216 protein-coding genes, 2 tRNA genes, 1 pseudogene and 1 CRISPR repeat array (2 of these 220 running past the window's edge) are annotated in these 224,674 nt (G+C 71.1%); of the genes and pseudogenes, 92 read left to right on the top strand and 127 right to left on the bottom strand.

Features of this window, described 5'->3' with window-relative positions; all coding sequences use genetic code 11:
• Positions 1-335: the 5' portion of a glutathione peroxidase gene (locus HS109_02075; protein MBE7521152.1), read on the bottom strand. Its footprint begins 145 nt before the window's first position; 335 of the gene's 480 nt are visible here — the first part of the coding sequence; it begins with the start codon at positions 333-335; the stop codon falls past the left edge of the window.
• A 150-nt stretch (positions 336-485) separates the two neighbouring features.
• On the opposite strand from HS109_02075, the gene HS109_02080 reads away from it, so the two are divergent.
• Complete coding sequence (locus tag HS109_02080; protein ID MBE7521153.1) at positions 486-1,355, top strand: pirin family protein; 870 nt, start codon at positions 486-488, stop codon at positions 1,353-1,355.
• Here HS109_02080 and HS109_02085 read toward each other — a convergent pair.
• Complete coding sequence (locus HS109_02085) at positions 1,333-1,761, bottom strand: HIT family protein (GenBank protein ID MBE7521154.1); 429 nt, start codon at positions 1,759-1,761, stop codon at positions 1,333-1,335. The two genes, HS109_02080 and HS109_02085, sit on opposite strands and share 23 nt — an antisense overlap.
• Positions 1,758-5,438 (bottom strand): hydantoinase B/oxoprolinase family protein, encoded by a 3,681-nt coding sequence (locus HS109_02090; GenBank protein MBE7521155.1) that lies wholly within the window; start codon positions 5,436-5,438, stop codon positions 1,758-1,760. The genes HS109_02085 and HS109_02090 overlap by 4 nt, the downstream gene beginning before the upstream one ends.
• A 211-nt stretch (positions 5,439-5,649) precedes the next feature.
• Here HS109_02090 and HS109_02095 point away from each other — a divergent pair, with 211 nt between their 5' ends.
• The 7 genes from HS109_02095 (at position 5,650) to HS109_02125 (ending at position 11,936) form a co-directional block, all read left to right on the top strand.
• Positions 5,650-6,327 (top strand): aspartate/glutamate racemase family protein, encoded by a 678-nt coding sequence (locus HS109_02095; GenBank protein ID MBE7521156.1) that lies wholly within the window; start codon positions 5,650-5,652, stop codon positions 6,325-6,327.
• A gap of 130 nt (positions 6,328-6,457) precedes the next feature.
• On the top strand, positions 6,458-7,435 hold the full coding sequence (locus tag HS109_02100; GenBank protein ID MBE7521157.1) for a TRAP transporter substrate-binding protein: 978 nt from the start codon (positions 6,458-6,460) through the stop codon (positions 7,433-7,435).
• A gap of 76 nt (positions 7,436-7,511) precedes the next feature.
• On the top strand, positions 7,512-8,021 hold the full coding sequence (locus tag HS109_02105; GenBank protein ID MBE7521158.1) for a TRAP transporter small permease: 510 nt from the start codon (positions 7,512-7,514) through the stop codon (positions 8,019-8,021).
• A complete protein-coding gene (locus HS109_02110; GenBank protein ID MBE7521159.1) occupies positions 8,014-9,318 on the top strand; it encodes a TRAP transporter large permease subunit in 1,305 nt (434 codons plus the stop codon). The genes HS109_02105 and HS109_02110 overlap by 8 nt, the downstream gene beginning before the upstream one ends.
• 82 nt (positions 9,319-9,400) lie before the next feature.
• On the top strand, positions 9,401-9,952 hold the full coding sequence (locus HS109_02115; protein MBE7521160.1) for a methylated-DNA--[protein]-cysteine S-methyltransferase: 552 nt from the start codon (positions 9,401-9,403) through the stop codon (positions 9,950-9,952).
• Positions 9,953-9,954: 2 nt separating this feature from the next.
• The gene (gene xerD, locus HS109_02120) at positions 9,955-10,923 is read left to right on the top strand and encodes a site-specific tyrosine recombinase XerD (GenBank protein MBE7521161.1); all 969 of its coding nucleotides are present in this window, start codon (positions 9,955-9,957) and stop codon (positions 10,921-10,923) included.
• 104 nt (positions 10,924-11,027) lie between these two features.
• Entirely contained in the window at positions 11,028-11,936 is a 909-nt protein-coding gene (locus tag HS109_02125) for a methyltransferase domain-containing protein (protein MBE7521162.1), read from the top strand.
• 241 nt (positions 11,937-12,177) lie between these two features.
• On the opposite strand, the gene HS109_02130 is transcribed toward HS109_02125, so the two are convergent.
• The 6 genes from HS109_02130 to HS109_02155 all read right to left on the bottom strand — a co-directional run bounded on the left by HS109_02130 (position 12,178) and on the right by HS109_02155 (position 19,062).
• A complete protein-coding gene (locus HS109_02130) occupies positions 12,178-12,405 on the bottom strand; it encodes a zinc ribbon domain-containing protein (GenBank protein ID MBE7521163.1) in 228 nt (75 codons plus the stop codon).
• A 46-nt stretch (positions 12,406-12,451) separates the two neighbouring features.
• A complete protein-coding gene (locus tag HS109_02135) occupies positions 12,452-12,967 on the bottom strand; it encodes a transporter (protein ID MBE7521164.1) in 516 nt (171 codons plus the stop codon).
• Between the two features lie 115 nt (positions 12,968-13,082).
• Positions 13,083-14,339 carry an acetamidase/formamidase family protein gene (locus HS109_02140; protein MBE7521165.1) on the bottom strand — a complete coding sequence of 419 codons (1,257 nt, stop codon included), beginning with the start codon at positions 14,337-14,339 and terminating at the stop codon, positions 13,083-13,085.
• A 205-nt stretch (positions 14,340-14,544) separates the two neighbouring features.
• Positions 14,545-14,838, bottom strand: a complete 294-nt coding sequence (locus HS109_02145; protein ID MBE7521166.1) for a zinc ribbon domain-containing protein — start codon at positions 14,836-14,838, stop codon at positions 14,545-14,547.
• Positions 14,839-15,025: 187 nt separating this feature from the next.
• On the bottom strand, positions 15,026-16,288 hold the full coding sequence (locus HS109_02150; protein MBE7521167.1) for an EAL domain-containing response regulator: 1,263 nt from the start codon (positions 16,286-16,288) through the stop codon (positions 15,026-15,028).
• The gene (locus tag HS109_02155) at positions 16,285-19,062 is read right to left on the bottom strand and encodes a histidine kinase (GenBank protein ID MBE7521168.1); all 2,778 of its coding nucleotides are present in this window, start codon (positions 19,060-19,062) and stop codon (positions 16,285-16,287) included. The genes HS109_02150 and HS109_02155 overlap by 4 nt, the downstream gene beginning before the upstream one ends.
• Positions 19,063-19,325: 263 nt before the next feature.
• Here HS109_02155 and HS109_02160 point away from each other — a divergent pair, with 263 nt between their 5' ends.
• Complete coding sequence (locus HS109_02160; protein MBE7521169.1) at positions 19,326-20,477, top strand: helix-turn-helix transcriptional regulator; 1,152 nt, start codon at positions 19,326-19,328, stop codon at positions 20,475-20,477.
• Between the two features lie 62 nt (positions 20,478-20,539).
• Here HS109_02160 and HS109_02165 read toward each other — a convergent pair whose 3' ends face one another.
• The 3 genes from HS109_02165 to cas1 all read right to left on the bottom strand — a co-directional run bounded on the left by HS109_02165 (position 20,540) and on the right by cas1 (position 25,457).
• Positions 20,540-20,701: a hypothetical protein gene (locus HS109_02165; GenBank protein MBE7521170.1), complete on the bottom strand. Its 162-nt coding sequence runs from the start codon at positions 20,699-20,701 to the stop codon at positions 20,540-20,542.
• A gap of 204 nt (positions 20,702-20,905) precedes the next feature.
• Positions 20,906-24,074: a CRISPR direct-repeat array (repeat unit 33 nt; unit sequence GTTTCAATCCACGCGCGCCCCGTGAGAGGCGCG).
• Positions 24,075-24,259: 185 nt separating this feature from the next.
• Positions 24,260-24,550 carry a CRISPR-associated endonuclease Cas2 gene (gene cas2, locus HS109_02170; protein MBE7521171.1) on the bottom strand — a complete coding sequence of 97 codons (291 nt, stop codon included), beginning with the start codon at positions 24,548-24,550 and terminating at the stop codon, positions 24,260-24,262.
• 13 nt (positions 24,551-24,563) lie between these two features.
• Positions 24,564-25,457, bottom strand: a complete 894-nt coding sequence (gene cas1, locus HS109_02175; GenBank protein MBE7521172.1) for a CRISPR-associated endonuclease Cas1 — start codon at positions 25,455-25,457, stop codon at positions 24,564-24,566.
• On the opposite strand from cas1, the pseudogene HS109_02180 reads away from it, so the two are divergent.
• Positions 25,390-26,581 (top strand): annotated as a pseudogene (locus HS109_02180) (IS3 family transposase). The gene cas1 and the pseudogene HS109_02180 overlap by 68 nt on opposite strands.
• Here HS109_02180 and HS109_02185 read toward each other — a convergent pair.
• The 8 genes from HS109_02185 to HS109_02220 are packed head-to-tail and all read right to left on the bottom strand — an operon-like array spanning position 26,554 to position 33,992.
• A complete protein-coding gene (locus HS109_02185) occupies positions 26,554-26,892 on the bottom strand; it encodes a CRISPR-associated endonuclease Cas1 (protein MBE7521173.1) in 339 nt (112 codons plus the stop codon). The pseudogene HS109_02180 and the gene HS109_02185 sit on opposite strands and share 28 nt — an antisense overlap.
• A 2-nt stretch (positions 26,893-26,894) precedes the next feature.
• Positions 26,895-27,536, bottom strand: coding sequence for a CRISPR-associated protein Cas4 (gene cas4 / locus HS109_02190; protein ID MBE7521174.1), 642 nt, complete (start codon positions 27,534-27,536; stop codon positions 26,895-26,897).
• Positions 27,533-27,853, bottom strand: coding sequence for a DUF5615 family PIN-like protein (locus HS109_02195; protein ID MBE7521175.1), 321 nt, complete (start codon positions 27,851-27,853; stop codon positions 27,533-27,535). Before HS109_02195 ends, cas4 begins: the two co-directional genes overlap by 4 nt.
• 41 nt (positions 27,854-27,894) lie before the next feature.
• Entirely contained in the window at positions 27,895-28,134 is a 240-nt protein-coding gene (locus HS109_02200; GenBank protein ID MBE7521176.1) for a DUF433 domain-containing protein, read from the bottom strand.
• A 2-nt stretch (positions 28,135-28,136) separates the two neighbouring features.
• Positions 28,137-29,114: a type I-C CRISPR-associated protein Cas7/Csd2 gene (cas7c, locus tag HS109_02205; protein ID MBE7521177.1), complete on the bottom strand. Its 978-nt coding sequence runs from the start codon at positions 29,112-29,114 to the stop codon at positions 28,137-28,139.
• Between the two features lie 2 nt (positions 29,115-29,116).
• On the bottom strand, positions 29,117-30,967 hold the full coding sequence (cas8c, locus tag HS109_02210) for a type I-C CRISPR-associated protein Cas8c/Csd1 (GenBank protein MBE7521178.1): 1,851 nt from the start codon (positions 30,965-30,967) through the stop codon (positions 29,117-29,119).
• Entirely contained in the window at positions 30,964-31,635 is a 672-nt protein-coding gene (cas5c, locus tag HS109_02215; protein MBE7521179.1) for a type I-C CRISPR-associated protein Cas5, read from the bottom strand. Before cas5c ends, cas8c begins: the two co-directional genes overlap by 4 nt.
• Positions 31,636-31,664: 29 nt before the next feature.
• Positions 31,665-33,992, bottom strand: coding sequence for a CRISPR-associated endonuclease Cas3'' (locus HS109_02220; GenBank protein ID MBE7521180.1), 2,328 nt, complete (start codon positions 33,990-33,992; stop codon positions 31,665-31,667).
• A 364-nt stretch (positions 33,993-34,356) separates the two neighbouring features.
• Between HS109_02220 and ybaK the strand changes: the two genes are divergently transcribed.
• A complete protein-coding gene (gene ybaK / locus HS109_02225; GenBank protein MBE7521181.1) occupies positions 34,357-34,851 on the top strand; it encodes a Cys-tRNA(Pro) deacylase in 495 nt (164 codons plus the stop codon).
• A gap of 12 nt (positions 34,852-34,863) precedes the next feature.
• Here ybaK and HS109_02230 read toward each other — a convergent pair whose 3' ends face one another.
• The gene (locus HS109_02230; GenBank protein ID MBE7521182.1) at positions 34,864-35,199 is read right to left on the bottom strand and encodes a dihydroneopterin aldolase; all 336 of its coding nucleotides are present in this window, start codon (positions 35,197-35,199) and stop codon (positions 34,864-34,866) included.
• Between the two features lie 101 nt (positions 35,200-35,300).
• Between HS109_02230 and plsY the strand changes: the two genes are divergently transcribed.
• Positions 35,301-35,900, top strand: a complete 600-nt coding sequence (gene plsY / locus HS109_02235; protein MBE7521183.1) for a glycerol-3-phosphate 1-O-acyltransferase PlsY — start codon at positions 35,301-35,303, stop codon at positions 35,898-35,900.
• Between the two features lie 25 nt (positions 35,901-35,925).
• Here plsY and tsaD read toward each other — a convergent pair whose 3' ends face one another.
• Complete coding sequence (gene tsaD, locus HS109_02240; GenBank protein MBE7521184.1) at positions 35,926-36,951, bottom strand: tRNA (adenosine(37)-N6)-threonylcarbamoyltransferase complex transferase subunit TsaD; 1,026 nt, start codon at positions 36,949-36,951, stop codon at positions 35,926-35,928.
• 232 nt (positions 36,952-37,183) lie between these two features.
• Here tsaD and HS109_02245 point away from each other — a divergent pair, with 232 nt between their 5' ends.
• The 8 genes from HS109_02245 (at position 37,184) to HS109_02280 (ending at position 46,504) form a co-directional block, all read left to right on the top strand.
• Positions 37,184-37,396 (top strand): 30S ribosomal protein S21, encoded by a 213-nt coding sequence (locus HS109_02245; protein MBE7521185.1) that lies wholly within the window; start codon positions 37,184-37,186, stop codon positions 37,394-37,396.
• Positions 37,397-37,501: 105 nt separating this feature from the next.
• Positions 37,502-37,945, top strand: coding sequence for a GatB/YqeY domain-containing protein (locus HS109_02250; GenBank protein MBE7521186.1), 444 nt, complete (start codon positions 37,502-37,504; stop codon positions 37,943-37,945).
• Between the two features lie 184 nt (positions 37,946-38,129).
• The gene (locus tag HS109_02255; protein ID MBE7521187.1) at positions 38,130-39,935 is read left to right on the top strand and encodes a DNA primase; all 1,806 of its coding nucleotides are present in this window, start codon (positions 38,130-38,132) and stop codon (positions 39,933-39,935) included.
• Positions 39,936-40,156: 221 nt separating this feature from the next.
• On the top strand, positions 40,157-42,583 hold the full coding sequence (gene rpoD / locus HS109_02260; GenBank protein ID MBE7521188.1) for an RNA polymerase sigma factor RpoD: 2,427 nt from the start codon (positions 40,157-40,159) through the stop codon (positions 42,581-42,583).
• Between the two features lie 106 nt (positions 42,584-42,689).
• On the top strand, positions 42,690-43,268 hold the full coding sequence (locus HS109_02265) for a MarR family transcriptional regulator (GenBank protein ID MBE7521189.1): 579 nt from the start codon (positions 42,690-42,692) through the stop codon (positions 43,266-43,268).
• 123 nt (positions 43,269-43,391) lie between these two features.
• The gene (locus HS109_02270; protein ID MBE7521190.1) at positions 43,392-44,219 is read left to right on the top strand and encodes an arylamine N-acetyltransferase; all 828 of its coding nucleotides are present in this window, start codon (positions 43,392-43,394) and stop codon (positions 44,217-44,219) included.
• A 43-nt stretch (positions 44,220-44,262) separates the two neighbouring features.
• Positions 44,263-45,003, top strand: coding sequence for a metallophosphoesterase family protein (locus HS109_02275; protein MBE7521191.1), 741 nt, complete (start codon positions 44,263-44,265; stop codon positions 45,001-45,003).
• 52 nt (positions 45,004-45,055) lie between these two features.
• Positions 45,056-46,504, top strand: a complete 1,449-nt coding sequence (locus tag HS109_02280) for a protein kinase (protein ID MBE7521192.1) — start codon at positions 45,056-45,058, stop codon at positions 46,502-46,504.
• 20 nt (positions 46,505-46,524) lie between these two features.
• Here the strand turns inward: HS109_02280 and HS109_02285 are convergent, their stop codons facing one another.
• Complete coding sequence (locus HS109_02285) at positions 46,525-47,106, bottom strand: hypothetical protein (GenBank protein MBE7521193.1); 582 nt, start codon at positions 47,104-47,106, stop codon at positions 46,525-46,527.
• 153 nt (positions 47,107-47,259) lie between these two features.
• Between HS109_02285 and HS109_02290 the strand changes: the two genes are divergently transcribed.
• From HS109_02290 to HS109_02300, 3 genes are all read left to right on the top strand, one after another.
• The gene (locus HS109_02290) at positions 47,260-48,015 is read left to right on the top strand and encodes a hypothetical protein (GenBank protein ID MBE7521194.1); all 756 of its coding nucleotides are present in this window, start codon (positions 47,260-47,262) and stop codon (positions 48,013-48,015) included.
• Entirely contained in the window at positions 48,012-48,932 is a 921-nt protein-coding gene (locus HS109_02295) for a hypothetical protein (protein MBE7521195.1), read from the top strand. The genes HS109_02290 and HS109_02295 overlap by 4 nt, the downstream gene beginning before the upstream one ends.
• A 153-nt stretch (positions 48,933-49,085) precedes the next feature.
• Positions 49,086-50,102 carry a magnesium transporter gene (locus HS109_02300; protein MBE7521196.1) on the top strand — a complete coding sequence of 339 codons (1,017 nt, stop codon included), beginning with the start codon at positions 49,086-49,088 and terminating at the stop codon, positions 50,100-50,102.
• A 36-nt stretch (positions 50,103-50,138) separates the two neighbouring features.
• Here the strand turns inward: HS109_02300 and HS109_02305 are convergent, their stop codons facing one another.
• The 3 genes from HS109_02305 to HS109_02315 form a co-directional block, all read right to left on the bottom strand.
• The gene (locus HS109_02305) at positions 50,139-51,932 is read right to left on the bottom strand and encodes a cation:proton antiporter (GenBank protein ID MBE7521197.1); all 1,794 of its coding nucleotides are present in this window, start codon (positions 51,930-51,932) and stop codon (positions 50,139-50,141) included.
• A 111-nt stretch (positions 51,933-52,043) separates the two neighbouring features.
• On the bottom strand, positions 52,044-52,979 hold the full coding sequence (locus tag HS109_02310) for a DUF808 domain-containing protein (protein ID MBE7521198.1): 936 nt from the start codon (positions 52,977-52,979) through the stop codon (positions 52,044-52,046).
• 9 nt (positions 52,980-52,988) lie between these two features.
• On the bottom strand, positions 52,989-54,152 hold the full coding sequence (locus tag HS109_02315) for an ACT domain-containing protein (protein MBE7521199.1): 1,164 nt from the start codon (positions 54,150-54,152) through the stop codon (positions 52,989-52,991).
• A gap of 118 nt (positions 54,153-54,270) precedes the next feature.
• Here HS109_02315 and HS109_02320 point away from each other — a divergent pair, with 118 nt between their 5' ends.
• From HS109_02320 to HS109_02330, 3 genes are all read left to right on the top strand, one after another.
• Entirely contained in the window at positions 54,271-54,867 is a 597-nt protein-coding gene (locus HS109_02320; GenBank protein MBE7521200.1) for a DUF938 domain-containing protein, read from the top strand.
• 3 nt (positions 54,868-54,870) lie between these two features.
• On the top strand, positions 54,871-55,629 hold the full coding sequence (locus tag HS109_02325; GenBank protein MBE7521201.1) for a metallophosphoesterase: 759 nt from the start codon (positions 54,871-54,873) through the stop codon (positions 55,627-55,629).
• A 161-nt stretch (positions 55,630-55,790) separates the two neighbouring features.
• Positions 55,791-56,471, top strand: coding sequence for a rhomboid family intramembrane serine protease (locus HS109_02330; protein ID MBE7521202.1), 681 nt, complete (start codon positions 55,791-55,793; stop codon positions 56,469-56,471).
• A gap of 31 nt (positions 56,472-56,502) precedes the next feature.
• Here HS109_02330 and HS109_02335 read toward each other — a convergent pair whose 3' ends face one another.
• On the bottom strand, positions 56,503-57,720 hold the full coding sequence (locus HS109_02335) for an MFS transporter (protein ID MBE7521203.1): 1,218 nt from the start codon (positions 57,718-57,720) through the stop codon (positions 56,503-56,505).
• 142 nt (positions 57,721-57,862) lie between these two features.
• Here HS109_02335 and HS109_02340 point away from each other — a divergent pair, with 142 nt between their 5' ends.
• On the top strand, positions 57,863-58,669 hold the full coding sequence (locus HS109_02340; GenBank protein ID MBE7521204.1) for an alpha/beta fold hydrolase: 807 nt from the start codon (positions 57,863-57,865) through the stop codon (positions 58,667-58,669).
• A 50-nt stretch (positions 58,670-58,719) separates the two neighbouring features.
• On the opposite strand, the gene HS109_02345 is transcribed toward HS109_02340, so the two are convergent.
• The gene (locus HS109_02345) at positions 58,720-59,145 is read right to left on the bottom strand and encodes a universal stress protein (protein MBE7521205.1); all 426 of its coding nucleotides are present in this window, start codon (positions 59,143-59,145) and stop codon (positions 58,720-58,722) included.
• Positions 59,146-59,188: 43 nt separating this feature from the next.
• Complete coding sequence (locus tag HS109_02350) at positions 59,189-61,840, bottom strand: GNAT family N-acetyltransferase (GenBank protein ID MBE7521206.1); 2,652 nt, start codon at positions 61,838-61,840, stop codon at positions 59,189-59,191.
• Positions 61,841-61,930: 90 nt separating this feature from the next.
• On the opposite strand from HS109_02350, the gene HS109_02355 reads away from it, so the two are divergent.
• Positions 61,931-62,004, top strand: a tRNA-Ile gene (locus HS109_02355).
• A 213-nt stretch (positions 62,005-62,217) separates the two neighbouring features.
• Here HS109_02355 and HS109_02360 read toward each other — a convergent pair.
• The 3 genes from HS109_02360 to HS109_02370 all read right to left on the bottom strand — a co-directional run bounded on the left by HS109_02360 (position 62,218) and on the right by HS109_02370 (position 64,556).
• Positions 62,218-62,526 carry a hypothetical protein gene (locus HS109_02360; GenBank protein ID MBE7521207.1) on the bottom strand — a complete coding sequence of 103 codons (309 nt, stop codon included), beginning with the start codon at positions 62,524-62,526 and terminating at the stop codon, positions 62,218-62,220.
• A 65-nt stretch (positions 62,527-62,591) separates the two neighbouring features.
• Positions 62,592-63,587 (bottom strand): tripartite tricarboxylate transporter substrate binding protein, encoded by a 996-nt coding sequence (locus HS109_02365; GenBank protein MBE7521208.1) that lies wholly within the window; start codon positions 63,585-63,587, stop codon positions 62,592-62,594.
• Between the two features lie 33 nt (positions 63,588-63,620).
• Positions 63,621-64,556, bottom strand: coding sequence for a 4-hydroxy-tetrahydrodipicolinate synthase (locus tag HS109_02370; protein ID MBE7521209.1), 936 nt, complete (start codon positions 64,554-64,556; stop codon positions 63,621-63,623).
• A 423-nt stretch (positions 64,557-64,979) separates the two neighbouring features.
• On the opposite strand from HS109_02370, the gene HS109_02375 reads away from it, so the two are divergent.
• Positions 64,980-66,785 (top strand): hypothetical protein, encoded by a 1,806-nt coding sequence (locus HS109_02375; GenBank protein MBE7521210.1) that lies wholly within the window; start codon positions 64,980-64,982, stop codon positions 66,783-66,785.
• Here the strand turns inward: HS109_02375 and HS109_02380 are convergent, their stop codons facing one another.
• The 4 genes from HS109_02380 to HS109_02395 are packed head-to-tail and all read right to left on the bottom strand — an operon-like array spanning position 66,786 to position 71,493.
• A complete protein-coding gene (locus tag HS109_02380) occupies positions 66,786-67,007 on the bottom strand; it encodes a DUF2892 domain-containing protein (GenBank protein MBE7521211.1) in 222 nt (73 codons plus the stop codon).
• On the bottom strand, positions 67,004-70,276 hold the full coding sequence (locus tag HS109_02385; GenBank protein ID MBE7521212.1) for an efflux RND transporter permease subunit: 3,273 nt from the start codon (positions 70,274-70,276) through the stop codon (positions 67,004-67,006). Before HS109_02385 ends, HS109_02380 begins: the two co-directional genes overlap by 4 nt.
• A gap of 3 nt (positions 70,277-70,279) precedes the next feature.
• On the bottom strand, positions 70,280-71,293 hold the full coding sequence (locus tag HS109_02390; protein MBE7521213.1) for an efflux RND transporter periplasmic adaptor subunit: 1,014 nt from the start codon (positions 71,291-71,293) through the stop codon (positions 70,280-70,282).
• 2 nt (positions 71,294-71,295) lie between these two features.
• On the bottom strand, positions 71,296-71,493 hold the full coding sequence (locus tag HS109_02395) for a DUF2892 domain-containing protein (GenBank protein MBE7521214.1): 198 nt from the start codon (positions 71,491-71,493) through the stop codon (positions 71,296-71,298).
• 430 nt (positions 71,494-71,923) lie between these two features.
• Between HS109_02395 and HS109_02400 the strand changes: the two genes are divergently transcribed.
• Complete coding sequence (locus HS109_02400; GenBank protein ID MBE7521215.1) at positions 71,924-72,865, top strand: transposase; 942 nt, start codon at positions 71,924-71,926, stop codon at positions 72,863-72,865.
• A 163-nt stretch (positions 72,866-73,028) separates the two neighbouring features.
• On the opposite strand, the gene HS109_02405 is transcribed toward HS109_02400, so the two are convergent.
• A complete protein-coding gene (locus HS109_02405) occupies positions 73,029-73,694 on the bottom strand; it encodes a hypothetical protein (protein ID MBE7521216.1) in 666 nt (221 codons plus the stop codon).
• A gap of 74 nt (positions 73,695-73,768) precedes the next feature.
• Between HS109_02405 and HS109_02410 the strand changes: the two genes are divergently transcribed.
• On the top strand, positions 73,769-74,449 hold the full coding sequence (locus HS109_02410; GenBank protein MBE7521217.1) for a Crp/Fnr family transcriptional regulator: 681 nt from the start codon (positions 73,769-73,771) through the stop codon (positions 74,447-74,449).
• Between the two features lie 244 nt (positions 74,450-74,693).
• Positions 74,694-75,464, top strand: a complete 771-nt coding sequence (locus HS109_02415; protein MBE7521218.1) for a hypothetical protein — start codon at positions 74,694-74,696, stop codon at positions 75,462-75,464.
• Positions 75,465-75,613: 149 nt separating this feature from the next.
• On the opposite strand, the gene HS109_02420 is transcribed toward HS109_02415, so the two are convergent.
• The 4 genes from HS109_02420 to HS109_02435 are packed head-to-tail and all read right to left on the bottom strand — an operon-like array spanning position 75,614 to position 79,267.
• The gene (locus tag HS109_02420; GenBank protein ID MBE7521219.1) at positions 75,614-76,018 is read right to left on the bottom strand and encodes a RidA family protein; all 405 of its coding nucleotides are present in this window, start codon (positions 76,016-76,018) and stop codon (positions 75,614-75,616) included.
• 29 nt (positions 76,019-76,047) lie between these two features.
• A complete protein-coding gene (locus tag HS109_02425; protein ID MBE7521220.1) occupies positions 76,048-76,620 on the bottom strand; it encodes a ferritin family protein in 573 nt (190 codons plus the stop codon).
• A complete protein-coding gene (locus HS109_02430) occupies positions 76,617-77,474 on the bottom strand; it encodes a 2-oxoacid:ferredoxin oxidoreductase subunit beta (GenBank protein ID MBE7521221.1) in 858 nt (285 codons plus the stop codon). Before HS109_02430 ends, HS109_02425 begins: the two co-directional genes overlap by 4 nt.
• The gene (locus HS109_02435; GenBank protein MBE7521222.1) at positions 77,471-79,267 is read right to left on the bottom strand and encodes a 2-oxoacid:acceptor oxidoreductase subunit alpha; all 1,797 of its coding nucleotides are present in this window, start codon (positions 79,265-79,267) and stop codon (positions 77,471-77,473) included. Before HS109_02435 ends, HS109_02430 begins: the two co-directional genes overlap by 4 nt.
• 165 nt (positions 79,268-79,432) lie before the next feature.
• Here HS109_02435 and had point away from each other — a divergent pair, with 165 nt between their 5' ends.
• From had to HS109_02475, 8 genes are all read left to right on the top strand, one after another.
• Complete coding sequence (gene had / locus HS109_02440; GenBank protein ID MBE7521223.1) at positions 79,433-80,500, top strand: 6-hydroxycyclohex-1-ene-1-carbonyl-CoA dehydrogenase; 1,068 nt, start codon at positions 79,433-79,435, stop codon at positions 80,498-80,500.
• 11 nt (positions 80,501-80,511) lie between these two features.
• Complete coding sequence (gene oah / locus HS109_02445; GenBank protein ID MBE7521224.1) at positions 80,512-81,624, top strand: 6-oxocyclohex-1-ene-1-carbonyl-CoA hydratase; 1,113 nt, start codon at positions 80,512-80,514, stop codon at positions 81,622-81,624.
• Between the two features lie 4 nt (positions 81,625-81,628).
• Positions 81,629-82,399, top strand: a complete 771-nt coding sequence (locus HS109_02450) for a cyclohexa-1,5-dienecarbonyl-CoA hydratase (GenBank protein ID MBE7521225.1) — start codon at positions 81,629-81,631, stop codon at positions 82,397-82,399.
• Complete coding sequence (bcrC, locus tag HS109_02455) at positions 82,399-83,583, top strand: benzoyl-CoA reductase subunit C (GenBank protein MBE7521226.1); 1,185 nt, start codon at positions 82,399-82,401, stop codon at positions 83,581-83,583. Before HS109_02450 ends, bcrC begins: the two co-directional genes overlap by 1 nt.
• Positions 83,584-83,647: 64 nt before the next feature.
• Positions 83,648-84,949 carry a benzoyl-CoA reductase subunit B gene (gene bcrB, locus HS109_02460; GenBank protein MBE7521227.1) on the top strand — a complete coding sequence of 434 codons (1,302 nt, stop codon included), beginning with the start codon at positions 83,648-83,650 and terminating at the stop codon, positions 84,947-84,949.
• 10 nt (positions 84,950-84,959) lie between these two features.
• Complete coding sequence (gene bcrA, locus HS109_02465; GenBank protein MBE7521228.1) at positions 84,960-86,300, top strand: benzoyl-CoA reductase subunit A; 1,341 nt, start codon at positions 84,960-84,962, stop codon at positions 86,298-86,300.
• A 22-nt stretch (positions 86,301-86,322) separates the two neighbouring features.
• Positions 86,323-87,162, top strand: coding sequence for a benzoyl-CoA reductase subunit D (gene bcrD / locus HS109_02470; GenBank protein ID MBE7521229.1), 840 nt, complete (start codon positions 86,323-86,325; stop codon positions 87,160-87,162).
• Positions 87,163-87,182: 20 nt separating this feature from the next.
• Positions 87,183-87,428, top strand: a complete 246-nt coding sequence (locus HS109_02475; GenBank protein ID MBE7521230.1) for a YfhL family 4Fe-4S dicluster ferredoxin — start codon at positions 87,183-87,185, stop codon at positions 87,426-87,428.
• A gap of 130 nt (positions 87,429-87,558) precedes the next feature.
• Here HS109_02475 and HS109_02480 read toward each other — a convergent pair whose 3' ends face one another.
• The 14 genes from HS109_02480 to HS109_02545 all read right to left on the bottom strand — a co-directional run bounded on the left by HS109_02480 (position 87,559) and on the right by HS109_02545 (position 102,558).
• Entirely contained in the window at positions 87,559-88,197 is a 639-nt protein-coding gene (locus HS109_02480) for a hemolysin III family protein (protein ID MBE7521231.1), read from the bottom strand.
• Between the two features lie 134 nt (positions 88,198-88,331).
• Positions 88,332-89,402, bottom strand: coding sequence for a hypothetical protein (locus tag HS109_02485; GenBank protein MBE7521232.1), 1,071 nt, complete (start codon positions 89,400-89,402; stop codon positions 88,332-88,334).
• 43 nt (positions 89,403-89,445) lie between these two features.
• Positions 89,446-90,060, bottom strand: a complete 615-nt coding sequence (locus HS109_02490; GenBank protein MBE7521233.1) for a GNAT family N-acetyltransferase — start codon at positions 90,058-90,060, stop codon at positions 89,446-89,448.
• A gap of 415 nt (positions 90,061-90,475) precedes the next feature.
• The gene (locus HS109_02495) at positions 90,476-90,946 is read right to left on the bottom strand and encodes a hemerythrin domain-containing protein (protein MBE7521234.1); all 471 of its coding nucleotides are present in this window, start codon (positions 90,944-90,946) and stop codon (positions 90,476-90,478) included.
• Positions 90,947-90,986: 40 nt separating this feature from the next.
• Positions 90,987-92,288 carry a hypothetical protein gene (locus HS109_02500; GenBank protein MBE7521235.1) on the bottom strand — a complete coding sequence of 434 codons (1,302 nt, stop codon included), beginning with the start codon at positions 92,286-92,288 and terminating at the stop codon, positions 90,987-90,989.
• The gene (locus HS109_02505; protein MBE7521236.1) at positions 92,285-92,548 is read right to left on the bottom strand and encodes a DUF2249 domain-containing protein; all 264 of its coding nucleotides are present in this window, start codon (positions 92,546-92,548) and stop codon (positions 92,285-92,287) included. Before HS109_02505 ends, HS109_02500 begins: the two co-directional genes overlap by 4 nt.
• Positions 92,545-93,540, bottom strand: a complete 996-nt coding sequence (hcrB, locus tag HS109_02510) for a 4-hydroxybenzoyl-CoA reductase subunit beta (protein MBE7521237.1) — start codon at positions 93,538-93,540, stop codon at positions 92,545-92,547. Before hcrB ends, HS109_02505 begins: the two co-directional genes overlap by 4 nt.
• A gap of 1 nt (position 93,541) precedes the next feature.
• Entirely contained in the window at positions 93,542-95,890 is a 2,349-nt protein-coding gene (hcrA, locus tag HS109_02515; GenBank protein ID MBE7521238.1) for a 4-hydroxybenzoyl-CoA reductase subunit alpha, read from the bottom strand.
• Positions 95,890-96,363 carry a 2Fe-2S iron-sulfur cluster binding domain-containing protein gene (locus HS109_02520; GenBank protein ID MBE7521239.1) on the bottom strand — a complete coding sequence of 158 codons (474 nt, stop codon included), beginning with the start codon at positions 96,361-96,363 and terminating at the stop codon, positions 95,890-95,892. The genes hcrA and HS109_02520 overlap by 1 nt, the downstream gene beginning before the upstream one ends.
• A 4-nt stretch (positions 96,364-96,367) precedes the next feature.
• Positions 96,368-97,717, bottom strand: a complete 1,350-nt coding sequence (locus HS109_02525) for a phenylacetate--CoA ligase (protein MBE7521240.1) — start codon at positions 97,715-97,717, stop codon at positions 96,368-96,370.
• Between the two features lie 34 nt (positions 97,718-97,751).
• Positions 97,752-98,609, bottom strand: coding sequence for a dimethyl sulfoxide reductase anchor subunit (locus HS109_02530; protein ID MBE7521241.1), 858 nt, complete (start codon positions 98,607-98,609; stop codon positions 97,752-97,754).
• 76 nt (positions 98,610-98,685) lie between these two features.
• Entirely contained in the window at positions 98,686-99,390 is a 705-nt protein-coding gene (locus HS109_02535) for a 4Fe-4S dicluster domain-containing protein (GenBank protein MBE7521242.1), read from the bottom strand.
• A complete protein-coding gene (locus HS109_02540) occupies positions 99,387-102,101 on the bottom strand; it encodes a molybdopterin-dependent oxidoreductase (GenBank protein MBE7521243.1) in 2,715 nt (904 codons plus the stop codon). The genes HS109_02535 and HS109_02540 overlap by 4 nt, the downstream gene beginning before the upstream one ends.
• A gap of 37 nt (positions 102,102-102,138) precedes the next feature.
• Entirely contained in the window at positions 102,139-102,558 is a 420-nt protein-coding gene (locus HS109_02545; GenBank protein MBE7521244.1) for a LysR family transcriptional regulator, read from the bottom strand.
• 205 nt (positions 102,559-102,763) lie between these two features.
• On the opposite strand from HS109_02545, the gene HS109_02550 reads away from it, so the two are divergent.
• Together HS109_02550 and HS109_02555 are read left to right on the top strand one after the other, a co-directional pair.
• Positions 102,764-103,333 carry a GNAT family N-acetyltransferase gene (locus HS109_02550; GenBank protein MBE7521245.1) on the top strand — a complete coding sequence of 190 codons (570 nt, stop codon included), beginning with the start codon at positions 102,764-102,766 and terminating at the stop codon, positions 103,331-103,333.
• Positions 103,330-103,770 (top strand): Rrf2 family transcriptional regulator, encoded by a 441-nt coding sequence (locus tag HS109_02555; protein MBE7521246.1) that lies wholly within the window; start codon positions 103,330-103,332, stop codon positions 103,768-103,770. Before HS109_02550 ends, HS109_02555 begins: the two co-directional genes overlap by 4 nt.
• Positions 103,771-103,816: 46 nt before the next feature.
• Here the strand turns inward: HS109_02555 and HS109_02560 are convergent, their stop codons facing one another.
• The gene (locus HS109_02560) at positions 103,817-104,131 is read right to left on the bottom strand and encodes a metal-sulfur cluster assembly factor (GenBank protein ID MBE7521247.1); all 315 of its coding nucleotides are present in this window, start codon (positions 104,129-104,131) and stop codon (positions 103,817-103,819) included.
• Between the two features lie 245 nt (positions 104,132-104,376).
• Here HS109_02560 and fabG point away from each other — a divergent pair, with 245 nt between their 5' ends.
• A complete protein-coding gene (gene fabG / locus HS109_02565; protein MBE7521248.1) occupies positions 104,377-105,123 on the top strand; it encodes a 3-oxoacyl-ACP reductase FabG in 747 nt (248 codons plus the stop codon).
• A 35-nt stretch (positions 105,124-105,158) separates the two neighbouring features.
• Here the strand turns inward: fabG and HS109_02570 are convergent, their stop codons facing one another.
• From HS109_02570 to HS109_02585, 4 genes are read right to left on the bottom strand one after another with little or no spacing between them, the layout of a single operon-like run.
• Positions 105,159-106,082 carry a pyruvate synthase subunit beta gene (locus HS109_02570; protein ID MBE7521249.1) on the bottom strand — a complete coding sequence of 308 codons (924 nt, stop codon included), beginning with the start codon at positions 106,080-106,082 and terminating at the stop codon, positions 105,159-105,161.
• Between the two features lie 5 nt (positions 106,083-106,087).
• Entirely contained in the window at positions 106,088-107,284 is a 1,197-nt protein-coding gene (gene porA, locus HS109_02575; protein MBE7521250.1) for a pyruvate ferredoxin oxidoreductase, read from the bottom strand.
• Positions 107,285-107,286: 2 nt separating this feature from the next.
• Positions 107,287-108,978: an FAD-dependent oxidoreductase gene (locus tag HS109_02580; protein ID MBE7521251.1), complete on the bottom strand. Its 1,692-nt coding sequence runs from the start codon at positions 108,976-108,978 to the stop codon at positions 107,287-107,289.
• Positions 108,975-109,538: a 2-oxoacid:acceptor oxidoreductase family protein gene (locus HS109_02585; GenBank protein ID MBE7521252.1), complete on the bottom strand. Its 564-nt coding sequence runs from the start codon at positions 109,536-109,538 to the stop codon at positions 108,975-108,977. The genes HS109_02580 and HS109_02585 overlap by 4 nt, the downstream gene beginning before the upstream one ends.
• A 174-nt stretch (positions 109,539-109,712) precedes the next feature.
• On the opposite strand from HS109_02585, the gene HS109_02590 reads away from it, so the two are divergent.
• The 4 genes from HS109_02590 (at position 109,713) to HS109_02605 (ending at position 113,023) form a co-directional block, all read left to right on the top strand.
• Entirely contained in the window at positions 109,713-110,681 is a 969-nt protein-coding gene (locus tag HS109_02590) for a LysR family transcriptional regulator (GenBank protein ID MBE7521253.1), read from the top strand.
• A gap of 243 nt (positions 110,682-110,924) precedes the next feature.
• Positions 110,925-111,734, top strand: a complete 810-nt coding sequence (locus tag HS109_02595; protein MBE7521254.1) for a hypothetical protein — start codon at positions 110,925-110,927, stop codon at positions 111,732-111,734.
• A 351-nt stretch (positions 111,735-112,085) separates the two neighbouring features.
• A complete protein-coding gene (locus HS109_02600; protein MBE7521255.1) occupies positions 112,086-112,472 on the top strand; it encodes a SirB2 family protein in 387 nt (128 codons plus the stop codon).
• A gap of 5 nt (positions 112,473-112,477) precedes the next feature.
• Positions 112,478-113,023 (top strand): hemerythrin domain-containing protein, encoded by a 546-nt coding sequence (locus HS109_02605; GenBank protein ID MBE7521256.1) that lies wholly within the window; start codon positions 112,478-112,480, stop codon positions 113,021-113,023.
• A 127-nt stretch (positions 113,024-113,150) separates the two neighbouring features.
• Here the strand turns inward: HS109_02605 and HS109_02610 are convergent, their stop codons facing one another.
• The 12 genes from HS109_02610 to HS109_02665 form a co-directional block, all read right to left on the bottom strand.
• Positions 113,151-114,128, bottom strand: a complete 978-nt coding sequence (locus HS109_02610) for a tripartite tricarboxylate transporter substrate binding protein (protein MBE7521257.1) — start codon at positions 114,126-114,128, stop codon at positions 113,151-113,153.
• Positions 114,129-114,202: 74 nt separating this feature from the next.
• The gene (locus HS109_02615) at positions 114,203-115,747 is read right to left on the bottom strand and encodes an acyl--CoA ligase (protein ID MBE7521258.1); all 1,545 of its coding nucleotides are present in this window, start codon (positions 115,745-115,747) and stop codon (positions 114,203-114,205) included.
• A gap of 130 nt (positions 115,748-115,877) precedes the next feature.
• Positions 115,878-116,909, bottom strand: a complete 1,032-nt coding sequence (locus tag HS109_02620; protein ID MBE7521259.1) for a MaoC family dehydratase — start codon at positions 116,907-116,909, stop codon at positions 115,878-115,880.
• A gap of 72 nt (positions 116,910-116,981) precedes the next feature.
• Positions 116,982-117,410, bottom strand: a complete 429-nt coding sequence (locus HS109_02625) for an acyl-CoA thioesterase (protein ID MBE7521260.1) — start codon at positions 117,408-117,410, stop codon at positions 116,982-116,984.
• 11 nt (positions 117,411-117,421) lie between these two features.
• Positions 117,422-118,183: an alpha/beta hydrolase gene (locus HS109_02630; protein MBE7521261.1), complete on the bottom strand. Its 762-nt coding sequence runs from the start codon at positions 118,181-118,183 to the stop codon at positions 117,422-117,424.
• A gap of 4 nt (positions 118,184-118,187) precedes the next feature.
• Entirely contained in the window at positions 118,188-118,901 is a 714-nt protein-coding gene (locus tag HS109_02635) for an ABC transporter ATP-binding protein (GenBank protein ID MBE7521262.1), read from the bottom strand.
• The gene (locus HS109_02640) at positions 118,894-119,703 is read right to left on the bottom strand and encodes an ABC transporter ATP-binding protein (GenBank protein ID MBE7521263.1); all 810 of its coding nucleotides are present in this window, start codon (positions 119,701-119,703) and stop codon (positions 118,894-118,896) included. Before HS109_02640 ends, HS109_02635 begins: the two co-directional genes overlap by 8 nt.
• Positions 119,696-120,658, bottom strand: a complete 963-nt coding sequence (locus HS109_02645) for a branched-chain amino acid ABC transporter permease (protein MBE7521264.1) — start codon at positions 120,656-120,658, stop codon at positions 119,696-119,698. The genes HS109_02640 and HS109_02645 overlap by 8 nt, the downstream gene beginning before the upstream one ends.
• 4 nt (positions 120,659-120,662) lie before the next feature.
• On the bottom strand, positions 120,663-121,523 hold the full coding sequence (locus tag HS109_02650; protein MBE7521265.1) for a branched-chain amino acid ABC transporter permease: 861 nt from the start codon (positions 121,521-121,523) through the stop codon (positions 120,663-120,665).
• A 371-nt stretch (positions 121,524-121,894) separates the two neighbouring features.
• Entirely contained in the window at positions 121,895-123,067 is a 1,173-nt protein-coding gene (locus tag HS109_02655; GenBank protein ID MBE7521266.1) for an ABC transporter substrate-binding protein, read from the bottom strand.
• A gap of 49 nt (positions 123,068-123,116) precedes the next feature.
• Positions 123,117-124,730: a benzoate-CoA ligase family protein gene (locus tag HS109_02660; protein MBE7521267.1), complete on the bottom strand. Its 1,614-nt coding sequence runs from the start codon at positions 124,728-124,730 to the stop codon at positions 123,117-123,119.
• Between the two features lie 26 nt (positions 124,731-124,756).
• Positions 124,757-125,272 carry a DUF4863 family protein gene (locus tag HS109_02665; protein ID MBE7521268.1) on the bottom strand — a complete coding sequence of 172 codons (516 nt, stop codon included), beginning with the start codon at positions 125,270-125,272 and terminating at the stop codon, positions 124,757-124,759.
• 264 nt (positions 125,273-125,536) lie between these two features.
• Here HS109_02665 and HS109_02670 point away from each other — a divergent pair, with 264 nt between their 5' ends.
• From HS109_02670 to boxA, 4 genes are all read left to right on the top strand, one after another.
• Positions 125,537-126,469 carry a helix-turn-helix transcriptional regulator gene (locus HS109_02670; GenBank protein ID MBE7521269.1) on the top strand — a complete coding sequence of 311 codons (933 nt, stop codon included), beginning with the start codon at positions 125,537-125,539 and terminating at the stop codon, positions 126,467-126,469.
• 26 nt (positions 126,470-126,495) lie between these two features.
• A complete protein-coding gene (locus tag HS109_02675; protein ID MBE7521270.1) occupies positions 126,496-128,181 on the top strand; it encodes a benzoyl-CoA-dihydrodiol lyase in 1,686 nt (561 codons plus the stop codon).
• Between the two features lie 67 nt (positions 128,182-128,248).
• The gene (boxB, locus tag HS109_02680; GenBank protein ID MBE7521271.1) at positions 128,249-129,670 is read left to right on the top strand and encodes a benzoyl-CoA 2,3-epoxidase subunit BoxB; all 1,422 of its coding nucleotides are present in this window, start codon (positions 128,249-128,251) and stop codon (positions 129,668-129,670) included.
• Positions 129,671-129,717: 47 nt separating this feature from the next.
• A complete protein-coding gene (boxA, locus tag HS109_02685; protein ID MBE7521272.1) occupies positions 129,718-130,944 on the top strand; it encodes a benzoyl-CoA 2,3-epoxidase subunit BoxA in 1,227 nt (408 codons plus the stop codon).
• 159 nt (positions 130,945-131,103) lie between these two features.
• Here the strand turns inward: boxA and hemN are convergent, their stop codons facing one another.
• Positions 131,104-132,543, bottom strand: coding sequence for an oxygen-independent coproporphyrinogen III oxidase (gene hemN, locus HS109_02690; protein ID MBE7521273.1), 1,440 nt, complete (start codon positions 132,541-132,543; stop codon positions 131,104-131,106).
• 44 nt (positions 132,544-132,587) lie between these two features.
• Positions 132,588-133,472: a 16S rRNA (cytidine(1402)-2'-O)-methyltransferase gene (gene rsmI, locus HS109_02695; protein MBE7521274.1), complete on the bottom strand. Its 885-nt coding sequence runs from the start codon at positions 133,470-133,472 to the stop codon at positions 132,588-132,590.
• Between the two features lie 295 nt (positions 133,473-133,767).
• On the opposite strand from rsmI, the gene HS109_02700 reads away from it, so the two are divergent.
• The 6 genes from HS109_02700 to HS109_02725 all read left to right on the top strand — a co-directional run bounded on the left by HS109_02700 (position 133,768) and on the right by HS109_02725 (position 137,839).
• Positions 133,768-134,706: a penicillin-binding protein activator gene (locus tag HS109_02700; protein MBE7521275.1), complete on the top strand. Its 939-nt coding sequence runs from the start codon at positions 133,768-133,770 to the stop codon at positions 134,704-134,706.
• 10 nt (positions 134,707-134,716) lie between these two features.
• Positions 134,717-135,079 carry a YraN family protein gene (locus tag HS109_02705; GenBank protein ID MBE7521276.1) on the top strand — a complete coding sequence of 121 codons (363 nt, stop codon included), beginning with the start codon at positions 134,717-134,719 and terminating at the stop codon, positions 135,077-135,079.
• Between the two features lie 58 nt (positions 135,080-135,137).
• Positions 135,138-135,731: a phosphoheptose isomerase gene (locus tag HS109_02710; protein ID MBE7521277.1), complete on the top strand. Its 594-nt coding sequence runs from the start codon at positions 135,138-135,140 to the stop codon at positions 135,729-135,731.
• On the top strand, positions 135,728-136,312 hold the full coding sequence (locus HS109_02715; protein ID MBE7521278.1) for a BON domain-containing protein: 585 nt from the start codon (positions 135,728-135,730) through the stop codon (positions 136,310-136,312). Before HS109_02710 ends, HS109_02715 begins: the two co-directional genes overlap by 4 nt.
• An 11-nt stretch (positions 136,313-136,323) precedes the next feature.
• Positions 136,324-136,833: an adenylyltransferase/cytidyltransferase family protein gene (locus tag HS109_02720; protein MBE7521279.1), complete on the top strand. Its 510-nt coding sequence runs from the start codon at positions 136,324-136,326 to the stop codon at positions 136,831-136,833.
• 112 nt (positions 136,834-136,945) lie between these two features.
• Complete coding sequence (locus HS109_02725; GenBank protein MBE7521280.1) at positions 136,946-137,839, top strand: AEC family transporter; 894 nt, start codon at positions 136,946-136,948, stop codon at positions 137,837-137,839.
• Between the two features lie 64 nt (positions 137,840-137,903).
• On the opposite strand, the gene HS109_02730 is transcribed toward HS109_02725, so the two are convergent.
• The 5 genes from HS109_02730 to rpsP all read right to left on the bottom strand — a co-directional run bounded on the left by HS109_02730 (position 137,904) and on the right by rpsP (position 141,972).
• Positions 137,904-139,739 (bottom strand): DnaJ domain-containing protein, encoded by a 1,836-nt coding sequence (locus HS109_02730; GenBank protein MBE7521281.1) that lies wholly within the window; start codon positions 139,737-139,739, stop codon positions 137,904-137,906.
• A 182-nt stretch (positions 139,740-139,921) separates the two neighbouring features.
• On the bottom strand, positions 139,922-140,299 hold the full coding sequence (gene rplS, locus HS109_02735) for a 50S ribosomal protein L19 (protein ID MBE7521282.1): 378 nt from the start codon (positions 140,297-140,299) through the stop codon (positions 139,922-139,924).
• Positions 140,296-141,180 (bottom strand): tRNA (guanosine(37)-N1)-methyltransferase TrmD, encoded by an 885-nt coding sequence (gene trmD, locus HS109_02740; protein MBE7521283.1) that lies wholly within the window; start codon positions 141,178-141,180, stop codon positions 140,296-140,298. The genes rplS and trmD overlap by 4 nt, the downstream gene beginning before the upstream one ends.
• Before the next feature lie 4 nt (positions 141,181-141,184).
• On the bottom strand, positions 141,185-141,673 hold the full coding sequence (gene rimM, locus HS109_02745) for a 16S rRNA processing protein RimM (GenBank protein MBE7521284.1): 489 nt from the start codon (positions 141,671-141,673) through the stop codon (positions 141,185-141,187).
• 35 nt (positions 141,674-141,708) lie between these two features.
• Positions 141,709-141,972 (bottom strand): 30S ribosomal protein S16, encoded by a 264-nt coding sequence (gene rpsP / locus HS109_02750; protein MBE7521285.1) that lies wholly within the window; start codon positions 141,970-141,972, stop codon positions 141,709-141,711.
• 189 nt (positions 141,973-142,161) lie between these two features.
• Between rpsP and HS109_02755 the strand changes: the two genes are divergently transcribed.
• Positions 142,162-142,821: a DUF1211 domain-containing protein gene (locus HS109_02755; GenBank protein ID MBE7521286.1), complete on the top strand. Its 660-nt coding sequence runs from the start codon at positions 142,162-142,164 to the stop codon at positions 142,819-142,821.
• Between the two features lie 13 nt (positions 142,822-142,834).
• On the opposite strand, the gene ffh is transcribed toward HS109_02755, so the two are convergent.
• Complete coding sequence (gene ffh, locus HS109_02760; GenBank protein MBE7521287.1) at positions 142,835-144,178, bottom strand: signal recognition particle protein; 1,344 nt, start codon at positions 144,176-144,178, stop codon at positions 142,835-142,837.
• 41 nt (positions 144,179-144,219) lie between these two features.
• Between ffh and ccsA the strand changes: the two genes are divergently transcribed.
• The 9 genes from ccsA (at position 144,220) to HS109_02805 (ending at position 154,090) form a co-directional block, all read left to right on the top strand.
• Positions 144,220-145,002, top strand: a complete 783-nt coding sequence (ccsA, locus tag HS109_02765) for a cytochrome c biogenesis protein CcsA (protein ID MBE7521288.1) — start codon at positions 144,220-144,222, stop codon at positions 145,000-145,002.
• A 253-nt stretch (positions 145,003-145,255) separates the two neighbouring features.
• Positions 145,256-146,575, top strand: coding sequence for an HlyC/CorC family transporter (locus tag HS109_02770; GenBank protein MBE7521289.1), 1,320 nt, complete (start codon positions 145,256-145,258; stop codon positions 146,573-146,575).
• A gap of 108 nt (positions 146,576-146,683) precedes the next feature.
• Positions 146,684-148,393 carry a type IV-A pilus assembly ATPase PilB gene (gene pilB, locus HS109_02775; protein MBE7521290.1) on the top strand — a complete coding sequence of 570 codons (1,710 nt, stop codon included), beginning with the start codon at positions 146,684-146,686 and terminating at the stop codon, positions 148,391-148,393.
• 31 nt (positions 148,394-148,424) lie between these two features.
• Complete coding sequence (locus tag HS109_02780) at positions 148,425-149,654, top strand: type II secretion system F family protein (protein ID MBE7521291.1); 1,230 nt, start codon at positions 148,425-148,427, stop codon at positions 149,652-149,654.
• A gap of 21 nt (positions 149,655-149,675) precedes the next feature.
• Positions 149,676-150,518 carry a prepilin peptidase gene (locus HS109_02785; GenBank protein MBE7521292.1) on the top strand — a complete coding sequence of 281 codons (843 nt, stop codon included), beginning with the start codon at positions 149,676-149,678 and terminating at the stop codon, positions 150,516-150,518.
• Complete coding sequence (locus tag HS109_02790) at positions 150,515-151,135, top strand: dephospho-CoA kinase (protein ID MBE7521293.1); 621 nt, start codon at positions 150,515-150,517, stop codon at positions 151,133-151,135. Before HS109_02785 ends, HS109_02790 begins: the two co-directional genes overlap by 4 nt.
• 48 nt (positions 151,136-151,183) lie before the next feature.
• A complete protein-coding gene (zapD, locus tag HS109_02795) occupies positions 151,184-151,942 on the top strand; it encodes a cell division protein ZapD (protein ID MBE7521294.1) in 759 nt (252 codons plus the stop codon).
• A 17-nt stretch (positions 151,943-151,959) separates the two neighbouring features.
• The gene (locus HS109_02800; GenBank protein ID MBE7521295.1) at positions 151,960-152,166 is read left to right on the top strand and encodes a DNA gyrase inhibitor YacG; all 207 of its coding nucleotides are present in this window, start codon (positions 151,960-151,962) and stop codon (positions 152,164-152,166) included.
• 475 nt (positions 152,167-152,641) lie between these two features.
• Positions 152,642-154,090, top strand: coding sequence for a long-chain fatty acid--CoA ligase (locus tag HS109_02805; GenBank protein ID MBE7521296.1), 1,449 nt, complete (start codon positions 152,642-152,644; stop codon positions 154,088-154,090).
• Positions 154,091-154,121: 31 nt separating this feature from the next.
• On the opposite strand, the gene HS109_02810 is transcribed toward HS109_02805, so the two are convergent.
• The 24 genes from HS109_02810 to mraZ all read right to left on the bottom strand — a co-directional run bounded on the left by HS109_02810 (position 154,122) and on the right by mraZ (position 182,393).
• Entirely contained in the window at positions 154,122-155,108 is a 987-nt protein-coding gene (locus tag HS109_02810) for a tripartite tricarboxylate transporter substrate binding protein (GenBank protein MBE7521297.1), read from the bottom strand.
• A 120-nt stretch (positions 155,109-155,228) separates the two neighbouring features.
• Positions 155,229-156,164, bottom strand: a complete 936-nt coding sequence (locus tag HS109_02815; GenBank protein MBE7521298.1) for a Nudix family hydrolase — start codon at positions 156,162-156,164, stop codon at positions 155,229-155,231.
• Between the two features lies 1 nt (position 156,165).
• Positions 156,166-157,137, bottom strand: a complete 972-nt coding sequence (locus tag HS109_02820) for an ATP-binding protein (protein MBE7521299.1) — start codon at positions 157,135-157,137, stop codon at positions 156,166-156,168.
• Entirely contained in the window at positions 157,134-158,375 is a 1,242-nt protein-coding gene (gene argJ / locus HS109_02825) for a bifunctional glutamate N-acetyltransferase/amino-acid acetyltransferase ArgJ (GenBank protein MBE7521300.1), read from the bottom strand. The genes HS109_02820 and argJ overlap by 4 nt, the downstream gene beginning before the upstream one ends.
• 317 nt (positions 158,376-158,692) lie before the next feature.
• Positions 158,693-161,431 (bottom strand): preprotein translocase subunit SecA, encoded by a 2,739-nt coding sequence (secA, locus tag HS109_02830; protein MBE7521301.1) that lies wholly within the window; start codon positions 161,429-161,431, stop codon positions 158,693-158,695.
• A gap of 109 nt (positions 161,432-161,540) precedes the next feature.
• The gene (locus HS109_02835; GenBank protein ID MBE7521302.1) at positions 161,541-162,521 is read right to left on the bottom strand and encodes a M23 family metallopeptidase; all 981 of its coding nucleotides are present in this window, start codon (positions 162,519-162,521) and stop codon (positions 161,541-161,543) included.
• 567 nt (positions 162,522-163,088) lie between these two features.
• Positions 163,089-163,268, bottom strand: a complete 180-nt coding sequence (locus tag HS109_02840) for a hypothetical protein (protein MBE7521303.1) — start codon at positions 163,266-163,268, stop codon at positions 163,089-163,091.
• A 53-nt stretch (positions 163,269-163,321) separates the two neighbouring features.
• Positions 163,322-164,236 (bottom strand): UDP-3-O-acyl-N-acetylglucosamine deacetylase, encoded by a 915-nt coding sequence (locus tag HS109_02845; protein MBE7521304.1) that lies wholly within the window; start codon positions 164,234-164,236, stop codon positions 163,322-163,324.
• Between the two features lie 105 nt (positions 164,237-164,341).
• Positions 164,342-165,511, bottom strand: coding sequence for a cell division protein FtsZ (ftsZ, locus tag HS109_02850; GenBank protein MBE7521305.1), 1,170 nt, complete (start codon positions 165,509-165,511; stop codon positions 164,342-164,344).
• 173 nt (positions 165,512-165,684) lie between these two features.
• Positions 165,685-166,917 (bottom strand): cell division protein FtsA, encoded by a 1,233-nt coding sequence (gene ftsA / locus HS109_02855; protein MBE7521306.1) that lies wholly within the window; start codon positions 166,915-166,917, stop codon positions 165,685-165,687.
• 13 nt (positions 166,918-166,930) lie between these two features.
• Complete coding sequence (locus HS109_02860) at positions 166,931-167,677, bottom strand: FtsQ-type POTRA domain-containing protein (protein ID MBE7521307.1); 747 nt, start codon at positions 167,675-167,677, stop codon at positions 166,931-166,933.
• The gene (locus HS109_02865) at positions 167,667-168,590 is read right to left on the bottom strand and encodes a D-alanine--D-alanine ligase (protein ID MBE7521308.1); all 924 of its coding nucleotides are present in this window, start codon (positions 168,588-168,590) and stop codon (positions 167,667-167,669) included. Before HS109_02865 ends, HS109_02860 begins: the two co-directional genes overlap by 11 nt.
• On the bottom strand, positions 168,587-169,513 hold the full coding sequence (gene murB, locus HS109_02870; protein ID MBE7521309.1) for a UDP-N-acetylmuramate dehydrogenase: 927 nt from the start codon (positions 169,511-169,513) through the stop codon (positions 168,587-168,589). The genes HS109_02865 and murB overlap by 4 nt, the downstream gene beginning before the upstream one ends.
• Positions 169,514-169,521: 8 nt before the next feature.
• Positions 169,522-170,910: a UDP-N-acetylmuramate--L-alanine ligase gene (locus HS109_02875; protein MBE7521310.1), complete on the bottom strand. Its 1,389-nt coding sequence runs from the start codon at positions 170,908-170,910 to the stop codon at positions 169,522-169,524.
• Positions 170,907-171,977 (bottom strand): undecaprenyldiphospho-muramoylpentapeptide beta-N-acetylglucosaminyltransferase, encoded by a 1,071-nt coding sequence (gene murG / locus HS109_02880; GenBank protein MBE7521311.1) that lies wholly within the window; start codon positions 171,975-171,977, stop codon positions 170,907-170,909. Before murG ends, HS109_02875 begins: the two co-directional genes overlap by 4 nt.
• Positions 171,978-172,083: 106 nt before the next feature.
• Positions 172,084-173,232, bottom strand: a complete 1,149-nt coding sequence (gene ftsW / locus HS109_02885) for a putative lipid II flippase FtsW (protein MBE7521312.1) — start codon at positions 173,230-173,232, stop codon at positions 172,084-172,086.
• A gap of 142 nt (positions 173,233-173,374) precedes the next feature.
• Positions 173,375-174,754: a UDP-N-acetylmuramoyl-L-alanine--D-glutamate ligase gene (gene murD / locus HS109_02890; protein ID MBE7521313.1), complete on the bottom strand. Its 1,380-nt coding sequence runs from the start codon at positions 174,752-174,754 to the stop codon at positions 173,375-173,377.
• A gap of 91 nt (positions 174,755-174,845) precedes the next feature.
• Complete coding sequence (locus HS109_02895) at positions 174,846-175,997, bottom strand: phospho-N-acetylmuramoyl-pentapeptide-transferase (protein MBE7521314.1); 1,152 nt, start codon at positions 175,995-175,997, stop codon at positions 174,846-174,848.
• Positions 175,997-177,370 carry a UDP-N-acetylmuramoyl-tripeptide--D-alanyl-D-alanine ligase gene (gene murF, locus HS109_02900; GenBank protein ID MBE7521315.1) on the bottom strand — a complete coding sequence of 458 codons (1,374 nt, stop codon included), beginning with the start codon at positions 177,368-177,370 and terminating at the stop codon, positions 175,997-175,999. Before murF ends, HS109_02895 begins: the two co-directional genes overlap by 1 nt.
• Positions 177,367-178,833, bottom strand: a complete 1,467-nt coding sequence (locus HS109_02905; protein MBE7521316.1) for a UDP-N-acetylmuramoyl-L-alanyl-D-glutamate--2,6-diaminopimelate ligase — start codon at positions 178,831-178,833, stop codon at positions 177,367-177,369. The genes murF and HS109_02905 overlap by 4 nt, the downstream gene beginning before the upstream one ends.
• Positions 178,834-178,838: 5 nt before the next feature.
• A complete protein-coding gene (locus tag HS109_02910; protein ID MBE7521317.1) occupies positions 178,839-180,599 on the bottom strand; it encodes a penicillin-binding protein 2 in 1,761 nt (586 codons plus the stop codon).
• Entirely contained in the window at positions 180,596-180,880 is a 285-nt protein-coding gene (gene ftsL, locus HS109_02915) for a cell division protein FtsL (GenBank protein MBE7521318.1), read from the bottom strand. The genes HS109_02910 and ftsL overlap by 4 nt, the downstream gene beginning before the upstream one ends.
• Positions 180,877-181,947, bottom strand: a complete 1,071-nt coding sequence (gene rsmH / locus HS109_02920; protein MBE7521319.1) for a 16S rRNA (cytosine(1402)-N(4))-methyltransferase RsmH — start codon at positions 181,945-181,947, stop codon at positions 180,877-180,879. The genes ftsL and rsmH overlap by 4 nt, the downstream gene beginning before the upstream one ends.
• Positions 181,947-182,393: a division/cell wall cluster transcriptional repressor MraZ gene (gene mraZ / locus HS109_02925; GenBank protein ID MBE7521320.1), complete on the bottom strand. Its 447-nt coding sequence runs from the start codon at positions 182,391-182,393 to the stop codon at positions 181,947-181,949. The genes rsmH and mraZ overlap by 1 nt, the downstream gene beginning before the upstream one ends.
• Before the next feature lie 547 nt (positions 182,394-182,940).
• Here mraZ and HS109_02930 point away from each other — a divergent pair.
• Positions 182,941-183,852 carry a hypothetical protein gene (locus HS109_02930; protein ID MBE7521321.1) on the top strand — a complete coding sequence of 304 codons (912 nt, stop codon included), beginning with the start codon at positions 182,941-182,943 and terminating at the stop codon, positions 183,850-183,852.
• Positions 183,853-184,006: 154 nt separating this feature from the next.
• Positions 184,007-184,273, top strand: coding sequence for a hypothetical protein (locus HS109_02935; GenBank protein ID MBE7521322.1), 267 nt, complete (start codon positions 184,007-184,009; stop codon positions 184,271-184,273).
• Positions 184,274-184,483: 210 nt separating this feature from the next.
• On the opposite strand, the gene HS109_02940 is transcribed toward HS109_02935, so the two are convergent.
• Positions 184,484-184,560, bottom strand: a tRNA-Arg gene (locus HS109_02940).
• A 105-nt stretch (positions 184,561-184,665) separates the two neighbouring features.
• Between HS109_02940 and HS109_02945 the strand changes: the two genes are divergently transcribed.
• The gene (locus HS109_02945; protein MBE7521323.1) at positions 184,666-185,502 is read left to right on the top strand and encodes a cytochrome c5 family protein; all 837 of its coding nucleotides are present in this window, start codon (positions 184,666-184,668) and stop codon (positions 185,500-185,502) included.
• Positions 185,503-185,661: 159 nt separating this feature from the next.
• Here the strand turns inward: HS109_02945 and HS109_02950 are convergent, their stop codons facing one another.
• A complete protein-coding gene (locus HS109_02950; GenBank protein MBE7521324.1) occupies positions 185,662-187,674 on the bottom strand; it encodes a UvrD-helicase domain-containing protein in 2,013 nt (670 codons plus the stop codon).
• A gap of 86 nt (positions 187,675-187,760) precedes the next feature.
• On the opposite strand from HS109_02950, the gene HS109_02955 reads away from it, so the two are divergent.
• Positions 187,761-188,588: a symmetrical bis(5'-nucleosyl)-tetraphosphatase gene (locus tag HS109_02955; protein MBE7521325.1), complete on the top strand. Its 828-nt coding sequence runs from the start codon at positions 187,761-187,763 to the stop codon at positions 188,586-188,588.
• Here the strand turns inward: HS109_02955 and HS109_02960 are convergent.
• The 5 genes from HS109_02960 to HS109_02980 all read right to left on the bottom strand — a co-directional run bounded on the left by HS109_02960 (position 188,518) and on the right by HS109_02980 (position 192,843).
• Positions 188,518-189,339, bottom strand: a complete 822-nt coding sequence (locus tag HS109_02960; protein MBE7521326.1) for a 1-acyl-sn-glycerol-3-phosphate acyltransferase — start codon at positions 189,337-189,339, stop codon at positions 188,518-188,520. The two genes, HS109_02955 and HS109_02960, sit on opposite strands and share 71 nt — an antisense overlap.
• A 69-nt stretch (positions 189,340-189,408) precedes the next feature.
• Positions 189,409-189,873, bottom strand: a complete 465-nt coding sequence (locus HS109_02965) for a hypothetical protein (protein ID MBE7521327.1) — start codon at positions 189,871-189,873, stop codon at positions 189,409-189,411.
• Positions 189,874-189,877: 4 nt separating this feature from the next.
• Complete coding sequence (locus HS109_02970; GenBank protein MBE7521328.1) at positions 189,878-190,813, bottom strand: carbohydrate kinase family protein; 936 nt, start codon at positions 190,811-190,813, stop codon at positions 189,878-189,880.
• Positions 190,814-190,955: 142 nt separating this feature from the next.
• The gene (locus HS109_02975) at positions 190,956-191,726 is read right to left on the bottom strand and encodes a response regulator transcription factor (protein MBE7521329.1); all 771 of its coding nucleotides are present in this window, start codon (positions 191,724-191,726) and stop codon (positions 190,956-190,958) included.
• On the bottom strand, positions 191,719-192,843 hold the full coding sequence (locus HS109_02980; GenBank protein ID MBE7521330.1) for a histidine kinase: 1,125 nt from the start codon (positions 192,841-192,843) through the stop codon (positions 191,719-191,721). The genes HS109_02975 and HS109_02980 overlap by 8 nt, the downstream gene beginning before the upstream one ends.
• Before the next feature lie 141 nt (positions 192,844-192,984).
• On the opposite strand from HS109_02980, the gene argH reads away from it, so the two are divergent.
• The 4 genes from argH to HS109_03000 are packed head-to-tail and all read left to right on the top strand — an operon-like array spanning position 192,985 to position 196,130.
• Positions 192,985-194,445 carry an argininosuccinate lyase gene (argH, locus tag HS109_02985; protein MBE7521331.1) on the top strand — a complete coding sequence of 487 codons (1,461 nt, stop codon included), beginning with the start codon at positions 192,985-192,987 and terminating at the stop codon, positions 194,443-194,445.
• Positions 194,442-194,750: a SemiSWEET transporter gene (locus tag HS109_02990; GenBank protein ID MBE7521332.1), complete on the top strand. Its 309-nt coding sequence runs from the start codon at positions 194,442-194,444 to the stop codon at positions 194,748-194,750. Before argH ends, HS109_02990 begins: the two co-directional genes overlap by 4 nt.
• Before the next feature lie 43 nt (positions 194,751-194,793).
• Entirely contained in the window at positions 194,794-195,681 is an 888-nt protein-coding gene (locus HS109_02995; protein ID MBE7521333.1) for an NAD(P)-dependent oxidoreductase, read from the top strand.
• On the top strand, positions 195,678-196,130 hold the full coding sequence (locus tag HS109_03000) for a copper chaperone PCu(A)C (protein ID MBE7521334.1): 453 nt from the start codon (positions 195,678-195,680) through the stop codon (positions 196,128-196,130). Before HS109_02995 ends, HS109_03000 begins: the two co-directional genes overlap by 4 nt.
• Before the next feature lie 108 nt (positions 196,131-196,238).
• Here HS109_03000 and HS109_03005 read toward each other — a convergent pair whose 3' ends face one another.
• A complete protein-coding gene (locus HS109_03005) occupies positions 196,239-196,688 on the bottom strand; it encodes an OsmC family protein (protein MBE7521335.1) in 450 nt (149 codons plus the stop codon).
• Positions 196,689-197,148: 460 nt separating this feature from the next.
• Between HS109_03005 and rplM the strand changes: the two genes are divergently transcribed.
• The 6 genes from rplM to erpA all read left to right on the top strand — a co-directional run bounded on the left by rplM (position 197,149) and on the right by erpA (position 200,774).
• Complete coding sequence (gene rplM, locus HS109_03010) at positions 197,149-197,586, top strand: 50S ribosomal protein L13 (protein MBE7521336.1); 438 nt, start codon at positions 197,149-197,151, stop codon at positions 197,584-197,586.
• A 1-nt stretch (position 197,587) separates the two neighbouring features.
• Positions 197,588-197,980 (top strand): 30S ribosomal protein S9, encoded by a 393-nt coding sequence (gene rpsI / locus HS109_03015; GenBank protein ID MBE7521337.1) that lies wholly within the window; start codon positions 197,588-197,590, stop codon positions 197,978-197,980.
• 154 nt (positions 197,981-198,134) lie between these two features.
• A complete protein-coding gene (locus HS109_03020; protein ID MBE7521338.1) occupies positions 198,135-199,169 on the top strand; it encodes an N-acetyl-gamma-glutamyl-phosphate reductase in 1,035 nt (344 codons plus the stop codon).
• Between the two features lie 73 nt (positions 199,170-199,242).
• Positions 199,243-199,953 carry a hypothetical protein gene (locus HS109_03025; protein MBE7521339.1) on the top strand — a complete coding sequence of 237 codons (711 nt, stop codon included), beginning with the start codon at positions 199,243-199,245 and terminating at the stop codon, positions 199,951-199,953.
• 9 nt (positions 199,954-199,962) lie between these two features.
• Entirely contained in the window at positions 199,963-200,373 is a 411-nt protein-coding gene (locus HS109_03030) for a polymer-forming cytoskeletal protein (GenBank protein ID MBE7521340.1), read from the top strand.
• A gap of 50 nt (positions 200,374-200,423) precedes the next feature.
• Positions 200,424-200,774 (top strand): iron-sulfur cluster insertion protein ErpA, encoded by a 351-nt coding sequence (gene erpA / locus HS109_03035; GenBank protein ID MBE7521341.1) that lies wholly within the window; start codon positions 200,424-200,426, stop codon positions 200,772-200,774.
• On the opposite strand, the gene HS109_03040 is transcribed toward erpA, so the two are convergent.
• From HS109_03040 to HS109_03055, 4 genes are read right to left on the bottom strand one after another with little or no spacing between them, the layout of a single operon-like run.
• Complete coding sequence (locus tag HS109_03040; protein MBE7521342.1) at positions 200,719-201,936, bottom strand: patatin-like phospholipase family protein; 1,218 nt, start codon at positions 201,934-201,936, stop codon at positions 200,719-200,721. The two genes, erpA and HS109_03040, sit on opposite strands and share 56 nt — an antisense overlap.
• A 12-nt stretch (positions 201,937-201,948) precedes the next feature.
• Complete coding sequence (locus HS109_03045; protein MBE7521343.1) at positions 201,949-202,812, bottom strand: 3-hydroxybutyrate dehydrogenase; 864 nt, start codon at positions 202,810-202,812, stop codon at positions 201,949-201,951.
• A gap of 10 nt (positions 202,813-202,822) precedes the next feature.
• Complete coding sequence (locus HS109_03050; protein ID MBE7521344.1) at positions 202,823-203,935, bottom strand: anhydro-N-acetylmuramic acid kinase; 1,113 nt, start codon at positions 203,933-203,935, stop codon at positions 202,823-202,825.
• An 8-nt stretch (positions 203,936-203,943) separates the two neighbouring features.
• Complete coding sequence (locus tag HS109_03055) at positions 203,944-205,269, bottom strand: peptidoglycan DD-metalloendopeptidase family protein (protein ID MBE7521345.1); 1,326 nt, start codon at positions 205,267-205,269, stop codon at positions 203,944-203,946.
• Positions 205,270-205,308: 39 nt separating this feature from the next.
• Between HS109_03055 and HS109_03060 the strand changes: the two genes are divergently transcribed.
• From HS109_03060 to HS109_03070, 3 genes are read left to right on the top strand one after another with little or no spacing between them, the layout of a single operon-like run.
• On the top strand, positions 205,309-205,935 hold the full coding sequence (locus HS109_03060; GenBank protein MBE7521346.1) for a glutathione S-transferase family protein: 627 nt from the start codon (positions 205,309-205,311) through the stop codon (positions 205,933-205,935).
• On the top strand, positions 205,932-207,134 hold the full coding sequence (locus tag HS109_03065) for a tyrosine--tRNA ligase (protein MBE7521347.1): 1,203 nt from the start codon (positions 205,932-205,934) through the stop codon (positions 207,132-207,134). The genes HS109_03060 and HS109_03065 overlap by 4 nt, the downstream gene beginning before the upstream one ends.
• Before the next feature lie 60 nt (positions 207,135-207,194).
• On the top strand, positions 207,195-207,998 hold the full coding sequence (locus tag HS109_03070) for a hypothetical protein (protein ID MBE7521348.1): 804 nt from the start codon (positions 207,195-207,197) through the stop codon (positions 207,996-207,998).
• Between the two features lie 23 nt (positions 207,999-208,021).
• On the opposite strand, the gene HS109_03075 is transcribed toward HS109_03070, so the two are convergent.
• From HS109_03075 to soxY, 7 genes are all read right to left on the bottom strand, one after another.
• Positions 208,022-208,561, bottom strand: coding sequence for a heme-binding protein (locus tag HS109_03075; GenBank protein MBE7521349.1), 540 nt, complete (start codon positions 208,559-208,561; stop codon positions 208,022-208,024).
• 10 nt (positions 208,562-208,571) lie between these two features.
• On the bottom strand, positions 208,572-210,293 hold the full coding sequence (gene soxB / locus HS109_03080; protein ID MBE7521350.1) for a thiosulfohydrolase SoxB: 1,722 nt from the start codon (positions 210,291-210,293) through the stop codon (positions 208,572-208,574).
• Positions 210,290-210,790: a TlpA family protein disulfide reductase gene (locus tag HS109_03085; GenBank protein MBE7521351.1), complete on the bottom strand. Its 501-nt coding sequence runs from the start codon at positions 210,788-210,790 to the stop codon at positions 210,290-210,292. Before HS109_03085 ends, soxB begins: the two co-directional genes overlap by 4 nt.
• Before the next feature lie 17 nt (positions 210,791-210,807).
• The gene (gene soxX, locus HS109_03090; GenBank protein MBE7521352.1) at positions 210,808-211,443 is read right to left on the bottom strand and encodes a sulfur oxidation c-type cytochrome SoxX; all 636 of its coding nucleotides are present in this window, start codon (positions 211,441-211,443) and stop codon (positions 210,808-210,810) included.
• A 14-nt stretch (positions 211,444-211,457) separates the two neighbouring features.
• Complete coding sequence (gene soxA / locus HS109_03095; protein MBE7521353.1) at positions 211,458-212,267, bottom strand: sulfur oxidation c-type cytochrome SoxA; 810 nt, start codon at positions 212,265-212,267, stop codon at positions 211,458-211,460.
• Between the two features lie 199 nt (positions 212,268-212,466).
• Positions 212,467-212,778 carry a thiosulfate oxidation carrier complex protein SoxZ gene (gene soxZ / locus HS109_03100; protein MBE7521354.1) on the bottom strand — a complete coding sequence of 104 codons (312 nt, stop codon included), beginning with the start codon at positions 212,776-212,778 and terminating at the stop codon, positions 212,467-212,469.
• A gap of 61 nt (positions 212,779-212,839) precedes the next feature.
• Positions 212,840-213,316 carry a thiosulfate oxidation carrier protein SoxY gene (gene soxY / locus HS109_03105; protein ID MBE7521355.1) on the bottom strand — a complete coding sequence of 159 codons (477 nt, stop codon included), beginning with the start codon at positions 213,314-213,316 and terminating at the stop codon, positions 212,840-212,842.
• A 265-nt stretch (positions 213,317-213,581) separates the two neighbouring features.
• Here soxY and HS109_03110 point away from each other — a divergent pair, with 265 nt between their 5' ends.
• The gene (locus HS109_03110) at positions 213,582-214,244 is read left to right on the top strand and encodes a hypothetical protein (protein ID MBE7521356.1); all 663 of its coding nucleotides are present in this window, start codon (positions 213,582-213,584) and stop codon (positions 214,242-214,244) included.
• 80 nt (positions 214,245-214,324) lie between these two features.
• On the opposite strand, the gene HS109_03115 is transcribed toward HS109_03110, so the two are convergent.
• From HS109_03115 to speD, 3 genes are all read right to left on the bottom strand, one after another.
• Positions 214,325-214,576: a hypothetical protein gene (locus tag HS109_03115; GenBank protein MBE7521357.1), complete on the bottom strand. Its 252-nt coding sequence runs from the start codon at positions 214,574-214,576 to the stop codon at positions 214,325-214,327.
• Between the two features lie 122 nt (positions 214,577-214,698).
• Positions 214,699-215,571 (bottom strand): polyamine aminopropyltransferase, encoded by an 873-nt coding sequence (speE, locus tag HS109_03120; GenBank protein MBE7521358.1) that lies wholly within the window; start codon positions 215,569-215,571, stop codon positions 214,699-214,701.
• Entirely contained in the window at positions 215,564-215,929 is a 366-nt protein-coding gene (gene speD / locus HS109_03125) for an adenosylmethionine decarboxylase (protein ID MBE7521359.1), read from the bottom strand. Before speD ends, speE begins: the two co-directional genes overlap by 8 nt.
• A gap of 279 nt (positions 215,930-216,208) precedes the next feature.
• On the opposite strand from speD, the gene tkt reads away from it, so the two are divergent.
• The 6 genes from tkt to pyk all read left to right on the top strand — a co-directional run bounded on the left by tkt (position 216,209) and on the right by pyk (position 223,437).
• On the top strand, positions 216,209-218,239 hold the full coding sequence (gene tkt, locus HS109_03130; protein ID MBE7521360.1) for a transketolase: 2,031 nt from the start codon (positions 216,209-216,211) through the stop codon (positions 218,237-218,239).
• Entirely contained in the window at positions 218,236-218,790 is a 555-nt protein-coding gene (locus tag HS109_03135; protein MBE7521361.1) for a GNAT family N-acetyltransferase, read from the top strand. The genes tkt and HS109_03135 overlap by 4 nt, the downstream gene beginning before the upstream one ends.
• Before the next feature lie 13 nt (positions 218,791-218,803).
• Positions 218,804-219,817, top strand: a complete 1,014-nt coding sequence (gene gap, locus HS109_03140; GenBank protein MBE7521362.1) for a type I glyceraldehyde-3-phosphate dehydrogenase — start codon at positions 218,804-218,806, stop codon at positions 219,815-219,817.
• A gap of 69 nt (positions 219,818-219,886) precedes the next feature.
• Positions 219,887-220,687 carry a sulfotransferase domain-containing protein gene (locus HS109_03145; protein MBE7521363.1) on the top strand — a complete coding sequence of 267 codons (801 nt, stop codon included), beginning with the start codon at positions 219,887-219,889 and terminating at the stop codon, positions 220,685-220,687.
• A gap of 34 nt (positions 220,688-220,721) precedes the next feature.
• On the top strand, positions 220,722-221,912 hold the full coding sequence (locus tag HS109_03150; GenBank protein ID MBE7521364.1) for a phosphoglycerate kinase: 1,191 nt from the start codon (positions 220,722-220,724) through the stop codon (positions 221,910-221,912).
• Positions 221,913-222,009: 97 nt separating this feature from the next.
• Positions 222,010-223,437, top strand: coding sequence for a pyruvate kinase (gene pyk / locus HS109_03155; GenBank protein MBE7521365.1), 1,428 nt, complete (start codon positions 222,010-222,012; stop codon positions 223,435-223,437).
• Between the two features lie 21 nt (positions 223,438-223,458).
• Here the strand turns inward: pyk and HS109_03160 are convergent, their stop codons facing one another.
• Complete coding sequence (locus tag HS109_03160) at positions 223,459-224,517, bottom strand: IS630 family transposase (protein MBE7521366.1); 1,059 nt, start codon at positions 224,515-224,517, stop codon at positions 223,459-223,461.
• Between the two features lie 148 nt (positions 224,518-224,665).
• Between HS109_03160 and HS109_03165 the strand changes: the two genes are divergently transcribed.
• On the top strand, positions 224,666-224,674 hold the beginning of the coding sequence (locus HS109_03165) for a fructose-bisphosphate aldolase class II (protein ID MBE7521367.1). It continues 1,056 nt past the right edge of the window; only the first 9 of its 1,065 coding nucleotides appear in the window; it begins with the start codon at positions 224,666-224,668; its stop codon lies off the right edge, out of view.

The raw sequence follows: 224,674 nt of genomic DNA on the forward strand, positions 1-224,674 counted from the left end.
GCCTTGAGGTGCCGGTAGAGCGGCGAGGCGTTCGCCCCGTTCACGTCGATCTTCGCGAACATCGGGAAGGTCACGCCGTAGTTCTTCTCGCAGAACGCGGCGATCTGCTTCTCGGTCCCCGGCTCCTGCCCGCCGAACTGGTTGCACGGGAAGCCGAGGATCTCGAGGCCCTCGCCATGGAGCTTCCGGTAGAGTGCCTCGAGGCCCTGGTACTGCGGCGTGAAGCCGCATTCGCTGGCGGTGTTGACGACGAGCAGCACCTTGCCCTTGAAGCGGGACAGCTTGACCGGCTTGCCGGCGAGATCGTCGACGGTGATGTCGTAGAGGCTCTTCATGGCTGTCCCCGGGGGCGTGGAGCGGCAAGTGTAGCCTCGGAACCCGGAGCGCCGCCCTCGCCGCCCCTCCGACCGCGATGGCGCGGTAGAGTTCGCCTGTACGGGCGCTGCCGACGGACGGTCGCCCGCGCCCGACCGGCCGATCGATCGATGCCCGCCATCGTTCACCTCGTCAAACCCCGCGAGCGCGACCTGGGCTCGTTCCCGGTCCGCCGCCTGCTGCCCGCCGCTGCCGCGCGCTCGGTCGGCCCGTTCGTCTTCGTCGACCACATGGGCCCGCTCGCGCTTGCGCCCGGCGAAGGCGTCGACGTGCGCCCGCATCCGCACATCGGCCTCGCCACCGTGACCTGGCTGTGGGAAGGCGCGCTCGTGCACCGCGACAGCCTGGGCGTGGTCCAGACGATCGAGCCGGGCGCGGTCAACTGGATGACCGCCGGGCGCGGCATCGTCCACTCCGAGCGCAGCCCGCCGGACGACCGCGCGCGCGGGCCGAAGCTGCACGGCATGCAGACCTGGGTCGCGCTGCCGCGCGAGCACGAGGACGCCGAGCCTTCGTTCGCGCACGTCGCCGCGCAGGACCTGCCGGAGTTCGCGCGCGACGACGCGTCGATCATCGTGATCGCCGGGCACGCGTTCGGCGCGCGTGCGCCGACGCCGACGTTCGGCGACATGCTCAACGCGGGCGCGACGTTCGCGTCGGCCGGTTCGCTCGCGCTGCCCGCCGACCACGAGGAGCGCTCGGTCTACCCGGTCGACGCGAACCTCGCCATCGACGGCGAGCCGCTGCCGATGCACCACCTCGGCGTGATCGAGCCGGGACGGGCCGTGACGATCGAAGCTCGCGGCCCGGCGCGCGCGATGCTGATCGGCGGTGCCGCGCTCGACGGCGAGCGGTACCTGTGGTGGAACTTCGTGTCGAGTTCGCGCGAGCGCATCGAACGCGCGAAGGAGGACTGGCGGGAGGGACGTTTCGCGATGGTGCCCGGCGAGACGGAGTTCATTCCGCTGCCGGAGCGCTGAGCGCGGCGTGCACGCGGGACGAGATCTCGAGAAGCCGCTCGAACGGCGGCCGCTTCGCCGGCCATTCGAGCCCCACGCCGTCGCCCGGGTGCCGGGGCAGCACGTGCAGGTGGAAGTGCGGCACCGTCTGGAAACCCGCGGGCTCGTTCGCCTGCAGGATCGTCACGCCGGCCGCGCCGAACTCGCGGCGGACCGCCCGCGCGAGCCGCGCCGCGAGGCGGAACGCCGCGGCCGCCTCGTCGTCGTCGATGTCGCAGATCGTCGCGGCGTGGCGCGCGGTCGCGACGATCACATGCCCGTCGTTCACCTGGCCCGCGTCCATGAACGCGACGACGCGCGCATCGCGGTGGACGAACGCCGCGGGCAGCGTGCCCGCGATCAGCCGGCAGAACACGCAATCGCTCATGATCCCTCCCGTTTCGGCGGTCCGAATCCGCCGCCGCCCGGCGTGCGCACGACGAACACGTCGCCCGCGCCCATCTCGACCTGGAACGTCGCGCCGTAGTCCTCGCGCGAGCCGTCCGCGCGCTCGACCCAGTTCTCGCCCACCGCGCCGCTCGCGCCGCCGGCGACGCCGAACGGCGCGACACGCCGATGGTTCGCGAGCATCACCGCGGTCATCGGCTCGAGGAAGCGCAGCCTGCGCTCGCCGCCGTCGCCGCCGCGATGACGGCCCGCGCCGCCGCTCCCACGCCGGATCGCGTAGGAGTCGAGGCGCACCGGGAAGCGCCATTCGAGCACCTCGGGGTCGGTGAGCCGCGAGTTGGTCATGTGGGTCTGCACGACGCTGGTACCGTCGAAGTCGGGGCCGGCGCCCGATCCACCCGAGATCGTCTCGTAGTACTGGTAGGTCGCGTTGCCGAACGTCAGGTTGTTCATCGTGCCCTGCGACGCCGCGAGCACGCCGAGCGCGCCGTACAGGCAGTCGGTGACCGCCTGCGAGGTCTCGACGTTGCCGGCGACGACCGCCGCCGGATAGCGCGGGGCGAGCATCGAGCCTTCGGGAATCACGATGGTGAGCGGCTCGAGGCAGCCGGCGTTCATCGGGATCTCGTCGTCGACGAGCGTGCGGAACACGTAGAGCACCGCGGCCTTGCAGACCGCGGAGGGCGCGTTGAAGTTGTTCGGCCGCTGCGGCGAGGTGCCGGTGAAGTCGATCGTCGCCTCGCGCTTCTCCCGGTCGACGCGGATCGCGACGCGGATCACCGCGCCGTCGTCCATCTCGTAGGCGTAGCTGCCGTCCTTCAACGCGCCAAGTACGCGGCGCACCGACTCCTCGGCGTTGTCCTGCACGTGCTTCATGTAGGCGCGCACCACCGGCAGCGTGAAGTGCTTGACCATCCTGCCCAGCTCCTCCGCACCCTTGGCGCAGGCGGCGACCTGCGCGCGCAGGTCCGCGAGATTCTGGTCGGCGTTGCGCGCCGGGTAGCGGCCGGACGCGAGGAGCGCCCTCATCTCGTCCTCGAGGAAGCGGCCTTCGGCGACGAGCTGCACGTTGTCGAGCAGCACTCCCTCCTCCTCGACGTGCGTGCTGTCGGGCGGCATCGAGCCCGGCGTGATTCCGCCGATGTCGGCGTGGTGGCCACGCGACGCGACGTAGAAAGTAGGGTCAGACTCGACGTTCTTTCCATGGTCCGCAACTTCCGGCCGGTTCGGGACAATCGAGTCTGACCCTGCTTCCTCCGCGAGGAACACCGGCGCGATCACCGTGACGTCCGGCAGGTGCGTGCCGCCGTTGTAAGGCGCGTTCAGGACGTAGGCGTCGCCGCGCTTCATCGTGCCGGCACGGCGCGCGATGATCGTCTTCACGCTCTCGCCCATCGAGCCCAGGTGCACCGGCATGTGCGGCGCGTTCGCGATCAGGTTGCCATCGGCGTCGAACAGCGCGCAGGAGAAGTCGAGGCGCTCCTTGATGTTGACCGAGGTCGCCGTGTTCGCGAGCGTGACGCCCATCTGCTCGGCGATCGCCATGAACAGGTTGTTGAACACCTCGAGCAGCACCGGGTCCACGGTCGTGCCGATCGCGTGCGCGCGCTTCGCCGCCTCGACGCGCTCGAGCACGAGGTCGTCGCGCGCGGTGAGCGTCGCCCGCCATCCCGGCTCGACGATCGTCGTGGCGTTGGGTTCGCGGACGATCGCGGGGCCGGCGATCGCGTCGCCCGGACGCAGGTCCTCGCGCGCGTACACCGCGGCGTCCCGGTGCGCGCCCGCGGTGTAGACGCGCCGAGTCGCGATCGGCGCGAGCGCGCCTTCGCGCGGCGCGAACGACGCCGCATGGTCGCCCGCCGACACCGTCTTCCCGACCGCCTCGACCGCCGCCGCCTCGATAACCAGCGCCTTGCCCGGCATCAGGAAGCCGTACTGCCGCGCGTAGCGCTCCTCGAACTCCGCGACGACCCGGGTCAGGCGCCCGGCCGTCACCTCGATCGTCGTGTCGGTGCCTTCGACCTTGAGGTGCAGCGTCCGGTGGCAGGCAATTCGCGCTTGCGGAATGCCTTGCTTGGCCACGTCGGCGCGCGCGGCGCGCTCCAGCTCCGCGAAGGTCGCGTCCGCGGCGGCGAGCGCGGCGGCGTCGAGCGTCGCCTCGATCGCCTGTTGCCGCAGCGCGCGAACGTCGGCGAGTCCCATGCCGTAGGCCGAGAGCACGCCGGCGAACGGGTGGATGAACACGCGCGTCATGCCGAGCGCGTCGGCGACGAGGCAGGCGTGCTGGCCACCGGCCCCGCCGAAGCAGCACAGCGTGTAGCCGGTGACGTCGTACCCGCGCTCGACGCTGATGTGCTTGATCGCGTTCGCCATGTTCGCGACCGCGATCTTCAGGAACCCGTCGGCGATCTCCTCGGGCGAGCGCTCGTGACCGGTCGCGCGCTCCACGTCGGAGGCGAGCGACGCGAAGGTGCGCGCGACGATGTCCGAGTCGAGCGGCTCGTCGCCGCCCGGCCCGAACACCGCGGGGAAGAGCACGGGGTCGAGCTTGCCGACCATCACGTTGCAGTCTGTCACCGTGAGCGGCCCGCCGCGGCGGTACGACGCCGGTCCCGGATTCGCGCCGGCCGATTCGGGCCCGACGCGAAAGCGCGATCCGTCGAAACTGCAGATCGAACCGCCGCCCGCCGCGACCGTGTGGATGCGCATCATCGGCGCGCGCAGGCGGACGCCGGCGACTTCGGTGACGAACGCGCGCTCGTATTCGCCGGCGTAGTGCGTGACGTCGGTCGACGTGCCGCCCATGTCGAAGCCGATGATCCGGTCGAACCCGGCGAGGCGCGACACCTCGACCGCGCCGACGATGCCGCCGGCGGGACCCGACAGGATCGCGTCCTTGCCCTGGAAGAGCCGCGCGTCGGTCAACCCGCCCGACGACTGCATGAACTGCAGCCGCACGCGACCGGCGCCGCCGTCGAGGTCGCCCGCCACCTCGTCGACGTAGCGGCGCAGGATCGGCGACAGGTAGGCGTCGACGACCGTCGTGTCGCCGCGCGAGACGAGCTTCATCAACGGCGACACCTCGTGCGACACCGACACCTGCGAAAAGCCCAGCCGGCGTGCGATCGCCGCGACGGCGCTCTCGTGCTGCGGAAACCGGTAGCCGTGCATCAGCACGATCGCAACCGCGCGGATACCCGCCGCAAAGGCTTCGCGCAGCGACCGCTCGACGCCCGCCGCGTCGAGCGGCCGCACGAGTTCGCCCCGCGCACCGAGGCGCTCGTCGGCCTCGATCACGCGCTCGTAGAGGAGGCTCGGGAGCTCGATCTTCCGCACGAAGAGCTTCGGCCGGTGCTGGTAGGCGATGCGCAGCGCATCGGCGTAGCCCCTCGTGATCACGAGCGCCGTGCGCTCGCCCTTGCGTTCGAGCAGCGCGTTGGTGGCCACCGTCGTCCCCATCTTGACCGCCTCGACCGACTCGGCGGGGATCGGGTTGCCGGCGGCGAGTCCCAGGAGGTCGCGGATGCCCTGCACCGCCGCGTCGCGGTAGCGCTCAGGATTCTCCGACAAGAGCTTGTGCGTCGCGAGCGTGCCGTCGGGCCGGCGCGCGACGATGTCGGTGAACGTGCCGCCGCGGTCGATCCAGAATTGCCACATTCTGTTGGCAGTTGGCAGTTGACAGAGAAATGCGGGCGGGCGGCCGGCGGCGTCAGGATCGAACCAGACGCCACTTCCGAGTTCGTTCCGGGCATTATAGGAGGTGAAGCTGCGCCGATCGCATCTCAAACGCCCAAGCGGTGGGCCCCTTGGGCCGCTCCCGTCGCCGCCACGCCGGCATGCGGACTGACAACTGTCAACTGTCAACTGAATGCTGGGAATCCTGACCCTCGACACCGCCTTCCCCCGCATCCGCGGCGACGTGGGTTGCGCGCAGACCTTCGACTTCCCGGTGCGCTACGCGACGCCGAAGGGCGCGGATCCGGAACTCGTCGTGCACCGTCGCGACGACTCGATGCTGCCGGTGTTCGTCGCCGCGGCGCTCGAACTCGTGGACGCGGGCGCCTGCGGCATCGCGACGACCTGCGGTTTCCTCGCGCGCTGGCAGGACGACCTGACCGCCGCGCTGCCGGTCCCGGTGCTCACGTCCGCGCTGCTCCAGGCGGGGCTTGTCGCGCGCACGCTGCCGAAAGGGCGGCGCGTGGGCGTCGTCACCTACTCGGCCGGAGACCTCACGCCCGAGTTGTGCGCGATCGCCGGGCTGCCGGCGGCGACGCCGGTCGCGGGCGTCGACCCCAACGGCGTGTTCGCGCGCACGATCCGCCACGGCGCAGGCAAGCTCGACCGGGAGGCCATGGCACGCGACGTGGCTGAGGCTGCACGCGGGCTCGCGGGAGCGAACCGGGACCTGGGGGCGATCGTCCTCGAATGCGCGAACATGCCGCCGTACCGCCCCGAGGTCGAGGCGGCGACCGGACTTCCGGTCTACGACGCTGCGCAACTCGTCTCGTGGTTCCACGCGGGGCTCGCTGCGGCCCGGCCGCGTTGAGTGCTCTGCCAGGCGCGGCCGCTGATGCCGGGCCCGGGCCCGGCCGCGCTGGCGGACGCGAGTTGTGGTACAAATCCCGGCTTCGCGCCGCGGAGGGCCCGCGCGCCGAAGACCTCCGAGGAGAATCCCGATGCGCAGCCGAATCGTCGCCACCGCCGCCGGCCTCGCCGCCGCGCTGTGCGCGCTGTCCGTGTCCGCCCAGACGAAGTGGGACCTGCCGAGCGCCTATCCCGCGAGCAACTTCCACACCGAGAACCTGCAGCAGTTCGCGAACGACGTCGACAAGGCCTCCGGCGGCAAGCTCAAGATCCAGCTCCATCCCAACGCATCGCTGTTCAAGGCGCCCGAGATCAAGCGCGCCGTGCAGGGCAACCAGGCGCAGGCCGGCGAGATCCTGCTCGTCAACTACGAGAACGAGGATCCGCTCTACGGGCTCGACGGCATCCCGTTCCTCGCGACCTCCTACGCCGACGCGTTCAAGCTCTACAAGGCATCGAAGAAGGCGCTGAACGACAAGCTCGCGAAGCAGGGGATGATGCTGCTCTACACGGTGCCGTGGCCGCCGCAGGGCATCTACACCAATCGCACCCTCAACTCCGCCGCCGACATGAAGGGCCTCAAGTGGCGCGCCTACAGCCCGGCGACGGCGAAAATCGCCGAACTCGTCGGCGCGCAGCCGATGACCGTGCAGGCCGCCGAGGTGTCGCAGGCGCTCGCCACCGGCGTGATCGATTCGTACATGTCGTCGGGCTCGACCGGCTACGACAGCAAGACCTACGAGCACATCAAGAACTGGTACGACACGCAGGCCTGGCTCCCGAAGAACGCGATCATCGTCAACAGGAAGGCGTTCGACGCGCTCGACAAGGCGACGCAGGCGGCGGTGCTGAAGGCCGCCGCCGATGCCGAGACGCGCGGCTGGAAGCTCTCGCAGGACAAGAACACCTGGTACGTCGACCAGTTGAAGGCGAAGGGCATGAACATCGTCAAGCCCTCCGAGCAGCTCACCGCGGATCTCCGCAAGGTCGGCAACTTCATGCTCGCCGAGTGGCAGCGCAAGGCGGGCGAGGAAGGCCGGAAGGTGATCGACGCCTACCGCGCGATGTGATGCGCGAGGGGCGCCCGCGGCGGCACGGGCGCCCCGGCCGGCACGCCGGTCCGAACCCGCCCCGCGCGCCCCGATGATGCGCCGCACCCTCGACCGGCTCTACGACGGCGCCGCCTGGCTCGCGGCGCTGTTCATGATCGGAACGCTCGCGATGGTGCTCACCGCCATCGCCGGCCGCTGGTTGGGGTTCCTCCTGCCCGGCACCGACGCCTACGCCGGCTATTGCATGGCGGCCTCGGGCTTCCTCGCACTCGCGCACACGTTCCGGCGCAACGAGCACATCCGCGTCACGCTCGTGATCGACCGCCTGACCGGCGGAGCGCGCCGTGGACTGGAACTCTGGGCGCTGGGTGCCGGCACGGTGCTGGCCGGGCTGTTCGCCTGGTACTCGATCCGGCTCGCCTGGCAGTCGTGGGAGTTCAACGACATCTCCACCGCGAACGACGCGACGCCGCTGTGGATCCCGCAGATCGCCATGGCGCTCGGCACCGCGGTGCTGCTCGTCGCGCTGGTCGATGCGTTCGTCGCCGAGTGGCAGGGTCGCCGCGAGCACGCCGCCCCGGCGGAGGCGCTCCACAATGAGTGATCCGCTCGTCACGCTGCTCCTCGTGGTCGCGCTGTTCGCGCTGCTCGGCAGCGGCGTGTGGATCGGGCTCGCCCTCGCCGGCGTCGCGTGGGTCGGCATGGAACTCTTCAGCTCGCGGCCGGCGGGCGACGCGATGGCGGTCACCATCTGGGGCACCTCGTCGTCGTGGACGCTGACCGCGCTGCCGCTCTTCGTGTGGATGGGCGAGATCCTGTTCCGCACGCGGTTGTCGGAGGACATGTTCCGCGGGCTCGCGCCCTGGCTCGAGCGCGTCCCCGGCCGGCTGCTGCACACGAACATCATCGGCTGCACGATCTTCGCCGCGGTGTCCGGCAGTTCGGCAGCGACCTGCGCGACGATCGGCAAGATGACGCTGCCCGAACTCGAGTCCCGCGGCTATCCGGAAGGCATCACGATCGGCTCGCTCGCCGGAGCGGGAACGCTCGGGCTCCTGATCCCGCCGTCGATCATCATGATCGTCTACGGCGTCACCGCGAACGTGTCGATCGCGCAACTCTTCATCGCCGGCGTGTTCCCCGGCATCCTGCTCGCGGTCCTGTTTTCGGGCTACCTCGTCGTCTGGGCACTGGCTCATCCGGACCGGATTCCGGTCGCGCGCGAGACGACGACCTTCGCGCAGAAACTCCACGCGTCGCGCCACCTGATCCCGGTAGTCCTGCTGATCGCGCTGGTGCTGGGCTCGATCTACGCCGGCGTCGCGACCGCCACCGAGGCGGCCGCGTTCGGCGTCGTCGGCGCGCTCGCGGTCTCCGCCGCGCAGGGATCGCTGACGCGCGCGACGTTCGCCTCCAGCATCATGGGGGCGACGCGGCTCTATTGCATGATCGCGCTGATCCTCGCGGGGGCGTCGTTCCTCACGCTCGCGATGGGTTACATCGGACTGCCGCGTCACCTCGCCGAGTGGATCTCGACGCTCGGACTCTCGCCGTTCGCGCTCATCGTCGCGCTCGCGGCCTTCTACATCGTGCTGGGCTGCTTCCTCGACGGCATCTCGATGGTCGTCCTGACGATGGGCGTGATCCTGCCCACGGTCGAGGCCGCGAAGATCGACCTCGTCTGGTTCGGCATATTCGTCGTGCTGGTCGTCGAGATGGCGCAGATCACGCCGCCGGTCGGATTCAACCTGTTCGTGCTGCAGGGCATGACCGGCAAGCAGATCACCTGGATCGCCCGTGAGGCGCTGCCGAGCTTCCTGCTGGTGTGCGTCGGGGTGCTCGTCATCTGGCGCTTTCCCGCGCTCGTCACGTGGCTGCCGGCGCAGATGAAACTCGGCTGAGACCGCCCGCGGCCGGATTCCGGCGCGGCACTCGATGGCCGCACCCTCGACGCCGGGCGCCGATCGGCGCGACACTCGCGGCATGAACGCCGATTCCCGTCTCCGCGGCCAGGCGACGTGCGCAACGCCGTTCGCCACGCTGGCCATCGCGACCGACGGCCGCGCGGTGACGGGCGTGCGCTACCTGCCGCGCACCGTCGGACCGATCACTCCGACCGACGACGTCGCCGCGCTCGCGCTGCGTGAGGTCCGCCGCTACCTCGACGACCCGTCGTACCGGTTCACCGTCACCCTCGCCCCGGTGGGGACCGCGTTCCACCGGCGCGTGTGGCAGGCGATCGCGGCGATTCCCGCCGGCGCGGTGCGCACCTACGGCGCGATCGCCCATGACCTCGGCATCGACGCACGCGCGGTCGGACAGGCCTGCGGCGCGAATCCGATTCCGCTCTTCGTGCCCTGCCACCGCGTGGTCGGCGCCGGCGGTGCGCTCGGCGGGTTCATGGGCCATGCCGATCCCGGCGTGCGCGATCCTGAGCTCTTCGCGGCGGACGACCCCGGCGCGGGCGACACGTTCGTTCCCGCGGAGATCAAGCGCTGGCTGCTCGCGCACGAGGGCTACCGCTTCGGCGGGTGACGATGGCGCGAAGGAAGGATGTCGGGCTGAAGCCCGACCCACGGGAACGGAAAGGCGTCGGGCTGAAGCCCGACCCACGAGTTTCAGCGCGCATCGACGCGTTCTGCGACCAGTTGTGGCTGCGCGACGGCCTTGCGCAGGCCTCGCTCGCCGCGTACCGGCGCGACCTCCGCGACTTCGCGGCGTGGCTCGCCCGGCACCGGCAGCGCGCGCTCGAAGCCGCCGATCGCTCCGACATCGAGGCATGGCTCGCGAGCCAGTACCGGGCTCAGGCGCGCGCGTCGTCGATCGCGCGCCGCCTGTCCGCCGTGCGGCGTTTCTACCGGCTCGAGATGGAGCGCGGCGCGGTGCGCGAGGATCCGACCGTGCGCGTGCGCGCGCCGAAGAAGCCGCGCTCGCTGCCGAAGAGTCTGTCCGAGCCCCAGGTCGAAGCGCTGATCGCGGCGCCCGATCCGGACACCACGCTCGGCCTTCGCGACCGCGCGATGCTCGAGACGCTCTACGCGACCGGCCTGCGCGTCTCCGAACTCGTCGGACTGAAGCTCGGGCAGGTGTCGCTCGACGCCGGCGTGGTGCGCGTGCTCGGCAAGGGCAGCAAGGAGCGTCTCGTGCCGCTCGGCGACGAGGCGATCGCGTGGATTCGCCGCTACCTCGCCGAGGCGCGCCCGGGACTCGCCGCGGGCGCCAGGGTCGATCACCTGTTCCTCACCGCGCGGCGCGGTCCGCTGACGCGACAGGCGTTCTGGCAACTCGTCCGGCGCTACGGCGCGAAGGCCGGCATCGCGGCCGGGAAGCTCTCGCCGCACGTGCTGCGCCACGCGTTCGCGACGCATCTCCTCAACCACGGCGCCGACCTGCGCGTCGTGCAGTTGCTCCTCGGCCACGCCGACATCACGACGACGACGATCTACACGCACGTCGCCCGCGAGCGTCTGAAGCACTTGCACGCGCAGCACCACCCGCGCGGGTGACGCTCCGGCGACGCCGCCGTCGCTTCCGGGAGCGGCGGCACGACGCGCCCCCCTTCGCCCGCTGCGGAACAAGTCGGGGACGCGGCCCGTAGAATGCGCGTTCCATGCCCGCGACACCGCCCTCCCGCTCGCTCGCATCGCGCCTGTGGCGCCGGGTCCGCCCGGGGCCGCGACATGCGCTCGGCGCCACGGTGAGCGGCGATGCCGATCCCGCAACGCTCGACGGCGCCGAACCGTTCGCGTTCCGTTGCAACGTCTGCGGAGGACCGGCCCGCGCGACGCTCGCCTCGCTCGACCGCGAGATGCCGTCGTGTCCGCACTGCGGATCGAACGTGCGCTTCCGCGCGATCGCCGACCTCGTCGTACGCGAACTCACCGGCTCGCGCGCGGCGTTGCCCGATCTCGCCCGCCGCCGCGACGTCGTCGGCATCGGACTCTCCGACGCGGCGTGCTACGCCGGGCCGCTCGCGCGCGTCTTCGACTACCGGAACACGTTCTTCCACACGTCGCCGCGCCTCGACATCACCGCGATCGACGCCGGACTCGCGGGCCGCCACGACTTCGTGATCGCGAGCGACGTGTTCGAACACGTCGCCCCGCCGGTCGGCCGCGCGTTCGACAACGCGCTCGCGCTGCTCAAACCCGGCGGCACGTTCGTGATGACCGTCCCGTTCACGCTGGAGCCCGCGACGCGCGAGCACTTCCCCGACCTCCACGACTGGTCGCTCGACGAGCGCGAAGGCCGCTGGCGGCTCGTCAACCGCACCGCCGACAGGCGCATCGAGGTGTACGAGGACCTCGTCTTCCACGGCGGCCCGGGCACGACGCTCGAAATGCGCGTCTTCGCGCGCGATGCGCTCTTGCGCGAGTTCACCCGCGCGGGCTTCGCGAGCGTGCGCGTCGCCGACGAGCCGTGCCTGCCGTTCGGCATCCACTGGCCGCATCGCTGGTCGCTGCCGATCGTCGCGAAGGCGCCCTCCGGAAATGCAGGGGAAGCACTGTCCAATGTTTGAATCCGCGCGCGCCCCGTGAGAGGCGCGCGACCTCCGCCGGGATGCAGCATCGTGGACGCCAAGGGCGTTTCAATCGTAAGCGTCCGGTGCCGGCCCCCGAACGCGAGAACCACGATGCCGGTGACATGCTACGACGCACGAATCGACCGCTTCGGCGCCCCCTCGTTCCTGCGTTTGCGTTGGGCCTGGCAGCACGCCGACGACCCCGGTGAGGTCGGCCACCGGGATTGCCGTCGCCGGGTCAGTGCGCGCAGCCGTGTCCGCAGACGTGGCGGGAGCCGAAGATTCCGCCGTGCGCAGGCGCCGCCCCTGGACTTGGCGCCTCAGCGCCCGCCAGGAACGGCGCCGCGATCACCCTCTGCGACGACGCGCCGCAGGTCGGACAGGCTCGTGCTACGGCGGATTCGCGCATCGGCGCGAATTCGCGAAACCCACCGCAGCTCGCGCAGCGGTAATCGTACAGCGGCATGGAACCTTCCTTGCGTTTGCGGGATCGATCCGGCGCGCCGCCAATGTTACTTGATCGTGCCGCTGAGCAGCAGAAACCCCGGGAGCCATCCGGTCAGGATGCCCTGGAGAACGGTGACCGTCCCGGTGACCTTGGCGATCGGCTTTTTCATCACCAGCAGCAGGAAGAACATGAACCACAGGATACCCCACGCACCCCACGACAGGCCGAACCAGACGCCCCACGGCGACTGCGCGCCTTGCAGCGTCTCGATCGTCACCGGGATCGCGGTGATCGCGACGAAGAGGCAGAACCAGCCGAGACCGCGGCCGTCCGCGCCGTTGTAGCGATTGATCGCCACCCACAGGTACGTGAACGTGAACAGGAGCGTGAGCGCCGCACCCTTGATCGCGCCGAGGTCGGCGCCCGGTCCGAATGCGAGGTACAGCGCGACCAGCAAGGTGATCCCGCCGACGAAGACGTCGATCACGGCGATCTCGTTGTCGCCGATCTGGCCGAGCAACCACAGGCCGTTCAAGCACAAGACGGCGCCGACGTAGAACAATGTGAGGCCCAACAGCATGATGCGTCCTCCCCGGTAAGCCAGCAAGAACACCCCCGGGCCGTCCCGGCGGCCGGCGATGCGCCGGGACGGCCGTGCCTTTGCGCCTTCGATCGGCGCGAACCGAGTCGCGACGTCAGTTCGCCGACCTCGGCACCGGGATTCCCTGCTTCACCTGATGCGGCCTGCCGGCCTTCGACGGACGCACGTCGAAGTCGAAGATCGCCGTCGGGATGTAGATCGTCGAGCAGGCGTTGGGAATGTCGACCACGCCGGACAACCGCCCCTCGACCGGCGCCGTGCCCAGGATCATGTACGCCTGGATGTCCGAGTAGCCGAATTTCATCAGGTAGTCGATGGCATGATGGCAGGCGTTGGCGTAGGCGAGCCCCGAATCGAGGTAGTGCTGCTTGCCGTTCTTGTCGACCGACACTCCGGAGAAGGCGATCCAGTCGGAGTACTGCGGATCGCGCCGCCCCGGCATGAAGATGGCGTTTTCGCCCACACCGTAGGTCGCCATGCCACCCTTGATCAGGTCGACGTGCAGGTCCATGAACCCGCCCATCTCGATCGCGCCGCAGAACGTGATCTCGCCGTCGCCCTGCGAGAAGTGCAGGTCGCCGAAGGACAGCTTCGCGCCCGGGACGAACACGGGATAGAAGACCCGGGTACCCGCGGTCAGGTTCTTGATGTCCTGGTTGCCGCCGTTCTCGCGCGGCGGCGCCGTCCGGGCGGCCTCCCGGGCTACGCGCTCGAAGTCGCCGCCCTTCAGCGTTCCCAGAATGGCGCTGTCGGGCAGCGGCGGAAGCGCGAGCGGCGGGACGCGATTCGGATTGGTGGCGATCAGGTCCGTCTCGCGCTTGGTCCACTTCGCGAGCAGCGCCGCCGACGGCGCGGTGCCCATGAGACCGGGATGGTGGATGCCCACGTACGAGCACTCGGGGACGTGCCGCGAGGTCGCGACGTCACCGGTGAAATCCCAGATCACCTTGTAGGCGTCGGGGAAACGCTCGGTGAGGAAGCCGCCGCCGTTCTTGGTGGCGAAGACGCCGCTGTAGCCCCAGCCCATGCCCGCGAACGGACCGGAATCCTCCTGGTTGCACGCGTCGATCTCGAGGATGTCGACGATCAGAAGGTCGCCCGGCTCCGCGCCCTCGACATGGAAGGGCCCGGACAGGACGTGCACGCCCGCCAGGGGAGCATGCCGGATGTCCTCGGCCGAGTTGTCGTTCTTGATGGCGCCATCGAACCACTCGCGGCAATCCGCGCGGAAGACTTCGCCCGGCTTGATCGTCACGTTCGCGGGAATGTCCGGATGCCACCTGTTGTGCCCGACGTGCTTTTGATCCGTGAACTTCTTCGTGTTGTCCAGCGGGAACAGATTCTTGGGCATATCACACCTCGTCAGTCGTTGGTTTGCTCGAGCCATCACCGGAAGATGGGAGTGCTCATGGAGTCCCTTCGCTAAGCTCTCCTTTCGTGATCGAGTCGATGGACGTGCATGCTCCGGCCCGCGATCGGAGGGACGCGGCCGGTCCCGATCCCGGGAGCCGGTCCGACAGCCACCGACAGGGCGGACGCCTTGTGCATCGGCCTGGCTACGGCCTGGGAAGCCGCGCGAGCGTCGGCGTCAGCGGAAGCACGGGCGTGCGCCTTTTCTTCCCGGCCGACGGGATCGCGGTGACGACCTCCGGCTCGTGGGCGCTGCGCTCGGATCGCTCGATCGCCGCGTACAACCCGACACGAGAGCCGCTCTTGATCCTCGGCGCGGAGATCACGCGGCGCGCGGCACCGCCGCAGATCGGACACCCGGCCGACTCGGGCGCCGTGCCGAGCGGCCACATCGCGTCGAACAGACCGTCTGTTTCACACCGATACTCGTAGATGGGCACTGGATTCTCCGCAAGGCTGGATCGGAGCGGGCGGCGGAGGGCGAGGCGCCGCCGATCCGGAGCGCCCATCGTACGTTTGTGTTCGGTTTGCCGAGTCACCTGCGGGGGCGAGCGGCGCTCACCCGCGCGGGCCAGGCGGTCCTCACCCATGCGGGTGAGTTGCGGCCTCGCGCGCCGCCGGCGCGCGTCAGTGAGTGGCGCTCGCCTTGGCGCTCAGCAGCGCCGCCACGTCGGCGAGCGCGACGGACCGCGCGAGCAGGTCACCCTGACCGACGTCGCATCCTTCCCACTTGAAGAACTGCAGGTCCGACTCGGAGGCGATGCCGCTGGCGACCACGCCGGCGCCCAGCGTGTGCGCGAGCGCGATGATCGACCGCGCCACGGCCGAGCGCTCGGCGTCGGCCGCGACGTTGCGCACGAACGAGCTGTGAATCTTGACTCGGTCGGGCCGCAGCCGGCGCAGCACCGGCAGCGAGACCATCCCGGACCCGAAGTCCACGACCGTGACCGTGACCTCCCTCGCCTGCAGGAACGCGAGGCCCTCGCGCGTTCCGGCGTGCTCGTGCAGCAGCGCCGACTCCGGCACCTCGAGGTCGATCGCGCCTGCGAACGGCGCCGACTCGCCGAGGCAGCGGTCGATGACCGACAGCACTTCGCAGTCCCAGACGCTCGCGGTGAGCATCGGCAGCGAGATCCGCAGCGAAGGATGCAGCGCCCGCCACGATCGCGCCCAGGCTCCGGCCTGACGCAGCAGCCACTCGTCGAAGCGCAGGCGAAGTTCCGGGTCCCGCACCGCGCTTGCGATCTGCGACAGGCCGAGAATGCCTTCACCCGACTTCCAGGTCGGCAGCATCTCGATGCCGACGATCGCGTTCGACGCGAGCGCCACTTCCGGTTGCGCGAGCAGGTGCAGTTCGCCTTGCTCGATCGCGCGCGCGAAGCCGGCCGCGAGCGCGTCCTGGCGCAGGTCGCGTTCCGCGCTCGCGGCGGCGGCGGGGCGCGGGCGGCGCAACGCGCCGATGTTGCGGAAGGCGCGCAGCGCCGAGATGACGATCGAGTGCAGCTTCTGCGCGGTGATCTCGGTTTTCAGGAAGTAGCCGTTGACCTCGAAGCGGAGCACGACGTCGCGCTCGGGCGCCATTCCCGGCTGTCCGGTGCGAACCACGATCTGCAGGTCGGCGTTGTGCAGTTCGTCGCGAATGAAGCGCACGAGGGCAAGGCCCGCGTCGTCGGACTCCATGACCACGTCGAGCAGGACCAGCGCGGTCTGCGGGTGCGCGCGCAGGAAGTTCTTCGCCTCGGCCGCCGACGAGGCGCTGTACAGCTCGATCGGCCGCCCGGCGTAGTGCGCGTTGGACAGCACCAGGCGGGTGACCTCGTGCACTTCGGGCTCGTCGTCGACCAGCAGGACGACCCAGGACTCGCGCGCGGGCTTCGGCTGCTCGATCATGGCGTGTCCTTCCTCGGCGGCGCGCGCATCACGTGCACCGCTTCCGGACCGGGGCGGGCGAGGCGCGGGAGGCGGATCACGAACGCCACGCCGCGCCCGCCGGCGCGTTCCTCGACCCGGATCGATCCGCCGAGCTTGCGGGTCACGATGTTGTAGACGAGGTACAGTCCGAGGCCGCTGCCGCCGGCGCCGCGCCGGGTGGTGAAGAACGGGTCGAAGACCAGCGTGCGGTGGGCAGCGGGAATGCCACGGCCGTCGTCCTCGTAGCGGATCGTGACCTCGTGCTCACCGCTCGCCTCGACCGCGATGGCGATCGAGCCGCCGGCCGCGGCCTCGAAGGCGTGCTGCAGCGAGTTGACGACGAGATTCGTGAGCACCTGCGCGAGCGGTCCGGGATAGCTGTCCATGACAAGACCGTCGGGGCCGTCGACGTGAACGGTGACGCGCGCCGGCTTGAGCTTCGGCCGCAGGTTCTGGAGCGTTTCACCGATGTAGGCGCGCAGGTCGAAGCGGCGGCGCTCGTCGCTGATCTGGTCGACCGCGACCTGCTTGAAGCTCTGCACGAGCTGCGCCGCGCGGTTCGCGTTGGACAGCAGGAGCCGCGCCGACTGCGAAGCGTCGTTCAGGTAATGGTCGAGCTCGGCGGCGGTCAAGGTCCCCGCGGCCACGTTCCTCTTCACGTCCTCCGTGCGATCGTGCAGGTACGACGCCGTGCTGACCGCGATGCCCACCGGCGTGTTGATCTCGTGCGCGACGCCGGCGACCAGGCCGCCGAGAGAGGCCATCTTCTCCGACTCGACGAGATCGCGGCGCGTGATCTCGAGGTGCTGCAGCGACTGCAACAGCTCCGCCGCCGTCAGCTCCGCCCGCTCGTGCGACAGCACGATCCACCACGTTCCCACTGCGACCACGAGCATCGTCGCCGCGTACAGCCGCACCAGGATGTCGATGACGCCGGCGGACAGCGCCGGGTCGACCTGCATGAGCCGATAGGCGAGCACGAACACGGCGCCGGTGACCGCCGCGCTCAGGCTGAACAGGCCTAGGAAGCGGCCGATCCGCCGTCCCAGATGCGGCTTGAAGGTGGCGACCTCCTCGACGCGCCGCGTGCGCGCGGCGAGCGAGCGCTCGTCCTGCTTGCAGAAGTCGTTGCAGTGGTTCTCGAGGCCGCAGCACAGCGAGCAGATCGCACCGCGGTAGAACGGGCAGTACGCCATGTCGCGCGGCTCGTACTCGCGCTCGCAGATCGAGCAGCGCGCCGGGGCGTCGCTCGCCCGGTTGCAGAAGTGCAGGTCGGGACGAGCGATGTAGTACTTCCCGCGCGTGGCGTAGGCGATCGCGATGGCGCTCGCGAAGGACGTGGCCAGCGCGATGAAGACGAAGAACGCCCGGGCGAACTCGCCGAAGGCGCCGACGTAGGCGCCGATCGACACCACGGTCGCGATCAGCATCGCGCCGCAGCCGACCGGATTGACGTTGTACAGGTGCGCGCGCTTGAACTCGACGTAGGAGGGGCTGACGCCCAGCGGCTTGAGCACGACGAGGTCGGCCACCAGCGCGCCGATCCACGCGATCGCGACACTCGAGTAGACCGACAGGACCGCCTCCAGGGTGGCGAAGATTCCCATCAGCGTCAACAGCAGCGCCACCATGACGTTGAACACGAGCCAGACGACGCGTCCCGGGTGATAGTGCGCGAACCGGGCGAAGAAGTTCGACCAGGCAAGGGATCCGCCGTAGGCGTTGGTGACGTTGATCTTGACCTGCGACAGGACGACGAACACCGCCGCGACCGCCAGCACCAGGTGCGGGTCGTCGAACACGTACTCGTACGCCTTCACGTACATGTGCATCGGCTGCACCGCCTCGCCCGGCGTGCCGCCGGCGCGGATGGCGATGAACGCGAGCAGGCTGCCGGCGGCGATCTTCAGGCCGCCGAGGAGGATCCACCCCGGCCCGGCGCTCAAAAGCGCGATCCACCACGCGCGCCGGTTGGCCGCGGTGCGTTCCGGAAGGAAGCGCAGGTAGTCGGCCTGCTCGCCGATCTGGATGACGAGCGAGAACAGCACCCCGGTGGCGGCGCCGAACAGCAGCACGTTGAACCCGCCCTGCGACTGGCCGTGGCCGTGATACGACGACCAGGCCGCGAGCACCCCCGGATCGCGGTACAGGATGAACACGAAGGGCAGGATCAGCAGCACCAGCCACAACGGCTGCGTCCACAGCTGCAGCCGGTTGATCAACGTGACGCCGAAGAAGGCGAGAGGAATGATCACCAGAGACGAGACGAGGTAGCCGACGACGATGTTGAGCCCGAGCGCGAGCTCGAGCGCCTGCGCCATGATCGCCGCTTCGAGGGCGAAGAAGATGAACGTGAACGAGGCGTAGATCAGCGACGGGATCGTCGAGCCGATGAACCCGAAGCCGGAGCCCCGCGTGAGCAGGTCGATGTCGACGTTCGCGGTCGCCGCGTAGTAGGCGATCGGCACGCTGATCAGCAGGATCAGCAGCGACACGAGAACGATGGCCGGGAACGCGTTCTGGAAGCCGTAGCTGATCGTGATGCTGCCGCCGATCGCCTCGAGCGCGAGGAACGAGATGCCGCCGATCGCGGTGTTGGCGACGATGAACGGCGACCAGCGCCGGTACGAGCGCGCCGCGTAGCGCAGCGCGTAGTCTTCGAGCGTCTCGTTCGCGACCCACGACTGGTACTGCCGCTTGACGCGGATGATGGGCGCTTCCGAGACGACGTCGGAGGCGAGGCGGGTTTGCATTCCGATCCCGGGGACGATTGCGTTGCCGGGAAAGTATGTTGCCGAACGCCGTGTCAGCACAACCGCGGGTGGCCGGTGCGAAGCCTGTTAGCCCCTCCCGCGGCGAATCGCGGTTATCCTCCCCCGTTGACATGGGCGGCGGACCCGCCGAGAGTGTCGCCCAGGCCGGGGTCGGGCCTACGGCCGCAGAGCAGGAACCGGCAGGCCGCGGGGCAGTCCGCGGCGCCGCGCTCGCCGCGGCACACCTTCACGGGTTTCGGAGCATGACGGCTACGTCGGAAAACGACGATCGCGACCGCACGCTGGCAGACATCGTCTACGGCATTCACGCGGCCGGTGACGAGGAGGGCGACTGGCAGCGCGTGCTCGACATGCTGCGCGGCTGGCTGGACGCCCGCGTGACCGCACTTTGCCGCCATCACTTCATCCGTGGCGAGGGCGACACGCTCTACGACGCGCCGCAGGACCCCGCGCTGCGCGCCGCCTTGGCCGGGTACGCACCGCGCAACCCCTGGTTCCTGTCGAGCATCGACTACGCCGCGGGTCGGGTGATGACCGGCGAGGAGCTGATCGGTGCGCACGACCTCGTGCGCACGGACTTCTACCGCGGGCTGCTCAAGCCGCGCGGACTCCTCCACCGCTTGTGCGGGGTCGTGGCCCGGCGCGGGGACCTCGTCTATTTCGTCGACGCGCTGCGCGCAGAGGGCGAGGAGCCGTTCGGGGACCGCGAACGCGCCGACCTCGGATGCACGCTGCCGCACTTCAGCCTCGCGCTCGACAATCGCTGGCGATACCAGCAGGCAGGCGACCTCGCGCGCGCGCTGATGCGCATCGTCGACCAGGATGCGCACCCGACGCTGCTGCTGACCCGCGAGGGCCGCGTGGTCTACCACAACCGGCGCGCGGGCGAGCTCACCGCCGAGGCGGACGGCCTTCACGTGTCCGGCGACAGGCTGGTCGCCACCACCGCGACCGACAACCGGTCGCTGCGCGAGGCGATGCTCGAGCTGTCCCGCGATGCGGCGCTCGACGCGGGGGCCGCGGCCCGCGTCCTGACGATCTCGGTGCCTGCGGGCGGCCACCCCTCGATCCTGATCGCGCGCTCGGCCGGCCGCGGGTTCTTGAGCGATGCCGGCGAGCTGTGCGACCTCGTCATGGTCATGACGCGCAACGCCCATTCGGAGCACGATCCGCGCAGCTGCCCGTTCGCCCGCCAGTTCGAGCTCACGCCCGCGCAGGCGCGCGTCAATGCCCTGGTGTTCTCCGGACACGGCCTGTCGAGTGTGGCGCGCTCGCTCAAGGTGTCCGAGAACACCGTGCGCACGCATCTCAAGCAGATCTACCAGAAGACCAACACCCACGGCCAGATGGAGCTCGTGCACCTGCACGCGCGCGTGTGCGTCGACCGGCGCTAGGCTACGCTCCCGCCCTCACCCGTCCGGGTGACGACGCCTCATCCATCCGGGTGAGATCGCGCCTACGTGCAGCGCGTGCGCGCGAGCCGCGCGAGGCCCACGCCGGCCGCGATGTCCTTGCTGCCGTGTCGCCCGCGGCGTGGGCCACGGTTGGCGGCGGCGCGCGCAACCGGCAGGCGCTGGCTCAAGGCAACCAGCAGGATGCGCCGCACCGGCGTCGTCACGGCGCGCGAGTGTGGTCGCGCAGGCAGCGCAGCGTCCGCTGCGGCGTGAACGACGCCACCGTGCAGCCGGGCGCCAGGATGAAGCGGCGGCGGCCGGCCTGCGCGAGCGCGTCGTCGATCTCGGCGCGCAGCTCCGGCAGCGGCCGCTCCTGAATGCGAGGCGCGCGACCTGCAATGCGAGCGGACGCCGGTCTACCTGCAACGGTTTCAATCCACGCGCGCCCCGTGAGAGGCGCGCGACTCCAAGTCGAGCGCGTCTCGTGTGCGAAGTTTCAATCCACGCGCGCCCCGTGAGAGGCGCGCGACTCTGCCAGGTCGAGCTTGCGCGTGCGGTGCGCGTTGTTTCAATCCACGCGCGCCCCGTGAGAGGCGCGCGACTTTGCTCCTTATGGTGATGCGACATTCGATCGTAGTTTCAATCCACGCGCGCGCGCAGAGGCGCGCGACCATCGTTTCCATCACGTCGGCCCCGTACGCTTGATGTTTCAATCCACGCGCGCCCCGTGAGAGGCGCGCGACAAGGTCGAGGTGGACGGGGTGGTGTTCGATTCGACGTTTCAATCCACGCGCGCCCCGTGAGAGGCGCGCGACCATCACGTCGTCGAGCGCCTTCACTACTGGCGCATGTTTCAATCCACGCGCGCCCCGTGAGAGGCGCGCGACCCGCGTGCGGCCCGCGCCCCGACGGCTGGCCGAAGTTTCAATCCACGCGCGCCCCGTGAGAGGCGCGCGACGTTGGATCACCTTGGATCATCTGCGCGGGTTTGCCGTTTCAATCCACGCGCGCCCCGTGAGAGGCGCGCGACCCTGTCGCGGATGATCGCATTGATCGGTCGGGCAATGTTTCAATCCACGCGCGCCCCGTGAGAGGCGCGCGACTGACGCGTCGGATGCAAACTGCGTGCTTCGTCGATGTTTCAATCCACGCGCCCCGTGAGAGGCGCGCGACCCCGACACCAACACCCCGCCTCGTCATTGCAGCGGCGGTTTCAATCCACGCCGCGCCGAGAGGCGCGCGACAGGATCGACCGCGGCACCTCCCGCGCCTCGTTGATGTTTCAATCCACGCGCGCCCCGTGAGAGGCGCGCGACCGGCGATCGAGGCGGTGATCGGCTCGTTGTTGACGTTTCAATCCACGCGCGCCCCGTGAGAGGCGCGCGACAAGGACGTCGACCGGTGGACGGGGTGTGTTCGTTCGACGTTTCAATCCACGCGCGCCCGTGAGGCGCGCGCGACGACCACGATGCAAACGTTGATTGCATGTACGGAGTGTTTCAATCCACGCGCGCCCCCGTGCTGGGCGCGCGACGCAGGATGCGGCGGTTGTCACGACGACGACGGCGGCGTTTCAATCCACGCGCGCCCCGTGAGAGGCGCGCGACGACGATCCGCAATACGGACGCATTACGGACGCGCGTTTCAATCCACGCGCGCCCCGTGAGAGGCGCGCGACGTCCGGTAGCCGTCTCGACGCCACGCTTATCCCTTGTTTCAATCCACGCGCGCCCCGTGAGAGGCGCGCGACCTCGAGGGGTTCGTGCTGCGCTACGGAGACGGGACGTTTCAATCCACGCGCGCCCCGTGAGAGGCGCGCGACCCGCCGCGATGAGGACGGTGACCGACGTCCTGGCGTTTCAATCCACGCGCGCCCCGTGAGAGGCGCGCGACCCTTGCGCCCCCGGATGCGCGCGGAGACCTCCGGGTTTCAATCCACGCGCGCCCCGTGAGAGGCGCGCGACCGGCGATCGAGGCGGTGATCGGCTCGTTGTTGACGTTTCAATCCACGCGCGCCCCGTGAGAGGCGCGCGACAAGGTCGAGGTGGACGGGGTGGTGTTCGATTCGACGTTTCAATCCACGCGCGCCCCGTGAGAGGCGCGCGACCGCAACAATCGCAAGATCGATGGTGCGCCGGCGCACGCGGTTTCAATCCACGCGCGCCCCGTGAGAGGCGCGCGACGCTTCGATGCGACTTCATCCGCGCACGCGTCGTGTTTCAATCCACGCGCGCCCCGTGGGCGCGCCGGCCTGCCGCGATCGACTGCGGGCCGTACATCGACTCGTTTCAATCCACGCGCGCCCCGAGAGGCGCGCGACGGCGCGTGATCGGTCAGTCAATCGCCTGACGTCGTTTCAATCCACGCGCGCCCCGTGAGAGAGGCGACCGCGCGCCGGACGGCCCGTTGAGTGGGTCGCGCGTTTCAATCCACGCGCGCCCCGTGAGAGGCGCGCGACCGCCATGATTAACCCGTTGATCGACGCCATCCGCCGCGTTTCAATCCACGCGCGCCGTGAGAGGCGCGCGACGCGACTCGGCGGCCGCCGCCGCGCCGATCGGGTTTCAATCCACGCGCGCGCCGTGAAGCGCGCGCGCGACAAGGCTTCAAAACTCGCGTGAAGCCGGCCGGCCGATCCTCGGTTTCAATCCGCGCGCCACGTGAGAGGCGCGCGACCCTTGGCGTGAAGCACCCGCACGCCCGGTTTCAATTTCAATCCACGCGCCCCGTGAGAGGCGCGCGACGGTGATCCGCGGTCAGGAGACGCCGGTTATTTTCAATCCACGCGCGCCCCGTGAGAGGCGCGCGACCTCTCATGCGCGCGTTCGCTCGCATCGACATCCGTTTCAATCCACGCGCGCCGTTAGATCCACGCGCGCGCCCGTGAGAGGCGCGCGACAACGCGCGATCCGCGGACCTTCCGAAGATCAAGTTTCAATCCACGCGCCCGCTGGAGGGCGCGCGACGCGTGGGCGAGGTGAAATTGGCCGTGTCGAGCAGGTTTCAATCCACGCGCGCCCCGTGAGAGGCGCGCGACCAGGTCCGTGCGCTCGAGCGCGCCCTCGATGCGTGAGTTTCAATCCACGCGCGCCCCGTGAGAGGCGCGCGCCGCGAGCACCAATCCTGCCGGCGATCACGCGCGTTTCAATCACGCGCGCCCGTGAGAGGGCGCGCGACGCCGCGCCACCTGGTCGATGTTGCTCTTCACGTCGTTTCAATCCACGCGCCCCGTGAGAGGCGCGCGCGTGCGCGGCGCGCCGCGCGCAGCGTTGTTTCAATCCACGCGCGCCCCGTGAGAGCGCGCGACGATGCGGCGACTTGAAGCGCGCTGCGCGACCGCCGTTTCAATCCACGCGCGCCGCCCGTGAGAGGCGCGCTTCAACGCGCGACGCGTCGATCATTCGACGCGCCAGATCGGCCAGTTTCAATCCACGCGCGCCCCGTGAGAGGCGCGCGACGCCGACCTCTCCGGCGCGGGCTCGCTCGACGACTCGTTTCAATCCACGCGCGCCCCGTGAGAGGCGCGCGACCTGGCGGCGGGGTACGACGGTCGGAGCCAGGCGGAGTTTCAATCCACGCGCGCCCCGTGAGAGGCGCGCGACGCCACCTATGCAACTTCTTGTGGCTGCTGCTGATTCTGCACACTTCGCGCGAACCTGCAAGCGCGTCTCGATTCCCGGCTTGTTGCCGTTGGGACTGCCTCTCGCTCTGACTGGAGGGAGGCATCCTGCCAGCAAGCGCGAACCTATGCCCAACAGGTCGACGCTTCGGGTCCGCGCAAGTCAGAAGACCAGCGGCGCGTCGAAGTCCTGGGCACGGAACCGGCCGTGCTCCCGGACCTCGCAGCCCCTCCCATCGCCGAGGCGGTACAGCCGCAGGCAGTCGCGCTCCAGGTCCATGATCGAAAGCAGCCGGCGCTCCAGGACCTCGAGTCCCGCCAAGTCGAGTTGGCACTCGAACACCGACTTTTGCACCCGCTGCCCCCGGCTTTCGCAGGCCTTGGCCACCTGGCGCAATCGGCGTCGGCCCGCTGCGTCTTCGGTGTTGACGTCGTAGCACACGATCACCAGCATCTCACACTCGGCTTCAGCGAAGCGCAAACGGCGGGTAGTCGGCCACTTCGCCGCGCACATGGCGCGCGAGAAGGCGAGCCTGTACCAGTGGCACCAAGCCCAGTGGCACGCTTTCCGCGAACAGCGGGTGAGCCAGCGACTCCTGCTTGCGCTCCTGGAAGGCCAGCACCACCGCCTTGCGTGCATCGGCCGTCAGCATCACGGCACCGCCCTCGCGTTCGTCGAATGCTTCCACTGTCACTTGAAGCCGGTTGATCAACGTCAGTGCCAGCCGGTCGGCGAGAGGTCTGAACTCCTCCATCAGATCGAGCGCCAGCGCCGCCCGCCCTGGTCGAAGCACATGCAGGTAGCCAACCTGCGGATCGAGGCCTGCGGTCTCGCACGCGCTCCGGCAATCGTTCATCCACATCGAATACAGGAACGACAGCAGCGCGTTCATGCGGTCGCGCGGCGGTCGGCGGCTGCGGCCCTCCATGCGAAACTGCGCGCGAAGATCGGGTCGCAGGAGGTGGTTCAGCACCGCGAAGTATCCGCGCGCCGCCTCGCCCTCCACCCCGCGTACGGCGTCCAGCGTCGCGGCGGCGGGAAGCGCACGCTGGCTGGCGGCGAGGTCCTGCGCTGCCCGGGTCAGGATGCGCCGGTCGGCCTCGTCCTTGGCATCGCGCGCGCCGCGCAACAGCACGTGGCGCTGGTTGCGCAGCTTGCCAGCGACAATGCGCCGTCCCAACCTCAGTGCGAAGCCGTCGTCCTGGCTGGTGACATGGTGGGCGCGCTGAGCTTCCCCTCGAATTTCGTCTTCCAAGGGTCTTTGGATAGGATAGGCGAAATGGAGGCTGGGAATGTTCAAGGTACCGAAGCAGGAGTTCACGGCGGAGTTCAAGGAACTGGCGGTCAAGCGGGTTCGCAGCGGCCAGGGGGTCGCGGTCGTGGCGCGCGACCTGGGTCATTCGCCGAGCAGACGCTGCGAAACTGGGTGAAGGCGGCGAAGGCGGGGAAGCTCAATCCGCCGGGAGCCAAGGCGATTACGCCGGAGCAGATGGAGCTCTCGCGGGTGCGGGCCGAGAACGCGCGGCTGCGGATGGAGAATGAAATCCTAAAAAAAGCGACGGCGTACTTCGCGAAAGATGCGCGTGAAGTACGCCTGGATCGACACGCAACGGAAGAACTTTCCGCTGCCGACGATGCACCACGCTGACGGTGAGCATCAGCGGGTATCGGGCCTGGAAGGGTGGCGGCAGGCCGGATCGCGCACGGCTGACCGATGGGCAACTGCTGGCGCTGCGCTGCCGCGCAGCGCGTCGCGCACTACAACCTTACCTGCGAACCTACGGCTCGCCGCGGATGTATCAGGAGCTGCACGGAGCGCGGCTACCAGGTGAGCAAGGCGCGGGTCGAGCGGCTGGCGCAGGAGCATGACCTGAGGCGCGGCACAAGCGCCGGTTCACGGAAGGCGACGACCGATTCCAGGCACGCGCTGCCGGTGGCGGACAACCTGCTGGCCCGGGGTTTGCGCCGGCGTCGGGCAATCCGGCGTGGACGGCCGATCTGAGCGCACATCTGGACCGATGAGGGTTGGCTGTACCTGGCCGTGGTGCTCGATCTGTTCAACCGCGAGGTGGTCGGCTGGTCGATCGCGCCGCGGATGACGGCGGATATCGTGGTCGATGCACTGACGATGGCGTGGTTTCGCCGCGACGCCGGCGCCTGGATTGATGCATCACTCCGATAGATAGCAGCCAATACGCGAGCGGCGTGTTCCAGGACAAGCTGGTCGAGTTCGGCGCGACCTGCTCGATGAGCCGCAGCGGAACTGCTGGGACAACGCGCCGACCGCTCTTCTTCTTCTCCAGCGCGAACGAGCGTGGCGGCACCCGGTACGCGACGCGCGAGGCGGCGATCGCCGATCTGTTCGACTACATCGAGGTGTTCTACAACCGCAGGCGCAAGCACTCGACGCTCGGCTATGTTTCGCCGGCGCGGTTCCTGGCCGGTTGGATCAGCAGTCAGCACGAGCAAGCCGTGGCAGCATGACCCCGTTCCCTTGGCGGACGAAAAACAGAGGGAAGCTCACGCCGCAGCAGAACGTTGCCTGACGTGGCACCTTCCAGCCGAGCCTTGAAACGGCCGTTCGTATCCAGCAGCACGAGGGCGGTGCCTTCATCGGCCAGCCGGTGCATCAGCGGTACGCTCACGCTCACCGGTCCAAAGCACACTACGGAGCCCAAGTGATGCAGCGGCACGCGCAGCCGCGTCTCGTCGCCCACGAGCAGACGCAGCGTGTCGTTGTCCAGCCGCAGGTGGCTGTCCGGCAGGGTCACGTACAGAGTGTTGAGCAACTGCATGCTCAAGGTTCGCCGACGGGATCGAACAGATCGTCGCCGACTGCCGCACCATCCGCGATACGGGCGAGCGCGTCGACCTGGCAGCGATCCCGAAGCGAGCAGCCTCGGCAGCGCCGGAGATCCGAAGTGGGTGATGGCAGTCGGGCTGCCGCCAGCATCGCGCGCACCTCGGCGGAGGTATCGGCCACCCGCTGCAACAGCGCGACATCCACGGCCACCACGCGCCTGCGCTTGCTGCTGGCGTAGAACAACGCCCCCTCGGGCACGGCGCGGCCGGTCATTTCCTCCAGGCATAGCGCCTGCGCGGCGAGCTGCAGGTCGTCGCAGGCGGCGATGTCAGCGGCCTTGTGGCGGCTGCCGTGCTTGTACTCCACCGGATAGGGTGTGCCGTCGGCTTCGAACTCCACCGTGTCGGCCTTGCCTACCAGCCCGAGCCGGTCGCTGAACAATGGTAGCGCCCGCTCGACGCGCAGGCCGCGCCGCACCTCGAAACCCGGTCGGTCCACCTCCGCGTGGACGGCATTGCCACGCAACGTGTGCAGGTTGTCGTCGAAAGCCTGCTCCAGATGGATCAGGCCGCACTGGCGCGGGCAGTAGGCCCAGTGTTGCAGAGCCGAAATGGGCAGAAGCTCGTCGACCGTCACGCGACAGGCAGCCGCCTGCGGCGCAGAGCCCGGCCCGAAACGACGACCAGATAGCCCTCGATCCAGTCCGCCAGCGGCAGGAGGTCCTGCACGATCCGCGTCGGCCAGTCCGGCGCGTACGCCGCTTGCCGCAGGAAGACGATAGCCGGCGGAGGCGGCACGGCACGCGCGAAGACGAGTTCGCCGTAATCGCGATCGAAGGTCAACACCCAGCGGCCATCGGCCGCGGCGCGGCGCAACACGTCGGCATCCGTGGCACGGGGCATCTCTTCGGCCACGGCCTGAACGTCCAAGCCCGCCGCGCGCAAGGCCAGCAACGCCGGGCGCGGTCAGTTCTCGTTGGCCAGCAGCCGCACGCTCACGTGGCCGGGCTATCCAGCAAGGTGTAGGACTCCTCGCGCATCTTCTCGGCGGCGAAGCCCAGTGCGGCAAGGATGTCGTCGCGCGTGAGCTGCGGGTACGCGTCCAGCAGAGTTTCGTGCGTCCAGCCTTGGGCAAGCCAGCCGAGGATCAACTCCACCGACAGGCGGGTGCCCTTGACGGCAGGCTTGCCCACGAGGATGTCGGGGTCGCAGACGATGCGCTCGCGCCAATCCATGTTCAGCACCTCCGAGTGAGGGTGACCCCCTGTGCCGCTGCGACGCTTTCTCCGATCGCGAGCGCGCGGCCGTCGAATGCCACCGAGTATGCGCCAAAGTCGCGTGCCGGTGCCGCAGCATCGCCCGTGTGTGCGATGGCGAGACGGTCGAACAAGGCGTGCGCATGCGCATTGCCCAGCTCGCTTTCGTGCTCGAAGACGTACAGGCCCCGCGTGCTCATCTGGCCGCGCGCGGCGCTGCGGTCGTGCTCGAACATCTGTCCGAGAGCCTGCCACAGAAGCTCGAGGTCGGCGTCGTCGAAGCCAGTCTGCCTGGCTAGGAAGGCAGAGACGAAGCCGTGCGCCCGGTACAGGCCGTAGGGAACCGTGTGCTTGCGGCCCATCTCGCGGTTGTCCCCTTTCTGCTCGGCGGCCTTCTCCTCCGTGGTGACGGCCACTCGCGTGATGGTGTGTTCCAGTGCGACCACAGGTTCGACGGATCGAGCGAACGTCATTTGCACCGGCCCGCGCACCTGGCCGGCGTTGACGCCGGTGGACATCACGGCGCCAAAGGTGCGCACGTCGAAAAAGTTCTGGCACATCCAGGCGCGGGCGCGCTCGACTTCATCGCCGCCGCCCTTGCGCTTGTCCCTGGCGCCCTTCTTCTTCGGTGTCTCGACGAGTTCGTCGGCTGCAGGTTCGGCTTCGCCCGGATCGAGCTTCAGCGCCGAGTAGGCCCTTTGGTGCTGCAGATTCAGGATCGCCTTCTCGCGCACATAGATCTCGAAGCGCTTCTCGCCCTCGGCAGGGTCGCGTTGCGTCTGCTCTCGCGTCATGGCGACGAAGTTGCGCACCTTGCGCTTGAGCGAAACGTCGGTCACCAGCCCGTGCCCGGTCTCGGCGTCCAGCCGCGGAAGGTTACCTGCATCGGGATCACCGTTGGGGTTCCCATCCTTCACGTCGAAGAGGAGCACGAAGTCGTAGCGGTGCGCGAGGGGCATGGTCAGTTCTCCTGAACGGTGCTGTCGTCGGTGCTGGTGTCGGCGTCGGCAGTCTTTCCCGCGTAGAGGCTCTGCCGCTGGTGGTAGTAGCCGAGCGCGAAAAGGCCCTGGGCATGCAGGTCGAGTTGGCGTGGGAAGTCCGTGAGTGCAGGTTCCTCGACGCTGCCGCAGATCTCGCCCACCAGTTTCTCGAAGAACGTCTCCATGCCGTTCCTGAGCTTTTTCAGGTGCGAGTTCGTCAGCCGCATCAACGTCGGAAACACCGCGCCCGGCGTGCTGGAGGCAGCACCGTAGTAGCGGTCGCGGATGGTAGCGTTGAGCTTCGCGGGCCTTGCCGACTGAACCTGGATGTTCTCCAGCACGGCGAACAGGCGCCCGAGTCGGTAGGCTGGTTCGGTCTGACTCACGTCGAGTTCCTCCTGGATGAATTGGAAGCCGGCTGATGCATCGTGGCGACGACGGTACTCGCGGTTGATGCAAGCCTTGAGAATGGCGGCGCGCAGGTAGGAGACGTTCGGTACGGGCTTGCCTGTGCGCTCATCCTTCTTTGCCTGCTCCGCGCGGCAGCGGTTGACCGCGGCGTTGAGCAGGGCCGGCGGGTAGGGGGTGCCCTCGAGGATGGCGCGCAGCCACTCGCCTGCCAAGCGCGGCGGCACGTTGTCGGCCTTGCTCTGCGGCGCGATCGATCGCAGCAGCAAATACATGGCCGGCGTGGGGCCGTCGCGATCGGACTGGCGGGCAATGCGCAGGTCGTCGAAGTGCTGCAGGATACGCGGACCCAAGCGTTCGAACGTGTCGTGGAACCAGAAGCGCACAGCGATGCGCGAGGCGTTGGGCGCCAGACCCAGCACGAAGAAGCGCAGTGACGTGTCCTCTGCGCCGCGGACGCCGGACGTCGCGCCGGCAAGACGCTTGCGCACGGCATCGACGTGGGCATCGGGATTGTCGCCGAACATGGCGACGACGTCCGCTTCGGTGTTGTCCTGCCGGTCGGCCCAGATGGCGGTTGTCGCGTCGGCGATCTGGACCTTGTTGGGCGAGCTACGGCCGATCAGTGTGTTGAGCGCCAGCGCGTAGCGCGACGCGGCTTCAACAGATATCGGCGCGTTGAGTGCCTGCTCCTTGCCGTACGAGCTGTAGGCGGGCGCCTCGTTCGTATTCGCCGACACCAGCGGCGACGGCTTTGACGCCACGTAGGAGATCTTGGGATGCAGACGCGCTATCGCACCGTGCCTACCGGTCACCAGGCAGGGGCCCGCGGGCGCAGTGCTCTCGCCATCGTCCTTAGGCTCGCCTACTGCGCACTCCCCTGCGACCCAGTCCTCATGGCACACGGGGTCAATGGACCCTCGGACTCTGAAGGTGACGTTGAGACCTTGCGCGTTGCGAAGCGCTTCGCGGAGTTCCGGAGGCTGAATGTCGGCCCATGCCTTCGCACCGTAGAAGCGGCCGATCGCTTGCAAGCCCACCGACTCTTGGTGGCGCGCTGCCAGTGCCTGCAGCCGCTCCTTGAAAGCCTCGTGCTGCTTCGCGACCTTCTCCGGCTTGTCGGTCGGATCGAGTGTGCCGTCCGGCCTTCGTTTCTGCCAGCCGAACACAAAGCCGATGTGGTCCCACAGCAGATTGGGCTTCTTCCAGGCGTCGTTTCCAGAGCGGATCTCGGCGGCGGGTACCAGCAGGAGCTCGCCTCGTTTGCGGTCTGTCGACCTTCGATCGACGAGAGCCGCAGACCCATCGTCGCCGAGGTCGACGAAGAACGCGATCTCCCGATACTCCCACCCGGTCGGCGCGACCGACGCGGGATCGAGCGTCCGCCTGCGCTCGTAGTAATCCACCAGCGCCTGCAGGATCACCGCGCCACCTCTTCGCCGCCGAATGCCGGGATCTCGATGACGCCCTTCGTCATCTGCGCGCGGAAGAACCGCGGCTGTGGGTCGGCGGCGTCGGTGAAGTCCAGGTCGTGCAGCATCCAGCCGAGGTCGCGCGTCTCGGCGATCGGCGCGGGCTCAACAGCAACGTCCTCCACAAGTCGCCACCGGGCCGCGAACTCCCGGCAACCGAGGTAGGGCTGGTTCACGCATTGCCCCTTGCGGGCGCGTCGCTCGAACATCGCGAAGAATTTGGCCGGCGCCTCGGGGTCGCGCCGGTCCGGGCGCACGACAAGGTCGGCGTGCAGCCGCCAGGCCACGTCGCGCAGCAGGAGCGCGGCGCGCTGCTGGCGGTTCTCGTCCACGTACAATGCCAGTTCACCTGTGCCCTGTTTCATCGCCTGCTCGACGTTGCGGGTGGAGACCACCGACGCGACCTCGTTACGCCTGAGGTTCGTCCAGCGCACCGGTGTGAGCACTTCGATTCGCCGCACTTCCCAGCGCACCGCCGGCTTGTAGAAGATGGCCTCGAAGACGGCGCGCGCCGCCGACGGTGTGATGACGTCGTAGCTCACGCGTTCGACTTTCATCTCCGGCCTCGTGAAGCAGGCCCAGTCGCCGCGGACTTCGAGTACGAAGCGTTGGTGGTCCATTCTCGGCGTCCCTCCGTCGTCCGGGCACCCTACTGAAACAGCGTGGCGGCGTCCAGCGGGGCACCTTCGCCGAGCAAGCCGAATCGCGCGCTGTAGCGCTGGTCGTCGTTCAGTACGAACCAGCCGGGCAGCGGTTCGGAAAAGTCGCCGCGCGCCAGCCCCGCCTGCATTTCCCGCCGCCGTGCCTGCACCACGAAGCGCTGCAATATGCGCAGGTGCCAGCGCTCGGCGCTGCCGGCGCTCAACGCTGCCAACGCCTGTGCCACGCGCTCGTCGGCACCCTTGGTCGGGGAGTACGGCACGACGACCGCCACCTGGTCCTGGTCGTCGATCAGACGATAGGCCTGCGCCGCACTTCGCAGTCGCAGGTCGAAGTCAGGGCTCGCCTTGAGCATGGGCAGCACCTGCTTCTCGTCGAGTTGGAACTGCGCATACCAGTGCCTGAAGTACTCGCTGAACATTGCGGGCGGCAGCGACTCGGGTCGCGCCGTGCCGAGTACCGAACGCGTCGCCTGTGCAGCACGCACCAGCGCCGCCAGCGTGCCCGGGATCGGGCGCACGAACACCTCCACGCGTCCGCCGCGCGGGCCCAGTCGCCCCTCGCGATTGCAGCGCCCCGCCGCCTGCGCGATGGACTCCAGGCCGGCCAGCGCACGGACGACCACCGGGAAGTCGATGTCCACACCCGCCTCGACCAACTGCGTGGACACCACTCGCAGGGCGCGGGTGTCGCCGCCGTGGCGCGCGTCGAGCCGTTGACGGATCTCGGCGATGGTGTCGGCTCGGTGCTGGCCGCACATCGCCGCGGACAGGTGCAGCGTGGGTTCACCGTCGGACGCAGCGGCGTCCACTGCATGAACCAGTTCGGCGGCGTCGCGCCGCGTGTTGACGATGGCGAGCACCGCGGGCTCGGCGGCCAGGCGCGCGGCGACGGCGGGAATCTCCTCGGTCGCGTGAAGGTCGGTCGGCCACTGCAGCCGCACCCGCTCGAGCTGCTCGTACAGCGGCTCTACGGCCTGCACGATCTCGCGCGGCCTCGCTTCTCCGCGCGTCAGTCCGCGCAGGCTCGCGCGGGAATCGAAGCGCGCGATGTCACTGAGCACCGGCTGCGTGGCGGTACAGGAGACCAGCGTGACGCCGTAGTGAGACACGAGCAGGCGCAGCGTGTCGAGCGTGGGCTGCAGGAAGGGCGGCGGCAGCGTCTGTGCCTCGTCGAGCACGATCACGCTCCGCTGCACGCGGTGGAGCTTGCGGCAGCGGCTGGTGCGGGCAGCGAAGAGACTTTCGAATAGCTGCACGTTCGTCGTCACGACGAGCGGCGCGTCCCAGTTCTCGCACGCCAGACGCGAACGCGCGGTCTCCGCCCTGGCGTCGTCGTCGGATTGGCTGTGGTGCTCGACAAACGCTTCGCGCCCGAAGATGTCGGCCAGGACGTCAGCGGTTTGCTCAACGATGCTGGTGTAGGGAATGGCGACGATGACGCGCGCGAGCCCGTGCGCCACCGCATGTCGCAGCGCGAACGCGAGCGACGCGAGCGTCTTGCCGCCCCCAGTGGGCACCTGCAAGCTGAAAACGCCCTGCGGCTGCACGGCCGCTGCGCGGCAGTCGGCGAGTACTTGCGCGCGAGCGCGCATCACGGGCTCGTCCGCGCGACCCGCGGCGTGCACTCGCGCGGCCATCCCGTCCAGGTGCGAGTCCAGTCGCGCCAGATACTCGGTCAGCGGCGGGAAGCCCGCGCGGCGTTCGGCCAGGCCGCGGTTCAGGTAGGCCTCGGTATCGAGAAAGTCGGCGTCGACCAGGGCCGAGAACAGCATGCGCAGCCAGAGCGATTGCGCCAGCGGCTCCATCTCGCGCAGACCGGGTATGCCGAACAGCATCGACCTCGCGTCCAGCCCATCGGGGAGCGCGAGCAGCGCCGATTCGTGTGCGGCGCAAGCCTCCGCCGCCTCGCGATGCTCTCGTTCGCTGTCGCCCCTGCCACCGCCGAGCAACCTGTCCTTCAAGTCGGCGGCGTCGTAAAGGCCAGTGTGGTGGGCGGCGATCAGGTGCGCCAGCAGCCAACCCGCCTGCCGCCCGGGCTCGCCGAAGCGCAGCTTCAGTTCTTGCAGCGCGTGCACCGCACCAGCGGCCGAGTGGGTCTTGTCGCGCTGGCCGACGCCGCGTCCTTCGATGTGTGCGTTCTCGTCCTCGCGGATGTAGCGCTGGAATCCGGGACGGAACTTGCCCAGGTCGTGCCACAAACCGGCTTGGTGCGCCCAGAGCTGCGCGCCGGCCGGCGCGCAACGGGCCGCCCGGTCGGCCACCGCCCGCAGGTGATCGATCAGGGCGTGATCGGGTCCATGGGCAACGTAGTGCATCGGCGAATTCTACGGATTCCGCTGGCTCACCAAATGAGCCACGGTCTGCCCCCGGTCTCGAGCGCGTGACGATGCACCAGATCTGTCCCGGCCTTGCCTGCCAGCCCGCGACCTTCCTCCTGATGCCCCTTCTGAAAGCGGTCCGTCGCCCGCGCAAACTTTCGTAGCGCCATGCCCTGGCAAAATCGCATCCGCGGAACCTTCCCGACAATGCCACTGGTGATCACTGCCATACTCCCCGGTGACCAATGAGACCCGCGCACATGGCATGCGCAGATATCACACGACCGCCCTCGCGCCTGGCTCGCAACCAGCCCGACACGGATGCGAGTGCCCCGACAAGGTCGACAGATCCTGAGTCGCGATGAGCAAGGACCGACTCCCCGTCACCCAGGCGATCCGCGTGCTGCGCGAGCACGGCGTCGCCTGGACCGACCACCCGTACGCCTACGAGGAGCGCGGCGGGACCGCGGTGTCCGCCCGCGAGCTGGGCGTTCCCGAGCACCAGGTCGTGAAGACGCTGATCATGGAGGACGAGCGGCAGCAGCCGATGATCGTGCTGATGCACGGCGACCGCGAGGTGTCGACCAAGGCGCTCGCGCGCCATCTCGGCGTGAAGACGGTTTCACCCTGCGCCCCGGCGGTCGCCGATCGACACTCGGGCTACCAGGTCGGCGGCACGAGCCCGTTCGGCACGAAGCGCGCGATGCCGGTCTACATGCAGGCGACGATCGCGGGGTTGCCGCGCGTCTACATCAACGGCGGACGGCGCGGCTACCTCGTCGGCCTCGCGCCAGGGGACCTCGTCCGCGTGCTGCAGCCGGTGCAAGTCGACATCGCCACGGCCCAGGCAGGCTGACGCGGGCGGCCGTCAGCGGACGATCTCGACGCCGATCTCCTTCACGCCCGGCAGCGCGCCGAGTTTCGCGACGCGCACGCGCACCCACGGAGCGCCGAACTCCTGCCGGACCAGGTCGGCGATGCCCTGCGCGAAGCGTTCGAGCAGCGGATGCTCGTGCGCCTGCGCGTACGCCTTGATGCGATCGACCACCGCCGCGTAGTCGAGCGCGTCCTCGAACCGTCCCGACGCGAACGGCTTCTCCGACGGCGCCCCGATCTCGAGGTCGAGTCGGATCGTCTGGTCGAGGTGCGCCTCCCACGAATAGACGCCGATGCGCGTGGCGATGCGCAGATCGTGGATGAAGATCGTGCTGGCGGGGAGGGTCACGTCGGCGCGTCCGGCAGCGGTGCGGTGGGAATGGGAAGGATTACAATTTTACCCATCGCGCCCGTGAACTCCGCCCCCGCTTGCTCGCCGCCCTCCTCCTCGTCGCCGCCGCGTACCTGATCGGCTCCGTCTCGTTCGCGGTCGTCGTGAGCAAGGCCTATGGACTCCCCGACCCGCACGAGTACGGCTCGAAGAATCCCGGCGCGACCAACGTGCTCCGCACCGGCAACAAGGCGGCCGCGCTGTGGACGCTCGTCGGCGACGGACTGAAGGGATTCGTCGCGGTGTTCGCCGTCGCGAAGCTCGCCCCGCTCGTCGATGCCGCCTCGTGGGCGGTGCCCGCGTCCGCCGTCGCGGTGTTCCTCGGTCACTGCTGGCCGATCTTCCACGGCTTTCGCGGCGGCAAGGGCGTGGCGACCGGCGCCGGCATCGCGTTCGCGCTCCACTGGCCGCTCGGCCTCGTGCTCACCGTGGTGTGGCTCGTCATGGCGTTCGGCTTCAAGATCAGTTCGCTCGCGTCGATCACCGCGGCGCTGATGATGCCGCTCGGGATGTTCTACGTCGCGGGCAACGCGCTCGTCTCCTGGGCGATGGTGCCGATCGCCTGCCTGCTCGTGTGGCGGCACCGCGCCAACATCCGCCAGCTCCTCGAAGGCAGCGAGCGGTCGATCGGGCGGTGATCGCGGCGCGGGCGCGGCGACGGGATCAGACCGCCGCCAGCGTCTCCAGCGCCCACCGCGGCCGCACCGAGAACGCGCCGTCGTGCGCGGCCGCGGTCGCGAGCCGCAGCGCGCCGGCGAGCGCGATCATCGCGCCGTTGTCGGTGCAGAACGCGAGGTCCGGAAAGTAGACGCGCGCGCCGCGCGCGGCGACGTCGCGGTCGAGGCGCGCGCGGAGTTCGCGGTTCGCGCCGACGCCTCCCGCCACGACGAGCCGCGTCGCGCCGGTCGCCTCCAGCGCCGCGGCGGCCTTCGCCACCAGCACGTCGACGACCGAGCGCTGGAACTCGGCGGCGATGTCGGCGCGCGCGGCCGCGCCGAGGCTGCCCTCCGCCTCGCGCCTGCGCACGAGCGTCATCACCGCGGTCTTGAGACCCGAGAAGCTCATCATCAGGTCGCCCGAATCGATCATCGGGCGCGGCAGCGACACGACCCCCGCGCGACCGGTCACCGCGAGCGCCGCGAGCGCCGGGCCTCCCGGATAGGGCAATCCGAGCAGCGTCGCGGTCTTGTCGAACGCCTCGCCGGCCGCGTCGTCGAGCGTGTCGCCGATCAACCGGTAGCGCCCGACGCCTTCGACTTCGTAGATCTGCGTGTGGCCGCCCGACACGAGCAGCGCGACGAACGGGAAGTCGGGGCGCGGGTCGGCGAGGAGCGGCGAGAGCAGGTGGCCCTCGAGGTGGTGCACGCCCACCACCGGCTTGCCGAGCGCGAATCCGAGCGCATTCGCCACGCTCGCGCCGACGAGCAACGCACCGGCGAGCCCCGGGCCTTCGGTGTACGCGATGCCGTCGAGTCGGGCGAGCGCGGTCTTCGCCTCGGCGGCGACCTCCTCGATCAGCGGGACCAGACGGCGCACGTGGTCGCGCGACGCGAGTTCGGGCACGACGCCGCCGTAGCGCGCGTGCAGGTCGACCTGCGAGTGCAGCCGGTGCGCGAGGAGGCCCGCGGCCGTGTCGTAGACGGCCACGCCGGTTTCGTCGCAGGAGGTTTCGATGCCGAGGACACGCATGGGGCAGGTAACAGGCAACAGGTAACAGGGATCAGGACGCGCAAACAGGGACGGGTTGCGGGGCCCGTGTCCCGGGCGCCGCCGCATCCCGTCCGTCCGCCCCCCGACAATAGCAGGGCTTGCCGGCGGGGCGGCGCGCCGCTATACTCGTCGATTACCTGCGATCCGGGTCGGCGATTCGTCCCGGTGCTGCGCCAACCCCCTGATTCGAAAGGCAAGGTCGATTCTCCTTATGCCCAGCGTCCGTGTCCGCGAAAACGAGCCGTTCGAGGCCGCCCTGCGCCGCTTCAAGCGCACCATCGAAAAGACCGGCCTCCTCACCGAGCTTCGCGCCCGCGAGTTCTACGAGAAGCCGACCTCGGAACGCAAGCGCAAGAAGGCCGCGGCGGTGAAGCGCCACTACAAGCGCATCCGCAGCCAGCAGTTGCCGCCCAAGCTCTATTGATCGGCGCGACGGCCGGCACCATCTGCAAGGGGCGAAGCGATTCGCCCCTTTTGCATGGTGGCGTCCGGATCGCCGTCCGCCCCACCGACGACCCGGAACCCCGCGATGACGCTCAAGATCCGCATCCAGGACGACATGAAGGACGCGATGCGCGCGAAGGATGCCGCGCGCCTGTCGACGATCCGGCTCCTGCTCGCCGCGATCAAGCAGCGCGAGGTGGACGAGCGCAAGGAGATGGGCGACACGGACGTGCTCGCGATCGTCGACAAGATGATCAAGCAGCGCAGGGATTCGGTCGCGCAGTTCGAGGCGGGCCGCCGCGAGGACCTCGCCGCCGTCGAGCGGGCGGAGATCGCGGTGCTGCAGGGCTACCTTCCGGCGCAGGCGAGCGAGGGCGAGATCGACGCGATGATCGCGGAAGCGATCGCGGCGACCGGCGCCGCCGGACCCGCCGGCATCGGCAAGGTGATGGCGATCGTGAAACCCCGGCTCGCCGGCAAGGCCGACCTCGCCGCCGTCTCCGCCCGGGTCAAGGCGAAACTCGCCTGACCGGCGCGACGCGGCGTGCCGTGTCCCCGGACCGCAATTCGCTGACGGACGGGGCGGCCGCTGGCGCGCTCCTTGCGGGACTGGCGGAAGGCGAGCGCCCCGCCTATGATGAATCGGTTCCCTGCCGTGTGATGCGTCCGCGCGGCCGGCCGGTGGTCGGCCGCGCGCGACGTCTGGCGCGCCGATGATTCCGAACGACTTCATCCAGACGCTGCTCGCACGGGTGGACATCGTCGAGGTCGTCGACCGCTTCGTCCCGCTGAAGAAGGCCGGCGCGAACTACCAGGCCTGCTGTCCGTTCCACAGCGAGAAGACCCCGTCGTTCACCGTGTCGCCGACGAAGCAGTTCTATCACTGCTTCGGCTGCGGTGCGCACGGGACGGCGATCGGGTTCCTGATGGAGCACGCGGGCAAGTCGTTCCCCGACGCGGTCGAGGAACTCGCGCGCGACGCCGGGCTCGAGGTGCCGCGGGTCGAACGCCCCGGCGAGCGCGAGGAGCGCCGCGCGCACGACGACCTGACCGAGCGGCTCGCCGCCGCCGCGAAGTTCTACCGCGCGGAACTCAAGAACGCGCCGCGCGCGATCGAGTACCTCAAGTCGCGGGGCCTCACCGGCACGATCGCCGCGCGCTTCGAGATCGGCTACGCGCCCGACGAGTGGACCGCGCTGGAACGCGCGTTTCCCGACTATCAGGACGCGGGCCTCGAGACCGCGGGGCTCGTCGTCAAGGGCGACGCCGGCAAGCGCTACGACCGCTTCCGCGACCGCGTCATGTTCCCGATCCACGACGCGCGCGGGCGCATCGTCGGCTTCGGCGGCCGCGTGCTCGACCGCGGCGAACCGAAGTACCTCAACTCGCCGGAGACCCCGCTCTTCTCGAAGGGCCGCGAACTCTACGGCCTGTGGCTCGCGCGGAACGCGATCCGCGAACGCGAGCGCGTCGTCGTCGTCGAGGGCTACATGGACGTCGTCGCGCTCGCGCAGCACGGCGTCGAGTACGCGGTCGCGACGCTCGGCACCGCGACGACGGCGGTGCACGCGCAGAAGCTCTTCCGGCTCGCCGACCACGTCGTGTTCTGCTTCGACGGCGACGCCGCCGGGCGCAAGGCCGCGTGGCGCGCGCTCGAGAACGCGCTGCCGGTGCTCGCCGACGGCAAGGACGCGCGCTTCCTGTTCCTGCCCGACGGCGAGGACCCGGACGACTACGTGCGCCGACGCGGGCGCGCCGCGTTCGAGGAGGCGCTCTCCTCCGCCACGCCGCTCTCCGGGTTCCTGATCGCCGAGTTGTCCGCGCGCCACCCACTCGACTCCGACGAGGGCCGTGCCGCATTCGTCGCCGCAGCTCGTCCGCTCGTGAGCCAGATCGCCGCCCCGGTGCTCGCCGCGTTGATCATCCGCCGCATCGCCGAGATCGCCGGCCTTCCCGAGGCGCAGATCGCGCCGATCGTGCAGGCGAACGTCCGCCCGCCCCGGGACGATGGCCCGGCGGACCACGTCCGCCACGAGGGGACTCGCCCGGATCCCGCGTTCCGGCCACGCGCAGGTTCGCGACCGCCGGTGCGTCGTGCGCCGTCGCTCGCGCGGCAACTTCTGCAGGCGATCCTGCTCCAACCTTCGATCGTGCGCGAGGTCGACATCCCGCCCGCCGGCGAGAACTCGCCGGACGCCGCTGCATTGGCCGCGGTCGTGGCGTGGTGCGCGGGGGCGGGCGAATCGATCACGACAGCGGGACTCGTGCAGGCGTTCGACGGCACCGAACACGAAGGCGCGCTCGTGGCGGCGCTGGCCTCGGCCGAGGACCAGGGCATCACGGAGGAGCAGGCGGCGACCCTCCTGCGCGACGGCGTCGAGCGCTGGCGTGAGCAGGAGGAGCAGCGCCGGATCGCCGCGCTGCTCTCCACCCCGCTCGACCAGTTGACGACCGAGCAGAAGGACCTCGTGCGCCGCCGCATGGGCACGGGGCGGATCCCCAAGGATTCGGCGGCCTGATGGACTCGCAGGCGCGAAACCCCTGGCGCGCATCCGGCCCGTTACCGGTCCGAGGGGCGTTGTCGCCCGGTCGCCCGCTGCAGCAGTGGCCGACGGAGTGCGCATCGGGCAACCGCATGATATGATTTGAGGTTTTCCCACGTCGGCCCCACATGGGAGCCGACGCCTCGCCGGGCCGGCCCGCATGCGGCCCCGTGACGATCGCCGAGACCAGGAAGCCCATGGCCAAGAAGCCCGCCCGCAAGTCGCCCGCGAAGAGCAAGCCCGCAGCCAGGGCGAAGAAGCCGGTCGCCCACCGGAAGCCCGCGCAACGGACCGCGGCGAAGAAGCCCGTGGCGAAGAAGCCTGTGGCGCGAAAGCCCGAACCGAAGAAGACGGCCGCGAAGAAGGCGCACAAGCCGGCCGCCAAGCCCGTCGCGAAGAAGCCGCTCGCGGCGGCGGTAGCGAAGATCCACGGCAAGCCGGTCGCGCAACCCGCCGCGAAGTCGTCCGCCAAACTCGTGCTGGTGGGCAAGGGTACGGCAGTCCCGGTAACGAAACCCGCGCCGGGCGCGAAGTCGGCGCCAGTGCTGAAGCCCGCGGCGGGCGCGAAGGGTGCACCGGCCGGGAAGCAGAGCGCTCCGGTCGGGAAGCCGCAGCCGGCCGGCAAGCCGGCAGCGGTTCCGGCCGCGCCCGCCAAGGTCGATCACAAGGCCGCGGCGAAGGCCGCCGGCGAGATGGCCGCGAAGCTCGCGACCAAGCTCGTCGAAGGGGGCGGCCGCAAGGGTCGGAACGGCAAGAACGCCGACGCGCCGCCGCGCGAACTCACGCCAGCCGACATCGAAGCGCGCAAGCGGCGGCTGAAGAGCCTGATCGTGCTCGGCAAGGAGCGTGGCTACCTCACCTACGCCGAGATCAACGACCACCTGCCCGACGACCTCGTCGATGCCGAGCAGATCGAGGGCGTGATCTCGATGATCGGCGACATGGGCATCCAGGTCTACGACCAGGCGCCCGACGCCGACACGCTGCTGATGGCGGAGGCGGCGCCGGCCGCGCCGACCGAGGACGTCGAGGAAGAGGCCGAGGCCGCCGCGAGCACGCTCGATTCCGAGTTCGGCCGCACGACCGACCCGGTGCGCATGTACATGCGCGAAATGGGCTCGGTCGAACTCCTGACGCGCGAAGGCGAGATCGAGATCGCCAAGCGCATCGAGGACGGACTGAAGCACATGATCATGGCGATCTCGGCCTGCCCGATGACGGTCGGCCAGATCCTCGACCTCGCCGACAAGATCGGCAAGGACGAGCTCAAGATCGACGACGTGGTCGACGGCCTGATGGACTTCCAGGAGCAGATCGATACCAAGCCGGTCGAGGCGTCCGACGACGAGGACGAGGACGAGGACGACGAGGACGAAGGCGACGCGGGCGCGATCCAGGCTCAGAATCTCGAACGCCTCAAGGTCGCCGCGCTCGAGCGCTTCGGCGCGATCCGCCGCCACTACACGCGGCACCTCGCAGCCGTGCAGAAGGAAGGCCACAAGGCGCCGAAGGCGATCGAGGCGCAGCGCAAGATCTCCGCGGAGCTGATGCAGATCCGCTTCTCCGCGCGCATGGTCGAGAAGCTGTGCGACAGCGTGCGCTCCGAGGTCGACAACATCCGCCAGCACGAGCGCAAGATCCAGGACCTCGTCGTGAACAAGGGCGGCATGCCGCGCCCCGAGTTCATCCGCAACTTCCCCGGCCACGAGTTGCAGATCCGCTGGATCGACCGCGAGATCGCCGCCGGGCACGGCTACAGCGAGCAGCTCTCGCGCTACCGGCAGGCGATCGTCGAGCAGCAGCAGAAGCTCGGCGACCTGCAGTCGCGCGTGATGATCCCGCTGAAGGAGCTGAAGGACATCAACAAGCAGATGTCCACCGGCGAGGCGAAGGCGCGCAAGGCCAAGCGCGAGATGACCGAGGCCAACCTGCGCCTCGTGATCTCGATCGCGAAGAAATACACGAACCGCGGCCTGCAGTTCCTCGACCTGATCCAGGAGGGCAACATCGGCCTGATGAAGGCGGTCGACAAGTTCGAGTACCGCCGCGGCTACAAGTTCTCGACCTACGCGACCTGGTGGATCCGCCAGGCGATCACGCGCTCGATCGCCGACCAGGCGCGCACGATCCGCATCCCGGTGCACATGATCGAGACGATCAACAAGATGAACCGGATCAGCCGCCAGATCCTGCAGGAGACCGGCTCCGAGCCCGATCCCGCGACGCTCGCGGTGAAGATGGAGATGCCCGAGGAGAAGATCCGCAAGATCCTCAAGATCTCCAAGGAGCCGATCTCGATGGAGACGCCGATCGGCGACGACGACGACAGCCACCTCGGCGACTTCATCGAGGACCAGTCGACCGTCGCCCCGTCGGACGCCGCGGTCAACGCGTCGCTGCGCGACGTCTGCAAGGACATCCTCGACACGCTGACCCCGCGCGAGGCGAAGGTGCTGCGCATGCGCTTCGGCATCGAGATGAACACCGACCACACGCTCGAGGAGGTCGGCAAGCAGTTCGACGTCACGCGCGAGCGCATCCGGCAGATCGAGGCGAAGGCGCTGCGCAAGCTCCGCCACCCGTCGCGCTCCGAGAAGCTCAGGAGCTTTCTCGAGGGCGAGTAGGGCGACAGGAGTCAGAGGACAGACCTGTCAACCGTCCGGAACGCCTGCGATCCTCGTGGGCGGACATCGGGGGTCGCGCGCACGATCGCGACCATGAGGGGCCACCATGGAACTCGAAAGGGCCGAGAAGCGCTACCGGCTCGCCACCGGCGACTACGCGCGGCTCGCGGGGTTCCGCCACGCGATACGCGCCTTCCTGCGGTTCAGCGAGGCGGCCGCCGCCGCGGCCGGGCTGTCCGCGCAGCACTACCAGGCGATGCTGGTGCTGCGCGGCTGGCCGGACGGCGCGCGCGTGACGATCGCGGACCTCGCGCAGCAGTTGATGATCAAGCACAACAGCGCGGTCGGCCTCGTCGACCGGCTGGTGGACGAGTCGCTCGTGGTCCGGGAGGCCTCGAGCGCCGATCGGCGCAAGGTCGAACTCCGGCTCACCTCGCGCGGCCGGCAGGTTCTCGCGAAGCTCGCGGCGATGCACCGCGCCGAACTGGAGCGCATCGGCCCGGCGATGAGGCGGTTCTTCGGCGAAGTCGCCCGCCTCGGGGTGGTCGACGCCGTTCCCCCGGGCCGGCGCGCGGCCGGCGCACGGGCGAGTCGGCTACAGGCTTCGCTCGAGTCTCCGCCCGGCTCCGCGGAGCCGAGTCGCAGAACCCGCAGGGGCGGCTCGTCCACGGCCCGCCGTCGCTGAGCGTCACGCCCGCGGCGCGGACCGTCGGATCGTCCGCGGGCAGGCGCTCCCTGCGCGCACGGGGGCCGCGCGCGGCGGCGATCTGGTAGGTTGCGCCTGCCGCCCCTGCCTGCCCGTTCAGCCATGGACCTCGACGCGTACCTGCGCCGCATCGCCTACGACGGTTCGCGCGAGCCGTCGCTTCGCACGCTCGCCGCCGTGCTGCGCCACCACGCGATGGCGATTCCGTTCGAGAACCTCTCGGTGCTCGTGCACGGCGCGCCCGCGTTCGACATCGACGCGCTCGAGGACAAGATCGTGCGGCGGGCCCGCGGAGGCTGGTGCTTCGAGCACAACCACCTGCTGCTCTTCGCGCTGCGGTCGCTCGGATTCGACGCGACGCCGCTGTCGGCGCGGGTCCGCTACGGCGTCCCCCGCGGCACGATCACGCCACGCACCCACATGGTCCTGTGCGTGCGGGTGGACGGGCAGCGGCTGCTCGTCGATGGCGGGTTCGGCCGGCACACGCCGACCGCGCCGGTGGACCTCGACCTGCGCGCGCCGCAGCGCACCGCACACGAGGACGCGAGGATCGTCGAGGACGGCGACGCCCTGCTGCTCCAGATCGACGTCGCGGGCGATTGGCGCGACGGCTACAGCTTCGACTTCGTGCGCCAGCATCCGGTCGACTTCGCGCAGATGAGCTGGTACACCGCGACGCGCCCCGGCGCGCTCTTCGCGAACAACCTCGTCGCCGCGCTGCCGGTGGAGGGCGGCCGGGTCACGCTCCTCAATCGCACGCTCACGCGACGCACGCTCGCCGGGGCGGAGGAACAGACGCAACTCGACTCGATCGATGCGTTGAGCGACGCACTGGCCCGGTCCTTCGGCATCCGGCCGGACGACGCCGAACTCGACGCCGCCTGGGAAATCGGCGGGCGCGGGGCGGCCGCGGCGGCAACGGTCGCGTAGGCCGCCGTGGGGCGGGGCGACCGGATTCGATAGACTCCGGTTCTTGCGCCGGGCCATCCTCTCCGACATCCACGCGAACCGCGAGGCGCTCGACGCCTGCCTCGCCCACGCACGCTCGAAACGCGCGGATGCCTACGCGCTGCTGGGCGACTTCGTGGGCTACGGCGCCGACGCGGCCGCGGTCGTCGATCGCGTCATGCGCCTGGCGGCCGACGGCGCCATCGTGCTCAAGGGCAACCACGACGCGGCGCTCGAGGAACGGGAGAGCTACTTCCACGCCGATGCGCACGCGTCGCTCGACTGGGCGGAGCAGACGCTCTCCGCCGACCAGAAGCGATTCCTCGCCGGACTGCCGCTCGTCGCCCGTGCGCCGCCGGCATCCTTCGTCCACGCGTCGGCCGTCGAGCCCGCGCGCTGGACCTACGTCGACAGCGCCACCCTCGCGGCCCGATGCTCGGAAGCGGCGGGCACGCCCTACACGTTCTGCGGCCACGTGCACGACCAGAAGCTGTACTTCGCCACGGCGAAGGGACGCATGCGCGCGTTCACGCCGGTGCCGGGCGTGCGCATTCCGGTGCTCGAGCCGCGGCGCTGGCTCGGCGTCGTCGGCTCGGTCGGCCAGCCGCGCGACCGCAATCCCGCCGCCGCCTACGCGCTCTTCGACGATGCGGCGCACGACATCACGTTCTACCGGGTTCCCTACGACCACCACGCGGCGGCGCGCAGGATCCGCGAAGCCGGCCTTCCGGGCACGCTCGCCTACCGCATCGAAGCCGGCATCTGAGCCGCGATGGACGCACCCTCCCACCCCGTCCGGTTCGTTCGCGGGTGATCGCATGCCGACCCTCGTCTCGACCGGCGACGCCTTCGACGGATATGCGGTCGGGCCGCGACTGCACGAGGGCGGCAACGGCTACATCTTCCACGTGATCGCGGATCCCGCGCACGATCCGGGCTACCCGCTCGTGATGAAGGTTCCCGGCGTCGGGCGGGGCGAGCCCACGCTCGGCGTCGTGAGCTTCGAGATCGAGGAGGCGATCCTGCCGCGCCTCTCCGGCGCGCATGTCCCGCGGGTCGCCGGCATCGGCACCGAGCCGATGCGCCCCTACATCGTGATGGAACTGATCGAGGGCGAGGGCCTGTCGGCGATCGTCGAGCGCGCCCCGCTGCCGGCCGCGGAGGTCGCGCGCATCGGCGCGGCGCTCGCCGACGCCCTGCACGACGTGCACCGGCAGAACGTCGTGCATCACGACGTGAAGCCCGAGAACTTCATCCTGCGTGCGGACGGTAGCGCGGTGCTGCTCGACTTCGGCTTCGCGCATCACGCGGAGCTGCCCGACCTGATCGCGGAGGACGAGAGCTTCCGCGGCGCCGGATCGTCCGCCTACGTGTCTCCCGAGCAGCTCTCGGGGCACCGCGGCGACCCGCGCAGCGACGTCTTCGGGCTGGGCGCGCTCCTCTACCAGCTCGCGACCGGGACGACGCCGTTCGGCGAACCCGAGACCTTCGACGGGCTCCAGGACCGGCGCTGGCGCGTGCCCGCGCCGCCGCGCGCGCTCGCCCGAGAACTCCCGCCGTGGCTGCAGGAGGTGATCCTGCACGCGCTCGAGCCCGATCCCTCGCACCGCACGCCGTCGGCCGCGCACGTCGCGTTCGATCTCCGCCATCCGGACGAGGTGAAGCTCTCCGCGCGCGCGTCGCGCACCGAATCCGCCGGACTGGGCGAGCAGTTCCGCAACTGGTGGCAGGCGCGCGGCACGACGGTGAGCCCGGCGGCGCCGCGCACCGCGCTCTCGCGCCTGCCGGTGGTCGTCGTCGCGATCGACACCGTGCGCATCGACGATCCGCGCCACGAGGCGATCCGCCGCACGATCGCCAAGATCGTCGCGGCGAACGACGACTACCGGCTGCTCATCGTCGCCGCCATCGCGGCCGCGCCGCTCGGCGAGGGCGCATCGCTCGAGGAGACGTCGTCCGGCCGCCAGCTCGCGCACCGGCACCTGCTGCGCGCATGGTTCGCGCCGCTCCGCCTGCCCGCCGAGCAGACCTCGCTGCACGTCGTCGAATCCGCCGACCCCGCGAACGCGATCCTCGACATCGCGCGCACCAACAACGCGGACCTGATCGTGCTGGGCGCGCCCGCGCCGCGCGAGCGCACGTTCGCGTGGTGGCGATCCACCGCGTCGACCGTCGCCTCGGAGGCCCCGTGCAGCGTCTACCTCGTGCGCGTGCCCGGCACGCCGCCGTCCGCCCCGCCGCCTCCGACGGCGCACGGCACGGCGTAGCTGTCGTCTCGCCTGTCCCGTCAGGCCTTGCGCCGGCAGGCGGTGTCGGGATGACCGCGGCGGGACACGAGAGCCTCGCTGCCGTCGTTGCGAAGCGCGTAGCGGGCGCCGACGTAACGAGCACCGGGTTCGGGCGAGGTCGCCACCGCCGTGTCCGTGTCGCCGACGCCGAAGCTCACGACCGCGACCGGGAGTTCCGTGCCGGGGTAGTAGCGGACGGTGGCCGTGCCGAGCTTCCCGCAGTCGTAGAGCGTCGCCATCGGCGCCACGGCCTCGCCGCTGTGCACCTGCAGCTCGCTGATGCGTTTCCGGTACGCGAGCATCGCGCAGGCCCGCATCTCGGCGCTCCTCCCGCAAGCGTTGCGCTTCGGCGGCCAGGCGCGCTGCGCGTCCCGCAGCGCGATGCGCGCGCGTTCGCCCGCGGCGTTCGCCTCGGCCATGCGGAAGAGTTCGGCGGCACGCAGGTCGAGTTTCGCGAGCGTCTCGTCGCGACAGACGAGCAGCTCGACCTTGTCCTTCGCTTTCGCGCAGTCGAACGACGTCTTCGCGGCGTGCGCGGCCGGCGCGAGCAGGAGCAATGCCAGGGCCAGCACGGTCGACAAGGGCGGTCTCCGCCGGCATGCGCGGGATGCGCGTACTATCGTGGTCGCGGTCCGGGGCGGGCGTCAAGGCGAGCCGTCGCCTCGCCGCCGTGTCGGCGGTCGGCCGACGGACGCGCCCCGTACCGCCTCCATCCTGCGCGAGCATCGCGACGCGTGACCTCCCTCATCGATCGCGGAATCGCCGCGGGCGCTTTGCGCGGTGTCACGATCGCGCTCCTCACCCTTCCCCTCGGCGGCTGCGTGCTGGACCGCGTCCTCGAGACGCATCGTCAGCTCTGCGACGTGCGTCCCCCGCAAGTCGTCGTCGCGGCGTCGGGCATCGGCTATCGGGTCGACTTCACCCGTCCCACGCTCACGAAGGACGACGTCCTGTGGCTGATCGGACTGTCTCCGACGCGCATCGCCGACACGCCGGACGGGCCCCGGCTGGTCTACACGGCCTCTCCTCTGGACCGGGCCCTGCCGCGGGCCGGAACGCTTTCCACCGAACTCGTCTTCCGCGACGTCGGCGGAGTGCCGAAGCTCGCCGCGACGGTACCGCCCGAACGCGTCGCTTCGCTCGTGCCGCGCGAGATCGTCGACGCCGTCATCGCGACGGTCTGTCACCCCGAAGTTTCGTTCACCCCGCCCGGCGCGCGCTTCGACCTCGCGCAGGTGCCGCCGGCGGCGTATCCGGACGAGGCGCGCATCGTGGCTCAACTCGGTCCGCCGCATTTCCGCGACGGGACGAACTTCGGCTACCGATTCTGCCTCGAACCCTGCGATCCGGCGGCGCGACCGATCGCGACGTTCGTCTACGCGACCGCCGACGACGGCAGCCTGCGCCGCGCCACGCTCGCGTACTTCCGCTACCAGCTCGACATCGACCGCGTGACGCGCACCGCGACGCTGGCGCTGCGCCTGCCATGAAGGCGCCCGAGACGGGGCGATCGTCGATCCGGGGGCCGGAACGCCTCGTGACGCTGGCGCGATGGGCCGTGGCGCTCCTCCTCGCCGTCGGGGGCGGCGGCGCGCTGCCCGCGAACGCGACGCCCGCCACGACGTCTCCCCGCACGACGACCCTCACGCTCGACGACACCAGGACCGACGCGGATGTCTACGTTCCGGCGGGCGACCCGCCGATCGGCGTGGCGATCGTCGCACACGGCTGGACGCGCTCGAAGGCGCAGCACCGGGATCTCGGCATCGCGCTGGCCGACGCCGGCGTCGTCGCCATCGTCCCCGACCTCCCGAACGTGCTCGACCTGCGGGGAAACGGGACGCTCGTCGTCGAACTCGTCGGACAGCTCGAAGCGGGAGGGCTCGGAATGCCGCCGACGCCACGCTCATCGATCGTGCTGATCGGCACGTCGGCCGGCGGACTCGCCACCGTCCACGCCGCGTCGAAACTGCCGGGTCTCGCGGGCTGGATCGGACTCGACCCGGTCGACCGCACCGGTACCGGCATCTACGCGGCGTCGGAGCTCGAAGCGCCGGCCATCGTGTTCGTCGGCGATGCATCGGCCTGCAATCTCTTCGGCAGCGGACGCACGATCGCGCGCGCGGCACCGCATCTCGTGCGCATGGAGAAGATCGCCGGCGCATCGCACTGCGACTTCGAGAGTCCCACGTCGAAGTTCTGCACGCGGCTTTGCGGCAGCGCGACGCGGGAGAAGCAGGATGAGATCCTGCGCGATGCGGTGTCCGCGTCGGTCGACCTGCTGCGCCGCACGGACCGGCCATACCGACCTCGGCGCGGTCCGACGGACACCGTTCGTTCCACTTTGCCGCCGGGGGACGCCGGCCTCGAACCCGAGCCGGACTCCGCAAGCGCACCGGAGCAGTAGCGGAGGTTCGTTCCCGCCCCGCAGGTCGGCAAAGATCGTGCACCGCGCGGCGTTGCGGTATAACGGCGCGTGGCCGCGCGGGCCGTCGCCGCAGGATCCCACCCGCAGCAGCGGTCCGCGTCACCCGTTTCCTCGCCGTGCCGGGAGATCGCCATGCGCCTGCGCAAGCCCAGGAAGAAGTCGGACGCCTCGCCCTACCCCGAGGACTCGATCGGGCGGCTGATGGAACCCCCGCTCGCGGTGTTCCTGCCCGGGCAGACGGTCGGCGAGGCGATCGAGACCATCCGCGAGCTCGTGAAGTCCCAGTTCATCACCTACGCGTGGGTGCTGGAAGCCGACGGCAAGCTCGTCGGCGTGATCACGATGCGCGATCTCCTGTTCAACGACCGTTCGGCGACGCTGGGCGAAGTGATGTTGCGCGACGTCTTCGCGCTGAAGACGGCGCTGCCGCTCATCGACGCGATGAAGTCGACGCTCGACAAGCACTATCCGGTCTACCCGGTCGTCGACGACGAGGGCCGGCTGATGGGCACGGTGCGCGGCCAGCGGATGTTCGAGGCGCAGGCGGTCGAACTCTCCGCGCAGGCGGGCGAGATGGTCGGCGTCACCAAGGAGGAGCGGCTCGCGACGCCGTGGCCGCGCAGCCTCCTGTTCCGCCACCCGTGGCTGCAGTTGAACCTGCTGACCGCGTTCGTCGCCGCATTCGTCGTCGGGCTGTTCGAGGGAACGCTGCAGAAGATCGTGCTCCTCGCGGTGTTCCTGCCGGTGCTCGCCGGCCAGTCGGGCAACACCGGTTGCCAGGCGCTCGCCGTCACGCTGCGCGGCATGACGCTCGGCGAATTGAAACCCGGGGGCACGCCGGCCGCGGTCCTCAAGGAGTCGATCCTCGGCCTCGCCAACGGCACGCTCGTCGGCGTCTCCGCCGGGGCGGGCATGTTCGTCTATGCGTGGATGCAGGACAACCCGCAGGCGTGGATGCTCGCCGGCGTCACCTGGCTCGCGATGGTCGTCGCCTGCGTGATCAGCGGCGTCTCCGGCGTGCTCGTGCCGACGACGCTGCAGCGGCTGGGCGCCGATCCGGCGACCGCGTCGTCGATCTTCCTCACGACCGCGACCGACGTCGTGAGCATGGGCGCCTTCCTCGGATTGGCGACGCTGCTGCTCCTGTAGCTCGGACGAGGGATCGCCTCCCGAACGCGCCGCCCGCTACGACTCGCGTCCGCCCGCCCGACGACCGCCGACTTCCGGCGTGCGATGCGCGACATCGGCCGCGCGTTCGGCCTGCCGGTTCATCTCGTCGCGCTTCGCCGCCTGCTCGGTGATCTGCGTCCGGATATCCGGATAGCGGCGCAGGATCTCGTTGAAGTCGTCGGTCGTGAGCTTCAGGAACTTGCAGTAGTCGAGCGCGGTGACGTCGGCCGAGCGCGGCTGGCCGCTGATCAGCGCCATCTCGCCGAAGAAGCTGCCCGGGCCGAGCCGGATGTGCTGGCCGGACACCGTGACCTCGACTTCCCCCTGCGAAAGGAAATAGGCGGCGTCGGCGACGTCGCCGCGGTGGATGACGCGCTCGCCCGGCTGCGCGGTGTGCGGCACGAAATGGAGCAGCACGACCTCCCGCTGTTCCGGCGTGAGTCCGGCGAACATCGGGAACCGCGCGACGAGTTCCTCCGGCGACACCGTCTTGTGCGCCGCGGCCTTCGCCTCCGCCGCGAGGCGCGCGGACTCGATCTCCTGCTCGAGCGCGAGGAGGCGGGCCGCGCGCGCGTCCTCGAGCACGGCGCGCCAGCGCGGACGGGCCCGCACCATCGCGACGAGCCCGTCCTTGGCGACGAACGCGAACTGGTTCAGCGTGATCGAGACGAGCGCTCCGGCGAGCAGCAGCGACAGGCTCTCGGGCGGCAGCAGGCCATAGCCGATGCCGAGTCCCGCCAGGATGAACGAGAACTCGCCGATCTGCGCGATCGTCGCGGCGAGGTAGAAGGCGGTGGTCGCCGGGTAGCCCATCGCGAGCACGATGAGCGTCGCATTCAAGGCCTTGAGCCCGAGGATGAACAGCACCACGGCCGCGATCATCGCCGGCTCGCGCACGACGATCATCGGGTCGAACAGCATGCCGACCGACACGAAGAACAGCACCGCGAATGCGTCCTGCAGCGGCAGGGAATTCGCGGCGGCCTTGTGCGACAGGTCGGATTCGTTCAGCACCACGCCCGCGAAGAACGCGCCGAGCGCGAACGAGACGCCGAACAGTTCGGCCGATCCGAACGCGATGCCGACGGACAGTGCGAGCACCGCCAGGGTGAAGAGTTCGCGCGAGCCGGTGCGCGCCACCTGGCGCAGGATCCAGGGCAGCACGCGCGGGCCGACGAGGAGCACGACCGCGCCGAACGCGGCGACCTTGACCAGCGTGACGACGAGCGAGGCCACGATGCCGTGCCCGGCTCCGCCGTGCCCTCCGCCCGGCACGGTGCCGCCGAGCGCGCCCGCGAGCGCGGGCAGCAGCACGAGCACGAGCACCATCGTCAGATCCTCGACCACCAGCCAGCCGATCGCGATGCGGCCGCTCGCGGTCGAGACCTCGTTGCGGTCCTCGAGTCCCTTGAGCACGACGACGGTGCTCGCGACCGACAGGCAGAGCCCGAACACGATGCCCGCGCCGATGCTCCAGCCCCACAGCATCGCGACGCCGGTGCCGAGCGCGGTGGCGATCGCGATCTGCACGACCGGGCCGATCAGCACGATGCGGCGCACCGCCATCAGGTCGGCGACCGAGAAGTGCAACCCGACGCCGAACATCAGCAGGATCACGCCGATGTCGGCGAGCTGCCCGGCGACCTCCGCGGTCGCGACCACGCCCGTGGCGAAGCGCCCGATCACGACGCCCGCCACCAGGTAGCCGACGAGCGGGGGCAGGCGCAGGCCGTTGGCGAGGACGCCGAACACGAACGCGAGGACGAAGCCCACCGCGAACGTGGCGATCAGCGTGACGTCATGCGGCATTCACGTTCCTCACGACCTCCCCGGCGGGCGCGGCAGCAGGACGCGGCCGCGCGGCTCGCGCGGATTGTGCCACGGCGGGGCCGTCCGCCGGAACCCGCGCGGAAGCGCGTCTCAAACGAGCGCGCGCCTCACGAGCGCGGCCACCCCGACGACTGCGAGCCCGGCGGCGATACCCACGACGATGGCGGCCGTCGCCGGCACGACCAGATCGAGCAGGCCCCGGGTGACCGGCGAACCCGGGACCGACGCGGCGAGATGCTCGATCGCCGCGCCGAGCGGCGGCACTCCGTGCATCAGGATGCCGCCGCCGACGAGGAACATCGCCGCGGTGCCGACGAAGGAGAGCCCCTTCATCAGCTTCGGCGCGAAGGCGAGGATCGCGGTGCCGATGGCGCGCCGGACGCGCGCCACGACGTCCCCGTTCCGCGTCCGCGCGAGAAGCGCGCCCAGGTCGTCGAGCTTCACGATCGCCGCAACGACGCCGTACACGGCCACCGTCATGCCGATCGCGATGGCCGAGATCACTGCCGCGCGCATCGGCAGCGTGGCGCCGGCGACTACCCCCAGCGCGATCACGATGATCTCGGCGGAGAGCACGAAGTCGGTGCGGACCGCGCCCTTGATGCGGGTCTTCTCGTGCGCGACCAGGTCGACCGCAGGATCCGCCACCGCGCCGGCGAGCTCCTGGCGGTACGCCTCGCGCGCCTCGCCGCGCGCGAAGCGGTGCACGAGCTTCTCGGCGCCTTCGTAGCAGAGGAACGCGCCGCCCGCCATCAGCAGCGGCAGGACGGCCCAGGGGGCGAATGCGCTGATCGCGATCGCCGCGGGCACGAGGATCGCCTTGTTGACGAGCGAGCCCTTCGCCACCGCCCACACGACCGGCAGCTCGCGCTCGGCGCGCACGCCCGACACCTGCTCGGCGTTGACCGCGAGGTCGTCGCCGACGACGCCGGCGGTTTTCCCGGCGGCGACCTTGGTCAGCGTGGCGACGTCGTCGAGGACGCTCGCGACGTCGTCGAGCAGCGCCAGCAGCCCCGCGAAGGCCATCGCCGGCCGTCAGGCGCGCGCCGCGCCATTCGCGTCCCGCTCGCCGAGCGCGAGGTCCATCTTCATCGCGCTCGCGAGCGTGTCGAGTTCGCGCTCGAGTTCACGGTGCGGCAGCGCGCCCGGCACGAACAGCAGCGCGCTCACCCGGAACTCGCGCGCTCCGCCGCTGCCGTCGCCGACGATCTCGGTGTGCAGGTCCTCGATGCTGACGCCGCGTTCCGCGAGTCGTGTCGACAGGTCGCGCACGATGCCGGGCCGGTCGGGGCCGGAGAGTTCGAGGCGCACGATGCGCCGCCCGTCCGGAGCCGCGGCGCCGCCGGTCCGGGCGATCACGACGCGCAAGCCGGTCGATTCGAGCGCCGAGAGCGCGTTCGCGAGCGCGTCGGCGTTTTCGGCGGGAACGTCGAGGTGCACGATCCCGGCGAACTGCCCGGCGAGGTTCGACATGCGGCTCGCGGCCCAGTTGGCGCCGAAGCTCTTCGCGCGTTCGGAGATGAGGCGCACGATGCCCGGCCGATCGGGGCCGACGACGGTCACGACCAATGACGCCGCGCGCACGGGCTCGCCTTCGGTCAGCGTTACCGTGCGCCGGATCATCGGGGCGCGCGTGGCGAAGCGCTCGTCCTGCCGGTGCGCCGGCAGGCTCCCGTGCTCGCGCGCATGGCGCACGACGCGCTTCAGGAGGTCGAGGCCCATCGGCGCGAGCGCGCGCTCCCACAGGTCGCGCGCCGTCTCGCCCTTCGCCACGAAGCACCAGTCCTGCAGCGCCACCGCGCCCGCGTCCCAGCCGTCAGCGAGGTGGTAGACCGAACCGCCGGCGATCGGGTCGCCTTCGAGGATCGTCCACTCGACCGCGGCGATGCCGCGATGCCGCGGCAAGAGCGACGGGTGGTAGCCGACGCCGCCCAGGCGCGAGCGCGCGAGCGCCTCGTTGCTGACGCGCGCGTGCGTGTGCGCGGCGACGATGAGGTCGCTCCCTTCGGCGATCGCCTCGCCCGGGACGATCTTCGGATTCGCGAGCACGTGCACCGGGATCGCGTGTTTCCGCGCCGCGACCGCGAGACGGTCGTCGGCGGCGGGCGCGACCACGCGCGCGATCGTCGCGCCGTCGCCGGCGAGCGCGTCGAGCACCGCGGCGCCGAAGTAGCGCGACCCGACCAGCGTGATCTTCATGGCACGGCCTCCCCGGGGGCGGCACCGGCGGCCGCGAAGGGCGTCAGTCTACCGGCACTCCGCGCGCCGGCCGGAACGTGGTAAACATCGCCTTGCCTCCGCGCGATCCGACATGCCCATGGACAAGCCGCACGCCCCGAGTTGCGAGCGCAACCGCGATCCGATCCTCGCCGTGCTGCGCGAGCACTTCGCGCACCGGCGCGCCGTGCTGGAGATCGGCAGCGGCACCGGCCAGCATGCCGTGCACTTCGCCGCCGCGATGCCCCATCTCGAATGGCAGTGCTCCGACCGCGAGGCGAACCTCCCGGGTATCCGCCTGTGGCTCGACGAAGCCGCGCTTTCCAACACGCCGGACCCGATCGCGCTCGACGTGAACGGCGCCTGGCCCGCGCGCCGCTACGACGCGGTGTTCAGCGCGAACACGCTGCACATCATGGGCTGGCCGGAGGTCGAGCGCCTGTTCGCGGCGCTCCCCGGCGTGCTCGCGGCGGACGCGACGCTCGTCGTCTACGGGCCGTTCAACGTCGGCGGCCGGTTCACGAGCGAGAGCAACGCCGCGTTCGACGCGCAACTCAGGGCGAAGGCGCCGCAGCAGGGCCTGCGCGACCTGGAGGCGGTCGATGCGCTCGCGCGCGGCGCCGGCCTCGCGCTGGAGGAAGACCGGCCGATGCCCGCGAACAACCGCTGCCTCGTGTGGCGGTCCGCCCCGGCCTGACCGATGCGCTTCCAGATCCTGTCGGACCTGCACCTGTCGCGGGGCGTGCCCGACATCCCGCGAACCGACGCCGACCTCGTCGTGCTCGCCGGCGACATCGCGCGGCCCGCCGAAGCGCTCGCCTTCGCGCAGAGCCTGGACAAGCCCGTACTCTACGTGCCGGGCAACCACGAGTTCTACGGCGCGTCGATCGGCGAGACGCGGCGCGAACTCGCGCGGCTCGCGACGGGCACGAACGTGACGATCCTCGACGACACGGCGATCACGCTCGACGGCGTCCGCTTCCTCGGCAGCACGCTGTGGACCGATTTCCTGCTCGACGGTGGGGGCGACGCGCGGACCCGCGCGATGGAGGTGTCGAAGCGCTTCGCGCGCGACTTCAGCGTGATCCGCGACGACGGCGGCGCGACGTTCACGCCCGAAGCCTCCGCGGCGCGCTTCGCCGCGCACGCCGCGTGGCTGCGCGCACGCCTCGACGAGGCGCACGAAGGTCCGACGGTGGTGGTCACGCACCACGCGCCGGCGCGCGGGAGCGTGCATCCGCGGTTCGCGGGCTCGCCGGTCAATCCCTGCTTCGTGTCGGACCTCGCCCACCTGATGGGTGGCGAGCGCGTGCGCCTGTGGATCCACGGCCACACGCACGACAGCTTCGACTACGATGTCGCAGGAACCCGCGTGCTCTGCAATCCGCGCGGCTACGCGAAGGACGGCGTCGACGAGAATCCGCGGTTCGATCCCGCGCTCGTCGTCGAGGTGGGTTGAACGCGGCGGCCGCGTCGCGCCGGAGGAGCCGGCGAGCGGCCGACGGAACCGGTCGCCGCTTCCCGGCCGTCAGGCGGCCCGGACAACGCGATGGTTGAAACGCGCCGCGGCGACCCGATCATGTCCGGATCGGGACCGCGCGCTTCGTCCCTTCGAACCGCATGGACTATCGCGCCACGACCCCCGACCATGCGAGTTCGCCGCGTGCGCGCGCGGCGTTCCGTCTCGCGGTCCGGCTGACGCTCGCCTTCGTCGCGCTCTTGTGGGCCCTCCTCGCCCTCGACGCGATCCTGGGGCTCGACGCCACGCCGTTCGGCGTTCGTCCGCGCACCGTCGAGGGCCTGGCCGGGCTGCTGTTCGCGCCGCTCTTCCACACCGGCTTCGAGCACCTGCTGCAGAACACGCCGCCGCTCGTCGTCCTCGGCATCGCGATGCTCTACCTCTACCCGCAGGCGTGCCGCATCGTGCTGCCGGCGATCTGGCTCGGTCCCGGGCTCGCGGTCTGGCTGTTCGCGCGCGGCGGCGTGCACCTGGGCGCGAGCGGGCTGGTCTACGGACTCATCGCCTACGTGCTGACGGCCGGTCTGATACGACGCGACCGCCGGGCGCTCGCCGCCGCGCTGGCGGTCGCCTTCCTCTACGGTGCCGCCGTATGGGGCGTCCTGCCGATCCGGGCGCGCACGTCATGGGAGACGCACCTCGCCGCCGCGCTGATCGGCTTCGTGCTCGCGCTGGCGCTGCGACGGCGCGACGCGGTGCCGACCGTGCGCTACGACTGGGAAGGCGGCGACGACGTCGTCGACCTCGATCCGATCGAGGAACACGAGCGCACATTGCACTGACGGTGCCACCGGCCGCGTCCCGCCGCCTGCGTCAGGCGACCGCGTGGCGCACGCGCGTCCGGAAGATGAGCCAGGACGCGATCGACACGTTGACGAGGTTCCACGCGATGCCGTGCAGGAACGCGGCGTGGTAGGAGCCGGTCAGGTCGAAGATCACGCCGGAGAGCCAGCCGCCGAGCGCCATGCCGACGAGCGTCGCGAGGACGACGACGCCGATGCGCCCGCCGGCCTCGCGCGCCGGGAAGTACTCGCGCACGATGATGGCGTACGAGGGCACGATCCCGCCCTGGAACAGTCCGAACAGGGCCGAGATCACGTAGAGCGAGACCAGTCCGTCGAACGGCAGGAACAGGAGGAGCGCGACGCACTGCAGTCCGCCGCCGAGGAGGAGCGTGCGCAGTCCGCCGACACGGTCGCTGATCATGCCGAACGCGACGCGGCTCACGATGCCGAAGCCCAGCATCAGCGACAGCATCTGCGCCCCGCGCGCCGGCCCGTAGCCCAGGTCGCTGCAGTAGGCGACGATGTGGACCTGCGGCATCGCCATCGCGACACAGCAGGCGACACCCGCCACGACGAGGAGCCCCTGCAGCGCGGCCGGCGACAAGCCGAGCGCGCGCGACGATCCGTTGGCGGACGGCCGTGCGCCCGCCGGTGCGTCGTGCTGCGCCGGCGGCGGCCGGCGCAGCAGGAGCCCGAGCGGCAGCATCGTCGCGAGGATGAACACGCCGACGCCGGCGTAGGTCGCGCGCCAGCCCGAGGTCGCGATGAAGTGCTGGACGATCGGGGGCCAGATCGTGCCGGCGAGATAGTTGCCCGACGCGACGAGCGCCACCGCGATTCCCCTCCGGCGCACGAACCACATCGAGACGTGCGCGAGCAGCGGGCCGAAAGTCACCGAACTGCCGACGCCGATCAGCAGGCCCTGCGCGAGCGCGAATCCGGTGATCGACGTCGCGTAGCCCGACACGAGGTAGCCCAGGCCGAGGAGCGCCGAGGACGCCATCATCGGCCGCAGGACGCCGAAGCGGTCGACGAAGCGGCCTACCACGACGCCCGCGACCCCGAAGCCCAGCATCGTCAGCGTGTAGGGCAGCGATGCGGCGCCGCGCGCCACGCCGAATTCGGCCTGCACGGCCGGCAGCGCCACCACGACCGACCACATCCCCACCCCGCCGATCGTCGCGAGCGTCAGGGCCAGCGCGAGGCGCGACCAGGATTGCGGGGAGTCGACGGTCGACGGAGGCATGGCAGCGGAACCCCGGGATGCGGCGCGCGGAGCGCGGCCGGCGTGCCCTGCCGCCCCGCCAGTGTAGCCGACCGCGTGGCGGCCCCGCGCGACGGCCTCGCGCGGTAGACTCCCGCGGCCGCACGAGCCCGCGATCTTCCGCTTGCCCTCGATCGAACTCCCCGGCGTGTCGCTGCACTACGAGCAACAGGGCTCGGGAGGCGCGCTGCTCCTGGTCGCGGGCCTCGCCTCGGATGCGATGTCGTGGCTCACCGTGTGGAAGGACCTCGGTGCGCGGCGGCTCGTCATCGCGCCCGACAACCGCGGCGTGGGCCGCACGCGGATCCACGACGCGACGGTGTCGATCGACGCGATGGCCGACGACTGCGCTGCGCTGCTCGACCGCCTCGGGATCGCGCGCGCCGCGGTGCTCGGCCATTCGATGGGCGGGTTCGTCGCGCAGCGGATCGCGCTGCGCCATCCCGGACTGGTCGAGCGGCTCGTGCTCGTCGCGACGGGTTCACGCGCGCCGGCGGAGAGCGTCGCGCGATTTCGCGACCTCGCCGACCGCTTCGACGCAGGCGAGGATCGCTCGCGCTGGTTCCGCCGGCTGTTCGATCTCGTCTTCACGCCGCGCTTCCTCGCGGACCCGGCGAACGTCGAGGCGGCGACGCGCTGGGCGCTCGACTACCCGTGGCCGCAATCGGCGCAGTCGTTCCGGCGGCAGGCCGAGGCCATCGCCGCCTTCGATGGCGAAGCGGATCTGGCACGCCTCGGCGTGCCGGTGCTGGTACTCTCCGGGCGCGACGACGTCCTGTTCCCGCTCGACACGATGCAGCGATTCGCGGGCGCCATCGGAGGGGCGCGATTCGAGGTCCTCTCGGGCGCGGCGCACGCCATCCACACCGAGCAGCCGCGAGCCTTCGTCGACGCGGTCGCGCGTTTCCTCGGGAGCGCCGCCGCACGCTGATCGCGGAGGGGCGCGGAGCCGGGCACGCTCCCGTCCCGGGGGAACGCGATCTACCGGATGACGAGGACCGGCACTCGCGCGAGGGCGATCACCTTGGTGGCGACCGAGCCCATCACGAGGTTCGCCATCGCGCCGTGCCCGCGCGTGCCCACGACGATGAGGTCGCAGCCCGCGGCTTCCGCATGCCGGACGATCTCGTGACCCGGTTCGCCGACGAGCTTCACCGCGTGGAACGCGACCTCTCGTCGCGTGAGGAGTTCCTCGGCCGGCGCGAGCGCCGCAGCCGCCTCCTCGGCGTAGTAGCGCTCGACCGCCTCCTTGCCGGCCCAGGCCACGGCGCGACCGACGGGAATCGGCAGGTGGACGTGGACGAGATCGATCGCCGGCGCGTCGCGGAACCAGGCGAGCCGGGAGATGAACGACTCGATCGCGTCGAGCGCGTACTTCGAGCCGTCGGTGGTGAGCAGGACCTTCATCGTCGATCCTTCGCGTTTCTCGGGCGTTGCAGAGTCTACCCGATCACTTCGATCGCGCGGCGGCGCCCGCGAGCGGAAGCGAGACGATCACCTGTTCCGGGTCGTCCGGGTCGTCGGCGACCGAGAATCCGAGCGACGCGGTGAAGCGCAGCATGCCATGGTTCGCCCGCAGCACCGCGCCTTCGAGCCGCGCGAGGCCGCGCTTGCGCGCGCAGGCGATCAGGTCGGCCATCAGCACGCGCGCGATCCCGCGCCGCTGCCAGTCGTCCGCGGTGACCACCGCGAACTCGGCGCTCTCGCCGTCGGGATTCGCGATGTAGCGCGCCACGCCGACGAACCGCGACGCGCCCTGCGTCGACGGATCGGGCGCGACCGCCACCAGCGCCATCTCGCGGTCGTAGTCCACCTGCGTGAACCGCGCGAGCATCTGCGGGGTCAGCTCGTGCAGCCGGTAGAAGAAGCGGAAGTAGCGCGACTCCTCCGAGAGACCGGCGACGAAACGGCGTTCGAGCGTGGCGTCCTCCGGCCGGATCGGCCGCACCTCGATCGTCGCGCCGTCGGAGAGCGTGAGCGTGCGCGCGAGTTCGACCGGGTACGGGTGGATCGCCATGTGCCCGTAGCCCCGCGTCGCCTTGCGCCGCGGATCGACGACGATGCGCGCCGCCGCGATCGCCGCCGCCCGGGGTCCGGCGAGCACCGGCTCCAGTTCGAGTTCGCGCACGAACGGACAGAAGCACACCAGCGTCGACAGGCCGACCAGGAGCCGCACCAGCGGCTCCGCATCGGCGGGCACCTCCCGCGCGACGCCCGCACTGAACATGCCGGCCACGAGATCGAGCGCGAGCCGCCGGTTGAGCGGCGGCAGCGCCAGGGCCTGCACCTGCGGTCCGATGGAGTCGCGATCTCCCGGTCCGAGCACGATCACCGGCCCGAACACCGCGTCGCGGACGACCCGGATGGCGAGCACCCTGGCCCCGGACACGACCGCCGCCTTGCGCAGCACGATGCCTGCGGATGCGTTCGCCGCCCGCGCGTCCTCGTGCAGCATCGCCCAGGCGCGCGCGAGCGCGCGGCCGTCGGCGAGCGGCCCGCGTTCGACGGCGGGTTGCGACGCCGGCCGGTCGACCGCGAGCATCACCGGAAAGCCCAGGCGGCGGGCCGCCGCGCGCGCCTCCGCGAGCGTATCGACCAGCGCGACCCGGGGCGCCGGCAGGTGGAACGCGCCGAGCAGCACCGAGAGTTCGGCGGCGTCGAGCACGCGACGCTCGCCGATCGACTCGCGCAGGCGTTCGACCGAGGTGATGTCGGGCGCCTCGGGTTCCGGCTGCGGCGAAGGCACCTCGAGCAGCAGTTCCTGGTGCCGCCGGTACGACGCCAGGAACGCGAACGCCTCGACCGCGTTCTCGGGCGTGTAGAAGTCGGCCACGCCGCCCGCGTCGAGCGCGTCGTGCGCCTCCGGGCGCTCGATCGCGCCGAGCCAGGCGCCAAGCACCGGCTTTCCCGAGCCGCGCGCGACCGCGGCGACCGCGCGCGCGGCATCGGTCGGCGAATCGACCGGCCGCGGGACGTGGAGCGCGACGACCGCGTCGACGTTCGCATCGGCGAGCACCGCGCCGATCGCGCCGGCGAATCGCGCCGGCGGTGCGTCGCCGCGCACGTCGACCGGATTCGCCCGCGCGCTCGCCTCCGGCAGGATCGCGTCGAGCGCCTCGACGGTGCGCGGCCCGAGCTTCGCGAGTTCGATGCCGGCGTCGCGCGCGCTGTCGGCGGCGAGCATCGCGGGTCCGCGGCCGTTCGCGACCACCGCGATGCGGTCGCCGCGCGGGATGCGTCCGGTGCCGAGCAATCGCGCCGCCGCGAAGAGCTGCGTGTAGGTCCGCACGCGCACGGTCCCGCAGCGCCGCATCGCGGCGTCGAACACCGCGTCGGGATCGGGACCGCGCGGCGGCGCGGATTCCGCGGAGCGACCCGCCTTCAGCAGCACGACCGGTTTGGTGCGCGCCGCCGAGCGCAGCGCCGAGAGGAACCGGCGGGCGTCGTGCACCTGCTCGACGTAGAGCAGGATACCGTCGGTGTCGATGTCCTCGACGAGCGCGTCGAGCAGTTCGCCGAAGTCGACGTCGAGCACGCCGCCGACCGACAGCACCGACGAGAACCCGATGCCGTGCGGCCGCGCGAAGTCCAGCATCGCCGTGCACACCGCGCCCGACTGCGCGACGAGCGCGAGGCGGCCCGGCAGCGCCGCGGCGTCGGAGAGCGTCGCGTTGAGTCCGAGGCCGGTCCGCACGACACCGAACGCCCCGGGGCCGATGAGGCGAATGTCGTGCCCTTTCGCGAGCGAGGCGACGTCGCGCGACCAGCGCCGCGCCACGGCGTCGCCGCCGGCCGGCGCGGCGGTCATCAGGATCGCGGCGCGCGCCTTCGCCAGGGCGGCGTCCGCGATCACCCGCGGGACGGCCTCGCAGGGCACGGCGACCACGACGAGTTCGACAGGCCGCCCGATCGCGGCGAGGTTCGGCCACGCCTTTCGTCCGAGCAGCGTGCGGTGCGCGGGGTTGACCGCGTGGAACTCGCCGGCGAACTCGCCTTCGAGCAGGTTCTCCATCACGATGCGTCCGAGCGAGCCCGGCCGCTCGGACGCACCGACGAGCGCGACGGACGAGGGTGCGAGCAGCGGGCGCAGGACGTGGCGCATCGGTCGGCTCCGGCCGCACCAGTGTAACGGACGCGCGCGCGGCCGATTCGCTATACTGCCGCCGCGCCCGACGCAACTGCTTCGCGGCACGGGCCTGTAGCTCAGTCGGTTAGAGCAGACGACTCATAATCGTTTGGTCGCTGGTTCGATCCCAGCCGGGCCCACCCTTCGCCAGCAGGCGATGTCGCGCCGGACCGCGGGAAGCGACAGCGAGGTCACGCCCGTCCGGGACCGCGGCGACTCGCGCCGACGCCGCGCATCGGCGTTCGATCACGAACGGGGCATCGCGAGGAAACGCCGCTTCGCGGCGTCGTTCTCCCGTCGGACCGCGATCCGCCTTCGGGAGCGCGGGCTCGCCCGGAGTCCGCGCCTCATCGTCACCGGGCCGGTGGCGCGGGGTCGCCGGTCGCGACGCGAGACGATTCGGCCAGCACGTAGCGCAGGCACTCCTCGATTCCAGCCTGCGACAACGCCTCTCCCGGCCGCGGCACCAGCGCGAGCACCGTGGCGTCGCCGTCGCGCCGCGTGGCGCAGTCGCCGATCTTCGCGCATTCGCCGGACGGACACGACCACCAGCTCGTGCTGCGGCACGCACACACCCGGTCGAAGACGTCCTGCTCGCTGCGCGTCGCGTTCACGACCCTGATCAGGAGTCCGTCGCCCTGCTTCTCGATGCTGAAGCTCATGACTCCTCCTCCGCGACCGGAGCCGCGTCGATCGTGGCGTCGGTGTCGCGGCCGCGCCGCCCCGATCACTCCGCCTTGATGTTGGCCGCCGTGACGATCGTCTGGTAGCGGGCCACCTCGCTGTCGATGAACTTCGCGAAATCGGCCGAGTTGCGGTACACCGCCTCGAACCCCTGCGCGGACATCCGCTCCTTCCACGCGGACGTGGCGACGATGCGCTGCACCGTGGACTCGAGTTTCTGCCGGATCGGGGCGGGCAGGTTCGCCGGCGCCCACAGCCCGTACCAGGTGTAGAACTCGAAATCCTTGAATCCGGCTTCGCGCATCGTCGGGACGTCCGGCAGGAGCGGGCTGCGTTCGCGCCCGGTGATCGCGAGGGCGTGCAGCTTGTTCGCCTTCACGAGCGGCATCGACGTCAGGATCGCGTCCATCTTGGCCGACACCTGCCCCCCCATCAGGTCCGACAGCGCGGGCGCCCCGCCCTTGTAGAGCGCTATCGGAATGCCCGGCTGCCCGATCTCGTAGAGGAAGTAGGCCGACGCCAGGTGGTCGGCCGCGCCGAAGCCGCCGGTCGCGAACGTGAACTTCGCCGGATCGGCCTTGACCATCGCCGCGAACTCGCGGGCGCTCGTGGCCTTGACCTGCGGACCCACCACGAACAGCAGCGGTCCCTGCGCCAGCATGCCGATCGGGGTGAAGTCCTTGACGGCGTCGTACTTCATGGTCTTCCTGTACAACAACGGGTTGATCGAGTGGATCGACGCGTTGATGTAGAGCGTGTAGCCGTCGGGCGCGGCGGCGGCGACCTGCGCCGCGCCGATCATGCTCGACGCGCCCGCGCGGTTCTCGACCACGACGTGCTGTCCGAGCTCGGCGGCCATCTTCTCGGCGAGGAACCGGCCGACCGCGTCGACCGGACCGCCGGCGGCGTGCGGCACGACGAGGACGATGGGCTTGGTCGGGTAGGCGTCCTGCGCGAGGCCCGAGCCGCCGAAGGCGGCGAGGCTCGCGCCGATCATGATGCCGCGCAGCAGACGGCGGCGGGTGGTCAGTGCGTCCATGCGATTCCTTCGATGCGAGGGTGAGCGGATCGATTACGCGGCCTTGAGCGCGCGCGAACTCCAGCCGTACTTCCGGTCGAGGCCGAGCTCGCGCACGATGCGCAGTCCGTTCTGCAGCGGCTCGCCCTCGAGCGTCCTCAGCGGTCTGCGCAGGTCCCCGGCCGGCAGGCCGACGGCCCTCATCAGCGATTTGATCGCCACCGGATTGATGGCCGAGTACGAGTAGTGGAGCATCGGGAGCATGCGCAGGTATTCCTCCCGGAAGCCGACCGACACCTGCGGGTCGGTCCAGGGCCGCGAGATCCAGCTCATCTCCGCCGGCGCGATGTTGCCCGTCATGTTCGCGGTGCCGTGGCCACCGAGGCTCATCGTGGGCACCACCAGGCCGAGGTTCGGCGAATCGCAGCACATCACGGACACGTCGGGCCGTCCGCGCAGCACCTGCGCCACCTGGCCGACGCGCGTGGTCGACTCCTTGTGCACGACGTAGTTCGGATGCCTGAAGATGCGCAGCAGGCTGTCCCAGTGCAGGTCGGTCTTCACGCGCGGCGGATTGTTGTAGATGCCGAGCGGCAGGTCGGTCGCGTCGGCCACCTCGAGGAAGTACGCCTCGATGTCGGCCTCCGAGGCGCAGATGTAGGCCGGCGCCGCCAGGATCGCGCCGTCGGCGCCGTTCCCGCGCGCGAACTTCAGGTACTCGATCGTGGCCGCCGTGCTGTTGCCGGTGCATCCGTAGAAGAACTGCATCCTGCCGGTCTTCATCCGGGCGGTCTCGACGATGATCTGCTGCCGCTCGGCGGGCGAGAGCATCGACACCTCGCCGGTCGAGCCCATGATCAGGACCGCGGCCGTGCCGTGGTCCTCCTGGAACCGCAGCAGCGTGCGGAAGCCCTCGAAATCGACGCTGCCGTCCTTGTTGAACGGCGTGATCAGCGCGACGAAGGAGCCTGCGATCCTGGTCTTGGGCATGGCGGATCTCGACGGGAATGTCAGGGAACCACCCGAGGATAGGAGATCCGGCGCCGCTTGTCCAAGCCGCCCTCATCCCGATCGCACAGGGGCCGACGAAGTGCGGCGCCAATGTCCTTTGCCTCGTCGGCGTAGGTGAACGGTGACGCGCCGATGCGACGCAACGGCGTCGGCCTGAAGGCCGACCCACGACAGAAGCATCCCGGCGCTCGATGCGCCGCCGCCGGAATCACCGGCGCGACTGTCCTCTGTCTTCTGACTCCTGTTCCCTGTCGTCGGCCTGAAGTCCGACGGATTTCGCGACATGGCGAACCAAACGCGCCAGTCTGCACAGCGAGTCGAGTTGGGTGCGGGAACGCGCTTCCTTCGCCAGACGCGCTCGTCGCCCGGGCTGGCACGCGCCTTGCAAAAGTCCCGCCGGCCATGCCATCTCCCGTCTTCCTGCTGCTCGGGGTGCCCGAGAGCGGCACGTACTCGCTCGCCGACGCGCTCGTCCGCTCGGGGGCGGTGCTGGCCGGGCCGCCCGCCGGTGATCCGGCCTCGGTCTCGCAACATGCGCTCGCCGCGTGCGGCATGCGGTGGGATTCGCTCGCGCCGATGCCCGCCAAGCTCGCCAAGGCCCCGGGGCTCGACGCCGCCCGGGCGGCGCTCGACACCTTTCTCGAACACTCGCCGGCGGAATCCCCGCTCGTCGTCGCCGAGCCGCTCGCGACGCGGATCGTCGGCCTGTGGCGCGAACGGCTCGAGGCGGCGGAGCGCCCCCTGTGCGCGGTCCTCTGGCTCACCCATCCGGGCAGCGCCGCCGCGGCCCTGGCGCGGCGCCGTCAGTTCGCGCCCGAGAAGTCGCTCGCGCTGTGGCTCGCGCATCTGGTCGAGTTCGAACACGCCACGCGCGGCCTGCCGCGCACGATCGTCACCGAGGAATCGTTCGTCGCCGACCCCGCGGGGGGCATGAAGCGCATCGCGCAGGCGACGCGATTTCCGCCCGCCGCCGCAGCCGCGAAGTCCCCCGCCGCCGCGCGCCAGGCGTCGATCGTCGCCCCCCCGCTCGGCCTGGGCTCCGGGCTCGACACCGCCCTCGACACCGGGTACCGCAAGCTCGCCTCGACGGTGTCGGGCGAACTCAAGCGCGCCGTCGAGGCACTGGCGACGACCGCGCGGCCGGCTGCGCAGAGCGCCGTGCCGCCCTGGCTCGCGCAGGAGATCGAAGCCGACCGCCTGCGCATGCAGGCGCTCGCGGACATGGCGGCCGGCCACGCCGCGCGCGCCGACCGCGCGCAGCGCGACCTCGCCGCCGCGCCGCGCGACGCGCGGGCGTTGGCCGGGCAGGTCGAGTCGTTGCGCGACGAGCAGGCGCGCGAGCGCGAGGCGCTCACGGCGCAGATCGAACGCCTGCGGAGCGAGCAGACCACGGAGCGCGACGGTCTCACCGCGCAGCTCGAACGCCTGCGCGGCGAGCAGGCGCAGGAGCGCGACGCCCTCACCGAGGCACTCGCTTCGACGCGCGCCGAACTCGCGCGCATCACCGCGGCGCTGGCCGAAGTTCCCGGCAACGAAGCGGCGATCCGCGGCGAACTCGGGCAGGCGCAGCGCGAACTCTCCGACGAGCGCTCGTCGATCATGAAACTGACCGAGGCGCTCGAGACCGCCCGGCGCGACGCCGACGGGCATGCCCATCGCTTCGAGTCCGCCCGCCACCACCTCGAACGGTTCGCCGTCGAGATCGAGGAGGCGCGCGCGGCGCTCGCCGCCCGCGAGGACTTCTGTGCCCGGCTCGCGTCGGAGGCGGACGCATTGCGCGTGCGCGAGGCGCAGCTCGTCGACGAGCGCGAAGCCCTGCGCCGCGAACGCGACCAGGCGGCGCGCGCCCTCGATCGCGAGCGCCGCGAACGCGGCCAGTCCGACGAGGAACGGGGAACCGCGCAGCATCGCTCGACCGCCGAGTTCCGCTCGACGATCGGCACGCTCGAGCACACGCTCGCGGAGCGCGATTCGCACATCGCCGCGCTGTCCGCCGAGGCCGACCGCATGGCCGACGCCATCACCGAGGCCGCGGTGCGCATCGGCGGCCTCGAGGAGCAGCTCGAACTGCGCACCGCCGAACTCGCGGCGCTGCAGGCGAAGCACGACGCGCTCGCCGAGTCGCTGCGCGCGCTCCAGAGCAAGTCGCTCGTGCGCGCCGCCCGCTGGCTCGGCGGCGAGCGCGCCGCGAACTCGGGCGGGGGATGATCAGGGTGCGTTGACCGGACCCCGCTTCACGCCTGCCGCCACGAGGATCCTCTCCAGCAGGCAGAAGCGCGTGAAGCCGCTCTGCAGCAGGTTCAGCCCGACGAACGCGGTGAACCACAGCCAGGCGCTGTCGTGGAAGAACGGGCTCGCCGGCACGCCGAGCGCGAGCGAGACTAGGACGAAGACACCGGCGAAGATCCGGACGAGGCGTTCGGTGGTCATGCGAGGCTTCCTTCCGTGGGCGGCGAAGGGTCGGGGGGATTCGCGACCGGCGGGGAGGCGAACCGGCGGCGGGTGGCGTAGTAGAGCACCGGGATCACGACGAGCGTCAGGAGCGTCGAGACCAGGATGCCGAAGACGAGCGAAATCGCGAGCCCGTTGAAGATCGGGTCGTCGAGGATGAACGCGGCGCCGGCCATCGCGGCCAGTCCGGTGAGCGCGATCGGCTTCGCGCGCGCGGCGGCCGCGTCCACCACGGCGCGTTCGAGCGGCGAGCCCGCCGCGACCGCGTGGTTCACGAAGTCGACGAGCAGGATCGAGTTGCGCACGATGATGCCGGCGAGCGCGATCATCCCGATCATCGAGGTCGCGGTGAACGGCGCCCCGAGGAGCGCGTGGCCGGGCATGACGCCGATGATCGTCAGCGGGATCGGCGCCATGATCACGAGCGGCGTCAGGAACGATCCGAATTCCGCGACGACCAGCACGTAGATCAGCACGAGGCCGACCGCGTAGGCGAGCCCCATGTCGCGGAACGTCTCCCAGGTCACCTGCCACTCGCCGTCCCACTTGAGCGACCAGGCGCGATACGGATCGCCCGGCGCGGAGAAGAAGCGCTCGTCGAGGCGGCCGCCGTCCGGCGGCGCGATCCGTCCGAGGGCGTCGCGCATCGCGAACATGCCGTAGAGCGGGCTGTCGGCGCCGCCGGCGACGTCGCCGATCACGTAGGCCACCGGCAGGAGGTCCTTGCGATAGCGCGTGGTCTCGCGTACGGCGGACTCGGCATGCACGATCTCGGAGAGCGGCACGATGCCGTCCGCGCCGCGCACGCCGAGCGCGAGGATCGACTCGAGGCGCGACTGCTTCTCCGGCGCGAGCGTCACGCGGACCGGTACGCCGTACTTCGCCTGTCCGTCGAAGATCGCCACCGGCGTCTCGCCGGCCAGCGAGGCGCGCAGTGTCGTGACCGCGTCGCTCGCCTTCACCCCGGCGACCGCCGCCTTGCGGCGGTCGACGTCGGCGCGCACGCGCGGCGCCGCATCGTCGTAGCTGTCGTCGACGCCGACGACATGAGCGGTGTTCGCGAACGTCTCGCGCACCGACGCGGCGAGCGCGCGGCGGCCCGACTCGGACGGACCGTAGATCTCGGCGACCAGCGGCGAGAGCACCGGCGGCCCGGGCGGGACCTCGACCACCTTGACCTTCGCGCGGTGCGTCGTGCCGATCGCTTCCAGCGCCGGGCGCAGGTCGAGCGCGATCGCGTGACTCTGGCGATGGCGGCGATCCTTGCCGACGAGGTTGACCTGGAGGTCCCCCTGCCACGGCTCGCGACGCAGGTCGTACTGGCGGACGAGGCCGTTGAAGTTGATCGGTGCGGAGGTGCCGGCGTAGGTCTGCACGTCGGCGACCTCGTCGCGCGACGCGAGGAACGCGGCGAGGTCGCCGAGCGCGGCGGCGGTCGCCTCGACCGGCGAACCCGCGGGCAGGTCGACGACGACCTGGAACTCGCTCTTGTCGTCGAACGGGAGCATCTTCAGCACGACCGCCTGCACCGCGGCGAGCGAGATTGCGGCGACGATCGCGGCCGCGACGCCCCCACCGAGCCAGAGGCGGCGGCGCCCGCCGCGCACCGGATCGACGAACGGCGCGAGGAGCCGCGAGAACCCGGTCGCGAGCACGCGGTCGAGCCGGCCGGGCCCCGCCGCGTGCGCCCGGGCGGGCGCGAGCCGCAGCGCGAGCCACGGCGTGACCGAAAACGCGATCGCGAGCGAGATCAGCATGCCCATGCTCGCGTTGATCGGTATGGGGCTCATGTAGGGCCCCATCAGGCCGGTGACGAACGCCATCGGCAACAGCGCGGCGATGACGGTGAACGTGGCGAGGATCGTCGGGCCGCCGACCTCGTCGACCGCGGCCGGAATCAACCCCGCGAGCGGCGCGTCCGGCGCGAGCGCGCGGCGCCGGTGGATGTTCTCGACCACGACGATCGCGTCGTCGACGAGAATCCCGATCGAGAAGATCAGCGCGAACAGGCTCACGCGGTTCAACGTGAAGCCCCAGGCCCACGACGCGAACAGCGTGGCCGCCAGCGTCAGCACGACCGCGGCGCCGACGATCACCGCCTCGCGCCATCCCAGGGCGAGGAGCACCAGCGCGACCACCGACAGCGTCGCGAACACGAGCTTCGAGATCAGGAGGCGGGCCTTCGCATCGGCGGTCTTGCCGTAGTCGCGCGTGATCGACGCCTCGACGCCGTGCGGAATCACGGTGTCGCGGAGTTCGTCGATGCGGCGTTCGACGCGCGCGGCGACGTCGACCGCGTTCTCTCCCGCGTTCTTCGTCACCTGGATCGTCACCGCGGGCCGGGACAGGGCCGGTGCCGACCCGCCTGACCGGTCGCTCGCCCCGTTCCAATGCGTGACGATCCGCGCCACCGGCGGCGCGCCGTCGACGACACGCGCCACGTCGGAGAGGTACACCGGCTTGCCGTCGTGGACGGTCACCACGAGATGGCGCACGTCGTCGGCGGAGGCGAGGAAGCCTCCGGCGTCCACGCGCACCGTGGCGTTGCCGCGCACGAGGTCGCCGGCGATCGCCGACGCGTTCGCGGAGCGGAGCGCGCCGATCACGCCGGGAACATCGAGTCCGAAACCCGCCAGCCGCGCGGGGTCGAGCTCGACGCGCACCTCGCGGCCGGGACCGCCCAGCGTCGAGACTTCGCGCGTGCCCGCGACGCGCTTCAGTTCCCCTTCGACCGCGTGGGCGACGCGCTCGAGATCGGATGCCCCGATGGCCGGGTCGGCCGAGTGCAGCGTGATCGCCACGATCGGCACGTCCTCGATGCCCTTCGGCTTGACCACCGGTTCCCCGACGCCCAGTTCGGGAGGCAGCCAGTCGCGGTTCGACAGTATCGTGTCGTGGAGGCGCACGACCGCGTCGGTGCGCGAGACGCCGACCTCGAACTGCACGGTGATGAGCGCGGAGCCCGGACGCGACACCGACCAGACGTGCTCGAGCCCCGGCATCCGCGCGAGCACCTGCTCGGCCGGCATCGCGACCAGCCGCTCGACGTCCTCGGCCGATGCGCCGGGAAACGGCACGATGACGTTCGCCATCGTGACGTCGATCTGCGGCTCCTCCTCGCGCGGCGTCACGAGGATCGCGAACGCACCGGCGAGGAGCGCGACCATCGCGATGAGCGGCGTCAGGCGCGAGGCGACGAAGTAGCGGGCGATCCGGCCCGCGAGGCCCAGCGGCTTTCCGCCCTCCATGAATCAGGGCGCCTTCGTGCGCATGCCCGCGGCGACCGGATTCGCCGCGATCGTGTCCCCGGCGGCGAGTCCCGCCAGCACCTCGACCTCGCCCTCGCCGACGGCGGATCCGACGCGCACCTGGCGCAACCGCGGCGTGCCCTTCGCATCGATCACGTAGACCGCCGTCACCTCGCCTCGTCGCACCAGCGCCGATTCGGGCACGGCGAGGAGCGTCGCGACGCCGACCGCCAGGCGCACGCGCGCGTACTGGCCGGGCACGACACCGTCGACCGGCGGCAGGTCGAACCGCACGCTCGTCGTGTGGCTTCTCGCGTCGGCGAGCGGCACGACGGTCGCGCGCACCGGGGTCACCATCCTGCCCGAGGCCGGCAGCTCGACGCGGGACGCCGCGAGATCGGCTTTCGCGAGGACCACCTGCGGCACGGTGGCGACGGCGCGCAGTTCGCGCGGATCGAACACCGTGACGATCGGTTTCCCCGGCGTCGCCATGTCGCCGAGTTCCGCGTGCGTCGCGCCGACGATTCCCGCGTAGGGCGCGACGATCGTCGTCCAGTCGCGCGCGACGTCGGCCGAGCCGAGGTTGGCCCGAACCGCCTCCACCTGCGCGGCGGCGGACGCGAGCGCGGTCGCGGACTGGTCGACCGCCGCCTGGCTCACGAACTTCTGCGCGAGGAGCGCGACGTTGCGCTCGTGGACGCGCTTCGCGTTGGCGTAGTTCGCCTGCGCTTCGGCGAGCTGCGACCGGCTCGCCACGACGGCCGCGTCCGCGGCGCGCGCGTCGATGCGAGCGAGTACCTGCCCGGCGCGCACCGCGTCGCCCGCCTTCACCGGCAGGTCGACGATACGGCCGGCGACCTGCGAGGCGAGCGTGGCCTGGCGCACGGCCTCGACCACGGCTTCGGCCGGCACGGTCTGGCGCGCCGACTGCTCGCCGACGCGAAGCGTGGCGAGCGAACCCTCGCCGTTCGCGGGGACCGCGACGGCGAGCGCCAGGGCGGCCGCGAACGCGCGCATCCCTACTTCTTCATCGGGCAGGTCGACATGCCGAAGATCGCGTAGGCCGGGCAGCGGCCGGCGAGCGAGGTCAGGAGCGGCACGAGACCCACGAGGCCCCACCAGCGGGCGTTGCCCTCCAGCACGAACACCAGCGACAGGATGGCAAGTCCCACCACGAACCGGATCACACGATCGATATTTCCCATGTTCACGTTCATTCGACGCTCCTCGGGTTCGACTCGGAGACCATACGGTAGGACGGCGCGCACCGGAAGTCGGTGACCTTGGTCACACGGCGCAGCGCGTTTCCCGGATTGATGCGAGCGCGGCGAAGCGCCCGCGAGCCGGCCTTCGGGCCAACGGCAGGGATCAGGGATCAGAGGACAGTCGCGTCGGCGATTCCCGGGGCGGCGCATTTGAGCGCCGGGGAAGCGCCCACTGTGTCGGGCTTGTATGTTGTTGGCAGACCGGCGCGGTAGAGTGTGGAGGAGAAGTCCGGACTCGGACGCGCAGCCTGTTTCCGGCCAGGGTAAGTCGAACCCGTGCTTCAGTCCATGGCGCGCGGCCGCGCCGGTCTTCGTGAACTCGAACGGTTACGTGCGCGGCCGTAAGGCCAGCGCGCATTGACAAGCACGAGGTGCGAAGACCATGTCCGAAATCAAGGTGGTGGTGGGGATCGATGTGGCGAAGGCGAGCGTCGAGGTGGTGACGCTGGGCGGTACGGGGCCGGCGGGGGAGTTCGGGAACGATCCGGAAGGGCACACGGAGCTGGTGGCGCAGGTGCCGGCGGGGGCGCTGGTGGTGATGGAGGCCACCGGAGGCTATGAAGCGCCGCTGGCGTGTGCGCTGCAGGCGGCGGGGCTGGCGGTGGCGGTGGTCAATCCGAAGCGGGCGCGGGACTTTGCCAAGGGGGTGGGCTCCGGGGCGAAGACGGACCGGATCGATGCGCGGGTGCTGGCCGAGTTCGGGCAGATGCTGAGGCACAAGCCGGACTTCCAACGCTACCTGAAACCGCCGGTGGACGAACAGGTGCAGGACTTGGCGGCTTGGGTGACGCGCCGGCGCCAGCTGCTGGGCATGTTGCTGTCCGAACGACAGCGCCTCGAGTCCTCGCGGCCCAAGGTGCGGCCGAGCATCGAGGCGATGATCGAGTCGATCAAACGCCAGCTCGACCAGATCGACCGGCAGATGCAGACCCATGTGGCGCACCACCACGAGGAACTCGACCGGTTACTTCGGTCGACCCGAGGCATCGGGCCGGTAGCCAGCGCGACGCTGATCGCTGGGTTGCCGGAACTGGGACGCTTGAGCGGGGCCGAGATCAGCGCGCTGGTGGGGGTCGCGCCGATGGCGCGAGACTCGGGGCAGAAGAAAGGACGCCGCTGGATCCAGGGGGGCCGCTTCGAGGTTCGCCGCGTGCTCTACATGGCCACGCTGACGGCGATCCGCAGCAATCCGGTGATCCGGGTTTTCTATCTACGCCTGGTGGCTGCCGGGAAGGTCAAGAAGGTCGCGATCGTGGCGTGCATGCACAAACTCCTGCGCATCCTTAACGCCATGGTTCGCGATCATCAGCCCTTCCAGGCTTGACATCCAACACGGTTACTGAAGCCCGACCCACGGGCGCCTGCGAAGTGGCTGAAGCCCGATCCACCCCATCCCCCGTAGGTCGGCCTTCAGGCCGACGCCCTTCGTCGCTTCGGCACCGACTCCGTCGGGCTGAAGCCCGACCCACGGGCGCCTGCGAAGTGGCTCAGGCGCGCGACTCCTCGCGCGCGGGAACGTACGCCGCGACCCAGTGCGGCCGGTAGACGACGCCGAGCGCGAGCGCCATGCCGGAGAGCAGTGCCTCGCCGAACGCGAGCGTGCCCAGTACGACGAGCCAGTCGCCGAACGCGGTCGCGGCGGGCGTGTCGAGCACCGCGACCGCGAGCGTCGTGCCGGCCACGCCGGTGGCGACGTAGGCGATCGCCGCGCCGAAATACGCGACGACGAAGACGAACACGAACAGGTTGTGCGGCAGCCACGCCGCGGCGATCCGCCGGACCGCGGTCACGACGGCCACCGGCAGCGCGACGCCCGCGAGCCAGACCGCGGCTCCGCTCGCGGGGTCCGCCCCCGAGATCGCGATCGACGCGGCCACGACGAGCGCGCCGCCGACGAGCGCGGGCGGCGCGCCGCAGGCGAGCGTGAGCGCGGCGATGCCGGACAGGTGGAACGCGAGATGCGGGCCCACGTGCGCGCGGATGCTCCACAGTCCCGTGAGCACCGCGACCGCGGCCGGCCAGACCCGCGCGGCCGCGCCATCGGCCATCGTCCGCCAGGGCACGCGGGCGATCGCGACTGCCAGCAGCGGCAGCGCGACGATCCACGCCAGCGCGATCCAGGCGTGCGGCAACGGAAAGGCGGAGATGTCCATGGCGGCGCGCGGCGAGGCTCCTGCAGGCCGATTGTAGAATCGGGGCGCAATGCCGCGATCCGCGACCCGCCGCCATGGCTGATGCCTTCGTCGACCTCGCCGATCGCATCGGCGCCGCGTTCCCCGCGCTCGCGGCCGCCGGCCGAACCACGCTCGACGCCCTCGCCCGCCGCGCCACCGTGCATCGCGTCCCGGCGGGGGCGCAACTCTTCAGCGAGCAGCAGCCGTGCTCCGGCTTTCCGCTCGTGCTCGCGGGCGAGGTGAGCGTCGCCCAGCGCTACGCCAACGGACGCGAGATGCAGCTCTACCGCGTGGGCCCGGGCGAGGCCTGCGTGCTGTCGTCGTCCTGCCTGCTCGGCCAGAGCCGGTATCCGGCGAGCGGAGTCGCGCGGACCGACGTCGAACTCGCGGTGCTGCCCCCGGCGGCATTCCGCGCGCTGGTCGTCGAGGACGCCGCGTTCCGCGAGTACGTGTTCTCGCTCTTCGGCGAGCGTCTCGCGGCGCTCCTGTCGCTCGTCGAGGCGGTGACGAGCCAGAAGCTCGACCGCCGGCTCGCGGCGCTGCTCGTGCGCCGCGCGGACGAGTCGCCGACCATCCGGGCGACGCACCAGGCGATCGCCGACGAACTCGGCAGCGTCCGCGAGAACGTCACGCGGCTGCTGCGCGGCTTCGAGGACCGGGGCCTGGTCGAACTCGGGCGCGAGCGCATCCGCGTGGCGGACCGCGACGGCCTCCTGGAACTCGCGGGCGAGTAACGCGCCCCCGTCCGGGCGGGTGCGACGCTCTCGGCATCGCGCACCGGCGGCACAGCGCTTCGACGCCCCCGGTGCGACGGCACGGAACGCTGGAGCCGTCCTCCGGTGCCGAGCCGAGCGGCGGCCGACCATGAGACAGGAATTGCGGAACTGCCCTGCGGCAGGTAGCCTATATCCCTGTCGCGTTCCTGGAGACAGACTCTTGGGCGCGAGCCGACGTGAACTCCAAGGGGAGGGGACGATGTTGAAACGATCGATCGCCATCTCGGGCTGGGCTTGGGTGGCCACGGCGCTCGCCCTCGCGTCCACCTCGGCGCTCGCGCTGCCCAGCAGCGCCGTGTTCAGCTATTCCGGCCAGCCGGGCGCTCCGGCCGACGTGAGGCTCGAAGTCGTCACCAACACCGGAACCTACCAGATCAACGGGAGCCTCCGCGGCTGGGTTGCCGCGGACGGCAGCAACCTCGGCGCTGATCCAGCCAACAACTACATCGCCGGACTCTGCGGTTCCAGCGACTCATGCGGTGGAGACGACGTCGAGTTGCGCAACTGGTTCGCGTTCAGCCTGGTGACGACCGCCTTCACCAGCATCGCGTCCGCGTCGCTGCTCCTCGATGTGCCGGACCCGGGTAGCGGCAACCAGGGCGTCTACGTCTCGGCGCTCGGCAATCCCACCTACACGCTGTGGGACGTGACGCAGCCCACCGGCAACTTCACCGGCGGCACGGCCGGGTTGGCCGAGTACAACGACCTGGGTTCCGGGACCTCGTACGGCTCGCGCGTCTATTCGCTGGCCGATCAGGGCAACACGACCATCATCCCGCTCAACGCGGCGGCAGTCGCCTTCCTCAACGGCAATCTCCAGAACACCGTGATCCTGGGGGGCGCCGTCACTCCGATTCCGACGCCGCAAGCGGCGGCGACGATCCCGGTTCCTGCGACATCGTCCGCGACGCTGGTGCTCGTCGCCGCGCTGCTTGTCCTCGTGGCCTTCACCGCGTTGCGCAGGCGAGGATAGGTCCAGGGACGCTCCGCGCGGCCGTTCGGCGCGCGCGACTTCGCACGGGAGCGGTGGTCGAACCCGGAGCGCCGCGTTCGACCGGCTGCCCTTCGACAGGCCTCGGGGGAGCGCATGCGCCCCCGACCGGCCGACGCACGTACGCGCGGTCAGGAGGGCACGACCGCCGTCGCCTCGAGTTCGATCTTGCCCGGGTGGTCGAGCAGATCGGAGACGAAGATCATGCTCATCGCCGGGAAGTGCCTGCCCATGAGCCGGCGCCAGATCTTTCCGAGCTCCGGCCGCGCCGCGAGATAGGCGGCCCGGTCGCAGCAGAATGCGGTGATCCGGCACACGTGCTCGGGCCCACCGCCCGCCTGCGCCAGCACTTCGAGCAGGTTCGAAAGCGCCTGCTCGAACTGCGGGACGATGTCCCCGGAGCGGAAGCGCTGCTCGGCGTCCCAGCCGACCTGGCCCGCGATGAAGACGATGCGTCCCGGCGTGGCGGCGACGCCGTTGGCGTAGCCGATCGCGGGTGCCCAGCCGGGCGGGTGCAGGATCTCGTGGACGCTCATCGTGTCGTTCCGAGGCGCGTGCCGGCCGTTCAGTCGGTGTAGCGCGGCGGATCGGGATCGTCGCGCCAGTGCTCGTCCGGCTTGGGGACCTTCTCCATCCACGCACGCACGAGCAGCACGTGCTCCTGCTCCTCCTCGGCCATCTCGCGCGCAGCCGCCTTCACCGCCGGCTCGGTCGCGTTGTCGGCGAGCGCAGCGAAGAAGCGCACCGCTCGCTCCTCGCCGGCGAGCGCGAGTTCGAGCGCGTGGTACGGCTGCATCAGGTAGTGGATGTCCTCGTGCGGAATGCTCTCGGGGGATTCCAGGCCCCGCCACGGCGCCGGACCCGAAGGGCGGGCCGGCGGCGCCTTCCACCCCATCGATTTCATGATCGCATCGGCGTGCCGCGACTCGATCGCCACCATCCGCCGGAACAGGTCGCCGACCTCGCGGTTGTTGTGCGTCTCCATCACGTCGGCCAGCTCGCGGTAACGCTCGATCGCGTCGAGCTCGAGCCACAGCGCCCAGGTCATCAGCGCGGGCATCGAGTCGGGAATCGCGTCGGCGCGCAGGTCCGACGCGGCCGACGGATGGGGCTTCGCGCGGGTGCGCCTCGCGTTCATGCCGCGAACTCCGCGTCGAGATCGGCCACCGCGACCGGGTCGGCGCGGCGCGCGAGCGGGTACGGTGTGCGGCTGCCGGCGTAGAGCACGCCGATGTTGAAGCCGTCGTCGGTCATCACGCGCCGCGCGGCGCGTGCCGGATCGTCGGTCACGGCGACCGACGCCGGATGCACCAGGTCCTTCCACGTGCGCTGCTCGGGCCGGAAGGTCACGCAGGGCGACAGGATCTCGACGAACGAGAAGCCGGGGTGGCGGATCGCCTGCGCGATGATGTCGGCGGTACCGTTCGGATCGCCCGAGAACGCGCGCGCGACGAAGTTCGCGCCCGACGCGAGCGCGATCACCAGCGGATGGAACGCGCGCACGCCGGTGCCGCCGGGCGCGAGCTTCGAGTCCCAGTCCGGCTCGGTCGTGGGGGACGGCTGGCCCTTCGTCATCCCGTAGACGTGGTTGTCCATCACGACGTAGGTGAGGTCGACGTTGCGCCGGCAGGCGTGCAGGAAGTGGTTGCCGCCGATCGAATAGCCGTCGCCGTCGCCGCTCGCGACCAGCACGGTGAGTTCGGGCCGCGCGAGCTTCACGCCGGTGGCGGCGGCGAGCGAGCGGCCGTGGACACCGTGGAAGCCGTAGCAGCTCGTGTAGGCCGGAATGCGCGAACTGCAGCCGATGCCCGAGACGACGACGATCTCCTCGGGGGCGAGCGCGAGCGAGGCGAACGCCTTGGTGAACGATGCGAGCACCGAGTAGTCGCCGCAGCCGGGACACCAGATCGGCTTGGTCGCCGACTTGAACGACGCGGGCGTGGGCGCGGCCGGGCGCGTCGCCTCGGCGGTGGAGGTGGCGGTGACGTTCATCGTGGGCTCGCGGTGGACTCGGCTTCGCGACGGCGGACGCCGGGCGCGCGGCGGGCCGCCGCCACGATCGCCAGGGCGAGTTCGGCGGGCTTGAGCGGCAGCGGTCCGGGTCGATGGAAGCTCTCCGGCGCCGCGGGGAGGTCGAACCACGCGCGCAGGTAGCGGTAGAACTGCGCGCCGTGGTTCTGCTCGACGACGAGCACGCGGCTCACGCCGGCGAGCGCACGGTCGAGCTTCTCCGGCAGCGCGGGCGCGAGGAGGCGCATCGCGACGAGCCTCGCGCGCACGCCGTCGGCGGCCACCCGGGCGAGCGCCTCGCGCACCGGACCGGTCGCCGATCCGAAGGTGATGACCGCGAGTTCGCCCTCGCCCTCGACGTCGGCCCACAGATCGCCGTAGTCGTGCCGGACGAGCTTGCGTTCGCGCTTGTCGAGTTGTACGCGGTGGTCGCGCGCGTTCGACGAGGGCGTGCCGATCTCGTTCTTCTCCAGACCGTCGGCCGTGTAGGTGATCCCCGGCGCACCCGGAATCGCCATCGGCGACACGCCGGAAGGCGTGTCGCGGTAGCGCTTGTAGTCGGGGGTGTTCGCCTCGGCGACCCACCGCCGGCCGACGAACGCGAGGTCGGCGGGGCGGTCGATGATCGCGCGCGACTGGCCCATGAACTGGTCGGAGAGCACGATCGCCGGCGACTGCAATGCCTCGGCGAGGTGCACCGCCCACTGCGTGGTCGCGAGGCAATCCGAGATCGAGGTCGGCGCGACCACGATGCGCGGCGCATCGCCGTGGAGGCCGGACACCGCGTAGGAGAGGTCCGACTGCTCGCTCTTCGCCGGGATGCCGGTCGACGGCCCCCCGCGCATCACGTCGACCACGACGACCGGCACCTCGGCGCTGACCGCGAGCCCGATGCCTTCGGTCATCAGCGCGAGGCCCGGCCCCGAGGTGGCGGTGAGCGAGGGAACGCCGGCGAACGACGACCCGACGATCATGTTGATCGAGGCGAGTTCGTCCTCGGCCTGCAGCAGCGCGCCGCCGACCTTCTGCAGCGCCGGCGCCATCCATTCGAGGAGTTCGGTGGCCGGCGTGATCGGGTAGGCGGCGACGAAGCGCACGCCGCCGCGGATCGCGCCGAGCCCGGCCGCCTCGTTGCCCGAGATCGACCAGCGGCCGGAACGCACCTCGAGCGCGGGGAGTCCCGGAACGCTGCCCAGCCCGACGGCGGCGGCCATGCCGGCGTCGATGGCGGCCAGGTTGGCGGCGAGCGAGGTCGCGTCGCGCTTCCAGGTGTCGCGCAGCGCGTCCGCGAGCGCCTCGCGCGGCAGCCCGGCCAGCGCTCCGGCGACGCCCAGCGCCACCATGTTGGTCCAGCTCCCCGCGATACCCTTCGCGATCTTCTTCATCGGCACGGCGACCGCCTTCGCCCCGGTGTCCACGAAGGCCGGCGGCGCGTCGCCCTCGGCCGTCTCCCCGACGATCAGGCTCGCGGGTCCGAGCGGGATCTCGTCGGCGAAGCGCTGGACGTTCTGCCAGTCGAGCGCGAGGAGCACGTCGAAGCGGTCGTCGAGCGATTCGACCGGCGTCGCCGAGATGCGGACGAGCGCCGCGGCTTCGCCGCCCCGGATCTGCGGGCCGCTCGTGCGGACCATCAGCCCGTAGGCGCCCGCCTTCGCCGCCGCCGCGAGCAAGAGCGTCCCCGCGGTCATCACGCCCGATCCGCCGCTGCCGGCGAGCGCGATCGACAGTCCCGGATGCGCGCCGCGCCCGTCGCGCGCTGGAGTGGTCGAGATCATGGTGCGCGAAGCTTCGCGCGACGCCCCGCGTGGCGGATTGACGTGGATCAAGGCTCCGTCAACGCGCCGGCGGCAGAGTGCCCGAAATCGGTATCCGACTACCGATTTAACGGCCGCGCGGCCGTTCGACCGCGCGCCGCCCCCGAGAATCGACGAGGACACCGGATGCCGCTCCCCGCCCACCGCTGGCTGATGACCGCGCCCGGCGCGCCGCTCGAGCGCGCGAGCTTCGACGCGACGCCGGGTCCGGGCGAGGTCGCCGTCGAGGTCGCCGGCTGCGGCGTGTGCCACACCGACCTAGGCTACTACTACGACGGCGTGCGGACCAACGCCCCGCTGCCGCTCGCCCTCGGGCACGAAGTCTCGGGTCGCGTGGTCGCCGCGGGCGCCGGCGCGGAAGGCTGGCTCGGTCGCGCGGTCATCGTCCCCGCGGTGCTGCCCTGCGGCGAATGCGACCTGTGCCAGCGCGGGCTCGCCCCGATCTGCCGCAGCCAGAAGATGCCGGGAAACGACATCCAGGGCGGATTCGCGTCGCACATCGTCGTGCCCTCGCGCGGACTCTGCCCGGTCGACGAGGCGCGGCTCGCCGCTGCGGGACTGACGCTCGCGCAGGTCTCGGTGGTCGCCGACGCGCTGACGACGCCGTTCCAGGCGGTGCGGCGCGCGGGCGTGAAGCCGGGAAGCCTCGCGATCGTGGTGGGCGCCGGCGGCGTCGGCGGCTACTGCGTACAGGTCGCCGCCGCGTTCGGCGCGAAGGTCGTCGCGATCGACGTCGACGACGCGAAGCTCGCGGCCATCGCGGACCACGGCGCGTCGCTCGCGCTGAACGCGAAGGCGCACGACGCGAAGGCGCTGAAGGGCGCGATCTCCGCGTTCGCGAAGGCGCAGGGACTCAAACCCACCGAGTGGTTCGTCTTCGAGTGCTCGGGCACCGCGGCGGGGCAGCTCACCGCGTGGGGCCTGCTCGTCCACGGCGCGACGCTCTCGGTGGTCGGATTCACGATGGACAAGGTCGAGGTGCGGCTGTCGAACCTGATGGCGTTCGACGCGCGCGCGCTCGGCAACTGGGGCTGCCCGCCCGACGCCTACCCGGGCGCGCTCGACCTCGTGCTCGACGGCAAGGTCGCGCTCGCCCCGTTCGTCGAGACCCATCCGCTCGCCGACATCAACCGCGTCTTCGACGCCGTGCACCACCGCGCGATCCGCAAGCGCGCGGTGCTCGTCCCCGCCTGAAGGATCCCCGCATGAACGCACCCGACCGCCACCGCGCCTTCATCGACCACGACCTCGTCGCCGATCCGGCGCGGCCGGGCGTGCGCCTCGAACGCCGGAGCGCGCGCACGCCCGACGGCCGCGTCGCCGAGGGCCTCTACAACGCCTGGATCACGCTCGACAACCCGGCGCAGTACAACTCGTACACGACCGAGATGGTGAAGGGCGTGATCCTCGCGTTCCGCGCCGCCTCCGACATGCGCGACGTCAACGCGGTCGTGTTCACCGGCGCCGGCGACAAGGCGTTCTGCACCGGCGGCAACACCAAGGAGTACGCCGAGTACTACGCGGGCCACCCGCAGGAGTACCGGCAGTACATGCGGCTGTTCAACGACATGGTGAGCGCGATCCTCGCCTGCGACAAGCCGGTCGTCTGCCGCGTGAACGGCATGCGCATCGGCGGCGGCCAGGAGATCGGCATGGCCTGCGACTTCTCGGTCGCGCAGGACCTCGCGCGGTTCGGGCAGGCGGGGCCGAAGCACGGCTCCGCGCCGATCGGCGGCGCGACCGACTTCCTGCCGGTCATCGTCGGTGCCGAGCGCGCGATGGCGGCCTGCGTGCTGTGCGAGCCGTTCTCGGCCCACAAGGCCTACCAGATGGGAATCCTGACCGACCTCGTGCCCGCGCTCCGGGTCGACGGGCGCTTCGTCGCGAACCCGCTGGTCGAGACCGAGCGCATGACCGACGCGTACGGCCGGTTCGTCTTCGGCGAGCCGAAGACCGGCGACGCGCTCAAGGAAGGCAAGGCGACGCTCGCGCGCGGCACGGTCGACCTCTCGCTCCTCGACGCGAAGGTCGAGGAGCTGTGCGCGAAGATGCTCCTGACCTTCCCCGACTGCACGACCAAGACGCTCGAGGAGCTGCGCAAGCCCAAGCTCGACGCCTGGAACCGCAACAAGGAGAACTCGCGTGCCTGGCTCGCCCTCAACATGATGACCGAGGCGCGCGCCGGCTTCCGCGCATTCAACGAGGGCACGAAGGAGTCGCGCGAGGTCGACTTCGTCGCGCTGCGCCAGGCGCTCGCGCGCGGCGAGGCGTGGAGCGAGTCGTTCACCGACGGCCTGATGCCGGGCGCGCGCGGGTGAGCCGATGAGCGCGGCGCCGCTCAAGGCGGTCCTCGAGCGCGACGGCGCGTTGCTGCGCCTCACGCTCGCGCGGCCGAAGGCGAACATCGTCGACGCGGCGATGATCGCCGCGCTCTCCGAGGCGCTCGCCGCGCACGCGCGGACGGCGGCGCTGCGCGGCGTGCTGCTCGACGCCGAGGGCCCGCACTTCAGCTTCGGCGCGAGCGTCGAGGAGCACCTGCCGGCGAGCTGCGGCGCGATGCTCGCGAGCCTCCACGCGCTCGTGCTGGCGATGGTCGAGTACCCGGCGCCGATCCTCGTCGCCGTGCGCGGCCAGTGCCTGGGCGGCGGCCTCGAGGTCGCGATGGCCGGGAGTCTGATCTTCGCCGCGCCCGACGCGCAACTCGGCCAGCCGGAGATGAAGCTCGGCGTGTTCGCGCCCGCCGCCTCCGTGCTCCTGCCGTTCCGGGTCAACGCCGCGGCGGCAGAGGACCTGCTGTTGTCCGGCCGCTCGGTCGACGCCACCGAAGGCTACGCGATGGGGCTCGTCCACGCGATCGCCGACGACCCGGCCGTCGCCGCGCTCGCCTGGTTCGACGCGCACCTCGCCGGCAAGAGCGCGGCGGCGCTGCGCTTCGCCCTGCGCGCGGCGAGGCAGGGCCGCGTCGAGGCGATCCGTACCGGACTCGCCGCGGTCGAGCAGCTCTACCTGCAGGGTCTGATGAACACGCGGGACGCGAACGAGGGGCTCGCCGCCTTCCTCGCGCGTCGCCCGCCCGCCTGGGAGCACCAGTGATGAGCACCCCCACCCCGCCCCGCGCCGTCGAGATCGTCGAGCAATGCCAGGCGCTCTTCGAGGACTTCGACTTCAACGCCGTCAAGACCTGGAAGGCCGCGGCCCCGGGCCGCAAGGCGATCGGCTACATGCCGGTCTACGTGCCGCGCGAGATCGTCCACGCGGCCGGCATGCTGCCGGTCGGGATCCTCGGCGGCGGCGACGGACTCGAGGTGATCCAGGGCGACGCCTACTACCAGAGCTACATCTGCCGCATTCCGCGCTCGACGATCGAACTCGGCCTCACCGGCCGGCTCGACTGTCTCGACGGTATGCTGTTCCCCTCGATCTGCGATGTGATCCGCAACCTGTCGGGCATGTGGCAGATCCTGTTCAAGGACAAGTACGTCCGCTACTTCGACGTCCCGCAGAACTACCAGGACGCGATCGGCGGCAACTACTACGTGCACGAACTCGAGGTGTTGCGCGACGGACTGGCGGCGTTGCGCGGTGCCCCGATCACCGACGCCGAGCTGAACGCGTCGATCGCCGTCTACAACGAGAACCGGGCCGCGATCCGCGATCTCTACGCCTACCGCGCCGAGAAGCCCTGGCAGGCGCCCACGACCGAGGTCTATCTGCTCCTGCGCGCCGGCATGGTGCTGCCGCCCGAGGAGCACACGAAGCTCGTGCGCGAGTACCTGGCCGAGGTGGACAAGCTGCCGCGCCCCAAGCGCGACAACGCGCGCGTGGTCATCAACGGTTCGTTCTGCGAGCAGCCGCCGCTCGGCCTCATCAAGTCGATCGAGATGGCCGGTTGCTACGTGGTCGACGACGACTTCATGCTGGTGACGCGGTGGCTCCTCGACGACGTGCCGACCGACGGCAAGCCGCTCGAGGAGCTGTCGAAGGCGTTCCTGCACCGTTCCGCGTCGACCGCCGCCAAGTACGACGAGAAGCGCGAGGACAAGGGCCGCTACCTGCTGAAGCAGGTGAAGGCCGGCGGCGCGGAGGGCGTCGTGTTCGCCGCCCCGTCGTTCTGCGACCCGGCGCTCCTCGAACGGCCGATGCTGCAGGACGTGCTGGCGAAGCACGGCGTCCCCTACACCGCGTTCAAGTACGCGGAGAACACCGGACAGATGGCGCCGATCCGCGAGCAGGCCGGCACCTTCGCCGACTCGATCAAGCTGTGGTCGGCCGCCTGAGCCGCGCCGCCCGAAGCGCTCCCAACGTACCGCCCGAGGCCCACCGATGACCGCCACCGCCGCGATGCCCGCCACCTCGAAGAAGCCGCAGAACGTCCAGAAGGAGGACGCGATGTGGCTGCAGAAGGAGCTCATCAACAAGAACTACATGGAGCTCGCCACCGCCCGCGCGAACAACCGCAAGGTGTCGGCGACCTTCGTCCCCGGCAACCTCAACGAACTCCTGATGTGCTTCGACTTCGCGCGGAGCCTCCCCGAGACCAACGCGCTGCAGAACGGCATGCGCAAGAAGTCCGGGAAGTTCATCATGGACGCCGAGCGCGACGGCCAGTCCGAGGACGTCTGCACCTACGTCAAGGCCGACCTCGGCATGATGATGGGCGGCGAGATCGGCCCGACGGGCGATCCGCTCCCCACGCCCGACGTGCTGCTGCTCTCCTACACCGGCTGCTTCACGTTCATGAAGTGGTTCGAGCTGATCCGGCACAAGTACGGCTGCGAAACGGTCATGCTGCACGTTCCCTACCAGGGCGACGGCAAGATCGACCCGAACATGCGCAACTACGTCGTCAAGCAGCTGAAGGAGACGGTGATCCCGACGCTCGAGCGCGTCTCCGGCGTCAGGTTCGACATCGACCGGCTGCGCCAGTACATGCGCGAGTCCGAGAAGGCCGAGGAGGATCTCGTCCGCGTGCTGCAGTCGGCGAAGAACCGGCCCTCGCCGATCGACGGCTACTTCGGCGCGGTCTACTACATCGGCCCGATCTTCACCGCGTTCCGGGGAACCCCCGAGGCGACGCAGTACTACGACGTCCTGCGGCGGGAGATCGACGAGCGCGTGCGCCTGGGCAAGGGCCCGATCACGCCGGACGGCGAGATGGGCGAGGAGAAGTACCGCCTCGTCACCGAGGGCCCGCCGAACTGGACCAGCTTCCGCGACTTCTGGAAGATGTTCTACGACGAGGGCGCGGTCGTGGTCGCGTCGACCTACTCGAAGGTCGGCGGCCTCTACGACTTCGGCTTCCGGCACGACGCCGCGAACCCGCTCGAGTCGCTCGCCGACTACTGCCTCGGCTGCTACACCAACCTCAACCTGCCCTCGCGGATCGACATGATCTGCAAGTACATCGACGAGTACCAGGCCGACGGACTGCTCATCAACTCGATCAAGAGCTGCAACAGCTTCTCCGCGGGCCAGCTCCTGATCCTGCGCGAGGTCGAGAAGCGCACCGGGAAGCCCGCCGCGTTCATCGAGACCGACCTCGTCGACCCGCGCTACTTCTCGGCGGCGAACGTGAAGAACCGCCTCGAGAGCTATTTCCAGATGGTCAAGCAGAAGCGCGCCGCCGCCGCGGCCGCGCACTGAGGAGCACCGCATGCGCTGCTTCATCGGCATCGACCTGGGCTCGACGACGACCAAGGCGGTCGTCATCGACGAGGACCAGAACGTGCTCGGGCGCGGAATCACCAACTCGCGCTCGAACTACGACACCGCCGCGGCCGTCGCCAAGCAGGAGGCGATGGTCAACGGCCGCTTCCACCTGTTCCGCCAGTCGCTCGCGAAGACCGGCGCGCTGAACGGCGAGCTCGATGGGTTCCTCGGCCAGCTCGAGCGCGACTTCCGCCTCGAGCAGTACCTCGAGCAGCTCGCCGACCTCGAGGCGACCTGCCAGCGCAACACCGAGGGCGCGAAGTTCGGCGACGCGACCAAGGACGTGACCGCGGCGCTCTCCGAGGTCTTCCGGCGCATGCAGCAGGAGGCTGCGGAGCTGTTCGCCCCCGGCGCGAAGCGCAAGAGCGACTTCTTCCGCGACATCGCGGGCAGCGTCTACCTCGCGACCGGCGAGACGGTGGCGAAGGAGGCGGGCATCCGCTACGACTTCCTGTTGAACGTGTTCGACCGCTCGATCATCGAGGTCGAGAACCGCGTCTACGGCGAGTCGGTGCGCCGCCACCTCGCGAGCGCGCTGGAGCGCACCTTCGTCGCGCTTCCTTCCACCGCCGGCCGCCGCGACCGCGTCGAGGCTCCGATCAAGGGCATCCTCGACACGCCGATGGAGGAGACCTACGTCGTGGGCACCGGCTACGGCCGCGCGCGGCTCCCGTTCTCGAAGGAGCACATCCGCTCCGAGATCCTGTGCCACGGACTGGGCGCGCACGTGATGTACCCGGCCACCGCGACCGTGCTCGACATCGGCGGGCAGGACACCAAGGCGATCCAGGTCGACCCGCACGGCATCGTCGAGAGCTTCCAGATGAACGACCGCTGCGCCGCCGGCTGCGGCCGCTACCTGGGCTACATCGCCGACGAGATGAACATGGGGCTGCACGAGCTCGGGCCGCTCGCGATGAAGTCGACCAAGACCATCCGCATCAACTCCACCTGCACCGTGTTCGCCGGCGCGGAACTCCGCGACCGCCTCTCGCTCGGCGACAAGCGCGAGGACATCATGGCGGGACTGCACCGCGCGATCATCCTGCGCGCGATGTCGATCCTCGCGCGCTCGGGCGGCATCCGCAACGAGTTCACCTTCACCGGCGGGGTCGCGAAGAACGAGGCCGCGGTCAAGGCGCTGAAGGAACTCGTCGTCGAGAACTACGGCGAGATCAAGCTCAACATCGACCCCGACTCGATCTACACCGGCGCGCTCGGCGGCGCCACCTTCGCGTGGCGCGCGGTGGTCGAAGAGGGCAAGGTCGCCGAGGCCAGGGCGTGAGCCGCGGGAACCGGGAGATCACATGACCATCACGATCGGCATCGACATCGGTTCGGGCGCGGTGAAGAGCGTCCTGTTTCGGAGCGGCGCGGGACGGCCCGAGTGGCTCGCCAAGCGCTGCGAGCGCATCCGCCGGCGCGATCCGATGACGCTCGCGCAGGAGGGCCGCGACGGCGTCCTCGCGGACGCCGGCCTCTCCGCGGACGACGTCGACTACGTGGCGACGACCGGCGAGGGCGAGAACGTCACGTTCGCCACGGGCCACTTCTATTCGATGACCACGCACGCGCGCGGCGGCGTGTACCTCGACCCGGAGGCGCGCGCGGTGGTCGACATCGGCGCGCTGAACGGCCGCGCGATCTCGATCGACGAGCGCGGCAAGGTGCTCTCGTACAAGATGACGAGCCAGTGCGCGTCGGGCTCCGGCCAGTTCCTCGAGAACATCGCGCGCTATCTGGGCGTCGCGGTCGAGGAGATCGGCCCGCTGTCGCAGAGCGCGGGGAACCCGGAGAAGGTCAGCTCGATCTGCGCGGTGCTCGCCGAGACCGACGTCATCAACATGGTCTCGCGCGGGATCGCGACGCCCGACATCCTGAAGGGCATCCACCTGTCGATGGCCTCGCGCATCGTGAAGCTGCTCAAGGTCACCGGCGTCAAGGGCGGCACCGCGCTCATGACCGGCGGACTCGCGCTCGACACCGGACTCCTCGCGGCGATCCGCGAGGAGATGGCGAACGAGAAGGTCGCCGTGAACGCCGTGAGCCACCCCGACTCGATCTACGCCGGCGCGATCGGCGCGGCGCTGTGGGGCGCGTTCCGCCACCGGAAGCTGCGCGAACTGCAGGAACGCGCAGCCGCGTAGCCCCCACTGGAGAATCCGAGATGGCCCTGCTGATCACCGAGAACTGCACGCTGTGCGACGCCTGCCGGCCGGTCTGCCCGAACGAGGCGATCAGCGTCGGCGACCCGGTCTACGTGATCGACCCGATGAAGTGCACCGAATGCGTCGGCGCGGAGGACGAGCCGCAGTGCAAGCTCGTGTGCCCCGCCGACTGCATCGTCCAGCATCCGGACTTCGTCGAAACGCCCGACGAGCTGATGGCGAAGTACGAGTCGCTGCACGGCTGATCGCGCGAGCGGACCGGGTCCCGGCGCGCGGGCGGACGGGTGCGCCGGGCAGACCATCCGCCCGGGCGGTCGCGGCGAGATCGAACGCCCGCGGGGACGTGGGCGTCCGGCCGACGCCGGCCGCCCGGCCTCACGCCGCGTAGTGGAGCACCGCGAAGTAGTGGCAGGCCGTGCCCGCCACGACGAACAGGTGCCAGACGAAGTGCCCGTAGCGCAGGCGCGAGTCGAGCGTGAAGAACACGACACCGGCCGTGTAGGCGATGCCGCCGGCGGCGAGCAGCACGAGTCCGCCGGCCGCGACCCGGTCGACGAGCGGCCCGAGCGCGATCAGGACCGACCAGCCCATCGCCAGGTAGAGAGCGGTCGACCACGCCGGATGGGCCATCCGGTCGAACGCCTTGAGCGTCATGCCGACGACGGCGAGCGACCAGACGATGCCGAACAGCGTCCATCCCCAGGGTCCGTTCAGCGCGCCCAGCGTGAACGGCGTGTAGGTGCCCGCGATCAGCAGGTAGATCGCGCCGTGGTCGAGCCTGCGCAGCACGCGCTTGGCGCGAGGATGCGGCACCGCGTGGTAGAGCATCGACGCCGCGTAGAGCAGCACCATCGCCGCCGCGAACACGCTGGCGCCGACGACCGCCGACGCCGAGCCGCCGTTCGCCGCCGCGACGATGGGGAACGGCGCCGCCACCGCGGCGGCGACGAGCGCCGCGCCGTGGCTCACGCTGTTGGCGATTTCCTCGCCGAGCGACTGCGCGCGTTCGTCCATGCGCGCATTGTCGCACGGCGCCTCTCCGCTCCCTGCGGCGCAAGCCGCGCCGGCGCGGCGAGCGCTGCGGTCGTGGTGCGGCCGCGACGCGTTGCCGTCGTTCGCATGCCGCACCGCGGCCCGCGGGCGAGACATCAGCCCCGCGCCCTGCCCCGCACCACCGCCGTGATCGCGGTCGCGATGAACACCGCGAGCGCGACGCCGTTCGCGATGCCTCCGGCCGAGAGCACCCGCTGCGCATCGAGCGCGTCGCCCGCGAGGCGCAGCGCGACGCTCAGGTGCAGCAGCACGAGCGGCGCGTAGAACGCCGGCCCGTACGGCAGCTTCACGCGCAGCACCGCCGGGACGATCACCGGCGCGTGCCCGAACACCATCGCGAAGACGAAGCCGAGGAAGAACGCGTGCAGCGCCGCGTCGTACGCCCGCGTTCCCGGCGCGAGCCCGGCCAGCGCCATGACCGCGCCCGCGGTGGCGAGCCACACGTACCCCGACAGCAGGCACACCGCGGTGAAGCGCGTGAGCCCGCGGTCGCGCACGGTGCGCCGCGCCAGATCGTTCGCCCCCAGCCACACCGCGAGCGCCACGATCGCGACCCCGAGGAACCGTGCGCCGAGCGGGTGCCAGGCGAGCGCCGAGCCGAGCGCGAGCGCGATCGCGATCGCGACGAATCCCGCGCGGGCGCGCGACGAGCGCGGCAGGAAGCGCGTGAGTTCGAGCCGCTCGCCGGCGATCGTGAGTGCGAGGAACGCGATCCACCAGGGCACCGCCGGCCCCGGATATCCGCTCACGACCCAGGCGAGATTGCCGACGGCGAGTGCCACCGCTCCCGCCGCCACCACCCACGTGTGGAGCTCAGGCGAGATGCCGACGAATCGCAGCGACACGATCGAGAACACGATCGCCCCGGCGAGGGCGAGACCTGCCGCGAGCGACGGTTCGCCGACGAAGAGCGCGATCGCCGAGAGCCCGCTCGCGAGCGGCGCGGCATAGGTCCACAGGCGGCCGGCCGCCACCGCCCGCTCGAGCGCGATCACTACCCCGAAGAAGCCGGCCGCCATCAGCGGGCCATGCTGCCCCGCGAGCGACGCGGCCCTGGCGTCGACCGCGACGCCCATCCGCGCGAGCCCGGCGAAGACGCCGGTGACGAGCGCGACGAAACCGAGCGCGAGGAGCGGCAGCCGCGCCCGCGGAGCGAGATCCTTCATCGCGCCATTGTGCCCCGGCGGCCGGGATCGCGCCGCCGACCGCTCAAGCCATCGTCCGGACGAACGGGATCCGCTGCGAAGGCGCGAAGCCGACGTCGTAGAGGAATCCGAGGAGCCCCAGATCGCGTGGTGCCACGACCGTCTCGATGCGCTCGATGCGCAGCGCCGCGAGATTCAAGCAGAGTTGCGACATGAGCGCGTGCCCGACGCCCCGGTGCTCGTACTCCCGGTCGACGCCGATGGTGTCGAGCACGGCGGTCGGATCGGTGCGCCCGAAGTCACCGAGGTCCGCGCGCGCCATCGCGAAGCCGACGATCGCGCCGTCGAGGCGCGCGGCGAGCGACACGCGCACGCCGCTCTCGTCCATCGCCTCGGCGAGCTTGCGGCCGATGTAGCCGGCGCGGTCGCGGCCGGTCAGCCCGCGGTCGATCCGCACGATTTCGGCGAGGTCGGTCGGCTGCATCGCGCTCACCTCGCAGGTGTCGCGCGCGAGACGCTCGTAGTCGTTGCCGCCCGGCGCGCCGTAGTCGACCTCGCGCCCCGCGTCGACGAACACCGGGGCATCGACCGGAGCCTCGATCGCCGTCGCGTCGATCGCGCGCTCGACCACGTGGTTGGGGGCGAGCACGAAGCCGTGCTCGTCGAACCAGCGCAGCATCGCGTGATCGTTCCAGCGGGCGGCGCTGCGCAACTCGCGGACGCCGCGCTTGGCGCAGGAGGCCGAGAGCGCGTCGAGCAGGCGGCCGCCGACGTTGCGCCCCTTCGCGTCGGCGCGTACGCCCAGCGTCTCCAGGCGGAGCGCGGGCGCGGCGCGCCCGAACTCGCCTTCCATCACGCGCCCGAGCATGTAGCCGGCGAGACCCTCGTCGTCGTCGATCGCGACCTGGACGTGCAGGTCGGGCTCGCGGATCGCGGCCGCCAGCCGCCGCTCGAAGTAGGTGCGGCGCGTGCGGCCCTCGACGCGCGCGTCGATCGCGACGACCGCGTCGAGGTCGGTGCGCGCGAGCGCGCGGGTGCGGGCTTCTCGAACCGGGGCGATGGAGTCCATCGGGTCGTCTCCTTGGGAACGCGGATCAGGCCGACGCGAGCGCGAACGACAGCGCGCGGTCGGTCTCGTCGTCGAGCATGTCGTCCAGCACCGGCAGCAGCGCCATCGACTCCTTCTGGATGTGCGCGACCTGCCGTTCGACGAGTTCGAGGGCGAGCCGGCGAAACGCGTCGCGCGCCGGCGCCGTGGCGCGCGCCCCGGGCGGGACCAGCGGCCCCAGTTCGGCCACGACCTCGCGGATCGCCCCGTGCTCCTCCTCGAGCAGCGCGGCGATGTCGCCCTCGCCGGACTCGGCGAGTCGCGGGAAGATCTCGCGTTCCTCGATCTCGAAGTGGTGCCCGACCTCGACATCGAGATGGCGCGCGAGCGCGCCGGCGAGACGCGCGAGCGCGTCGTCGTCGCCCGCGGCCACCGCCTGCTCGAGCTTGCCGTAGAGGGCGAGCGCGGCGCGGTGCTCGTCGTCGAGGGCCTGCGGTGTCTGGTGTCGGAAGGTCATGGCGTCGGGGCGCGCGAGCGCGGTCGGGGGAAGGGTGGCGTCATCGGGCGGCCTGCGGCGAACCGTTGCCGCCCGAGGCGGCGCGCGCGGCACCCACCGCCTTCGCGAAGAACACGGCGAACGCGCAGGCACCCGCGGCGCCCGCGATGCAGGCGGCGCGGGCGAGCGTGCCGCTGTCGACGATGATCGCGAGCGCGAGCAGCGCGAGCGCGGAGAGGTGCAGGCAGAGGTGGATGCGCAATGCGCGCTCGTCGGTCAGCGACGACGGCGTCGGCGGCCGGCGGCGCCCGCGCGCCGCGTGCATCGATGCGAGGAACGGAACGATGCGCTGCAGGACTCCGAGGACGAACGACAGCAGCCAGCCGGCGATGAGCGTCGCGCCGAACAGCGTCGCGAGCCGCGACCACGGCACCTCCAACGCGAGGGCGAGCGCGAGTACGAGGCTCGCGACGAGCGCCACCCAGGCGTGACGGATCAGCCGGAACCCGGTGCCGAGTTCGCGGCGCAGGCCGCGCGCGATCGCCTCGTGCATCAACTGGACGTGGAGGATCGCGGCCACCGCGCCGAAGCCCGCGGCGGCGATGCCGAGCACTTCCGGCAGCACACCCAGCGCCGCCAGGACACCGAGCGCCAGCGCGGCGGTCGCGAGGCCGAACGACGCCCAGCCGCGGTGCGCCGCCGGGGCCTCCGAGAGCGTGAACATCGGGACGAGCACGTAGGAGAGCCCGAGCGCGAGCATGCCCATGAAACCGTAGCCGGCGAGCGCAACGTGCAGCGGCACGAGCGAGCCCCGATCGACGGCGAAGCCCGACGTGTACACACCGACGAGCGCGAGCGCCAGGACGAGCGTCGCGGCGAGCGACGCGGCCGCCACCGTGCCGTGCGCGATGACGAGCGGCATGCCGCGCGCGCCGGAGAGATTGAGCGCGAACAATGCGACGAATCCGACGAGCGCGAAGGCCACCGCGATCGCCCCCGCGCCGAGCAAGGCCGTCGATGGAAATCCCATGCCGACGACGATCGCGGCGACGCCCGGCACGTAGGTCCAGAACACCGCGCCGATGAGCCGCGCGTGCGCGATCGGCCGGCGCGTGGCCACCGGGAAGAGCTGCAGGCTCGCGCCGATCGCGGTCATCGCCAGCACGCCCAGCGTGACGGCGTGCAGCGCGGCGAGCGACCAGCCGAGCCCGCCCCGGAATGCCGGCAGCGCTTCCGCGCCCGCCAGCGCGGCGAGCCACGCGACGAGGTGGAACGCGACCGCCGCCCCGAAGAACCGGAACGGGACCGCGAACGGCAGCAGGCGTCCGGGAGCGCCCGCGAGGAAGGTGGCGCCGAGCGTCATGGGCGCGCCCGCTCGATCGCGAGGCGCACTTCGCCCGGTTCACCGTCGACCTGCCGCGCCTCGAAGCCGCGCTCGGCGAGTTCGGGATACAGGAACACCGGATCGCGGTCGAGGTGGACGACGAACGCGTCGCCCGCTTCGCCGCGCTCGATCAGCGACAGGATCGCGACCATCGGACCCGGCGGCGCCATGCCGCGCGCGTCGAGGTGCAGGCCGTCGGCGGCGTGGTAGATGCGCGGCACCGGACCCGGTCCGTTCATCGCCCGACCGACGCCTCGCCGGAGGCGAGTTCGCGCACGAGCCGCTGCGCATGCACGGCCGCGACCTGCCGGCGCCAGTGCGCCGAGGCGAGCGTCGTGCGCATCGGCGAGCACTGCTTCTGCACCGCCTTGCCGATGGCGTCGAGCAGCGCGTCGTCGACGTTGCGCCCGGTCCACGCCGCACACCCGTCGAGCCGGAACGGGCGCGAGGCCGCGCCGGTCACCGCGATGTCGAGCCGCTCGATCGTGCCACCCCGGGCGGCGAGGCGCACCGCGACGCCGGCGAGCGGGAAGTCGATCGCCCCGCGCATCCTCGCCTTGCGGTAGGCGCTCTTCGCGCCGCGCGGCTGCGCCGGCACGACGACGGCCACGATCAGTTCGGCGGTCTCGAGCGCGAGATGGGCGCGCCCGTCGTCGCGGTAGAGGTCCTCGAGCGCGATCGTGCGCGTGCCGTTGCGACCGGCGATCTCGACCGACGCACCGCACGCGATCAGCGCCGGGGCGAGGTCGCCCGCGAATGCCGCATGGCAGCGGTTCCCTTGCGGCGCGACGTGGCAGACGTCGCCGCCCCGCTTCAGGCAATACCCGTTGGAGCGCCGCCACCACTCGCTCTGGTTGTAGTAGACGCAGCGCGTGTCGACGCACAGGTTGCCGCCGACGGTCGCGACGCCGCGATGCCCCGGCGCCGCGATCGACGCGGCCGCCTGCGCGACCGCGGGCAGCGATGCCGCGACGCGCGGATCGGTCGCGAGGCGCGCGAGCGTGACGCCCGCGCCGATGCGGGCGCCCGCGGCGTACACGTCGAGCGCGCCGGCGCCTTCGAGGCGCGACACGTCGACCAGCACGCCGGGCGCATCGAGGCCGTGGCGAAGGTTGGGCACGAGGTCGGTGCCGCCGGCGATCGGGCGCGCCGACGGCGTCGCCGCGAGCACCTCGATCGCGCGGGCGAGCGAGGTCGTGCGCTCGAGTTCGAATGCCGGCAGGCGTTCCATGTCAGGACGCCCCTGTCGGCGCGGACGCCTTCGCACGCGCGAGCCGCTCGGCGCGCCGCCGCGCGACGATCGCCTCGAGCACGCGGTCGGCCGTGACCGGCAGCGCGTCGAAGTGCAACCCGGTCGCGTCGGCGATCGCGTTGGTGAGCGCCGGCAGGAACGCGGAGAGCGAACCCTCGCCCGCCTCCTTCGCGCCGAACGGCCCGTTGGGATCGGGCGCCTCGACGATCGAAGTGTCGATCGGCGGCGATTCGACGATCGTCGGGAACCGGTAGTCGAGGAAGTTCGCGCGGGCATGCAGACCGTCGAGGTACTGCGTCTCCTCCCCGAGCGCCTGGCCCATCCCCATCCACACCGAGCCCTGCACCTGCCCTTCGACCGCGAGCGGATTGATCGCGCGCCCGCAGTCGTGCGCGACCCACACGTTCTCGACCCGTACCTCCCCGGTGCCCTCGTCGACCTCGACCTCGACCACGATCGCCGCGTACGAGAAGCCCGCCGTCGATCCGACCGCCGCGCCTCGGAAGTTCCCGCCCTGCGTCTCGGGAGGCGTCGACCACGTGCCCTTGACCGTGATCGTGCCGGTGTCGCGCAGCGCCTCGGCGACGACCTCGCGGTAGTCGAGCCCGCGGTCGGTGCCGGCGACGCTGCAGCGCTCGCCCTCCCACTCGATGTCGGCCGGGCTCACCTCGAGCCGCTTCGCCGCCGCGGCGACCAGCACGCGCTTCATCTCGTCGCCGGCGCGGATCGCCGCGTTGCCGACCATGAACGACACGCGCGAGCTGTACGAGCCGTTGTCCTTCGGCGTCACCACGCTGTCGTTCGCGAACACGGTGAAGCGCGACATCGGCAGCCGCAGCACCTCGGCCACCGCCTGCGAGATCAGCGTCGAACTGCCCTGCCCGATGTCCGCCGCCCCGGTGAGCACGGTGATGCCGCCGTCGAAGTCGAGCTTGAGGTTGATCACCGCGTGCGGCTCGCCGGTCCAGTTCACCGGCTTCGCGGACCCCGACACGTAGTGCGAGCAGGCCATGCCGAGGCCCCGGCCGCGCGCGAGCTTCCCCTTGCGTTCGCGCCAGCGCGAGCGGCGCTCGACGATGTCGAGGCATTGGTCGAGGCCGCAGGAGTTCACCTGCAGGTCGTTGATCGTCCGGTGCGGCGCAGTGATCAGGTTCGCGCGGCGGACCGCGAACGGATCGAGGCCGAGTTCCGCGGCCATCCGGTCGAGCGTCGCCTCGAACGCGTGCCGCACGTCCACCGTGCCGTGGCCGCGCATCGCACCGTTGGGCGGCGTGTTCGCGTAGACGCGGAAGCCGCGGTAGCGCGACGCCGGCACGCGGTAGATCGCGTGCAGCAGCGCTCCCGCGTAGAGGATCGTGACGAGCCCGTAGCCCGCGTAGGCGCCGCCGCGCTGGATCACCTCCGCCTCGACCGCCGTGATCGCGCCGTCCTGCGCCAGCCCGATCTTCATCCGCACGTCGGTCTCGGGCCGCCCGCGGTGGGTGACGAAGGTCTCCTCGCGCGAGAGCTCGAGGCGCACCGTGCCGCCGGCCGCCCGCGCGAGCAGCGCCGCGATGATCTCGAAGTTCAGTGTCTCGGTGCGGTGGCCGAAGCCGCCGCCGACGAACGGCTTGACGACACGCACCGCCGACTCGTCGAGTTCGAGGCACCGGGCGAGCGCCAGGTGCACGTAGTAGGGCACCTGAGTCACCGAATGCAGCGTGAGCCGCCCGCGTTCCGCGTCCCACTGCGCGAGGGCGGCGTTCGGCTCCATCATCGCGTGGTTGACCTCCGCGTAGCGGTAGTCGAACTCGCGCACCAGCACCGCGGCCGCGAAGCCGCCGTCCACGTCGCCGAACGCCTGCTCGACCGCGCGCTCGATGTTGCCGGGCTTGCCGTCGTGCAGCTGCACCGCGCCCTCGGCGCGCGCGGAGCGCGCGTCGAACACCGCCGGGAGTTCCTCGAGGTCGAGCTCGATCGCCGCGAGCGCCGCCCGCGCGGTGGCGTCGTCGTCGGCCGCGACCGCGGCCACCGGCTCGCCGCGGTAGCGGACCTTCCCGCGCGCGAGCGGGTACTCGTTCTGCGCGATCGGGATGACGCCGTAGGCGATCGGGCAGTCGTCCGCGGTGACGACCGCACGCACGCCGGGCATCGCGCGCGCGCGCGTCGTGTCGATGCCGCGGATCCGCGCGTGCGCGGACGGACTGCGCAGGATCGCGCCGACGAGCGCGCCGCGCGGCGCGAGGTCCGCCGTGTAGCGCGCCGCGCCGGTCACCTTCTCGATGCCGTCGACGAGCGGCAGGCGGACGCCGACCGCCTTCGCCGCGGGCGCGCTCTTCGGGCCGGGAATCACCGTCCGCCTCCCGCCGCGGCGGCTTGCACCGCCTCGATGATCTTCACGTAGCCGGTGCAGCGGCACAGGTTGCCGGAGAGCGCCTCGCGGATCGAGGCCTCGTCGGGCGCGGGGTTCGTCCGCAGCAGCGCCTCGGCCGCCATGATCATGCCCGGCGTGCAGAAGCCGCACTGCGCGCCGAGCTTCTCGTGGAAGGCCGACTGCAGCGCGCCCATCCGCCCGCCTGCCGCGAGCCCCTCGACGGTCTCGACCTTCGCGCCCTCGCAGCGCACCGCGAGCGCGAGGCAGGAGAGCTGCGGACGGCCGTCGACCAGCACCGTGCAGGCGCCGCACTCGCCGCCGTCGCAGCCGCGCTTGGTGCCGGTCAGGCCGAGCTGTTCGCGCAGGAAGTCGAGGAGCAGCGTCGCGTCGCCGACCGCCTCCTCGCGGCGGCGGCCGTTGACCTCGAGCGCGAGCACGCGTCGCGACATCGCGCTAGCCCTTCGGCCGGAGGTCGCGCACGCGCACCGCCTTGCCCTGCGAACGCGGAATCTCGCCGGGGGCCTTCACGACGACATCGGTCGTGATGCCGACGAGCGACTTGACGTGGTGCGCCGCCGCGTAGGCGACGGCCGGCCAGGTCGGCGGCGCCGCATCGGCCGCCGCCTCGACCTCGATGGTCACGTGGTCGAGGCTCCCACGGCGCTCGACGACGAGCTGATAGTGCGGCGCGATGCCCGGCAGACCGACCAGCACCGCCTCGATCTGCGACGGATAGACGTTCACGCCCCGGATGATCAGCATGTCGTCGTTGCGGCCGGTGACGCGCAGGATGCGCCGGTGCGTGCGGCCGCAGGCGCAGGGCTCGCTGGTGAGGCGCGTGACGTCGCGCGTCCGGTAGCGCAGCATCGGCAGCGCTTCCTTGGTGAGCGTCGTGATGACGAGTTCGCCGATCTCGCCCTCGGGCAGCGGCTCGCCGGAGTCCGGGTCGATCACCTCGAACAGGAAGTGGTCCTCCCAGCCGTGCTGGCCCGCCTGAGCCTGGCACTCGCAGGCCACGCCCGGACCCATGATCTCGGACAGGCCGTAGACGTCGATCGCCTTCAGACCGAGGCGCGCCTCGATCTCGCGACGCATCGCCTCGCTCCAGGGTTCCGCGCCGAACAACCCGACCTCGAGCCTGCCCTCCTTGCGCAGGTCGACGCCCATCGACTCCGCGACTTCGGCCATCGCGAGCGCGTAGGACGGCGTCGCGCACAGCACGCGCGCCCCGAAGTCGACGATCAGCGCGATCTGGCGCTCGGTCGAACCGCCCGACATCGGCACGACGACGCCGCCGAGCTTCTCGGCGCCGTAGTGCGCGCCGAGCCCGCCGGTGAAGAGCCCGTAGCCGTACGCGTTGTGGACGACGTCGCCTCGACGCGCGCCCGCGCAGGCGAGCGAGCGCGCCATCAGGTTCGCCCAGGTGTCGAGATCCCGCGCGGTGTATCCGACGACCGTCGGCTTGCCGGTCGTGCCCGACGAAGCGTGCAGCCGCGCGAGTTCGCCGACCGGACGTGCGAACAGGCCGAACGGATAGGTGTCGCGCAGGTCGGTCTTGACCGTGAACGGCAGCCGCGCGACATCGTCGAGCGTGCGGATATCGTCGGGCGCGAGCCCGGCGGCGCGCATCCGCTCGCGGTGCAGCGGCACGTTGCTCCACGCATTCGCGACCGTCGCCCGCAGCCGCTCGAGCTGCAGCGCGAGCAGGCGCTCGCGCGGCATCGTCTCGATGGCCGGTTCTCGGTACGCCGCGTCGCCTGCCCGCGACACGACATTCGATTCCGCCCTGGTCGTCGCGCCCATGGTCCTCCTCCCGTTCGCGGTCTTCGCCGCCGCGTCAGGCCCGCTTGCCGCGCACCGGCATGCGCGGGATCGCGAACCCCTGGTTGAACGCGCCGCGCACGATCATCGCGGCCTTGAACCACGCACCCGCGATGACCGCGAGTGCCCCTGCCGCCGCGGCGAGCCCGAGCACCGTACCTTCCTGGCCGGACACCGCCGCGATGGCGACGAGCGTCAGCGGCACGAACGTGCCGCCGACGGCGAGTGCACTGCCCGGGAGCGCGAGCGCGGCGGAGGCGCGCGCGTTCGCGGCGATCGAGCGCCGGTAGGCGAGCCACGCCACGAGCCGCACGACGAGCAGCGCGCCGAAGACCGCGAGCCCGGCGCGCGTCCCCTGCGCATGCCAGGCCGCGGCGATCCACCACAGGCCCGCGCCTTCCGCGACCGCCGTCGCGACGACGAGCGCCGGCGTCGCCGGCGACCGCCAGGCCGGGATGCCTTTCGCGGCGCGCAGGATGCGGCCCTGGCACCATGCGAACACGAGCGCCGCCACGGCAGCGAGGCCGCCCGCGACGGACGCGAGCGCCGATCCCGCGGCATGCGCCCACGCGCCCGCGATCGCGAGCACGCCGAGCGCCACCGCGGCGATCGCCTCTCGGCTCATCCACGAGGTACGGGGATTCGCGAACACGTTGATCGCGCGGAGCGGCCGGCCGATCTCGAGCCAGACGGCGAAGAGCCCGAGGCCGACGAGCGCGAGTCCGGCGAGGAGCGCGACGGCCGCGGGCCGGCCGCTCGCGCCCGACACGACCGACACGATGACGAGGCCCGACCCCGCGCCGCCGGCGACGAAGTTCGCGGCGGCACGCAGGTCCCAGTGCTTCTGCACCCACGGCGTCGGTCCATAGCTCATCGACGCCCCCCCGCGCGCGCGAAACCCGTTCGACTTCCGGCGAACGCGCGGACCGCGATCGTGAACCCGGCAGCGCTCATGCCAGCTCCATCGCTTCCTCGACCAGCTGCTTCAGCGCCGGCACGCCGCCGGTGGGTTGCGCCCCGTCCCACAGGTAGTAGAAGCCCGGACCGGTGCCGAGTTCGTCGTGCATGCGGAAATGCGCGTTGCCCTCGAGCAGTTGCGACACGTTGCTCGACGGGTCGTCGAGGTCGCCGAAGGTGAGCGCCTGCGCGATGCAGGCGTTCACGCAGGCGGGCGTCGCCTCCGGGTCGACGCCCGGGGTCTGACCCTTCGCGAGCCCGGCGTCGATCCGGTCGACGCAGAACGTGCACTTGGTCGCGACCGCGAGGCGGTCGGGGTCGTGGCGCTTCGCCTCGTGCGCCACGGCCTTGCCGTAGGCGAAGGTCGCGCGCTCGGTCTTGTAGCGGGCCTGGTAGGGGCAGGCGACCGCGCAGTACGCGCAGCCGATGCAGAGATCGTAGTCGATCGTGACGATGCCGTCGGCGCGCTTCTTCGTCGCCGTGGTCGGGCAGACGTGCATGCACGGCGGATCGTCGCAGTGCTGGCAGCCGACCGGCACGAACGCCCGCTTCACTTCCGGATACTCGCCGACCTCGATGTCCAGCACGCGCCGCCACTGGACGCCGGGCGGCGTCGCGTTCGCGTGCTTGCACGCCGCGGTGCAGGTCTGGCAGCCGACGCAGCGGCGCAGGTCGGCGATCATCGCCCAGCGCGTCATCGGCGCCCCTTGCGCGGCGGGCCGATCCGCCGCAGCGACACGCGCACGACGTCGGCCCCCGAGCCGGTCGCGTCGGTGAGGCCGAGCGACATCGACGCGAGCGTGTTGAGGCTCGCGAGCCCGAAGTCCTTCGCGTAGGGCGTCGCCCAGTGGTCGAACTGGCCGATCGCGAGCAGCGTGTCGGGGCGGATTCCTTCGCGGACCACGGCGTTGCCGCGCGTCCTGCGGTGCGGCGTGGCGAGTTCGATCTCGTCGCCGTCCTCGATGCCCATCCGCCGCGCGGTCGCGCCGTTGACGATGACGCCGCGGTGCCCGGCGACGTTCTGCGCGACCTCGCGGATCAACTGCATGCCGACGTTGCCGCCCCACGCGTACTGCATGCTGCGCGCCGTCAGCATCCAGAAGGGGTACGCGGAGGGGTCGCCGCCCTGCTCCCGCAGCGCGTCGTCCCACAATCCGGGGAAGTCCTTCCACGCCGGCAGCGCGCGGTACTCCTCGAGCTGGCGGTCCCACCAGCGCATGTCGTGCTCGTGCAGCCGCTTGCCGAGCTCGGCGCCGATGCGCATGAGCCGCTCCTGGTAGGGCAGCTCGAAGCGCAGGTCCTGCGCGACGAGCGTCGGCAGCAGGTACCAGTCGATCTGCGGGAACGGCCTGGTCTTGAGCCCGTGGCGCTTCCACCAGTCGAGCCCGTGCTGTTCGCGACCCTCGGTGAGTTCGGCGCAGGCCGCCTTGCACACCGCGTCCCAGATGGCCTCGCGCGAGTGGCCGCGCGTCACGTCGAGTTCGACGTTCCACCCCGGCCCCTTGAGCGGCACGCAGGCCACACCCCGGTTGATCGCCGCGACGTACTCGCGCTCGAGTCCGCAGCGCGCGGCGAGTTCGCTCGCGATCTCGGTGAAGTCGCGGGCCTCGCCCTGCGCGGCCACCACCGGCTGGCGCAGCGCGAAGCCCTGATGGTTCCAGAACTGCTCGACGAACTTCGTGCCGCCGACGCGGATCAACTGCAGACTCTCGAGGTCGGTCGCGTCGGGGAGCAGGACGTCGGCGAAGTGGTTGGTCTCGTCGCGCGTGTACGCGAACGCGACGACGAACGGGAAGCGCGCCATCTTCTGCTGCACGCCGGTCGTGTCCCAGAACGAGATCGCCGGATTGGTGCGGTAGACGAACCAGACGTCGGGCGCGGTGACGCGCGGCAGGCCCTTCGGCGTCTCGTCCATGAACATCCACGAGAAGTGCGTCGGGCCGAGCGCCTGGCTCCAGGGGCCGTCGGAGGCGAGCGGCACCATCGTCTTGTAGGCGTTGCGGATGTTCGGCTTCGGCGACCAGCCCTTGCGGTCGGTCGGGTTCATCGGATAGGCCATGAATCCGTCCGGCCCTGCCTTGACGCTCTTCAGGCGGTCGTTCTGCGGACGGTTCAACCGCACCGTCGTGCCGATCGTTCCGCCCGGCACTTCGAGCGCGCCGACGAACGCCGCGAGCATCGTGCGCGCCCAGCAGCACTCGTAGCCGCCCCAGCCGTTGTTGACCGTCTTGCCGAGCGACACCGCCACCGGCCGGAACGGCAGCGTCACGCCGTCGACCTCGATCGTCTCGCCGACCCGCGCGTGGTCGAGGTACTCGTTCGCGATCCGGCGGATGCGCGCGGCGGGCACCTCGCACACGCCTTCCGCCCACTCCGGCGTGTACGGCGCGAGGTGTTCGACGGTCAAGGTGAACGCGGTCGTGCCGCGAAGCGTCCCCTCGGCGAGCACCTCGCCGTCCGGTCCGATCTCGATCGCGTCCGCCTCGTAGCGGCCTTCGAGCGCCTCGGTCATGCCTTCGGTGTCGAACGGCACCGCCGCGAGGCGCGAGGCGTCCCACACCAGCGGCTTCTGCGACTCCCGCTCGCGCAGGTAGTAGCCGTTCGGCCCGACCAGGTAGGGCGACGCGGTGCGCTTCGCGAGGAACGGCAGGTCGAGACGCCTGCGTTCCGCCTCGTGCACCAGCACGTGCATCAGCGCGAACAGGAACGCCGCGTCGGTCTTCGGCTTGATCGGCACCCACTCGGCCGAGCACGCGCCGGTGATCGACAGGTGCGGCTCCACCTGCACGCGCTTCATGCCGCGCACGCGCGCGTTCGCGTGGCGCCAGACGCCGACGACGCCGCCCGACGCCTCGACGTTCGCGCCGCAGGAGATCAGGTAATCGGTGCGCGGCGTGTCCGGCGCGACGATGAACGCGCGGTGCCAGAACTCGCCGTACAGGTGCTCGGAGTGGTAGCACTTCACGCCCTGCCCCGAGCCGAAGCCCATGTCGACCGGGCCCCACGACGACAGGAACGCGGGCAGCGTGCCCATGTACGACTGCGGCGTGCCGCCGCCGCCGAAGGTCGCGGCGACGCGCGGATAGCCGGACGCGTCGACGAGCCCTTCGGCGCGGATCGCGTTCAGCTTGCCGGCGATGAGTTCGAAGGCCTCGTCCCACGAGATCGGCACGAACCCCGGATCCTCGTCGCGGCCCTTGCGCGGATTGGTCCGCCGCATCGGCGAGAGCACGCGGCCCGGGTGGTAGGTCTTCTGGACGAGCCCGTAGGCCTTGACGCAGACCTTGCCGCCGCCCGGGTGGATCGAAGACGCGCAGAAATTCGGCTCGACCTCGGTCGCGACGCCGTCCTCGACCTTGACGGTCAGGAGATCCGGGCCCGCGACGCACTGGTAGCAGTACGTCGGCACCCGCACGACGGAGGCCGCGGCCACGGCGGGAACCGGGTCAGGCGCCCGCCGGCGCGAGGCCCGCCTTCTGCGCCTTCGCGGCGAGGCGCGCCTCGGTCGACTTCTGGTCGACGACGAAGCGGTGGTGGTGCCCGCGGCAGACGAGATCGACGCCGTCGCGCGCGGACACGTCGAAGGTGATCGCGCGGCCCGAGACCGCGGCGATGCTCACCGTGATCTCGACCGTCATGCCGAGGAGCGTCGCCGCGAGGTGGTCGATCTCGACGCGGGTGCCGACGCTGTCCTCGCCGGGGTCGAGGTGCGCGAGCAGCATTTCGCGCGCCGTCACCTCGATGTCGCGCACGAGCATCGGCGTCGCGTAGACGCGCGCCTTCTCGCCCATGAAGCCTATCGTGCGCTCGCGATCGACCGTGTACGACCGCGTCGCGGCCAATCCGGATACCAGTGTCGGCTTCATCGGGGATTCCCTCCGGGCGATTCGTGTCCGCGGCGGCCGGGTGCCCGGATTCGCGCCGTGCTTCCCGGCGGGGCCGCGCATCCGTCCGCCGCGGGCGCGCGGCGATCCGGGGCTCGGTTGAGGCCCTGCCGATTCCGGACTATTCTGGTAAGCGGATGCCGAAATGCATTTGATGCGCATCAACGGGAGCGAAAGCGGGGCACGCATGGGGACACGGACGCGGACGACGGCCCGGCCAGGGGGCGCGGCGCTCGCCCCGACGGGACGCGCGAGGCCGCGGGACGCCCGCGCGCGGACGCGGGCCGCCGCGCGCCGTCGGTCGGGCGCGATCGAGCCGCAGCTCGAGATCCGTCCCGCGCGCCCCTCCGACCTCGCGCCGGTGATCGCGATCGACACGGAAGTGACCGGGCTCGCGAAGCCCGCCTACTGGCGCGGCATCTTCAGACGCTACGCCGACAGCGCGAAGGCGGGCCGCCACCTGCTGGTCGCGACGGCGTCGGGCGAGGTCGTCGGCTTCATCATCGGCGAGGTCCGCGACTGGGAGTTCGGCTCGCCGCCGTGCGGCTGGGTCTTCGGCATCGACGTGCGTCCCGGCGCGCGCCTCGCCGGCGTGGGCACGAAGCTCCTCGCGGCCATCGTGAAGGCGTTCCGCCGCTCGGGCGTCGCCACCGTGCGCACCATCCTCGCACGCGAGAACGCGCTGGTGCTCTCGTTCTTCCGGAGCCAGGGCATGATGGCCGGTCCGTTCATCTCGCTCGAGATGGAGCTCGGGTGAGGCTGCAGAAGAACACCCGGCTCGCGCTCTACAGCGTGCTCGAGTTCGCGGCGGCCCCCGGCCGCCACGTCGCCGCGTTCGAGATCGCGGACAAGTACGGCGTATCGCCGCACCACCTCGCGAAGGTGCTCTCGGTGCTCGCGCACGAGGGCATCGTCGAGTCGGTGCGCGGCGTGGGCGGCGGCTACCGGTTCGCGGCGAACGCGCGCCGCCTGACCCTCGACGACGTGATCCGCTGCTTCGAGGACGACTCTTCCGCCGGCGCCGCCCGGCGCGACGCCGGAGAACGCACGCCCGCCGGCCGCGCGATCGCGACCGTCCTCGCCGAGATCGACGAGATCGAACGCGCGACGTTCCGGTCGATCACGATCGCGACGATGCTGCGGATCATGGCGCGGCAGGACGCCGCACCTCCGGCCCGCCGGCCGCGCCGCTGACATCTCCACCCGCGGTGCCGGGCACGCGCCCGGCATCCTCGGCGAGTCACCAGCCGAACTTCGCGCGCGCGGCGTCGCTCATCCGGTCGGGCGTCCACGGCGGGTCGAACGTGAGTTCGACGTCCACCGCGGCGAGCGACGGGAAGCGGTCGAACACGGCGTCGCGGACCGAATCGCGCAGGTAGTCGCCGACCGGGCAGGTCGGCGTGGTCATCGTCATCGTCACGGCGACCTTGTCGTCATCGACGTCGACTCCGTAGATGAGGCCGAGATCGACGATGTTCATGCCGGCCTCGGGGTCGATGACGGTCGAGATCGCGGCGAGGACCGCGTCGTGGTCGGGGATCGAGAGTGCGTCCATGCCAGGAGGTGGTCGCCGTGGTAGGGCGACGCCGGTACGAAAGCGCGACACGCCGGAGCGGCGACGGCGCCTCGTCCGCGCATCTTAGCCCATGGAGCGGCGCCTTCCCCGCCGTGCACCCGCGCATTCGACCGTGCCGTTGACCTCGGTCAAGGCCGCGCGACGCGACGCGCCGCACAGTCGTCGCGGCCGCGACCGGGATGGCTCCCTGGGCCGTGGCGCGACCTCGACCCGGGAGTGCCCCGATGCAACTGGCTGGACGCAACGCGATCGTGACCGGCGCCGCGCGCGGCATCGGCGCGGCCGTCGCCCGCGCGTACGCGCGCGAAGGCGCGAAGGTCGCGCTCGTCGACCTCGACGGCGACGGCGCCGCGGACCTCGCGCGCGAGATCGAAGCCGCCGGCGGCCGCGCCGTCGGCATCGCCTGCGACGTGGGGCGGCGCGACAGCGTCGACGCGATGGCCGCGGAGGCCGCGCGCGCGCTCGGGCCGATCGACGTGCTGGTGAACAACGCGGGCGTCATCCGCCCGGCGATGCTGCACAAGATGAGCGCCGAGCAGTGGGAGACGGTCCTGCGCGTCCACCTCGACGGCGCGTTCTTCTGCCTGCAGGCGGTCGCGCCCGCGATGATCGAACGTGGCCGGGGCCGCGTCATCAACGTGACCTCGGCCGCCGGCGTGCTCGGCACGATCGGCCAGATCAACTACAGCGCCGCGAAGGCCGGCATCCTCGGGCTCACCAAGTCCGCCGCACGGGAACTCGCGAAGCACGGCATCGTCGTGAACGCGATCGCGCCGGGCGCCGCGACGCCGATGACCGAGACGATCCGCACCGATGAACGGTTCCGCGACCGCTATCTCGAGAAGATCCCGATGGGCCGCTGGGCCGAGCCCGACGAGATCGCGCCGCTGTTCGTGTTCCTCGCCTCGGACGGCGCGAGCTACGTCACCGGACAGGTGATCGCCGCCGACGGCGGCATGACCATCTGCTGAGGCGCCGCGCGCGCCCGGGTTCCCGGCCCGACGCGCTACGCCGCCACCGCCCGCGCCGGAACGGCCGTCACCTGCGCCTCGCCCGCCGTCGCGCGCGCGCGTTCGAGAAGCCGCGCCCAGCCCAGATCGATCTCCGCCTGCAGCGTCGCCTGCTCCGCCGCCGAGAGCCCGCGGTAGCGCCCCTGCAGCGCGAGATAGTCGGTGACCGGCCGGGGCTTGTGCGCGACGTTGAGCGTGTAGCGCGTCCCGTCCTCGATCTCGTAGAGCGGAAAGGCGCCGCACTCGACCGCGTAGCGCGCGGCGGTGAGTCCCATGTCGTCGGCGAGTCCCCAGCCGTCGATGCAGGGAATGAGCACGGTGACGATCCGGGTTCCGCGGATCGCCTTCGCCTTGCGGATCTTCGCGACGAGATCGGGGAGGTGGCTCGCGCTCGCGGTCGCCACGTAGGGCACGCCGTGCGCGGCCATGATCTCGGAGAGGTTCTTCTTGCGCGAGGTCTTGCCCGCCGGCGTCGAGCCGGTCCGCGCGAACTGCGGCGTCGACGACGACTTCTGCGCGCCGGTGTTCATGTAGCCCTCGTTGTCGAGGCAGACGTACAGGAAGTCCTCGTTGCGCTCGGCCGCCGACGACAGGCACTGGAAGCCGATGTCGTAGGTGCCGCCGTCGCCGGCGAGCACGAGTACCTGCGTGTCGCGCTTGCCCTGTGCATCGAGCGCGCGACGCAGTCCCGACGCCGCCGCCGCGCTCGCCTCGAGCGTCGGCTGGTAGACCGGGATCCTCAGCGAACTCATCGGCTGCGGTCCCGCGATGATCGCCATGCACGAGGGAGGCACCACCGCCATCGTGTCCGGACCCATCGTCGAGAGGATGTGCCGCACCGACAACGCCTCGATGCAGCCGGGGCAGGCGGCGTGGCCCGAGCAGAGCATCGGGTCGTCCTGGAGGTCGAACTTCATCATGGCGATCACCTCACCCAGATCGATTCGGGACGCGGCGTCGAGGCGAGCGCGTCGCGCACGAACGCGGCGATCCGCGCCGGCGGCACGTTGACGCCGCCCACGCCGGCGAGGAGCCCATGCACGCGCGGCGCCTCCGCCATGCCGTAGAGCGCCGCCTTGAGTTCCTGGTGCAGGATCCCGCCGGCGCCCGGCGAGTGATTGCGGTCGAGCACGACGACGTCGCGTACGCCCGCGAGCGCCGCGCGCAGCGCGGAGACCGGAAGCGGACGGAACAGGCGCACCTTGGCGAGTCCCACCGCGACCCCGGCGTCGCGCAACGCGTCGATCGCCTCGCGCGCCGTCCCGCACATGCTGCCCATCGCGACGACGACCGCGTGCGCGCCGTCGCAGCGGTAGCGTTCGACCACGCCGAAGCTCCGCCCGAATCGCTCGCCCCACGCGCGGTCGGCTTCGGCGAGGAGACGCGGCACCTGTCCCATCGCCTCCTCGATCGCCTGCCGGTGGCGGCAGAACATGTCCTGCGACACCACGTTGCCCCAGGACTCGACCCGCGCGGTGTCGAGCCTGTGCGCCGGCGCGTACGGCGGCAGGTAGGCGTCGACGTCGGCCTGCCGCGGCACCTCGACCGGCTCCAGCGCGTGCGACACGTAGAACGCGTCGAGGTTGACCATCGCCGGCACCTGCACCGCCTCCGCGACGCGGAACGCCTGGACGACGCTGTCGAGCGCCTCCTGCGCGCTCTCGACGTAGAGCTGGATCCAGCCGGTGTCGCGCTGCGCGAGGCTGTCGGTCTGGTCGGGCCAGAACGCCCAGGGCGAGGCGACCGTGCGGTTGATGTTCGCGAGCACGATCGGCGCGCGCGCGCCGGCCGCGTAGTGCAGGAGTTCGTGCATCAGCAACAGGCCCTGCGACGCGGTCGCGGTGAACACGCGCACGCCGGCGAGCGAGGCGGGGATGCACGCCGACATCACCGAGTGCTCGGACTCCGGCGTGATGATCTCGGCGTCGAACGCGCCTTCCGCCTGGAACTCGGTCAACTGTTCGAGCACCGGCGTCTGCGGGGTGATCGGGTAGACCGGGCAGACCTGCGGCCGCGCGAGCCGCGCGCCCCAGGCCACCGCCTGGTTGCCGGTGAGGAGCATCGTGCGCGGGACGTCCCCGCCCTCCGCACGGGATTCCGGTGTCGCAACGGCGGCATCCATGACTATCTCGCCTCCTCGACCATGTCCATCGCGCCGGTCGGGCACTCCTTCACGCACAGCCCGCACCCCTTGCAGTAGTCGCCGAGCACCCGGTAGCCGCCGTCGGAGCGCTCGATCGCGAGGTCCGGACAGACGACCACGCAGCCGTCGCAGGCGATGCAGGTACCGCAGGAGAAGCAGCGCGTCGTCTCGGCGAGCGCCTGCTCGATGTCGAGGCCGAGCTGCACCTCGTCGCCGGTCGCGAGCCGCTGCGCCGCGTCGAGGCTACGCGCCGCCGCGCGCGCGAGCGGCGGATACGCATGCGTCGCGATCGCGGTGAGCGGCACGATCGACTCGCGCGTGGTGGTCCGCGGTCTCGCCGTGTGGCGTGCGCCCGCGGCTTCCGCATCACCGGCGCGTGCGCGCAGCCACCGGTCGATCGCGTGGGCCGCGCGTTCCCCCTGCCCGACCGCCTCGGTCACGAAGCGCTCCATGCTCGCGACGTCGCCGCCGGCCCACACGCCCTCGCGGCCGGTCGCCTGCACGCCATCCACCTCGATGAGCGCGCCGCGCGACGGCGCCACGCCGCAAAGCGCAGCGAGGTCCGCATCCTGTCCGATCGAGGTGACGATCGCGTCGGCCTCGAGGTCGAACGCGGTCCCGTCGATGGCCGTGACGCTGAACTGTCCGCGCCGCGCGCCGGGTTCGAAGTCCACGCGCGTGCACTCGAGCGCGACCGCCGCGCCGCGCTCGACCGCGCGGACGAGCATCGCGCCGTCGACGAGCCGGATGCCCTCCTCCAGCGCCTCGTCGACCTCCTCGCGCTGCGCGGGCATCCGGCCGCGCGGTTCGAGCGCGAGGACCGTCACGTCGTGGCCGGCGCGCCGGGCGCTGCGCGCGGCGTCGAGCGCGGCGCTGCCGCCGCCGATCACCACGAGCCGCCGGCCCAGGTCGGGCGGCGCGCCGGCGTTCGCCGCCGCGAGCCACGCGGCGCCGTCGACGACCCAGGGCCGGCCGTAATCGAGCGCGGGCAGGCGCTTGTGGCGCTGCGCGCCGGTCGCCACGTAGATCGCGTCGTGCGCCGTACGAAGCGCCTCCCATTGCTCCGCGGTCGCGGGCGATTCGTTCAGACGCACCTCGACGCCGAGCGCGACGATGCGCGCGATCTCGGCGTCGAGCACGTCGCGCGCGAGCCGGTAGGACGGGATGCCGTGGCGCATCAGGCCGCCGAGCGCTCCGGTCGCCTCGACGAGCGTCACCCGGTAGCCCAGCTTGCGCAACTGGTAGGCCGCCGAGAGCCCCGAGGGCCCGCCGCCGACCACGGCGACGCGCTCGCCCCGCTCGACCTCGGGCGACGCGCAGGCCCAGCCGCGTTCGATCGCGAGGTCGCCGACGAAGCGCTCCAGCTTGCAGATCGACAGCGACTCGTCGAAGGTCGCGCGGTTGCACGCGCTCTCGCAGGGGTGATGGCAGATGCGCCCGGCGATCGCGGGAAACGGATTGTGGCGCGAGAGCACGTCGAACGCGCCGCGGAAGTCGCGCTCGCGCGCGAGTCCGATCCACTCGGCGATGTCGCCGTTGACCGGGCAGGCCCGGTGGCAGGGCGACGGCGCCTGCACGTGGCGCGGGATCGCCGCGCGCCAGGTGCCGGTGCGGATCGCCTCGGTCGATCCGGTGGTCCAGATCGGCGGGACGAGTTCGGCGGGAGCGTTCATGCGGCGGCCTCCAGCGTCGCGAGCGAAGCGTCGACGGCGCGCCAGCCTTCCTGGCAGGCGGCGAGGTTCTCGTCGGTGAGCTTCGGCGAGCGCTCCGCCACCGTGCGCTCGAGCGCCGCGAGCGACGGCGAGCCGATGGCCCGGGCGAGCGCGCCCAGCAGCGCGGAGTTCACGATGCGCCCGAGCCCCGCGCGCCGCGAGACCGCGATCGCGTCCACCGGGATCACCCGGTAGCCGGGCAGCGCGCGCGCGAACTCGCCGGCTCCGCGCGCCGAGTTGACGACGATGATCGTGTCCGCGTGCGCGGTCGCGAGCAGCCGGCCTTCGAGCAGGGTCGCGTCGAAGCACAGGATCGCGTCGGCGCGTTCGATGTCGCAGCGGACCCGTACCGGCCGCTCGTCGACGCGCAGGAACGACGACACCGGCGTCCCGCGCCGCGCGCCGCCGTAGCTCGCGAAGCACTGCACGAACCGGCCTTCGGCGAAATAGGTCGCGGCGAGCAGGTTGCCCGCGGTCTGCGCGCCCTGTCCGCCGCGGCCCTGGATGACGATCTCGAGCACGTTTCCTCCTTTGCGCGGGCGAACCCGCCGGCGGCCCGTCGCCTCCCGGCGCCCGGACGCGCCTGCGTCCGGCCCTCCGGCAACGGGGCGGGATCTCGCGGGCGAGGGTAGGCCGGGGCTTGGCATTCGTCCAATCGATTGTCAGAATGCACGACATTCATATGGTGCATGGCCATGAACTTCCGGCGCCTCGACCTGAACCTGCTGCGCGTGCTCTGCGCCGTCCACGCGACCGGTTCGGTGACCGCCGCCGCGCGAGCGCTCGCCCTGTCGCAGCCGGCGGTGAGTCACGCGCTCGCGCGATTGCGCGAGGCGTTCGCCGACGCGCTCTTCGTGCGCTCGGCGTCCGGGCTCAACCCCACGCGGCTCGCCGAGCGCGTGGTCCCGGAGGTCGTCGCGCACCTGCGGGCGCTGGAGGCCACGCTGGTGTCCTCGGGCGCGTTCGATCCGGCCGCCGACCGGGTGCACTGGCGGCTGTCGATGTCCGACCTGGGCGAGATCCTGTTCCTGCCGCCGCTCGCCGCCGCGCTGCGGCGCGAGGCTCCGCATGCCGGGCTGGAGAACGCCGGCGTGCCGGCGCACGCGGTGAACGCGGCGCTCGTCTCGCGCGAGATCGACCTCGCGATCGGCATCCTCGTGCCGACGCACCGCGGCGTCGCCGGCGAGTCGCTGGTCCACGAGCGCTACGTCGCGGTCACCGCGCGCGGATGGCGTCTCGCGACGGGCCCCGCGGGCCGCGCGCTCACCGCGCGGCAGCTCGCCTCCGCCTCGCTCGCGGTCGCCTCGCCCACCGCCACCTACCACGAGAGCGTGCAGCGCATGCTCGACGCGCTGGGGCTCGCCGAGCGCACGGTGGTGCACGCGCGCCACTACGCCGCGCTTCCCGACCTCGTCACCTCGACCGACCTCCTCGCGATCGTGCCGAGGATGCACGCGCGCGCGATGGAGAAGCGCTGGCCGGTGCGCGTCTGGGCGCTGCCCGGCGAGGTGCCCGAGTACGACGTGCGGATGCTCTGGCACGAGTCGGCCGAACGCGATGCCGCGCACCGGTGGCTGCGCGCGCTCGTGCGGCGGCTGTTCGCACGCGGCAGCGCGGGAGCGGACCGACCGCGGCCGGTTCGAAACAGCGGGCCGTCTCGGTAGTCTCGCCTTCCGGGACGCCCTTCCAGACCCGTACGGGGTTGGGATCGGCACGGGAATCGCGTTCTCACCGCGTTCCCCTGGGCACTGCGCAGCGCGCCGGACCTGCCGTCCGGGCGATCCACCGCCACAGTGTTGTACTCATGCAACGCGCCGCCAGCGCGTCCGGCCTTGCCGCGAAGGCGCCACACAACGCGCCCGCGAACGGTCGTACGATAGCCTGTCGGGATCGAAGGGAGAGCGACCGTGAACGTGAGCCGAATCTTCGCCGTGTGCGCATTCGCGGGCGCCCAGTTCGCATTCGCGGGAGCCGCGTTCGCGCAAGCCTGCGTCAATCGTCCGGACCTGATGCTCTGCGGGTCGAGCGCCCGGCCGCTGTCCGGGCTCTACTCGAATTCCGGCCCGTTCAGCGAGGTGTCGAGCTGCACGCCGACGGCGAACACGCAGGCGATGTTCGTCTCCCGCTACGCGACGATCGCGGGCAACGGCGCGGCATGGCTCGCCTACCTCAACGCCGGCGGGCGGATCATCACCGAGTACAGCACCGGCGCGGCGATCTACAACGAGATCTACGGCACTGCCTATCCGGACGGAGTGCAGAGCGGCGCCTGCTACGACAACCCGATGCCGTCGGCCAAGCTCAACACGGGCAATCCGTTCTGGGTGGCGAATCCGATTCCCGCGACGGCTCCCGGTGTCGAAGGTTGCGGATACAATCTCGCCGCGCTCGTCGCGGGCGAGCCGTCGGTCACGGCGCTCGGTGCGCGGAGCGCGGACACGGCCGACATCAAGTTCGCGCTCCGGCCGCAGGGCGGCGGAACGCTGTTCCTGCTCGAGGCCGACTGGCAGGACACCGACACGCCGGTGTTCGACGCGAACAACCTCGCGTTCCTCGACGCGATGATCTCCTTCTGCGGCGGCCCCGTGGCGCCGGTCCTTTCCCGCTATCCCGTCCCCGTCGACGAGCCGCTCGCGCTGGGCGGCCTCGCGGCGCTCGTGGCGGTCCTGGGCGGCGCGTTGGCCCGGCGACGGCGCGCCCGCTCGAACGCCGCCTGATGCGTCGGGGCGTCGCGTAGACCCGGAACCTCCGGGCCGCGCGAAGCGGATGCGCGCGCCCGAGGCGCGCGCATTTCTGGCACGATTCGGCTGCGGCGTCGGCGTCGCTGCAAGGCGCCCCGTCGCGCATCGTCCACCCACGAGGTCCTCCATGGGCAACCGCGACAAGCAGCGCAAGGAACCGAAGAAGCCGAAGCAGCCGAAGAAGCCGTAACCCGGCGTTCCGCGGCAACGGGCGGGCGCGGCGTCACCGCGCTCGCCCGGTGTCCACGGGTTGACCGAGGTCAGCATGCCGCAGGCAGCGATTCGCTAGAATCGGCGCACGGGCGCTCACGGCACCCGGCGCGCCCGATGCCCGACTACCTCGCGATCAAGCACGTCCACACCGGCGCGGCCGCGGTCTCGCTCTCGCTGTTCGTGCTGCGCGGCGCGTGGCGCTGGAGCGCTCCGGAGCGGCTCGGTGCGCTCTGGGTGCGCGTGGTGCCACACGTCGTCGACACCGTGCTCCTCGCCTCGGCGGTCTGGCTCGCCTGGCAGATCGGGCGCGGCGCGGCCTCGTGGATCACGGCGAAGGTCGTCGCGCTCCTCCTCTACATCGTGCTGGGCTCGATCGCGCTCAAGCGCGGCCGCACGCCCGGTGTCCGCGCCGCGGCGTTCTTCGCCGCGCTCGCGACCTTCGGCTACATCGTCTCGGTCGCGCTCACCAAGTCTCCCTGGGGGGCGCTCGCGCGCCTGTGACCGCCATGGCCCCTTCCCTGCTCCCCAGCGGCGAAGCCGCGACCTTCGACGAGCCGCTCGAGATGCTGTCCGCCTGCCACGGCCGCATCCGCAAGCAGCTCGCGACGCTCGCCCGTCTCGAGCGCCATCTGCCGGTGCACGGGCACGACGCCGACGCGCGCGCCGCGGCGCGCGCGATCCTGCGCTACTTCGACACCGCGGCGATCCACCACCACGAGGACGAGGAACGAAGCGTCCTGCCGCGCCTCGTGGCGCGCGCTCCCGAGGCCCGGGCGCTCGCCGACCGCATCGACGGCGAACACGCGGAGATCGCCTCGCGCTGGCGCCGCCTGCGGCCACTGCTGTCGGGCATCGCGTGCGGTCAGCGCGCCACGATGCCGCCGGGGCTCGTGCGCGAGGTCACCGCGGGCTACGAGGCGCACATCGAGTTCGAGGAATCGAAGTTGCTGCCGCTGGCGAGCGAGGTCCTGTCCGGCGACGACCTCACCGCCATCGGGCGGGAGATGGCGGAGCGGCGCGGGGTCGCTGCGTCGTCGAGGGGCCCCGCGTAGCGGGGATCGACGACGCGCGCTTGCGATCCCCGCGGGCGGCCGACACTCGACGCCGCGCATCGCGACGATCGCCCAAGGAGGCCGCGGGGGTCGCTGTGCGGGCTAGCGCCTTCGAGTGCAACCCACGTCAGAGCTTGATGTCGCGCTCCTTGATGAGCTTGCTCCAGCGCTCGGCGTCCTGATGCAGGAACTTCGTCGTCTCCTCGGGGGTTCCGCCGCCGGCGATCGCGCCCATCGATTCCCACTTCGCCTGCAGGTCCGGGCTCCGCACGATCTCGGTGATGTCCGCCGCGATGCGTTGCGTGACCTCCTTCGGCGTCGCGGACGGAACGAAGATCCCGTACCAGGCCGCGACGTCGTAGCCGGCGAGGCCCTGCTCGGCCATCGTCGGCACGTCCGGCAACCAGGGCAGGCGCGACGTCGACGTCACCGCCAGGGGCACCACGCGCCCCGCCTTCACGTGCTGGAGGATGCCGTTGTCGAACATGATGTTCACGCGGCCGGTCAGCAGGTCCTGGTGCGCGGCAGCGCTCCCCTTGTACGGGACGTGCAGGAGCTGGACGCCGGCCATGCTCGCGTACAACTCGCCGGAGAGATGCGTCGAAGTCGCCGTTCCGGTGGACGCGAACGAGATCGTGCCCGGCGCCGCCTTCGCCTTCGCCGTCAGTTCCTTGAGGTTCTTGACGCCCAGTTCCTGCGACGCCACGAGGATGTTCGGGATCCTCGTCACCACGGTGACCGGCGAGAAATCCTTGAACGGATCGTACGGAAGGTTGCTCATCAGGTACGTGTTGAGCACGAACGGCATCGCGGTCAGCAGCAGCGTGTGCCCGTCCGGTGCCGACTTCAGCACTGCCTCGGTGGCGATCACCGTGTTGCCGCCGGGCTTGTTCTCGACGATCACCGATTGCTTCCACTTCTCCGACAGGCGCTGCGCCACGATACGTGCCTGCGTGTCGGTGGCGCCGCCCGGCGGGTAGGCGACGACGATGCGTACCGGCTTGTTCGGCCAACCCTGCGCCTGCACGAGGGACGGCGCTCCGACGGACAGCACTGCGGCCGCCGCGATCGCGGTGCCGAAAAGGGTTCTCTTCAGATGCTTCATGCTTTCTCCGGAAGTGCGTTGGATGGATGGTCGACCGCGTTCGAAGCTGCGCTGCGCCGCATCGGCGGAGCCGCTCAATCGGATCGCGCCTTCTCCGGCCCGTCGCGGGCCAGGAACATCGCACGCGCGCCGCGCCGGGAAATCTTGCCCACGGCGGTGCGCGGAAGCGCTTCGTGCCCGATGACGACGTGCGACGGCTTCATGTAGGAGCCCAAGTCCCGGCTCACGCGTTCCCGCACCATCGCCGCGGTCACGGAAGCTCCGGACCGCACCTGGCAGGCGACGACCGGCGTTTCACCCCACCTTTCGTGGGGAACGCCGAACGCCGCCACCTCCAGGACGCCGTCGATCTGTCCGACGACCCGCTCGAGGTCGTCGGGGTAGATGTTGTGTCCGCCCGAGATGATCATCTCGCCGACGCGGCCGACGAGATGCAGGTAGCCGCGGCTGTCCAGTCGGCCGAGGTCGCCGGTGCGAAACCAGCCGTCGACGAAGCGCTCGCGCGTCCGTTCCGGATCGTTGTAGTAGCCGTCCGCCATGCCGTCGCGGCGAACCGTGACCTCTCCGACCACCCCCGGCGGCACCGGGGAACCGTGCTCGTCACGGATCTCGAGATCGACCATCGGCAGCGGTCGTCCGGCCGAGAGCAGCGGATCGATGTCGTCGTAGGCCCGGAACCACTCCTTCGGACCCATTCCGGAGATGGGCACGGCCTCGCTCGTGCCGTAGGTCTGGTAGAACACGCGGTCGCCGAAGCACTCCCTCGCCTCCTGCAGGATCCGGCGGTTCATCGGCGCCGAACCGATCGCGAGGCACTTCAGCGAGAACGGCGGCAGGTCCCGGCTCCGCGCCACGGTCGTCACCGAATCCAGCAAGGTCGGCGGCAGGAAGAAATACTCGATCCGCTCCGCCTGCAGCAGATCCACGATCCGATCCGATGCCGTCGATGGCGACAGTACCTGGCGGACCCCGGATGTCCACGCCGGAAGGAAGTAGTAGCCGGACGCGTGACTCAGCGGCGCCACGTGCAGCATCGATCCGACGGAGGTCAACAGCGGCTTGAATGCCGTATTGTCGCGGCCGATGCACGCCCACTGGCGTTGCGAATTGGCGATCCCTTTCGGGCGCCCGGTCGTGCCCCCGCTGTGCCGGATCAGGCTCAGCCATTCCTCGGCGACGCGCACCTGGGGTTCGGCCGCGCTCTGGTCCGCGAGCCAGCGTTCGTAGTCGCGTGCCCGCACCATGACGTTGCGCTCTCCGACCGCGCCGACGACCCCTTCGATGACCGCGTCGCCCGCGTCGTCGTCCAGCACCACGAACCGGCATTCCGCATTGGCGATCATCGCCAGGTGCACCGGAACCGAATTGCGCCAGTACAGCGGCACCCGAACGAACCCCGCGACCGCGGCCGCAATGAAGAAATCCACGGACCGCACGGTATTCTGCTCGAGCACGGCGACGTGATCCCGCGGCTTCACGCCGCGGGCCATCAGGCCCTGCGCGAGGCGCACGCCGCGATTCCAGCACTCGTCGAAGCTGTACTCGGCGCCGTCCGCGGTGATCGCGATGTCACTGCCGAACGTCCGGCGACCGTGCGCGAGGAGATCCCGGATGTTCATCGGGCGACGGAGGTCCCGGCGCGCTCGCCGCGGACGCCTGATACGCATTCGGTCATCGCGGCCCGAACGTCGAGCGAAGCGATCGCCGGCCGGCCTGCGATCGATGTCGCCTCCGGCGCACCCCGACCGTTCACCACGTGCGCAGCGGGAGCCTCTTCGTCCCCGCCGGTTCGACGACCGCTATCCCGGTGCCCTTGACCACGCCCTGGTCGTCGACGAGCCAGAGCCGGATCTTCGCGCTCTCGCCCGAAACGTCCTCGACGCGGCTGAAGCTCGTCAGCGTCTCGTTCGGATACACCGCCCGGCGCTGGACGTTCTCGTAGGTGCCGATCCACCACGCGGGACCGAGGGATTCCTCGAGCGCCGCGACCATGGAGGACGCAAGCTGCGGGCCCGCCACGATGTTGCGTCCGCCGCCATACCGGTGCGCCTTCGCGAAGTCGGGGTCGAAGTGCGTGGGCGAGTATTCGTCGACCGCAGCGAGCCAGCCCATCATCGACATCCAGTCGAACGTCGGATGGCGCTTCACGTGCGTCACCTGCCCCGGCGCAAACGCGGTCGGCGCGTTCCGCGCCCCGATCCACGACGGCGCGACGTCATCCGCGGGAATGTCGACTCGACCCTCGTCGGGGGACGACAGGGTCCCGGATGCGCCGAAGTCGAGCGCAACGGCCTTGCGGACGAGGCGGGCGGCCAACTGGTTGCGCTGGTTGTACATGCGCCACTCGTCCGCGTAGAAGCGCATCTCGCCGTGGCGGCCCTTCCGGGTGTAGCTCGGCAGGATCGTCGCCGTGATCGCCAGCACGTCCCCGCTCAGGATCGGCTGGCAATAATAGAAGTCGTCGCCGGCGTGGAGCTGCGCGCGTCCCTCGGGCAGCCCCGTGATGATGGTCTGCTCGTAGACGCGGTAGGTGCTCGTATTGTTGTACAGGTAGAACAGGTACGCGTGCGGCGCCTCGATGGGGTCGCGGCCGGCGCCCGTCGGCAGCCGCCAGGGCCGGGCCGCGCCGGATGCGTAGGACACCTGCTCGATCGACTTCGGATCGGCGGTGATGAGATAGGGCTCCGAGGTACGGCCGACGAAGGTGTCCGCGCGACCGCTCCGCGCGTAGTCCACCAGCAGGCTCGACACACCGGCCGTTTCCTTCCCCACGTAATGCACGTTGCTTCCTTCCGGAATCGAAGATCGGATGCCCGAGTTTACCCACCTCGTCCGACCCCGCTCCGTCGTTCCTTATCGAGCGGCTCGCTCCGCGTCGACGAGATCGCGCGCCATCTTCTCCCGCAGTTCGGGCGACAGCGGCACCGAGCGTCGCGTCTCGAGCGAGGCCTGCACCAGCGTGAGCGTGGCGCGCAGGCGCACTTCGTCGGCGCAGCGCGCGGTGACGGCGATCCGGATCGACGCGTTGCCGATCCGCTCGACCGCGAGCTCGAACGCGAGGACGTCGCCGATCTGCGACGGCTCGAGGAAGTCGCAGACGACGCGTCCCATCGGCACGCCGAGGCGGTCGTGCTGGTGCAGTTGCGAGAACGGGACGCCGAGCCTGCGTTCGAACCAGTCCTCGACCAGCTCGTTCATCAGCACGAAGTACTGCGGGTAGAACACGATCCCCGCGGGGTCGCAGTGATGGAACCGGATCGGTTTCTCGCTGACGAAGGCCATCGCGGAGGTTCTCAGGGCAGGCGGTCGACGAACGCGACCAGCGCGTCGAGCACCGCCTGCGGCTGGTCGCGGTGCGGCGAGTGGCGGCAGTCGGCGAGGCGGACGAGCTCGGTGTCGGGGACGAGGCGCGCGATGCGCTCGACCTGTTCCATCGTACCGTACTCGTCGTCCTCTCCCTGGATCGCGAGCACCGGACAGCGCACGCCGCGCACCTCGTCCTCGATGTTCCAGGCGCGGAAGTCGGGGTGGAGCCAGATGTCGTTCCAGCCGGTGAACGCGCGATCGACGTCGTCGTGATGGCGTGCGAGGCGCGCGCGCAGGTCGGTCGTGCGCCACGCGACCTTCGCCGCCTCGATGCTCGCGACCGACAGGTCCTCGACGATCACGTGCGGCGCCATCAGCGCGAGACCGGCGACTGGGCGGCCCGCGGCGCCCGCGTGGATCAGCGCGATCGACGCGCCGTCGCTGTGACCGAGGAGGATCGGCCGCACGATCCCCAGCGCGTCGAGGAGCGAGGGCAGTACGGCGAGCGCCTCGTCGTGCATGTAGCGCACGCCGAACGGCAGCCGCGCCGGCGACGAGCGTCCGTAGCCCGCGCGCGAGTACACGACGACGTCGCGGCCGGTCGCGTGCGCGACACGGTGCGGGAAGTCCTTCCACATCGCGACCGAGCCCAGGCCCTCGTGGAGCATGACGATCGGCGGGACCGCCGCTCGTCCCACGTCGATGCGCTCGACCTCGAGCCGCGCGCCCGGGAGTTCGACGAACGCCATGGCACTACACGCCGAGGAGCGCGGAGAGCGCCTGCGGCGCGGCGCGCGCCGTCGCGCCGTCGCACTCGTAGGCGACCTGTCCCTTGACCAGCACGACGTTCCGGTCGGTGATCGCGGTGACCTGCGCGTAGTTCTTGTCGACGATCACCGTCGCGATGCCCGAGGCGCGGATCTCGCCGACGATGCGCCAGATCTCCTTCGCGATCAGCGGCGCGAGGCCCTCGGTCGCCTCGTCGAGGATGAGGAGCGACGGGTTGGTCGCGAGCGCGCGTCCGATGGTGAGCATCTGCTGCTCGCCGCCGGAGAGCTGCGCGCCGCCGTGGCCGATCCGCTCGGCGAGCCGCGGAAAGGTCGAGAGCACGCGCTCGACCGTCCAGTCGCAGCGGCCGTCGGGCGCCGGGCGCGCGGCCATCTGCAGGTTCTCGAGCACCGTGAGGTTCGGGAAGATGCCGCGCCCTTCCGGGACGTAGGCGATGCCCTGGCGCGTGATGCGGTACGTCGGCCAGCCGCGCACGTCGAACCCGCGCACGCGCACCGTGCCGCTGCGCGGGGGCACGAGGCCCAGCATGCTGCGGATGAGCGTGGTCTTCCCCATGCCGTTGCGGCCCATGAGTCCGACCGATTCGCCCTCGTGCACCGCGAAGTCGACGCCGTGCAGCACGTGGCTCGCGCCGTAGTAGGCGTGCAGCTCGTTCGCGCGCAGCAGCACGTCAGCCATGGTCGCCGTGCCCGAGGTAGGCTCGCCGCACCTCCGCGCTCGCGCGGATCTCGCCCGGGGTGCCCGACTGCAGCACCTGTCCGTTCAGCATCACGGTGATCACGTCGGCGAGCGCGAACACCGCGTCCATGTCGTGCTCGACCAGCAGGATCGCGTGCGTCGCCGCGAGGCGCTTCAGCAGCGCGACCATGCGGGCGGACTCCTCGGCGCCCATGCCGGCGAGCGGCTCGTCGAGGAGCAGCACCTCCGGCCGGGTCGCGAGCACCATCGCGATCTCGAGCTGGCGCTGCTCGCCGTGCGACAGCGCGCCGGCCTGTCGCTCCGTCCCCTCCTCGAGACCCGCGAGCGCGAGACCGTGCCGCGCCCGCTCGCACGAACCCGCGTCGCGCTCGGCATCGCTCGCGACCGCCCAGGGCCGCGGGTCGCGCGACTGCGCGGCGAGCCGCGCGTTCTCGAACACGGTGAATCCGGGGAAGATGTTGGTCTTCTGGTAGCTTCGGCCGATGCCCCGGCGCGAGCGCCGCTCCGGCGAGAGGTGCGCGATCTCCTCGCCCTTCAGCCGGATGCTGCCGGCGGTCGGCCTGAGGTCGCCCGACAGCAGGTTGATGAGCGTCGACTTCCCGGCTCCGTTCGGACCCAGCAGCGCGTGCAGCTGGCCGTGCTCGAGCGCGATCGCCACGCCGTCGCAGGCCGCGAGTCCGCCGAAGCGGCGCGTGAGGCCCCTCGCTTCGAGCAGCACGGCACCCCTCGCCGCGCGCTCTGCGCGCCCCGGCCCGGCGTTCGCGGCGGACGGGTCAGACATCGCGCACTCCGCCGAACAGGCTGCGCCGCACGCGACGGGTGAGGTGGCCGAGTCCTCCGGGCATGAACAGCACGATCAGCACGATCGAGATGCCGAGCCAGAGTTGCCAGTGGCGCGTGAGCGTGCTGAACAGCTCGTGCAGGAGGGTCAGCGCGAACGCGCCGACGATCGGCCCGTAGGGCGTGCCGGCGCCGCCGAGGATCACCATCAGCAGCACGTTGCCGGACTGGTGCCACGACAGGATCTCGGGGTTGACGAATCCGCTCTGGGCCGCGAGCAGCCAGCCGGCGAGGCCCGCGAGCGCGCCGGCGAGCGTGAACGCCGCGAGTTTGTACGCGGTCACCGGGAACCCGAGCGCGCGCATCCGCTGCTCGTTCGCGCGGATGCCCTGCAGCGCGCGCCCGAACGGCGAGCGCAGCAGGAGCTGCAGGAACAGGAACACCGCGACCAGCACGGCGAGGACGACGTAGTAGACGTGCAGCGGCCGATCGAGGTCGAACGGCGCGTAGCCGGCGATCGACGCGTCGGGCTTGACGTTCACGTAGCGGCCGTCCGAGCCGCCGCCGAAGTCCGTATCGTGGAAGACGAAGTAGAACATCTGCGCGAACGCGAGCGTCACCATGATGAAGTAGATGCCGCGCGTGCGGAGCACGAAGATGCCGACGACGAACGCGCAGGCCGCGGCCGCCAGGACCGCGATGCCCAGCGAACTCCACATGCCCGCCGCCTCGGCCTTCGGCGACAGGATCGCGAGCGCGTACGCGCCGACGCCGAAGTACGCGGCATGGCCGAAGCTCACGAGCCCGGTCCAGCCGACGAGCAGGTCGAGCGACAGCGCGAAGATCGCCATGATCATGATCTTCGTCGTCAGTTCGACGTAGAACCCCGCCCCGGAAAGCGGGAAGAGCGCGACCAGCAGCAGCGCGGCGAGCGGAGCGAGGTGGCGGCGCGGCATCGGGTCAGGCGCGGCGGAACAGCCCCTCGGGCCGCCACAGCAGGATCGCGGCCATCAGCAGGTAGACGGCGATGCCCGCGTAGTCGGGAAAGAACACCTTGCCGAAAGTGTCCGCGAACCCGATCAGGAGCGCCGCGGCGAGTGCGCCCCACACCGACCCGATCCCGCCGATCACGACGACGACGAAGCAGATGATCAGCACCTGCTGGCCCATGCCCGGGTACACCGACGACACCGGCGCCGCGAGCATCCCGGCGAACGCCGCGAGCGCGACGCCGAGCGCGAACACGAGCCGGAACACGAGGTTCACGTTGACGCCCAGCACGCCGACCATCTCGCGGTTCGAGGCGCCGGCCCGGATCATCATGCCGAGCCGCGTGCGCTGGATCAGCAGGTACATGGCGCCGGCGATCGCGAGGCACACCGCCGACATCACCAGCCGGTAGACCGGGTAGGTCATCGTATCGCCGAGCGCGATCGAGCCGCCGAAGACCGCGGGCACCGGCACGCCGTGCACGTCGTTGCCGACGACGATGCTGCGCAGCTCCTCGAAGATCAGGATGAGGCCGTAGGTCAGCAGCACCTGCTCGAGGTGGTCGCGTCGGTACAGGTGCGAGAACAGGGCCCATTCGAGGACGAGCCCGAGGATCACCGAGAGCACGATGCCGAGGACCATCGCGACCGCGAGGCTGCCGGTGAGCGAGGACAGCGTGAACGCCATGTACGCGCCGATCATGTAGAAGCTGCCGTGCGCGAGGTTGATGATCCCCATGATCCCGAAGATCAGCGTCAGTCCGCTCGCGACGAGGAACAGCAGCAGCCCGTATTGCAGGGCGTTCAGCAGCTGGATCGCGAAGATCGACACGGTTTCAGTTGTCGGTTGACAGTTGTCAGTTGACAGTAGCGACGGTGTTTCCGGTGGCGGCGCATTGAGCGCCGGGGTCAGTTGACAGTTGACAGTTGGCAGTGGCGGCGGTGTTTACGGTGGCGGCGCATCGAGCGCCGTTGTGGGGTTCCTGCGGGTCAGACCCAGGAACAAGCCGCCGCGGATCCCCAACGTCCGACGGCCGCACCTGGCGCCCCTGCCCGGCCGGTATTGTTCCTGCCCGCCGCCCGAAAAACAACGGGGCGCGGCAGCGTTTCCGCCCCGCGCCCCGCTTGCTTGCCGCCAGCCGCCGGCTTCCGACTGCCGCCGGCTACCAACTGACAACTGTCAACTGACAACTGTCAACTGAATCACATCTTGCATCCGCGCGCCGGATCCTCGTAGCCCTTGATCGCGACGCCGATCGCCTTGTTCTGCTTGCCGACCACCTGGCGCAGGTAGTAGTCCTGGATCGGGTTGTTCGCGCGCGAGAGCGAGAACGGGCCGCGCGGGCTGTCGAGCTTCGCCCCGTGCATCGCCTTGACGAGCGCGTCGCGCTTGCTCATGTCGCCGCCGACCGCCTTGGTGCCGGCCGCGAGGAGCTGGCCGGCATCGTAGCCCTGCATCGCGTAGACATCGGGCTCGACGTTGTACGCCTTCCTGTAGGCGGCCCGGAACGCGTTGTTCTTCGGATTGTCGAGCTGGTCGGCGTAGTGCAGCGTGGTCAGGAGTCCGTCCGCCGCCGCGCCCTGCGCTTCCAGCGTGCCGTCGGTGAGGAAGCCCGGCCCGAGCAGCGGGATCGTCTTGCGCAGGCCGGCCGCGTCGTAGTCCTTGACCAGCTTGACCGCGCCACCGCCGGCGAAGAACACGTACACCGCGTCCGGCTTCAACGCCGCGATCTCGGTCAGGAACGGCTGGAACTCGACGTTGGGGAACGGCAGCGTCATTTCCTTGATGACCTTGCCGCCGCCCTTCTCGAACGCTTCCTTGAAGCCGCCGACCGACTGTTCGCCGGCCGCGTACTTCCAGGTGAGCGTCACGACCCGCTTGTAGCCCTTGTCGGCCGCGACCTTGCCCATCGCGTATCCGGGCGCCGAGTTGGTGAACGACGTGCGGAAGATGTTGGGCGCGCACATCGCCCCGGTGATCGAGTCCTCGCCCGCGTTCGGGATGATGAGGAGCGTGTTGTTGTCCCGCGCCGCCTTCGCCATCGCCATCGCGACACCCGAGTGCACGGTGCCGACGACGACGTCGACCTGGTCGCGCTTGATGAGCTTGTTGACGTTCTCGGGGGCCTTCGCCGGATCCGACTCGTCGTCGACGGTGAAGTACTCGATGTCGCGGCCGCCGAGCTTGCCGCCGTTCTCCGCGATCGCGAGCTTGAAGCCGTTGGTGATCGCGTTGCCGAGCGCCGCGTAGGTGCCGGTGTAGGGCAGCATGAAGCCGACCTTCACCTTGGCCTGCGCGAACGCGGGGCCCGCGGCGAGCGCGAGCGCGCCCGCGAGCGCGCACGCGACGCGCGTCAACTGCATCCGGTAGGTCATCGTCTCCTCCTCCTGTCGTCGTGGATCGCCGCCCGGGCCGGGACGCCGGTCAGCCGAGTCTCGCCCGCAGCTTGAAGCGCTGGATCTTCCCGGTCGCCGTCTTCGGCAGTTCGTCCAGGAACTCGATCCAGCGCGGGTACTTGTACGGAGCCAGTTGCAATTTAACATGCTGCCGCAGTTCGTCGGCCAGCGCATCGCCCCGGGTCGCGCCCGGCTTCAGCACCACGTAGGCCATCGGTTTCACCAGGCGGTCCTCGTCCTCGCGCCCGACCACGGCGGCCTCCAGAACCGCCTCGTGCGTGACCAGCGCGGACTCGACCTCGACCGGCGACACGTAGATGCCGCCGACCTTCAGCATGTCGTCGGTCCGCCCCGCATAGACGTAGCGTCCGTCCTCCGGGTCGATCCGGTACTTGTCGCCGCTGCGCGTCCACTCGCCCTGGAAGGTCGCTCGCGACTTGTCGCGGTTGTTCCAGTACGCCATCGCCGAGGTGGGCCCCGCGACCTGCAGCTCCCCGACCTCGCCCGCCGGTACCGGAGCCCCCTGGTCGTCGACGATGCGCAGTCCGTAGCCGGGAACCGGGCGCCCGCTCGTGCCGTAGCGCACGTCACCGGGCCGGTTCGACAGGAAGACGTGCAGCATCTCGGTCGAGCCGATGCCGTCGAGCACGTCGACGCCGAAGTGGTCGCGGAAGCGCCGCCCGATGTGCTCGGGCAGCGCCTCGCCCGCCGAGGTCGCGATGCGCATGGCCACGGCGTCCCGGGGCGGCAGGTTGGGGCTCGCGAGCATCGCCGCGAACAGCGTCGGCACGCCGTAGAACACGGTCGGGCGTCGCTCGACGAGCCGCTTGAACACCGCGTCGGGCGTCGGGCGCTCCGCCATCAGGATCGTGGTCGTGCCGAAGGCGAGCGTGTAGGTGAGCGCGTTGCCCAGCCCGTAGGCGAAGAAGAGTTTCGCCGCCGAGAACAGCACGTCGTCCTCGCGGACCCCGACGACCGGACCGCCGTGCAGGTACGCCGTGGTGATCATGCTCGACTGCACGTGCATCGTGCCCTTCGGCGCGCCGGTCGAGCCCGACGAGTAGAGCCAGAAGCACACGTCGTCGCGCGTCGTGGCGACCGGGTCGAACGCGTCCCGCCCGCCGGCGAGAAACGCCGCGAAGTCGATCGCGCCCGGCGGGAGATCGGCCGCCGCGGCGCCCGACACGATGACCTGGCGCAGCGTGGGAATCGCCCCGAGCAGCGGGCGGAACGCCGGGACGAGCGCCGCCGACACCACGAGCGTGCCCGCGCGGCTGTCGCGCAGCATGAACTCGTAGTCGTGCGTCGTGAGGAGCGTGTTGGCGGCGATCGGGACCACGCCGGCCTTGATGCTGCCGAGGAACGCGGTCGGGAAGTCGATCGTGTCGAGGAGACACACGAGCACGCGCTCCTCCGGCCGCACGCCCAGCGCACCGAGCGCGCTCGCGAACCGGTCGACGCGGACCGCGAGTTCGCCGTAGGTCGTCGGCCCGCGATCGTCGATGTACGCCACCTTCGCGGCGCGACCCGCCTTCAGGTTGCGCTCGATGAGGTCGTGCGCCGCGTTGTAGATGCGCGGAATCTCGATCCGCGGCGCCTCGCCGCCGGTCTCGACGCGCGACAGTCCGGGTCGTTCGGTCATCGTCGTTTCGCGCGGTGGCGAAGGCGTCACGCCCGCGGCGTGAACTCGATCGCGCCGCCGGGCAGGAGATAGAGGACGAGCGCGCGGCCGCCGGTGACCGTCGGACGATGCGCGGATCCGGGACCGTACACGACCCAGCCCGCACCGTGGCCGTCGAACCGCGCGCCGGCGTCCTGCGGCATCACCAGGTCGATCTCGCCGTTCGGGTGGCGATGGTGCGGTCCCGCGATCGTGGGCATGTCGACCACGTCGACCGAGAAGCCGTGCGTCGCTGCTCCGGCCTTGACGACGCGCCCGTAGCGGATCCCGTCCGCCTCGCGGGAGCACATCCAGCCGTCGCGGATGGCGTCACGACACATCTGCGCGATCACGGTGACTTCCGGCCCCGAGGCCGGCAACGTGGCGTTGAGGTCGCGGGCGAGGTCGGCGTCGAGCGCGCGGTTCACGATGCGCGAGGTCACTCCGGCGACGAGCGTGGTGAACGCCTCGACGCCTGCCGTTGCGGCGGCGCTCCGCTCTGCGTTCGACTGTCCTTCGACCATCGCTCACCTCTCCTGGACCGGAATGATGCGGAACCTGCGCTTGGCAGCGTGCTCCGGTCGGGCAGGCTCTGCCCGGCGTGCAAACAACCGGATGCACTCTAGGTACGACGATCGGCGCTGTCAAGCACTATGTCGCATGGTGGAGCAATTTACTCAACCATTTGAATTGACGCGTGTTCCATGAGCGCCATTCCGGCTATGGCGGACCGGGTTGGGCGTGGGCAGGTTACGCGCATGCATTGGAGTGCTTGCAATCGTTCGATGATGCGCTATAGTGCCTCTCGGTGGCTCCTCTCCCGCGCCTCCCGCACCGTCCCCTTGAACGTTCCCGCTCTCGACCTGACTCGGCAGGCTTCGACCGACGACAGCGCGTCGTTCCTCGTGGCGCTCGGTCGACGGGTGCGCGAAGCCCGTGACCGTGCCGGCCTGTCGCGCCGATCGCTGTCGAACGGGGCGCAGGTGTCCGAGCGCTACCTCGCCCAGCTCGAGGCCGGCGACGGCAACGTGTCGGTCGTGCTGCTCCGGCGCGTCGCCCACGCGCTCGGCACGACGCTACCCGAAATCCTCGGCGACAGCGCGCCGGAGCGCCGGCTGATGCTGCGCGTGCTCGAGGAAATCCCGCCGCACCGCCTCGAGGAAGCGCTGTTCCGGCTGGTGCGCGACTTCGGCCGCGGCAACGCGACGCGGCGCACGCGCATCGCACTCGTGGGCCTGCGCGGCGCGGGCAAGACGACCCTCGGCGTCGCGCTCGCGCGCGAGCGCGGCTGGCCGTTCGTCGAACTCGACCGCGAGATCGAGCGCGACGCCGGCATGAGCCTCGCCGAACTCTTCATGCTCTACGGGCAGGCGGGCTACCGCCGGATCGAGCGGCGCTGCCTCGAACGCGCGCTCGACGCGAACGAGCGCTTCGTGCTCGCGGTCGGCGGCGGCATCGTCTCGGAACCGGACACCTACCAGTTGCTTCTCGACCGCTGCTACACCGTGTGGGTGAAGGCCGCACCCGAGGAGCACATGGGCCGCGTCGTGGCGCAGGGCGACTTGCGCCCGATGGAGGGCAGCGCCGAGGCGATGGAGGACCTGAAACGCATCCTCGCCGCGCGCGAGCCCCTCTACCGCAAGGCCGACGCGATCGTCGACACGACCGGCACGGACCCGGCGCGCTCGATCGCCGCCCTCAAGGAACTCACGCGCGCTTAGACCCGCGCGCGCCCACGGAGCCCCCGATGGCCGAACCCGCACTCAAGAGCGCCCCCGCCGCGACGCCGCCCGTCACCTACGACCGGCAGCCGGACAGCTACCGGCACTGGAGACTCGCGATCGACGGGACCACGGCGACGCTCTCGATGGACGTCGACGAGGACCGCGGTCTCGTCCCCGGGTACAAGCTCAAGCTCAACAGCTACGACCTCGGCGTCGACATCGAGCTCCACGACGCGCTGCAGCGCATCCGCTTCGAACATCCTTCGGTGCGCGTCGTCGTGATCACCAGCGCGAAGGAGCGCGTGTTCTGCTCCGGCGCGAACATCTTCATGCTGGGCCAGTCGTCGCACGCCTGGAAGGTGAACTTCTGCAAGTTCACCAACGAGACGCGCAACGGGATCGAGGACTCGAGCCGCCACTCGGGACTCAAGTTCATCGCCGCCTGCAACGGCACGACCGCCGGCGGCGGCTACGAGCTCGCGCTCGCCTGCGACGAGATCCTGCTGGTCGACGACCGCAGCTCGGCGGTGAGCCTCCCCGAGGTGCCGCTGCTCGGCGTGCTGCCCGGCACCGGCGGGCTCACGCGGCTGACCGACAAGCGCCGCGTGCGTCGCGACCACGCCGACCTGTTCTGCACGCTGGTCGAGGGCGTGCGCGCGCCGCGCGCGAAGGAGTGGCGGCTCGTCGACGACCACGCGAAGCCGCAGCAGTTCGCGGCGTTGCTCGAGCGCCGCGTCGCCGCGCTCGCCGCGACGAGCGATCGCCCGGCCGATGCGAAAGGCGTGGCGTTGACGCCGCTCGCGCGCACGATCGACGACGCCGGCTACCGCTATTCGAACGTCGACGTGAGGATCGACCGCGCCGCGAGGCAGGCGACGATCACCGTCAAGGCGCCGGCCGCGGACGAGCCCGGCACGATCGAGGCGATCGTCGCGAAGGGCGCGGCGTGGTGGCCGCTCGCGATGGCGCGCGAGCTGGACGACGCGATCCTGATGCTGCGCACCCACGACCTCGACGTCGGCATCTGGATCCTGAAGACCGAGGGCGACGCCGCGCGGGTGCTGGCCTGCGACGACGCGCTCGAACGTCACGCCGCGCACTGGTTCGTCCGCGAAACGATCGGCATGCTCCGCCGCACGCTCGCGCGCCTCGACGTCACCTCGCGCTCGCTCTATGCGCTGGTCGAGCCGGGTTCCTGCTTCGCGGGCACGCTGGCCGAACTCGCGTTCGCGGCCGACCGCGCCTACATGCTCGCGCTGCCCGACGAGCCCGCGCGCGCGCCGCGCATCGCGCTGTCGCGGGCGAACTTCGGCCGCTACCCGATGGTGACGGGGCGCGCGCGTCTCGCCGCACGCTTCTACGACGAGGAGGAACCGCTGCGCGCGGCCGAGGCGAGCGTCGGCCGGGAACTCGACGCGGACGAGGCGCTCGCGCTCGGCCTCGTCACCGCCGCGCCCGACGACCTCGACTGGGACGACGAGGTGCGCCTCGCGCTCGAGGAGCGCGCGAGCCTCTCGCCCGACGCGCTCACCGGCATGGAGGCGAACCTCCGCTTCGGTCCGGGCGAGACGATGGCCTCGCGCGTGTTCGGGCGCCTGTCCGCCTGGCAGAACTGGATCTTCATCCGTCCGAACGCGACCGGCGAGACCGGTGCGCTCAAGGTGTTCGGGACCGGCAACAAGGCGCGGTTCAACCGCGACCGCGTGTAGTGAACATGGTTCGACGTTGAACGTTGAACGTCGAACGTCCGACCTCCAACCTCCCTTCGCCCCTGCCATGATCAACTACGACGAAAAGATTCCCAACAACGTCGGCCTCGCCGACAACCGGACGCTGCAACGCGCGCTCGAACACTGGCAGCCGGAGTTCCAGTCGTGGTGGGCCGACATGGGGCCGGAGGGCACGACGAACCACGACGTCTACCTGCGCACCGCGATCAGCGTGGACCCGAAGGGCTGGGCGCACTTCGACTACGTGAAGATGCCCGACTACCGCTGGGGCATCTTCCTCGCCCCGGCCGAGGCCGGCCGCAAGGTGAACTTCGGCGCCCACAAGGGCGAGGCCGCGTGGCAGGACGTCCCGGGCGAGTACCGGCCGAACTTGCGCCGGCTGATCGTCACGCAGGGCGACACCGAGCCCGCGTCGGTCGAGCAGCAGCGCCATCTCGGGCTCACCGCGCCCTCGCTCTACGATCTTCGCAACCTGTTCCAGGTGAACGTCGAGGAAGGCCGCCACCTGTGGGCGATGGTCTACCTGCTGCACGCCTACTTCGGGCGCGACGGTCGCGAGGAGGCCGAGGCGCTGCTGGAGCGGCGGTCGGGCGACGCGGACAATCCGCGCATCCTGGGCGCGTTCAACGAGAAGACGCCCGACTGGCTGTCGTTCTTCATGTTCACCTACTTCACCGACCGCGACGGCAAGTACCAGCTCGCCTCGCTCGCCGAGTCGGGCTTCGATCCGCTCGCGCGCACCTGCCGGTTCATGCTGACCGAAGAGGCGCACCACATGTTCGTCGGCGAGTCGGGCGTCGGCCGCGTGATCCAGCGTACCTGCGACGCGATGAACGAGCTCAGGACCGACGACCCGGCGAAGCTCCGCGCCGCCGGCGTGATCGACCTCCCGACGATCCAGCGCTACCTCAACTTCCATTTCTCGGTGACGATGGACCTCTTCGGCGCCGACGTGTCGTCGAACGCCGCGACGTTCTACTCGACCGGGCTCAAGGGCCGCTTCGACGAGACGAAGATCGGCGACGACCACCTGCTCGCCGGCGCGTCGTATCCGGTGCTCGAGGTGCGGGGCGGCGCGCTCCAGGCCGTCGAGGTGCCCGCGCTCAACGCGCTGAACGAGAAGCTGCGCGACGACTACATCCGCGACGCGGCGGCCGGCGTCGAACGCTGGAACCGCATCCCCGAGAAGGCCGGGATCCCGTTCCGGCTGCGCGTGCCGCACAAGGCGTTCCACCGCAAGATCGGCCCGCTCGCCGCGGTGCACGTCGACCCCGACGGCCACGTCGTCGACGCCGCCACCTGGGCGAAGCACGAGCGCGAGTGGCTTCCTTCCGCGGAGGACCGCGCGTTCGTCGCCTCGCTGATGGGGCGCGTCGCCGAGCCCGGCCGGTTCGCGAACTGGATCGCGCCGCCCGCGCGCGGCATCAACAACCAGCCGGTCGATTTCGCGTACGTGCGTTTCGGCTGAGCCCGCGCCCCGCGGATCCACGACCGTCGCCTTCCGGACCGCCCGCCATGGACGCCCCCGTCACCGAGGTCTTCCGCCAGCACCTGATCGACCCGGAGATCTGCATCCGCTGCAACACCTGCGAGGAGACCTGTCCGATCGGCGCGATCAGCCACGACGCGCGCAACTACGTCGTCGATCCGGCGAAGTGCGAGAACTGCACCGCCTGCATCGCGCCCTGTCCGACCGGCGCGATCGACAGCTGGCGCCAAGTGCCGAGGGCGTCCGCGTACTCGCTCGCCGAGCAGTTGGGCTGGGACACCCTGCCGCCGCAGCGCGAGCTTCCCGCCGCCGCGGCGTCGTCGGAGATGCCGCCCGAGGTCGCGCGCATCGTCGCCGACGCGACCGAGGGACAGGGCGGCGCGGCGCCGCCGCCGTGGTCGGCCGCGCACCCGTACGTCAACCTCCACTCCGTCGCGAAGCCCGCGATCGCCACCGTCAGCGGCAACTTCCGTCTGACCGGCGAAGACGCGTCCTCCGACGTGCGGCACATCGTGCTCGACTTCGGGCCGGTGGCGTTCCCGGTGCTCGAAGGCCAGACGATCGGCGTCCTGCCGCCGGGCACCGACGCGCACGGCCGTCCGCACCACCCGAGGCTCTACTCGGTCGCGAGCCCGCGCGAGGGCGAGCGCCCGCGCTACAACAACCTCGCGCTCACCGTGAAGCGCGTGACCGAGGACCACGACGGCACGCCGATGCGCGGCGTCGCGTCGAACCATCTGTGCGACCTCGCGAAGGGCGACACGGTGAAGGTGATCGGCCCGTTCGGCACGAGCTTCCTGATGCCGAACCACCCGGGCGCGAACCTGCTGATGGTGTGCACCGGCACCGGCTCCGCGCCGATGCGCGCGATGACCGAGCGGAGGCGCCGGCGCATCGCGTTGAACGAAGGCGGTACGCTGATGCTGTTCTTCGGCGCGCGGCGCGAGGAGGAACTCCCCTACTTCGGGCCGCTCCTCAAGCTGCCAAAGGACTTCATCGACATCAACTTCGCGTTCTCGCGCTCGCCGGGCGAGCCGAAGCGCTACGTGCAGGACCGCATCCGCGAGCGCGGCGCCGACGTCGCGCGCCTCATCGCCGATCCCGACACCTTCGTCTACATCTGCGGCCTCAAGGGCATGGAGGACGGCGTCGCGCAGGCGTTCGCCGACGTCTGCCGCGCGCACGGTCACGACTGGGAGACGCTCCTGCCCGCGCTGCGGCAGCAGGGGCGCTACCACCTCGAGACCTACTGATCAAAGGATCAAAGGGGTCAGACTCGATTGATCCGGTCGATGGAGCGAGGCTCGGGAGAGTTCGAATTCAATCGAGTCTGACCCCTTTGATCTTCGGTCGATGGAGCGAGGCTCGGGAGAGTTCGAATTCAATCGAGTCTGACCCCTTTGACCTTTGAATCAGATCACCTTCGAGTACTTCGCGGCCGCGCGCGCCTCGCGCAGGTGCCGGTCGAACACCATCGCGACCGCGCGCACGACCATGCGTCCGCGGTCGGTGACGCGGATGCGGCGCGGCGAGACCTCGACCAGGCCGTCGTCGACGAGCGGCGCGAGCGCCACCAGTTCGGCGGCGAACGCGCGCGAGAACGCCACGCCGTGGCGCGCCTCGAACTCCGGGATCGGCAGGTCGAAGTCGCACATCAGGCGCCCGATCGCGTCGCGGCGGATGGCGTCGTCGCCGGTCAGCGCGTAGCCGCGGAACGCGGGCAGCGTCCCGCCGTCGAGCCGGTCGTAGTACTCGTCGAGCGTGCGCACGTTCTGCACGTAGGCGTTGCCGATCTTGCCGATCGCCGAGATCCCGAAGGCGACGAGGTCGCAGTCGGGCCTGGTCGAGTAGCCCTGGAAGTTGCGGTGCAGCCGGCGTTCGCGCTGCGCGCGCGCGAGGTCGTCGCCGGGCTTCGCGAAGTGGTCCATGCCGATGTAGACGTAGCCCGCGGCGCCGAGGCGCTCGACGGCGAGCGCGAGGATCGCGAGCTTGTCGGCGGGCGGCGGAAGTTGCTCCGGCGCGATGCGCCGCTGCGGCTTGAACAGGTGCGGCACGTGCGCGTAGCCGTAGAGCGCGACGCGGTCGGGCGAGAGGTCGATCACGCGGTCGATCGTCGCCGAGAAGCCGGCGACCGTCTGCTTCGGCAGCCCGTAGATCAGGTCGAGGTTGACCGACGCGAAGCCGTTCGCGCGCGCCGCCTCGACGACGGTGCGCGTCACCTCGACGCTCTGCAGGCGGTTGACCGCGCGCTGCACCGCCGGATCGAAGTCCTGCACGCCGATCGAGATGCGGTTGAACCCCAATGAGCCCAGGAACGCGATCTGCGCGGCGTCCACCTTGCGCGGGTCGACTTCGATCGACGCCTCGATGTCCGGCGCGAACGCGAACGCGGAGCGCAGCGCAGCGAACATCGTCTCCATCTCGTCGCGCGACAGGTAGGTCGGCGTGCCCCCGCCGAAATGCAGTTGCTCGACCGGCGCGCGCGGTCCCGGCGCGGCGAGCGCCGACGCGATCTCGTCGATCTCGCGCGCGACGTAGCGCACGTACTTCGCGCTGCGCGTGCGGTCGCGCGTGATGACCTTGTTGCACGCGCAGTAGTAGCACAGCGTGTCGCAGAACGGCAGGTGCACGTAGAGCGAGAGCGGGTCGCGCGGCCGGGTCGCGCGCCGCGCTTCGAGCACCTGGCGGTACTCGGCGGGGCCGAAGCCCTCGTGGAAGCGGTCGGCGGTCGGATAGGACGTGTAGCGCGGCCCGGAGACGTCGTAGCGCCGGATCAGGTCGGCGTCGAAGGCGAGCGGCGAGGAGGCGGGACGCGGCCCGTCCAGGGTGTCGGCGGGGACGGCGTGGAGCATGGCGGGAGTGTCCGCCCGCCCGCTTCCGGCCGCCTTGACCGCGGTCAACCGGGAGGTTCGCCCCCACGGTCGAGCGCCCGGGCGTAGAGCAGGTCGCGCGACGCGCCGGTCCGCTCCGCGACGATGCGCGCGGCGCGCGACGGCGGGAGTTCGCGGACGAGGGCATCGAGCCACGCGGCCGCGTCGGAGGAGAGCGCGGAATCCTTCGGCGCCTCGCCCGGCGCGTCGACGACGAGCACCAGTTCGCCGCGCTCCCGATTCGCGTCAGCGGCGAACCACGCCGCGGCCTGTGCGAGTGTCGTCCTCGCGATGGTCTCGAAGGTCTTGGTGATCTCGCGCGCGACGACGAGTTCGCGCGCGCCGCCGAGCGCATCCGCGAGCGCGGCGACGGTCGCCCGCACGCGGTGCGGCGCTTCGTAGACGACGAGGGCCAGCGGAAGCACCGCGAACGCATCGAGCAGCGCACGACGCGCCTTCGCCTGCGTCGGCAGGAACCCGAGGAAGGCGAAGCGCGATGCGTCGAGTCCCGCCACGGACATCGCCGCCGCCAGCGCGGAGGGCCCGGGCACCGGCACGACCGGCAGTCCGGCATCGTGCACCGCGCGCACGACGCGCGCGCCCGGATCGCTGATGCCCGGCGTCCCCGCGTCGGTGACGAGCGCGACGCTCGCGCCGCCCGCGAGCGCGGCGACGATCTCCTTCGCACGCGCGCGCTCGTTGTGCTCGTGGACCGCGAACGCGCGCGTCGCGATGCCGAGGTGCGCGAGCAGCGTGGCGGTCACGCGCGTGTCCTCGGCGGCGATCCGGTCGACGCTCGAGAGCACGTCGATCGCCCGCAGCGTCAGGTCGCGCAGGTTACCGAGCGGCGTCGCGACCACATATAATGTCCCGGCTCGGGCGCGCTGCGCGCCGGCCCGCGCCGTCCCCACCGCGCCGGACTCGCTCCGCTCCCCCTTCCCGCGACGGCCCGCCGTCTCCACGATGCCCTTCGCTCCGCTGTCGATGCCACGCCGCAGGCGATCGCCCCGCGCCGCGTGGGCGGCCGGCCTCGCATGCCTGCTGATCGCCGCATTCTGCGGAGCGCAATCGCCTCCGGCAAGCGTCGAGGATCCGGCCAGGGCCCCCGCCCCTCCCCCGGATGCCGCTCAGGCGCCGGAGCCGGCGACCGCTCCTCCGCTGGCGCCGCCCCCGCCGCCGAAGCCGCCCGGTCCGCCGATCGCCCTGGTGCTGCCGCTCGAGTCGCCGGACTACGCTCGCGCGGCCGAGGCGGTGCGTGATGGTTTCCTCGCCGCGGCGGCCGCAGCGGGGGCGACCGACCGCGTTCGCGTGATTCCCCACGGCGCCAACGGGGTGCTCGCGGCGTTCGACGAGGCGCGGCAGGACGGCGCGCGCGTGGTGGTCGGCCCGCTGGTCCGCGACGACCTGCGCGCGATCGCGGCCGCCGACCCCCCGTTGCCGGTGACCATCGCGCTGAACCAGCTCGACGACACCGCGACGCTGCCGCCGCGCGTCTACACGTTCGCGCTCGCCATCGAGTCCGACGCCCGCACGATCGCGCGCCGGATGCGCGACGAGCGGGCAGAGAACATCGTGGTGATCGTCGGCGACACGCCGCTGATGCGCCGCTTCGCGCAGGCGTTCGTCGCCGAGTGGATCCTCGCGGGCGGCAATCCGCCGCAGTCGTACCCGCTCGTCGCGACGCAGGACGGCCTGCGCGCGATGCGCCGCGACCTCGGACGCATGCAGGTCGACGCGATCGTGATGGCGGTCGACGGACCCGACGCCGCGCTGGTCAAGACCTATGCCCCGCGCGTGCCGACCTGGGCGAGCGCGCAGGTCTATCAGCGCCCCGACGCCTCCGCGATGCGCGACCTGGACGACGTGCGCTACGTCGACGTGAGCTGGCTCGTGGCGCCGGACGCCGCGGCGTTCGCGAAGCTGCCGCGTCCTTCGTTCGCGAGCCCCGCGCTCGACCGCCTCTACGCGCTCGGTCTCGACGCGTTCCGCGTCGCCGAGGCGTTCGTCGCGGCGCCGCCCGACCGGCTGTCGTTCGACGGCGCCACCGGCCACGTCGAGCTCTCCGACGCGCGGCAGATCGCGCGCGAAGGGCGCCTCGCGACCTTCCGCTCGGGCGAGATCGTGCCGCTCGACGCCACGCGCTGATCGCACGGCGATGGGCACCGCCCGCGGCGACGACGGGCGCTCGGCGGAGAGCCTCGCCGCCGACTACCTCCGCGCGCAGGGACTCGCGATCCTCGCGCGGAACGTGCGCTCGCGCCACGGCGAGATCGACCTCGTCGCCCGCGACGGCGCGTCGCTCGTCTTCGTCGAGGTGCGGCTGCGCCGCTCCGGGAGCCATGGCGGCGCGGCCGGCAGCATCACCGCCGCCAAGCGCGCGCGCCTCCTCGCCGCCGCACGTGGATACCTGGCACGGCTCGCCCGCACACCCGACTGCCGCTTCGACGTCGTGCTCCTCGACCGTCTCGACCCGGACCGGATCGAGTGGCTGCAGAACGCGTTCGACGCGGACGACTGACGGCCCTGCACGGCGGGACCCGGCGGGATCGGGCGCCCCCTTTGCTAGAATCCGACCCATGGATCCCGTCGAGCGCGTCCGCGCGCATTTCACCGCGAGCGCGGAGCTCAAGCTCGCCGCCGCCGAACCGATGGCTCCGCTGATCGCGCGTGCGGCGGAGCTGATGACCGGCGCCCTCCTCGCCGACGGACGCATCCTCGCCTGCGGCAACGGAGGCTCCGCGGCCGACGCGCAGCACTTCGCGGCCGAACTCGTCGGCCGCTTCGAACGCGAACGACCCGGACTGCCGGCGATCGCGCTCACCACCGACACCTCGCTCCTGACCGCGGTCGCGAACGACTACGCGTTCGAGCAGGTGTTCGCGAAGCAGGTGCGGGCGCTCGGCCGGCGCGGCGACGTGCTGCTCGCGTTCTCGACCTCGGGCAACTCGCCCAACGTGATCGAGGCGATCGCCGCCGCGCACGAGCACGAGATGCACGTGGTGGCCCTCACCGGCAAGGGCGGCGGCCGCATCGGCGAACTCCTGGGCGCGGACGATGTCCACCTCTGCGTCCCGCATTCGCGGACCGCGCGCATCCAGGAAGTGCACCTCCTCACGCTCCACTGCCTGTGCGACGCGATCGACCAGGCCCTCCTCGGAGACGAGGCATGACCCGACCTTCGCATCTGCCTCTCGTCCTCGCGCTCGTCGTCCTCTGCGCTCCGCTGATGAACGCCTGCGTGCCCGCGGTCGTGGTCGGCGCGGCGGCGGGCGGCGCGCTCGTGGCCACCGACCGGCGTTCGGCCGGCGCGCAACTCGACGACCAGTCGATCGAACTCAAGATCACGACCGAGATGGGCACCCGCTACGGCGACCGCATCCACCTCAACGTCACGAGCTACAACGGCGTCGTGCTCCTGACCGGCGAGGCGCCCGACCAGGCGACCCGCGACGCCATCGCGGCGTACGCGCGCGGCGTGGACCGCGTGCGCGCGGTGCACGACGAGATGGTCGTCGGCCCGACCACCGACTTGTCGGCGCGAACCAACGACTCCTACATCACCTCCAAGGTGAAGACCCGCTTCGTCGAGGCGAACAAGTTCTCCGCGACGCACGTGAAGGTCGTCACCGAGCGCAGCGTCGTCTACCTGATGGGCATCGTCTCGCGGACCGAGGCCGACGCGGCCGCGCAGATCGCGGCGACGACCACTGGCGTGGCTCGCGTCGTCAAGCTGTTCGAGATCACCGGCTGACCGGTGCGGCGATGAGCGAGTCGCGCGCGCTGCCGCCGCCCGCCTCGCTCGCCCGGATCGCCCGTCCCGGCGAGGGCCCGGCCCGCTTCGCGGCGCTCGCGCGCCCGCGGGTGTTCACCAACGGGGTGTTCGACCTCCTGCACCGCGGCCACGTGACCTACCTCGAACGCGCGCGCGCGCTCGGCGGCTCGCTCACGATCGCGGTCAACAGCGACGCGTCGGTGCGCCGGATGGGCAAGGGCGACGAGCGCCCGCTCAACACGCTCGAGGACCGGATGGCCGTCCTCGCGGCGCTCGCCTGCGTGGACCTCGTGATCCCGTTCGACGACGACACGCCGCGCGCGCTGATCGTCGCCTGCATGCCCGAGATCCTGGTCAAGGGCGGCGACTACACCGCCGCGACCACGGCCGGAGCCGCCGAGGTCATCGCCGCAGGCGGGCGATTCGTCGCGGTGCCCTTCGAGCACGACCGCTCGACGACCTCGCTCGTCGCGCGGATCCGCGGCGCCGGATCGTCCTGAGCCGGTGACCTCGAACGCCTTCGATGCCGGCTCGCCCCGCGCCGATCGTCCGCCCGCGGGCCTGGCCTCGGCCTGACGACCTCCGGCCGCGACGAAGCCGCGCATCGCTCCGATGAACGCCGCGCTGCTCGTCGCACCGGACTTCCTGCTGATCGCGCTGGGCGCGCTGCTCGCGCGCCGGTTCTCCTACGGCCCTGCGTTCTGGGAAGGGGTCGAGCGCCTCGTCTACTTCGTGCTGTTCCCCGCGCTCCTGTTCCGCTCGCTCGCGACGGCGCCGCTCGCGATCGGCGAGGCGGGCGGGCTCGCGCTCGTGGCGTTCGCGTACACCGGCGGAGCGATGCTGCTCGCCGCGGTCGCGAAGCCGCTCTTCGGTCTGCCGCGGGAGACCTTCGCGGCGTGCTTCCAGTGCGGCTTCCGCTTCAACACCTACCTCGCGCTCGCGATCGCGGCGCGCTTCGGCGGACCGGAAGGCGTCGCGCTCGCGAGCCTCGTCGTCGGGCTGATGGTGCCGTTCGTGAATCTCGCCGCGGTCGCGATGCTGGCGCAGGGCCGCGCGAGCCGCATCGCGCTGGAGGTCGCGCGCAACCCGCTCGTGATCGCGACCGTCGCCGGCATCGCGTGGAACGCGCTCGCGCTGCCGCTGCCCGGAATGCCCGACCGCCTGCTGAAGCTCGGCGCGGACGGCGCGCTGCCGCTCGGGCTCCTCGCCGTCGGCGCCGCGCTGCGCTTCGAGCGCGACGCGCTGCCGCTGCCCGCACTCATGTGGTTCCACGCGGTGAAGCTCGCCGCGGCGCCGGCGATCGCGTTCACGGCGGCGCGTGCGCTCGGACTCTCCGCGCTCGAAACCCAGATTGCGATCGTGCACGCGTCGGTGCCGACGGCGACCTCGGCCTACATCCTCGCCGCGCGGATGAACGGCCGCGGCGCGCCGGTCGCGCTCATCATCTCGACCGGCACGATGCTCGCGGTGGTCACGATGCCGCTGTGGCTCGCGCTCGTCGCCTGACGGCGGGAGCGCGCTCGCCCTTGGTACCCGGCGGTCCGCGCCGCGTCCGCGCGGGTCGTGCGCGCTACTGGCGATAGCGGTTGATGAAATCGGCGACGATCCCGCGCTGCGAGCGGTCGATCGCGGCATCGAGCGAGCGGTCGGTGGGTTCGTACTGCTTCGCCTTGCGGAACGCGTGGATCGCCTCCTGGTGGTAGCCCTGCGCCTGTAGCGCCGAGCCGAGGCAGCGCCAGGCGTCCGCGTTGCCGAGGTCGAGGTCGGTCCACGCGCGGCACAGCTCGCTCGCGCGCCGCCAGTTCCCCGCGCGCAGCATGCGTGGTCCTTCGACCGACAGCACGCCGATGCGCGCCTTGCGTTCCGCGAACTTCGCGGTCAGGTCGGCATCGATCGGTGCGTCACCCCGAGGCGCGGGAGCCGACGTGCCCGGCGCGGCCTTGGTCGCGGGCGCGGCCGCGCGCACCTGCGGGCGGATGATTCCGCCGATCCCGCTCGCGCCGGTGAAGTCGCGCAGCACGGCGGTCGACGGCAGCGCGTCGCCGATCGTCGCGCGCGCCCAGACGATCGATTCCGCCATCGGCTGGTGCCAGGCCACGCCGTAGAGCCACAGCATCGCCGCGAGCCCGCACACGCCGGTCACGAGGTTCAGCACCCCCGGCGGACCGTGGGTCACGAGACAGTCGTAGGCGAAGTCCCAGTCGGTCTCCTGGTGCACGGTCACCTTCTCGTAGGCCACCGCGATCAGGAACGGCGCGAGCAGCGGGAAGCCGCAGCCCATGCCTTCCCACCAGACGCGGAACGCGCGCTTCAGTCCGCGGTTGAACTGCGTGCGCGAATCGCGGCGCGCGTAGGCGTCCGAGATCGAGAACTGCAGGAACACGCCGAACAGCCATTTGCCGGGGGTCGTCGCGAGCGAAGCGACCAGGAGCGCCTCGATCGGCACCCAGGTCGCGGTGATGATCGTCGGCGCGACGAGCGGATGCCCGAACCAGAACGCGAGGTCCTCGGGGATCGCGCCGGCGCCGCGCAACTCCGAGAGCAGCAGCGCGAGGACGAGGCCCCAGATCGCGTAGTCGAACAGGCGCGCGCCCAGCCGCTGCCAGGGCCGCGCCTCGCTCGTCCGGCCGGATTTCGCGCGCTCGAGTTCGGCCATCCGGAGCTGGAAGATCCAGCTCGCGTCCTCCTGCGGCTGGTTGGTGCCGAGGAACACGCTCTTCTCGCGGCGCCAGTTGAGGATCGCGAGGTCGGTCTGCGGCTGCAGCGGCGGCGCCTGCGCCGTCTTGCGCCGCGCGAGCCACGATATCCCGTGCACCGCACCGTACACGACGGTGAGTCCGACGAGACCGACGGTCAGCCAGACCAGCACCTGCTTCGCGACCAGCACCGCGTCGGCCGGCGTGACGAACACGATCGCCGCCGCGATGAACGCGCCGAAGAGCGCGCACAGGGCGAGCGTGACGATCGGCGATCGGCCGAAGGTCGCGACGCGCTCGGTCAGTCCCGGATGATGCAGGTTCGGCTCGGCGCGCGCGTCGATGCCGGTCAACGCGGCTTCGAGCGCGTCGTCGTCGAGGACGTCGGCCTCGGCCGCGCGGTCGACGGCCTCGGTCCCGACGTCGGTCTGCTCGCCGTCGTCGGCGACGGCGTGGGTCACCACATGGGCGATGCGCTGCTCGGTCGACCCGGTCGAGACGGCGAGTTCGTTGTCGTAGCGCTGGCGCCGTTCCGGATCGGACAGGATCCGGCTCGCGTGGTTGATGAAGCGCAGCGCCTCCTCGACGTTCCCCTGCCCGTCTCGGGTCTTGGCGTAGTACTTGCGAATGAGCCGGCGCAGCGAGGCGCGCACCTCCTCGTCGGGGGCGGCCTGCGGGATACCCAACGCTTCGTAGAGCGTCGCCTTCATGCGCGTCTTTGCCGTGCAGCGGGTCCCGGGAATGACGTTGGAATGGTGGTCGAAAAGCCCCGCCGTGACAAGGCGACCATGCAAGAACCGCGCCGGGACGCCCGGAACGGAGCGGGGCCGGAGCGGGGGTGGCGTTCGTCGCCACTCCCGGCCCGGCCCCGCGCTGCGGAAGTCGGCGGCGCCTACTCGGCCTTGCCCGCGACCTTCGCTTCGAGCTTCTCGCGGATGCGCGCCGACTTGCCCGAGCGGCCGCGCAGATAGTAGAGCTTCGCGCGGCGCACGTCGCCCTTGCGCTTCAGTTCGATCGACGCGATCAGCGGCGAATGGGTCTGAAACGTGCGCTCGACGCCTTCGCCGCTGCTGATCTTGCGCACGACGAACGACGAATTGAGACCGCGGTTGCGCTTCGCGATCACGACGCCCTCGTAGGCCTGGACGCGCTTGCGCTCGCCCTCGACGACGTTCACGTTGACGATGACCGTGTCGCCGGGCGCGAATTCGGGGTGGTTCTTGCCCAGGCGCGCGATCTCCTCGCGCTCGAGCGTCTCGATGATGTTCATGTCGGTTCCTGCCTTCCTGCGTTGTTCGGGCCAGAGGTCGGGCCGGGAGGATGTTCCCGGCCGGACGTGGTCCCGGTTTCTGGGGGCGACGTCGCCTTCCTGCTCTGCCGGCCCGGCACCGCGTCGCCGCGGATCCGCGCCAGCATTCCCTGCTCTTCCTTCGTGAGCACACGCCCCTCGATCAGGCCGGGACGACGCTCCCACGTCCGCCGCAACGCCTGCTCGAGGCGCCAGCGGCGGATCGCCTCGTGGTTGCCCGACAGGAGCACCTCGGGCACCGCCACGCCCTCGTAGCGCTCGGGGCGCGTGTAGTGCGGGCAGTCGAGCAGGCCCGCGACGAACGACTCCTCGACCGCCGACTGCGCGTCGTTCAGCGCGCCCGGCAACTGCCGCGCGATCGCGTCGATCAGCATCAGCGCGGGCAGTTCGCCCCCGCTGACGACGAAATCGCCGATCGCGATCTCCTCGTCCACCTCGCGCTCGACCAGCCGCTCGTCGATGCCTTCGTAGCGGCCGGCCAGCAGCACCAATCCTTCGTCGCGTCGCGCCGCGAGTTCCGCGACCCGCGCGTGCGACAGCGGCGTTCCCGCCGGCGTCAGGTGAATCGTGCGCGTGCTCGAGACGCCATCGCCGGCCTGCGCCCTGCGGGCGAGATCGAGCGACGCGGCGAGCGGACCCGCCATCATCACCATGCCCGGCCCGCCGCCGTAGGGCCGGTCGTCCACCGTCCGGTGGGGGTCGTTCGCGCAGTCGCGCGGATTCCAGCACCGCAGCGCCCACAGTCCGCGCTCTGCGGCGCGTCCGGTGACCCCCACCTTCGCCGCTTCGGCCACCATCGCCGGGAACAGCGTGACCACGTCGATGCGCTTCGCGCCGCCCATGGCCTCAGTACTCCGGCTCCCAGTCGACCACGATCCGCCTGCCGGCGAGATCGACCGACGTGAGGATCGGCGCCACGAAGGGCACCAGCCGGTCCTCGTCCCCCTTGCCCTCGCTGGCGCGAACCCGGATCAGCGGGTGCGCGCCGAAATCCTCCACCGCGACCACCTTGCCGAGCGAGTGCCCCGATTCGCTCGTCACTTCCAGGCCGACGAGGTCATCGAGATACACCTCGTTCTTCCCCGGCCGGGGCAAAGCCGAACGCGGCACGGCCACGTCGGCACCCCTGAGCACCGCGGCCGCCTCGGGAGTCGCGTACCCCTCGACCGACGCGACCACCGTGCCGCTGTGCACGCGGACTTCGCCGACCGCATGCGGTCGCCAGGCGCCTGCGGCATCCTGCAACCACCACGTCCGCTGCGCGACGAGTCCCTGCGGCGTGTCCCCGTACGGCGCGACCTTCACCCACCCGCGCACGCCCCACGGGCCGACCACGCGGCCCAGGACGACGTAGCGGTCGTTCGAACCGCTCAGGCCGCCGCGGCGGGCGCCTTGGCGCCCGCGCGCTTCACGAGCATCGCGACGGTGTCCGACAGCTTCGCGCCGCGGTCCTTCCAGAACACGATGCGATCCAGCGCGAGCCGCAGGCCCTCTTCACGCTCGGAGGCGATCGGGTTGTAGAACCCGACGCGCTCGATGAAGCGGCCGTCGCGCGGATTGCGCGAATCGGTGACGACGACGTTGTAGAACGGGCGCTTCTTCGCGCCCCCGCGGGCGAGTCGGATGACGACCATGGCGTTCGGTTCCCGGCGAATCGGAAAAAGACGTTGATTCTACGATGAAAACGGCCGAGCCGGCAAGCCCGGATCCTCCGGCCGCGCCCCGGGCCCGCTGCGCATGATCCTCGTCGGATCAAGGGGTTACGTCGGCCTGCCCGGTGCGGCTAGACTTCGGGGCGGCGAAGCGCCGCACGCGACCCCTCGATGCTCGAACCCGTCCCCCTGCCCAAGTCGCGCCTCGAAGCCCTCACCGACGGCATCTTCGCGGTGACGATGACGTTGCTCGTCCTCGACCTCAAGTTCCCCGCGCACGCGCTCGACGAGCGCAACCAGTTCGTCTCCGCGCTCGTCGCGATGGTCGACCGCTTCGACGACTACGCGATCAGCTTCGTCGCGCTGTGCGTGTTCTGGCTCGCGCACCTGCGGCTCCTGCGACGCATGCGCGAGACCGATTCCACGTTCGTGTGGCTGAACCTCGGGTTCCTGCTCCTGACGACGCTGGTGCCGATGCTGACCGCGCTCGTCGGCGACAATCCGTCGCATCCGCGCGCCGCGGTGCTCTACGGCGCGAACCTGGTCGCGATCCTCGCGGTCGAGGCGCTGATGTGGCGGCACATGTGCCGCGGGCTCCACAACGAGACCGTGTCCGACCCCGAGGCGCTGTGGCGCTTCGTGCGGCGGCGCTTCGCGCTCGCGATCGGCATCGTGCTGGGCGGCATCCTGGCCGCGCTGGTGGAGATCCGGCTCGGCATCACCTCGGGCCTCGCGTCGTACTCGTACCTGCTGCTGCTCGCGGCGGGCGTCGCGCGGCCGCTGTTCGGGTCGTTGCGCCGGCCGCAGGACGGCGGGCCCACGCGCCTGTGACCGGTGCGCGGGCTCAGCGGCCGGGGAGGAGCCCGCGCATGCCGCGCATCATCTTGTGCATGCCGCCCTTCGCGACGAGCTTCATCATCTTCTGCGCCTGCTCGAACTGCACGAGCAACTGATTCACCTCCTGCACCGGTACGCCCGCGCCGGCGGCGATGCGCCGCTTGCGCGACGCCTTCAGCAGTTCGGGCTTCGCGCGCTCCTGCGCGGTCATCGAAGAGAGGATGCCTTCCTGCCGGGCGATCCGCCGTTCGTCGACCTGCGCGTTCGCCGCGGCGGCCTTGAGTTCGGCGGGCAGCTTGTCGACGAGCCCCGCGAGCCCGCCCATCTTGCGCATCTGGCCGATCTGCTGGCGGAAGTCCTCGAGATCGAAGCCCTTGCCCGATTTCACCTTCTTCGCGAGCTTCTTCGCCTCGTCGGCGTCGACCGACCGCTGCGCCTGCTCGACGAGCGACAGCACGTCGCCCATGCCGAGGATGCGCGAGGCCATCCGCTCGGGATGGAAGGTCTCGAGACCGTCGATCTTCTCCGAGACGCCGGCGAACTTCACCGGCGCGCCGGTGACCGCCCGTACCGAAAGCGCGGCCCCGCCGCGCGCGTCGCCGTCGAGCTTGGTCAGCACCACGCCGGTGAGCGGCAGCGCGTCGCGGAACGCCTTCGCCGTGTTGACCGCGTCCTGGCCCGCCATCGCGTCGACGACGAACAGCGTCTCGACCGGGTTCACCGCGGCGTGCAGCGCGGCGATCTCCTTCATCATCGGCTCGTCGACCGCGAGCCGCCCCGCCGTGTCGACGATCAGCACGTCGTGGTAGTGCGTCTTCGCCCACTCGACCGCGTTGCGCGCGATCGCCTCGGGACGGTCGTTCTCGCTCGACGGGAACACGTCGACGCCGACCTGCGAGGCGAGCGTCGCGAGCTGCGCGATCGCCGCGGGCCGGTAGACGTCGGCCGAGGTGACGAGCACCTTCTTCTTCTGCTCGCGCAGAAGGCGCGCGAGTTTCGCCGCGGTCGTCGTCTTGCCCGCGCCCTGCAGGCCCGCGAGCAGGATCACCGCCGGCGGGCGCGTCGCGAGGTCGAGCGGCGCCGCCGCCTCGCCCATCAGCGCGGTGAGTTCGCGGTGGACCACCCCGACGAGCGCCTGCCCGGGCGTGAGCGATCCCGCGACCTCCTCGCCCAGCGCCTTCTCGCGGATCCGGGCGATGAAATCCTTGACGACCGGCAGCGCGACGTCCGCCTCGAGCAGCGCGAGCCGCACCTCGCGCAGCGCGTCGGCGATGTTCGCCTCGGTGAGGCGCGCCTCGCCGCGGAGGGTCTTGACGACGCGGGAGAGCCGCTGGGAAAGCGTGTCGAGCATGGGGACGACGCGAGCGCGCCTGCGCTACACTGGGAAGACCGATGATTCTACTGTACGCCGCCGTCGCGGCGGCCTATGCCGCTGCCGCCTGGGCGCATCGGCCCGGCCGCGCCCGGCCACGGGCCGCGCGCACCTCGCTGGTCGCGGTCGCGCTCTCGCTGCACTTCGTCGCGTTCGGCCTGGGCGTGGCGACGCCCGAGGGCCTCGACCTGTCGCTCACGCACGCGCTGTCGATCGTCGCCGCGCTCACCGTGACCGTCGCCCTCGGTACCGGCGCCCTCGAGAAGCTTCCGCCGGTGGCGATGGTCGTGCTGCCGGTGGCCGGCGTCGCCGCGCTGTTGCCCGCGTTCGCGCCCTCGGTCCACCGGTTCCCCTACGCGAGCGCGCCCTGGGCGATCGCCCACATCGCGGTCGCGCTGCTCGCCTACGCGTTCTTCATCGTCGCGGCCGCGCAGGCCCTCGTCATGACCGGACTGGAGAAGCGCCTGCATCGCGGCGTGACCGACGGCGACGCGACGCCTCCGCTCCTGACGCTGGAGAGCGCGCTGTTCCGGCTGATCGCGATCGGCTTCGTCCTGCTGTCGGCCGCGATGGCGAGCGGCGCGCTCTTCTCCGAGGAGATCTTCGGGCGTCCGTTCGAGTTCACCCACAAGAATCTGTTCACCGTCGCGTCCTGGCTCGTGTTCGGCGCGCTCGTCGTCGGCCGCTGGGGCTACGGGTGGCGCGGGCGCCGCGCACTGCGATGGATTCTCGCGGGGACCGTGCTCCTCATCCTCGCGTACCTGGGCTCGAAGTTCGTGCTCGAAGTCATTCTCGGGCGCTGAGCGTCCGAGAACGACTTCAGTAGTCAGTAGTCAGTTGACAGTTGACAGTGGCGGCGGCGATTCCGGCGGCGGCGCATTGAGCGCCGTTGCGGGACCGCTGTGACTCGAGCTCCGTGCGCACGGGGCTCGCCGAATCGATGTGAATTTCGTCCGGCTGATGCCGGACCTGCGAGAACCTCGCATCGGCGCTCGATGCGCCGCCACCGGACACGCCGCCGCTACTGCCAACTGCCAACTGTCAACTGACTCCTGAATGGACGGCATCCCGGTCTCGTCGCTCGCCACCGCGCTCGCGGTGCTGCTGATCGTCTCGGGCTTCTTCTCGCTCGCCGAGACCGCGATGATGGCGGCGAACCGGGTGCGGCTGCGCCACCGCGCGCAGCGCGGCGCGCCCGGGGCGCGCACCGCGCTGCAGCTCCTCGCGCAGACCGACCGGCTGCTCGGCGTCATCCTGCTCGGCAACAACCTGATCAACGCGGCGGCCGCGACGCTGACCGCGGTGCTGACCGAGCGTCTGTTCGGCGAGGGCCGCTACGCGCTCGCCGGTGGCACGGTCGCGATCACGTTCCTGATCCTCGTGTTCTCCGAGGTCACGCCCAAGGTCGTCGGGGCGGCCTACGCGGACCGGCTCGCGCCGGTCGCCGCGATCGTGCTCGCGCCGCTCCTCAAGATCGCGAAGCCCGCGGTCTGGTTCGTCAACCTGTTCGTCCAGGCGCTGCTTCGCCTGATGCGCATCGCGCCGCCGAAGGGCGACGGCGGCGCCCTGTCGCAGGAAGAGATCCGCGCGCTCGTCCTCGAGGGCAACCAATACTTCCGCGGCAAGCACCGCGCGATGCTCGCGAACCTGTTCGACCTCGAGGCGGTCACCGTCGAGGACGTGATGGTGCCGCGCCCGCAGATCCACGCGCTCGACCTCGCGGCAAAGCCCCAGCTCCTCCGCCAGCAGCTCGCGACGAGCTATCACACGCGGCTTCCGGTCTACGACGGGTCGCCCGACCAGATCATCGGCGTCCTGCACCTCAAGAACGTCGTCGGGCTGATGCAGGACGGCGAGGACATCGACCCCGAGTCGCTGCGCTCGCTCCTGCGCAAGCCCTACTTCGTGCCTGCGGGCACGTCGCTCCTGACGCAGCTGACGCAGTTCCAGGCCGATCGCCAGCGCATCGGCCTCGTCGTCGACGAGTACGGCGAGCTCAAGGGACTCGTCACGATCGAGGACATCGTCGAGGAGATCATCGGCGAATTCACGACGACCGCGCCCGATGCGGGCGACGGAATCCGGCGCGAGGCCGACGGCAGCGTCACGGTCGACGGCATGGCCTCGCTGCGGGCGGTCAACCGGCGGCTCGGAACCCGCTTCCCGCTCGGCGGACCGAAGACGTTGAACGGCCTCATCGTCGAACACCTGGGCGACATCCCCGAAGCCGGCACGTCGTTCCGCCTCGCGGGCCAGTCGATCGAGGTCGTCCAGACGCAGGACCGGGCGGTGAAAGTGGTCAGGCTGCTGCCGCCGGTGGGCCGCGCCGGCTCGCCTTTACAAAGCCCCCCCGAGAAGGCATCATCTTCTCGTTAAGTTTCATGGATTTGGCGTAACGACGCGAGGTGGTTTCGATCCTGCGCCCGAGGCACGAACGTTGCTTCGGTTCATGGTCCGGCCCCCCGCACCGCCAGCGACCCCACGATGGCCACCCACGCCGCCACGCGCAACCTGTCCGGCCTCGCGCGGGCCCTCGCCCAGCACGGGCTGATGCCCGAGTCGGAGGCGGACGCGCTGCAGAACCAGGCGCAGTCGGCCGGCGTCACCTTCGTCGAGCAGATCCTCACGAGCAAGCGCCTCTCGCCGCAGCAGATCGCGGCGTTCGGGTCGCGCGCGTTCGGCGTGCCGTTGCTCGACCTCGCGACCTTCGACCTCGACCAGTTCCCGAAGGAGTACTTCGACTCGAAGATCTCGCAGACGCGGCGCGTGCTGCCGCTCGCCAAGCGCGGCAACCGCCTGTTCGTCGCGGTCTCCGACCCGGCGAACCAGCAGGCGCTCGACGAAGTCCGCTTCAAGACCAACCTCGTCGTCGAGCCGGTCGTCGTCGAGGACGACAAGCTCGGGCAGGTCATCCACAAGATCCTCGACGCGTCGGGCGCGTCGCTCAAGGACGCGGCCGGCCTCGAGGACCTCGACGTCGAGGTCAAGGAGGCCGGCGCCACGCCCGAGGAGGACGCGGAGGTCGAGGACGCGCCGGTCGTCAAGTACATACAGAAGATCCTCGTCGACGCCATCGCCGCGGGCGCCTCCGACATCCACTTCGAGCCCTACGAGAAGTTCTTCCGGATCCGCTACCGGATCGACGGCGAGCTTTCCGAAGTCGCGCAACCGCCGCTCGCGATCAAGGACAAGGTCGCCTCGCGCATCAAGGTCATCAGCCGCCTGGACATCGCGGAGAAGCGCGTGCCGCAGGACGGCCGGATGAAGCTCGTGCTGTCGAAGACCAGGTCGATCGACTTCCGCGTCTCGACGCTGCCGACGCTCTACGGCGAGAAGATCGTGATGCGGATCCTCGATTCGTCGGGCATCAAGCTCGGCATCGAGGCGCTGGGCTACGAGCCCGACCAGCAGCAGACGCTGCTCGCGGCGATCGGACGCCCCTACGGCATGATCCTCGTGACCGGACCGACCGGCTCCGGCAAGACGGTCTCGCTCTACACCTGCCTCAACATCCTGAACCAGCCCGGCATCAACATCTCGACGGCCGAGGACCCCGCGGAAATCCAGCTCCCCGGCGTCAACCAGGTGAACGTCAACGAGAAGGCGGGACTCACCTTCGCCACGGCGCTGCGCTCGTTCCTGCGCCAGGACCCGGACATCGTGATGGTGGGCGAGATCCGCGACCTCGAGACCGCCGACATCGCGATCAAGGCGGCGCAGACCGGCCACCTGGTCCTGTCGACGCTCCACACGAACGACGCGCCTACGACGCTGACGCGCCTGCAGAACATGGGCGTGGCGCCGTTCAACATCGCCTCGTCGGTGATCCTGATCACCGCCCAGCGGCTCGGCCGGCGGTTGTGCGCGCACTGCAAGCGCCCCGAGGACATCCCGCCCGAGGCGCTCTTGCGCGCCGGCTTCGCCGAGGAAGACCTCGACGGCACCTGGCAGCCCTACGGGCCGATCGGCTGCGATCACTGCGGGGGCAGCGGATACAAGGGGCGCGTCGGGATCTACGAGGTGATGCCGATCTCCGACGACATGCGCCAGCTCATCATGCGCAACGGCAACGCGCTCGAGATCGCGGACCTCGCCCAGAAGGAAGGCGTGCGCAACCTGCGCCAGTCGGGCCTGCTCAAGGTCAAGGCCGGCGTGATGTCGCTCGAGGAAGTCGAAGCCTGCACCAACGAATGATCCGGGGTCGCTGATCCCGAGGGAGAGCGCCATGGCCACCGCCACCACCGCCGCACGGAAGTCGGACGTCCGGGAGCACACGTTCCTGTGGGAAGGCGTCGACCGCAACAATCGCCAGGTCCGCGGCGAGATGAAGGCGGCTTCCGAGACGGTGGTCACGAGCAACCTCCGCCGGCAGGGCGTCCGCGTCACCAAGATCAAGCGCCAGACCTTCCGCGGCGGCAAGCGCGTGTCGGAACGGGATGTCGCGTTCTTCACGCGCCAGCTCGCGACGATGCTGAAGGCCGGGGTGCCGCTGCTGCAGAGCTTCGAGATCGTCGCGCGCGGCCACAGCAACGCCCGCTTCTCGCGCCTGATGATGGACGTCAAGAGCCGCATCGAGGCCGGATCGAGCCTCGCCGACGCGTTCCGCCAGCACCCGGCCCAGTTCGACCAGCTCTACTGCAACCTCGTGGCGGCGGGCGAGAGCTCCGGGATGATCGACGCGATCCTCGACCGGCTCGCGACCTACAAGGAGAAGATCCTCGCGCTCAAGAGCAAGATCAAGTCGGCGCTGTTCTACCCGTCCGCCGTCGTCGCCGTCGCGATCATCGTGGTCTGGGTGATCATGATCTTCGTGATCCCGGCGTTCAAGGAGGTGTTCTCGAATTTCGGCGCATCGCTGCCCGCCCCCACGCAACTCGTCATCGACATCTCCGACTTCGTCGTGGCCTGGTGGTGGGCGGCCTTCCTGGTGATCGGCGGAGGCATCTTCGCCCTGTCGATCATGATCAAGCGCTCCGACCACGTGCGCTACACGGTCGACCGCCTGCTGCTGAAGCTCCCGGTCGTGGGCGAGATCCTCGAGAAGGCGACGATCGCCCGCTGGACGCGGACGCTCGCGACGATGTTCGCGGCCGGCGTGCCGCTGGTCGAATCGCTCGACGCCGTCGCCGGGGCGGCCGGCAACAAGGTGTACGCCAACGCGACGCGGCGCGTCCAGACCGACGTGTCGACGGGCACCTCGCTCACCAACGCGATGACCGCGACGCAGCTCTTCCCGAACATGGTGCTGCAGATGGTGCAGATCGGCGAGGAGTCGGGCTCGCTCGACGCGATGCTCACCAAGATCGCGGACTTCTACGAGCGCGAGGTCGACGACGCGGTGGCCGCGCTCTCGTCGCTGCTCGAGCCGCTGATCATCGTGTTCCTCGGCGTCGTCGTGGGCGGCCTGGTCGTCGCCATGTACCTCCCGATCTTCAAGCTCGGCGCCGTGGTCTGACGGCGGGGAACCGGTCCCGCGATGACGTCGCTCCTGGATCCGGCGGTCGCGCTGCCCGCGGCCGCCGTCCTCGGGTTGTTCGTCGGGAGCTTCCTCAACGTCGTCATCCACCGGCTCCCGAAGATGATGGAGCGCGGGTGGGTCGAGCAGTGCGCGGAACTGGCGGGACGCGAAGTCGAGCCCGCGCCGCGCTACAACCTGGCGGTGCCGCGGTCCGCGTGCCCCTCCTGCGGCCACGCGATCTCCGCCATCGAGAACGTCCCGGTCCTCTCCTGGCTCGCGCTGCGCGGCCGCTGCTCCGCGTGCAAGGTTCGCATCTCGCCCCGCTATCCGGCCGTGGAACTCGCCGCGGGCGCGCTCGCCCTGGCCGCGGTCTGGCGATTCGGCCCGACCTGGCAGGGGCTCGCGGCCTGCCTGTTCCTGTGGGCGCTGGTCGCGCTGGCGTTCATCGACGCCGACACCCAGCTCCTGCCCGACGACCTCACGCTGCCGCTCCTGTGGGGCGGCCTCCTCGCCAACCTGTTCGGCCTGTTCGTGCCGTTGTCGAGCGCGGTGATCGGCGCGATCGCGGGCTACCTCGCCCTGTGGACCGTCTACTGGCTGTTCAAGCTCATCCGCGGCAAGGAGGGGATGGGCCACGGCGATTTCAAGCTCCTCGCGGCGCTCGGCGCCTGGCTCGGTTGGCCGATGCTGCCGCAGATCGTCCTGGTCTCGAGCGTCCTGGGCGCGCTGGGCGGCATCGCGGCGATCGTCGCGCGCGGACGCGACCGGGCGGCGCCGCTCCCGTTCGGGCCCTGGCTCGCCGGCGCCGGCGCGATCGCGCTGTTCTTCGGGCCGCAGTTGAACGCGCTGTACCTGCGGTGAGCGTGGTCGTCGGGCTCACCGGCGGCATCGGCAGCGGCAAGTCGGCCGTCGCGGCGGCGTTTCGCGCGCTCGGCGTCGAGGTCGTCGATGCCGACGACGTGGCGCACGAACTCTCGGCGCCCGGCCGCGAAGGCCACCGCCGCGTCGTCGACGCCTTCGGCCGCGACGTCCTCGCCGCGGACGGCGCGCTGGACCGCACGAAGCTCCGTCTGCGCGCGTTCTCGGACCCGGGGTTCCGCGCGAGACTCGAAGACGCGCTGCACCCCGCGATCCGCGCCGAGATCCGGCGCCGTGTCGCGGCGTGGCGCGGCGACTACGGCGTGCTCGTCGTGCCGCTCCTCCTCGAGCGCGGCGGCACCGCCGACCTCGTCGACCGCGTGCTGGTCGTCGACTGCCCGGAGGACGAGCAGGTCCGCCGCGTCGGCCTCCGCAGCGCGCTATCTCCGGAAGAGGTCCGCGCGATCATGGCCACCCAGTCGTCGCGCGAAGACCGTCTCGCGCGCGCCGACGACGTGCTCGACAATGGAGGTCCGCCCGAGGCGATCGCGGCCGCGGTCGCCCGTCTCGATCGTTCGTACCGCGCACTGGCGGCGGCGCGGCGCGGCGCCCGGCCTTGATCCGCCGGGCGAATCGCGGACAATGGCCCCGATTCGACGCGACGTCCGATGATCCGCTACGAGCACCCGCTGAACGAGCGCATCCGCACGCTGATGCGGCTCGAGGACGTCCAGTCGCGCGCGCGCGTCTACGTGGCGAGCGACCTGCCGCAGGATCACCATGCGGCGCTCGCCGCCCTGTTCGAGATCGCGGACATCGCCGCGCGCGCCGACCTCAAGACCGAGTTGCTTCAGGAACTCGAGCGCCAGCGCCAGCAGCTCGTGCCGCTGCGCGCCAACCCGCGCATCGAGACCGGGGCGCTCGACGCGCTGCTCGCCGAGATCGACGCGGTCACGACCCGGCTGCTCGCCCCTTCGGGCAAGCTCGGTGCGCACTTGCGCGAGAACGAGTGGCTGATGGCCATCAAGCAGCGCAGCGCGATCCCGGGTGGCGTGTGCGAGTTCGATCTCCCCGCCTACCACTGGTGGCTTCACCGCGAGCCGGCGTCGCGGCGGGCGGACCTCGTCGGCTGGTACGCGCCGTTCGAACCGGTGTTCGACGGCCTCGCGATCGTGCTGAAGCTCCTGCGCGAGAACGGACGCACGACCCGGCACACCGCCTTCCGCGGCGTGTTCCAGCTCATGCTGACGACGACGAAGATCGCGCAACTCTTGCGCGTCACCGTCGCGCGCGACCTCGCCTGCGTCCCGGAGATCAGCGCGAACAAGTACGCGCTCAACATCCGGTTCATCGGCGTCACCGGCCTCGACCGCGGCAGCGTCTACGACCGCGACGTCGAGTTCGATCTCGCGTTCTGCAACCTGTGACCCGGGCAGCGCCCCCGGTGGAGCGCGCGAAGTCGGCGACGCGGCCTTGCCCGCAGTGCGGGCGGCCGGTGGCGTGGGGTCCCGCCGCGGCGTTCCGGCCGTTCTGCTCGGAGCGCTGCCGCGCGATCGACCTCGGCGCCTGGCTCACCGAGGCCTATCGGGTCCCGGCAGAGGACGCCGACGACCCGGAGTCTTCGGGCGAGGATCGCCGGGAATCGACGTAGATCGCGCCCCTGGCTGCGCTCGGGGCGTTCGACAACCCGGGCGATCGCCCGATGGTGATCACGGGTTGGTTCATGCGAGCGATCCGGCGGCGCGATGATGATGGGCGCGCGCGAATCGACCGCGCCATCGGTGCACACGCGAGGAGTTCGCGCGACGTGGTCACGCATCACGGCGCGTCGCGACGTCGTCCCGGCTGCGGGTTGACAGGTCTGGCCGAGGTTGGTTTGATTGACACGCAGCGCGGCGCATCCCCCCGGCCCGCGGACGGAGGCGGGGATGTCGGTGCGCGCGCGGGAGGCGAAGGGATTCCCGGAGGCGCGGAATGCGGCATCCGCTGCGCAAGGCCAGCTCGCGAATGGGCGCCCGGAACCGGCGACATGCGCCGCGGGCGACCGGTCCGACATGCGCGACGCGGACGTTCCCGAGCGCGGCGGATTCATCGCGGAACGCGGAGCCGGCCGCGGGATCGGCAGCATGAATCTCACCGCCTGTCTGCGCCGCCAGTCCGGCGAGCGTCCCGATGCTCCCGCGATCGTATGCGGCGCCACGGCCGCAGGCACGCCCGACGGCCTCGTCTACAGCTACGCCCGGCTCGATCGGGTCGTCGATGCGATCGCCCTCCGCGCATCCGGCTGGGACGTCGGACCCGACGAGTTCGCGATCCTCGACTTCAAGACGCACCTGCCGATCCTCCTGCTGAGATTGGGACTCGCACGGGCGGGCATCCCGTTCGCCAACAGCTCGTACCCCGGCGACCCGTCGCCGAGCGTGCACCTCGGGCACGACGGCGGCCCGCCCGGCCGACGCAGGATCATCGCCACGCCTGCGTGGTGGACCGATGCGAGCGGCGTGCCCGCACCGATGCACGCGGGCGGGGATGTGCTGCTCAAACGGCAGGCGACCTCGGGCACGACCGGCAGGCCCAAGCGCGTGCCGATCACCCAGGCGATGTACGCAGCGCGCTGGCATCGTCCGATCGGCGCTCCGCTCCCGCACAACGCGAGGTTGCTGTGCGTGAGCGGGCCGGGGGGCCTCGGATTCGGCTACGCCCTCTCGGTCTTCGAGGCGGGCGGCACGGTCGTCCTCCTCGGTCCGGGCGACGATCCCCTGGGCCTGGTCGATCGCCATCGGGTCAACGTGCTGGTCGCCTCGCCCTACGCCATCGACACGACGCTCCGGCACAGGCCGCCGGACGCCGCGCCGCCAGCGTCCCTCGAGCAGGTGGTGCTCTCGGGGGGTCGCCTGAGCGTCGAGTTGCTCCGCCTCGTATCCCGCCGGCTCTGCGCGAACATCATCGGCATGTACGGCTCGACCGAGACCGGCCCGCTCGCGGCGGGACCCGTCTCCGCCCTGCCCGAGACCGACGGTGCAGCCGGCTTCCTGCTGCCGGGCGCGGAGGTCCAGGCGATCGATGATCGCGGTGACGTCCTCCCGCCCGGCAGGATCGGCCAACTGCGGATGCGAACCCCCGGCCTCGCCCGCGAGTACCTCGGCGACCCGGAGGCGACGTCCCGCGCGTTCCGGGACGGCTGGTTCCACCCGAACGACATCGGCACGGTGACGCCCGACGGCGTTCTCGTGATCACCGGACGCGGCGACGATCTCATCAATGTCGGCGGTTCCAAGTTCGCCCCCGAGGTGATCGAACGCGTGTTGCTTCGCGTCGCCGGATTGCGGGAGGCGGCCGCGTTCGGCGTCCCGGACGCGCTCGGCAAGGACACCCTGCATGCCGCGATCGTCGCCGACGATGACCTCGACGCGGGCGCGATCCTCGCAGCGTTTCGATCCACGCGCGGGATTCCGCCGCCCCAGGTGGTGCTCAGGGTTCCGCACCTGCCGCGCGGCGAGAACGGCAAGGTCGACCGCCAGGCGCTCGTGCGCCTCGCGGAAACAGCAGGGCGCCGGCCCGGCCGGCCCGCATGACGCGGCGCATCCGCCGCGAACGACGGTCCTTCTATTTCGGCGCCAGTCCGATGTGACCGGTGAGCGCCTTCATGCGCGCGGCATCGCGGGCGACCGTTTCCGCGAGTTCCGCGGGCGTGCTTCCGACGAGCAGTTCGGCACCCTTCGCGTACCGCTCGCGGATCTCGGGCCGCGCGATCGCCCGCACGATGGCGCGGTGCAGACGGTCGACGACCGCGTCCGGTGTTCCTCCCGGCGCGAAGACCGCGCTCCAGACCGGCACCTCGTCGACGAGGCCGGCCTCGGTGAGCGTCGGCACGTCCGGAAGCTCGGGCAGACGGGCCGGACCGGAAACGGCGAGCACGCGGATCTTGCCCGCCTTCGCCAGCGGAAGCGCGCTGGTCGCAGAAATGAACGACACCTCGACGGTTCCGGCGACGAGCGCGTTCACCGCGGGAGCACCGCTCGCGTAGGGGATGTGCTGCATGTCGGCGCCGGTCGCACGCTTGAACGATTCCGCCGCGAGCATGAACGTGGGGGTCGCGCTCGAGTAGTCGACGGTTCCGGGGTGCGCGCGCGACCACGCCGCGAGTTCCTGCGGCGTCGAGACAGGCAGCGACGGATGCACCGCGAGGAGGAGGACCTGCCGCGCCACCAGCGATACCGGCTTCAGGTCGCGCTGGGGATCGTAGGGGAGCCTCGCGTGGATCGCGGGGTTGATCGCGAACTGCGAGCCCAGGCCGGAAAGCAGCGTTTGGCCGTCGGGCGCCGCGGTCGCCACGCGTTCCGCCGCGATGATGCCGTCGGCGCCCGGTCGATTCTCGACGATCACCACCTGGCCCAGTTCCGCGCTCAGCCCGTCCGCGAGGATGCGGGTCGACAGGTCGTGGCCGGAGCCTGGCGCCGACGGCGCGACGAGCCGGAGCGGCCGGTCATCCGCGGGCTGTGCACCGATGCCGGTCGTGACGCAAAGGAGCCCGGCGACGAACACCGCCGTGACGGTGCGCTGCAGCGCCCCTCCGGTACGAATCGTCCGCATGTTCGCAGGCTCCCGGTCGAACCACCGAACCCCGGCCCGCTCGCCCTGCCGGGCCGCCCGCCGACGCGAGCATCGTAGCGCGCCCTGCGGCGCCTGCAAAGGACGCCCCGGGTCGATGCGTCACCGCACCCACGCCCCTCGCCGCATCGCGATGCCGTGCGCGCCGTGGTCGCGCGCGATCTCCAGGTCGCCGGCCGCGAGGCCACCCAGCGCGTAGACCGGCACGCGCGTTCCTTCGATCGTGCGCGCGAACCCCTCCCAACCGAGCGGTGCCGCATCGGGATGGGTCGGCGTCGCCTTCACCGGCCCGACCAGCGCGTAGTCGACGCGGAGCGACGCCGCGCGCGCGAGATCGTCGCGCGTGTGGCAGGAGGCACCGACCAGCATCCCCTCGGGGCGACGCCGCGCCGATGCGAGCGCCGCCGCCGTCCAGTGGACCCCGTCGGCGCGAAGCCGGCGTGCGTCGTCGTCGCTGCCGTTGACCGTGATCTTCGCGCCGTGGGCGTGGACGAGCGGCACCAGTCGCCCGGCGAACGCGTCGCGTCGAGCCGCCGGCCACCCCTTCTCGCGCAACTGGACGAGCGCGAGGCCCCCTTCGAGCGCGCGTCCGGCACGATCGAGGAACGCGTCCTCTCCGAAGTCCTCGGCGCAGGTGATCCCCAGCACCTCCGGCAGCGCGAGCGCGGCGAGCACGCGCGTGTTCGCCGGCAGGAGCGGCGCGACGTCGAAGGCACCTGGCCGCTGCCAGCGGAACGCCTGCCCGTCGTGACCGTGCGGCTCGCCGTCGAACGCGAACACCCGGAAGAAGTGGAGTTCGACCTGCGCGTGCGGATACACGTACTCCTGCACGATCCACGGACTCGCGCGGCGCACGACGAGGCCGAGTTCCTCGGCGAGTTCGCGGTCGAGCGCGTGGCGCGGCGACTCGCCCGCCTCGAGCTTGCCGCCGGGAAACTCCCAGTAGCCGGCGTAGGGCTTGCCGGCGGGCCGCTCGGCGAGGAGCACGCTGCCGTCGCCGCGCAGGATGACCGCGGCCGCGACGCGCGTGATCGCCACGTCAGCGGCGGCGGAGCGCGAGTCCGCCGGCCCAGTGCCGCGCGAACTGCCAGGCGACGCGCCCCGATCGGGAGCCGCGCTGCAGCGCGAACTGCAGCGCCTCGCGCGTGCGCGCGTCGGCATCCTTCTTCGCGCCGGGCGCCGCCACGCCGAAGTGCATGAGCCAGCGATCGACCGCCGCCAGGTAGTCGTCCTGGGCGAACGGGTAGAACGACACCCACAGGCCGAAGCGCTCGGAGAGCGAGATCTTCTCCTCGACCGATTCGCCCGGATGCACTTCCTCGCCGACGTGCCGCGTCTCGAGGTTCTCGCTCATGTACTCGGGCAACAGGTGCCGGCGATTCGAGGTCGCGTAGACCAGCAGGTTGCCCGAGGTCCCGGCGATCGAGCCGTCGAGCACCACCTTGAGCGCCTTGTACCCGGCCTCGCCGGCGTCGAAGGTCAGGTCGTCGCAGAACACGATGAACCGCTCGCGCCGGCCATCGACGCGTTCGACGATGTCGGGCAGGTCGACGAGGTCGGCCTTGTCGACCTCGATCAGGCGCAGGCCCTTGTGCGCGTACTTCGCGAGCATCGCCTTCACGAGCGAGGACTTGCCGGTGCCGCGCGAGCCGGTGAGCAGCACGTTGTTCGCCGGCAGGCCGGCGACGAACTGCCGCGTGTTGCGCTCGATCGTCTCCTTTTGCGCGTCGATCGCGACCAGCGCGTCGAGTCCGATCGCGTGCGGGCGCGCGACCGGCTGCAGGGATCCGCGGCCGCCCCGCTTGCGCCAGCGCGCTGCGTGGACGGTACGCCAATCCGGATCGGGCGCGGGAGGCGGCAGCAGCGCCTCGACCCGGGCGAGGACGCCCTCCGCCCGCGCGAGGAGCGCGGCGAGCGCGTCGGCCGACGCTGGATCCGCGCCCGCCGGGCCGCCCCAAGGGCGCGGGCCCCCACGGGGGGAGGCGCGCGAAGCGCGCTTCGGGGGGGTCACGACCGGTAGTCCGCGTTGATCGACACGTAGTCGTGCGAGAAGTCGCAGGTCCACACGGTGGCACGTGCGGCCTGCGGCCCGCGCGCGCGCCCGAGGTCCACGCGGACCGCGATCTCGTCCTGCTTCATCACGCGCGACCCGTCCTCCTCGCGGTACGCGGGCGAGCGGCCGCCGTGGTCGACGACCAGCACGTCGTCGAGCCAGAACGACACGCCCGCGGGATCGAGGTCCGGCGGGCCGGCGTTGCCGATCGCGCACACGATGCGCCCGAGGTTCGGATCGGAGGCGAAGAACGCGGTCTTGACCAGCGGCGAGTGCGCGATGCCGAGCGCGACCTTGCGGCACTCCTCGACGCTGCGCCCGCCCTCCACGCGGATCGACATGAACTTGGTGGCGCCCTCGCCGTCGCGGACGATCGCCTGCGCGAGTTCCACCGCCACCTCCTCGATCGCCGCGCGCAGCGCCGGCACACGAGGGTCGCCGGCGCGCTCGATCGGCGCGATGCCCGAGCGGCCGGTCGCCGCGATCACGAAACTGTCGTTGGTCGACGTGTCGCCGTCGACGGTCGCCCCGTTGAACGAGACGTCCGCGGCATCGCGCGCGATGGCGGCGAGGAGCGCACGGTCGACCGGCGCGTCGGTCGCGACGAACGCGAGCATCGTCGCCATGTCCGGGTGGATCATCCCCGAGCCCTTCGCGATGCCCGTCACGGTGACCGGCACGCCGTCGATCGTCACGCGGCGCGACGCGCCCTTCGGCACGGTGTCGGTCGTCATGATCGCGCGTGCGGCGTCGAACCAGCCGTCCTCGCGCAGCGCGCCGCGCGCCGCGGGCAGCGCCGCGACGATCTTCCCTGCGGGCAGCGGCTCCATGATCACGCCGGTCGAGAACACGAGCACTTCCTGCATCGGGCAGCCGAGCATCGACGCGGCCGCGGCGGCGGTCGTGCGTGCGTCGGCGATCCCGCGTTCGCCGGTGCCGGCGTTCGCGTTGCCCGCGTTCACGACCAGCGCGCGCATCCGGCCGCTCTCCGAGAGGTGGCGCCGGCACACGATCACCGGCGCGGCGCAGAAGCGGTTCTGCGTGAACACGCCCGCCGCCGCGGTGCCCGGTTCGCAGACGACGAGGAGCACGTCGTCGCGGTCCCAGTTCTTGATGCGTGCGGCGACGGCGCCGAGTGCCACGCCCGGCACCGGCAGCAGCGAATCCGGCGTCGGCGGAGTGTAGTTGACGGGCATTTCAGTTGACAGTTGTCAGTTGACAGTTGTCAGAGGCGGCGGAGTCTCCGGGGCGGCGCATCGAGCGCCGGCGAAACGTCTCGAATGATAAGGCAACCCCGCCGAGCGAGGCGAGGCGGGCCCACGGCGAGCCCGCCGGGACGAAGCGACGGGCGCGTCGCGCCCGGGCCGCGTTGAACGGCGCCGCAGGTGTCCGTTCGAACGCGCGACGGGCGCGCGGACGCCGCGTCCTCGCCCGGTCGCCGTCGCGACGCGCGTGAACACGCGCGTCCGCGTTCAGCAGGCCGCCAGAATCGACTGCGACGCCGCCGCGGACGCTACGCGAGCCGGCCGTGGCACAGCTTGTACTTCCTGCCGCTGCCGCAGGGACAGGGATCGTTGCGCCCGATCTTCTCGCCCGCGCGGACGAACGGCTGCGCCGCGACCGCGGTCGCGGTGTCCGCGCCGTCGTCCGCCGTCGCGGTCGGCGCCGGGGCGAGCGCGTCCTCGACCTCGGCGTGCTGGTAGCGCACGTTCACGGGCACCGGCTCCTCGACCGCCTCGACGTCCTGCTGGCTCTTCACCTGCACGGTCAGGACGACCTTGACGACGTCCTGCTTCACGCGGTCGAGCATGTCCGAGAACAGCTCGAACGCCTCGCGCTTGTACTCCTGCTTCGGATTCTTCTGCGCGTAGCCCCGCAGGTGGATGCCCTGCCTCAGGTGGTCGAGATTCGCGAGGTGGTCGCGCCAGTGGTGGTCGAGCGTCTGGAGCATGAGGCTGCGTTCGAAACTCCGCATGACCTCCGCGCCCGCCGCCTGCTCGCGCACCTGCCACGCCGCGTTCGCGGCCTCGACCACGCGCTCCCGTATCGTCTCGTCGTTGGTCTCGGCGTCCTCGATCCACGGCTGCGCCACGACCTCCAGCTGGTACTCGCCGGCGAGCGCGGCCTGCATTCCGGGCAGGTCCCACTGCTCCTCGACCGATTCGGCCGGGACGTAGCGGCGCACGAGCGTGTCCATCTCGCCGCGGATCATGCCGCGCACCGAGTCGGCGATGTCCGCGCTGTCGACCAGTTCGTTGCGCTGCTGGTAGATGACGCGCCGCTGGTCGTTCGCGACGTCGTCGTACTCGAGCAGCGCCTTGCGGATGTCGAAGTTGCGCGACTCGACGCGGTTCTGGGCCTTGGCGATCGAGCGGTTGACGATCGTGTGCTCGATCGGCTCGCCCTCGGGCATCTTGAGCTTCTGCATGATGACGCCCAGCCGCTCGCCGCCGAAGATGCGCAGCAGCGGATCTTCGAGCGACAGGAAGAATCGCGAGCTTCCGGGGTCGCCCTGGCGTCCCGACCGGCCCCGCAACTGATTGTCGATGCGGCGCGACTCGTGGCGCTCGGTGCCGACGATGTGGAGCCCGCCGGACGCGACGACCTCGTCGTGCCGCAGCTTCCACTCCTCGCGCATCTTCGCGATCTCCGCGTCCCGGGCCTCGGGCGTGAGCGACGGGTCGTCGCGCAGCTCGAGGATCGCGGGCTCGATCGCCCCGCCCAGCACGATGTCGGTGCCGCGGCCCGCCATGTTGGTGGCGATCGTGATCGCGCCGGGGCGGCCCGCCTGGGCGACGATCTCGGCTTCGCGCGCGTGCTGCTTCGCGTTCAGGACCTCGTGCTCGAGGCCATGCTTCTGCAGGTGGCCGGACAGCAGCTCGGAATTCTCGATCGACGTCGTGCCGACCAGCACCGGCTGTTTCCGGTCGTTGCACGCACGCACGTCGGCGATGATCGCGTCGACCTTCTCCTGGAAGGTGCGGAAGACGAGGTCGTTCTCGTCCTTGCGGACCATCGGGAGGTTGGTCGGGATCACCACCGTCTCGAGGTGGTAGATCTGCTGGAACTCGAAGGCTTCGGTGTCCGCGGTGCCGGTCATGCCCGCGAGCTTGCCGTACATGCGGAAATAGTTCTGGAAGGTGATCGACGCGAGCGTCTGGTTCTCGCGCTGGATCGCGACCCCCTCCTTGGCCTCGACCGCCTGGTGCAGGCCCTCCGACCAGCGCCGGCCGGTCATCAGGCGCCCGGTGAACTCGTCGACGATCACGACCTCGCCGTTCTGCACGACGTAGTGCTGGTCGCGGTGGTAGAGCGAATGGGCGCGGAGCGCGGCATACAGGTGGTGCATCAACGAGATGTTGTGCGCGTCGTACAGGCTCGACCCGGCGGCGAGCAGGCCCGCGTCGGCGAGCACCGCCTCGGCGTGCTCGTGCCCCTGCTCGGAGAGCACGACCTGGCGCCCCTTCTCGTCGACCCAGAAGTCGCCCGGTCCGGTCTCGGTCTCCTGGCGGGTGAGGCGGGGCGCGAGATCGTTCAAGCGGTAATACAGTTCGATGTTGTCGTCCGCCTGCCCGGAGATGATGAGCGGGGTGCGCGCCTCGTCGATCAGGATCGAGTCGACCTCGTCGACGATCGCGTAGGCGAGACCGCGCTGCACGCGCTCCGCGGGCGCGTACACCATGTTGTCGCGCAGGTAGTCGAAGCCGAACTCGTTGTTCGTCCCGTAGGTGATGTCCGCGGCGTAGGCTTGCTGCTTCGCCTCGTGCGGCATCTGCGACAGGTTGACGCCGACCTCGAGGCCGAGGAAACGGTGTATGCGCCCCATCCAGTCGGCGTCGCGCTGCGCGAGGTAGTCGTTGACGGTGACGATGTGCACGCCCTTGCCGCCGAGCGCGTTCAGGTACGACGGAAGCGTGGCGACCAGCGTCTTGCCCTCGCCGGTCCGCATCTCGGCGATCTTGCCGTGGTGGAGCGCCATGCCGCCGATCAACTGCACGTCGAAGTGCCGCATGCCGAGGGTACGCTTGCCGGCCTCGCGGACGACGGCGAACGCCTCGGGCAGCACGTCGTCGAGGCTCGTCCCGGCGGCGACCCTGGAGCGGAACTCCGCGGTTTTCGCGCGCAGGGCGTCGTCGCCGAGCGCGGCGATCGACGGCTCGAGCGCGTTGATCCGGCGGACGACCGACGCGTACTGCTTGAGGAGCCGCTCGTTGCGGCTGCCGAAAACGCGGGTGAGGATGTTGGAGATCATCGGTTCGAGGCGTCGCGCGCCGGGGAGGGGTCGGTCCGGCGCGCTGGCGCGGGGCGCGCCGCACGGAGCGCCGGAGGATGGACCGGCGCTCGCGCGGTCGGGTCCGGGACTAGTGTTGCAGGAAGCGCGCCGGATTCTGCGGCGCGCCGTTCAGCCGCACCTCGAAGTGCAGGTGGGGGCCGGTCGAGCGGCCGGTCGTGCCGACCTGGCCGATCCGCTGGCCGCGCACCACGAGGTCGCCTTCGTGAACGTCGATCGACGACGCGTGCGCGTAGCGGGACACGAGGCCGTTGCCGTGATCGATGTCGACCATCCTGCCGTACTCGCCATGCCATTCGGCGTTGATCACCTTTCCGCTGGCCGCCGCGAGGATGGGCGTTCCGGTCGGCGCGGGAAAATCGATGCCCTCGTGATAGGACTTCTGCCCGGAGATCGGATCGATCCGGTAGCCGAAGTTCGACGAGTACCAGCCGTCCGGGATCGGCGGCTCGCTCGGCAGGAACTTGAGGGTGGCCGTCGACTGGATCAAGAGCGACTCGAGCACGGAGAGCTGGTCGGTCCGCTGGTCCACCTGCCGCGCGAGGCGTTCGAGCAGCGAGGCGAATTCGTCGACCGACAGGTCGCGCGAGGGCATCGACGCCGATTCCGCGCCGCCGCGCCCCGGCACCGACTTGCCGTCGAGGATCATATCCTGCGGCGCTGCGGAGCCCGGGGCCTCGCGCTCGCCCGGGCGTCCCTTCGACGGCAGCTCCTGCGGCTTCAGCCCGGCGACGCCGGCGAGGCGGTCGCCGAGCGCGTCGAGCCGCATCACCTGCGCCTCGAGATCGCCCAGTTTCAGTGCCATCGTGTTCAAGTGCCCCTGCACCTTTTCCTGTGCGCGCTGGGCTTCCGCGCGCTGGTCGGCGAGCGCGATCGCACGCAGCCACGGGTGGTTGACGGCCGCCGCCCACTTGAGCGTGACGTAGTTGAACAGCAGCGAGAACAGGACGAGCGTGACCGCGACCGCCAGCGCGAGACCCGCGCCATGGCGCCAGTCGAGCGAGAACGTCCGCGCGCGCGCCTTTGCCCCGCTGACCAGTATGATGTCCAAAGCCGCCAATCTCCGATGAAGCCCCAGCCCGGAACGCCCCCGGCGCCCACCCGACCGATCGCCCGCGTTCTGGCGGAAGATCCGCTCGTCAGCGCATGGACCCGCCGCCGCCTCGACGAAACGAGAGCGACGAAGGTCGTGCGCGCGGTCTTGCCGCCCCCGCTCGCCGCCCAGGTCGCCGCGTGGCTGCCGTCGCCGTTTCGACTCGAACTGACGGCTCCCACGGGAACCGTCGCAGCGGCCCTCCGGTTGCGATTGCCGGCCGTCCGCGCGGTTCTCGAACGCGAGGGCTGGGATTTTAGGGACATTCGGGTTCGAGTGCAACCCACCGTCCCGGCCGCTCGACGGACAAATGTCGTTGTGCGTCAATGGGATAGGGCTCAGGAACCCGCGTTGCGACAACTCGCGGCGTCGCTGACCGACGGGCCTCTCAAGGCCGCGGTTTCCGGGTGGCTCAGGCGCTCCGGGCGCGCCGCCCGCTAGCGGAGACCGCGGCCAGCAACCGTTGGCCCCCTCGAACCGGGGCCCGGAGGGTGCCGCCGGCGTTCGCGCCGCGGTCGGCCGGCGCTATCGGCGCAGATGGTCGACCACGACCCACGCGAGCGCGGCGACGAGCGCGACCACGAGCAGGAGGCCCACCCGTGCGACGAACGCGAGGTAGCGACGGTCGCGGGTGACGGCGTAGAGGACGAGCGCGACGCCGACGAGCGCGATGCCGAGGATCGCCAGCAGGCGGACGATGGCCATCGAGGGGGTCGCGTTCCCGGATGCGGGCGAGCCGCGCCGCTCCGGCCGGACCTTCAGACCGTCGCGGGACGCCAGTCGTGGAACGCGCTCGGGACCTCGTCGGCGACGGCGAAGGTCACGAGGCGCGCGGCGTCGGGCCTCGCCTCGAGCGCGCGCGCGAGCGCGTTGTTGAGCGCGTGCCCGGACTTGTGCGCGGCGTACTGGCCGATCAGCGGGTGGCCGAGCAGGTAGAGATCCCCGATCGCGTCGAGGACCTTGTGGCGCACGAACTCGTTGTCGTAGCGCAGGCCCTCGCTGTTCAGCACGCGGACCTCGTCCAGCACGATCGCGTTCTGCAGGCTGCCGCCGAGTCCGAGTCCGGCCGCGCGCATCGCCTCGACGTCCTGCATGAACCCGAAGGTGCGCGCGCGCGACACCTCCTTCACGTACGAGTGCTCGGCGAAGTCGATGGCGACGTGCCGGTTCTCCGACCCGAACACCGGATGCGGAAAGTCGATCGTGAAGTCCAGCCGGAAACCGTCGTGCGGCTCGAAGCGCGCCCACTTGTCGCCGTCGCGGACCTCGACCGGCGCGACGATGCGGAGGTAACGCTTGGGCGCGTCCTGCTCGACGATGCCGGCGCCCTGCAGCAGGAACACGAACGGGCCGGCGCTCCCGTCCATGATCGGGATCTCCGGGCCGGCGACGTCGACGTGCAGGTTGTCGATGCCGAGTCCCGCGAGCGCGCTCATCAGGTGCTCGACCGTCGACACCGAGACCGTGCCCTCGCGCAGCGTCGACGACAGCCGCGTGTCGCCGACGAGCGAGGCCCGCGCCGCGATCGACACCGCGGGCGCGAGGTCGGTCCGGTGGAACACGATGCCGGTGTCCGGCTGCGCGGGTCGCAGCACCAGTTCGACGCGCGCGCCGGTGTGCAGTCCGACACCGGTCGTTCGCGCTGCGGTCTTGAGCGTGCGTTGACGGAGCATGGCCTGGGCGTGGACTCCCGTGCAGGGGTGTCGGTTCCGTCGCGGTTCCCGGCGCCCCGGCGGGAAACCCGGGGAATCTAGCACAGCCGGGGCCCCGCGACGGCGTCAGTCGTTCTGCTTGCGCAGGAACGCGGGAATGTCGAGATCCGCCGCGCCCGCCGCCGGCCCGGGCGCCGGACGTCGGCGGACCACCGCCGGCTGGTCGAGCTTGTCGTAGTCGATCGTCTCGACCGACATCCCGACGTTGTCGGTCCCGGTCCGCGCCACCACGACCGGCCGTTCGAGCACCTGCAGCGCCGGACGCTTCGCCTGCGCGGCCGCGCCGCCCAGCCCGGTCGCGATCATCGTGACGCGCAGTTCGCCGTCCATCGCGTCGTCGATCACGGTGCCCACGATCACCATCGCGTCCTCGGCCGTGAACCCCTTGATGGTGTTCATGACGTCGTGGTACTCCTTCATGCGCAGGTTCGACGCCGCGGTGATGTTGACGAGCACGCCGCGCGCGCCCGCCAGGTTCACGTCCTCGAGCAGCGGGCTCTTGACCGCGGCTTCCGCGGCCGCGCGCGCGCGCTCGGCGCCGCTCGCGCTCGCCGACCCCATCATCGCCATGCCGACCTCGCTCATGACGGTCCGGACGTCGGCGAAGTCGACGTTCACGAGACCGGGGTTGTTGATCACCTCGGCGATGCCGGCGACCGCTCCGTGCAGCACGTCGTTGGCGGCGGCGTAGGCGTCGAGGACCGAGACGTCCTCGCCCAGCACCGCCATCAGCTTGTCGTTCGGGATGATGATGAGCGAATCGACCTTCTTCTGGAGCTCGTCGATCCCGGCCTGGGCCACGCTGCCGCGGCGCCCTTCGAAGGCGAACGGCCGCGTCACCACGGCGACGGTCAGCACGCCGAGCTGCTTCGCGATCTCCGCGACGACCGGCGCTGCGCCCGTGCCCGTGCCGCCGCCCATGCCGGCCGTGATGAACAGCATGTCGGCGCCTTCGATCAGCGCGGCGATGCGGTCGCGGTCCTCCATCGCGGCGTCGCGGCCGATCTCCGGCCGCGCGCCCGCGCCCAGCCCGCGCGTGAGCGCGGAGCCGAGCTGGAGCTGGGTGCGCGCCGACGACCGCTTGAGCGCCTGCGCGTCGGTGTTGGCGCAGACGAAGTCCACGCCGGCGAGACCTTTCGCGATCATGTGCTCGACCGCGTTGCCGCCGCAGCCGCCGACGCCGACGACCTTGATGATCGCTCCGTCCTGCGGAGTCTGGTCGATGATTTCGAACATGGGATTAACCTTCCTTTCGGGGTCGGGATGAAACGTGGGTGGGCCTGTTCGCCTCGTGGGGATCCGGGTTCCGCCGCGGACGGCCGGCGGTCGTGCCTTGGTCTCGATGTCTTCGATGCGTGTCGATGTCGTGCCGGTGCTCCGTCGCCGCGCCGCCGTTCATGGCCGCGCGCTCAGAAATTCGCCTTGAACCACAGCTTCATGCGCTCGGCGACGCCGCCGATGCCCTTCACCTGCGCGCGCGCCGCGTGCGCGCGCTGCCACTGATCGCGTCCGTGCAGGAGCAGGCCGACGGCGGTCGAGTAGCGCGGGCTCCGCACGACGTCGGCGAGCGAGCCCAGGTACTGCGGCGTGCCGACGCGGCAGGGCAGGTGGAACACTTCCTCCGCGAGCTCGGCCATCCCCTGCAGCAGCGACGTGCCGCCGGTGATGACGATTCCCGACGACAGGAGCTCCTCGAATCCGGAGCGGCGCAGCTCGGCCTGCACCAGCGTGTAGAGCTCCTCGATGCGCGGCTCGATCACCTCGGAGAGCATCGGGCGCGAGAGCTTGCGCGGCGCGCGTTCGCCCACGCCCGGCACCTCGACGACGTCGTTCGGATCGGCGAGCTGGCGCAGCGCGCAGCCGTGGCGCACCTTGAGTTCCTCGGCCTCCTTGGTCGGGGTGCGCAGCGTCATCGCGATGTCGTTGGTGACCTGGTCGCCGGCGATCGGGATGACCGCCGTGTGGCGGATCGCCCCGCCGGTGAACACCGCGAGGTCGGTCGTCCCGCCGCCGATGTCCATCAGGCAGACGCCGAGGTCCTTCTCGTCGTCGTTCAGCACCGCGGCCGCGGACGCGAGCGGCTGCAGCACGATGTCGGAGAGCTCGATGCCGCAGCGGCGCACGCACTTCGCGATGTTCTCGACCGCGGACACCGCGCCGGTGACGATGTGCACCTTGACCTCGAGGCGCACGCCGCTCATCCCGAGCGGCTCGCGCACGCCGTCCTGCCCGTCGATGATGAATTCCTGCGGCAGGATGTGCAGGATCTGCTGGTCGTTGGGGATCGCGATCGCCTTCGCGGTCTCGATCACGCGGTCGATGTCGGCCTGCGCGACCTCGCCCTCCTTGATCGCGACCATGCCGCTCGAGTTGAGGCTGCGGATGTGGCTGCCGGCGATCCCGGTGGTCACGGCCGAGATCCGGCAGTCGGCCATCAGCTCGGCCTCCTCGAGCACGCGCTGGATCGACCCCATCGTCGCGTCGATGTTGACGACGACGCCGCGCTTCAACCCGCGCGAAGGCTGCGTCCCCAGCCCGATCACGTTGATCGCGCCCTCGGGGTCGATCTCGGCGACGATCGCGACGATCTTCGAGGTGCCGACGTCGAGTCCGACGACGAGATTCTTGGCGTCCTTGACCATGCGTCCTTCCGTCCTATCCCGGCTCCGGGCGCGCGTGCTTCTCGCGAAAGCCCGGCACCCGCGCGGCGAAACCGTTGCGATAGCGCAGGTCGACGCCTTCCGCCCGCGTTCCGGCGCGCGCGAGCGCTCCGACGGTGCGGCCGTACACGGCGACGAACCGGGCGAGCCGCGCGTCGATGTCGTCGCGTCCGAGTTCGACCGCGAGCGGCGATCCGGACGCGACGGTCGCGAGTCGCCAGCCACCGCGCGCCGACAGAGAAACCGCGCGCAGTTCGAGTCCGAGCGGCGCGAGGAGCGCGCCCCACTCGCGGTAGCGCGACGCGACCTCCGCCGCCCGCGCGTCCGGGCCGTCGAGCCGCGGCAGATCGCCGTCGTACTCCGCCGCGAAGATCTCGCCGCGCGGGTTGACGAGCGCGCCCTCGCCCCAGCGCGCGTAGGGCTCCTGCTCCTCGAGCGCGACTTCGAGCCGTCCCGGCCACTGGCGGCGCAGCGTCGCGCTTCGCACCCACGGCAGCGTCGCGAGCGCGGCGCGCGCGCGGTCGAGGTCGAGCGTGAAGAAGGTGCCGGCGAAGTCCTCGCGGATCGTCGCCTCGAGTCGGGCCGGATCGGCACGCAGCGGCGGCGCGGCGAGCACGACTTCGCGGAAGGCGAACGCGTCGTTCCGCGCGAGCCGGGCGATCGCGCCGGCGGCGAGGAGCGTGAGCGCGATCGACGCGAGCGTCGCGGCGAACGCGTTCAGCGCCTTCGGGTCATCCCACATGGGCCCCCCGCAGGATCTCGACGCACAGGTCGGGGAACGCGATGCCCGCGGCACGGGCGGCCATCGGCACGAGGCTGTGCCCGGTCATCCCGGGCGACGTGTTGAGTTCGAGGAACGACCAGGAACCGTCGCGCCGCAGGATCAGGTCGAGCCGGCCCCAGCCGCTCGCCCCGAGGATCGAGAACGCCTCGAGCGCCTCGCGACGGATCGCCTGCTCGACCGTGTCGGGCAGGCCCGCCGGGCAGTGGTACTTGGTCTCGTCGCTGAAGTACTTGTGCTCGTAGTCGTAGTTGCCGCCCGGCGCCTCGATGCGGATCAGCGGCAGCGCGCGGTCGCCCAGGATCGACGCCGTGAGTTCGCGACCCTCGACGAACTCCTCGGCGAGCACGAGGCGGTCGTGCTTCGCCGCCGCATCGATCGCGACGGCGACCTCGTCGTGGTCGACGGTCGAGACCTTGCTGATCCCGATCGTCGAGCCTTCGCGCGCGGGCTTCACGATCAGCGGCAGCCCGAGTTCGGCCACGAGCCGCATCGGGTCGGTCGATTCGTCGACGACGCGGAAGCGCGGCGTCGGGATGCCCGCGGCGATCCACACGAGCTTGGTGCGCCACTTGTCCATCGCGAGCGCGGAGGCCATCACGCCGCTTCCGGTGTAGGGGATGCCGAGCGTCTCGAGCGCACCCTGCACCGTTCCGTCCTCGCCGTAGCGGCCGTGCAGCGCGATGAACGCGCGCGCGAACCCGTCGCGCCGCAGTTCCCACAGGTCGCGTTCCGCCGGGTCGAAGGCGTGCGCGTCGACGCCGCGATCGCGCAGCGCTCCGAGGACGCCCCGGCCCGACATCAGCGAGATCTCGCGCTCCGCGGAGGGCCCGCCCATCAGCACGGCGACCTTGCCCATCGACGAAGCGCTCATCGCGCGCCTCCGGCCGCCGGCTCGCCGACGATCCGGACCTCGGGTTCGAGGTCGACGCCGAAGCGCTCCCGCACCGTCGCGCGCACGTGCGCGATCAGCGCCTCGATGTCGGAGGCGCGCGCGCGGCCCCCCGGGTTCACGATGAAGTTCGCGTGGAGTTCCGAGACCCGCGCTCCGCCGATCGCGTGGCCCTTGAGCCCGGCCGCCTCGATCAACCGCGCGGCGTGGTCGCCGGGCGGATTGCGGAACACGCTGCCCGCGTTGGGGAGCGACAGCGGCTGCGACGCGATGCGCTTCGCGAGGAGCTCGCGGATGCGCGCGCGTGCCCTCGTCGCGTCGCCGGGCGCGAACCGGAGCCACGCCGCCGTGAAGATCCCGTCGGGCGGCGTCCCGTCCGCGCGCCGCACGCTGCGGTAGCCGATCGCGTAGTCCGCCGGCGTGCGAACCTCGAAGCGCCCGTCGCGCCCGAGCACCTCGACGCGCACGACATGGTTCCAGGTCTCGCCGCCGTAGCAGCCCGCGTTCATCGCGAGCGCGCCGCCGAGCGTGCCCGGCACGCCGGCGAGGAACGCGGCGTCCTCGCAGCCGAGCCGGGCGGCGAGCCGCGCGACCTTCGGGCTCGCGACCCCGGCCTCGGCGTAGATCAGCCCGTCGGCGACCGCGAGCGCGGCGCCCGGGTCGTGCATGACGATCACCGCGCCGCGCACGCCACCGTCGCGCACCAGCGTGTTGCTGCCGAGCCCGAGCACGTGGATCGGCGTCGACGCCGGCAGTGTCCGCACGAACTGCGCGAGATCGTCGCGGTCGGCCGGGTGGAACAGGAGGTCCGCCCGCCCGCCTGCCCGCCAGCTCGTCGCGCGCGCGAGCGGCGCCTGGCGCTCGAGCGTGCCGCGCAGGGTGGTCGGATCGCGCCGGTCGCCCATGTCCATCGTCATCCCGCGCGCGCCGCGAGCTGCGACGCCACCTGCCCGATCGAGCCCGCACCCATCGTGAGCACCACGTCGCCGTCGCGCGCCACCGCGCGCACCGCGTCGGCCACGCCGGCGACGTCATCGACGAACAGAGGCTCGACCCGGCCCCCGATGCGGATCGCGCGCGCGAGCGCGCGCCCGTCGGCCGCCACGATCGGCGGCTCGCCGGCCGGATACACGTCGGTCAGCACCAGCGCGTCCACGGTCGAGAGCACCGCGGCGAAGTCCTCGAACAGGTCGCGCGTACGCGTGTAGCGGTGCGGCTGGAACGCGAGCACGAGGCGCCGGCCCGGAAAGCCTCCGCGCGCCGCGTCCAGCGCCGCGGCGATCTCCGCCGGGTGGTGACCGTAGTCGTCGACGAGTTCGAAGCGCCCGCCGGAGGCGAGCGCGACCGGACCGTAGCGCTGGAACCTCCGCCCCACGCCCTTGAAGGCGGCGAGCGCCCGCGCGATGGCCGCGTCGGGCACGCCGACCTCGCGCCCGACCGCGATCGCCGCGAGCGCGTTGCGCACGTTGTGCACTCCCGGCAGCGCGAGGTCGATCGTGAGGTCGGAGCGGCCCGCGCCGCGCGCCACGAAGCGCATCCGGCCCGCGGCGTGCGCGACGTCCACCGCGCGCAGACGCGCATCGTTCGCGAGACCGTAGGTCACCACCGATCGGGTGACCGACGGCAGCAGCGCGCGCACCGACGCGTCGTCGGCGCACAGGACCGCCACGCCCCAGAACGGGAGGCGCTGCACGAAGTCCACGAACGCGCGCTCGAGCCGCGCGACGTCGTGACCGTAGGTCTCCATGTGGTCCTGGTCGATGTTCGTGACCACCGCGATCGTCGGCGTCAGGTGCAGGAACGAAGCGTCCGACTCGTCGGCTTCCGCGACGAGGTAGTCGCCGGTGCCGAGCCGCGCGTTGGCGCCGGCCGCGAGGAGCCGCCCCCCGATCACGAACGTCGGATCGAGCCCGCCTTCCGCCAGCACCGAGGCGACGAGGCTCGTCGTCGTCGTCTTGCCGTGCGTGCCCGCGACCGCGATGCCCTGCTTGAAGCGCATCAGTTCGGCCAGCATCTGCGCGCGCGGGACGACCGGCACGCCCTGCTCGCGCGCCGCGACCACCTCGGGATTGTCGGGAGCGACCGCGGAGGACACGACGACCGCGTCCGCGCGTTCGACGTTGGCCGCGGCATGCCCGGCGACCACGCGGATCCCGAGCGAGGCGAGCCGGCGCGTCACGGCGTTCTCCGCGAGGTCGGAGCCCGACACCTGATAGCCCTGCGTCGCGAGCACCTCGGCGATGCCGCTCATGCCGACGCCGCCGATGCCCACGAAGTGCACGCGCCGCACCTTGTGCTTCATGCGCGCGCTCCCGCGAGTTCGAGGCAGACCTCCGCCACGCGCTCGGCCGCGCCGGTCCGGCCCGCGCCGTGCGCGGCCTCGGCCATCGCGAGGGCCTTCGGCCGGTCGAGCGCGGCGACGACCGCCGCGAGCCGCTCGGGCGTGAGCTCCGCCTGCGCGATGCTGGTGGCGCCTCCCGCGCGCACGAGCAGTTCCGCGTTGGCCGACTGCTCGTCCGCGATCGCGCCGGGCAACGGGACGATCAGCGCGCCCAGTCCCGCCGCGGCGAGTTCGGACACGGTGAGCGCGCCGCCGCGCGCGATCGCGAAGTCGGCCCAGGCGTAGCGTGACGCCATGTCGTCGACGAACGCGACGCACTCGGCTTCGACGCCCGCGTCGCGGTAGGCGGCGCGCAAGGCGTCGAGATGCTTCGCGCCCGCCTGGTGCAGCACCTGCGGTCGCCGTTCCGCCGGCAGGCGCGCGAGCGCGGCGGGCACGCGCTCGTTCAGGCCCTGCGCGCCGAGGCTTCCTCCGAGCACGACGATGCGGAGCGGTCCGTCCCGCCCGGCGAAGCGCGCGGCCGGCGGAGGCAACGCGCCGATCGCATCGCGCAACGGATTGCCGGTCCACTCGACGATCTTCGCGTGCGCGCCCCGCATCGCGTCGGGAAAGCCGAGCAGCACGCGGTCCGCGCCGAAGGCGAGCACGCGGTTCGCGAGGCCCGCGACCGCGTTCGCGTCGTGCACGACGAGGCTGCGCCCGGTGGCGACCCCCATCAGCGCACCGGGAAACGACGCGAAGCCGCCGAAGCCCAGGACGACGTCGGGCCGGCGCCGGCGCAGGACCGACAGCGCTTCGAAGCACGCGGCGACGAGCGCGAACGGTCCGAGGACGAGCGTCTTCAGCCCCTTGCCGCGCACGCCGCGGAACGAGACCGACTCGAACGCGACGCCGTGCTTCGGGACGAGTTCGGCCTCCATGCCCTCGCGCGTGCCGAGCCAGAACACCTCCGCGCCGCGCGCGGCGAGCTTCGCGGCGACCGCGAGCCCCGGGAACACGTGCCCGCCCGTTCCGCCGGTGGTGATCATGATGGTCGGCAAGACGCCACCCCCGGACCAGGGAAGATCGGCGTCACCGAGGTGCCCGCCGCCGGTCGCGGCAGGCCTTCGAGCGGGCGTGCCACGCACGTCGTCCTCATGCGGGATAACCGGACAGGAGCCGCCGGTTCTCGTAGTCGATGCGCAGCAGGATCGCGATCGCCACCGCGTTCGCGACGATGCCGGAGCCGCCGAACGACAGCAGCGGCAGCGTGAGGCCTTTCGTGGGCAGCACGCCCATGTTGACGCCGATGTTGATGAACGCCTGGAAACCGATCCACAGGCCGATGCCCTGGGCGGTCAGCGCGGCGAACGGCCGCTCGAGCCGCACCGCCTGTCGCCCGATCGCCCACGACCGGAACAGGATCCAGGCGAAGAGCGCGAGCACGACCGCGACGCCGGCGAACCCCAGTTCCTCCGCGATGACCGCGAGCAGGAAATCGGTGTGCGCCTCGGGCAGGTACAGGAGCTTCTCCACGCTCGCACCGAGCCCCACGCCGGTCATCTCGCCGCGGCCGAACGCGATGAGCGAGTGCGAGAGCTGGTAGCCCTTGCCGAGCGGATCCGACCAGGGATCGAGAAACGTCGTGAGCCGCTGCAGCCGGTAGGGCGCGGCGATGAGGATCGCTCCGAGCGCGAACGGCAGCAGGGCGGAGAGTCCGACGAACAGGCGCCAGTCGAGCCCCCCGAGGAACAGGATGCCGAAGCCGATCGCGAGGATCACCACGAATGCGCCGAAGTCCGGCTCGAGGAGCAGCAGACCCCCGATCGCCACCATCGTCGCGAACAGCGGCGCGAAGCCGCGCATGATCGTCTGGCGCAGCGGTTGGCGCGCGTGCAGGAACGCCGCCTTGCGCACCGCGTAGCTCGCCGCGTAGAGCACGACCGCGAGCTTCATGAACTCGGAGGGCTGGACGTTGACGACGACGAGCGAGAGCCACCGGCGCGATCCGTTCACGCTGCGGCCGATGCCGGGCACGAGCACGAGGACGAGCAGCGCGATGCCGCCGACGAAGAGCCAGGGCGCGAGCGCCTGCCATGCCCTGACCGGCACCTGGTACGCCAGCAGCGCGACGAGAAGTCCGATCGCGACGAAGGCTCCGTGCCGCGCGAGGTAATACCACGAACGGTGCCCGGTCTGCGCGGAAGCCTCCGCCATCGCGATCGACGCCGAGTACACCATCACGAGGCCGATCGCGGCGAGGACGAGCGCGGCCCACGCGAGCGAGGCGTCGTATGCGAGCATCGTGCGCGGTTTCACCTGCGGGCCGGTGAAACCGAACAGCGAACGCGCCGCCGCGAGGGTTCCGGCCGACGGCCGCGCGCGGACGGTGCGCGCGGGCGCACCGGCGCCGGCCAGCGCGCGCGGTACCGTGTGCCCGTCGAGCCTACGCACGCCACGCCCCCTTCGCCCGCGCGCGCACCAGTGCGCCGAAGCGCTCACCGCGCTCCTCGTAGTTCGCGAACTGGTCGAGGCTCGCGCAGGCCGGCGACAGCAGCACGACGTCGCCCGGGCGCGCGAGCGCGAAGGCGCGTTCGACCGCGGCGTCGAGCGTGCCGACGGTCGCGACCGGCGGGCGTGCGCCGGCGAGTCCGTGCGCCACGTCCCGTGCGTCGCGTCCGATCAGGAGCACCGCGCGGCAGTGCGCGTCGACCGCGTCCTTCAGCGCCGAGAAGCCCTGACCCTTGCCTTCGCCTCCGGCGATCAGCACGACCGGCGCGTCGATGCCGCGAAGCGCGACCTGCGTCGCCGCGACGGTCGTCGCCTTGGAATCGTTGACGAACACGACGCCGTTCGCCTCGCCGACCCGCTCGGTCCGGTGCGGCAGGCCGCGGAACGCGCGCAGGGCATCGGTCACCGGCTTCAGGATCCGCGCGACCGACGACACGAGCGCGAGCGAGGCCAGCGCGTTCTGCGCGTTGTGGCGGCCGGGCAGCGAGAGCGAGGCCGCCGGGACGATCAGTTCGCCGCCGCGCGCGAGCCACGCCCCGTCGGCGCGCTCGACCATCCCCCACTCCTCCTCGGACTGCGGCACCGAGGCGCCGAACGTCTGCACGGTGGCGCCGGGGCGGCGCATCAGGCGCACGATCGGGTCGTCGCGGTTGATGAGCTGCACGCGCGCACCGTTGAAGATGCGCGCCTTCGCGGCCGCGTAGTCCGCGATCCCGGCGTAGCGGTCGAGGTGGTTCGCCGTGACGTTCAGCACCGTCGCCACCGACGGCGCGAGGCTCGTGACCGTCTCGAGCTGGTAGCTCGACAGCTCGAGCACGAAGAGTTCCGGCCAGGGCGCGCCGGCCTCGATCGAGGCGAGCACGTCGAGCACCGCCTCGCCGATGTTGCCCGCCACGCTCGTCGCGAGGCCGGCCGCGCGCGCGAGTTCGCCGGTGAGCGCGGTCGTGGTCGTCTTGCCGTTGGTGCCGGTGATCGCGACGAGTTTCTGCCCGGGCGGCAGTTCGCGCGCGAAGAGTTCGACGTCGCCCGCGAGGTCGGCGCCGCCGGCGACGGCCTCCTCGATCGCGGGCTGGTCCTTCGGCACTCCGGGACTGATCGCGACGAGGTTCGCGCCCGCGAGCGTCGTCGGGGTGACCGGACCGGTTTCCAGCGCGACGCCGGGCAGCTCAGCCGCGAGGCGATCGGCCTGCGGCGGGTGCGCGCGCGTGTCGGCGACGCGCACTTCCGCCCCGCGCCGCGCGAGCCAGCGCGCCATCGACAGACCGGAGGTGCCGAGTCCGAGCACGACCGCCCTCTGCCCGCGGTAGTCGGTCATCGGGCCGCCTCCCGCCGTTCCGCGCCGATGCCGGCGTCGCACCCTCCCGCGACGGCGCGGGCGGGTGCGCAGCGGTCCGGTCGGGCGGCGCTCATCTCAACTTCAGCGTCGAGAGGCCGAACAGCACGAGCAGCATCGTCACGATCCAGAACCGGACGACGACCTGGTTCTCCTTCCAGCCCTTGAGTTCGTAGTGGTGGTGGATCGGTGCCATGCGGAAGACACGCCTGCCGGTCAGCTTGAACGACGCGACCTGCACGATCACCGACAGCGTCTCGACGACGAACACGCCGCCCATGACGAACAGCACGATCTCCTGGCGGACGATGACCGCGATCGCGCCGAGCGCCGCGCCGAGCGAGAGCGCGCCGACGTCGCCCATGAACACCTCGGCCGGGTACGCGTTGAACCACAGGAAGCCGAGTCCGGCGCCCGCGATCGCGCCGCAGATCACCGCGAGTTCGCCCGCGCCGGCGATCAGCGGGAACTGCAGGTAGCGCGCGAAGATGGCGTTGCCCGATACGTAGGCGAAGACGCCGAGGGCGGCGCCGATCATCACCGTCGGCATGATCGCGAGGCCGTCGAGGCCGTCGGTGAGGTTCACCGCATTGCTCGTGCCGACGATCACGAACCAGGTCAGAACGATGAAGCCCCACACGCCGAGCGGGTAGCTCACCGACTTGAAGAACGGCACGATCAGGTCCGCCTTCGGCGAGAGTTCGCCGGCGAAACCGCTCTTCGCCCAGCCCGCGAGCTGGGTCCAGGTCTGCGCGGTGTCGGGCGCCGACACCGCGAAAGCGAGGTAGACCGCCGCGACGAGCCCGATCGCCGCCTGCCAGAGGAGTTTCGCGCGCGCGGAGAGGCCCTTCGGATTGCGGTGGACCACCTTGCGATAGTCGTCGACCCAGCCGATCGCGCCGAACCCGACGATCACCAGCAGCACGACCCACACGAACCGGTTGCCGAGGTCGCCCCACAGGAGCGTGGTGATCGCGATCGAAACGATGATGAGCGCGCCGCCCATCGTCGGCGTGCCGGCCTTCGTGAGGTGGGTCCGGGGACCGTCGTCGCGCACCGACTGGCCGATCTTCATGCGCTGGAGCCACGCGATCATGCGCGGCCCCACGACGAACGAGATCACGAGCGCCGTCATGCACGCGAGCACGGCGCGCAGCGTCAGGTACCCGAACACGTTGAACGCCCGGACGTCCTTCGCGATCAGTTCGGTGAGCCACAGCAGCATCAGTGGACTCCCGCGGCGACCGTCTCGCCCAGTACCGCGGCGACGACGCGTTCCATCCGCATGAATCGCGACCCCTTGACGAGGATCGTCGTCTGCCCGCTCGCGGCGGAAACCACCGCGGCGCAGAGCGCGTCGACGTCCGCGTGCCAGCGCGCGCCCGTGCCGAAGGCCTCGACGGAGAGCCTCGCCTGCGGTCCCATGGCCTCGAGCCGATCGATGCCCCGCTCGCGCGCGTACGCGCCGACTTCGCGGTGGAACGCCGGGCCCTCCACGCCGACCTCGCCCATGTCGCCCAGCACGAGCCAGCGTTCGCCGCCGGCACGCGCGAGCACGTCGATCGCCGCGCGCACCGAGTCGGGATTCGCGTTGTAGCTGTCGTCGATCACCAGCGCGCCGGAACTCGCGCGCCGCGACACGAGGCGCCCCGCGGCCGGATGGAACGCGGCGAGCCCGCGCACCACCGCATCGAGACCGGCTCCCGCGGCGAGCGACGCCGCGGTGGCCGCGAGGGCGTTGCGCGCCATCGGCTCGCCGGGGACCGGGACGCGCGCGTCGACCGGTCCGGCCCAGGTCCGGATCGCGAGCACGCTGCGGTCCGCCGCGAACGAGGCGTGCGCCGACACGTCCGCCGGCGCGTGCAGCGCGAACGTGCGCACCGATGCTCCGGCGGCCGTCGCGGCGCGCCGCCACAGATCGCAGGCGGGATCGTCGGCGTTGAGCACCGCCATGCCACCCCTGCGGAGCGCGAGCACCGCATCGGCGTGTTCGGCGGCCACGGCGTCGACGTCCGCCATGAACTCCTGGTGTTCCCGCTGCGCGTTGTTGACGACCACGATCGTCGGCGCGGCGATCGCGGCCAGCACGCGGGTCTCGCCGCGGTGGTTCATGCCCAGTTCGACGACCGCGACGCGGTGGTCGCTGCAAAGGCGCAGGAGCGTCAACGGCAGGCCGATCGCGTTGTTGAAGTTGCCGGTCGTCGCGAGGACGCCTTCGAGGCCGAACGCCGCGCGAAGGATCGACGCGGCCATCTCCTTCACCGTCGTCTTGCCGTTGCTGCCCACGACGACGACGACCGGCAGGTCGAACCGCGCTCGCCACGCCGCGGCGAGCGCCCCGAGCGCGGCGAGCGGATCGTCGACTTCGATGACCGGGCCGGCGAACGCGCCGCGGCCCGCCGCGACGAGCGCCGCGACGGCGCCGCGCTCGAACGCGCTGGCGACGAAGTCGTGGCCGTCGAACCGTTCGCCGGAAAGGGCCACGAACAGGTCCCCCGGCTCGACCGCGCGCGAGTCGGTGGTGACGCGCGCGAACCGTGGGTTCGCGCCGACGACCCGGCCGTTCACGGCGGCGGCGGCGGCAGCGAGGTCCATCATGGCTCGCTCCATCCGGCGAGCGCGTCCTCGGCGGCGAGCGCGTCGGAGAACGCGCGGCGCTCGCCGCCGACCTCCTGCCAGGACTCGTGGCCCTTGCCGGCCACCAGGACCACGTCGCCGCGCTTCGCCGCGTGCACCGCCCCCTGGATCGCGGCATCGCGGTCGAGTTCGATCGTCCAGCGGCGGTGGCCCGCGTCGGCGAGGCCCTTCGCGACCGCGGCGGCGATCGCCCCGGCGTCCTCGTAGCGCGGGTTGTCGTTGGTGATGACCACGCGGTCGGCGAGTCCGCCGGCGATGCGTCCCATCTGCGGCCGCTTGCCCGGATCGCGGTCGCCGCCGCAGCCGAACACGCAGACGAGCTCGCCGCCCGGCGGCACGACCGGACGCAGCGCCGTGAGGACCTTCTCCAGCGCATCGGGCGTGTGCGCGTAGTCGATCACGACCATCGGGCGTCCGTCCCCGCCGTGGCGCTCCATGCGCCCGGGCGGCGGCGCGAGGCGCGCGAGCGCGGCGAGCGCGGCGTCGAACTCGACTTCGCTCGCGAGCAAGGCGCCGAGCGTGGCGAGCAGATTCGAGACGTTGAACGCGCCGACCACCGCCGTGTCGACGAAGCCGCGGCCCCACGGCGTTGCCACGCCGAGCGAGTAACCGCGCGGCCCTGCGGCGATCCCGGTGGCCGCCACGTCGGCGTTCGCGAGGCCGTAGGACAGCACACGCGCGCCGCGACCGCGCGCCTCGTCGATCAGGCGCTGGCCGAACGCGTCGTCGGCGTTGATCACCGAGCACGCGAGCCCCGGCCACGAGAACAACCTCGACTTGACCTCACCGTACGCGGCCATCGTGCCGTGGTGGTCGAGGTGGTCGCGCGTGAGGTTGGTGAACACGGCGAGATCGAAGGTCGCGCCGTTCACGCGCCCCTGTTCGAGGCCGATCGAACTCACCTCCATCGCGACGGCCTTCGCGCCGCCGTCGCGGAAGCGGGCGAGGGTCTCGTGGAACGTCGCGGCGTCGGGCGTCGTGTTCGCCGCGGGCGCGAGCGCGCCGACGAATCCGATGCCGAGCGTGCCGATCACGCCGCAGCGGCGCCCGGCGCCGTCGAGCGACTGTGCGATCCACTGCGAGGTCGTGGTCTTGCCGTTGGTGCCGGTGACGCCGACCATCCACAGGTCGCGCGACGGCCGGCCGAACACCTCGTTCGCGATCGAGCCCAGCTTGCCGGCGAGCCCTTCGACGCCCGCGTTCGCGACCGCCCACCCGTCGTTCCAGCGGAAATTGCGCGACTCCCACAGCACCGCGGACGCGCCGCGCGCGATCGCATCGGGGATGAACGCGCGGCCGTCGACGCGCGTGCCCGGCCAGGCGGCGAACGCGTCGCCGGCGCGCAGGTCGCGGCTGTCAGAACTCACGCGGTGCGGCATGGCACCCAGGCGCGCGAACAGCGCGGCGGTGTCGAAGGCGACCATCGTCCTCAGGTCTCCTCGCGCAACTCGTCCTCGGCCGGGACGACGATCACGTTGTCGACCGGCGCGTCGGTCGGCGTGCCGAGCAGGCGCAGCGCAGCGCCGGTCACCGACGAGAACACCGGCGCCGCGACGGCGCCGCCGTAGTAGCGGCCGGCCGACGGCTCGTCGATCATCACGGCGACGACGATGCGCGGATCGGAAACCGGTGCGAACCCGACGAACGAGCTCACGTAGCGGTCGGCCGCGTAGCCGCGGCCTTCCAGCTTGTGCGCGGTGCCCGTCTTGCCGGCGACCCGGTAGCCCGCGACCTGCGCGCGCGGCGCGGTGCCCCCCGGCTGCACCGCCATCTCGAGCATGCGCCGCACCGCCAGCGCGGTCTCGCGCGACATCGCCTGGCGGCCGGTCACCGGGGCGCCGGTCTTCATCAGCGTCGCGGGCACGAGTTCGCCGCCGGTCGCGAACACCGTGTACGCGCGGGCGAGCTGCACCAGGTTGACCGAGATGCCGTGGCCGTAGCTGATCGTCGCCTGCTCGATCGGCTTCCAGCTCTTCGCCGCGCGCAGGCGCCCGCTCACCTCGCCCGGGAACCCGGTTCCGGGAGCCGAACCGAAGCCGACCTCCGCGAGTTCGCGCCACAGCGTCTCGGCCGGAAGCTTCAGCGCGATCTTCGCCGCGCCGACGTTCGACGACTTCTGGATCACCTGCTCGACCGTCAGCGTGCCCGCGGGGTGCGCGTCGTGGATCGTGTTCGAGCCGATCGTGAGCGTGCCGCCGCCGGTGTCGATCGGCGTTTCCGGACGTACCGCGCCGGCCTCGAGCGCCGCGGCGATCGCGAACGGCTTCAATGTCGAGCCCGGCTCGAACACGTCGGTCAGCGCGCGGTTGCGCATGCGCTCGCGCGAGGTCCGCTCGCGCGCGTTCGGGTTGTAGGTCGGCCAGTTCGCGAGCGCGAGGATCTCGCCGGTGTGCACGTCGAGGATGACGAGGCCGCCGGCCTTCGCCTTGTTCGCCTCGACCGCCGCCTTGAGTTCCCGGAACGCGAGGTACTGCAGTCGCGAGTCGAGCGACAGCGCGAGGTCGCGGCCCTCCTGCGGCCTGCGAATCGAGGCGACGTCCTCGACCGCCTCGCCGCGCCGGTTGATGATCACCCGCCGGCTGCCGGGAATCCCGGCGAGCCAGCCCTGCTGCGCGAGTTCGATGCCTTCCTGGCCGGCGTCGCGGTCGCCGGTGAAGCCCAGCACGTGGCTCGTCACCTCGCCGCCGGGGTAGAAGCGGCGATACGCGCTCTCCTCGTTCAGCCCCTTGATTCGCAGCGCGAGGGCCCGCTCGGCGACCTCGGGCGAGACGAGCTTCGCGACGTAGACGAAGTCGTCGTTCGCGCCGACGCGCGCCTTGAGCGACGCGGGTTTGAGGTCGAGCACGCGCGCGAGCTTCGCCGCTTCCGCGTCCGACATCTCGAGCTGCGCGGGAAACGCCCACAGCGATTTCACCGGTGTCGACACGGCGAGCAATTCCCCGTTGCGGTCGACGATCCGGCCGCGATGGGCCGGAAGTTCGAGGTCGCGCGAGTAGCGCGCCGCGCCGCGTTCCTGCAGGAAGGCGTTGTCGATCCACTGCAGATAGACCGAGCGCCCGGCGAGCACCGCGAACGCGAGCGCCAGCGCGCCGAACAGGAGCGCGGCGCGGCCGCCGGGGATCGACGGCGACTCGCCGGTGCGCGCTCCGGCGCGCGCGCGCCGACGCGGGAGCGCGGCGGCCGCGCTCATCGGGGAGCTCCGCGAACGGCGGGCATCGCGACGACCTCGACGCGCCCGGGCCCGGGCACCTGCAGCCGCAGCTGTTCGCGCGCGATCTTCTCGACCCGCGCGGGCATCGACCACGTGGACTGCTCGAGCTGGAGCTGCCCGTACTCGATCTCGAATGCGCGGGCGCGCGCCTGCTCGCGCTCGAGTTCGACGAAGAGCTTGCGCGCCTGATGGCGCGAGGCGACGAGCGACACGGCGCAGGCCACGAGGATCGCCAGCAGCACGAGGTTCACCCGAGTCATGACGATCCCCCCGAAGCGCGCTGCGCGCGCCTCCCCCCGGGGGGCTCGCGTCCTCGGGGCGGCCCGTCGGACGCGGATCCCCCCGAAGCGCGCTGCGCGGACGGCCAGTCGGCGGGCAGCGCGCCCGCGGTGCGGCGCGCGACCCTCAAGGTGGCGCTCCGCGCGCGCGGATTCGCGTCGCACTCGTCGGCCGAGGGCCGGATCGCGCGCCCGACCGGGGCGAGCGGGGGCACCGGCAGGTCGGAGTGCGCGATCGGAACGCGCGCGAGCCGCGGATCGCCGCCGTACGGGGCCGAGGCGCGTGCGATGAAGCGCTTGACGATCCGGTCCTCGAGCGAGTGGAAGCTGATCACGGCGAGGCGGCCGTCATGGCAAAGCCGCGCGGCCGCGCGCGGCAGCACACGCTCGAGTTCGGCGAGTTCTTCGTTCACGGCGATCCGAAGGGCCTGGAACGTGCGCGTGGCCGGATCCTGACGCCAATCACTCCGCGTGCGCGCGCCGACGGCTTGCGCCACGATCGCGGCCAGTTCGCGTGTGGTCGCGATGGGCCGGACCGAGCGAGCCGCAACAATCGCTCTTGCAATCGGTTGAGCAAGCCGTTCTTCACCATGGTCGCGGATGACCTCCGTCAGTTCGCGCAGCGACGCGCGCGCGAGGAACGCGGCGGCCGGTTCCCCCGCGTCGGGATCCATGCGCATGTCGAGCGGGCCGTCGTGCCGGAACGAGAAGCCGCGCGCGGGCGTGTCGATCTGCGGCGAACTGATGCCGAGATCGAGGAGCACGCCGTCGACGCGATCGATCGCGAGCGCGTCGAGCACATCGTCGAGCGCCGAGAAACGCGCGCGCCGGAACACGAGGCGGACGTCGCCGATCGAGGCCGCCGAGCGCTCGGCTTCGGGATCGCGGTCGATCGCGACCACGCGTCCCCGCGCGCCGAGGCGCGCGAGGATCGCGCGGGTGTGTCCGCCGCGCCCGTAGGTGGCATCGACGTACACGCCGTCGGGGCGGAGCGAGAGCGCGACGACCGACTCTTCGAGAAGGACGCTGACGTGATTTCCATGCGGCATCAGAGCGAGAAGCCGTCGAGCGCGGGCGGGAGCGTCCCGCCGTCGAACGCGATCGCCTGCGCGGTGCGTGCCGCCCACGCTGCGTCGTCCCACAGTTCGAACTTGCGGCCCTGGCCGACCAGCACGACGCGCCGGTCGAGCGACGCATAGCGGCGCAGCGCGGGCGGCACGAGGATGCGTCCCGACGCGTCGATCTCGACGTCGTCGGCGTGGCCGACGATCAGCCGTTGCAGCGCGCGAATGCGCTCGTCGAACGACGACAGCGACATCAGGCGCGCCTGGATCGGCTCCCAGGCGTCGAGCGGATACAGGAGGAGACAGCGTGAAGGATCCGCCGTGAGCACGAGGCGCGCGCCGCTCGTCGCGACGATGGCGTCGCGCTGGCGCGCGGGGACCGCGAAGCGGCCTTTCGCGTCGAGCGCGAGTTCGGTCACGCCGCGAAACAGCGGCACGCCCGATCCACCCTCGCCCGCGATTGTCGCCAACTTCGCCTCCCTCGATGCCCCGGCTGACGGCTGGATCGGTCAGGATTCCGTCCACGGATCCCCGGAACCCCACCATAACCCACATTTCCCCACTTCCCGCCACTATACGCGCCGCTTTCACGCAAGGTCAACGAATTTCCTTGCCGAACAACCACTTAGCGTGATTTTTGCGACACAGTTCCAGAATCAATAAAAACAATGGCTTGGAACAGTTTCCGAAGGTGTTACTGCAGATGGGCGCCGCGCACGGGCCCTGCGGGCGAACGAATGTTCGATCGCGGCGTCCATGGCGCGCGATACGGGCAAATCCCCGTCGCGCGCGGCCGTTCAAAGGCCGGGTGAACTGGCTGGGCGCTTCATGCCATCGGCATGAATGACGCGGGATGATCCCGCGCGACGACCCGCCGGCCCGGCCGACGGTTCAAGGGCAACCGAATACAATGCGATCCCGCACCCGCGCCCGATGACTTCGCGCCGGGGCATTTCCCCCGCCTGCCCGGGACTTCCCATGCCGTCCGCACGCCGCCTTGCTCCTCCGTTCGTCGCGACCGTCATTGCCTTCGCCTGGACCACCGCCTCGGCACAGGGCCTCCCGGTCGGCGCGAGCGTCGCGAACGCGTCGGTCACCGGCTGGTCGCAACTCGACGCGGACATCGACGGCGGGGGCGAGACGCGCGGCTACGGCGCATTCGCGATCGGCAGCTTCACGAAGCAATTCACGCCGGAGGTCACGGCAGGCGTCACGCTGCGCTACGACCAGGAGAACTGGCGCTGGTCGGGCGACAATGCGTTCGGCGGTGCGCCCTTCAGCCGGATCCATCGGCCAGCAATCGCGGGGACCTTCGTCTACGCCGCGGGCAACGGCATCGCCTGGACGGTCCTGCCTTCGATCCAGTGGGCCTATGCCTCGGGTGCGAGCACCGGCGACGCGCAGAACTGGGGCGCGGTGTTCGCGGTCAGCAAGACCTTCTCGCCGGACCTGACGCTCGGACTGGGCGCCGGCGTGTTCCGCGAGATCGGCGAGAACGAGGCGTTTCCGGTGCTCATCGTGGACTGGCGGCTGAGCGACCGGCTGCGGCTGCGCAATCCGTCGCAGGCGGGTCCGGCGGGCGGCGCGGGACTGGAACTCGTCTGGACCCACGACGAGCGCTGGGAGTTCGCGGCCGGCGGCGCCTGGCGCCACTACCGGTTCCGGCTCGACCGCAACGGATCGGTGCCCGACGGCGTCGGCGAGAAGAACGCGATCCCGCTGCTCGCGCGGGCGACGTGGCGGCCCACGCCCGCGAGCACCCTCGACCTGTACGCCGGCGCCGCGCTGGCCGGCGAGATCACGCTCTACGACCGCGACGACAACGAAGTCGTGTCGCGGGACTTCGACCCTGTGCCGATCTTCGGCATCTCGTTCCAGATGCGGTTCTGAACCGCCGGCGTGGCTTTTCGGCCACGGTGGCCGTTACCCTTCGTCGAATTCATGACGCCGGCATGAATCCTGCCTGCGGTTGTGAGACACTCGAATGCCGTGCCGGAGGGTGCCTGCCCCGACCCGCCCCACGCCACCGTCCCGGAGGATCGCCATGCGCCGCACCCTGCTCGTCCTCGCCGCCGTCGCGACTTCGGCGCTCGCGGGCTGCGCCACCTGGAACGACCGCTACGGCTACGTCGCGCGCGCCGATCCGGTGATCTGGTTCCTCGGCGGCGCGCCCAACGAGATGCAGCTCGACTGGCCGCGCCGCGAGGTGCCGACGCTGCGGCCGCTCGTCTCGCCCGACTACGTGTCGGCGAAGACGCCGCACCCGCTCGACTATCCGCGCGGCTGGTCGCCGGAGTTTCCGCCGTACTGAACGCCGCGCGAAGTCGTCGTCGACGCCTGCGCCTGCCGCTCATGCCGGCAGGGGCCGGCGGCGGGTGACGCTTTCGGCAGGTGCCCACGCGCGTGGGCGGAAACGGATTCGAGTCGCCCGAACGGCAACGTGTCGCGCGTCGACGGCTCGTCCATCCGTCGTGCGATCGCGCGCGTGTCGCGCGTCCTCGCCGCCTTCGCCGGGAGTGGATGGCGCGCCCGACAGGATTCGAACCTGTGACCCTTGGCTTCGGAAACCAATACTCTATCCAACTGAGCTACGGGCGCGCGAACCCGACATTGTAGCGGGCGCGAACGCCACGCGTCCATCGAGGGCGTCGGCCGGTATAATGAGCCACTTCGCCGTTCCGATCCGCCGCTCGCGCGCAGCCCATGAACGAACCCGATGCCCACGCCTCGCTGATCAAGACGCCGAAGCAGCTCATCGTCGTCGTCGTGCTCGCCTTCCTCGTGCCGATCACGCTGATCGTGCTCATCACCCAGCTCGTCACCGGCGGCCAGCACGACACCGGCGACGACTCCGCGGTGCTCGCGCGCATCGCCCCGGTCGGCACCGTGCAGATCGCCGCGCCCGCCGGCCCCAAGGGCATGCTGACCGGCGAAGCCGTCTACGCCCAGACCTGCAAGACCTGCCACGAGGCCGGCATCGCCGGCGCGCACAAGGTCGGCGACAAGGCGGCTTGGGCGAAGGTCGTCGCGCAAGGCGACAAGCTCTCGTACCAGCACGCGATCGCCGGCATCCGCGCGATGCCCGCGCGCGGCGGCAATCCGGACCTCACCGACGACGAGGTGAAACGCGCGGTCGCGTTCATGGTGAACCAGTCGGGCGGGAAGTGGACCGCTCCGGCCGTCGCCGCGGCTTCCGCCACCGCGGCCGCCGCGCCCGCGCCTTCCGCCGCTCCGATCGCCGCGGCCGCGGCCGCCACCCCGGCCACCGCCGCCGCTGCGCCCACGAAGGCCGATGGCAAGAAGATCTACGACACGACCTGCACCGCGTGCCACGGCATGGGCATCGCCGGCGCGCCGAAATTCGGCGACAAGGCGATGTGGGCGCCGCGCATCGCGCAGGGCACCGCGACGCTCTACAAGCACGCGGTCGGCGGGTTCACCGGCAAGGGCGGCGTCATGCCGCCGAAGGGCGGCGCGACCAACCTGTCCGACGACGACGTGAAGGCGGCCGTCGATTACATGGTGGCTGCGGCGAAGTAGTTCGCTCAGGCGGAGCAGCTCGGCGCGGCGCGGTTCGACCGGACGCTCGCGCGCCGGCCAACTCGACGGAGTCGCAGCGCAGCAGATCGCAGCGGCGCAGTTCGACCGGACGCCCGCGCGCCGGTCAACGCGCCGGAGGTCGTGGTCCCGTGAGACCCGCTAGCTTCCCCGCGCCGCCAGCGCCGCCTTCATCGCTTTGAGCCGCTCCGCCCCCGCGGCCTTCTCGCGCGCGGCCTCGTCGGCGGGCAGCGGCTGGCCGGCCCAGCGCAGGTCGTCCTGCGCGAGCTCCTTCAGGAATCGCGACGGCTGGCAGTCCACGCGTCCGCCGGCGCGCGAGCGCGTGCGGCAGAACGACAGGTGCAGCGAGCGCTCCGCACGCGTGAGCCCGACGTAGAGGAGACGCCGCTCCTCGTCGATCGTGCCCGCGTCGATCGATTCGCGATGAGGCAGCAGACCTTCCTCGAGGCCGACCAGGAACACGTGCGGGAACTCGAGGCCCTTCGCGGCGTGCAGCGTCGACAGGCGCACCGCGTCGGCGCCCTCGCCGTCCCGGCCTTCGAGCATCGTGATGAGCGCGATCGTCTGGGTGAGGTCCAGGAGCGACTTGCGGTCGGCCTCGCCCTTCCGCGCGAGCCACGCGGCGAACTCGCGCACGCTCCGCGACTTCGCTTCGGCCTCGCGCTTGTCGAAGGTCGAGACGAGGTGGTCCTCCCAGGCGATCGCGCGCAGCAACTCGTCGATGAGCCGCCCGGCCGGCTCGCGCGGCGCGCGGCGGCGCAACTCCGCGATCGTGTCGGCGAAGCGCACGAGCGTCTCGTGCGCGCGCGATTGCGCCGCCGCGGCGAACGTGCTCGAGCGGATCGCGCGCGCGAGGCTCGAGCGCTCCGCGGTGGCGGCTTGCGCGAGTTTCGCGAGCGTCGCCTGGCCGACACCGCGCCTGGGCACCGACACCGCGCGCAGGAACGCGGGATCGTCGTCCTCGTTCGCGACCAGGCGCAGGTAGGCGACGAGATCCTTGATCTCGGCGCGGTCGAACCACGACTGCCCGCCCGACACCTCGCAGGGGATCGACTGCGCGCGCATCGCCGCCTCGAACGCGCGCGACTGGTGGTTGCCGCGGTAGAGGACCGCGTAGTCGGACCAGCGGCCGCGGTGCTCGAAGCGGTGCGCGGAGATCGCCGCGGCGACGATCTCGGCCTCCGCCTCCTCGTCGCGCGCCGCGACGACGCGGATCGCGTCGCCGTGGCCCCGGTCGCTCCACAGGCGCTTGTCGTGCAGTTTCGCGTTGTTCGCGATCAGCGCGTTCGCGCTCGCGAGGATCCGCGTGGTCGAGCGGTAGTTCTGCTCGAGCTTCACGACGACGAGCGCGGGATAGTCGCGCTCGAGCTGCGCGAGATTCTCGACCGTCGCGCCGCGCCAGCCGTAGATCGCCTGGTCGTCGTCGCCGACCGCCGTGAACCGGGCGCGCTCGCCCACCAGCGCGCGGAAGAGCCGGTACTGCGCGGGATTGGTGTCCTGCACCTCGTCGACGAGCAGGTGCTCGCAGCGCGCGCGCCAGCGTTCGCGCACCTCGGCGTCGCGTTCCAGCAGTTCCACCGGCAGCCGGATCAGGTCGTCGAAGTCGACCGCCTGATACGCCGCGAGCGCGTCCGCGTAGTGCGCGTAGGCCTTGGCGGCCGCCTTTTCGTCCGCGTCCACCGCCTCGCGCAACGCGACCGCCGGCGCGACGAGCGCGTTCTTCCAGCGGCTGATCGCCCACTGCGCCCTGCGGACGCGGGAGCGGTCCGCCGAGGCCACGAGTTCGCCGACGATCGACTCCAGGTCCTGCGGATCGAGCACCGAGAAGCCCGGGCGGAGTCCGAGCGTCTTCGCCTCGGCGCGCACGATCGCGAGCCCGAGCGCGTGGAAGGTCTGGATGCGCACGGCGGACGCATCGCCGCGCCGTCCGCGGTCGGCGAGGAGCCCGTCGACGCGCTCGCGCATCTCGCGCGCCGCCTTGTTGGTGAACGTCACCGCGACGATCCTCGCCGGATCGACGCCCTGCGCGATCAGGTGCGCGACCTTCGCCGCGATCACGCGCGTCTTGCCGCTGCCGGCGCCGGCGAGCACGAGCATCGGCGCGTCGGTGCGGCGCACCGCCGCGGCCTGTGCGGGGTTGAGCGGGAAGGACATGCGCGATTGCTACAATCGGGCGCATCGTATCAACCGGCGCGGAGCGCGTGCAGTCTTGACGCGCGCGCCGTTTTCCGCACGCGATCATGGCGCACTATGCGATCGGCGACCTGCAGGGCTGCCACGAGGAATTCGTGCAGCTCCTCGAACTCGTGGGGTTCTCGCCGTCGAGCGACCGCCTCTGGCTCGTCGGCGACCTGGTCAACCGGGGCCCGGGTTCGCTGCCGATCCTGCGCGAAGTGATGGCGCTCGGCGATGCCGCGCGGGTGGTGCTCGGCAACCACGATTTCCACCTGCTGACGGTCGCCGCCGGCATCCGGCCGCCGCATCGCGGCGACACGCTCGACGACGTGCTCGCGGCGAGGGACCGCGGCGACCTCCTCGATTGGCTGCGGACGCGCCCGCTCGTCGTGCGCGAGGGCGAATTCCTGATGGTGCACGCGGGCCTCCTCCCGGCGTGGACCGCGGCGCACGCGCAAATGCTCTCCGGCGAGGTGGAGGCGAAGCTCGCGGGGGCGGACGCGATGCGCTTCCTCTCGATCCTCTACGGCGACGAGCCGTCCGCGTGGCGCGACGATCTCGACGGCGACGACCGCCTGCGGGCGGTGGTCAACGCGTGCACGCGGCTGCGTTTCTGCACCGCCGACGGCCGGATGGAGTTCCGCGAGAAGCGCGGACGCGAGCACGCGCCGGACGGATTCCGGCCCTGGTTCGCGCACGACACCCGCCGCACCGCGCGCGAGACGGTCCTGTGCGGCCACTGGTCGACGCTCGACCTCGACCTCGCGCCCAACGTGATGATGCTCGACTCGGGATGCCTGTGGGGCGGGACGCTGACCGCGGTCAGGTTGCCCGACCGGCACGTGTTCCAGGTGCCGTCGCGGCGTCCCGTCGTGCCAAAGCCGTTCGGATAGCGTCCTCGGCGCCGCGCGCGAGTTCGCGCCGGTCGCGCGCGGCCGCCGGCACCGCCGGCGACGCGATCAGGTCGACGGCGAGCCGGCGCTCGCCGCACACGCGCCAGAACGACGTCGCGAAGCTCGTGTCGCCCGCGTACTCGGGCGCGAACGACAGGCTGCCGTCGCCGTCGTGGTAGCGGATCGCGACCGGGATGAGGCGGCCTTCGGCGTCGACGATCGGCTGCAGCAGCGATCCGTGGAATCGGAGCACCTCGCGGCCGTCGGTCGTCGTGCCCTCCGGGAACACCGCGATCGCGTCGCCGGCGCGAAGCGCGTGCGTCGCGTCGCCGTTCACGCGGCGGGTATCGCGGCGCCGCGCGCGCTCGATGAAGAGCGTCCCCGACCCGCGGATCAGGCGTCCGATCAGCGGCCAGCGCGCGAGTTCCGACTTCGCGACGAAGCGCGCCGGATGCTGCGCGTTGATGACGAAGATGTCGAGCCACGACACGTGGTTCGCCACGATCATCACGTTGCCGCCGGCCGGGTCGAAGTCGCCGTGGACACGGGCCTCGATGTTCATGAGTTCGAGGAGCCTCCGGCACCACGACCGCGTGAGTTCGCGCCGCCGCGACGCGTCCGCGCGCGGAAAGAGGAAACGCTGGGTGGCGAGACCGGTGGCGAAGTGCGCCATGACGCGCACCGCGCGCACGACCCGTACCGGCGCCGCGACCGGCCCGGTGCGTCCGGCGTCAGGCCGGCGCAGTGTCATCGCGGGTGGCCCGGAAACACCACGGCCCGCGGGAGTGCGGGCCGTGGAAGCGCGGGGAGCGCGAGCCGACTACCGCGTGACACGCGCGAGCATGCCGTCCGAGATCACGCGCACCCGGTCGCCGCGCCGAAGCGCGGCATCGACCGCGACGTCCTGAACGACGACCACGAGGCCGCCGTTGTCGAGCCGCACCGAGACCTCGACGGCGGGACGCGCGGTCGCGCTCTCCTCCATCGCGCCGCCGATGATGCCCCCGAGGATCGCGCCGATGATCGAGCCGGCGACGTTCGCTTCCCAGCTTCCGCCGACGAAACTGCCGGCGACCGAGCCGACGACCGCTCCGGTCGCGCCGCCCGCGCCGGTCCGCACGCCACCGATGCGGACGTCGCGCAGGTCCTCGACGACGCCGAACTCCACCGTCTGCGGCCGGCCGGCCTGGGCGGGCGCCCAGGTCGCCTCGGTCGGGGGCAGCGGGGCGCAACCCGCCGCGACGAACGCTAGCGCTGCCGCGGTGAAGGCGAACGGTCGTGCCATGGCGTCACCAGGGCGTGGATCCGAATGAACGAGCATACAACGCGGCGACCCGATCGCGGTTGACCGCGTGGTTCTGGCCGCCGCGCGAGGCGATCTTGAGCGCCCCGAGCGTCGAGGCGAGGCGGCCGCTGCGTTCCCAGTCCCAGCCGTTCGCGAGGCCGTACAGGAGTCCCGCGCGGTAGGCGTCGCCGCAGCCGGTCGGGTCGACGACGGCCTCCGCCTTCGCGGCCGGAATCGCGACCGTCGCGCCGTCCGTGTGGATGACCGAGCCCTCGGCGCCGAGCGTGATCGCGAGCGCCCCGGTTCGTGCCGCGATCTCGCCGAGCGGGAGCCCGGTGCGCTCGCACAGGAGCCGCCCTTCGTAGTCGTTGCAGGCGACCGCCGCGGCGCCGTCGACCATCGACAGCAGTTCCGCGCCGTCGAAGAGCGTGATCCCCTGGCCGGGGTCGAACAGGTAGGGGATGCCCGCGGCGCGGAACTCCGCGGCGTGCTGCAGCATGCCGTCGCGGCCGTCCGGCGCGATGATCCCCCAGCGGACGCCGGGCACGTCGGCGACGTGGTTGTCGTGCGAGCGCGTCATCGCGCCGGGGTGGAACGCGGTGATCTGGTTGTCGTCGAGATCGGTGATGATGAACGCCTGCGCGGTGAACGCGCCCGGCACGTCGCGCACGCCCTCGGTGCCGATGCCGAGTTTCGACAGGCGTTGCCGGTAGTCGCGGCCGTCGTCGCCGAGCGTCGCCATCACCACAGGCGCGCCGCCGATCGCCTGCAGGTTGTACGCGATGTTGCCGGCGCAGCCCCCCCACTCGCGCCGCATCTCGCCCACCGTGAACGACACCGACAGCATGTGCGCCTGGTCGGGCAGGATGTGCCGGCCGAACCGGTCGGGGAACACCATGATGGTGTCGTAGGCGAGCGAACCGCAGATCAGCGTCTTCATGGACTCCCTGCCCCGGCGGAGCTTCGGCAGGACGCGAGTCTAGCCCAAGACGTCCGGGAGACGTCGGACGCCCGGGCCCGCGCGCACCGCGGGATCGGACGCTTCCCGCGCCCGGCTGCGCCGGACGGATGACGCCCGGCGACTACCCGACGCTGTCGCGCGCGAGTTCGCGTACGATGCCCTGCTGCCGGCGCGAGACGGGCAGGGTCTCGGCGAGGCCGTTCAGCAGCACTTCCCAGTGCGCGTCGCCGTCGTCGTTGACGCGCCGCTCGAAGCCGCGGATCGCGTCGCGCGCGACGAGGCAGTTGCGGTGGACGCGCACGAACCGGTGGCCGAACTCCGACTCGAGACGGGTCAGCGACTCCTCGAGCAGGAACTCCCGGTCGTGCGTGCGGATCGTGATGTACTTGAGCTCGGCCTTGAGGTAGACGACCTCGTCGACCGGCACGAGTACCACGCGCGAGCGCTCGGTGACCGACAGGAAGCGGCGCGCGTTCCCCGGGAGCTGCGAGATGCGCTCGGCGTCGAGCGGCCGCAGCTTCGGCACCTTCTGCAGCGCCGAGAGCAGGCGCTGCACGCGCACCGGCTTCACGAGGTAGTCGACCGCATGCACGTCGAACGCCTCGAGCGCGTGCTCCTGGAACGCGGTCGTGAACATGACGACCGGCGGGCGCGGCAGCTTGAGCAGGTGGCGCGCGAGTTCGATGCCGTCCATGTCCGGCATGTGGATGTCGGTCAGCACGAGGTCGGGCGGCGCCGACTGCATGAGGTCGAGGGCCTCGCGGCCGTTCGCGGCCTCGCCGACCACCGCGAGCGGCAGCGACGACGCGCAGTCGTCGAGCAGTTCGCGCAGGCGCCGGCGCGCCGGCGACTCGTCGTCGACCACCATCACGCGCAGCGGGACGTCAGGCATGGGCGGCTCCTGCGCGGAAGTTCTGGGTCGGCGGCCGAAGTCGCGGCTCGCGGCGTTCGTGCGCCGTGCGCGCGGCGCCGCCCGCCGCGTCGCCGGGACGCTCGGTGCGGTAGGGCATGCGGATGTGGACCTCGTAGGCGTGCTCGAGCACCTTCGACTCGAGCGAGGCCTCGGCGTCGAAATGCAGGGCCAGGCGCTCGCGCACATTGGCGAGCGCCATCTTGTTGCCGGAGTGGTGGCGGCCGCCGGCGGCGCGATAGGGATTGCGGAGCACCGCGTGCACCTCGCCCTTCGACAGGAAGATGTTGACCGAGATCGTTCCCGGCGCGCTCGAAGGCTCGATGCCGTGGTAGACGGCGTTCTCGAGCAACGGCTGGAGCACGAGCGGGGGCACGAGCGCGTCGGCGGGCATGCTCTTCACGTTCCAGTCGACGACGAGACGCTCGCCCAGCCGGAGCTTCTCGAGCTCCAGGTACTGGCGCGAGAGTTCGACCTCGTCGGCGAGCGGCGCGAGTTCGCGGTTGTCGCGCATCAGGACGCGGAACAGGTCGGCCATGTCGTGCAACGCTTCCTCCGCGCGCCGCGGGTCGGTCCGCACGAGCGAGAGCACGCCGTTGATGCTGTTGAACAGGAAATGCGGCCGGATGCGCGCCTGCAGCGCCTGCAGCCGCGCCTCGGCGATCGCGGGCGACAGCGCGCGCGCGCGGAGCTGGAAGTACGCGATCAGCGCGGCGGTCGCCACGAGCGCGAGCAGCAGGTGGCGCAGCAGCACGTCCTGCAGGCCGGGCAGCAACTGCCGCAGCGCGACATGCACGGCGAGACCGCAGGCGACCGTCGACGCGAACACGCAGGCGACGCCGACGCGGCCGGGCTGCCGCAGGAGCCAGGGCGCGATGGCGTAGAGGACCGTGAGTTGCAGGATCAGGTGCGGCTCGACGAATCCGGTCATCGCGACCCAGGTCGCGATGAACGCGTCCGGGGCCGACGACTGCGCGAGCGCGACCACCGCCGCCGCGCCGTTCACGGCGAGGAGGATCCGCAGGATCGTCCCGAGATTGCGGAAATCCGGCAGGGCCGGAATCCGGTCGCGGGAGCTTTGCCTTATAATCGATGCCATCTGCGTGGCCGCATGCAATCATCGTGCCCGCCACGTGCCCCGGTCACCGACGCGGGCCCGGTCGCGGCGGTGTCCGTCGCCGGGCCAGCGATTGTCGGCACACATCGCAGGGCGCGCAAGCGAACGTCCTCCTCGACCGCGATGACCGATCCCGACCCCCGCCCGCCCGCGCCGCCGGCACCGGGCCCTGACGACGCGGCGAAACCCGCGACGGGCACCTGGTCGGGGCGTTTCGCCGAACCGGTGTCCGAACGGGTCGCCCGCTTCCAGGCCTCGGTCGGCTTCGACCGGCGCCTCGCCGAGGCCGACATCGACGGCTCGATCGCGCACGCCCGGATGCTCGAGGCGAACGGCGTCATTTCGCGCGAGGACCTCGCGGCGATCGAGCGCGGCATGGCGGAAATTCGCGCGGACATCCGCGCCGGACGCTTCGCGTGGTCGATCGCCGACGAGGACGTCCATCTCAACATCGAGAAGCGCCTGACCGCGCTCGTCGGAGACGCCGGAAAGCGCCTGCACACCGGGCGATCGCGCAACGACCAGGTCGCGACCGACCTGCGGCTGTGGCTGCGCCGCGAAATCGACCTGATGGCCGCGCGGCTGCGCGCCCTGCGCCGCGGCTTCGTCGACCTCGCGCAACGCCACGCCGACACGATCATGCCGGGCTTCACCCACCTGCAGGTCGCGCAGCCGGTGACCTTCGGCCACCATCTGCTCGCCTACGAGGCGATGTTCGCGCGCGACAGCGAGCGCCTCGCCGGCTGCCGCGTGCGCGTGAACCGGCTGCCGCTCGGCAGCGCCGCGCTCGCCGGCACGAGCTACCCGATCGACCGCTCGCGCGTCGCCCGGGAACTGGGCTTCGACGCACTGTGCGGGAACTCGCTCGACGCGGTGTCCGATCGCGACTTCGCGATCGAGTTCGCGGCGTTCGCCGCGCTCGTCATGGTGCACCTGTCGCGCTTCGCCGAGGAACTCGTGCTCTGGTCGAGCCCGCGCTACGGCTTCGTCACGCTCGCGGACCGCTACTGCACCGGCAGTTCGATCATGCCGCAGAAGAAGAACCCGGACGTGCCCGAACTCGTCCGCGGCAAGTCGGGGCGCGTCATCGGGCACCTGGTCGCGCTCGTCGCGCTGATGAAGGCGCAACCGCTCGCCTACAACAAGGACAACCAGGAGGACAAGGAGCCGCTGTTCGACACCGTCGACACGCTCGCCGACTGCCTGGACATCATGGCCGACCTGGTGGCGCACGGCCTCGCGCCGATGCCCGAGCGCATGCGCGAGGCGGCGCGCGAGGGCTACGCGACCGCGACCGACCTCGCCGATTACCTCGTCCGCAAGGGATTGCCGTTCCGCGACGCGCACGAGGTCGTGTCGCGCGCGGTGCGCGCCGCGGAGGCGCGCGGCGTCGACCTCGCGCAGTTGCCGCTCGCCGAACTCTCGCGCTTCTCGCCGCTCGTCGGCGCCGACGTCTACCACGTGCTGACGCTCGAGGGCTCGGTCGCCTCCCGCGACCATCCCGGCGGCACGGCGCCGAGGCGCGTCCGTGAGGCCGCGGCCGCCGCGCGCGCGGCGCTCGACGCCGAGGAGGCCCTCCGATGACTCCGGCGCCGATCGACGCGCTCGGCCTCGTCGCGGGAACGTTCACGACCATCGCGTTCGTGCCGCAGATCGTGCGCATCGTGAAGGTGCGCCACGCGGACGACCTCTCGTGGTGGACCTTCGGCACCTTCGCCTTCGGCGTCGCGCTCTGGCTCGCGTACGGCCTGCACCTCGACGCGGCGCCGATCATCGTCGCGAACGTGGTGACGCTCGCGCTCGCGCTCGTCATCCTGATCCTCAAGTGGCGCTACCGCGCCGGCGGCGGGCACGAAGCGCCGCAGCCCGCGCGCCGTCCGCGACCATGATCGACACCTTCGTTCCCACCCTCCTCGCATCGCGACGCCTCCCATGACGACCTCCCCCTCGAAGAAACTCGCGTTCCTCGGCCTCGGCGTGATGGGCTACCCGATGGCGGGACACCTCGCGCGCGCCGGGCACGAGGTCGCGGTCTACAACCGCACGCCGGCGAAGGCCGACGCGTGGCGCGCCGAGTATCCGGGACGCGTGGCGCGCACGCCCGCCGAAGCCGCGCGCGGCGCCGACCTCGTGATGATGTGCGTCGGCAACGACGACGACGTGCGCGCGGTCGCGACCGGCGCGGGCGGCGCACTGGAAGGCATGGCGAAGGGCGCGATCCTCGTCGACCACACGACCGCCTCGGCGCTCGTCGCGCGCGAGGTGCACGCGGCCGCGGCGGCGGTGGGCGTGGCCTTCCTCGACGCGCCGGTGTCCGGCGGGCAGGCCGGCGCGCAGAACGGCAAGCTCACGATCATGGTCGGCGGCGACGCGGACGCGTTCGCGCGCGCCGAGCCGGTGCTCATGCACTACGGGCGCGCCGTGACGCTGATGGGGCCGACGGGCGCGGGGCAGCTCACCAAGATGGTCAACCAGATCTGCATCGCGGGGCTCGTGCAGGGCCTGTCGGAAGGCGTGGACTTCGCGATGCGCGCGGGGCTCGACGCCGAGCGCGTGCTCGACGTGATCGGCAAGGGCGCGGCGCAGTCCTGGCAGATGGACAACCGCGGCAAGACGATGGTCGCCGACCAGTTCGACTTCGGCTTCGCGGTCGACTGGATGCGCAAGGACCTCGGCATCTGCCTCGACGAGGCGCGCAAGAACGGCGCGACGCTGCCGGTGACCGCGCTCGTCGACCAGTACTACGGGCAGGTGCAGCAACGCGGCGGCGGTCGCTGGGACACGTCCAGCCTCATCCGCCTGCTGCGCGACGCGAAGTGATCCGCTGCGCAGCGCTTGCGATCGCCTGCGCGATCGCCTTCGCGGGCGGCAACGCGTACGCGGAGCCGACGGTGACGAACGCCTGGATGCGCCCGGCCGCCCTCGGCGCGAAGAGCGCGGACGCGTACGCCGATCTGCGTACGAGCACTCCGACGACGCTCGTCGCGGTGCGCACGACCGCCGCGCGCCGCGTCGACCTCGTCATCCACGATCCACGCGATGCCGCGAGCGTGCCGCACGTCGTCGACAGGCTCGCGCTGCCGGCCGGAGAAACGCGCTTCGCGCTCAAGGGTTCGGTGCTGCGCATGGTCGACGTCGCCGTGCCGATCGTCCCGGGCGACGGCGTGCCGCTGGTCTTCGAGTTCGTCGACGCGGCGGGCAAGGCGACGAAGGTGGAGGCGAAGGTCGAGGTGCGCGGCTTCGCGCCCTCGCCTGCGCGGATGCGCTGACCCGCGCCGGCAAGGACGGGCATCCGCGGCGGCGCGACCGCCGCTGCCCTGCCCAACGCCGGCCGATTCCCGGCTGGGTGCAGCTTGGGATCTGCCAGCGACGGCGAGTCAGTCCGGCCCGGCCCCCTCCGCCGGCACGCGGTCGCCCTCGACGATGCGGATCGCCGTTTCGATCTCGGCGGTCCGGCCGAGCATGATCGTCGCCGAGCAGTACTTCTCCTTCGACAGCTTCACCGCGCGCTCGACCTGCCGGGGGTCGAGGCCACGGCCCGCCACCGTGTAGGCGAGGCGGATGCGCGTGAAGACCTTCGGCTCCACAGCGGCACGGTCCGCCTCCGCCGCGACGACGCAGTCGGTGACCGGCTGGCGCGCCTTCTTCAGGATCAGCACGACGTCGAAGGCCGTGCAGGCGGCGGCGCCGGCGAGCACCAGTTCCATCGGCCGCGGCCCGAGGTTGCGCCCGCCGTGCTCGGGTGCGCCGTCGATGACCAACGCGTGCCCGCTGCCGGTCTCGGCCACGAACGACATGCCTTCGGTCCAGTGAATTCTCGTCTTCATGTTTGTGTGTACCCACTTATCGCTGCACCGGCGTCCGGAAGGCATCCAGCGTACCTCGGCGGCATAGGGCGCGAAAGGCGCGAGCGCACGCCGGCGCGCTCGGATCCCACGACCTCGGGATCACCCCAGATATTCCCATTGCATTGTGCGCCGCAATATGCGATTCTGGAAGGGTCGGCGGACCCGCGGGGTCCTCTCCGCTCCGCCGGCGCATTCCATCCCTCCTCCTCCTTGGATGGAATCCTCGGGCGCGGTGCCAGTCACCGTGCCCATTTTTTTGCCCGGACGATGCACGCGCGCCCGGGTTCGCGCCGCGCGCCCCCGGGATGTTGCGCCGCCGCAACACCCGCTGCGCGGTCCGGCGCCGGTTGACCCGATGCTCCTTTACGGATTACAATTCAAGACTTTGCTTCGCTCGTCCGGCGCGATGCGCCGGCGTGCCTTCCGGACCCCTCCCGCCATGAAGACCTACTCCGCCAAGCCCGCCGACGTGCGCCGGGACTGGTACGTCGTCGACGCGACCGACCAGGTGCTCGGCCGCCTCGCGAGCCAGATCGCGCTGCGCCTGCGCGGCAAGCACAAGCCGATCTATACGCCGCACGTCGACACCGGCGATTTCATCGTCGTGACCAACGTCGAAAAGCTGCGCGTCACCGGCACCAAGGCCGAGACGAAGCTCTACCACCGCCACTCGACCTACCCGGGCGGCATCACGACGACGACCTTCGGCAAGATGCAGGCGCGTTTCCCGGGCCGTGCGCTCGAGAAGGCGGTCAAGGGCATGCTGCCGAAGGGCCCGCTCGGCTACGCGATGCTGAAGAAGCTCAAGTGCTACGCGGGGCCGTCGCATCCGCACACGGCGCAGCAGCCCAAGACCCTCGACGTCACCAAGGCCTGACATGATCGGCAACTACTACTACGGCACGGGCCGGCGCAAGACCTCGGTCGCGCGCGTGTTCCTGAAGCAGGGCAGCGGCAAGATCGTCGTGAACGAGAAGCCGATCGACGAGTTCTTCGCACGCGAGACCGGCCGCATGGTCGCGCGCCAGCCGCTCACGCTCACCAACCACGTGACGACCTTCGACGTGATGGTCAACGTGTCGGGCGGTGGCGAATCCGGCCAGGCTGGCGCGGTGCGCCACGGCATCACGCGCGCGCTGATCGACTACGACGCGCAACTGAAGCCGGTCCTCTCGAAGGCGGGACTCGTCACGCGCGACGCGCGCGAGGTCGAGCGCAAGAAGGTCGGCTTCCACAAGGCGCGGCGCCGCAAGCAGTTCAGCAAGCGCTGATCCCGGGGCGAAGGCTCGAGCGAAAGGCCGCCGTCAGGCGGCCTTTTCGTTCCGGGGTCGGTTTCCGTCCGACAGACGGGGAGGCGTGCGCCGGAGGACACCTCGCAGGCCGGGGCAGGTTGATAGAATCGGACCGGACTATGACGGAGGCATGGTGATCGACATCGGCATCGTCGGAGGGACCGGGTACACCGGCGTCGAACTGCTGCGGCTCCTCGCCGGACACCGCGAGGCTCGCGTGCGCTCGATCACCTCGCGCAAGGACGCGGGCACGCGCGTGTCCGACATGTTCCCGAGCCTGCGCAGGCGCTACGACGATCTCGCGTTCGTCGAACCCGACCGCGCGAATCTCGGCGACTGCGACGTCGTGTTCTTCGCGACGCCCCACGGCGTCGCGATGGCGCAGGCGCGCGAACTCGTGGCCGCCGGCACGAAGATCATCGACCTCGCCGCGGACTTTCGGCTCAAGGATCCCGCGCTCTTCGAGCGTTGGTACAAGATGCCGCACGCCTGCCCCGACCTCCTCGCCGAAGCGGTCTACGGACTGCCCGAAGTGAACCGCGAGGCGATCCGCAAGGCGCGCATCGTCGGCAACCCGGGCTGCTACCCGACCGCGGTGCAACTGGGCTTCCTGCCGCTCGTCGAGGCCGGCGCCGTCGACACGAGGCACCTGATCGCCGACTGCAAGTCGGGCGTCTCGGGCGCGGGCCGCAAGGCGGAGCTGAACCTGATGTTCGCCGAGGCGTCGGACAACTTCGCCGCGTACGGCGTGAAGGGCCACCGCCACCAACCCGAGATCGCGCAGGGCCTGTCGATCGCGGCGAAGGGCCCGGTGTCGCTCGCGTTCACCCCGCACCTGACGCCCGCGATCCGCGGCATCTTCGCGACGCTGTACGCCCCGCTCGTGAAGAGCGGCGTCGACCTGCAGGCGCTGTTCGAGAAGCGCTACGCGGGCGAACCGTTCGTCGACGTGATGCCCGCGGGTTCCGCCCCCGACACGCGCTCCGTGCGTGCGTCCAACCACCTGCGCCTCGCCGTGCATCGTCCGGCCGACACCGACCTCGTCATGGTGCTCGCGGTCGAGGACAATCTCGTCAAGGGCGCGGCGGGACAGGCGATCCAGAACATGAACCTGATGTTCGGGCTCCCCGAGACGACGGGGCTCGAGGCGCTGCCGGTGCTGCCGTAGCGCGACGCGCGCGATGTCGGTCGACCACACCTGGCGTCGCGTGCGGCGACGTTTCTCCATCAGCGCCCCCCGCATGGCGGTGCGCACCCACCTGGGCTGGCCGTGGCGCGCGGCGATCGCGCTCGCGCTCGTCGCCCTGGTCGGCGGCATGTGGTGGTGGGGGTTCGACTTCGGGCAGATCTTCGGCGGATTCAACCGCAAGGCGGTCGAGCAGGAACTCGCGGCCGCCCGCGCGGACGTCACGCGACTGTCGCAGGAAGCCGCCGCGCTCCGGCTCGCGAACTCCGGGCTCGAGAGCGAGCTCGCGATGACGCGAGGCGCCCAGGCGACGTTGTCGCGGCAGCTCACCGAGCTCACGCAGGAATCGCAGGCCGCGAAGGAGGAACTCGCGTTCCTGCAGAAGCTCGTCGCCGATTCGAGCAAGCAGGTCGGGCTGTCGATCCCGCGGCTCGTCGTCGAGCGCACGGCCGAGGATGCATGGCACTACAGCGTCCTCGTGGTGCGCGGCGGCGCACCCCGCGACGACTTCCAGGGGCGCATCGCGCTCGCGGCCACGCTCGCGCCCGCCCAGGACGACGCCGACCGGGCCCCGCCCTCGACGCTGCGGGTCCCCGACGACCTCCCGGACGCGGCGCCCTCCCTCAAGCTGCGATTCAAGTATTATCAGCGGATCGAAGGGGTCCTCAAGGTCCCCCCCGGCACGCAAGTGCGGTCGCTGACCGTGCGCGCGTACGAGGACGGCACCGCGGCGCCCCGCGCCGTCCGGACCCTTGCGCTCTCGTAGGGAGGCCGCATGTTCAGCGAGAAGAAGCATCCCCCGCCGCAGAAGCGCATCGACTGCCTGATCGGCGCCGGCACCTCGGTGCGCGGCGACATCGTGTTCACCGGCGGCCTGCGGATCGACGGCCGGGTCGAGGGCAACGTCTCGACGGCCGAGGGCCAGGCGGGAACGCTCGTGGTGAGCGAACAGGCGCGCATCGACGGGGAAGTCCGCGTCTCGCACATCGTGGTCAACGGGACGGTGAACGGGCCGGTCGCGGCGAGCGACTACCTCGAACTGCAGCCCAAGGCGCGCGTGACCGGGGACGTGACCTACAAGACGCTCGAGATGCACGTCGGCGCGGTGATCCAGGGCCGGCTGAACCACGGCCAGGCAGAACCGGGATCGGCGTCGGTGGTCGAATTGAAGCGGGTCGGCGGCTGAGGCCGGGACCCCGAGCAACAACGGGCGGCGACGCCCATGGGAGCACGACGATGAATGCGATGAACGAGATGCCCGCCCCGCTCAACTTCACCGACGCCGCGGCCGAGAAGGTCCGCGCGCTGATCGAGGAAGAGGGCAATCCGGAACTGAAGCTGCGCGTCTTCGTGACCGGCGGAGGCTGCTCGGGCTTCCAGTACGGCTTCACGTTCGACGAGACCACCGCCGAGGACGACACCTCGATGGTGAAGAACGGCGTGACGCTCCTGATCGACCCGATGAGCTTCCAGTACCTCGCCGGCGCGGAGATCGACTACACCGACGGCCTCGAAGGTGCGCAGTTCGTGATCAAGAACCCGAACGCCCAGTCGACCTGCGGCTGCGGGTCGAGCTTCTCCGCCTGACCTTGCCCGCGCCGCGCGCACGCGCGGCGCCGGACATCGGGACGGCGCCCGGCGAGGGCCGTCCCTTCTTTCTCGGCGGCTCCGCCGGCTCCGGCGGCGCGCCCGCATCCGAGCCCTTCAGGTACTCGCGGCGGATGTCGACCGACGACCGCCGCCCGACGTCCGGCCAGGTGCGCTCGAGCCAGGCGGCCGCGGTCTCCCGCCCCCGGTCGCGCAGCATCGCGAGGAACCCGAAGTCGAGGTCGAACTTCGTCGCCTCCGACTGGTCGGCGAGCGCGCGGTCGGCGCGGATCGCGTGCATGCGGATGTAGCGGAGCCTCGAACGCTTCTCCGGCTCGAGCCAGCCGTCGGCCACGAGCCTCTGCACGAACGCGATCGCGCGCAGTTCCGCGACGAGCGAGCTGTTGAACGTGATCTCGTTGACGCGGTTGGCGATGGCCTCCGGCAGCATCGGGACCTCGTCGCGCACGATCGGATTCACGTGCACGATGACGACATCGCGCGAATCGCACTCGTAGAAGAACGGAAACAACGCCGGATTGCCGGTGAAGCCGCCGTCCCAGTAGGCGTGCCCCTCGACCTCGACCGCCTGGAAGTACTGGGGCAGGCAGGCGGAGGCGAGCACGACGTCCGCGGTCACCTCGTGGTTGCGGAACACGCGGATCTTGCCGTCCCGTACCCGCGTCGCGGACACGAAGAGCTTGACCTCGCGGCAGGAGCGCAGCGCCTCGAAGTCGACCTGCGACTCGATGAGATCGCGCAGCGGGTTCACGTTGCCCGGGTTCAGTTGGTAGGGCGAGAAGGTCTCGGTCAGCGCGCGGAACGCCTGGTAGGTCGGCGACAGGCTCGCGTTGCCGCCGGTCAGCATGAGTTCCCACGGCGAACGCCGCACGGGCGAGGCGACCGCGCCCAGCGCCGCCACGCCATCCCACAGGCGCGCCAGCGCCTCGCGCGCGCCGTCGCGCCCGCCGCGCAACAGTCCGCAGGCGAGCACGACCGCGTTGATCGTGCCGGCGCTCGTCCCCGACAGGCCCTCGATGGTCACGCGCGGATCCTCGAGCAGGCGATCGAGCACGCCCCAGGTGAACGCGCCGTGCGCGCCGCCGCCCTGGAGCGCGAGGTTGATCGGTCGGGAGCGGCCGGAGGCAGCGCTCCTGCGCATTGAAACCATCGCTCAGTGCGCAGTCCAGCCGCCGTCGATCGACAGCGCGGCGCCGGTGATCGACTTCGCCGCCTCCGACGCGAGATAGACGGCGAGCGCGGCGACCTCGCCGATCTCGACGAACCGGGCCGTCGGCTGTTCGGCGAGCATCACCTTCTGCACCACCTCGTCCTCCGACATGTGGTGCGTGCGCGCCTGGTCGGGAATCTGCGCCTTCACGAGCGGGGTCAGCACGTAGCCCGGGCAGATGGCGTTCGCCGTGATGCCGAAGGGCGCGACCTCGAGCGCGACCGTCTTGGTGAAGCCCACGACGCCGTGCTTCGACGCGACGTACGCGGACTTGAACGGCGACGCGACCAGCCCGTGCGCCGACGCTATGTTGACGATGCGGCCCCACTTGCGCGCCTTCATGCCGGGGATCGCGAGCCGTGTCGCGTGGAACGTCGCCGACAGGTTGATCGCGAGGATCGCGTCCCACTTGTCGGGCGGAAACGTCTCGACCGGCGCGACGTGCTGGATGCCCGCGTTGTTCACGAGGACATCGACCGGGCCCACGCGCTTCATCATCGCTTCGATGTCGCCCGGCTTCGACATGTCGGCGGCCTCGTAGCGCACGTTCACTCCGGTGGCGCGGGCGAGTTCGGCGCGCGCGCGCTCGATCGCCGCCGCGTCGCCGAAGCCGTTCAACACGATGTCGCAACCCTCGCGTGCGAGCGCTTCGGCGATGCCCTGCCCGATCCCGGAGGTCGAGCCCGTGACGAGCGCGATGCGGCGTGACGTCATCTTGAAACTCCCGATGGTCGATGTCCTGCAGGTTCGACCGCGCGTTCGTGCCGGACGTTCCCGGACCGGGGACGGCCCGGACGTCCGTTCCATCGTGCCACGATCATTTCGGATGGACGGCGCCGAGCACGCGCAGGCCCCGGGCGCCGGTGACCGCGGGCAGGTTCCCGGGGCGTCCGGCGAGCGTCTCGCGCGCGAGCCAGGCGAACGCGAGCGCCTCGACGTGCTCGGCCGCGACTCCGCGCTCCGAGGTCGGCAGGACGCGCCGGGGCGCGAGTTCGCGCGCGAGGTCGCGCATCAGCGTCGCGTTGCGCGCGCCGCCGCCGCAGACGAGGACCTCCTCGGCAGCACCGGCGTGCGCGCGGACAGCGTCGGCGATGGTGCGCGCGGTGAGCGCGACGAGCGTCGCCTGGACGTCGGGCGGCCGCAGGTCCTCGCCGGAGCGCGCGAGGTGCTCGTCGAGCCACGACGAGTGGAAGCGGTCGCGGCCGGTGCTCTTCGGCGGCGCGAGCGCGAAATACGGGTCGCCGAGCATGGCGGCCAGCAGCGGCTCGTGCGGCCGTCCGCAGGCGGCCCACGCGCCGTCGGGGTCGTAGGGTCCGCCGCGATGCTGGCTGTGCCACAGGTCGGAGAGCACGTTGCCCGGGCCGGTGTCGAAACCGCGCACCGGGCCCTCGGGCGGGAGATCGGTGAGGTTCGCGATGCCGCCGACGTTCACGACGACCCGGTGGACCCGCGCATCGCCGAACAGCGCGGCGTGGAATGCCGGCACGAGCGGAGCGCCGTGCCCCCCGGCGGCGACATCCCGGCGCCGGAAGTCGGCCACGACGACAACGCCGGTGCGCTCGACCACGCGCGAGGCGTCGTTCAACTGGAGGGTCCAGCCGCGTTCCGGGCGGTGGCGCACCGTCTGCCCGTGCACGCCGGCGGCCACGAGCGCCGACGGCTCGATGCGCGCGTTCGCGCACGCGGCCAGGATCGCGTCCGCGTAGAGGTCGGCGAGCGCCACGGTGGCGTCGGCCGCGCGCGCGAGTTCGTCCTCGCCCGCGGCCTGCAGCGCGGCGAGCGCATCGCGCAGCGGCGACGGAAAGGGAAGGTACGCGGCGCCGAGCGTCCGGCACAGGCCGCCCGCGTCCGGCGCGAAGTCCGCCACCACGGCATCGACGCCGTCGAGGCTCGTGCCGGACATCACCCCCGCGTAGCGCTCGCGGGACATGGCGGCCGTCAGCGCGTCTGCGCGAGCGTCGGGCGCGGCGCGTGTCGCGCGACGTCGAGCATCGCCTGCGCCGGCGCGATCGATGCGGCGAACACGGCGCGTTGCGCCGCGGGCACCGGATCGGCCGCGGGCAGCGCGATCGTCTGAGGATTGCGCGCGACGTTCGAGACGCGGAACTCGTAGTGCAGATGCGGACCGGTGGCCCAGCCGGTCTGGCCGACGTAGCCGATGGTGTCGCCCTGCGACACGCGCGCGCCCGCTCGAACCCCCGCGGCGAAGCGCGACAGGTGCGCGTAGAGCGTGGTGATCGCGCCGTCGTGCTTCAGGACGACCGCGTTGCCGTAGCCGCCTTGACGGCCCGCCGACACGACGACGCCGTTTGCCGTCGCACGCACCGGGGTTCCGGTGGGCGCGCCGAAATCGACGCCGGTGTGCGCGCGCCACGTGGAGAAGATCGGGTGCCTGCGGGCGAGCGAGAAGCCGGAGGTCACGCGCGAGAACGCCATCGGCGAGCGCAGGAACCCCTTGCGCGCATTGCCGCCGTCGGCGCCGTAGTAGCCCTCGGTGCCGTCGGGCGCCACCCAACGGTACGCGTACAGCACCTTGCCGCGGTTCTCGAACTCGGCCGCGACGATGCGTCCCGCGCCCGCGGGCTCACCCTCCACCGCGAGCGTCTCGTAGACGACGGTGAAGCGGTCGCCGCGGCGCAGGTCGTGGTAGAAGTCGATGTCACCGGAGAACGCGTCGGCGAGCGCGAGCGTGATCGCGTCGGGCAGGCCGATCGCGTCGGCCGCGCCGAAGAGCGAGGTCTCGATGACGCCGGAACGCACCGCCAGGCGGGTGTCCACGTTCGCGTCGACGCGGCGCGCCGCGAGCTCGTCGCCGTCGCGACGGATCGTGAGCACCTGCGTCGGCGCCGGCGAGAAACGCAGTTCGACGAAGCGGCCGTCGAGGTCGGTGGCGACGCGCACCGGTTGCCCGGGCTTCAGCATGACGAGCGGCCGCGCGGCCGGGTCGCGTCGCACGAGCGCGAGCAGTTCCGCGTCGTCGATGCCGGCGCGCGCGAGGAGTTCACCGATGGTGTCGCCGCGGCGGACCCGCTCCTCGCGCCAATAGGGCGCCTGCGGGCCGGATGCTTCCGCGACCTCCGGCAGCGCGAGGTCCCGCACCGTCAGCGTCGTGGGCACCGGATCGACGACGGTGTCCGGTGCGATGCCGAAGGCCGCGACGCCCGAGAGGGCGAGGACGGCGACGGCGGCGAGCGCGATCCTCCGCGGTCGATCGGATAGAATGCGCCATCCCCGCGAAGGCGAGGTGCGGGTGTCTCCGCCCATCGCCCGATTCTAGCAAAGCCCGTTCCCGAAGGTTCAGCCATGGCCCTGACGATCTACGGCATCGCCCAATCGCGCGCCTTCCGCACGTTGTGGGCCGCGCGCGAACTCGGTCTGTCCTACGAGCACGTCGCCCACCACTACGCCGGCCCGGAGGTCAAGGCCGCGCCGTTCCTCGCGATCAACCCGATGGGGGCGGTCCCGGCGATCGTCGACGACGGCTTCGCGCTGTTCGAGTCGCTCGCGATCAACCTCTACCTCGCCCGCAAGGCGGGGAAGCTGTGGCCGGCGAGCGTCCAGGGCGAGGGACTCGCCTACCAATGGACGCTCTTCGCCGCCACCGAGATCGAGCCGCAGTTGGGCACGTGGTACGCGCACACCGCGTACCTGCCCGCGGAGAAGCGCAAGCCCGCGCTCGCGGCCGAGGCGGTGCCGATGGTCGAGAAGCGCTTCGACGTGCTCGACGCGACGCTCGCCCGGCGCGCGTGGCTCACCGACGACGCGTTCACGATCGGCGACCTCAATCTCGCCGCGGCGCTGTACCGTGCGCCGGCCTTCGGACTCGCGCGCTGGCCGAAGCTCGCCGACTGGCACGCGCGCTGCTACGCGCGCCCGGCCGCGAAGGCCGCCGTCGCGGAGCGCGAGGCTCCCGCCGCCGCACCCCGATGACCGTCGACATCGACCGGCAGATCGAGGTCGCGAAGCGCGGCGCCGACGAACTGATCGTCGAGGCCGAGCTTCGCGCGAAGCTCGCGCGGGGCAAGCCGTTGCGCATCAAGCTGGGGCTCGACCCGACCGCGCCCGACATCCACCTCGGACACACGGTCGTGCTGAACAAGATGCGCCAGCTCCAGAACCTGGGGCACCAGGTGATCTTCCTGATCGGCGACTTCACCTCGATGATCGGCGACCCGTCGGGCCGCAACGCCACTCGCCCGCCGCTCACCCGCGAGGCGATCCGCGCGAACGCCGAGACCTACCACGCGCAGGCGTCGAAGGTGCTCGACCCCGCGCGCACCGAGATCCGCTACAACTCCGAGTGGAGCGACCCGCTCGGCGCCGCCGGCATGATCCGGCTCGCCTCGCAATACACGGTGGCGCGCATGCTCGAGCGCGACGACTTCCACAAGCGCTACACGAGCCACCAGCCGATCGCGGTGCACGAGTTGCTCTATCCGCTGATGCAGGGCTACGACTCGGTCGCGCTCCGCGCCGACATCGAACTCGGCGGCACCGACCAGAAGTTCAACCTGCTGGTCGGGCGCGAGCTGCAGAAGTCCGCCGGCCAGGAGCCGCAGTGCGTGATCACGATGCCGCTGCTCGAAGGGCTCGACGGGGTCGAGAAGATGTCGAAGTCGAAGGGCAACTACGTCGGCGTCACCGAGGCGCCGGACGCGATGTTCGGCAAGCTCATGTCGATCTCCGACGAGCTCATGTGGCGCTACTACGAACTCCTGTCCTTCCGGCCGCTGGCCGACGTCGCGGCGTTGAAGCGCGAATGCGAGGCGGGGCGCAATCCGCGCGACGCGAAGGTCGCCCTCGCGCAGGAGATCGTCGCGCGGTTCCACTCGCAGGCGGACGCCGGGCGCGCGCTCGCGACCTTCGAGGCGCGCTTCAAGGACGGCGCGATGCCCGAATCGATGCCCGAGGTCACGATCGAGACCGCCGGGGCGGGCATCGCGGTCGCGAACCTCGCGAAGCAGGCGGGCGTCGTCGAATCGACGTCGGAAGCGTTGCGGCTGATCGCGGGGCGCGGACTCAAGCTCGACGGCGAGGTCGTCGCCGACAAGTCCACGACGGTGCGCGCCGGTTCGACCGTGGTGATCCAGGCGGGCAAGCGCCGCTTCGCGCGCGTCGCGGTGCGCTGACCGCCGCCAGGTCCGCTCCCGGCGCAGCGGCGAGCCTCCCGGTTCCTGCGCGTCCGTGCAATGAGCTTCCTCGCCGCGCTCGCCTACGCGCTGCTGATGAGCGCGATCCCGCTCGCGGAGGTCGTCTGGAGCGGCCGTTCGCCGGCATCGCTGGTGTTGCTGTTCTGGTTCGAGACCGTGCTTGGCCTTGTGACCGGCGCGATTCGCATCGTCGTGCATCGGCGCGCGACGGCGAAGGCCGGCCATCACGTGCCGACCGGCGTCGTGTCCGACGCGAATGCCGGCGCCGAGGAGGCGTTGCGCCAGCTCGGCGGTGAGAATACCTACCTGCGGCACTTCCTCGGGATCACGGCGGTCTTCACGATCGCGCATGGCGTGTTCGTGCTGCTCCTCGTGTTCCTGTTCAGGATCGCGGGGCCCCTGTCATCCGCGGACGCGGCGGTCGCGCTCGGATGGGCCACCGCGGTGCAGGTCGGATTCCTGCTCGCGGACCTGCCGCGCATCGCGTCGTGGAGCTTCGCCGAACTCGGGCAGGTGGTCGGCCAGACGTCGATCCGCGTACTGGTCACGCAGGCCAGCCTGATTCTCGGCCTGCCGGCAGCGGCCGTGTTCGGTCCCTGGGGATTGGCCGGGATGCTGATCGGATTGCGTGCGTTCGCCGATGCGGGAATCGCCTGGATCGGCGGTCTCATGAAGCAGCCCGACCTGCCGGCGGGGATGAGACGCTTCCTCGCCCGGCGGGCCAGGCAGACGGAGGCGTCGCTGGAAGCCGAGTTCGACGCGCTGAAGGAAAAGGGTCGCGACGTCGAGACGCTGCTGGAACGGCCGATCGCCGAGGTGCGCGCGCAGCACCCCGCTCGCTGACCCTTCCGTACGTCCCGGCGACGCTATTCGAGTTCGAGCGAGTCCGAGATCGCCGCGATGCCCGCCTTCGCGCAGGCGTCGTCCGCGTCGCCGCCCGGCGCACCCGACACGCCGATTCCGCCGAGCAGAGCACCCTTTGCCTGGACCACGAGTCCGCCGCCGACCGCCACGACTCCCGGCAGGTCGCGGATGCCCGAGGCCGGGCGTCCCGACTGCGTTTCGCGCGCGAGGTCGGTCGTCGCCATGCGGAAGCTCACGGCGGTGGACGCCTTGCCGATCGCGGTCTGCACGGTGTGCGCGCCGGCGAGCGGATCGCGCAGCACGGCGAGCGCGTGGCCGCCGCGATCGACGACCGCCACCGCCACCGTGTAGCCGGCCTTCTGGCACTGCGCGAGCGCGGCCTTCGCGGCGTCGAGCGCAGGCGCGGTCTGCAGCGTCGCGAGCGGCAGCGTGAGCTTCGCCGCCTGCGCGAGCGCGCGGCCATCGCCCACCACGAGCGCGGAGGCGATGGCGAGCGCGGAGCAGGCGAGGACCGCCGCGCGTCGAGGTGTCGACCGACTCATCGTGGCTCCTTCACGCCATGCCCGGATTGCCGCGCATCCCGATCACCTCGGGCACTTCGAGCGGCCGTGGGCGCACGGTCTTCTCGCGCTTCAGATAGCGTTCGACGACCTCCCACACCGGCTCGGTCGCGGCGGCCCTCGCCGCCTCGGCCACCGGCGCCCAGCCCGCCACCTTGTAGGTCTTGTCCGCCTCGATCGCCTTGCCGGCGAGTTCCATGCGCACGATGCGCTTGCCCGCCGCGGCGTTCGGGTCGATCGCGTAGCTCAGCCCGCCGACGCGCACCATGTCTCCGCCCTGCTGGTAGTAGGGATCGGGGTTGAACAGGTTGTCGGCGACGTCCTCGAGGATCGTCCTGATCATCTCGCCCTTGATCTCGGTCGCCGTCGAGTACGGATAGGTGATCGCCGTCTGGTCCATCAGGTGCTCGCGGCGGATCGCCTGCCCGGGCAGGAGCGACGTGCCCCAGCGGAAGCCGGGCGAGAAGGCGATCGGCGCGTCCTTTTCGGCGCGCAGCGCATCGAGGATCACCTGGTCGAAGCTGCCGTTGAAGTTGCCGCGACGGTAGAGCAGCGCCTCGGTGACCGCGAGCGGCTCGTCGAGCTTCGCAGCGAAGGGAGCGCGCACCTTCTCGATGTACGCGGCCATCGCGCTGTCGGCCGGCAGCAGCGAGGCGAACACCGGCACGAGGCGGTAACGGAAATCCGCCACCTTGCCGCCGCGCACGTCGAGGTCGAGCACCGCGAGGAACTTGCCGTTGCTGCCCGCGTTGGTGACGATCGTCCTGCCCGAGCGGTTCGCCACGATGGTCGGCTGCGGCACGCCGTCGTGCGTGTGTCCGCCGAGGATCGCGTCGATGCCGGTCACGCGCGACGCGAGCTTGAGGTCGACGTCCATCCCGTTGTGCGACAGCAGCACGACCGCCGCGGCACCCTTCGCGCGCGCCTCGTCGACGACCTTCTGCAACTCCTGCTCCTGGATGCCGAAGGTCCACTCGGGCACGAAGTAGCGCGGATTCGCGATCGGCGTGTAGGGAAAGGCCTGCCCGACGATCGCGACCGGCACGCCGTTCACCGTGCGGATCACGCAGGGCGGGAACACCGGGTCGCCGAAGTCGCTCGTCTTCACGTTCTGCGCGACGAAATCCACCTTGCCGGCGAAGTCGCGCTCGACGATCGCCTTCACGCGCTCCGCGCCGAGCGTGAACTCCCAGTGCGCGGTCATCACGTCGACGCCGAGGAGCTTCTGCGCGTCGACCATGTCCTGCCCGTTCGTCCACAGCGCGGTCGCCGAGCCCTGCCAGGTGTCGCCGCCGTCGAGCAGCAGCGCGCCGGGGCGCGAGGCCTCGAGCTTCTTCACCAGCGTCGCGAGGTGCGCGAAGCCGCCGGTCGCGCCGTAGGCCTTGGCCGCGTTCGCGAAATCGAGGAACGTGAAGGCATGCGCCTCGCGCGTGCCCGGCGCGACGCCGAAATGCCGCAGGAACGCTTCGCCGACGAGGTGCGGCGGCCGGCCGGCGGCATCGCCCACGCCGAGGTTCACCGACGGTTCGCGGAAATGGATCGGCCGGAGCTGCGCGTGGCAGTCGGTGAAGTGGAGGAGACTGACGTTGCCGAAGCGTTCGATCGCGTCGTAGAACGACGCGCCGGCCGAGAGGTCCAGCGCGGCGCGCGACTCGATCGGCAATCCGGCCGCGGCCGCGGCCGCGAGAACCTGCAGGAACTCGCGGCGCGTCATCCCGCGCGCCGCGTCGCGTAGCGCCCGAGCGCGGCCACGTCCTCCGGGAACATTTCGCCGATCTCGCGGAACACGATGCGCCCCCGATCGACGACGTAGATCTCCGGCAGGCCTTCGCGCGTGCCGAACCAGCGGAGGGCATCGGCGCCGGCCATCGCGGCGGCGAAGGTGTAGCCGTGCTCCTTCATGTAGGCGCGCGCCTTCGCGGGCTCCTTGTCGATCGAGAACGCGAGGACGGTGAGTTCGCCGCGATGTCGGTCGGCGAGCGCCTGGAGCAACGGATTCTGCCGCTTGCAGAACGGGCACCACGAGGCCCAGAACTCGACGACGACCGGCGGGCCGCCGGCGAGCGTTCGTGCCGGCAGCGTCGAGCCGTCGAGGAGCACGACGTCGCGCCAGTCGACGCGATCGCCGACCTTCGCCGCCTCGCCCTTCGCGGCGTGCGCCGCGCGCGCGCCGAGCGCCAGCACCCCCGCGAGGGTGCCGAGGCGCTGCAGCGTCGCGCGGCGGCCGGTCACCGGTTGACCGGCGAGGCCGGGTCCATCAGGAGCGCGACCACGTCGCGCACCTGCTGCTCGGTCAGGATGCCGCTGTGGCCGAAGCGCGGCATGTTGGTGCACGCGCTGAACGCCTCGGCGTTCCAGACCTTGCCCCAGGCGTAGCGGCGCGTCTCGTCGGTGAACCCGCGCAGCTTGCCGAAGTGGTAGAGCGAGGGGCCGATCGTGCCGTGGCTGATCTCCTCTTTGGTGAGCTCGTGGCAGGCGTAGCAGTTCGCGCCCGACGGCTTCTTCGGATCGTCGGAATACTGTCCGCCCTGGCCGAGCTGCGCGATCTTCTCGCCGGACTTCCAGTCGCCCACGTACTTGCCGTCCGCGGGATAGCGGATCGTCTCGAGGTTGATCTTCTCGATCGTCACCGCGACGTCGTGCGGCAGCTCCTTCCCCGCGTACTCGCTGCACAGCGCCTGCGTCCGGTCCTGGTTCAGCCGGTCGAGCTTCGCCTGTCCCTTCTCCTTGAACGACACCTTCATCACTTCGAGCGCCTGGGCGCGAAGCTGCGCGTCTTCCGGTCCCGGCTGCGTCGACGCGCAACCGACGACCACTGCGGCGGCGGCGCTCGCCGCGAACGCCATGGCAAGGGTCCTGTTCATCGTGGCCTCCCGGGTCAGCGCTTGATGGCGGGCGCGTCGAAGGGCGCGCCGTTCGCGTTGTAGGCGAGGAACGTCGTCAGCGCGACCGAGGCCGGCGAGACGAACTCGAGTTCGGGGAAGCGCTGCTGGCGGAAGCAGTCGTTGAGCCGCCACTGGAACGAGCGCAGTTCACCCTGCGACACGCGGTAGGCGGGCCAGGTGGTGTAGCCCTTCTGCGCGCCCGCCTTGCTCGTGAGGTTGGGCAGGTCCTGCAGCCGGATCCGCTTGCCGTCCTCGGCGTGGCAGGTCGCGCAGGCGAAGTCGTGCGGGCCGCCGCGGAAGAAGAAGATCTTCTGACCGAGCGCGTAGGCTTCCTTCATCTTCGGGTTGTCGAGCCGCACGTTCATCGGGATGCCGCGCGACTGCGAGGTCACGTAGGCGACGAGCGCCTCCATGTCCGACTTGCGGTTGGTGCTGCCGAACGGATTGCGCTTCGCGTCGGCCTCGCTCATGCCCTGCAGCGTCACGCGGCACCACACCAGCCGCGACTCGAGGTCCATCACGCGGCCGGCGTCGGTGAAGTAGCGCGGGAGCTCCGCGTAGGCGCCCTTGACGACTCCGGGCCCCTTGCCGAGGTCGCACTGCTCGAGCGTCGCCTTCTTCGGTCCCGCCGGGGTCTTCCACAGGCCCTCGCCGCGCAGTTCCCACAACTCGGCGGGATTGCCGTCCTGCAGGGCCTGCCGGTACTTCTCGATCTCGTCCGCGGCCGAGCCCTGCGCGAGCGCCAGCGGCACCGCGCAGGCGAATCCGGCCACGGCGAGCGCCGCGCGAATCGCATGTGTCATCGTGTTGCCTCCTCGGTGGCGCCGGCGCGCCGCTCCGGCGCGTCCGGCGATGCCCCGCCTCGTCGCTTCGCGATCGGGCGCGGCTGGTATCTGATCGGAATCTACGCGAACGGAACGCGCGAGCGCTCGCGGCGGAGGAATCGTCCTCCGCGACCGCCATCGCGCGTCGTGATGTCCGGCATCGGGCGCGGCAGCGGCGTCAGGCGATCGTGGCCTCGTCGCTGCGCTTGTCGCCGCGGTTGTCGACCCAGGCGACCTGCACCTTGTCGCCCTTCGCGCCCCCCTTGAACCTGAACGACAGGAACGGATTCTTCGCGATCGCCGGGCCCCACTGCGCCGTGAGCACCGTCTTGCCGTTCCAGGTCGCGTTGACCGTCTGGATGAACCACGCGGGGATCACCTTGCCCTGCGCATCCTTGCGCTGGCCGGTCTCCATCTCGTGGCTCATGAGCACCTTGACCTCGGTCTTGTCGCCGACCAGGTTGGCGCGGATCTTCATCGGATCAGCCATGATTCACCTCATCGTTGCGCCGGAGGGCCGGCGTTCACCCTGCGATTCGCGGAGGCGGCACTCAACCGCCGCAGCCGCCGAGCGTGACCTTGATCTCCTTCGACGCGACGTGATACTTGCCGCCCGCGCGAACCAGCGCGTAGACGTTGCTGCTCTGGCCCATCTTGATGCGCGTGGTGATCGCGGGCTCGGTGCCCGCCGGAATGTCGAAGATCGCGGCCAGCATGTTCGGGTTCTTCTCGACGAGGATCGCGATCGCCTCGGTGTTCGGGATCGAACTCGCGACGCCGATAGGCACCACCGCGCCGTTCTCGGCGATGTCCGGCGTCGAGACGAACGCGATGTCCTTGCTCTGCGCGGGCGCGGTCCCGCCCAGCGCCTTGACCGTCTCGTCGAGCGTCTTGGTCTCGAACGCCGCCTGATTCCACGCGCCCTGCGCCAGCGCGTCGCCCGGCGCGAGCCATCCCGCGGCCGCGAGCAGCGTCAGCAGCGTGGCGCCGCCGCCGGCCTTCAATGCATCCCTGCGTCCTGCATCCATCACCGCCTCCCGGATTGGTCCTGCCTCGTGTCCCATGCCGCACGACGATTGGGGATACGCCGATGATCCCGGCACCCCTGCCGGCCAGGGTTTCGGCCGCCGGCTGCCAATCGATTCTACACGGCGGAAACCCCGCTCGGGTCGACCTTCGGGCGGAGGCCCACGTGCGCCGAAGCACGCAGCGCCCTTCGGTGCGACACTGCCGGACGGGATCCGGCCGGCGAAACTCCACGGGCCTCCGCCGGTCCGAGGACGAGGAGACTCCATGCACACCCACGACCCCGATGTCCCGTTGGCGCGCCGCCGCCGCACGCTGGGCATGCTCGCGGCCGGTGCGGCCCTGCCGCTCGCCTCGCTCGCGCCGGGACGCGCAGGCGCTCAGCCGCAGCGCCTCGCCCCGACGCCGCAGGACGCGGAAGGCCCGTTCTATCCGCGCAGCATCCCCTCCGACGCGGACTTCGACCTCATGCGCGTCGCGGGGCGTGATCGCCTCGCGCAAGGCGCGCCGCTCCATCTCTCGGGACGGGTTGTCGGCGTCGACGGCATCCCGCTCGAAGGCGCGGTGCTCGAGCTGTGGCAGTGCGACATCCACGGCCGCTACCACCACGTCGGCGGCCCGGCCGGCGAGGACGAGGACTTCCAGGGGTACGGACGCGCGGTTGCGGGGGCGGAGGGCCGCTACGGGTTCGTCGCGATGCGGCCGGTCGCCTACGCGAGCCGTCCGCCGCACCTGCACTTCCGTATCTCCCACCCGGGCCACCGCAGGCTCACCACGCAGCTCTACCTCGAGGGCGAGGCCGCCGAGCGCGGATTCGCCGGCATGTTCTCGCGCGAGCGCGAGCGCCTGCTGATCGCGCCGAAGCCGGTCGCGGGGCGCGAGCCGGGAGCGCTCGCCGCGGGCTACACGTTCGTGCTGGCCGTGCTCTGACCGGGACACGATAGGGCGCACCGCGCCGCCCTATCGTGGGCGGTCGCGGCGCGGCGCCCGCGTGCGCGGGCGCGATCGAATCAATGGACCGTCGCGGTCGACAGGAAGCGGAGCCGGTGTCCGTTGGCGAGCCGGTAGACGCCGTCGCCCAGGTGCTCGGCGCCGTCGAAGTCGGAACGGATGAGCGCGACCTCGACCTCACCGTGCTTCGCCTCGAGCACGACGTCGTCGGCGTGCGTGTCCTCGTCGGGCACCCGCAGGTATTCGGTCTCGAACACCACGTCGTCGATCAGCACGAAGTCCGCGCCGCCCACCGCGTCGGTGAGCGTCATGCGGTCAGTGACCCGGAAGTCGGCAGGGGTATCCACATCCACCAGATGCGGCCGGCCGGGCAGCGATTCAAGCCGGGGCGCGTCGTGGCCAGAACGTGCGGGACCGCCGCCGCGTTGACCGGTCAGCTGACGAGCGCGCGGACGAAGTTCGGCAACGCGAGCGCCGCGCGGTGCATCTCGCCGTTGTAGTAGCGCAGATCGGTGAGCCCGCGCTGCGCGATCCGCCGGTCGATCTCCGGCGCCGAGAGCTTGCGCGGATCGAGCGTCGCCGAGCAGCACGCCATCATCCACAGCCCGCCGTAGAGCGGCACCGACACCAGGTAGGGCGTCACGATCCCGAACGCCGAGCGCAGGTCGGTGAGCACCCGGCGGATGCGCTCGGGCTGGGCGACCGGGCTCGCGATGTGCATCGTCATCGCGCCGGCCGGCGTCAGTCGGGACGCGCACGCGCGGTAGAACTCGGGCGTGTAGAGGTCGAGCGACGGGCCGCCCGGGTCGGTCAGGTCGAGCACGATGAGATCGAAGGTCTCGGCCGTCTCGCGCACGTACGCGAATCCGTCGCCGATGCGAAGCTCGAGGCGCGGATCGTCGAGGCTCCCGCGGTGCACCGAGCGCAGGTACTTGCGCGCGATGTCGACGACCGCGACGTCGATCTCCGCGAGCGTCACCTTGCGCATCGACGCGTACTTGAAGAGTTCCTCGGCCGATCCGCCGTCGCCGCCGCCGACGATGAGCGCGCGCTCCGGTGCCGGATGGGCGACGCCCGCGAGGTGGACGAGGTTCTCGTGGTAGAAGAACTCGTCCTTCTCGCTCGTCATGAAGTGGCCGTCGAGGCGGAACAGCTTGCCGAACGGCACGCTGTCGTGGACCTCGATGGCCTGCCAGGGCGAGCGGAAGCGCTCGAACGCGCGGCTCGACTTGACGAAGTAACCCCAGCCATCGGCGAGATACTCGGTCATCACGCCGGGCGCGAGGTCGCCCTCCGGTTCAGCCATCCGCCCCCCCGCGCTGGATCGCCTGGAAGCGCGTGCGTCCCGGATCGAACGAGCGCTCGAGTTCGGCGAACAGGCGCCGCGCCTTGTTCGTGTTGTCGGTCGTGAAGTTGCAGACGTACACGTCGACGGTCACCGAGCCCATCTCGGGCCAGGTGTGAATGGCGAGGTGCGACTCCGCGAGGATCACCGCGCCGGTCACGCCCTGCGGGTCGAACTGGTGGAACCGTTCGCCGACGATCGTGAGTCCCGACGCCTCGACGGCTTCGAGACAGCGGCGTCGCAGCGCGTCCGCACGGGTCATTTCCGGCCGGTCCGCCGGACAGTCGTACCACTCGCCCAACAGATGGATTCCGTCCATCGCCGTCTCCTCGAACAGTGCGGTCCCGGGCCATTGCGCCGATTTCGCGCGGTTCGGCGCCGGAACACCCCCAAAAAAGGAAACGCCCCGCCTCCGCTCGCGCGGAAGGAAGGGCACCCCATCGCATGTCGGACAGACGCCGCGTCGCGGAAACGACCGGTCGTTCACGGCCAAACGCGTCATTATTGCACAATTTCGTGGTTTTTTGCGATAATTCCAAGTCTTTTCCCTCCGCGGCCGCGTCGCTTGGACGCAGGTCCGCGTCTCCCCGATCCCGCGATGTCGACACCCGTCACGAAGCCCGCCTCCGAACCCGAACTCGCCAACGCGATCCGCGCGCTCGCGATGGACGCCGTGGACGCCGCGAAGAGCGGCCACCCCGGCATGCCGATGGGCATGGCCGAGGTGGCGCTCGCGCTGTGGCGCGGGCACCTGAAGCATCACCCGGCCGAACCCGCGTGGGCCGATCGCGACCGCTTCGTGCTGTCGAACGGGCACGGTTCGATGCTGCAGTACGCGCTCCTCCACCTGTCGGGCTACGCGCTTCCGATCGACGAGCTGAAGCGCTTCCGCCAGCTGCATTCGAAGACGCCCGGCCATCCCGAGGTGCACGTCACGCCCGGCGTCGAGACCACGACCGGCCCGCTCGGGCAGGGACTCGCGAACGCGGTCGGCATGGCGCTCGCGGAGCGCCTGCTCGCCGCGGAGTTCAACCGGCCCGGCCACGACATCGTCGACCACCGCACCTGGGTCTTCGTCGGAGACGGCTGTCTGATGGAAGGCGTGTCGCACGAGGCCTCGTCGCTCGCCGGCACCTGGGGCCTCGGCAAGCTCTGCGCGATCTACGACGACAACGGCATCTCGATCGACGGCGCGGTCGGCGGCTGGTTCACCGACGACACACCCGCGCGTTTCGAGGCCTACGGCTGGCACGTGATCCGCGGCGTCGACGGCCACGATGTCGCGGCCGTCGACCGCGCGTTGCGCGAGGCGCGCGAAGTCGCGGACCGCCCGACGCTCGTCTGCTGCCGCACCACGATCGGCAAGGGCTCGCCGCACAAGGCGGGGACCGCCGAGGCGCACGGCGCGCCGCTGGGCGAGAAGGAGAACGCCGCCACCCGCGCGGCGCTCGGCTGGAGCCACGCGCCGTTCGTCGTCCCCGATGCGGTCTACGCGGGCTTCGACGCGCGTGCGCGCGGCGCGAAGGCCGTGGCGGACTGGCGCACGCGCTTCGACGCGTACCGGGCGGCGCATCCCGCGCTCGCCGCCGAGTTCGAGCGGCGCATGGCGGGCCGCCTCCCCGTCGACTTCGCGACGCGCGCTTCGGCCTTCGTGGCCTCGCAGGCCGCGAAGGCCGAGACGATCGCGACCCGCAAGGCCTCGCAGCAGGCGATCGAGGCCTGCGCCGCGATGCTGCCCGAGATGATCGGCGGCTCGGCGGATCTCACCGGCTCGGTGTTCACCAACTGGTCGAAGAGCGTCGCCGTCACCCGCGACACGCCGGGCAACTACGTGAACTACGGCGTGCGCGAGTTCGCGATGACCGCGATCGCCAACGGATTGGCATTGCACGGCGGGTTCCTGCCGTTCCACGGGACCTTCCTCACCTTCTCGGACTACGCGCGGAACGCGTTGCGCATGGCCGCGCTCATGCGGCTCCGCGCGGTCGCGGTCTACACGCACGATTCGATCGGCCTGGGCGAGGACGGGCCGACCCACCAGTCGGTCGAGCACGCGTCGAGCCTGCGGCTCATTCCGAACCTCGACGTGTGGCGCCCCTGCGACGCCGCCGAGAGTGCCGCCGCCTGGGTCGCGGCGATCGCGCGCGCCGACGGCCCCAGCGCCCTCCTGTTCACGCGCCAGAACGTCGCGCCGGCCCCGCACGATGCCGCGGGCCTCGTCGCGATCGCCAAGGGCGGCTACGTGCTCGCCGACTTCGGAACGGGGTCGAAGCGCGCGGTCGTGATCGCGACCGGGTCGGAGGTGCCGCTCGCGCTCGCGGCCCGGGACGCCCTGACGAAGGAAGGCGTCGCGGTGCGGGTCGTCTCGATGCCGTGCACCGAGGCGTTCGACCGGCAGGACACGGCGTATCGCGCGGGCGTGCTGCCGCGCGGGGTGCCGCGCGTCGCGGTCGAGGCGGGCGTGACCGACTTCTGGCGCAAGTACGTGGGCGCGGCCGACGATCCCGCCTGCGCGGTGGTCGGCATCGACTGCTTCGGCGAATCGGCGCCTGCCGGCGTGCTGTTCAAGCACTTCGGCATCACCGCGGAGCACGTCGCCGATGCCGTCCGGCGCGTCGTCGCGGCGTGAACGGCGTCACGATCCGGCGGGCCACCGCCGCGGACGCCGAGGCGATCGCGCGCGTGCGCATCGACGGCTGGCGGCAGGCCTACCGCGGGCTCGTGCCGCAGAAGTCGCTCGACGCGATGAGCCTCGAGGAGAGCCTCCCGCTGTGGCAACGCGCGCTCGCCGCGCCCACCGACCGCGCCAGCGTGTTCGTGGCCGAAGGCGCGCAGGGCGTCGGCGGATTCGCCGCGGGCAACGCGCTCGCCGAGGCGAAGCACGGCTTCGACGCCGAACTCTCCGCGATCTACCTGGCGCGCGACTGGCAGCGCCAGGGCCTCGGCCGGCGCCTCGCCGGCACGATCGCCGCCGAGCGTGCGGCGCACGGCGCCCGCGGCATGATCGTCTGGGTGCTCGCGGGGAGCGCCGGCGCGCGAAGGTTCTGCGAATCGCTCGGGGCGGAACTCGTCGTCGAGCAGCCGTTCGAATGGGATGGCGCGCCGCTCGTCGAGGCGGGCTATGGCTGGCGCGACCTCGGCGCACTCACCGCCGCGGCGGGACTGAAGCGATTGCACTGACACGGAGAACGCGATGACGATCAAGGTGGCGATCAACGGGTACGGACGCATCGGGCGCAACATCCTGCGCGCCCACTACGAGGACGGGAAGAAGCACGACATCGCGATCGTCGCGATCAACGATCTCGGCAGCCCCGAGACCAACGCGCACCTGACCCGCCACGACACGGCGCACGGGCGCTTCCCGGGCAAGGTCGAGGTCGACGGCGACGCGATGGTCGTGAACGGCGACCGCATCCGCGTGTTCGCCCAGCGCGATCCGGCGCAGCTCCCGTGGTCGACGCTCGGCGTCGACGTGGTGCTCGAGTCCACCGGGTTCTTCACGACCAAGGAGAAGGCCTCCGCGCACCTTCGGGGCGGCGCGAAGAAGGTGATCATCTCGGCGCCCGGCGGCAAGGACGTCGACGCGACGATCGTCTACGGCGTCAACCACCAGGCGCTCGAGGCCTCGCACACCGTCGTCAGCAACGCGTCCTGCACGACCAACTGCCTCGCGCCGCTGGTGAAGCCGCTGAACGAGAAGATCGGACTCGTGACCGGCCTCATGACCACGGTGCATGCCTACACCAACGACCAGGTCCTCTCCGACGTCTACCACGAGGACCTGCGCCGCGCGCGCGCGGCGGCGATGAACATGATCCCGACGAAGACCGGCGCCGCGGCGGCCGTCGGACTGGTGATGCCCGAACTGAACGGCAAGCTCGACGGCTACGCGATCCGCGTGCCGACGATCAACGTCTCGATCGTCGACCTGACGTTCATCGCGGCGCGCGACACCACGGCCGACGAGGTCAACGCGATCATGAAGGCGGCCTCCGAGTCGGCGCCGTTGAAGGGCGTTCTGAATTACAGCAAGGCGCCGCTCGTGTCGTCGGACTTCAACCACGATCCGGCGTCCTCGACCTTCGACGCCACGCTGACCAAGGTCTCCGGGCGGCTCGTCAAGGTTTCGGCCTGGTACGACAACGAGTGGGGCTTCAGCAACCGGATGCTCGACACGACGGTCGCGCTGATGCAGGCGAAGTAGCCGTGCCCGCGTGCATCGCCGCGCCGCGACGCGGGCGCGCGCTGGCCCGCGTTCCACGCTGACCCCGCCGTGGCGCTCATCCGCACGATCCGGGGCGCGCCCCGTCCGCAGGCCGACACCTACGTCGTGTCGTATCCGAAGGTCGGGCGCACCTGGCTGCGCGCGCTCGTCGGCAAGGCGCTCGTCGACCACTACCGCCTGCCGCCGGAACGCGTGCTCGACACCGAGCACCTGGTCGCCGCCCTGGGCCTCCCCGCGCTGGGATTCGACCACGACGGGTCGGGCATGATGGGCAACCGGACCTCGCGCGACCTCACGCCCGACAAGTCGGCGTTCCGCACGAAGCGCGTGCTGCTCGTCGGCCGCGACGTGCGCGACACGCTCGTCTCCGCCTACTTCCACGCCACGCGGCGCATCGGCGAGTTCAGCGGCCCGATCGCCGCGTTCGTCCGCGACGAGCGCTTCGGCGTCGAGAAGGTGCTGACCTTCTATCGTCAGTGGCACGAAGCCCGCGACGTCCCGCGCGAGTTCGCGTTCCTGCGCTACGAAGCACTGCACGCGGATCCCGCGCCGGCGCTGCGCCGCGTGCTCGAATTCCTCGGCGCACGCGAGGTGCCCGAGGCCACGCTCGACGAGGCGATCCGGTTCGCGCGCTTCGACAACCTGCGGCAGGCCGAGGCCGACGGCCGCTACCGCTCGCCGGCGCTGCGGGCGGCCACCGGGTCGGATCCCGAGTCGTTCAAGGTGCGCAAGGGGAAGGTCGGCGGCTACCGCGACTACCTCTCCGCCGACGATGTGGCGTGGATCGACGCCTGCGAGGCCGCGCGCGGATGCGAGTTCACGCGGCCCTGGACCGGTCCGTCGCTGTAAGATGGGCGCCGCCCCTCCCGCACGCCCCACGACCATGACCTTCCTTCGGCTCCACGACGTCGACGTCGCCGGCAAGCGCGTGTTCGTGCGCGCCGACCTCAACGTGCCGCAGGACGACGCCGGTCGCATCACCGACGACACGCGGATCCGCGCGTCGCTGCCGGGCATCCGCGACGCGCTCGCGCGCGGTGCGGCGGTCATGGTCACCTCGCACCTCGGCCGGCCGGCCGAGGGAACGCTCGAGCCGAAAGATTCGCTCGCGCCGGTCGCCGCGCGCCTGGCCGAGTTGCTCGGCCGGCCGGTGCCCCTGGTGCGTGACTGGGTGGACGGCGGCGCATGGCACACGGCGATGAAGGCCGGCGACCTCGTGCTGCTCGAGAACTGCCGCGTGAACCGTGGCGAGAAGAGCGACGACGAGTCGCTCGCGCGCAAGCTGGCCGCGCTGTGCGACGTGTACGTCAACGACGCGTTCGGCACCGCGCACCGCGCCGAGGCGACCACGCACGGCATCGCCCGCTTCGCGAAGGTGGCGTGCGCGGGGCCGCTGATGGCGGCGGAACTCGACGCGCTCGGGCGCGCGCTCTCCGACCCGAAGCGGCCGCTCGTGGCCATCGTCGCCGGCGCCAAGGTGTCGACCAAGCTCACCATCCTGGAATCGCTCGCCGCGAAGGTCGACGCGCTCGTCGTCGGCGGCGGCATCGCCAACACGTTCATCCTCGCGGCGGGCGGGAAGATCGGCGCGTCGCTCGCCGAGCCGAACCTCGCCGGCGCCGCGAGGGCGATCCTCGACCGCTGGCCGGGCAAGGTGCCGGTTCCGGTCGACGCGGTGGTCGCGAAGAGCTTCTCGGCCGACGCGCCGGCCACGCTCAAGGCGCTCGAGGACCTCGACGAGGACGATCGCATCCTCGACATCGGCCCGACCAGCGTCGCCGTGTTGAAGACGATCCTCGCGAAGGCCGGCACGATCGTCTGGAACGGCCCGGTCGGCGTGTTCGAGTTCGACGCGTTCGCCAACGGCACGCGGGAGGTCGCGCGCGCCATCGCGTCGTCGCCGGCGTTCTCGATCGCCGGCGGCGGCGACACGATCGCCGCGATCCACCGCTTCGGCGTCGCCGAGCGGATCGGCTACATCTCGACCGCCGGAGGCGCCTTCCTCGAATTCCTCGAAGGCCGGACTCTGCCGGCCGTGGCCGTGCTCGAAGAGCGGGCCGGCGCGGCGAACTGAGCGGCGTATCCGCACCCTCCTTCCGGCGCCGGGATGCCGTGTCCCCGCCGTTTCCCGTACCATCGCACGGAACCCCACAGCCACCGGCAAGGATCCGATGCAACGCGCCACCAAGATCGTCGCCACGCTGGGACCGGCCTGCGCCGACCCCGCCGTCCTGTCGCGGATGCTCGCGGCCGGCGTCGACTGCGTGCGCCTCAATTTCTCGCACGGACATGCCTCCGACCACGTCGAGCGCGCGGCGCGGGTGCGACGGGCCGCCAGGGATCTCGGCCGCGAGGTCGCGATCATGGCGGACCTGCAGGGCCCGAAGATCCGCATCGGCAAGTTCGCCGACGGACGGGCCACGATCGCGGCCGGTGCGAGCTTCGTGCTCGACGCGACCCGCGACCTCGGCGACGCGACCGGCGTCGGACTCGACTACAAGGAGCTGCCGCGCGACGTGTCGCCGGGCTCGATCCTGCTCCTCGACGACGGACTCATCCGCCTCCAGGTCGAGTCGGTCAGCGGCCCGCGCATCGTGACGCGCGTCGTGCTGGGCGGCGTGCTCTCGAACAACAAGGGCATCAACCGCCTCGGCGGCGGCCTCACGGCGCCGGCGCTGACCGCGAAGGACATGGACGACATGAAGACGGCGGCGAGCCTCGAGGCCGACTACCTCGCCGTGTCGTTCCCGAAGAACAAGGAGGACATGTACATGGCGCGCCAGCTCCTGCGCGCCGCGAACGGCCGCGCGCTCCTGATCGCCAAGATCGAGCGCGCGGAGGCGATCGGCGCGCTGGAGGAGATCATCGAGGCCTCCGACGGCATCATGGTCGCGCGCGGCGACCTCGCGGTCGAGGTGGGCAACGCCGCCGTGCCCGGCCTGCAGAAGCGGATGATCCGGCTCGCGCGCGAGCGCAACAAGCTCACGATCACCGCGACGCAGATGATGGAATCGATGATCCACGCCCCGGTGCCGACGCGCGCCGAAGTCTCGGACGTCGCGAACGCGGTGCTCGACGGCACCGATGCGGTGATGCTCTCGGCGGAGACCGCCGCCGGCCGCTACCCGGTGGAGACGGTCGAGACGATGGCGCAGGTCTGCGCCGAGGCCGAGAAGAGCGACGCCGTCGTGCTCGACCGCGACTTCATGAACCAGACGTTCACTCGGATCGACCAGTCGATCGCGATGGCGACGCTCTTCACCGCGTTCCACCTGAAGGCGAAGGCGATCGCCTCGCTCACCCAGTCGGGCTCGACCGCGCTGTGGATGTCGCGCCACAACGCGGGCGTGCCGATCTACGCGCTCACGCCCGAGGTGGCGTCGCAGCGCAAGATGGCGCTCTACCGCAACGTCCAGACGCTCTTCCTCGAGCAGAGCGAGGATCGCGACGCGGTGCTGCTCGCCGCCGAGGCGCTGCTCGTCGCGCGCGGCGAGGTCCGCAAGGGCGACCTCGTGGTGCTCAGCATCGGCGAGCCGATGGGCAAGTCCGGCGGCACCAACACGATGAAGCTGGTGCGGGTCGGCGAACACCGGTCCTAGTGTTGTGTCGCCGAAGTCATGTTAACGCCCACGACGTACGGCCTTGCGAATGATCGCCGCGGGGGACTTTGTCCACACGAATGGTGTCGGGTGCTCATTCCAATGCGCGATGTAGTTGCCGATATGCCGGACAAGGTCCTTGACGGAAGCGAAGGAGCCGCGGCGTACGGACTTGCGGGTCAGGATGCCGAACCATGCCTCGACCATGTTGAGCCAGGAGGCCCCGGTCGGGGTGAAGTGGAAGCAGACGTTAGGGTGCTTCTCCAGCCAATCGCGTACGTCGGGGGTCGAGTGGGTGGAGGAGTTGTCCAGAATCACGTGCAGTTCACGTCCGCGATAGCGCCGGCTCACACCCTTGAGGAAGCGCAGGAAATCAGCGCCGGTGTGGCGTTCGGAGCATTCGCCGAGGACCCGCCCCGACGCAACTTCGAGGGCAGCGTAGAGGCTGGTGAGGCCGTGGCGATGGTAATCGTGGGTCTGCCGGGCCGGCAGATTGGGCCGCAAGGGCAGCAATGGCTGAGTCCGCTCGAGCGCCTGGATCTGGGTCTTCTCATCGACGCTGAGCACCACGGCGTTGGTTGGCGGATTGAGGTAGAGGCCAACCACATCGCGGATCTTGGCTTCGGCCTGCGGATCGGTCGTGAACTTGAAGGTTTCGACCCGATGGGGCTGCAGCGCATGGGCTTGCCAGATTCGATGCACCGTGGCATGGGAAACGCCGACCCGTTCGGCGATCTCCCGGGTGCTCCAGTGCGTCAGACCCTTGGGTGGCGCCTTGAGCGTCAGCGCGACGATGCGCGCTCGCTTGGCCTCGGTGAGTTGCGGCGGGCGACCCGAACGCGGACGGTCAATCAATCCGGTCAGCCCGTCCTCGACGAAGCGGCGGCGAATCCGGCTGATCTGCACCGACGTGTAGCCGGTACGCCGCGCCACCTCGGCTCCCGTTGTTTCGTCGGCCAAGAGCAATACGGCTCGCGCCCGGCGACTCGGTCCGGCAGGGCCCGCCGACGATCGCTGCAGGCGCTCCAGTTCCGCTCTGTCAGATGCCGTCAATTCGATCCGCCGCGCATGATTGGCCATGGACCTTGCCTCCGCAAGTGCATATGACCAATAATAACATTATTTACGTGACGAAACACTAGCGCCCGCGCCGCACCGGGCGGGCCGCGCCGCGCCGCGCCGCGAGGTTAGAATCGGGGCTTTCCGAACGCGACCTTCGGAGGCCCCCATGCCCCTC

This window comes from Burkholderiales bacterium (assembly GCA_015075645.1).
In the GTDB taxonomy this organism is placed as follows: Bacteria; Pseudomonadota; Gammaproteobacteria; order Burkholderiales; family Casimicrobiaceae; genus VBCG01.

What these genes read in the sequence shown, in the direction of transcription:
- HS109_02080 (MBE7521153.1), top strand. Translation starts at nt 486, where the DNA reads ATGCCCGCCATCGTTCACCTCGTCAAACCCCGCGAGCGCGACCTGGGC.
- HS109_02085 (MBE7521154.1), bottom strand. Translation starts at nt 1,761, where the DNA reads ATGAGCGATTGCGTGTTCTGCCGGCTGATCGCGGGCACGCTGCCCGCG.
- HS109_02090 (MBE7521155.1), bottom strand. Translation starts at nt 5,438, where the DNA reads ATGTGGCAATTCTGGATCGACCGCGGCGGCACGTTCACCGACATCGTC.
- HS109_02095 (MBE7521156.1), top strand. Translation starts at nt 5,650, where the DNA reads ATGCTGGGAATCCTGACCCTCGACACCGCCTTCCCCCGCATCCGCGGC.
- HS109_02100 (MBE7521157.1), top strand. Translation starts at nt 6,458, where the DNA reads ATGCGCAGCCGAATCGTCGCCACCGCCGCCGGCCTCGCCGCCGCGCTG.
- HS109_02105 (MBE7521158.1), top strand. Translation starts at nt 7,512, where the DNA reads ATGCGCCGCACCCTCGACCGGCTCTACGACGGCGCCGCCTGGCTCGCG.
- HS109_02110 (MBE7521159.1), top strand. Translation starts at nt 8,014, where the DNA reads ATGAGTGATCCGCTCGTCACGCTGCTCCTCGTGGTCGCGCTGTTCGCG.
- HS109_02115 (MBE7521160.1), top strand. Translation starts at nt 9,401, where the DNA reads ATGAACGCCGATTCCCGTCTCCGCGGCCAGGCGACGTGCGCAACGCCG.
- xerD (MBE7521161.1), top strand. Translation starts at nt 9,955, where the DNA reads ATGGCGCGAAGGAAGGATGTCGGGCTGAAGCCCGACCCACGGGAACGG.
- HS109_02125 (MBE7521162.1), top strand. Translation starts at nt 11,028, where the DNA reads ATGCCCGCGACACCGCCCTCCCGCTCGCTCGCATCGCGCCTGTGGCGC.
- HS109_02130 (MBE7521163.1), bottom strand. Translation starts at nt 12,405, where the DNA reads ATGCCGCTGTACGATTACCGCTGCGCGAGCTGCGGTGGGTTTCGCGAA.
- HS109_02135 (MBE7521164.1), bottom strand. Translation starts at nt 12,967, where the DNA reads ATGCTGTTGGGCCTCACATTGTTCTACGTCGGCGCCGTCTTGTGCTTG.
- HS109_02140 (MBE7521165.1), bottom strand. Translation starts at nt 14,339, where the DNA reads ATGCCCAAGAATCTGTTCCCGCTGGACAACACGAAGAAGTTCACGGAT.
- HS109_02150 (MBE7521167.1), bottom strand. Translation starts at nt 16,288, where the DNA reads ATGATCGAGCAGCCGAAGCCCGCGCGCGAGTCCTGGGTCGTCCTGCTG.
- HS109_02155 (MBE7521168.1), bottom strand. Translation starts at nt 19,062, where the DNA reads ATGCAAACCCGCCTCGCCTCCGACGTCGTCTCGGAAGCGCCCATCATC.
- HS109_02160 (MBE7521169.1), top strand. Translation starts at nt 19,326, where the DNA reads ATGACGGCTACGTCGGAAAACGACGATCGCGACCGCACGCTGGCAGAC.
- cas2 (MBE7521171.1), bottom strand. Translation starts at nt 24,550, where the DNA reads ATGCTGGTGATCGTGTGCTACGACGTCAACACCGAAGACGCAGCGGGC.
- HS109_02185 (MBE7521173.1), bottom strand. Translation starts at nt 26,892, where the DNA reads ATGCAGTTGCTCAACACTCTGTACGTGACCCTGCCGGACAGCCACCTG.
- HS109_02200 (MBE7521176.1), bottom strand. Translation starts at nt 28,134, where the DNA reads ATGGATTGGCGCGAGCGCATCGTCTGCGACCCCGACATCCTCGTGGGC.
- cas7c (MBE7521177.1), bottom strand. Translation starts at nt 29,114, where the DNA reads ATGCCCCTCGCGCACCGCTACGACTTCGTGCTCCTCTTCGACGTGAAG.
- cas5c (MBE7521179.1), bottom strand. Translation starts at nt 31,635, where the DNA reads ATGGACCACCAACGCTTCGTACTCGAAGTCCGCGGCGACTGGGCCTGC.
- HS109_02220 (MBE7521180.1), bottom strand. Translation starts at nt 33,992, where the DNA reads ATGCACTACGTTGCCCATGGACCCGATCACGCCCTGATCGATCACCTG.
- ybaK (MBE7521181.1), top strand. Translation starts at nt 34,357, where the DNA reads ATGAGCAAGGACCGACTCCCCGTCACCCAGGCGATCCGCGTGCTGCGC.
- tsaD (MBE7521184.1), bottom strand. Translation starts at nt 36,951, where the DNA reads ATGCGTGTCCTCGGCATCGAAACCTCCTGCGACGAAACCGGCGTGGCC.
- HS109_02245 (MBE7521185.1), top strand. Translation starts at nt 37,184, where the DNA reads ATGCCCAGCGTCCGTGTCCGCGAAAACGAGCCGTTCGAGGCCGCCCTG.
- HS109_02250 (MBE7521186.1), top strand. Translation starts at nt 37,502, where the DNA reads ATGACGCTCAAGATCCGCATCCAGGACGACATGAAGGACGCGATGCGC.
- HS109_02255 (MBE7521187.1), top strand. Translation starts at nt 38,130, where the DNA reads ATGATTCCGAACGACTTCATCCAGACGCTGCTCGCACGGGTGGACATC.
- rpoD (MBE7521188.1), top strand. Translation starts at nt 40,157, where the DNA reads ATGGCCAAGAAGCCCGCCCGCAAGTCGCCCGCGAAGAGCAAGCCCGCA.
- HS109_02265 (MBE7521189.1), top strand. Translation starts at nt 42,690, where the DNA reads ATGGAACTCGAAAGGGCCGAGAAGCGCTACCGGCTCGCCACCGGCGAC.
- HS109_02270 (MBE7521190.1), top strand. Translation starts at nt 43,392, where the DNA reads ATGGACCTCGACGCGTACCTGCGCCGCATCGCCTACGACGGTTCGCGC.
- HS109_02280 (MBE7521192.1), top strand. Translation starts at nt 45,056, where the DNA reads ATGCCGACCCTCGTCTCGACCGGCGACGCCTTCGACGGATATGCGGTC.
- HS109_02295 (MBE7521195.1), top strand. Translation starts at nt 48,012, where the DNA reads ATGAAGGCGCCCGAGACGGGGCGATCGTCGATCCGGGGGCCGGAACGC.
- HS109_02300 (MBE7521196.1), top strand. Translation starts at nt 49,086, where the DNA reads ATGCGCCTGCGCAAGCCCAGGAAGAAGTCGGACGCCTCGCCCTACCCC.
- HS109_02305 (MBE7521197.1), bottom strand. Translation starts at nt 51,932, where the DNA reads ATGCCGCATGACGTCACGCTGATCGCCACGTTCGCGGTGGGCTTCGTC.
- HS109_02310 (MBE7521198.1), bottom strand. Translation starts at nt 52,979, where the DNA reads ATGGCCTTCGCGGGGCTGCTGGCGCTGCTCGACGACGTCGCGAGCGTC.
- HS109_02315 (MBE7521199.1), bottom strand. Translation starts at nt 54,152, where the DNA reads ATGAAGATCACGCTGGTCGGGTCGCGCTACTTCGGCGCCGCGGTGCTC.
- HS109_02320 (MBE7521200.1), top strand. Translation starts at nt 54,271, where the DNA reads ATGGACAAGCCGCACGCCCCGAGTTGCGAGCGCAACCGCGATCCGATC.
- HS109_02325 (MBE7521201.1), top strand. Translation starts at nt 54,871, where the DNA reads ATGCGCTTCCAGATCCTGTCGGACCTGCACCTGTCGCGGGGCGTGCCC.
- HS109_02330 (MBE7521202.1), top strand. Translation starts at nt 55,791, where the DNA reads ATGGACTATCGCGCCACGACCCCCGACCATGCGAGTTCGCCGCGTGCG.
- HS109_02335 (MBE7521203.1), bottom strand. Translation starts at nt 57,720, where the DNA reads ATGCCTCCGTCGACCGTCGACTCCCCGCAATCCTGGTCGCGCCTCGCG.
- HS109_02345 (MBE7521205.1), bottom strand. Translation starts at nt 59,145, where the DNA reads ATGAAGGTCCTGCTCACCACCGACGGCTCGAAGTACGCGCTCGACGCG.
- HS109_02350 (MBE7521206.1), bottom strand. Translation starts at nt 61,840, where the DNA reads ATGCGCCACGTCCTGCGCCCGCTGCTCGCACCCTCGTCCGTCGCGCTC.
- HS109_02360 (MBE7521207.1), bottom strand. Translation starts at nt 62,526, where the DNA reads ATGAGCTTCAGCATCGAGAAGCAGGGCGACGGACTCCTGATCAGGGTC.
- HS109_02365 (MBE7521208.1), bottom strand. Translation starts at nt 63,587, where the DNA reads ATGGACGCACTGACCACCCGCCGCCGTCTGCTGCGCGGCATCATGATC.
- HS109_02370 (MBE7521209.1), bottom strand. Translation starts at nt 64,556, where the DNA reads ATGCCCAAGACCAGGATCGCAGGCTCCTTCGTCGCGCTGATCACGCCG.
- HS109_02375 (MBE7521210.1), top strand. Translation starts at nt 64,980, where the DNA reads ATGCCATCTCCCGTCTTCCTGCTGCTCGGGGTGCCCGAGAGCGGCACG.
- HS109_02380 (MBE7521211.1), bottom strand. Translation starts at nt 67,007, where the DNA reads ATGACCACCGAACGCCTCGTCCGGATCTTCGCCGGTGTCTTCGTCCTA.
- HS109_02385 (MBE7521212.1), bottom strand. Translation starts at nt 70,276, where the DNA reads ATGGAGGGCGGAAAGCCGCTGGGCCTCGCGGGCCGGATCGCCCGCTAC.
- HS109_02390 (MBE7521213.1), bottom strand. Translation starts at nt 71,293, where the DNA reads ATGCGCGCGTTCGCGGCCGCCCTGGCGCTCGCCGTCGCGGTCCCCGCG.
- HS109_02395 (MBE7521214.1), bottom strand. Translation starts at nt 71,493, where the DNA reads ATGAACGTGAACATGGGAAATATCGATCGTGTGATCCGGTTCGTGGTG.
- HS109_02400 (MBE7521215.1), top strand. Translation starts at nt 71,924, where the DNA reads ATGTCCGAAATCAAGGTGGTGGTGGGGATCGATGTGGCGAAGGCGAGC.
- HS109_02405 (MBE7521216.1), bottom strand. Translation starts at nt 73,694, where the DNA reads ATGGACATCTCCGCCTTTCCGTTGCCGCACGCCTGGATCGCGCTGGCG.
- HS109_02410 (MBE7521217.1), top strand. Translation starts at nt 73,769, where the DNA reads ATGGCTGATGCCTTCGTCGACCTCGCCGATCGCATCGGCGCCGCGTTC.
- HS109_02420 (MBE7521219.1), bottom strand. Translation starts at nt 76,018, where the DNA reads ATGAGCGTCCACGAGATCCTGCACCCGCCCGGCTGGGCACCCGCGATC.
- HS109_02425 (MBE7521220.1), bottom strand. Translation starts at nt 76,620, where the DNA reads ATGAACGCGAGGCGCACCCGCGCGAAGCCCCATCCGTCGGCCGCGTCG.
- HS109_02430 (MBE7521221.1), bottom strand. Translation starts at nt 77,474, where the DNA reads ATGAACGTCACCGCCACCTCCACCGCCGAGGCGACGCGCCCGGCCGCG.
- HS109_02435 (MBE7521222.1), bottom strand. Translation starts at nt 79,267, where the DNA reads ATGATCTCGACCACTCCAGCGCGCGACGGGCGCGGCGCGCATCCGGGA.
- had (MBE7521223.1), top strand. Translation starts at nt 79,433, where the DNA reads ATGCCGCTCCCCGCCCACCGCTGGCTGATGACCGCGCCCGGCGCGCCG.
- oah (MBE7521224.1), top strand. Translation starts at nt 80,512, where the DNA reads ATGAACGCACCCGACCGCCACCGCGCCTTCATCGACCACGACCTCGTC.
- HS109_02450 (MBE7521225.1), top strand. Translation starts at nt 81,629, where the DNA reads ATGAGCGCGGCGCCGCTCAAGGCGGTCCTCGAGCGCGACGGCGCGTTG.
- bcrC (MBE7521226.1), top strand. Translation starts at nt 82,399, where the DNA reads ATGAGCACCCCCACCCCGCCCCGCGCCGTCGAGATCGTCGAGCAATGC.
- bcrB (MBE7521227.1), top strand. Translation starts at nt 83,648, where the DNA reads ATGCCCGCCACCTCGAAGAAGCCGCAGAACGTCCAGAAGGAGGACGCG.
- bcrA (MBE7521228.1), top strand. Translation starts at nt 84,960, where the DNA reads ATGCGCTGCTTCATCGGCATCGACCTGGGCTCGACGACGACCAAGGCG.
- bcrD (MBE7521229.1), top strand. Translation starts at nt 86,323, where the DNA reads ATGACCATCACGATCGGCATCGACATCGGTTCGGGCGCGGTGAAGAGC.
- HS109_02475 (MBE7521230.1), top strand. Translation starts at nt 87,183, where the DNA reads ATGGCCCTGCTGATCACCGAGAACTGCACGCTGTGCGACGCCTGCCGG.
- HS109_02480 (MBE7521231.1), bottom strand. Translation starts at nt 88,197, where the DNA reads ATGGACGAACGCGCGCAGTCGCTCGGCGAGGAAATCGCCAACAGCGTG.
- HS109_02485 (MBE7521232.1), bottom strand. Translation starts at nt 89,402, where the DNA reads ATGAAGGATCTCGCTCCGCGGGCGCGGCTGCCGCTCCTCGCGCTCGGT.
- HS109_02490 (MBE7521233.1), bottom strand. Translation starts at nt 90,060, where the DNA reads ATGCTGCGCTGGTTCGACGAGCACGGCTTCGTGCTCGCCCCCAACCAC.
- HS109_02495 (MBE7521234.1), bottom strand. Translation starts at nt 90,946, where the DNA reads ATGACCTTCCGACACCAGACACCGCAGGCCCTCGACGACGAGCACCGC.
- HS109_02500 (MBE7521235.1), bottom strand. Translation starts at nt 92,288, where the DNA reads ATGACGCTCGGCGCCACCTTCCTCGCGGGCGCTCCCGGACGCCTGCTG.
- HS109_02505 (MBE7521236.1), bottom strand. Translation starts at nt 92,548, where the DNA reads ATGAACGGACCGGGTCCGGTGCCGCGCATCTACCACGCCGCCGACGGC.
- hcrB (MBE7521237.1), bottom strand. Translation starts at nt 93,540, where the DNA reads ATGGAACGCCTGCCGGCATTCGAACTCGAGCGCACGACCTCGCTCGCC.
- HS109_02520 (MBE7521239.1), bottom strand. Translation starts at nt 96,363, where the DNA reads ATGTCGCGACGCGTGCTCGCGCTCGAGGTCAACGGCCGCCGCCGCGAG.
- HS109_02525 (MBE7521240.1), bottom strand. Translation starts at nt 97,717, where the DNA reads ATGGGCGCGACGACCAGGGCGGAATCGAATGTCGTGTCGCGGGCAGGC.
- HS109_02530 (MBE7521241.1), bottom strand. Translation starts at nt 98,609, where the DNA reads ATGAGCTATGGACCGACGCCGTGGGTGCAGAAGCACTGGGACCTGCGT.
- HS109_02535 (MBE7521242.1), bottom strand. Translation starts at nt 99,390, where the DNA reads ATGACGCGCTGGGCGATGATCGCCGACCTGCGCCGCTGCGTCGGCTGC.
- HS109_02545 (MBE7521244.1), bottom strand. Translation starts at nt 102,558, where the DNA reads ATGAAGCCGACACTGGTATCCGGATTGGCCGCGACGCGGTCGTACACG.
- HS109_02550 (MBE7521245.1), top strand. Translation starts at nt 102,764, where the DNA reads ATGGGGACACGGACGCGGACGACGGCCCGGCCAGGGGGCGCGGCGCTC.
- HS109_02560 (MBE7521247.1), bottom strand. Translation starts at nt 104,131, where the DNA reads ATGGACGCACTCTCGATCCCCGACCACGACGCGGTCCTCGCCGCGATC.
- fabG (MBE7521248.1), top strand. Translation starts at nt 104,377, where the DNA reads ATGCAACTGGCTGGACGCAACGCGATCGTGACCGGCGCCGCGCGCGGC.
- HS109_02570 (MBE7521249.1), bottom strand. Translation starts at nt 106,082, where the DNA reads ATGATGAAGTTCGACCTCCAGGACGACCCGATGCTCTGCTCGGGCCAC.
- porA (MBE7521250.1), bottom strand. Translation starts at nt 107,284, where the DNA reads ATGGATGCCGCCGTTGCGACACCGGAATCCCGTGCGGAGGGCGGGGAC.
- HS109_02580 (MBE7521251.1), bottom strand. Translation starts at nt 108,978, where the DNA reads ATGAACGCTCCCGCCGAACTCGTCCCGCCGATCTGGACCACCGGATCG.
- HS109_02590 (MBE7521253.1), top strand. Translation starts at nt 109,713, where the DNA reads ATGAACTTCCGGCGCCTCGACCTGAACCTGCTGCGCGTGCTCTGCGCC.
- HS109_02600 (MBE7521255.1), top strand. Translation starts at nt 112,086, where the DNA reads ATGCCCGACTACCTCGCGATCAAGCACGTCCACACCGGCGCGGCCGCG.
- HS109_02605 (MBE7521256.1), top strand. Translation starts at nt 112,478, where the DNA reads ATGGCCCCTTCCCTGCTCCCCAGCGGCGAAGCCGCGACCTTCGACGAG.
- HS109_02610 (MBE7521257.1), bottom strand. Translation starts at nt 114,128, where the DNA reads ATGAAGCATCTGAAGAGAACCCTTTTCGGCACCGCGATCGCGGCGGCC.
- HS109_02615 (MBE7521258.1), bottom strand. Translation starts at nt 115,747, where the DNA reads ATGAACATCCGGGATCTCCTCGCGCACGGTCGCCGGACGTTCGGCAGT.
- HS109_02625 (MBE7521260.1), bottom strand. Translation starts at nt 117,410, where the DNA reads ATGGCCTTCGTCAGCGAGAAACCGATCCGGTTCCATCACTGCGACCCC.
- HS109_02630 (MBE7521261.1), bottom strand. Translation starts at nt 118,183, where the DNA reads ATGGCGTTCGTCGAACTCCCGGGCGCGCGGCTCGAGGTCGAGCGCATC.
- HS109_02635 (MBE7521262.1), bottom strand. Translation starts at nt 118,901, where the DNA reads ATGGCTGACGTGCTGCTGCGCGCGAACGAGCTGCACGCCTACTACGGC.
- HS109_02640 (MBE7521263.1), bottom strand. Translation starts at nt 119,703, where the DNA reads ATGTCTGACCCGTCCGCCGCGAACGCCGGGCCGGGGCGCGCAGAGCGC.
- HS109_02645 (MBE7521264.1), bottom strand. Translation starts at nt 120,658, where the DNA reads ATGCCGCGCCGCCACCTCGCTCCGCTCGCCGCGCTGCTGCTGGTCGCG.
- HS109_02655 (MBE7521266.1), bottom strand. Translation starts at nt 123,067, where the DNA reads ATGACCTACCGGATGCAGTTGACGCGCGTCGCGTGCGCGCTCGCGGGC.
- HS109_02660 (MBE7521267.1), bottom strand. Translation starts at nt 124,730, where the DNA reads ATGACCGAACGACCCGGACTGTCGCGCGTCGAGACCGGCGGCGAGGCG.
- HS109_02665 (MBE7521268.1), bottom strand. Translation starts at nt 125,272, where the DNA reads ATGGTCGAAGGACAGTCGAACGCAGAGCGGAGCGCCGCCGCAACGGCA.
- HS109_02670 (MBE7521269.1), top strand. Translation starts at nt 125,537, where the DNA reads ATGCGCTATAGTGCCTCTCGGTGGCTCCTCTCCCGCGCCTCCCGCACC.
- HS109_02675 (MBE7521270.1), top strand. Translation starts at nt 126,496, where the DNA reads ATGGCCGAACCCGCACTCAAGAGCGCCCCCGCCGCGACGCCGCCCGTC.
- boxB (MBE7521271.1), top strand. Translation starts at nt 128,249, where the DNA reads ATGATCAACTACGACGAAAAGATTCCCAACAACGTCGGCCTCGCCGAC.
- boxA (MBE7521272.1), top strand. Translation starts at nt 129,718, where the DNA reads ATGGACGCCCCCGTCACCGAGGTCTTCCGCCAGCACCTGATCGACCCG.
- hemN (MBE7521273.1), bottom strand. Translation starts at nt 132,543, where the DNA reads ATGCTCCACGCCGTCCCCGCCGACACCCTGGACGGGCCGCGTCCCGCC.
- HS109_02705 (MBE7521276.1), top strand. Translation starts at nt 134,717, where the DNA reads ATGGGCACCGCCCGCGGCGACGACGGGCGCTCGGCGGAGAGCCTCGCC.
- HS109_02710 (MBE7521277.1), top strand. Translation starts at nt 135,138, where the DNA reads ATGGATCCCGTCGAGCGCGTCCGCGCGCATTTCACCGCGAGCGCGGAG.
- HS109_02715 (MBE7521278.1), top strand. Translation starts at nt 135,728, where the DNA reads ATGACCCGACCTTCGCATCTGCCTCTCGTCCTCGCGCTCGTCGTCCTC.
- HS109_02720 (MBE7521279.1), top strand. Translation starts at nt 136,324, where the DNA reads ATGAGCGAGTCGCGCGCGCTGCCGCCGCCCGCCTCGCTCGCCCGGATC.
- HS109_02725 (MBE7521280.1), top strand. Translation starts at nt 136,946, where the DNA reads ATGAACGCCGCGCTGCTCGTCGCACCGGACTTCCTGCTGATCGCGCTG.
- HS109_02730 (MBE7521281.1), bottom strand. Translation starts at nt 139,739, where the DNA reads ATGAAGGCGACGCTCTACGAAGCGTTGGGTATCCCGCAGGCCGCCCCC.
- rplS (MBE7521282.1), bottom strand. Translation starts at nt 140,299, where the DNA reads ATGAACATCATCGAGACGCTCGAGCGCGAGGAGATCGCGCGCCTGGGC.
- trmD (MBE7521283.1), bottom strand. Translation starts at nt 141,180, where the DNA reads ATGGGCGGCGCGAAGCGCATCGACGTGGTCACGCTGTTCCCGGCGATG.
- rpsP (MBE7521285.1), bottom strand. Translation starts at nt 141,972, where the DNA reads ATGGTCGTCATCCGACTCGCCCGCGGGGGCGCGAAGAAGCGCCCGTTC.
- HS109_02755 (MBE7521286.1), top strand. Translation starts at nt 142,162, where the DNA reads ATGCTCGAACCCGTCCCCCTGCCCAAGTCGCGCCTCGAAGCCCTCACC.
- ffh (MBE7521287.1), bottom strand. Translation starts at nt 144,178, where the DNA reads ATGCTCGACACGCTTTCCCAGCGGCTCTCCCGCGTCGTCAAGACCCTC.
- ccsA (MBE7521288.1), top strand. Translation starts at nt 144,220, where the DNA reads ATGATTCTACTGTACGCCGCCGTCGCGGCGGCCTATGCCGCTGCCGCC.
- HS109_02770 (MBE7521289.1), top strand. Translation starts at nt 145,256, where the DNA reads ATGGACGGCATCCCGGTCTCGTCGCTCGCCACCGCGCTCGCGGTGCTG.
- pilB (MBE7521290.1), top strand. Translation starts at nt 146,684, where the DNA reads ATGGCCACCCACGCCGCCACGCGCAACCTGTCCGGCCTCGCGCGGGCC.
- HS109_02780 (MBE7521291.1), top strand. Translation starts at nt 148,425, where the DNA reads ATGGCCACCGCCACCACCGCCGCACGGAAGTCGGACGTCCGGGAGCAC.
- HS109_02785 (MBE7521292.1), top strand. Translation starts at nt 149,676, where the DNA reads ATGACGTCGCTCCTGGATCCGGCGGTCGCGCTGCCCGCGGCCGCCGTC.
- zapD (MBE7521294.1), top strand. Translation starts at nt 151,184, where the DNA reads ATGATCCGCTACGAGCACCCGCTGAACGAGCGCATCCGCACGCTGATG.
- HS109_02805 (MBE7521296.1), top strand. Translation starts at nt 152,642, where the DNA reads ATGAATCTCACCGCCTGTCTGCGCCGCCAGTCCGGCGAGCGTCCCGAT.
- HS109_02810 (MBE7521297.1), bottom strand. Translation starts at nt 155,108, where the DNA reads ATGCGGACGATTCGTACCGGAGGGGCGCTGCAGCGCACCGTCACGGCG.
- argJ (MBE7521300.1), bottom strand. Translation starts at nt 158,375, where the DNA reads ATGCCCGTCAACTACACTCCGCCGACGCCGGATTCGCTGCTGCCGGTG.
- secA (MBE7521301.1), bottom strand. Translation starts at nt 161,431, where the DNA reads ATGATCTCCAACATCCTCACCCGCGTTTTCGGCAGCCGCAACGAGCGG.
- HS109_02840 (MBE7521303.1), bottom strand. Translation starts at nt 163,268, where the DNA reads ATGGCCATCGTCCGCCTGCTGGCGATCCTCGGCATCGCGCTCGTCGGC.
- HS109_02845 (MBE7521304.1), bottom strand. Translation starts at nt 164,236, where the DNA reads ATGCTCCGTCAACGCACGCTCAAGACCGCAGCGCGAACGACCGGTGTC.
- ftsZ (MBE7521305.1), bottom strand. Translation starts at nt 165,511, where the DNA reads ATGTTCGAAATCATCGACCAGACTCCGCAGGACGGAGCGATCATCAAG.
- ftsA (MBE7521306.1), bottom strand. Translation starts at nt 166,917, where the DNA reads ATGGTCAAGGACGCCAAGAATCTCGTCGTCGGACTCGACGTCGGCACC.
- HS109_02860 (MBE7521307.1), bottom strand. Translation starts at nt 167,677, where the DNA reads ATGTGGGATGACCCGAAGGCGCTGAACGCGTTCGCCGCGACGCTCGCG.
- HS109_02865 (MBE7521308.1), bottom strand. Translation starts at nt 168,590, where the DNA reads ATGAGCGCTTCGTCGATGGGCAAGGTCGCCGTGCTGATGGGCGGGCCC.
- murB (MBE7521309.1), bottom strand. Translation starts at nt 169,513, where the DNA reads ATGGGCGACCGGCGCGATCCGACCACCCTGCGCGGCACGCTCGAGCGC.
- HS109_02875 (MBE7521310.1), bottom strand. Translation starts at nt 170,910, where the DNA reads ATGAAGCACAAGGTGCGGCGCGTGCACTTCGTGGGCATCGGCGGCGTC.
- murG (MBE7521311.1), bottom strand. Translation starts at nt 171,977, where the DNA reads ATGATCACCACCGGCGGAACGGGCGGGCACGTGTTCCCGGGGCTCGCG.
- ftsW (MBE7521312.1), bottom strand. Translation starts at nt 173,232, where the DNA reads ATGCTCGCATACGACGCCTCGCTCGCGTGGGCCGCGCTCGTCCTCGCC.
- murD (MBE7521313.1), bottom strand. Translation starts at nt 174,754, where the DNA reads ATGACCGACTACCGCGGGCAGAGGGCGGTCGTGCTCGGACTCGGCACC.
- HS109_02895 (MBE7521314.1), bottom strand. Translation starts at nt 175,997, where the DNA reads ATGCTGCTGTGGCTCACCGAACTGATCGCGAAGGACGTCCGGGCGTTC.
- murF (MBE7521315.1), bottom strand. Translation starts at nt 177,370, where the DNA reads ATGATGGACCTCGCTGCCGCCGCCGCCGCCGTGAACGGCCGGGTCGTC.
- HS109_02905 (MBE7521316.1), bottom strand. Translation starts at nt 178,833, where the DNA reads ATGGTCGCCTTCGACACCGCCGCGCTGTTCGCGCGCCTGGGTGCCATG.
- HS109_02910 (MBE7521317.1), bottom strand. Translation starts at nt 180,599, where the DNA reads ATGAGCGCGGCCGCCGCGCTCCCGCGTCGGCGCGCGCGCGCCGGAGCG.
- ftsL (MBE7521318.1), bottom strand. Translation starts at nt 180,880, where the DNA reads ATGACTCGGGTGAACCTCGTGCTGCTGGCGATCCTCGTGGCCTGCGCC.
- rsmH (MBE7521319.1), bottom strand. Translation starts at nt 181,947, where the DNA reads ATGCCGCATGGAAATCACGTCAGCGTCCTTCTCGAAGAGTCGGTCGTC.
- HS109_02930 (MBE7521321.1), top strand. Translation starts at nt 182,941, where the DNA reads ATGCCGTCCGCACGCCGCCTTGCTCCTCCGTTCGTCGCGACCGTCATT.
- HS109_02935 (MBE7521322.1), top strand. Translation starts at nt 184,007, where the DNA reads ATGCGCCGCACCCTGCTCGTCCTCGCCGCCGTCGCGACTTCGGCGCTC.
- HS109_02945 (MBE7521323.1), top strand. Translation starts at nt 184,666, where the DNA reads ATGAACGAACCCGATGCCCACGCCTCGCTGATCAAGACGCCGAAGCAG.
- HS109_02950 (MBE7521324.1), bottom strand. Translation starts at nt 187,674, where the DNA reads ATGTCCTTCCCGCTCAACCCCGCACAGGCCGCGGCGGTGCGCCGCACC.
- HS109_02955 (MBE7521325.1), top strand. Translation starts at nt 187,761, where the DNA reads ATGGCGCACTATGCGATCGGCGACCTGCAGGGCTGCCACGAGGAATTC.
- HS109_02960 (MBE7521326.1), bottom strand. Translation starts at nt 189,339, where the DNA reads ATGACACTGCGCCGGCCTGACGCCGGACGCACCGGGCCGGTCGCGGCG.
- HS109_02965 (MBE7521327.1), bottom strand. Translation starts at nt 189,873, where the DNA reads ATGGCACGACCGTTCGCCTTCACCGCGGCAGCGCTAGCGTTCGTCGCG.
- HS109_02970 (MBE7521328.1), bottom strand. Translation starts at nt 190,813, where the DNA reads ATGAAGACGCTGATCTGCGGTTCGCTCGCCTACGACACCATCATGGTG.
- HS109_02975 (MBE7521329.1), bottom strand. Translation starts at nt 191,726, where the DNA reads ATGCCTGACGTCCCGCTGCGCGTGATGGTGGTCGACGACGAGTCGCCG.
- HS109_02980 (MBE7521330.1), bottom strand. Translation starts at nt 192,843, where the DNA reads ATGGCATCGATTATAAGGCAAAGCTCCCGCGACCGGATTCCGGCCCTG.
- argH (MBE7521331.1), top strand. Translation starts at nt 192,985, where the DNA reads ATGACCGATCCCGACCCCCGCCCGCCCGCGCCGCCGGCACCGGGCCCT.
- HS109_02990 (MBE7521332.1), top strand. Translation starts at nt 194,442, where the DNA reads ATGACTCCGGCGCCGATCGACGCGCTCGGCCTCGTCGCGGGAACGTTC.
- HS109_02995 (MBE7521333.1), top strand. Translation starts at nt 194,794, where the DNA reads ATGACGACCTCCCCCTCGAAGAAACTCGCGTTCCTCGGCCTCGGCGTG.
- HS109_03005 (MBE7521335.1), bottom strand. Translation starts at nt 196,688, where the DNA reads ATGAAGACGAGAATTCACTGGACCGAAGGCATGTCGTTCGTGGCCGAG.
- rplM (MBE7521336.1), top strand. Translation starts at nt 197,149, where the DNA reads ATGAAGACCTACTCCGCCAAGCCCGCCGACGTGCGCCGGGACTGGTAC.
- rpsI (MBE7521337.1), top strand. Translation starts at nt 197,588, where the DNA reads ATGATCGGCAACTACTACTACGGCACGGGCCGGCGCAAGACCTCGGTC.
- HS109_03025 (MBE7521339.1), top strand. Translation starts at nt 199,243, where the DNA reads ATGGCGGTGCGCACCCACCTGGGCTGGCCGTGGCGCGCGGCGATCGCG.
- HS109_03030 (MBE7521340.1), top strand. Translation starts at nt 199,963, where the DNA reads ATGTTCAGCGAGAAGAAGCATCCCCCGCCGCAGAAGCGCATCGACTGC.
- erpA (MBE7521341.1), top strand. Translation starts at nt 200,424, where the DNA reads ATGAATGCGATGAACGAGATGCCCGCCCCGCTCAACTTCACCGACGCC.
- HS109_03040 (MBE7521342.1), bottom strand. Translation starts at nt 201,936, where the DNA reads ATGCGCAGGAGCGCTGCCTCCGGCCGCTCCCGACCGATCAACCTCGCG.
- HS109_03045 (MBE7521343.1), bottom strand. Translation starts at nt 202,812, where the DNA reads ATGGAACGGACGTCCGGGCCGTCCCCGGTCCGGGAACGTCCGGCACGA.
- HS109_03050 (MBE7521344.1), bottom strand. Translation starts at nt 203,935, where the DNA reads ATGTCCCGCGAGCGCTACGCGGGGGTGATGTCCGGCACGAGCCTCGAC.
- HS109_03055 (MBE7521345.1), bottom strand. Translation starts at nt 205,269, where the DNA reads ATGGGCGGAGACACCCGCACCTCGCCTTCGCGGGGATGGCGCATTCTA.
- HS109_03060 (MBE7521346.1), top strand. Translation starts at nt 205,309, where the DNA reads ATGGCCCTGACGATCTACGGCATCGCCCAATCGCGCGCCTTCCGCACG.
- HS109_03065 (MBE7521347.1), top strand. Translation starts at nt 205,932, where the DNA reads ATGACCGTCGACATCGACCGGCAGATCGAGGTCGCGAAGCGCGGCGCC.
- HS109_03070 (MBE7521348.1), top strand. Translation starts at nt 207,195, where the DNA reads ATGAGCTTCCTCGCCGCGCTCGCCTACGCGCTGCTGATGAGCGCGATC.
- HS109_03075 (MBE7521349.1), bottom strand. Translation starts at nt 208,561, where the DNA reads ATGAGTCGGTCGACACCTCGACGCGCGGCGGTCCTCGCCTGCTCCGCG.
- soxB (MBE7521350.1), bottom strand. Translation starts at nt 210,293, where the DNA reads ATGACGCGCCGCGAGTTCCTGCAGGTTCTCGCGGCCGCGGCCGCGGCC.
- soxX (MBE7521352.1), bottom strand. Translation starts at nt 211,443, where the DNA reads ATGAACAGGACCCTTGCCATGGCGTTCGCGGCGAGCGCCGCCGCCGCA.
- soxA (MBE7521353.1), bottom strand. Translation starts at nt 212,267, where the DNA reads ATGACACATGCGATTCGCGCGGCGCTCGCCGTGGCCGGATTCGCCTGC.
- soxZ (MBE7521354.1), bottom strand. Translation starts at nt 212,778, where the DNA reads ATGGCTGATCCGATGAAGATCCGCGCCAACCTGGTCGGCGACAAGACC.
- soxY (MBE7521355.1), bottom strand. Translation starts at nt 213,316, where the DNA reads ATGGATGCAGGACGCAGGGATGCATTGAAGGCCGGCGGCGGCGCCACG.
- HS109_03110 (MBE7521356.1), top strand. Translation starts at nt 213,582, where the DNA reads ATGCACACCCACGACCCCGATGTCCCGTTGGCGCGCCGCCGCCGCACG.
- HS109_03115 (MBE7521357.1), bottom strand. Translation starts at nt 214,576, where the DNA reads ATGACGCTCACCGACGCGGTGGGCGGCGCGGACTTCGTGCTGATCGAC.
- speE (MBE7521358.1), bottom strand. Translation starts at nt 215,571, where the DNA reads ATGGCTGAACCGGAGGGCGACCTCGCGCCCGGCGTGATGACCGAGTAT.
- speD (MBE7521359.1), bottom strand. Translation starts at nt 215,929, where the DNA reads ATGGACGGAATCCATCTGTTGGGCGAGTGGTACGACTGTCCGGCGGAC.
- tkt (MBE7521360.1), top strand. Translation starts at nt 216,209, where the DNA reads ATGTCGACACCCGTCACGAAGCCCGCCTCCGAACCCGAACTCGCCAAC.
- gap (MBE7521362.1), top strand. Translation starts at nt 218,804, where the DNA reads ATGACGATCAAGGTGGCGATCAACGGGTACGGACGCATCGGGCGCAAC.
- HS109_03150 (MBE7521364.1), top strand. Translation starts at nt 220,722, where the DNA reads ATGACCTTCCTTCGGCTCCACGACGTCGACGTCGCCGGCAAGCGCGTG.
- pyk (MBE7521365.1), top strand. Translation starts at nt 222,010, where the DNA reads ATGCAACGCGCCACCAAGATCGTCGCCACGCTGGGACCGGCCTGCGCC.
- HS109_03160 (MBE7521366.1), bottom strand. Translation starts at nt 224,517, where the DNA reads ATGGCCAATCATGCGCGGCGGATCGAATTGACGGCATCTGACAGAGCG.